The 230686-nt window shown below is 64.3% G+C and carries 201 protein-coding genes and 2 pseudogenes (2 of these 203 only partly in view); 108 read left to right on the forward strand and 95 right to left on the reverse strand.

The genetic code is table 11. The annotated features are described in order from the left end of the window. The 3 genes from AC0L3B_RS01290 to AC0L3B_RS01300 all read left to right on the forward strand — a co-directional run. Positions 1–767, forward strand: partial view of a methyl-accepting chemotaxis protein gene (locus AC0L3B_RS01290; RefSeq protein WP_473379921.1) — the 3' portion only. 925 nt of this gene lie to the left of the window's left edge; the window shows 767 of its 1692 coding nt (coding positions 926–1692); its start codon lies beyond the left edge, outside the window; its stop codon occupies positions 765–767. Between the two features lie 265 nt (positions 768–1032). Beyond that, complete coding sequence (locus tag AC0L3B_RS01295; protein WP_473379922.1) at positions 1033–4212, forward strand: efflux RND transporter permease subunit; 3180 nt, start codon at positions 1033–1035, stop codon at positions 4210–4212. Further along, the gene (locus tag AC0L3B_RS01300) at positions 4199–5401 is read left to right on the forward strand and encodes an efflux RND transporter periplasmic adaptor subunit (protein ID WP_247363463.1); all 1203 of its coding nucleotides are present in this window, start codon (positions 4199–4201) and stop codon (positions 5399–5401) included. Before AC0L3B_RS01295 ends, AC0L3B_RS01300 begins: the two co-directional genes overlap by 14 nt. 108 nt (positions 5402–5509) lie before the next feature. Here AC0L3B_RS01300 and AC0L3B_RS01305 read toward each other — a convergent pair whose 3' ends face one another. Continuing rightward, the gene (locus tag AC0L3B_RS01305) at positions 5510–7027 is read right to left on the reverse strand and encodes an acetyl-CoA acetyltransferase (protein ID WP_473379923.1); all 1518 of its coding nucleotides are present in this window, start codon (positions 7025–7027) and stop codon (positions 5510–5512) included. A gap of 116 nt (positions 7028–7143) precedes the next feature. Beyond that, positions 7144–8266, reverse strand: a pseudogene (locus tag AC0L3B_RS01310) (nitronate monooxygenase). A gap of 303 nt (positions 8267–8569) precedes the next feature. On the opposite strand from AC0L3B_RS01310, the gene yghU reads away from it, so the two are divergent. Further along, positions 8570–9451, forward strand: coding sequence for a glutathione-dependent disulfide-bond oxidoreductase (gene yghU / locus AC0L3B_RS01315; protein ID WP_085362319.1), 882 nt, complete (start codon positions 8570–8572; stop codon positions 9449–9451). A 49-nt stretch (positions 9452–9500) separates the two neighbouring features. Here yghU and AC0L3B_RS01320 read toward each other — a convergent pair whose 3' ends face one another. From AC0L3B_RS01320 to AC0L3B_RS01330, 3 genes are all read right to left on the reverse strand, one after another. After that, on the reverse strand, positions 9501–10778 hold the full coding sequence (locus tag AC0L3B_RS01320) for an acyl-CoA dehydrogenase family protein (RefSeq protein WP_018456976.1): 1278 nt from the start codon (positions 10776–10778) through the stop codon (positions 9501–9503). 273 nt (positions 10779–11051) lie between these two features. Further along, complete coding sequence (locus tag AC0L3B_RS01325; protein WP_007593712.1) at positions 11052–11432, reverse strand: VOC family protein; 381 nt, start codon at positions 11430–11432, stop codon at positions 11052–11054. 25 nt (positions 11433–11457) lie between these two features. After that, positions 11458–12237, reverse strand: a complete 780-nt coding sequence (locus AC0L3B_RS01330) for an SDR family NAD(P)-dependent oxidoreductase (protein WP_473379924.1) — start codon at positions 12235–12237, stop codon at positions 11458–11460. A 165-nt stretch (positions 12238–12402) separates the two neighbouring features. On the opposite strand from AC0L3B_RS01330, the gene AC0L3B_RS01335 reads away from it, so the two are divergent. From AC0L3B_RS01335 to AC0L3B_RS01345, 3 genes are read left to right on the forward strand one after another with little or no spacing between them, the layout of a single operon-like run. After that, positions 12403–13191 (forward strand): enoyl-CoA hydratase/isomerase, encoded by a 789-nt coding sequence (locus AC0L3B_RS01335; protein WP_026233276.1) that lies wholly within the window; start codon positions 12403–12405, stop codon positions 13189–13191. Next, a complete protein-coding gene (locus tag AC0L3B_RS01340) occupies positions 13188–14174 on the forward strand; it encodes a phosphotransferase family protein (RefSeq protein WP_018456973.1) in 987 nt (328 codons plus the stop codon). The genes AC0L3B_RS01335 and AC0L3B_RS01340 overlap by 4 nt, the downstream gene beginning before the upstream one ends. A gap of 2 nt (positions 14175–14176) precedes the next feature. After that, entirely contained in the window at positions 14177–14554 is a 378-nt protein-coding gene (locus AC0L3B_RS01345) for a DUF6285 domain-containing protein (RefSeq protein WP_026233275.1), read from the forward strand. 146 nt (positions 14555–14700) lie between these two features. Here AC0L3B_RS01345 and AC0L3B_RS01350 read toward each other — a convergent pair whose 3' ends face one another. Further along, a complete protein-coding gene (locus AC0L3B_RS01350; protein ID WP_018456971.1) occupies positions 14701–15480 on the reverse strand; it encodes an enoyl-CoA hydratase-related protein in 780 nt (259 codons plus the stop codon). Positions 15481–15690: 210 nt separating this feature from the next. On the opposite strand from AC0L3B_RS01350, the gene AC0L3B_RS01355 reads away from it, so the two are divergent. Further along, positions 15691–16965 carry an acyl-CoA dehydrogenase family protein gene (locus AC0L3B_RS01355; protein WP_018456970.1) on the forward strand — a complete coding sequence of 425 codons (1275 nt, stop codon included), beginning with the start codon at positions 15691–15693 and terminating at the stop codon, positions 16963–16965. Between the two features lie 168 nt (positions 16966–17133). Here AC0L3B_RS01355 and AC0L3B_RS01360 read toward each other — a convergent pair whose 3' ends face one another. Together AC0L3B_RS01360 and AC0L3B_RS01365 are read right to left on the reverse strand one after the other, a co-directional pair. Then, entirely contained in the window at positions 17134–18714 is a 1581-nt protein-coding gene (locus AC0L3B_RS01360; RefSeq protein WP_473379925.1) for a fatty acid--CoA ligase, read from the reverse strand. Between the two features lie 228 nt (positions 18715–18942). After that, positions 18943–19815: an SDR family oxidoreductase gene (locus AC0L3B_RS01365; RefSeq protein WP_018456968.1), complete on the reverse strand. Its 873-nt coding sequence runs from the start codon at positions 19813–19815 to the stop codon at positions 18943–18945. 116 nt (positions 19816–19931) lie between these two features. On the opposite strand from AC0L3B_RS01365, the gene AC0L3B_RS01370 reads away from it, so the two are divergent. From AC0L3B_RS01370 to ppc, 4 genes are all read left to right on the forward strand, one after another. Then, a complete protein-coding gene (locus AC0L3B_RS01370) occupies positions 19932–20741 on the forward strand; it encodes a crotonase/enoyl-CoA hydratase family protein (protein ID WP_018456967.1) in 810 nt (269 codons plus the stop codon). Between the two features lie 128 nt (positions 20742–20869). Next, entirely contained in the window at positions 20870–22414 is a 1545-nt protein-coding gene (locus AC0L3B_RS01375; RefSeq protein WP_018456966.1) for an acyl-CoA synthetase, read from the forward strand. Positions 22415–22585: 171 nt separating this feature from the next. After that, complete coding sequence (locus AC0L3B_RS01380) at positions 22586–22990, forward strand: YccF domain-containing protein (protein ID WP_018456965.1); 405 nt, start codon at positions 22586–22588, stop codon at positions 22988–22990. Between the two features lie 1380 nt (positions 22991–24370). Further along, the gene (gene ppc, locus AC0L3B_RS01385) at positions 24371–27160 is read left to right on the forward strand and encodes a phosphoenolpyruvate carboxylase (protein ID WP_247404522.1); all 2790 of its coding nucleotides are present in this window, start codon (positions 24371–24373) and stop codon (positions 27158–27160) included. Between the two features lie 52 nt (positions 27161–27212). On the opposite strand, the gene AC0L3B_RS01390 is transcribed toward ppc, so the two are convergent. The 4 genes from AC0L3B_RS01390 to AC0L3B_RS01405 form a co-directional block, all read right to left on the reverse strand. Then, positions 27213–28325 carry an SMP-30/gluconolactonase/LRE family protein gene (locus tag AC0L3B_RS01390; RefSeq protein ID WP_026233273.1) on the reverse strand — a complete coding sequence of 371 codons (1113 nt, stop codon included), beginning with the start codon at positions 28323–28325 and terminating at the stop codon, positions 27213–27215. 129 nt (positions 28326–28454) lie between these two features. Further along, positions 28455–29369 (reverse strand): SDR family oxidoreductase, encoded by a 915-nt coding sequence (locus AC0L3B_RS01395; protein ID WP_007593675.1) that lies wholly within the window; start codon positions 29367–29369, stop codon positions 28455–28457. Between the two features lie 5 nt (positions 29370–29374). Beyond that, positions 29375–30514 carry a thiolase C-terminal domain-containing protein gene (locus tag AC0L3B_RS01400; protein WP_018456960.1) on the reverse strand — a complete coding sequence of 380 codons (1140 nt, stop codon included), beginning with the start codon at positions 30512–30514 and terminating at the stop codon, positions 29375–29377. A 3-nt stretch (positions 30515–30517) separates the two neighbouring features. Next, positions 30518–30931 (reverse strand): Zn-ribbon domain-containing OB-fold protein, encoded by a 414-nt coding sequence (locus AC0L3B_RS01405; protein ID WP_473379926.1) that lies wholly within the window; start codon positions 30929–30931, stop codon positions 30518–30520. Between the two features lie 173 nt (positions 30932–31104). Here AC0L3B_RS01405 and AC0L3B_RS01410 point away from each other — a divergent pair, with 173 nt between their 5' ends. The 4 genes from AC0L3B_RS01410 (at position 31105) to alkB (ending at position 34699) form a co-directional block, all read left to right on the forward strand. Continuing rightward, positions 31105–32454: an amidase gene (locus tag AC0L3B_RS01410; protein ID WP_018456958.1), complete on the forward strand. Its 1350-nt coding sequence runs from the start codon at positions 31105–31107 to the stop codon at positions 32452–32454. After that, positions 32447–33133 (forward strand): DUF2848 domain-containing protein, encoded by a 687-nt coding sequence (locus AC0L3B_RS01415; RefSeq protein ID WP_247564938.1) that lies wholly within the window; start codon positions 32447–32449, stop codon positions 33131–33133. Before AC0L3B_RS01410 ends, AC0L3B_RS01415 begins: the two co-directional genes overlap by 8 nt. Positions 33134–33289: 156 nt before the next feature. Then, positions 33290–34036 carry a 2OG-Fe(II) oxygenase gene (locus AC0L3B_RS01420; protein ID WP_018456956.1) on the forward strand — a complete coding sequence of 249 codons (747 nt, stop codon included), beginning with the start codon at positions 33290–33292 and terminating at the stop codon, positions 34034–34036. 9 nt (positions 34037–34045) lie between these two features. Continuing rightward, positions 34046–34699, forward strand: coding sequence for a DNA oxidative demethylase AlkB (gene alkB / locus AC0L3B_RS01425; protein ID WP_026233271.1), 654 nt, complete (start codon positions 34046–34048; stop codon positions 34697–34699). Between the two features lie 168 nt (positions 34700–34867). On the opposite strand, the gene AC0L3B_RS01430 is transcribed toward alkB, so the two are convergent. The 6 genes from AC0L3B_RS01430 to hpaH all read right to left on the reverse strand — a co-directional run bounded on the left by AC0L3B_RS01430 (position 34868) and on the right by hpaH (position 41211). Continuing rightward, the gene (locus AC0L3B_RS01430) at positions 34868–36496 is read right to left on the reverse strand and encodes a thiamine pyrophosphate-dependent enzyme (protein ID WP_018456954.1); all 1629 of its coding nucleotides are present in this window, start codon (positions 36494–36496) and stop codon (positions 34868–34870) included. Positions 36497–36521: 25 nt separating this feature from the next. Beyond that, the gene (locus AC0L3B_RS01435; protein WP_018456953.1) at positions 36522–37391 is read right to left on the reverse strand and encodes a fumarylacetoacetate hydrolase family protein; all 870 of its coding nucleotides are present in this window, start codon (positions 37389–37391) and stop codon (positions 36522–36524) included. 3 nt (positions 37392–37394) lie between these two features. Next, positions 37395–38378, reverse strand: a complete 984-nt coding sequence (gene hpaD / locus AC0L3B_RS01440) for a 3,4-dihydroxyphenylacetate 2,3-dioxygenase (protein ID WP_018456952.1) — start codon at positions 38376–38378, stop codon at positions 37395–37397. 66 nt (positions 38379–38444) lie between these two features. Beyond that, positions 38445–39983 (reverse strand): 5-carboxymethyl-2-hydroxymuconate semialdehyde dehydrogenase, encoded by a 1539-nt coding sequence (gene hpaE, locus AC0L3B_RS01445; protein WP_473379927.1) that lies wholly within the window; start codon positions 39981–39983, stop codon positions 38445–38447. Beyond that, on the reverse strand, positions 39976–40374 hold the full coding sequence (locus AC0L3B_RS01450; RefSeq protein WP_018456950.1) for a 5-carboxymethyl-2-hydroxymuconate Delta-isomerase: 399 nt from the start codon (positions 40372–40374) through the stop codon (positions 39976–39978). The genes hpaE and AC0L3B_RS01450 overlap by 8 nt, the downstream gene beginning before the upstream one ends. 30 nt (positions 40375–40404) lie before the next feature. After that, positions 40405–41211 (reverse strand): 2-oxo-hept-4-ene-1,7-dioate hydratase, encoded by an 807-nt coding sequence (gene hpaH / locus AC0L3B_RS01455; protein WP_018456949.1) that lies wholly within the window; start codon positions 41209–41211, stop codon positions 40405–40407. Between the two features lie 110 nt (positions 41212–41321). Here hpaH and hpaR point away from each other — a divergent pair, with 110 nt between their 5' ends. The 12 genes from hpaR (at position 41322) to AC0L3B_RS01515 (ending at position 58455) form a co-directional block, all read left to right on the forward strand. Further along, positions 41322–41840 carry a homoprotocatechuate degradation operon regulator HpaR gene (gene hpaR, locus AC0L3B_RS01460; RefSeq protein ID WP_018456948.1) on the forward strand — a complete coding sequence of 173 codons (519 nt, stop codon included), beginning with the start codon at positions 41322–41324 and terminating at the stop codon, positions 41838–41840. 240 nt (positions 41841–42080) lie between these two features. Continuing rightward, positions 42081–42857, forward strand: coding sequence for an HpcH/HpaI aldolase family protein (locus AC0L3B_RS01465; RefSeq protein WP_018456947.1), 777 nt, complete (start codon positions 42081–42083; stop codon positions 42855–42857). Positions 42858–42950: 93 nt separating this feature from the next. Next, complete coding sequence (locus tag AC0L3B_RS01470; protein WP_018456946.1) at positions 42951–44474, forward strand: UxaA family hydrolase; 1524 nt, start codon at positions 42951–42953, stop codon at positions 44472–44474. Between the two features lie 204 nt (positions 44475–44678). Further along, positions 44679–47948, forward strand: coding sequence for a transglutaminase family protein (locus tag AC0L3B_RS01475; protein ID WP_247488103.1), 3270 nt, complete (start codon positions 44679–44681; stop codon positions 47946–47948). A gap of 27 nt (positions 47949–47975) precedes the next feature. Beyond that, positions 47976–50513, forward strand: a complete 2538-nt coding sequence (locus AC0L3B_RS01480; protein WP_018456944.1) for a circularly permuted type 2 ATP-grasp protein — start codon at positions 47976–47978, stop codon at positions 50511–50513. After that, entirely contained in the window at positions 50510–51388 is an 879-nt protein-coding gene (locus AC0L3B_RS01485) for a transglutaminase family protein (RefSeq protein ID WP_473379928.1), read from the forward strand. Before AC0L3B_RS01480 ends, AC0L3B_RS01485 begins: the two co-directional genes overlap by 4 nt. Positions 51389–51599: 211 nt before the next feature. Continuing rightward, positions 51600–52427: a metal-dependent phosphohydrolase gene (locus AC0L3B_RS01490; RefSeq protein ID WP_026233269.1), complete on the forward strand. Its 828-nt coding sequence runs from the start codon at positions 51600–51602 to the stop codon at positions 52425–52427. A gap of 12 nt (positions 52428–52439) precedes the next feature. Continuing rightward, positions 52440–53330, forward strand: a complete 891-nt coding sequence (locus AC0L3B_RS01495; protein WP_473379929.1) for an alpha/beta fold hydrolase — start codon at positions 52440–52442, stop codon at positions 53328–53330. A gap of 136 nt (positions 53331–53466) precedes the next feature. Further along, entirely contained in the window at positions 53467–54093 is a 627-nt protein-coding gene (gene folE / locus AC0L3B_RS01500) for a GTP cyclohydrolase I FolE (protein ID WP_018456940.1), read from the forward strand. Between the two features lie 27 nt (positions 54094–54120). Beyond that, on the forward strand, positions 54121–55644 hold the full coding sequence (locus tag AC0L3B_RS01505; protein ID WP_473379930.1) for an FAD-dependent oxidoreductase: 1524 nt from the start codon (positions 54121–54123) through the stop codon (positions 55642–55644). Positions 55645–55822: 178 nt separating this feature from the next. Next, on the forward strand, positions 55823–57031 hold the full coding sequence (locus AC0L3B_RS01510) for an ABC transporter substrate-binding protein (RefSeq protein ID WP_018456938.1): 1209 nt from the start codon (positions 55823–55825) through the stop codon (positions 57029–57031). Between the two features lie 194 nt (positions 57032–57225). Continuing rightward, positions 57226–58455, forward strand: a complete 1230-nt coding sequence (locus AC0L3B_RS01515) for an acyl-CoA dehydrogenase family protein (RefSeq protein WP_473379931.1) — start codon at positions 57226–57228, stop codon at positions 58453–58455. A gap of 87 nt (positions 58456–58542) precedes the next feature. Here the strand turns inward: AC0L3B_RS01515 and AC0L3B_RS01520 are convergent, their stop codons facing one another. Further along, positions 58543–59880, reverse strand: coding sequence for an epoxide hydrolase family protein (locus AC0L3B_RS01520; RefSeq protein ID WP_473379932.1), 1338 nt, complete (start codon positions 59878–59880; stop codon positions 58543–58545). 629 nt (positions 59881–60509) lie between these two features. On the opposite strand from AC0L3B_RS01520, the gene AC0L3B_RS01525 reads away from it, so the two are divergent. Next, the gene (locus AC0L3B_RS01525) at positions 60510–61001 is read left to right on the forward strand and encodes a septal ring lytic transglycosylase RlpA family protein (RefSeq protein WP_026233268.1); all 492 of its coding nucleotides are present in this window, start codon (positions 60510–60512) and stop codon (positions 60999–61001) included. Positions 61002–61110: 109 nt separating this feature from the next. Here AC0L3B_RS01525 and AC0L3B_RS01530 read toward each other — a convergent pair whose 3' ends face one another. The 3 genes from AC0L3B_RS01530 to AC0L3B_RS01540 form a co-directional block, all read right to left on the reverse strand. Then, complete coding sequence (locus tag AC0L3B_RS01530; protein ID WP_473379933.1) at positions 61111–63081, reverse strand: AI-2E family transporter; 1971 nt, start codon at positions 63079–63081, stop codon at positions 61111–61113. Between the two features lie 103 nt (positions 63082–63184). After that, positions 63185–63499, reverse strand: a complete 315-nt coding sequence (locus AC0L3B_RS01535; RefSeq protein ID WP_018456931.1) for a hypothetical protein — start codon at positions 63497–63499, stop codon at positions 63185–63187. A gap of 419 nt (positions 63500–63918) precedes the next feature. After that, positions 63919–65658, reverse strand: a complete 1740-nt coding sequence (locus tag AC0L3B_RS01540) for a methyl-accepting chemotaxis protein (RefSeq protein ID WP_247300202.1) — start codon at positions 65656–65658, stop codon at positions 63919–63921. A gap of 220 nt (positions 65659–65878) precedes the next feature. Here AC0L3B_RS01540 and AC0L3B_RS01545 point away from each other — a divergent pair, with 220 nt between their 5' ends. The 4 genes from AC0L3B_RS01545 (at position 65879) to AC0L3B_RS01560 (ending at position 72364) form a co-directional block, all read left to right on the forward strand. Then, positions 65879–67261 carry an ethanolamine ammonia-lyase subunit EutB gene (locus AC0L3B_RS01545; RefSeq protein ID WP_473379934.1) on the forward strand — a complete coding sequence of 461 codons (1383 nt, stop codon included), beginning with the start codon at positions 65879–65881 and terminating at the stop codon, positions 67259–67261. 151 nt (positions 67262–67412) lie between these two features. Next, positions 67413–68999, forward strand: coding sequence for a B12-binding domain-containing radical SAM protein (locus AC0L3B_RS01550; RefSeq protein ID WP_247300200.1), 1587 nt, complete (start codon positions 67413–67415; stop codon positions 68997–68999). 6 nt (positions 69000–69005) lie between these two features. Further along, positions 69006–69791 (forward strand): ethanolamine ammonia-lyase subunit EutC, encoded by a 786-nt coding sequence (eutC, locus tag AC0L3B_RS01555; RefSeq protein ID WP_085362342.1) that lies wholly within the window; start codon positions 69006–69008, stop codon positions 69789–69791. A gap of 206 nt (positions 69792–69997) precedes the next feature. Next, on the forward strand, positions 69998–72364 hold the full coding sequence (locus AC0L3B_RS01560) for an efflux RND transporter permease subunit (protein WP_018456926.1): 2367 nt from the start codon (positions 69998–70000) through the stop codon (positions 72362–72364). 121 nt (positions 72365–72485) lie between these two features. Here AC0L3B_RS01560 and AC0L3B_RS01565 read toward each other — a convergent pair whose 3' ends face one another. After that, positions 72486–72983, reverse strand: a complete 498-nt coding sequence (locus AC0L3B_RS01565; RefSeq protein WP_018456925.1) for a hypothetical protein — start codon at positions 72981–72983, stop codon at positions 72486–72488. 459 nt (positions 72984–73442) lie between these two features. Here AC0L3B_RS01565 and AC0L3B_RS01570 point away from each other — a divergent pair, with 459 nt between their 5' ends. The 6 genes from AC0L3B_RS01570 (at position 73443) to AC0L3B_RS01595 (ending at position 79626) form a co-directional block, all read left to right on the forward strand. Beyond that, positions 73443–73676, forward strand: coding sequence for a hypothetical protein (locus AC0L3B_RS01570; RefSeq protein WP_007593627.1), 234 nt, complete (start codon positions 73443–73445; stop codon positions 73674–73676). Between the two features lie 193 nt (positions 73677–73869). After that, complete coding sequence (hpnC, locus tag AC0L3B_RS01575; RefSeq protein WP_247300192.1) at positions 73870–74754, forward strand: squalene synthase HpnC; 885 nt, start codon at positions 73870–73872, stop codon at positions 74752–74754. Continuing rightward, positions 74744–75583: a presqualene diphosphate synthase HpnD gene (gene hpnD / locus AC0L3B_RS01580; protein WP_473379935.1), complete on the forward strand. Its 840-nt coding sequence runs from the start codon at positions 74744–74746 to the stop codon at positions 75581–75583. The genes hpnC and hpnD overlap by 11 nt, the downstream gene beginning before the upstream one ends. Beyond that, positions 75583–76836: a hydroxysqualene dehydroxylase HpnE gene (gene hpnE / locus AC0L3B_RS01585; RefSeq protein ID WP_018456922.1), complete on the forward strand. Its 1254-nt coding sequence runs from the start codon at positions 75583–75585 to the stop codon at positions 76834–76836. Before hpnD ends, hpnE begins: the two co-directional genes overlap by 1 nt. Positions 76837–76912: 76 nt before the next feature. Next, entirely contained in the window at positions 76913–78880 is a 1968-nt protein-coding gene (gene shc, locus AC0L3B_RS01590; RefSeq protein ID WP_018456921.1) for a squalene--hopene cyclase, read from the forward strand. Next, complete coding sequence (locus AC0L3B_RS01595) at positions 78877–79626, forward strand: phosphorylase (RefSeq protein WP_026233265.1); 750 nt, start codon at positions 78877–78879, stop codon at positions 79624–79626. Before shc ends, AC0L3B_RS01595 begins: the two co-directional genes overlap by 4 nt. Positions 79627–79707: 81 nt before the next feature. Here the strand turns inward: AC0L3B_RS01595 and hpnH are convergent, their stop codons facing one another. Both hpnH and ispH read right to left on the reverse strand, forming a co-directional pair. Then, on the reverse strand, positions 79708–80868 hold the full coding sequence (hpnH, locus tag AC0L3B_RS01600) for an adenosyl-hopene transferase HpnH (protein WP_007593619.1): 1161 nt from the start codon (positions 80866–80868) through the stop codon (positions 79708–79710). 35 nt (positions 80869–80903) lie between these two features. Beyond that, the gene (gene ispH / locus AC0L3B_RS01605) at positions 80904–81830 is read right to left on the reverse strand and encodes a 4-hydroxy-3-methylbut-2-enyl diphosphate reductase (protein ID WP_035993095.1); all 927 of its coding nucleotides are present in this window, start codon (positions 81828–81830) and stop codon (positions 80904–80906) included. 461 nt (positions 81831–82291) lie between these two features. Between ispH and hpnN the strand changes: the two genes are divergently transcribed. Further along, the gene (gene hpnN / locus AC0L3B_RS01610; protein ID WP_473379936.1) at positions 82292–84880 is read left to right on the forward strand and encodes a hopanoid transporter HpnN; all 2589 of its coding nucleotides are present in this window, start codon (positions 82292–82294) and stop codon (positions 84878–84880) included. Here the strand turns inward: hpnN and AC0L3B_RS01615 are convergent. Beyond that, positions 84848–85480 carry a DUF2147 domain-containing protein gene (locus AC0L3B_RS01615; RefSeq protein ID WP_204510664.1) on the reverse strand — a complete coding sequence of 211 codons (633 nt, stop codon included), beginning with the start codon at positions 85478–85480 and terminating at the stop codon, positions 84848–84850. The two genes, hpnN and AC0L3B_RS01615, sit on opposite strands and share 33 nt — an antisense overlap. Positions 85481–85621: 141 nt before the next feature. Between AC0L3B_RS01615 and hpnO the strand changes: the two genes are divergently transcribed. Beyond that, positions 85622–87013, forward strand: a complete 1392-nt coding sequence (hpnO, locus tag AC0L3B_RS01620) for an aminobacteriohopanetriol synthase HpnO (RefSeq protein WP_026233264.1) — start codon at positions 85622–85624, stop codon at positions 87011–87013. 115 nt (positions 87014–87128) lie between these two features. After that, positions 87129–87533, forward strand: coding sequence for a GFA family protein (locus tag AC0L3B_RS01625; RefSeq protein ID WP_018456915.1), 405 nt, complete (start codon positions 87129–87131; stop codon positions 87531–87533). Between the two features lie 15 nt (positions 87534–87548). Here AC0L3B_RS01625 and AC0L3B_RS01630 read toward each other — a convergent pair whose 3' ends face one another. From AC0L3B_RS01630 to AC0L3B_RS01650, 5 genes are all read right to left on the reverse strand, one after another. Then, positions 87549–88304, reverse strand: a complete 756-nt coding sequence (locus AC0L3B_RS01630) for an anti-sigma factor family protein (protein ID WP_473379937.1) — start codon at positions 88302–88304, stop codon at positions 87549–87551. Continuing rightward, positions 88301–88849, reverse strand: coding sequence for a sigma-70 family RNA polymerase sigma factor (locus AC0L3B_RS01635; RefSeq protein WP_473379938.1), 549 nt, complete (start codon positions 88847–88849; stop codon positions 88301–88303). The genes AC0L3B_RS01630 and AC0L3B_RS01635 overlap by 4 nt, the downstream gene beginning before the upstream one ends. 157 nt (positions 88850–89006) lie before the next feature. Further along, a complete protein-coding gene (locus AC0L3B_RS01640; protein ID WP_247371058.1) occupies positions 89007–89342 on the reverse strand; it encodes a cupredoxin domain-containing protein in 336 nt (111 codons plus the stop codon). A gap of 23 nt (positions 89343–89365) precedes the next feature. After that, positions 89366–90310 (reverse strand): metallophosphoesterase family protein, encoded by a 945-nt coding sequence (locus AC0L3B_RS01645; protein WP_247371055.1) that lies wholly within the window; start codon positions 90308–90310, stop codon positions 89366–89368. A 187-nt stretch (positions 90311–90497) separates the two neighbouring features. Then, entirely contained in the window at positions 90498–92117 is a 1620-nt protein-coding gene (locus AC0L3B_RS01650; protein WP_473379939.1) for a GMC family oxidoreductase, read from the reverse strand. A 200-nt stretch (positions 92118–92317) separates the two neighbouring features. Between AC0L3B_RS01650 and AC0L3B_RS01655 the strand changes: the two genes are divergently transcribed. Next, positions 92318–93490 carry a M20 aminoacylase family protein gene (locus AC0L3B_RS01655; protein ID WP_473379940.1) on the forward strand — a complete coding sequence of 391 codons (1173 nt, stop codon included), beginning with the start codon at positions 92318–92320 and terminating at the stop codon, positions 93488–93490. A gap of 87 nt (positions 93491–93577) precedes the next feature. Here AC0L3B_RS01655 and AC0L3B_RS01660 read toward each other — a convergent pair whose 3' ends face one another. From AC0L3B_RS01660 to AC0L3B_RS01670, 3 genes are all read right to left on the reverse strand, one after another. Further along, positions 93578–95206 (reverse strand): inorganic phosphate transporter, encoded by a 1629-nt coding sequence (locus AC0L3B_RS01660; RefSeq protein ID WP_473379941.1) that lies wholly within the window; start codon positions 95204–95206, stop codon positions 93578–93580. A 98-nt stretch (positions 95207–95304) separates the two neighbouring features. Continuing rightward, entirely contained in the window at positions 95305–96747 is a 1443-nt protein-coding gene (locus AC0L3B_RS01665) for a UdgX family uracil-DNA binding protein (RefSeq protein WP_473379942.1), read from the reverse strand. Beyond that, positions 96747–97979 (reverse strand): putative DNA modification/repair radical SAM protein, encoded by a 1233-nt coding sequence (locus AC0L3B_RS01670; RefSeq protein WP_473379943.1) that lies wholly within the window; start codon positions 97977–97979, stop codon positions 96747–96749. The genes AC0L3B_RS01665 and AC0L3B_RS01670 overlap by 1 nt, the downstream gene beginning before the upstream one ends. A gap of 161 nt (positions 97980–98140) precedes the next feature. Between AC0L3B_RS01670 and AC0L3B_RS01675 the strand changes: the two genes are divergently transcribed. From AC0L3B_RS01675 to AC0L3B_RS01685, 3 genes are read left to right on the forward strand one after another with little or no spacing between them, the layout of a single operon-like run. Beyond that, positions 98141–98929 (forward strand): ImuA family protein, encoded by a 789-nt coding sequence (locus tag AC0L3B_RS01675; RefSeq protein ID WP_018456905.1) that lies wholly within the window; start codon positions 98141–98143, stop codon positions 98927–98929. After that, the gene (locus tag AC0L3B_RS01680; RefSeq protein WP_473379944.1) at positions 98826–100415 is read left to right on the forward strand and encodes a Y-family DNA polymerase; all 1590 of its coding nucleotides are present in this window, start codon (positions 98826–98828) and stop codon (positions 100413–100415) included. The genes AC0L3B_RS01675 and AC0L3B_RS01680 overlap by 104 nt, the downstream gene beginning before the upstream one ends. Then, on the forward strand, positions 100412–103780 hold the full coding sequence (locus AC0L3B_RS01685; RefSeq protein WP_018456903.1) for an error-prone DNA polymerase: 3369 nt from the start codon (positions 100412–100414) through the stop codon (positions 103778–103780). Before AC0L3B_RS01680 ends, AC0L3B_RS01685 begins: the two co-directional genes overlap by 4 nt. 115 nt (positions 103781–103895) lie before the next feature. Here AC0L3B_RS01685 and AC0L3B_RS01690 read toward each other — a convergent pair whose 3' ends face one another. Both AC0L3B_RS01690 and AC0L3B_RS01695 read right to left on the reverse strand, forming a co-directional pair. Next, the gene (locus AC0L3B_RS01690) at positions 103896–104666 is read right to left on the reverse strand and encodes an SDR family NAD(P)-dependent oxidoreductase (RefSeq protein ID WP_018456902.1); all 771 of its coding nucleotides are present in this window, start codon (positions 104664–104666) and stop codon (positions 103896–103898) included. A 176-nt stretch (positions 104667–104842) separates the two neighbouring features. Next, positions 104843–105130, reverse strand: a complete 288-nt coding sequence (locus AC0L3B_RS01695) for a hypothetical protein (protein ID WP_007593600.1) — start codon at positions 105128–105130, stop codon at positions 104843–104845. 54 nt (positions 105131–105184) lie between these two features. Between AC0L3B_RS01695 and AC0L3B_RS01700 the strand changes: the two genes are divergently transcribed. From AC0L3B_RS01700 to AC0L3B_RS01710, 3 genes are all read left to right on the forward strand, one after another. After that, complete coding sequence (locus tag AC0L3B_RS01700) at positions 105185–106597, forward strand: CoA transferase (RefSeq protein WP_473379945.1); 1413 nt, start codon at positions 105185–105187, stop codon at positions 106595–106597. A 145-nt stretch (positions 106598–106742) separates the two neighbouring features. Further along, positions 106743–107987, forward strand: coding sequence for an efflux RND transporter periplasmic adaptor subunit (locus AC0L3B_RS01705; RefSeq protein ID WP_018456900.1), 1245 nt, complete (start codon positions 106743–106745; stop codon positions 107985–107987). 38 nt (positions 107988–108025) lie between these two features. After that, positions 108026–111142, forward strand: coding sequence for an efflux RND transporter permease subunit (locus AC0L3B_RS01710; RefSeq protein ID WP_018456899.1), 3117 nt, complete (start codon positions 108026–108028; stop codon positions 111140–111142). A 9-nt stretch (positions 111143–111151) separates the two neighbouring features. Here the strand turns inward: AC0L3B_RS01710 and AC0L3B_RS01715 are convergent, their stop codons facing one another. From AC0L3B_RS01715 to AC0L3B_RS01740, 6 genes are all read right to left on the reverse strand, one after another. Next, entirely contained in the window at positions 111152–111721 is a 570-nt protein-coding gene (locus AC0L3B_RS01715) for a LysE family translocator (RefSeq protein WP_231188709.1), read from the reverse strand. Positions 111722–111978: 257 nt separating this feature from the next. After that, entirely contained in the window at positions 111979–112941 is a 963-nt protein-coding gene (locus AC0L3B_RS01720; protein WP_018456897.1) for an amidohydrolase family protein, read from the reverse strand. Positions 112942–112992: 51 nt separating this feature from the next. Continuing rightward, positions 112993–113550, reverse strand: coding sequence for a P-loop NTPase family protein (locus AC0L3B_RS01725; RefSeq protein ID WP_018456896.1), 558 nt, complete (start codon positions 113548–113550; stop codon positions 112993–112995). A 24-nt stretch (positions 113551–113574) separates the two neighbouring features. Further along, positions 113575–114972 carry a TolC family outer membrane protein gene (locus tag AC0L3B_RS01730; RefSeq protein WP_204510676.1) on the reverse strand — a complete coding sequence of 466 codons (1398 nt, stop codon included), beginning with the start codon at positions 114970–114972 and terminating at the stop codon, positions 113575–113577. 222 nt (positions 114973–115194) lie between these two features. Beyond that, entirely contained in the window at positions 115195–115974 is a 780-nt protein-coding gene (locus AC0L3B_RS01735; RefSeq protein WP_018456894.1) for an enoyl-CoA hydratase, read from the reverse strand. A 151-nt stretch (positions 115975–116125) separates the two neighbouring features. Beyond that, a complete protein-coding gene (locus AC0L3B_RS01740; RefSeq protein WP_018456893.1) occupies positions 116126–116782 on the reverse strand; it encodes a hypothetical protein in 657 nt (218 codons plus the stop codon). Positions 116783–117075: 293 nt separating this feature from the next. Between AC0L3B_RS01740 and AC0L3B_RS01745 the strand changes: the two genes are divergently transcribed. Both AC0L3B_RS01745 and AC0L3B_RS01750 read left to right on the forward strand, forming a co-directional pair. Continuing rightward, the gene (locus tag AC0L3B_RS01745) at positions 117076–117621 is read left to right on the forward strand and encodes a sigma-70 family RNA polymerase sigma factor (protein ID WP_085352255.1); all 546 of its coding nucleotides are present in this window, start codon (positions 117076–117078) and stop codon (positions 117619–117621) included. A gap of 2 nt (positions 117622–117623) precedes the next feature. After that, positions 117624–118262 carry an NrsF family protein gene (locus tag AC0L3B_RS01750; RefSeq protein ID WP_018456891.1) on the forward strand — a complete coding sequence of 213 codons (639 nt, stop codon included), beginning with the start codon at positions 117624–117626 and terminating at the stop codon, positions 118260–118262. 10 nt (positions 118263–118272) lie between these two features. Here AC0L3B_RS01750 and AC0L3B_RS01755 read toward each other — a convergent pair whose 3' ends face one another. Beyond that, complete coding sequence (locus tag AC0L3B_RS01755) at positions 118273–119376, reverse strand: DUF2336 domain-containing protein (protein ID WP_026233261.1); 1104 nt, start codon at positions 119374–119376, stop codon at positions 118273–118275. A 63-nt stretch (positions 119377–119439) separates the two neighbouring features. Further along, positions 119440–120597 (reverse strand): GGDEF domain-containing protein, encoded by a 1158-nt coding sequence (locus AC0L3B_RS01760; protein ID WP_018456889.1) that lies wholly within the window; start codon positions 120595–120597, stop codon positions 119440–119442. Positions 120598–121030: 433 nt separating this feature from the next. On the opposite strand from AC0L3B_RS01760, the gene AC0L3B_RS01765 reads away from it, so the two are divergent. The 4 genes from AC0L3B_RS01765 (at position 121031) to AC0L3B_RS01780 (ending at position 125164) form a co-directional block, all read left to right on the forward strand. Then, the gene (locus tag AC0L3B_RS01765; protein ID WP_007593582.1) at positions 121031–121600 is read left to right on the forward strand and encodes a sigma-70 family RNA polymerase sigma factor; all 570 of its coding nucleotides are present in this window, start codon (positions 121031–121033) and stop codon (positions 121598–121600) included. Next, a complete protein-coding gene (locus AC0L3B_RS01770; protein WP_473379946.1) occupies positions 121597–122292 on the forward strand; it encodes a hypothetical protein in 696 nt (231 codons plus the stop codon). The genes AC0L3B_RS01765 and AC0L3B_RS01770 overlap by 4 nt, the downstream gene beginning before the upstream one ends. 15 nt (positions 122293–122307) lie before the next feature. Then, on the forward strand, positions 122308–124014 hold the full coding sequence (locus AC0L3B_RS01775) for a S8 family serine peptidase (RefSeq protein WP_026233259.1): 1707 nt from the start codon (positions 122308–122310) through the stop codon (positions 124012–124014). Positions 124015–124522: 508 nt separating this feature from the next. Beyond that, positions 124523–125164, forward strand: coding sequence for a TIGR03809 family protein (locus tag AC0L3B_RS01780; protein WP_018456886.1), 642 nt, complete (start codon positions 124523–124525; stop codon positions 125162–125164). Between the two features lie 27 nt (positions 125165–125191). On the opposite strand, the gene AC0L3B_RS01785 is transcribed toward AC0L3B_RS01780, so the two are convergent. The 15 genes from AC0L3B_RS01785 to AC0L3B_RS01855 form a co-directional block, all read right to left on the reverse strand. Continuing rightward, positions 125192–126562 (reverse strand): TIGR03808 family TAT-translocated repetitive protein, encoded by a 1371-nt coding sequence (locus AC0L3B_RS01785; protein WP_473379947.1) that lies wholly within the window; start codon positions 126560–126562, stop codon positions 125192–125194. Between the two features lie 103 nt (positions 126563–126665). Beyond that, positions 126666–127319, reverse strand: a complete 654-nt coding sequence (locus AC0L3B_RS01790; protein ID WP_018456884.1) for a pyroglutamyl-peptidase I — start codon at positions 127317–127319, stop codon at positions 126666–126668. Further along, positions 127316–128305, reverse strand: a complete 990-nt coding sequence (gene meaB / locus AC0L3B_RS01795) for a methylmalonyl Co-A mutase-associated GTPase MeaB (protein WP_018456883.1) — start codon at positions 128303–128305, stop codon at positions 127316–127318. Before meaB ends, AC0L3B_RS01790 begins: the two co-directional genes overlap by 4 nt. Before the next feature lie 51 nt (positions 128306–128356). Continuing rightward, positions 128357–129871 (reverse strand): tripartite tricarboxylate transporter permease, encoded by a 1515-nt coding sequence (locus AC0L3B_RS01800; RefSeq protein WP_018456882.1) that lies wholly within the window; start codon positions 129869–129871, stop codon positions 128357–128359. A 4-nt stretch (positions 129872–129875) separates the two neighbouring features. Beyond that, positions 129876–130370 carry a tripartite tricarboxylate transporter TctB family protein gene (locus AC0L3B_RS01805; protein ID WP_007608177.1) on the reverse strand — a complete coding sequence of 165 codons (495 nt, stop codon included), beginning with the start codon at positions 130368–130370 and terminating at the stop codon, positions 129876–129878. Positions 130371–130544: 174 nt separating this feature from the next. Beyond that, positions 130545–131537, reverse strand: coding sequence for a tripartite tricarboxylate transporter substrate binding protein (locus tag AC0L3B_RS01810; protein ID WP_018456881.1), 993 nt, complete (start codon positions 131535–131537; stop codon positions 130545–130547). 366 nt (positions 131538–131903) lie between these two features. After that, positions 131904–134060: a methylmalonyl-CoA mutase gene (gene scpA, locus AC0L3B_RS01815; RefSeq protein ID WP_018456879.1), complete on the reverse strand. Its 2157-nt coding sequence runs from the start codon at positions 134058–134060 to the stop codon at positions 131904–131906. Continuing rightward, on the reverse strand, positions 134057–134242 hold the full coding sequence (locus AC0L3B_RS01820) for a hypothetical protein (protein ID WP_018456878.1): 186 nt from the start codon (positions 134240–134242) through the stop codon (positions 134057–134059). Before AC0L3B_RS01820 ends, scpA begins: the two co-directional genes overlap by 4 nt. A gap of 9 nt (positions 134243–134251) precedes the next feature. Next, complete coding sequence (locus AC0L3B_RS01825) at positions 134252–134716, reverse strand: GFA family protein (RefSeq protein WP_007608185.1); 465 nt, start codon at positions 134714–134716, stop codon at positions 134252–134254. Continuing rightward, complete coding sequence (locus AC0L3B_RS01830; protein ID WP_018456876.1) at positions 134713–136584, reverse strand: methylmalonyl-CoA mutase subunit beta; 1872 nt, start codon at positions 136582–136584, stop codon at positions 134713–134715. Before AC0L3B_RS01830 ends, AC0L3B_RS01825 begins: the two co-directional genes overlap by 4 nt. An 81-nt stretch (positions 136585–136665) precedes the next feature. Continuing rightward, positions 136666–137157 (reverse strand): 2-amino-4-hydroxy-6-hydroxymethyldihydropteridine diphosphokinase, encoded by a 492-nt coding sequence (folK, locus tag AC0L3B_RS01835; protein WP_018456875.1) that lies wholly within the window; start codon positions 137155–137157, stop codon positions 136666–136668. 1 nt (position 137158) lies between these two features. Next, positions 137159–137527: a dihydroneopterin aldolase gene (gene folB / locus AC0L3B_RS01840; RefSeq protein ID WP_018456874.1), complete on the reverse strand. Its 369-nt coding sequence runs from the start codon at positions 137525–137527 to the stop codon at positions 137159–137161. After that, positions 137524–138384, reverse strand: coding sequence for a dihydropteroate synthase (folP, locus tag AC0L3B_RS01845; protein WP_026233258.1), 861 nt, complete (start codon positions 138382–138384; stop codon positions 137524–137526). The genes folB and folP overlap by 4 nt, the downstream gene beginning before the upstream one ends. Positions 138385–138655: 271 nt before the next feature. Beyond that, positions 138656–139063, reverse strand: coding sequence for a DUF4332 domain-containing protein (locus AC0L3B_RS01850; RefSeq protein WP_018456872.1), 408 nt, complete (start codon positions 139061–139063; stop codon positions 138656–138658). A 26-nt stretch (positions 139064–139089) separates the two neighbouring features. After that, entirely contained in the window at positions 139090–139455 is a 366-nt protein-coding gene (locus tag AC0L3B_RS01855) for a hypothetical protein (protein ID WP_018456871.1), read from the reverse strand. Between the two features lie 346 nt (positions 139456–139801). On the opposite strand from AC0L3B_RS01855, the gene AC0L3B_RS01860 reads away from it, so the two are divergent. The 3 genes from AC0L3B_RS01860 to AC0L3B_RS01870 all read left to right on the forward strand — a co-directional run bounded on the left by AC0L3B_RS01860 (position 139802) and on the right by AC0L3B_RS01870 (position 144340). Then, on the forward strand, positions 139802–141430 hold the full coding sequence (locus tag AC0L3B_RS01860; protein WP_018456870.1) for a helicase HerA-like domain-containing protein: 1629 nt from the start codon (positions 139802–139804) through the stop codon (positions 141428–141430). A gap of 133 nt (positions 141431–141563) precedes the next feature. Further along, positions 141564–142892, forward strand: coding sequence for a glycosyltransferase family 87 protein (locus AC0L3B_RS01865; protein WP_026233257.1), 1329 nt, complete (start codon positions 141564–141566; stop codon positions 142890–142892). Positions 142893–142945: 53 nt separating this feature from the next. After that, entirely contained in the window at positions 142946–144340 is a 1395-nt protein-coding gene (locus AC0L3B_RS01870; protein WP_018456868.1) for a M20/M25/M40 family metallo-hydrolase, read from the forward strand. A gap of 196 nt (positions 144341–144536) precedes the next feature. Here AC0L3B_RS01870 and AC0L3B_RS01875 read toward each other — a convergent pair whose 3' ends face one another. Both AC0L3B_RS01875 and AC0L3B_RS01880 read right to left on the reverse strand, forming a co-directional pair. Further along, positions 144537–145316, reverse strand: a complete 780-nt coding sequence (locus AC0L3B_RS01875) for a class II aldolase/adducin family protein (RefSeq protein ID WP_473379948.1) — start codon at positions 145314–145316, stop codon at positions 144537–144539. 187 nt (positions 145317–145503) lie between these two features. Next, on the reverse strand, positions 145504–147153 hold the full coding sequence (locus AC0L3B_RS01880; RefSeq protein WP_247394554.1) for a glycosyltransferase family 39 protein: 1650 nt from the start codon (positions 147151–147153) through the stop codon (positions 145504–145506). A gap of 313 nt (positions 147154–147466) precedes the next feature. Between AC0L3B_RS01880 and AC0L3B_RS01885 the strand changes: the two genes are divergently transcribed. Together AC0L3B_RS01885 and AC0L3B_RS01890 are read left to right on the forward strand one after the other, a co-directional pair. Continuing rightward, the gene (locus AC0L3B_RS01885; protein WP_473379949.1) at positions 147467–148336 is read left to right on the forward strand and encodes a DUF308 domain-containing protein; all 870 of its coding nucleotides are present in this window, start codon (positions 147467–147469) and stop codon (positions 148334–148336) included. A 189-nt stretch (positions 148337–148525) separates the two neighbouring features. Further along, on the forward strand, positions 148526–148942 hold the full coding sequence (locus AC0L3B_RS01890) for a Ros/MucR family transcriptional regulator (protein ID WP_018456864.1): 417 nt from the start codon (positions 148526–148528) through the stop codon (positions 148940–148942). Between the two features lie 5 nt (positions 148943–148947). On the opposite strand, the gene AC0L3B_RS01895 is transcribed toward AC0L3B_RS01890, so the two are convergent. Beyond that, positions 148948–149379: a SufE family protein gene (locus AC0L3B_RS01895; protein ID WP_018456863.1), complete on the reverse strand. Its 432-nt coding sequence runs from the start codon at positions 149377–149379 to the stop codon at positions 148948–148950. A 68-nt stretch (positions 149380–149447) separates the two neighbouring features. After that, positions 149448–149873 carry a DUF5330 domain-containing protein gene (locus AC0L3B_RS01900; RefSeq protein WP_018458485.1) on the reverse strand — a complete coding sequence of 142 codons (426 nt, stop codon included), beginning with the start codon at positions 149871–149873 and terminating at the stop codon, positions 149448–149450. Between the two features lie 384 nt (positions 149874–150257). On the opposite strand from AC0L3B_RS01900, the gene AC0L3B_RS01905 reads away from it, so the two are divergent. Genes AC0L3B_RS01905 through AC0L3B_RS01915 form a run of 3 tightly spaced genes read left to right on the forward strand, consistent with a single transcriptional unit; the run spans position 150258 to position 153262 of the window. Then, positions 150258–152174: a PAS domain-containing sensor histidine kinase gene (locus AC0L3B_RS01905; RefSeq protein ID WP_088930786.1), complete on the forward strand. Its 1917-nt coding sequence runs from the start codon at positions 150258–150260 to the stop codon at positions 152172–152174. Continuing rightward, complete coding sequence (locus AC0L3B_RS01910) at positions 152167–152862, forward strand: peptidoglycan-binding domain-containing protein (protein ID WP_018458487.1); 696 nt, start codon at positions 152167–152169, stop codon at positions 152860–152862. Before AC0L3B_RS01905 ends, AC0L3B_RS01910 begins: the two co-directional genes overlap by 8 nt. Positions 152863–152917: 55 nt before the next feature. Further along, positions 152918–153262, forward strand: coding sequence for a DUF1491 family protein (locus AC0L3B_RS01915; protein WP_018458488.1), 345 nt, complete (start codon positions 152918–152920; stop codon positions 153260–153262). Here AC0L3B_RS01915 and AC0L3B_RS01920 read toward each other — a convergent pair. Further along, positions 153259–154245 carry a DUF2336 domain-containing protein gene (locus AC0L3B_RS01920; RefSeq protein ID WP_018458489.1) on the reverse strand — a complete coding sequence of 329 codons (987 nt, stop codon included), beginning with the start codon at positions 154243–154245 and terminating at the stop codon, positions 153259–153261. The genes AC0L3B_RS01915 and AC0L3B_RS01920 overlap by 4 nt on opposite strands. A gap of 253 nt (positions 154246–154498) precedes the next feature. On the opposite strand from AC0L3B_RS01920, the gene AC0L3B_RS01925 reads away from it, so the two are divergent. After that, on the forward strand, positions 154499–154687 hold the full coding sequence (locus AC0L3B_RS01925) for a hypothetical protein (RefSeq protein ID WP_018458490.1): 189 nt from the start codon (positions 154499–154501) through the stop codon (positions 154685–154687). 15 nt (positions 154688–154702) lie between these two features. Beyond that, the gene (locus AC0L3B_RS01930) at positions 154703–155464 is read left to right on the forward strand and encodes a hypothetical protein (RefSeq protein WP_018458491.1); all 762 of its coding nucleotides are present in this window, start codon (positions 154703–154705) and stop codon (positions 155462–155464) included. Here the strand turns inward: AC0L3B_RS01930 and AC0L3B_RS01935 are convergent. After that, positions 155461–156318, reverse strand: a complete 858-nt coding sequence (locus tag AC0L3B_RS01935; RefSeq protein ID WP_018458492.1) for a LysR family transcriptional regulator — start codon at positions 156316–156318, stop codon at positions 155461–155463. The two genes, AC0L3B_RS01930 and AC0L3B_RS01935, sit on opposite strands and share 4 nt — an antisense overlap. A 95-nt stretch (positions 156319–156413) precedes the next feature. On the opposite strand from AC0L3B_RS01935, the gene AC0L3B_RS01940 reads away from it, so the two are divergent. Beyond that, positions 156414–157241 (forward strand): MBL fold metallo-hydrolase, encoded by an 828-nt coding sequence (locus tag AC0L3B_RS01940; RefSeq protein WP_026233595.1) that lies wholly within the window; start codon positions 156414–156416, stop codon positions 157239–157241. A 9-nt stretch (positions 157242–157250) separates the two neighbouring features. On the opposite strand, the gene AC0L3B_RS01945 is transcribed toward AC0L3B_RS01940, so the two are convergent. The 3 genes from AC0L3B_RS01945 to AC0L3B_RS01955 all read right to left on the reverse strand — a co-directional run bounded on the left by AC0L3B_RS01945 (position 157251) and on the right by AC0L3B_RS01955 (position 159512). Further along, the gene (locus tag AC0L3B_RS01945) at positions 157251–157844 is read right to left on the reverse strand and encodes an amino acid synthesis family protein (RefSeq protein ID WP_018458494.1); all 594 of its coding nucleotides are present in this window, start codon (positions 157842–157844) and stop codon (positions 157251–157253) included. Positions 157845–157853: 9 nt separating this feature from the next. Further along, on the reverse strand, positions 157854–158717 hold the full coding sequence (locus tag AC0L3B_RS01950; protein ID WP_018458495.1) for a fumarylacetoacetate hydrolase family protein: 864 nt from the start codon (positions 158715–158717) through the stop codon (positions 157854–157856). A 93-nt stretch (positions 158718–158810) separates the two neighbouring features. Next, the gene (locus tag AC0L3B_RS01955; RefSeq protein ID WP_473379950.1) at positions 158811–159512 is read right to left on the reverse strand and encodes a GntR family transcriptional regulator; all 702 of its coding nucleotides are present in this window, start codon (positions 159510–159512) and stop codon (positions 158811–158813) included. Between the two features lie 112 nt (positions 159513–159624). On the opposite strand from AC0L3B_RS01955, the gene AC0L3B_RS01960 reads away from it, so the two are divergent. The 4 genes from AC0L3B_RS01960 (at position 159625) to AC0L3B_RS01975 (ending at position 164149) form a co-directional block, all read left to right on the forward strand. After that, the gene (locus AC0L3B_RS01960) at positions 159625–160617 is read left to right on the forward strand and encodes a zinc-dependent alcohol dehydrogenase family protein (RefSeq protein WP_247300175.1); all 993 of its coding nucleotides are present in this window, start codon (positions 159625–159627) and stop codon (positions 160615–160617) included. 16 nt (positions 160618–160633) lie between these two features. Next, entirely contained in the window at positions 160634–161539 is a 906-nt protein-coding gene (locus AC0L3B_RS01965; RefSeq protein WP_018458498.1) for a VOC family protein, read from the forward strand. Between the two features lie 75 nt (positions 161540–161614). Continuing rightward, complete coding sequence (locus AC0L3B_RS01970; protein WP_026233596.1) at positions 161615–162592, forward strand: tripartite tricarboxylate transporter substrate binding protein; 978 nt, start codon at positions 161615–161617, stop codon at positions 162590–162592. 177 nt (positions 162593–162769) lie between these two features. Next, positions 162770–164149 carry a carbohydrate porin gene (locus AC0L3B_RS01975; protein ID WP_247375655.1) on the forward strand — a complete coding sequence of 460 codons (1380 nt, stop codon included), beginning with the start codon at positions 162770–162772 and terminating at the stop codon, positions 164147–164149. A gap of 34 nt (positions 164150–164183) precedes the next feature. Here the strand turns inward: AC0L3B_RS01975 and arsC are convergent, their stop codons facing one another. From arsC to AC0L3B_RS01990, 3 genes are read right to left on the reverse strand one after another with little or no spacing between them, the layout of a single operon-like run. Further along, positions 164184–164585: an arsenate reductase (glutaredoxin) gene (gene arsC, locus AC0L3B_RS01980; protein ID WP_018458501.1), complete on the reverse strand. Its 402-nt coding sequence runs from the start codon at positions 164583–164585 to the stop codon at positions 164184–164186. Continuing rightward, the gene (locus AC0L3B_RS01985; RefSeq protein ID WP_018458502.1) at positions 164582–165286 is read right to left on the reverse strand and encodes an aquaporin; all 705 of its coding nucleotides are present in this window, start codon (positions 165284–165286) and stop codon (positions 164582–164584) included. The genes arsC and AC0L3B_RS01985 overlap by 4 nt, the downstream gene beginning before the upstream one ends. Beyond that, positions 165279–165641 carry an ArsR/SmtB family transcription factor gene (locus tag AC0L3B_RS01990; protein WP_018458503.1) on the reverse strand — a complete coding sequence of 121 codons (363 nt, stop codon included), beginning with the start codon at positions 165639–165641 and terminating at the stop codon, positions 165279–165281. The genes AC0L3B_RS01985 and AC0L3B_RS01990 overlap by 8 nt, the downstream gene beginning before the upstream one ends. Before the next feature lie 129 nt (positions 165642–165770). Here AC0L3B_RS01990 and AC0L3B_RS01995 point away from each other — a divergent pair, with 129 nt between their 5' ends. From AC0L3B_RS01995 to AC0L3B_RS02005, 3 genes are all read left to right on the forward strand, one after another. Then, complete coding sequence (locus AC0L3B_RS01995; protein ID WP_018458504.1) at positions 165771–166088, forward strand: ArsR/SmtB family transcription factor; 318 nt, start codon at positions 165771–165773, stop codon at positions 166086–166088. 50 nt (positions 166089–166138) lie between these two features. Further along, positions 166139–167506: an NAD(P)-binding domain-containing protein gene (locus AC0L3B_RS02000; protein ID WP_018458505.1), complete on the forward strand. Its 1368-nt coding sequence runs from the start codon at positions 166139–166141 to the stop codon at positions 167504–167506. A gap of 115 nt (positions 167507–167621) precedes the next feature. After that, positions 167622–168803, forward strand: coding sequence for an MFS transporter (locus AC0L3B_RS02005; protein WP_018458506.1), 1182 nt, complete (start codon positions 167622–167624; stop codon positions 168801–168803). 12 nt (positions 168804–168815) lie between these two features. Here the strand turns inward: AC0L3B_RS02005 and AC0L3B_RS02010 are convergent. The 3 genes and pseudogenes from AC0L3B_RS02010 to AC0L3B_RS02020 form a co-directional block, all read right to left on the reverse strand. Next, a pseudogene (locus AC0L3B_RS02010) lies at positions 168816–169615 on the reverse strand (ABC transporter permease). Beyond that, positions 169612–170208: an ABC transporter ATP-binding protein gene (locus AC0L3B_RS02015; RefSeq protein ID WP_018458508.1), complete on the reverse strand. Its 597-nt coding sequence runs from the start codon at positions 170206–170208 to the stop codon at positions 169612–169614. The pseudogene AC0L3B_RS02010 and the gene AC0L3B_RS02015 overlap by 4 nt, the downstream one beginning before the upstream one ends. Continuing rightward, positions 170202–171245 carry a Cj0069 family protein gene (locus tag AC0L3B_RS02020; RefSeq protein ID WP_026233598.1) on the reverse strand — a complete coding sequence of 348 codons (1044 nt, stop codon included), beginning with the start codon at positions 171243–171245 and terminating at the stop codon, positions 170202–170204. The genes AC0L3B_RS02015 and AC0L3B_RS02020 overlap by 7 nt, the downstream gene beginning before the upstream one ends. Positions 171246–171726: 481 nt before the next feature. Here AC0L3B_RS02020 and AC0L3B_RS02025 point away from each other — a divergent pair, with 481 nt between their 5' ends. From AC0L3B_RS02025 to AC0L3B_RS02055, 7 genes are all read left to right on the forward strand, one after another. After that, on the forward strand, positions 171727–171960 hold the full coding sequence (locus AC0L3B_RS02025; protein ID WP_026233600.1) for a hypothetical protein: 234 nt from the start codon (positions 171727–171729) through the stop codon (positions 171958–171960). A 16-nt stretch (positions 171961–171976) separates the two neighbouring features. Further along, positions 171977–172885 (forward strand): DUF1259 domain-containing protein, encoded by a 909-nt coding sequence (locus AC0L3B_RS02030; RefSeq protein WP_018458514.1) that lies wholly within the window; start codon positions 171977–171979, stop codon positions 172883–172885. Positions 172886–173038: 153 nt separating this feature from the next. Beyond that, positions 173039–173350 (forward strand): conotoxin, encoded by a 312-nt coding sequence (locus AC0L3B_RS02035; protein ID WP_240543400.1) that lies wholly within the window; start codon positions 173039–173041, stop codon positions 173348–173350. A gap of 403 nt (positions 173351–173753) precedes the next feature. Then, a complete protein-coding gene (locus tag AC0L3B_RS02040; protein ID WP_018458516.1) occupies positions 173754–173888 on the forward strand; it encodes a hypothetical protein in 135 nt (44 codons plus the stop codon). A 90-nt stretch (positions 173889–173978) separates the two neighbouring features. After that, complete coding sequence (locus tag AC0L3B_RS02045) at positions 173979–174728, forward strand: sulfite exporter TauE/SafE family protein (protein WP_018458517.1); 750 nt, start codon at positions 173979–173981, stop codon at positions 174726–174728. Between the two features lie 238 nt (positions 174729–174966). Next, positions 174967–175560, forward strand: coding sequence for a hypothetical protein (locus AC0L3B_RS02050; protein WP_039800453.1), 594 nt, complete (start codon positions 174967–174969; stop codon positions 175558–175560). Between the two features lie 14 nt (positions 175561–175574). After that, positions 175575–176090, forward strand: a complete 516-nt coding sequence (locus AC0L3B_RS02055; RefSeq protein ID WP_473379951.1) for a GlcG/HbpS family heme-binding protein — start codon at positions 175575–175577, stop codon at positions 176088–176090. A 113-nt stretch (positions 176091–176203) separates the two neighbouring features. On the opposite strand, the gene AC0L3B_RS02060 is transcribed toward AC0L3B_RS02055, so the two are convergent. Beyond that, a complete protein-coding gene (locus AC0L3B_RS02060) occupies positions 176204–176464 on the reverse strand; it encodes a YjiS-like domain-containing protein (RefSeq protein WP_083926524.1) in 261 nt (86 codons plus the stop codon). 408 nt (positions 176465–176872) lie between these two features. Here AC0L3B_RS02060 and AC0L3B_RS02065 point away from each other — a divergent pair, with 408 nt between their 5' ends. The 3 genes from AC0L3B_RS02065 (at position 176873) to AC0L3B_RS02075 (ending at position 179918) form a co-directional block, all read left to right on the forward strand. Next, positions 176873–178834 (forward strand): hybrid sensor histidine kinase/response regulator, encoded by a 1962-nt coding sequence (locus AC0L3B_RS02065; RefSeq protein WP_247300173.1) that lies wholly within the window; start codon positions 176873–176875, stop codon positions 178832–178834. Positions 178835–179070: 236 nt separating this feature from the next. Beyond that, a complete protein-coding gene (locus AC0L3B_RS02070; RefSeq protein WP_018458521.1) occupies positions 179071–179259 on the forward strand; it encodes a hypothetical protein in 189 nt (62 codons plus the stop codon). A 263-nt stretch (positions 179260–179522) separates the two neighbouring features. Further along, entirely contained in the window at positions 179523–179918 is a 396-nt protein-coding gene (locus AC0L3B_RS02075) for a response regulator (protein ID WP_085352290.1), read from the forward strand. A 36-nt stretch (positions 179919–179954) separates the two neighbouring features. Here the strand turns inward: AC0L3B_RS02075 and AC0L3B_RS02080 are convergent, their stop codons facing one another. The 3 genes from AC0L3B_RS02080 to AC0L3B_RS02090 all read right to left on the reverse strand — a co-directional run bounded on the left by AC0L3B_RS02080 (position 179955) and on the right by AC0L3B_RS02090 (position 181721). Next, positions 179955–180149 (reverse strand): hypothetical protein, encoded by a 195-nt coding sequence (locus AC0L3B_RS02080; RefSeq protein ID WP_026233604.1) that lies wholly within the window; start codon positions 180147–180149, stop codon positions 179955–179957. Positions 180150–180806: 657 nt separating this feature from the next. Beyond that, positions 180807–181220 (reverse strand): nucleoside diphosphate kinase regulator, encoded by a 414-nt coding sequence (gene rnk / locus AC0L3B_RS02085; protein WP_039800433.1) that lies wholly within the window; start codon positions 181218–181220, stop codon positions 180807–180809. Positions 181221–181229: 9 nt separating this feature from the next. After that, complete coding sequence (locus AC0L3B_RS02090; RefSeq protein WP_018458525.1) at positions 181230–181721, reverse strand: GreA/GreB family elongation factor; 492 nt, start codon at positions 181719–181721, stop codon at positions 181230–181232. Between the two features lie 797 nt (positions 181722–182518). On the opposite strand from AC0L3B_RS02090, the gene AC0L3B_RS02095 reads away from it, so the two are divergent. The 8 genes from AC0L3B_RS02095 to AC0L3B_RS02130 all read left to right on the forward strand — a co-directional run bounded on the left by AC0L3B_RS02095 (position 182519) and on the right by AC0L3B_RS02130 (position 190212). Continuing rightward, positions 182519–185440, forward strand: coding sequence for a monovalent cation/H+ antiporter subunit A (locus AC0L3B_RS02095; protein WP_018458527.1), 2922 nt, complete (start codon positions 182519–182521; stop codon positions 185438–185440). Next, a complete protein-coding gene (locus AC0L3B_RS02100) occupies positions 185440–185781 on the forward strand; it encodes a Na+/H+ antiporter subunit C (RefSeq protein ID WP_018458528.1) in 342 nt (113 codons plus the stop codon). Before AC0L3B_RS02095 ends, AC0L3B_RS02100 begins: the two co-directional genes overlap by 1 nt. Beyond that, positions 185778–187409, forward strand: coding sequence for a monovalent cation/H+ antiporter subunit D (locus tag AC0L3B_RS02105; RefSeq protein WP_018458529.1), 1632 nt, complete (start codon positions 185778–185780; stop codon positions 187407–187409). Before AC0L3B_RS02100 ends, AC0L3B_RS02105 begins: the two co-directional genes overlap by 4 nt. Further along, positions 187406–187894: a Na+/H+ antiporter subunit E gene (locus tag AC0L3B_RS02110; RefSeq protein WP_018458530.1), complete on the forward strand. Its 489-nt coding sequence runs from the start codon at positions 187406–187408 to the stop codon at positions 187892–187894. The genes AC0L3B_RS02105 and AC0L3B_RS02110 overlap by 4 nt, the downstream gene beginning before the upstream one ends. Then, positions 187891–188172 (forward strand): K+/H+ antiporter subunit F, encoded by a 282-nt coding sequence (locus tag AC0L3B_RS02115; protein WP_018458531.1) that lies wholly within the window; start codon positions 187891–187893, stop codon positions 188170–188172. The genes AC0L3B_RS02110 and AC0L3B_RS02115 overlap by 4 nt, the downstream gene beginning before the upstream one ends. Continuing rightward, positions 188169–188519: a monovalent cation/H(+) antiporter subunit G gene (gene mnhG, locus AC0L3B_RS02120; RefSeq protein WP_018458532.1), complete on the forward strand. Its 351-nt coding sequence runs from the start codon at positions 188169–188171 to the stop codon at positions 188517–188519. The genes AC0L3B_RS02115 and mnhG overlap by 4 nt, the downstream gene beginning before the upstream one ends. Before the next feature lie 408 nt (positions 188520–188927). Next, positions 188928–189056, forward strand: coding sequence for a hypothetical protein (locus AC0L3B_RS02125; protein ID WP_018458533.1), 129 nt, complete (start codon positions 188928–188930; stop codon positions 189054–189056). Between the two features lie 253 nt (positions 189057–189309). Next, positions 189310–190212, forward strand: a complete 903-nt coding sequence (locus AC0L3B_RS02130) for a universal stress protein (RefSeq protein WP_018458534.1) — start codon at positions 189310–189312, stop codon at positions 190210–190212. Between the two features lie 81 nt (positions 190213–190293). Here the strand turns inward: AC0L3B_RS02130 and AC0L3B_RS02135 are convergent, their stop codons facing one another. The 4 genes from AC0L3B_RS02135 to AC0L3B_RS02150 all read right to left on the reverse strand — a co-directional run bounded on the left by AC0L3B_RS02135 (position 190294) and on the right by AC0L3B_RS02150 (position 194351). Next, complete coding sequence (locus AC0L3B_RS02135) at positions 190294–190470, reverse strand: hypothetical protein (RefSeq protein ID WP_018458535.1); 177 nt, start codon at positions 190468–190470, stop codon at positions 190294–190296. A 424-nt stretch (positions 190471–190894) separates the two neighbouring features. Further along, on the reverse strand, positions 190895–191479 hold the full coding sequence (locus tag AC0L3B_RS02140; RefSeq protein WP_473379952.1) for a DUF1254 domain-containing protein: 585 nt from the start codon (positions 191477–191479) through the stop codon (positions 190895–190897). After that, positions 191476–192054 (reverse strand): DUF1214 domain-containing protein, encoded by a 579-nt coding sequence (locus AC0L3B_RS02145; protein WP_018458537.1) that lies wholly within the window; start codon positions 192052–192054, stop codon positions 191476–191478. The genes AC0L3B_RS02140 and AC0L3B_RS02145 overlap by 4 nt, the downstream gene beginning before the upstream one ends. Before the next feature lie 8 nt (positions 192055–192062). Next, positions 192063–194351 carry a transglycosylase domain-containing protein gene (locus tag AC0L3B_RS02150; protein WP_085352296.1) on the reverse strand — a complete coding sequence of 763 codons (2289 nt, stop codon included), beginning with the start codon at positions 194349–194351 and terminating at the stop codon, positions 192063–192065. A 295-nt stretch (positions 194352–194646) separates the two neighbouring features. On the opposite strand from AC0L3B_RS02150, the gene AC0L3B_RS02155 reads away from it, so the two are divergent. Continuing rightward, positions 194647–195162, forward strand: coding sequence for a YcgN family cysteine cluster protein (locus tag AC0L3B_RS02155; RefSeq protein ID WP_026233606.1), 516 nt, complete (start codon positions 194647–194649; stop codon positions 195160–195162). Between the two features lie 155 nt (positions 195163–195317). Further along, positions 195318–196898, forward strand: coding sequence for an MDR family MFS transporter (locus tag AC0L3B_RS02160; protein WP_018458540.1), 1581 nt, complete (start codon positions 195318–195320; stop codon positions 196896–196898). A 6-nt stretch (positions 196899–196904) separates the two neighbouring features. Here the strand turns inward: AC0L3B_RS02160 and AC0L3B_RS02165 are convergent, their stop codons facing one another. The 3 genes from AC0L3B_RS02165 to AC0L3B_RS02175 form a co-directional block, all read right to left on the reverse strand. Continuing rightward, entirely contained in the window at positions 196905–199406 is a 2502-nt protein-coding gene (locus tag AC0L3B_RS02165) for a GAF domain-containing sensor histidine kinase (protein WP_018458541.1), read from the reverse strand. 114 nt (positions 199407–199520) lie between these two features. Beyond that, positions 199521–201155 carry a thiamine pyrophosphate-requiring protein gene (locus AC0L3B_RS02170; protein ID WP_018458542.1) on the reverse strand — a complete coding sequence of 545 codons (1635 nt, stop codon included), beginning with the start codon at positions 201153–201155 and terminating at the stop codon, positions 199521–199523. A gap of 215 nt (positions 201156–201370) precedes the next feature. Beyond that, positions 201371–201790, reverse strand: coding sequence for a hypothetical protein (locus AC0L3B_RS02175; RefSeq protein WP_026233607.1), 420 nt, complete (start codon positions 201788–201790; stop codon positions 201371–201373). Between the two features lie 198 nt (positions 201791–201988). On the opposite strand from AC0L3B_RS02175, the gene AC0L3B_RS02180 reads away from it, so the two are divergent. Beyond that, the gene (locus AC0L3B_RS02180; protein ID WP_247366786.1) at positions 201989–203434 is read left to right on the forward strand and encodes a hypothetical protein; all 1446 of its coding nucleotides are present in this window, start codon (positions 201989–201991) and stop codon (positions 203432–203434) included. A 1-nt stretch (position 203435) separates the two neighbouring features. Here the strand turns inward: AC0L3B_RS02180 and AC0L3B_RS02185 are convergent, their stop codons facing one another. The 7 genes from AC0L3B_RS02185 to ku form a co-directional block, all read right to left on the reverse strand. Continuing rightward, a complete protein-coding gene (locus AC0L3B_RS02185; protein WP_018458546.1) occupies positions 203436–204119 on the reverse strand; it encodes a class I SAM-dependent methyltransferase in 684 nt (227 codons plus the stop codon). An 8-nt stretch (positions 204120–204127) separates the two neighbouring features. Next, the gene (locus tag AC0L3B_RS02190; protein ID WP_018458547.1) at positions 204128–205123 is read right to left on the reverse strand and encodes a glycosyltransferase family 2 protein; all 996 of its coding nucleotides are present in this window, start codon (positions 205121–205123) and stop codon (positions 204128–204130) included. Between the two features lie 175 nt (positions 205124–205298). Further along, a complete protein-coding gene (locus tag AC0L3B_RS02195; RefSeq protein ID WP_446481212.1) occupies positions 205299–206861 on the reverse strand; it encodes a hypothetical protein in 1563 nt (520 codons plus the stop codon). Positions 206862–207046: 185 nt separating this feature from the next. Continuing rightward, positions 207047–207211: a Flp family type IVb pilin gene (locus tag AC0L3B_RS02200; RefSeq protein ID WP_018458549.1), complete on the reverse strand. Its 165-nt coding sequence runs from the start codon at positions 207209–207211 to the stop codon at positions 207047–207049. 192 nt (positions 207212–207403) lie between these two features. Continuing rightward, positions 207404–207586, reverse strand: coding sequence for a hypothetical protein (locus AC0L3B_RS02205; RefSeq protein WP_018458550.1), 183 nt, complete (start codon positions 207584–207586; stop codon positions 207404–207406). A gap of 169 nt (positions 207587–207755) precedes the next feature. Beyond that, on the reverse strand, positions 207756–207992 hold the full coding sequence (locus AC0L3B_RS02210; protein WP_018458551.1) for a hypothetical protein: 237 nt from the start codon (positions 207990–207992) through the stop codon (positions 207756–207758). A gap of 57 nt (positions 207993–208049) precedes the next feature. Beyond that, the gene (ku, locus tag AC0L3B_RS02215) at positions 208050–209033 is read right to left on the reverse strand and encodes a non-homologous end joining protein Ku (protein WP_018458552.1); all 984 of its coding nucleotides are present in this window, start codon (positions 209031–209033) and stop codon (positions 208050–208052) included. Positions 209034–209266: 233 nt separating this feature from the next. On the opposite strand from ku, the gene AC0L3B_RS02220 reads away from it, so the two are divergent. From AC0L3B_RS02220 to AC0L3B_RS02285, 14 genes are all read left to right on the forward strand, one after another. Next, positions 209267–209422: a hypothetical protein gene (locus AC0L3B_RS02220; RefSeq protein ID WP_007593402.1), complete on the forward strand. Its 156-nt coding sequence runs from the start codon at positions 209267–209269 to the stop codon at positions 209420–209422. Between the two features lie 231 nt (positions 209423–209653). Further along, a complete protein-coding gene (locus AC0L3B_RS02225) occupies positions 209654–210325 on the forward strand; it encodes a response regulator transcription factor (RefSeq protein WP_018458554.1) in 672 nt (223 codons plus the stop codon). Between the two features lie 121 nt (positions 210326–210446). Further along, a complete protein-coding gene (locus AC0L3B_RS02230; protein WP_018458555.1) occupies positions 210447–211823 on the forward strand; it encodes a sensor histidine kinase in 1377 nt (458 codons plus the stop codon). A gap of 159 nt (positions 211824–211982) precedes the next feature. Beyond that, entirely contained in the window at positions 211983–213383 is a 1401-nt protein-coding gene (locus AC0L3B_RS02235; RefSeq protein ID WP_247370886.1) for a hypothetical protein, read from the forward strand. Between the two features lie 100 nt (positions 213384–213483). Then, positions 213484–213753 (forward strand): hypothetical protein, encoded by a 270-nt coding sequence (locus tag AC0L3B_RS02240; RefSeq protein WP_473379975.1) that lies wholly within the window; start codon positions 213484–213486, stop codon positions 213751–213753. Between the two features lie 131 nt (positions 213754–213884). Beyond that, on the forward strand, positions 213885–215000 hold the full coding sequence (ccmI, locus tag AC0L3B_RS02245; protein ID WP_085362454.1) for a c-type cytochrome biogenesis protein CcmI: 1116 nt from the start codon (positions 213885–213887) through the stop codon (positions 214998–215000). Between the two features lie 37 nt (positions 215001–215037). Further along, complete coding sequence (gene ccmE / locus AC0L3B_RS02250) at positions 215038–215547, forward strand: cytochrome c maturation protein CcmE (RefSeq protein WP_026233609.1); 510 nt, start codon at positions 215038–215040, stop codon at positions 215545–215547. Continuing rightward, positions 215544–217526, forward strand: coding sequence for a heme lyase CcmF/NrfE family subunit (locus AC0L3B_RS02255; protein WP_018458559.1), 1983 nt, complete (start codon positions 215544–215546; stop codon positions 217524–217526). The genes ccmE and AC0L3B_RS02255 overlap by 4 nt, the downstream gene beginning before the upstream one ends. 4 nt (positions 217527–217530) lie before the next feature. Beyond that, the gene (locus tag AC0L3B_RS02260) at positions 217531–218013 is read left to right on the forward strand and encodes a cytochrome c-type biogenesis protein (RefSeq protein WP_026233610.1); all 483 of its coding nucleotides are present in this window, start codon (positions 217531–217533) and stop codon (positions 218011–218013) included. Between the two features lie 232 nt (positions 218014–218245). Continuing rightward, positions 218246–219829: a Do family serine endopeptidase gene (locus tag AC0L3B_RS02265; protein WP_085352305.1), complete on the forward strand. Its 1584-nt coding sequence runs from the start codon at positions 218246–218248 to the stop codon at positions 219827–219829. A 283-nt stretch (positions 219830–220112) separates the two neighbouring features. Further along, a complete protein-coding gene (locus tag AC0L3B_RS02270; RefSeq protein WP_035969420.1) occupies positions 220113–220793 on the forward strand; it encodes a response regulator transcription factor in 681 nt (226 codons plus the stop codon). Next, complete coding sequence (locus AC0L3B_RS02275) at positions 220777–222231, forward strand: sensor histidine kinase (protein ID WP_085352306.1); 1455 nt, start codon at positions 220777–220779, stop codon at positions 222229–222231. The genes AC0L3B_RS02270 and AC0L3B_RS02275 overlap by 17 nt, the downstream gene beginning before the upstream one ends. Beyond that, the gene (locus tag AC0L3B_RS02280; protein WP_473379953.1) at positions 222228–225218 is read left to right on the forward strand and encodes a bifunctional [glutamine synthetase] adenylyltransferase/[glutamine synthetase]-adenylyl-L-tyrosine phosphorylase; all 2991 of its coding nucleotides are present in this window, start codon (positions 222228–222230) and stop codon (positions 225216–225218) included. The genes AC0L3B_RS02275 and AC0L3B_RS02280 overlap by 4 nt, the downstream gene beginning before the upstream one ends. Before the next feature lie 152 nt (positions 225219–225370). Next, positions 225371–226264, forward strand: a complete 894-nt coding sequence (locus tag AC0L3B_RS02285; protein ID WP_018458564.1) for a LysR family transcriptional regulator — start codon at positions 225371–225373, stop codon at positions 226262–226264. Positions 226265–226267: 3 nt separating this feature from the next. Here AC0L3B_RS02285 and AC0L3B_RS02290 read toward each other — a convergent pair whose 3' ends face one another. From AC0L3B_RS02290 to AC0L3B_RS02300, 3 genes are all read right to left on the reverse strand, one after another. Further along, complete coding sequence (locus AC0L3B_RS02290) at positions 226268–228598, reverse strand: PAS domain-containing sensor histidine kinase (protein ID WP_018458565.1); 2331 nt, start codon at positions 228596–228598, stop codon at positions 226268–226270. A gap of 227 nt (positions 228599–228825) precedes the next feature. Continuing rightward, positions 228826–230199, reverse strand: a complete 1374-nt coding sequence (locus AC0L3B_RS02295; RefSeq protein ID WP_085362399.1) for a cation-efflux pump — start codon at positions 230197–230199, stop codon at positions 228826–228828. Positions 230200–230413: 214 nt separating this feature from the next. After that, positions 230414–230686, reverse strand: the final stretch of a protein-coding gene (locus AC0L3B_RS02300) for a quinone oxidoreductase family protein (RefSeq protein ID WP_473379954.1). Its footprint extends 696 nt past the window's final position; only the last 273 of its 969 coding nucleotides appear in the window; its start codon lies beyond the right edge, outside the window; its stop codon occupies positions 230414–230416.

Genomic DNA, 230686 nt, shown 5'->3' on the forward strand with positions numbered 1-230686 from the left:
CCCAGCTGGAAGCCTCGGCCTCGACGCTGACCTCGACCGCCGACCGCTCCCAGCGGCTGGCGACCACCGTTGCCGGAGCGTCGGAGGAAGCCTCGACCAACGTGCAGTCGGTGGCCTCGGCGACCGAGGAGATGGCCTCGTCCGTCGGCGAGATCAGCCGCCAGGTCCAGGAATCGGCGCGCATGGCGGGCGATGCCGTCGGCCAGGCCCGCGCCACCACCGAACGCGTCAGCGAGCTCTCGAAGGCGGCCTCGCGCATCGGCGACGTCGTCGAGCTCATCAACACCATCGCCGGCCAGACCAACCTTCTGGCGCTGAACGCGACCATCGAAGCCGCACGTGCCGGCGAAGCCGGCCGCGGCTTTGCGGTCGTCGCCTCCGAGGTGAAGGCGCTCGCCGAGCAGACCGCGAAGGCGACCGGTGAGATCGGCCAGCAGATCTCCGGCATCCAGGCGGCGACCAACGACTCGGTCGGCGCCATCAAGGAGATCTCCTCGACCATCGAGCGTCTGTCGGAGATCTCGTCGGCGATCGCCGCGGCCGTGGAAGAGCAGGGCGCGGCAACCCAGGAGATCGCCCGCAATGTCCAGCAGGCGGCGCAGGGCACCCAGCAGGTCTCCTCCAACATCACCGACGTGCAGCGCGGCGCAACCGAGACCGGCACGGCCTCCTCGCAGGTGCTGTCGGCGGCACAGATGCTCTCCAACGACTCCGGCCGGCTCAAGACCGAGGTCAGCAAGTTCCTGACCAACGTTCGCGCGGCGTAACTGCGTCCGCGCGGCGTAAGCTGAAAATCACGGCATTGTTCGAAAGCGGCGCCTTTGGGCGCCGCTTTTTTTGCGCACATGAAAGCTGTCTCCCGTCATCTTTCGGCGCGAGGTGCATATCTGGAATGCTATTTCGCAGTGCGGTAGCAGGGAATTGACCGCTCCTGACGCAGTGTCGTTGGCCATTCGGGCGGTCTTCAGGTAAATCAGCCGAGGAACCCGCGGGGGCGGTGTTTCCTGTCCCTGATCTGGAATTGCCCACCGAATGATTGCTCTGGTCCGTATTGCCCTGAGCCGGCCCTACACATTTGTCGTGCTCGCGCTCCTGCTCCTGATCATCGGACCGCTGGCGGCGCTGCGGACGCCGACCGACATCTTCCCGGACATCCGCATCCCTGTGATCGGCGTGGTCTGGCAATACACCGGCCTGCCGCCCGATCAGATGTCGGGCCGCATCACCACGCCGTTCCAGCGCGCGCTGACGACAACGGTCAACGACATCGAGCACATCACCGCCAATTCCTATAATGGCTTTGGCATCATCAAGATCTTCTTCCAGCCGAACGTCGACATCCGCACCGCCAACGCGCAGGTCACCGCGATCTCGCAGACGCTGATCAAGCAGATGCCGCCGGGCGCGACGCCGCCTCTGATCCTGAACTACTCCGCCTCCACCGTGCCGATCGTCCAGGTGGCGCTGTCGGGTGACGGGCTGACCGAGCAGAACCTCGCCGATATCGGTATCAACCAGCTCCGTACGCCGCTGGTCACCGTGCCTGGCGCCGCGATCCCGTACCCATTCGGCGGCAAGCAGCGCCAGGTCCAGATCGATCTCGACCCGACCGCGCTCCAGGCCCGCGGCCTGTCCGGCCAGGACGTCGCCAACGCGCTCGCGGCCCAGAACCTGATCACGCCGGTCGGCACCCAGAAGATCGGGCAGTTCGAATACATCATCCAGCTCAACAACTCGCCGCTGAAGATCGAGGAGCTCGGCAATCTGCCGATCAAGACCGTCAACGGCGCGATGGTCTATGTGCGCGACGTCGCGACCGTGCGCGACGGCAACCCGCCACAGACCAACATCGTCCATGTCGACGGCAACCGCTCGGTGCTGATGATGGTGCTGAAGGCGGGTGCGACCTCGACGCTCGACATCATCGCCGGCATCAAGCAGAAGGTGATCGACGTCAAGGACCAGCTGCCGGACGCGCTCAAGATCGGCTTCATCGGCGATCAGTCGGTGTTCGTCCGCGGCGCCATCGAAGGCGTCGCGTTCGAGGGCGTGATCGCGGCGCTGCTCACCAGCGTCATGATCCTGCTGTTCCTCGGCAGCTGGCGCTCGACTGTGATCATTGCGGTCTCGATCCCGCTCTCGGTGCTCGGCGCCATCATTATGCTGTCGGCGATCGGGGAGACGCTGAACATCATGACGCTCGGCGGCCTGGCGCTCGCGGTCGGCATCCTCGTCGACGATGCCACGGTCACGATCGAGAACATCAACTACCATCTGGAGCAGGGCAAGCCGGTCGAGCAGTCGATCCTCGACGGCGCCAACCAGATCGTGACGCCGGCCTTCGTCTCGCTGCTCTGCATCTGCATCGTGTTCGTGCCAATGTTCTTCCTCACCGGCGTGGCGCGCTTCCTGTTCGTGCCGATGGCGGAAGCGGTAATGTTCGCGATGATCTGGTCGTTCCTGCTGTCGCGCACGCTGGTGCCGACCATGGCGAACTATTTATTGCAGGCGCATGTCCATCACGAGAACGGTCCGCCGAAGTCGCGCAATCCACTGGTCTGGTTCCAGCGCGGTTTCGAGGCTCGCTTCGAGCGCATTCGCGGCGGCTACCACAATTTCCTCGGGCTCGCGCTCGCGCACCGTCCGGTGTTCGTGATCGGCTTCCTCTGCGTGGTCGGCGCGTCCTTCGCGCTGGTCCCGTTCCTCGGACGCAACTTCTTCCCCGCGGTCGATGCCGGCAACATCCTGATGCACGTCCGCACCCAGGTCGGCACCCGCGTCGAGGAGACAGCGAACCAGCTCGCCGACGTGCAGAAGGCGATCCGCAAGCTGATCCCGGGTGAGATCGAAACGCTGACCGACAACATCGGCATGCCGATCTCCGGCATCAACATGACCTACAACAACACCGGCGTGATCGGCCCGCAGGATGGCGACATCCAGATCAAGCTGAAGGAAGGCCACAAGCCGACCGAAGAGCATGTGCGCGTGCTGCGTGAGCAATTGCCGCGGCTGTTCCCCGGCGTCAGCTTTGCCTTCCTGCCGGCCGACATCGTCAGCCAGATCCTGAACTTCGGCGCGCCGGCGCCGATCGACCTGCAGATCCGCGGCGCCAATATCAGCGCCAACTTCGTTTATGCCAACAATCTGCTGGCCAAGGTTCGCAGGATTCCCGGCGTCGCCGATGCGCGCATCCAGCAGTCACCGAACAATCCGACCTTCAGTATCGATGTCGACCGCACCCGCGCGCAGTATGTCGGGCTGACCGAGCGTGACGTCACCAACAGTCTCGTGGTCAACCTTGCCGGCTCCTCGCAGGTGGCGCCGACCTACTACCTCAATCCGGACAACGGCGTATCCTATTCGATCGTGATGCAGACGCCGCAATACCAGATGGATTCGCTCAGCGCGCTTCAGACGTTGCCGATCACGGCGGCCGGCAATTCGCAGTCGCCGATCCTCGGCGGCATCGCCGATATCAAGCGATCGACTTCGAGCGCGGTGGTCTCGCAATACGACATCCAGTCGATGGTGCAGATCTTCGCCTCGACCTCGGGCCGCGATCTCGGTGCGGTCGCGACCGACATCCGCCAGGTGATCGCCGACACCGCCAAGGAGGTGCCGAAAGGCTCTTCCGTGGTGCTGCTCGGCCAGGTGCAGACCATGAACAGCGCCTTCACCGGCTTGTTGTTCGGCCTGCTCGGCGCGGTCGTCCTGATCTATTTCCTGATCGTCGTGAACTTCCAGTCCTGGTCCGATCCCTTCGTGATCATCACGGCGTTGCCCGCAGCACTCGCCGGCATCGTCTGGATGCTGTTCGCCACCGAGACGACGCTGTCGGTGCCGGCGCTGACCGGCGCGATCATGTGCATGGGCGTTGCCACCGCCAACAGCGTGCTCGTGATCTCGTTCGCCCGCGAGCGCTACGAAGAGCTCGGCGATCCCATCGCCGCGGCGCTCGAAGCCGGCTTCGTCCGGTTCCGCCCGGTGCTGATGACCGCGCTCGCCATGATCATCGGCATGGCGCCCATGGCGCTGGGGCTCGGCGAGGGCGGCGAGCAGAATGCGCCGCTCGGCCGTGCCGTGATCGGCGGCCTGATCTTTGCAACCTTCGCCACGCTGATGTTCGTTCCCGTGGTGTTCAGTATGGTACACAAGAAGCAAGGCGCCAAAGGCGCCGCCTCCCTGGAGCCCCCGCATGTCGCCCACTGAACCCCGCTCCCCGGTGTCGCACCGGAAACTGGGCATTTTCGGCGTGGTGGCGCTAATCGCGGCCGGCTTGGTCGTGGGCACCGGCATCCGCGCCCGCGAGGAGCAGGGCTCCAAATTGAAGGCATGGACCGATGACCAGGCTGTTCCCAGCGTCGCGGTGACGCTGCCTAATGCCAAGGCTCTCAATGCGACCATCGACTTGCCGGGCCGTCTCGAAGCCTATTATCGCGCGCCGATCTTTGCCCGTGTTCCCGGCTATCTCAAAAGCTGGAGCGCTGACATCGGTGCGCGGGTGAAGGCCGGTCAGGTGATCGCCGAGATCGAGGCGCCCGACCTCGACCAGCAACTGCTTCAGGCCCGCGCCGACCTCGCCAGCCAGCAGTCCAGCGCCAGGCTGTCGGAAGCCACCCTCAACCGCCGCAAGACGCTGGTCGCCTCCAACTTCGTCTCCGCGCAGGAGATCGACGAGCGTACCGCCGATCTCTCCAACAAGAACGCGGCGGTTCGCTCGGGCCAGGCCAACGTCGAGCGCCTCGAAGCGCTGGCCGGTTACAAGAAGATCACCGCTCCGTTTGACGGTGTGGTCACGGCGCGCGACACCGACGTCGGTGCGCTGATCAATTCAGGCGGCGGCTCGGGCCCGGCAATGTTCGTGGTCTCCGACATCACCAAGCTGCGCGTCTACATCAACGTGCCCCAGAACTACGTGCCCGCGATCAAGATCGGCGCCAAGGCCGCCATCGTGCTGCCGGAGTATCCGAACCGGACCTTCCAGGCGACGGTGGAGGCCTCCTCGCAGGCGGTTGACGTCGCCTCCGGCACGACACGCATGCAGCTCGGTCTCGACAATTCCTCAGGCGAGCTGATGCCCGGCGGCTATGCTAGCGTGAAGCTCAGCCTGCAGCGCGACGCCGCGCCGCTCAGCATTCCCGCCAGTGCGCTGATCTTCAACGGCAGCGGCCTGCGCGTCGCAACCGTCGGTCCGGACGACAAGGTCCTGTTCAAGCCCGTGACCATCGCCCGCGATCTTGGCAAGGAGATCGAGCTCGCCTCGGGAATTGCAGCGGATGACCGCGTCATCACGGCACCACCGGACGGCCTCTCCGACGGCGACCAGGTCCGCGTGACCGGCGCCGGCGCCAAGGGCAAGCCCGCGACGGCGTCGGAGAAGCAGGCGCCGAAGGGGTAGCCTCGGTTTCGTAGGGTGGGCAAAGCGAAGCGTGCCCACCATCTCTCTGCGATCCTAAAAAAGATTGGTGGGCACGGCGCAAGAGCGCCTTTGCCCACCCTACGAGAGCTACGCCACCCTCCATTCCGGCACGCCATCTACCGTCATCGTGATCTCGCCGAGCGAACCCACCGGCGTGCGATCCATGTCGAGCAGATGCGCCAGCGTTGCCGCATCGCTCGCGGGAATCCGCGCCAGCGTGCGCCTATCGTTTTCCGTCCGCAGCATCACCACGCCATGCTCGACCTCGCCGCCGCGGCCGTAGAGCACCGTAAAGCTCTCCACCTTGCCCTTGCCTGAGACATCCGTGACGAACTCCGGCACCGCGCGCTTGTTGCTGTCCGCCGCCGCCTGCACGCTCGTCTCCTGTGCCAATGCTTCACGCGGCGGCGCCTTCGACACCACCAGCGCATGATGCTTGGTGACGAAGCCGCCCTGGCCGTAGAGCAGGCCGAGCTTTGCGCCGTCCCGCACACGCCGCACCATCGCGCAGGCCGCATGGGTCATGTAAGTGTTGAGCGGCGCGCCGAAGAAGGTGAGGCCGCCTGTTACGGTCGGCTGCACGTCCGCACCTAGACCCAGCGTCCGCCGCGCCATCTTGGGCACGCACGGAAAGCAGCTATAGAGCTCGAGCGCGTCGAACGTCTTGCTGTCACCGCCGGCGAGATCCATCACGGCCTTCAAAACGGCGTTCTGCGGATGGCTCTCGTAAAACTGGTCGCGCAAGAGATAGTCGCGCGGTTCTTCCGCCGAGGCGCCGCCGAGCGGGTAGACCAGCTTGTCCTCGGCGATGCCGGCCGCGCGCGCCCTGGCGAGGCTGGTGAGCAGCAGCGCACCGCCCATGTTGACGCTCGGGTTGGCAACCATGAGCTTGTTGTAGGGCCAAGCGATCAGGCGGTTGTCCGCCGTCGGCGTCGTAATCTCCTCCGGCGCATAGCGCCGCTGCAGCCAGGCATTTGGATTTTGCGCGGCAGCTTCCGAATAGCGCGACCACAGCACGCCCGACTCTGCCATCGCCTCGCGCGGCGTCTGTCCCCAATGGGCGGACGATGCCGCTTCGTAGAACGGATAGACGGTGACGGGGCGGAACACGCCGAGCTTCACGGCCAGCGGCTTCTGGAACGCCGCGCCGCGCTTCGGCTCCTCGACGTCATGGGCGAACGGGGTCCATGGCAGCTTTGCCCCGGCGCGCTCCGCCTTGGTCGCCGTCGACTGTGCCTCCGCGCCGCAAACCGCGGCGACGCTGCATTCGCCGCGCGCAATGCGCTTTGCTGCCTCGTGGATGTAGCGGATCGGGCTCTCGCCGCCGACCGGGCCGTAATAGCAATGCGAAGGCGTGATGCCGAGCCGTTGCGCCAGCAGCTGCTCCGGATCGCGATAGCGCCAGCTCAGGAAGTTGACGATATCGAGCGATTGCACCTCGTCGAGCAGCTTTGCGCCGGCATCTGCTTCCGCGCGCCGCAGCGCCTGTTCGAGCAGGTCGAGCGGCTCGAGGCCATCGGTGACCTCCTTGGGACGGTCGACGATCTCGCCGACGCCGACGATGACGGGGATGCGGTCTTCGGGGGTATGCTTCTTATCTGTCATGCTTCAATTCACGATGTCAGTTTTTTGTCATTGCGCGCGTAGCGAAGCAATCCAGGGTCTTTCCGCGATGGTAGTCTGGATTGCTTCGCTGCGCTCGCAATGACGGTGTGTGGCAATCACTCCGCCACCAGCGCATTCATGTGCTCGACGGCTTCGGCAAACTCTTCCTTGAACTCCTGCACCACCGCACCGGCCGACTTCACGCTGTCGATCAGCCCGACGCCCTGGCCGACGAAGTAACTCACGAGATCGCGCGCCTTGGCGTTGCCGCCCGCCGCGGCGCGGTCGATCGAGTTGAAGGCGTCGCGGCTGACGATACTTTGCAGCGGCATCGGCAATGCGCCGGGGCTCTCGGCTGCGCGGTCCCAGGCGTCGGTCCAGACCGAACGAAGTTGCCGTGCCGGCTTTCCAGTGCGGCCCTTAGAGCGCACCGCATCGCGCGACGATGCCGCGATCATCTTCTCGCGAAAGATCTCCGTGGTCTCGGACTCGACGGTCGCAAGCCACACCGAGCCGGTCCAGGCGCCCGCGGCACCCATTGCCATGCAGGCCGCCATCTGTCGTCCCGTCATGATGCCGCCGGCCGCCAGCACCGGCACGTCGCGGATATTCTTGATCGCCTTGATCACCTCGGGCACCAGCACCATGGTCGAGACCTCGCCGCAATGGCCGCCAGCTTCGGTGCCCTGGACCACGAGGATATCGACGCCGGCCGCGACCTGGCGCAGCGCGTGCTCCTTGGCGCCGACCAGGGCCGCGACCGGCACGCCGTGCTTCCTGCCCATCTCGATCATGGCCTTCGGCGGCACGCCGAGCGCATTGGCGATCAGGCGGATCGGGTGGTTGAACGAGACCTCCAGCAGCTCCAGCGCGGTCCTGCCATCGAACGGCTGCGGCTGGTTGTCGGCGACCTCGGTGGTCGTGAGTTCGATGTCGTATTTCTTCAGGAGATTGCGCGTGTAGTTGCAGTGCTCCTGTGGCACGCGCGCCTCAAGGCTCTTCCAGGTGACGTCCTTCTCGCCCGCAGTCGGGGATCAGCACGTCGACGCCGTAAGGCTTGCCGTCAACGTGCTTGTCGATCCATCTCAGCTCGCGTTCGAGCGTATCCGGCGTGTGCACGGTCGCACCTAACACGCCAAACCCACCGGCGCGGCTGACAGCCGCGACGACATCGCGGCAATGGCTGAAGGCGAGCAGCGGGAAATCGATGCCCAGCATGTCGCAGATCGGCGATTTCATCGTTCTCTCCCGGCGGCCTCGCGTTGCTGTTGTCGCAATCTTGAGCGAAGGCTCATCGACGCTAGACCATCGTCTTGCGCTATGCCAATCCGGATTTGGCGGCGCATCTTGCGTGCACACGCCGTGTTGCGCGAAGCCGTACGCCCGGCTCGACAGATGCGGCTTCTCGTGATGGCCGTCCTCGGCAACGTCGGACGCATGACGCGGTCGCGAGGCCCGCGCCGGACGCAGGGCCGGCAGGGCTTGCCATCCGCCGTCCGCGGGCTAATTAATGCAGACGCATCTTTTTGCCGGAGCCCTCGCATGACCGACACCCCCGCCTACGTGCCGCCCAAGGTCTGGACCTGGAACAAGGAGAACGGCGGACAGTTCGCCAGCATCAACCGCCCGATCGCCGGTCCCACCCATGACAAGGAGCTGCCGGTCGGCAAGCATCCCTTCCAGCTCTATTCGCTGGCGACGCCGAACGGCGTCAAGGTCACCGTGATGCTGGAGGAGCTTCTGGCGCTCGGCCACAAGGGCGCGGAATACGACGCTTGGCTGATCAGAATCGGTAACGGCGACCAGTTCGGCAGCGGCTTTGTCGACATCAATCCGAATTCCAAGATCCCGGCGCTGATGGACCGCTCCGGCCCGGAGCCGATCCGGGTGTTCGAGTCCGGCTCTATCCTGTTCTACCTCGCCGAAAAGTTCGGCGCCTTCCTGCCGAAGGACATCAAGAGCCGCACTGAAGCGATGTCGTGGCTGTTCTGGCAGATGGGCAGCGCGCCCTATCTCGGCGGCGGCTTCGGCCATTTCTACGCTTACGCGCCGACCAAGATCGAATATGCCATCGACCGTTTCGCGATGGAAACCAAGCGCCAGCTCGACGTGCTCGACCGCCGGCTCGCCGACAACGAATATCTCGCCGGCAGCGAATACACCATCGCCGACATGGCGGTGTGGCCCTGGTACGGCGCGCTCGCCAAGGGGCTGGTCTACGGCGCCGGCGAATTCCTGTCCGTGCAGGACTACAAGCACGTGCAGCGCTGGACCGACCAGATCGCCAAGCGCCCGGCCGTCAAGCGCGGCCGCATGGTCAACCGTGTCTCCGGAGATCCCGCCAGCCAGCTTCACGAGCGGCATGACGCTAGCGATTTCGAGACCAAGACGCAGGACAAGATCGGCGAGGTGGCCGCGTCGTAGCCCCTTCGCCTCTCCCCGCGTGCGGGGAGAGGGGAAGAGAGGCAGTTGATCACGCCATGCTCAGCTCGTGGCGTCCCACCACCATCCAGTGCACCTCGTCCGGACCATCCGCGAAGCGGAGATGGCGCACGTCCTGATACATCTCCGCGAGCGGGGTCCAGTGCGAGATGCCCGTGGCGCCGTGCATCTGGATCGACTGGTCGATGATCTTGCAGGCTCGCTCCGGCACCATGGCCTTGACCATGGAGACCCAGACGCGGGCCTCCTTGTTGCCGAGCACGTCCATGGCCTTGGCGGCCTTCAGCACCATCAGCCGCATCGCCTCGATCTCGCAGCGCGCCTGCGCGATGATCTGCATGTTGCCGCCGAGATGGGCGATCTTCTTGCCGAAGGCTTCACGGGTGAGGCCACGCTGCACCATCAAATCGAGCGCCTTCTCGGCCTTGCCGATAGTGCGCATGCAGTGATGGATGCGGCCCGGGCCTAGCCGAAGCTGCGAGATCTCGAAGCCGCGGCCTTCGCCGAGCAGAATGTTCTCCTTGGGCACGCGCACGTTGTTGAAGCGCATGTGCATGTGGCCGCGCGGCGCGTGGTCCTGGCCGAACACGTACATGGGACCGAGCACCTCGACGCCGGGCGTGTCGCGCGGCACCAGAATCTGCGACTGCTGCTTGCTCGGCGCCGCATCCGGGTTGGTCTTCACCATCACGATGAGGATCTTGCAGCGGGGATCGCCGACGCCGGAGATGTAATATTTCTCGCCGTTGATGACCCATTCGTCGCCGACGAGCTTGGCGCTGGTCGAGATGTTCTTGGCATCGGAGGAGGCGACGTTCGGCTCGGTCATGACATAGGCGGAGCGGATCTCGCCGTTCATCAGCGGCTTCAGCCACTTCTCCTTCTGCTCCTTGGTGCCGACGCGCTCCAGCACCTCCATGTTGCCGGTATCAGGCGCCGAGCAGTTCATGCTCTCCGATGCCAGTGGGCTCTTGCCGAGCTCGGATGCGATATAGGCGTAGTCGAGATTCTTCAGGCCCTGGCCGGTCTCGTCGTCGGGCAGGAAGAAGTTCCAGAGGCCTTCCTGCTTGGCCTTGTTCTTGGCCTTCTCCAGCACCTCGAGCTGCTTCGGCGTGAAGCTCCAGCGATCCTCTTTGCCTTCGCCGGCCTTGGCGAATTCGGTCGACATCGGCTCGACGGTGTCGCGGATGAACTTCCTGACGTGATCGTAGAGCGGCCGGACCTGGTCCGACATCCTGAGGTCGTTGAGCTCGTCGCCGGGATTGAGGGTGTAGTTGGTGGTGCGGGGAATATAGGTGTGTTTTGTCATTGTTCCTCCCGGGGTCGCTGAGATCGCGTTGCGCCGGAGAATAGTCGCAGCGTCGCCAAAGTGCGAGCGCGCATTTTTTCCAACGCGAGCCATGCCATGCGATGGAATATCGCGGACGTTTGAAATGTTGTTTGAATGGGCGGCATTCTCGCTGTCATCGCCCGACTTGATCGGGCGATCCAGTACTCCGAGGCGTATGTGATCTATCGAGAAGCTGCGGCGTACTGGATGCCCCGGTCAAGCCGGGGCATGACAGCGGTGGTTGCGGCCGGCCTAGCTTGCCATCCGGTGCATCGCGCAGATCTTGTTGCCGTCGAGGTCACGCAAATAGGCAATATAGAGGTTGACGCCCGGGCCTTGACGGATACCAGGAGGATCTTCGCAAGGAACGCCGCCGGCGGCGATGCCGGCCGTATGCCATGCATTGACCTGTTCCGGCGAGTTGGCGGCAAAGCCGATGGTGCCGCCATTCGCAGGCGTCGCCGCTTCGCCGTTGATCGGCTTTGTGACCGAGAACACGCCGGTCTTGGTAATGTAGAAGATGCGATGGCCGTCGACCCGCGCCGGCCGCACCTCGAGCGTGGACAGCAAATTGTCGTAGAAGGCCTTGGCCTTGTCGAGGTCGTTGGTGCCGATCATGACGTGTGAAAACATGTGCCCGTTCCCCTCATTATGAAAATCAAAACGCCGTATAACCGCCGTCGATCACGAACGTATCCGCCGTGTGGTACGACGAGGCCTTGCTCATCAGATACACCGCGATGCCGCCGAAGTCGCTGGCCTCGCCGAAGCGCCGCACCGGAATTCGCGGCATCACGTTGGCGACGAATTTCTCGTTGGCCATCAGGCCCGAGGTCATGTCGCTCTTGATCCAGCCCGGCAGGATCGCGTTCGCGGTGACGCCGTGACGCGCCAGCTCGACGCCGAGCGCACGCACCAGCGCGTTGATCGCGGCCTTGGTCCCGGCATAGTGCTCGTTGCGCGCGGTGCCGAAGATCGAGGCGAGGCTCGAAGTCGCCACCAGCCGGCCGAAGCGATCGCCGGCCTCGGCGCGCGCGGTCATGTGTTTTGCGGCAGCCTGGAACGCGTGGAACACGCCGTCGAGATTGGTCGCAAACATCGTGCGCCATTCTTCCTCGGTGCGTTCGATAAAGGAGCGCCGGCCGCCGCCGCCGATGCCGGCATTGGCGAAGCAGCCGTCGACCCGGCCGAATGTGTCGAGCGTGGCCTTCATCGCGGCATTGACCGAGGCCGGGTCGGTGACGTCGCAGACCCGCGTGTCGACCTTGCCTGATAGCCCGGCCAGGCTCGCGGCAGCGGCCTTGTTCTTGTCAGCATTCCGGCCCCAGATCGAGACGTTGCAGCCCTGGCCGGCGAGCGCCTGCGCGATGCCCAGCCCGATGCCGCCATTGCCGCCGGTGATCACGGCGACGCGTTCCGAAAGGTCGAAAAGGTTCATGGCGCGTTTCCTGTTTTTGCTTCGTGCGCATCAGCCGCTGCGCGCAAGATTGCTTGCTATGCTCCGATCACCATGGACAAGACCGCGCCAAAAATCAAATATGCGCCCCGGCAAAAGCAATTCCGGTCTGCGAAACTGGTGCAGGCCGCAACTCACGAGGAAACCATGCAGTTCAAACACGTCACGCTCGATCTCGATGGTTCGGTCGCGATCCTCAAGCTCGACCATCAGGAGGTGATGAACGCGGTCTCCGTGGACATGCTGGGCGGTCTCTCAGAAGCGCTCGACACGATCGAGGAGAAGAAGGACGAGGTGCGCTGCGTGGTGCTGACGGGCGCAGGGCGGGCGTTCTGCACCGGGGCGAATCTCCAGGGCCGCAACAACCAGTCGAAGAAGACCAAGGCCGGCCTGACGCTCGAGACCGGCTTCCATCCCTTCCTGCGCCGCATCCGCAATCTGCATTGCCCGATCGTGACCGCGGTCAACGGCCCGGCGGCCGGCGCCGGCATGAGCTTCGCGCTGCTCGGCGACATGATCCTGTGCGCGCGCTCGTCCTATTTCCTGCAAGCGTTCCGCCGCATCGGTCTGGTGCCGGATTGCGGCTCGACCTGGCTCTTGCCGCGGCTGATCGGCAAGGCACGCTCGATCGAATTGTCGTTGATGGGCGAGCGGCTCCCGGCCGATAAGGCGCTGGAATGGGGCCTTGTGAATCGCGTCTATGATGACGGCGTGCTGATGGAGGAGGCGATGAAGCTTGCGCGCGACCTCGCCAGCGGCCCGACGGTCGCGCTGTCGCTGATCCGCAAGCTGTACTGGGACAGCCCGGAGAATTCCTTCGAGGATCAGCTCAATCTCGAATTTCAGTGCCAGCTCCATGCCGGCGACACGGATGATTTCCGCGAAGGTGTTGGCGCCTTCCTAGAGAAGCGTCCGGCGCAGTTCAAGGGCAAATGATCGAGGCTGAGCTTTCCCGCAGCGTTGCGCGCTGGTGCGAGGGGGCGACCGGCGTGACCGGCGCGGCCAAGCTGTCCGGCGGCGCCAGCCAGGAGACCTGGCGCTTCGACATCGTGCATCCCGACGGGCCGATCGGTGCGATCCTGCGCCGCTCGCCGAAGGGGTATGGCGCGGCGCCGACGCGCGCGGCAGGTCTCGGCGCGGAGGCGCAGCTGATGCAGCTTGCCTATGAGGCCGGCGTGCCGTCGCCGCGCGTGATGCATGTGCTCACGCCGGACGACGATCTCGGCACCGGCTTCATCATGCAGCGGGTCGAGGGCGAAACCATCGCGCGCAAGATTCTGCGCGACGACGAGTTTGCGGCGGCGCGGCCGCGTCTCGCACGGCAGATCGGCGGCGTGCTCGCGAAGCTGCACGGGCTGCCGCGGGACAAATTGCCCGAGCTGCGCAGCCGGTCCGCGACGGAGGAGATCTCTGAGTTCGAACGCGATTATCGCAGCCTGGACTGGCCCAAACCCGTCTTCGAGCTGGCGCTGCGCTGGCTCCGCGACCACGATCCGGGCCCTTCGGCCGAGACGACGCTGGTGCATGGCGATTTCCGCAACGGCAATCTCATCATTGGCGCCGACGGCCTGCGCGCGGTGCTGGACTGGGAGCTCGCCCATCTCGGCGATCCCATGGAGGATCTCGGCTGGGTCTGCGTCAACTCCTGGCGCTTTGGCGAGATCGACAAGCCGGTCGGCGGCTTTGGCTCGCGTCAGGAGCTGTTTGCCGGCTATGAGGCGGCTGGGCGCAAGGTCGATCCATCGCGTGTCAAATTCTGGGAAGTGATGGGCACGCTGCGCTGGGGCATCATGTGCGGCGGCATGATGCAGCGCTTTCGCGAGGGCCCGGACCATTCGATGGAACGCGCCATGATCGGCCGCCGCGCTTCCGAGACCGAGATCGATCTGTTGCGGCTGCTGGCGCCGCGGGGGAGTTGACCATGCAGGACGAGCCGACCCCGATCGAGCTGACGAAGTCAGTCGCCGATTTCCTCCGCAACGACATCGCGCCGCTGATCTCCGGCCACCAGGCCTTCAAGCTGCGCGTCGCCATCAACATCCTCGACCTCGTGACGCGGCAATTGACGCTGGAGGAGGGGAGCGACGCCGCTGAGGCGGAGCGGCTGCGTGCTCTGCTCGGCATGGACGGCTCGGTGACCGATCTCAACCGCACGCTGGCCGAGCGCATCGCCAAGGGCGAGGTCGATCTAGCGACGCCCGGCCTTGCCGAGCATCTGTGGCAAACGACCATGGACAAGCTTGCGGTGGACCAGCCGAATTACGCGTCGTACAAACGCGAACTCTCGCGAAGCGGGTAGGCGGTACTACACTCTCTGCTGTCATCGCCCGCGAAGGCGGGCGATCCATGTATCCAGAGGCGGCATTGATTGAGCCGAGAAGCCGCGGCGTACTGGATGCCCCGGTCCAGCCGGGGCATGACGGCGGTGATGAGCCGAGCGACCCTTCACTTCCCCACCCATTTCGGCGGCCGCTTCTCCGCAAACGCCTTCGGACCCTCGATGTAGTCCTGGGACGCAACCATCGCCTTCACGGCCGGATATTCCCGCTGCTCCTCGATCGCCTGCTCCAGCGACACGCCGAGGCCCTTCTGGATCGCCTGTTTTGACGCGCGGATCGACATCGGCGAATTCTTGGTGATCATCTCGGCCCAGCGCAGCGCGGCCGTCAGCGCTTCGCCCTGCGGCACCACCTCGTTGACGAAGCCGAGTTCGAGACCCTCCTTGGCGCTGACATGGCGCGCGGTGAGGATCATGCCCATGGCGCGCTTGAGTCCGATCTGCCGCGGCAGCCGATGCAGCCCTCCGGCGAGTGCGGCCAGCCCCACGCGGGGCTCGGGCAGGGCGAAGGTCGCGTTCTCCGAGGCGATGATGAGGTCGCAGGCGAGCGCGATCTCGAAACCGCCGCCCATGGCGACGCCGTTGACCGCGGCGATGATCGGCTTGTCGCAGTCGAAGCGCGCAGTGAGGCCGGCAAAGCCGCCCTTGTCCCAGCCGCGCTTGCCGCCGGCCGCCTGCCACTTCAGATCGTTGCCGGCGCAGAACGCCTTATCGCCGCTACCGGTGACGACCGCGATCCATTGCTCGGGGTCGGCGGAGAAATCGTCAAATACCTTTTGCAGCTCGAAATGCGCGTCGGTGTGCAGCGCGTTGTAGACCTCGGGCCGCGACAGCGTCACGATCGTGATCGGCCCCTTGCGTTCCACCTTGGAAAATTTCAGCTCCATCGTGCGCTCCCGCAGTTTCTCGTGAAGGAATATTGCCGGAATACTACCGCGCCTCCGCGCTGGAGCACCATCGAATTGCGCAATGCGCCTTGCGCATCTCACACGTCTCCCATTGCTTGACTTGGCGGCGCTCTTCTCACCTTAATCGTGCGAAGCAAAGCTGCGCCCAGCGCCTTAACGCAAAACGAAAAAATCATCCGGGAGAGAGCCGTGGATTTCTCGCTGCCTGCCGATCTCGTCGCCTATCTCACAGAGCTCGACCTTTTCATCGAACGCGAGATCAAGCCGCTGGAGGCGGTCGACGATAACATCCGCTTCTTCGATCACCGCCGCGAATGGGCGCGCACCGATTTCGAGAATGGCGGCCTGCCGCGCCACGAATGGGAGGCGCTGCTGCGCAAGGCCAAGGATCTCGCAGACGCCGCCGGTCATTTGCGTTTTGCGGTGCCGAAGCAATATGGCGGCAAGAATGGCTCCAACCTCTGGATGGCGGTCATCCGCGAGCACTTTGCCGCCAAGGGGCTCGGCCTGCACAACGACCTCCAGAACGAGCATTCCATCGTCGGCAACTTCCCCGTCGCCACCATGCTCGATCGCTACGGACGCGACGACCAGAAGGCGATGATCGACGGCTCGATCAAGGGCAAGTACCGCATCACCTTCGGCCTGACCGAGCCAAATCACGGCTCCGACGCCACCCATATGGAAGCGCGCGCGGTGCCCGCGACCCGTGACAACGTCAAGGGCTGGATCATCAACGGCGAGAAGATGTGGACGACCGGCATGCACGTCGCCACGCATTGCGCGCTGTTCGCGCGCACGTCAGGCAATGACGGCGATGCCCGCGGCATCACCTGCTTCCTGGTGCCGGCCACGAGCCATGGCGTGAAGATCGAAGAGTATATGTGGACCTTCAACATGCCGACCGATCATCCCCGCGTCAGCTTTACGGACGTGTTCGTGCCGGAGGATGCGCTGTTCGGCGAGGACGGTCGCGGCCTGTCGCTGGCGCAATGTTTTGTCCATCAAAACCGCATCCGGCAGGCAGCGAGTTCGTTGGGGGCAGCGGTCTACTGCATCAACGAGAGCGTGAAGTATGCGCGCGAGCGAAAACCGTTCGGCAAGGCGCTGGCCGAGAACCAGGCGATCCAATTCCCGCTGGTCGAGCTTGCGACGCAGGCCGAGATGCTGCGCCTGTTGATCCGCAAGACCGCCTGGGAAATGGACAAGCTCACCGAGGAGCAGATCGAGCGCACGCTCTCCGACCGCGTCTCGATGTGCAACTACTGGGCAAACCGCCTGTGTTGCGAGTCTGCCGACCGCGCCATGCAGGTTCACGGCGGCATGGGCTATTCACGCCACAAGCCGTTCGAGCACATTTACCGCCATCACCGCCGCTATCGCATCACCGAGGGCAGCGAGGAGATCCAGATCCGCAAGGTAGCGGGATTTTTGTTCGGCTATATGGGGCCGGGGAAGCATTGAGGGATTGTTGCGCGCAGTCTCTCCCCGGAGTCGTCCCGGCGAAGGCCGGGACCCATTACCCCACGGAGAAGTCGTTGCGCGAGACGGCAACTCCGAGTTTTCGCAAAACCCAATCCTGTGGCTATGGGTCCCGGCCTTCGCCGGGACGACGATGTGGCTGGAGTGGTGCTAATTCACCCTTCTATCCTTCCCCGCCCAATACGGCTCCCGCAACTGCCGTCGCAAAATCTTGCCTGAGGGATTGCGCGGCAGCGCCGGCAAAAACTCCACGCTCTTCGGCGTCTTGAAGCCGGCGATGCGCTCGCGCGTGAAGTTGATGATGTCGGTGGCGGTCGCCTGCTTGCCGGGCTTCATCACCACAACGGCCTTCACCGCCTCGCCCCATTTGTCGTCGGGTATGCCGATCACGGCAGCTTCCGCGACGTCGGGATGATCGCACAGCGCGCTCTCGACCTCGGCCGGGTAGATGTTTTCGCCCCCGGAGATGATCATGTCCTTGATGCGGTCGTGGATGTAGAGATAACCGTCTTCGTCCATGTAGCCGGCATCACCCGTGCGCAGCCAGCCGTCGCCGCGCAGCGTCGCGGCGGTCGCTTCCGGCAGGTTCCAGTAGCCGGCCATGTTGGAGCCCGAGCGCGTCGCGATCTCGCCGACCTCGCGCGGCGGCAGCGGCTTGCCGTCAACGTCTAGGATCGCGATCTCGACGCCCGGCAGCGCCTTGCCGGCCGAGCGCATCCGCTCCAAGCCCTCGATATGATCCTCCGGCGGCAGCGCGACGATGGTGCCGGTGGTCTCGGTCATGCCGTACATTTGCACGAATCCGCATTTGAAGATCTCGATGCATTCTTTCAGCAGCGCCGCCGGTATCGGCGAGGCGCCGTACAGCATGTATTTCAACCGGGAGAAATCGATTGTCTTCGCGCGCGGCTGCCGCACCACGAACTGCATCGCCGCCGGCACCATGAACAGCTTTGTGATGCCGGACTGCTCGAAGAAATCCAGCACCTTGGTCGGATCGAACTCGCGCGCGATCACGCCGCGGGCGCCGTGGTAGAGCCCCATCACGCCCCAGCCGGAGCCGCCGATATGGAAGATCGGCATCGCGACCAGCGACACGTCGTCGGTCGACCATCGGTTCCACTCCGGCTTGTCCTCGGCATTGCCTGTTTGCACCAGGTTGAGGAAGTTCGCATGCGACAGCATCGCGCCCTTCGGCTTGCCTGTCGTACCCGAGGTATAGAGCTGGATCGCGATGTCCTTAGTGTCGATCGGCACCTTGGGATCGTCGCCACTCTGTGCATCGCGCCAAGCTGTAAAATCCTGCCATTCCGGCGCGCCGCCTTCGGTGGTGATGACGCTGCGCACGCCCGGCAACTGGTCCTTGATCTGGCGGACCTGGGTGATGAACTCAGGTCCCACGAACAGCACCGGCGCTTTGCAGTCGCTCAGGATGAAGGCGACCTCGGGGCCCGCGAGCCGCCAGTTCACCGGCGCCATCACCACGCCGGCCTTCATGGCACCCATCAGCAGCTCGAAATAGTTGTCGCTGTTCTTGCCGAGATAGGCGATGCGCTCGCCCTTGTTCACACCCATCGCGATCAGCGCATTGGCGACGCGATTCGTCTTGATGTCGAACTCGGCGAAGCTGGTGACACGACCTTCGAACTCGAAGGCGATGGCATTGCCGCGGCTCTTGGCGCGCTCGCGCACCATGTCGGTGAGGTCAGCCAATGGCTGTGTGGTGGACATGTCTCTCCCGTGACGTCTTGTTCTTATGCCGCGGAGTGTGGCGTCATCCGCGGGCGAAGACAAGATGGGAGAGGGTACGCCATGGCTTCAGCGTCGTCGTCTTGGCGAAAGCCAGGACCCATAGCCACAAAACGCAATTCGGCGAAGACTGGCCATGGCCAATCTTCGCCAAAGAACATTCGGTGATAATGGGTCCTGGCTTTCGCCAGGACGACTACGGAGAGAGCCTCAGCCCCGCTTCGCACGGTCCTTTTCATTCTGCGCCATGATGCTCTCGCGTGCGGTTTTCCAGTCGTCGTCGCTCCAGTCGCGGAGCTGGTAGAAATTGCCGCCCATCGCGAGCGCCTGCGCGCCGTCCATGGCGATGGTCTCGCCGCTGATCCAGTCGCAACCGCCGGAGATCAGGAACACGGCGACGTTCTGCAATTCCTCCATGGTGCCGACGCGGCCCATCGGGTTCATCGCCTTGGTGCGCGCGCCGGCTTCGTCACCGGGCTTGATGCGCTTGCTCATGCCCTCGGTCGGGATCTCACCCGGCGCGATCGTGTTCAGCCGGATGCCGTAGCGGCCCCATTCGGTGGCGAGCGACATCGTCATGGCATGGATCGCCGACTTGCTCATCGCCGACGGCACCACGTAAGGCGATCCGTTGCGCACCCAGGTCGTGGTGATCGAGACGACGTTGCCGGGCTGCTTCAACGCGATCCAGCGCTTGCCGACCGCCTGCGTCACGTAGAACGTGCCGTGCATGACGATGTTGGCGACGGCGTCAAAGCCGCGCGGCGACAGCTCCTCGCTGCGCGAGATGAAATTGCCGGCGGCGTTGTTGATGAGGTCGGTGAGGGGGCCGTCGCGAAAGATGGTCTCGATCATCTCCTCGACCGCGAGCGCGTTGCGGATGTCGACGCCGTGGCTGGTGACGCGGCCGCCATGCTCGGCCATCAGCTCGGTCGCGGTCTCGTCGCAGACGATCTTGCGCCGGCCGCAGATGTGGACTTCCGCGCCGAGCTGGAGAAAGCGCGCCGCCATCGACTTGCCGAGCCCGGTGCCGCCGCCGGTCACGAGGATGCGCCGCCCCGCCAGAAGATTTTCCTTGAACATGGCTGTTTCCCCCGTCGCGATTGTCGGTTAATTGATCGATTGACTAAATCCGGCCGCCGGCTTCCTGTAAAGCGGCACCGAACAAGAACAGCCGGGAACCAGGGGAGAATTCATCCATGGAAGAGCGCGTCTCGATCTCGATCTCGGAAGGCGTCGCCGACGTGCGGCTGGTGCGCGCGGACAAGATGAATGCGCTGGATCAGGCCATGTTCGAGGCCCTTGTGGCCGCAACGGATCGGCTTTCGAAGGAAAAAGGCGTGCGCGTCGTGGTGCTGTCCGGCGAGGGCCGCGCCTTCTGTGCCGGTCTCGACATGGGGCGTTTTGCCGCCATGAAGGAAAAGGGGGGCAATGGAATTCCGGGTGGCGAAAATCGCGACCTCACCAAACGCACGCACGGCCAGGCGAATTTTGCGCAACAGGCCGTGTGGGGCTGGCGCCAGCTTCCGGTCCCCGTGATCGCGGCGATCCAGGGCGTCGCCTTCGGCGGCGGCTTCCAGCTCGCACTCGGCGCCGACATGCGCTTCCTCACGCCCGATGCGCGAATGTCGGTGATGGAAATCAAATGGGGTCTGGTACCCGACATGGCGGGCACGCCGATCCTGGCTTCGCTCGTGCGCGACGACATCTTGCGCGATCTCACCTACACCGGCCGCATCTTCTCCGCGCAGGAGGCGATGGCTTACGGTCTCGCCACGCGCATCTGCGACGACCCGCGCGCTGCCGCGCTCGACGTCGCGCGCGAGATCGCGGGAAAAAGCCCCGATGCGATCCGCGCCGCGAAACGCATGCTCAACAATCTCTCGGTCGATCCGGGCCCCGCGCTACTCGCCGAGTCCGTCGAGCAGCAGAAGTTGATCGGCAGCGCGAACCAGACCGAGGCGGTGCGTGCCAATCTGGAGAAGCGCGCGCCGAAGTTTGCGGATTAGCGCAGACCTCATCCCGAGGAGCCGCGAAGCGGCGTCTCGAGGGATGGGCCACGGGCTCTCATGGTTCGAGACGGCGCCTTGCGCCTCCTCACCATGAGGGGCAACTTCAACAACAAAGAAAAACAACAATGAGCGAAACCTCAAATTTCCTCGGCATCGTCTCCGGCGGGCGCAGCCGCTCCCATGCCGAGGTCGCTGATCGTGCCGACCGCATCGCGAGCGGTCTCAGCCAGATCGGCGTCAGGCAGGGCGATTGCGTCTGCATGCTGATGCGCAACGACATCGCCTTCATCGAAGCCGCCTATGCCGCCATGCGGCTGGGCGCCTACGGCGTGCCGATCAACTGGCACTTCAAGCCGGAGGAGATCAACTACATCCTGAACGACACCGGCACCTCCGTGCTGATCGGCCATGCCGACATGCTGCATGCCTTGCGCGATGCGATTCCCCAAGGCGTCACCGTGCTCAGCGTGCCGACGCCCCCGGAGATCCTGTCCAGCTACAAGATCGATCCCGATCATCTGAAGACGCCGGACTTCGCGATCGATTTCGAATCCTGGCTCGCAGAGCACCAGCCCTATGACGGCCCGGTCGGGCCGCAGCCCATGAACATGATCTACACCTCGGGCACGACAGGCCACCCCAAGGGCGTACGGCGCAACGCGCCGACGCCGGAGCAGGCGGCTGCCGGCGAGCGCATGCGCGCGATGATCTACGGGCTCAAGCCCGGCGCCCGCACGATCCTGCCGGGCCCGCTCTATCACTCCGCGCCGAACTCGTTCGGCATTCGCGCGGGAAAACTCGGCGGCGCACTGGTGCTGATTCCCCGCTTCGAGCCCGAGGAATTTCTCGAGCTGATCGAGCGCTACAAGATCGACACCATCTTCATGGTGCCGACCATGTTCATCCGCCTGATGAAGCTGCCGGAGGAGGTGCGCAAGCAATACGACGTCTCCTCGCTCCGCCACATCATTCACGCCGCAGCACCCTGTCCGGCGGACGTCAAGCGCGCCATGATCGAATGGTGGGGGCCGGTGATCTATGAATTCTACGGCTCGACCGAATCCAGCGCCGTCACCTTCGCGACCTCCGAGGACGCGCTGAGGAAGCCCGGCACCGTCGGCAGGATTTCGCCCGGCGCCGAGCTGCGCTTCATCGGTGAGGACGGACGCGTGCTGGGTGTAGGCGAGATCGGCGAGATCTACTCGCGCATGGCCGGGATGGCCGATTTCACCTACCACAACAAGCCGGAGAAGCGCGCCGAAATCGATCGCGACGGCTTCATCACCTCCGGCGACGTCGGCTATATCGACGAAGAGGGCTACGTCTTCATCTGCGACCGCAAGCGCGACATGGTGATCTCGGGCGGCGTCAACATCTATCCGGCCGAGATCGAGTCCGTGCTGCACGCGGTGCCCGGCGTGCATGATTGCGCGGTGTTCGGCATCCCCGATGCCGAGTTCGGCGAAGCGCTGATGGCGGTGGTCGAGCCGCAAGCCGGCGTTACGCTGGATGCCGCCGAAATCCGCACCCGCCTGAAGGCCTCGCTTGCCGACTACAAGGTCCCAAAGCACATCGAGATCCGCACCGGGCTGCCGCGCGAAGACTCCGGCAAGATCTTCAAGCGGCGCCTGCGCGATCCCTATTGGGAGCAGGCGGGGCGGAAGATCTAGCGGTGCGTAGCCCGGGTGAGCGAAGCGATACCCGGGATAACAACCAGTAAGACCCGGATGTCGCTTCGCTCATCCGGGCTACACGAGCACGCGAATACGTGAGCGGCTTTATCGATCGCAACCTCGCGCATCGTGCTATACTCACGGGATCATTGACCTTCGGATCATCCCATGGCTCCCGTTTCCATCCTGCTAAACCTGCTCTGGATTCTCATTGGCGGCGCCTGGATGGCGCTCGGCTGGCTGGTCGCTGCGGTCATCATGGCGGTCACCATCATCGGCCTGCCCTGGGCGCGGGCGGCGTTCAATATCGCCGTCTACACGCTGATGCCGTTCGGCTCGCGGGCGGTCAGCCGCTATGAGGTCACCGGTGTCGAGGATGTCGGCACCGGCCCGCTCGGGGTGATCGGCAACATCATCTGGTTCGTGCTCGCCGGCTGGTGGTTGGCGCTCGGCCACCTCTTCACCGCCGTGGCCCTCGCGATCACCATCATCGGCATTCCCTTCGCCTGGGCCCACCTCAAGCTCGCCGGCATCGCGCTCTGGCCGATCGGCAAGGTGATCGTGCCGGCTTAAGGCAAACTCGTAGGATGGTAGAGCGCCAGCGAAACCCATCAAACCGTCCGCTGATGACGAAGCATGATGGGTTTCGCAAGCGCTCAACCGATCCTGCGCTGATTCGAAGTGGACCACGACTGCTTTCAACGCGGCATAAGTATCCTGCCCCTCCGCAATGCGTCACATTTCATTGCAACTTTTTCCCGACTTCATTGTTGACGAGCGGGAGCGAACGCGGGCGCAATGTGCCGCGGCTGGCCCTTGGTTCATTCTTATCGGGAGGCGATTGCATGAAGTGGCTTTGCTTGGTGGGCTTTGTGGCGGGGGCCGTTGCTTTGACACCCACACCTTCTGCTTCGGCGATGCCCGTTGCCAAGCCGGACACACTGGGCGCGTCTCAGACTGACACCATCGAGGTCAAGGGCGGCCACGGACATGGCGGTGGCCACGGGTGGGGTCATCGCGGCGGCCGTGGTCATCATTACGGCTGGGGCAGAGGCCGAGGCCATCACTATGGCTGGCGGCACCATCACCACTGGTAAGCGTCACTATTGTCCCGAGATTGGAGTCGGGTGGCCGCTCAATGCTTCCGACCCACAATCCCTCGCGTTGCCCGACGGGCAAAACCCGCCACATGCAGGTCAATCGATCGGTTCTCCAATATTCTGATTGACCGAATTCGCTCCTTCGGGTAAACCGCAAACTATTCCGGCCCGCTAAAAAGGGCGTTTCGCGATCGTCACGATACGTGAGCCGGGATGCGATGGACGCGGCAGCGCCGGCGCGTGACGAGATGGCAGGGCGGGCTACGCCTGTGAGTCATCGCGATCCGCGCGAACGACCCGGCGCGGTCACAGCGGTTCTTTTCGGCTTCGGTGGCGAGCACGCGCGAGCTTCCGGATGTCCGGGGAGGGACGTCCGCGGACGGCAAAAGCGTGTGGTCCTGACGCCCGGGGTCTGTGCGTGAAGGCTTGCGGTGATGTGCGGCCCGACCGGGTGGGCGCATCGATCATCTGCGAGGCGACGGGGACAATAGTGCATCGCTGCCCGGGGAGAGCGCGCCATAAGCCGTAAAACCATTGCGCAGGGAAGGCCGGGATGGTCCGGCATCACCTGTGGTTACCCCCGCGTGCGTTTTTCGCGTGTGCGGACCCTGGGTGCCAGCCGGCGCCCGGCCTTCCCTGCGCCCTTTTTTATCGATGAGGGCGAAACGACAGCAAAACTCGGGCCCCGCGCCGCGAGACCGCGGACGTGTGCGCGCGTCCGTCGGCAAGGCGCATTTCTCCCATGATAGGTGATGTTGCCGCGCCGCCCCCAACTTCATCTTGCGCTGCGGCAAAAAACTTGCACACTCGGCTGAGCCGGGCAGCCAAGCGAGCTCGAACAGCGGAGCGAGCCATGTCCCTCCAGACCGTATCATCCGACGCCGCCGAGCAGCGCCCCAATCGCCCTGAGGACGTCCAGGCGCTGGAAGCGGACGTGCGGCTGCGGGACGACATCCGCCTGCTCGGGCGCATTCTCGGCGACACGGTGCGCGACCAGGAGGGGCCTGAATTGTTCGATCTGGTCGAGCGCATCCGGCAGACCTCGATCCGATTCCACCGCGACGAGGACCGGCTCGCCCGCCGCGAGCTCGAGCAGATCCTCGACAGCATGTCGACCTCCGAGACGGTGCGGATCGTCCGCGCCTTCAGCTATTTCTCCCACCTCGCCAACATCGCCGAGGACCAGAACAACATCCGCCAGATGCGCGCCAACAAGGGCGGCGGCTCCGGCGTGCTGGCCGAGACGCTCGCCCATGCGAGGGCTGCGGGCATCGGTGCCGATGCCCTGCGCAACTTCTTCAAGAGCGCGCTGGTCAGCCCGGTTTTGACGGCGCATCCGACCGAGGTCCGCCGCAAGAGCACGATGGACCGCGAGATGGAGGTAGCTAGCCTGCTCGATCGTCGCGAGCGCGTCGCGCTGACGGCGGAGGAGGCCGCCGCCAGCGACGAGCAGCTCCGCCGCGAGGTGCTGACGCTGTGGCAGACCAATCTGCTGCGCCGGACCAAGCTCACCGTGCTCGACGAGGTCGCCAACGGCCTGTCGTTCTATGATTACACGTTTCTCCGCGAGGTGCCGCGGCTGGTCAACGCGCTGGAGGACCGGCTGGAGGAGGGCGGCGAGCAGGCGGCCGGCGAGCTCGCCTCGTTCCTGCGCATGGGCAGCTGGATCGGCGGCGACCGCGACGGCAATCCCTTCGTCACCGCCGACGTGATGCGCGGCACGCTGCGGCTGCAGTCGAGCCGGGTGATGCAGTTCTATCTGAATGAGCTGCACGTGCTCGGCTCGGAATTGTCGATCGCGGCCCATCTCGCCGACGTCTCCGAGGAGCTGCGCACGCTGGCGGAGCGCTCGCCCGATACCTCGCCGCACCGGAGCGGCGAGCCGTATCGTCTTGCGGTCTCTGGCATCTATGCGCGCCTGACTGCAACGGCCGAAATGCTTCAGGTCGAGATCACGCGCCGGCCGGTCGGCAAGGGCGCGCCGTATGACAGCGTCGGGGAGCTCAAGGCCGATCTCGACGTGCTGCACCGCTCTCTGATCTCCAACAACGCCGGCGTCATCGCCCGCGGCCGGCTGCGGCTGCTGCGCCGTGCGGTGGACTGCTTCGGCTTCCATCTGGCCCGGCTCGACATCCGCCAGAACTCGGCAGTGCACGAGCGCACCATCGCCGAGCTGATGGACGCCGCCAACCCCGGCATGTCCTATCTCGCGCTCGGCGAGGACGCGCGCATCTCCCTGCTCACCAACGAGCTGCGCTCGACGCGCTCGCTGGTGTCGCCATTCGTCAAATACAGCGACGAGACCATGGGCGAGCTCAACGTCTTCCATGCCGCCGCCGAGGCGCATGCGAAGTTCGGCTCGGACGCCATTCCCCAATGCATCATCTCGATGTGCAAGGGCATGTCCGACATGCTCGAGGTCGCGGTGCTCCTGAAGGAGGTCGGTCTCGTCCATCCCTCCGGGCGCAGCGCGATCAACATCGTGCCGCTGTTCGAAACCATCGAGGATCTGCAGGCGTCTTCCACCATCATGGACCGCATGCTCTCGCTGCATGATTACCGCCGGCTGGTCGACAGCCGCGGCAGCGTGCAGGAGGTCATGCTGGGCTATTCCGACTCGAACAAGGATGGCGGCTTCGTCACCTCGGGCTGGGAGCTCTACAAGGCCGAGATCGGCCTCGTCGACGTGTTCGAGCGCCACGGCGTGCGCCTGCGTCTGTTCCATGGCCGCGGCGGTTCGGTCGGCCGCGGCGGCGGCCCGAGCTACGATGCCATCATCGCCCAGCCCGGCGGCGCGGTGAACGGCCAGATCCGCATCACCGAGCAGGGCGAGATCATCTCGTCGAAATATTCCAACGCCGAAGTCGGCCGCAACAATCTGGAGATCCTGGCAGCCGCAACGCTGGAGGCGAGCCTGTTGCATCCGCGCCAGAGCGCGCCGTGCCGCGAATATCTGACCGCGATGGACGAGCTTTCAAATCTCGCCTTCAAGGCCTATCGCGGCCTCGTCTACGAGACCGACGGCTTCGTCGATTATTTCTGGGCGTCCACGGTCATCAACGAGATCGCGACGCTCAACATCGGCAGCCGCCCGGCCTCGCGCAAGAAGACCCGCGCGATCGAGGACCTTCGCGCCATTCCGTGGGTGTTCTCCTGGGCGCAATGCCGCCTGATGCTGCCCGGCTGGTACGGCTTTGGCAGCGCGGTCGAGCAGTGGATCGCGGAGCATCCCGACAAGGGCATGCCGTTCCTCAAGGAGCTCTACAAGGAATGGCCGTTCTTCCGCATGCTGTTGTCGAACATGGACATGGTGCTGGCGAAAAGCTCGATCGCGATCGCCTCGCGCTATGCCGAACTCGTGCCCGACGAGGCGCTCCGCGAAAAAATCTTCGGCCGCATCCGCCGCGAATGGCATTCCTGCATCGAGACGCTGCTGGACATCATGGGCCAGGACCGGCTGCTGCAAGGCAACCCGCTGCTGGAGCGCTCGGTGCGCCACCGCTTCCCTTATCTCGACCCGCTCAACCACGTGCAGGTCGAACTCTTGAAAGAGCACCGCGCGCAGAACCCGGACGAGCAGGTGCTGCGCGGGATTCAGCTGACGATCAACGGGATCTCGGCGGGATTGAGGAATACGGGGTAGAGACATGGTGAGTGGCGAGTGGAATCCATTCGCCACTCACCATTCGCTGCACTCAACAGAAATGCGCGCCCTGCGTCTCCACATACACCGCATAGAGCGACTGGCTCGCGGTCATGAACAGGCGGTTGCGCTTCTTGCCGCCGAAGCAGACGTTGGCGCAGGTCTCGGGCAACAGGATCTGCCCGATGCGCGCGCCGTCGTTTGGCGCGAACACCTGCACGCCGTCATAGCCGGGGCCGACCCAGCCGGCGCCGACCCAGATGTTGCCTTCGGTGTCGACGCGCAGGCCGTCGGGGAAGCCTGATTTGCCGTCGAGCGTCATGTCGATCAGCTTCTTCGGGTTCGAAAGCTTCGCCCCATCTATGTCGTACGACCACACCACGTTCTTGGCTTCAGGATAATGCGTGATGCCGGTGTCGCAGACATAGAGCTTCTTGTAGTCCTGACTAAAAGCGATGCCGTTCGGCTTGAACGGCTCGTCGGCCACCTTCGCGACCTGGCCGCTCTGCGGATCAATGCGATAAACCGCTTCCTTCTGATGGGGCTGCAGCGAGCCGGTATTGGCAAGCTTGCCCTCGTAGATACTGATCGCGCCGTAGCCGGGATCGGTGAACCAGATCGCCTTGTCGTTGGGATGCACCACCATGTCGTTGGGGCCGTTGAGCGGCTTGCCGCCGGCCTGCTCGGCCAGGGTCGTCACCGAACCGTCGTGCTCGTAGCGGACGAGCCGGGTGCGCTCGGCACTGAGCTGGCGCCCCTCGGTGTCGAACGAGTTGCCGTTGGCCTCGTTCGACGGCTTGTGGAACTGCTCGGAGATGTGGCCGTCGTCATCGAGGTAGCGCAGCTGCCGGTTGGCGGGGATGTCACTCCAGACCAGATATTGCCCTTGCGCATTCCACGCTGGCCCTTCCGCCCACAGGCAGCCGGTATAGAGCCGCTTGATTGCGGTGTTGCCGACCTTCGCCTTGAAGCGCTTGGGATCGATGGCAATGATGTCAGGATCGGGATAGCGCTGCGGCTCGGCATTGGCGCCGAAGTCGCGGGCGTCCGCGCGTGAGGCGAGCAGGGCGGATGCGGCAACGGTCGCGGCGCCCTTGAGGAGCGTGCGGCGGGCGAGGCCGCTGCCTGCAGTCGTGTCGTCGGAGTCGGTCAGCATTCTTGTCATGGTTTCCTCCCAAAGTTGTGTTGGGAGGAAATGATCCGCCAGCAATCGGGCGTAAAGCGGAGCGATCTCCGGACAAGGCAGCCGGAGATCGCAGAGCAGGAATGCCGGAAGTGCGGCTCGACGGGATCCTTACACGGGATCCCACGGGAAGATGTCGGCGGAGCGGTCGAGCTTGTAGAATGATCCCTTCAGCGCCGGCATGCCGTGTTCCGCGATCGATTGCGGCGTCCAGCCCTCGCTCCGGTGCACCGAGCGCAGCGGACGGTTCTGGCTGAACAGGAACAGCTCGTTCATGCGCGCGCCGAAGATCTGCCCGGACACGTCCTTGGCGGCATCGGAGAGCAGATAGGCGCAGACCGGCGCGATCTTCTCCGGGCCCATCTGCTTGATCTTCTCGACGCGCGCCTTCTCGGCTTCGGTCTCGGTCGGGATGGTCCCGATCATGCGGGTCCAGGCGAACGGCGAGACGCAGTTGGAGCGAACGTTGAAGCGGCCCATGTCGAGCGCAATAGACTTCGACAGGCCGACGATGCCGAGCTTGGCGGCGGCGTAATTGGCTTGTCCAAAGTTGCCGATCAGGCCGGAGGTCGAGGTGAAGTGCACGAACGAGCCGGACTCCTGCTCGCGGAAGATCCGCGCCGCGGCGTGGCTGACGTAGAACGAGCCCATCAAATGCACCTTGATGACGGCCTCGAAGGCTTCCACGCTCATCTTGTGGAAGATCATGTCGCGCAGGATGCCGGCATTGTTGACCACGCCGTCGAGCCGGCCGAAATGATCGGTCGCGGTCTTGACGATCTTGCTGGCGGGGATGGCTTCGGCCACCGACTCGAAATTGGCGACGGCGGTGCCGCCGCGCTTCTTGATCTCCTCGACCACTTCCTCGGCGGGCGCGGCGCTGGTGCCAGCGCCGTCAGCGGCGACGCCGGGATCGTTGACGACGACCTTGGCGCCCTCGCCGGCGCAGAGCAGCGCGATTTCGCGCCCGATGCCGCGGCCTGCGCCGGTGACGATGATGACCTTGTCCTGCAGCGATTTCGTCATGTGGATTACCTCTGGTTCGTAAACACGATCGTGCCCGACGCGGCGAACATGCCGCCGACGCCGTGACACACCGAAATCTTCGCGTTGGCGACCTGCGCCGGCGCGATACCGCGCATCTGCCGCACGCTCTCCTGGAGCGCGTACATGCCGTACATGCCCGAATGCATGTAGCTCAGGCCGCCGCCGTTGGTGTTGAGCGGCAGCTTGCCGCCGGGCCGCGTGTTGCCGTCGGCGATGAACTTTCCGGTCTCCTCGTGCGGCATGAAGCCGAGGTCGCCGAGGCCGAACAGCGGCAGATGCGCAAAGGCGTCGTAGATCATGAGATGGTCGACGTCCTTATGCGCGATGCCGGCCTCCTTGAAGGCGAGGGGCCCAGCGGTCTTGAACGCGCGCGAGGAGTTGAACGTCTCCATCTGGCTGGCCATCGGCGTCTCCACGCTCTCGCCGGTGCCCATGATGTAGACGGGCTTGCGCGGAAAATCCCTGGCACGGTCCGCCGAGGTCAGGATCAGCGCGCCGCCGCCGTCGGTGACGAGGCAGCATTGCAGCAGGCGCAACGGATAGGCGATCATGCGCGAGTTGAGGACGTCCGCGACCGTGATGGGATCCTTCATCATCGCGCGCGGATTCTTCGCCGCCCACTCCCGCTGCACCACTGCGACCGAGGCGAGCTGCTCGTGCGTGATGCCATAGGTCTTCATGAAGCGAAGCACGGGGATCGGGAACATGCTGGGCGGGCCGTAGACACCGAACGGCGCCTCGAACTGGCCTTGCAGGCTGTCGGCAGGAATCGAGCGCGGCGCCTTGCCGATCATCGACTTGCCGCTCTCGGCATGGGTGATCAGCACCGTCTTGCACAGGCCGGCCTCGATCGCTGCGGCGGCATGGCGGACGTGCAGCATGAAGGAGCAGCCGCCGACCGAGGTGCCGTCCACCCAGGTCGGCTTGATGCCGAGATAGTGGCAGACCTGCTGCGGCGTTTCGACGGCGGTGGCGAAACCATCGATGTCGGACAGCTTCAGCCCGGCATCGGCAATGGCATTGAGCGCCGCATCCGCGTGAAGCTGGAGCTGCGAGACGTTGGGGATGACACCGAGTTCGGTGGTCTCGGCCGCGCCGACGACGGCAACCTGATTGCTGCGCATGGTCTATCCCTTCGCCGGACGGAATACGGGGAGGGTGATCTTGTCGTCGAGCGCCTCGAAGGCCACCTCGAGCTTCATGTCGAGTTCGAGCGCCTCCGGCGTCTGCGGGCAGTCGATGATGTTGCTCATCATCCGCGGTCCCTCTTCGAGCTCGACTACCGCAATCGCGTAAGGCGGCGTGAAGCCGGGCGCGGCGGGACGGTGGTTGATGACGTAGCTGTAGAGAAAGCCCTTGCCGCTCGCCTTGAAGATGCTGACCTTGCGCGAGGCGCAGGACGGGCAGAACGGGCGCGGCGGGAAATAGACATGCCCACAGGCGTCGCAGCGCTGCAGGCGCAACTCGCCCGCCTTGGTGCCGTCCCAGAAATGCTGGGTCTCCGGCGTCGGTTTCGGTCGCGCGCGGTGCGGTTCGGCCATCTCGGCAGGTCCTCCCAAGGCCAAGCGAAGCCCGGCTGTTGCGATCTTGATGCGACAATCGACCATGGCGCGTCAACGGTCCAGCAATGCGCATGCATGCCATCATGCGCACAATGCTTGTGTCGAAGTGAGGCAGCGCTATACATTGCGCGCAAATATTCCGTGAGACAGACATGCCCGATTTTTCGACACTGAAGAAGCTCGCCGAAGACCTCGAAAGCGGCCGCACCAGCTCCCGCAAGCTGGTCGAGGCTTGCATCGCCAAAATCGCCGATCCGGCCGGCGAGGGGCAGCGTGCCTTCATCCATGTGGACAGGGACGCCGCGCTTGTGGCGGCGGATGCGATGGACGGTTTGCGCAAGGTGAAGGCGGCGCCGTCGCGCTACGCCGGTATCCCGGTCTCGATCAAGGATCTCTTCGACATCAAGGGCCAGGTGACGCGCGCCGGCTCCCGCGCGCTCGATGATTCCTCGCCGGCCGAGCAGGATGCCCCCACGGTAGCGCGGCTGCGCAAGGCCGGCTTCGTCGTGATCGGGCGCACCAACATGACCGAGTTCGCCTATTCCGGCATCGGCATCAATCCGCATTACGGCACGCCAAAGGGCGCCTGGAACCGGGCCGAGGGCCACGTGCCCGGCGGTTCGTCCTCGGGTGCCGCGGTGTCCGTGCTCGACGGCATGGCGCATGGCGCGCTCGGCACCGACACCGGCGGCTCCTGCCGGATTCCGGCGGCCTATAACGGCATCGTCGGCTACAAGCCGACGCAGCGGCGCGTGCCGCTCGACGGGGCTGTGCCGCTGTCGTTCTCGCTCGACAGCATCGGGCCGCTGGCACGATCGGTCAGTTGCTGTGCCATTCTCGATGCCGTGCTCGCCAACGAGCTGATCGGCCCGCTGAAGCCGCGACCTGTCAGGGGCATGCGGCTGGCGGTGCCGACCACGATCGCGCTCGATGACCTCGACGCGGCTGTGGCCGGAACATTCGAGCGTGCGCTCAAGAGCCTCGCCGATCACGGCGCGATCATCGAGCGCATCGAGATGGCCGAATTCCACGACATCGGACCGATGAACGCCAAGGGCGGCTTTGCCGCTTCCGAAAGCTACGCCTGGCATCGCTATCTCCTCACGTCCAAGGGCGACGTCTACGATCCCCGAGTCTCCGTGCGGATCATGCGCGGCGAGGCGCAGAGCGCGGCGGACTACATCGATCTTCTCAACGAGCGCCGCTCGCTGATCGCCCGCGTCAATGCGCGGATCGCGCCCTATGACGCGCTGGTGCTGCCGACCACCGCCAACACGCCGCCGAAAATCGCCGATCTCGCCGACGACAAGGAGTTCACCAGGGAAAACCTGCGGGCGCTCCGCAATTGCACCCTGATCAACATGATCGACGGTTGCGCCATCTCGCTGCCGGCGCATCGCGAGGGCGAAATTCCCGTCGGCCTGATGCTGGCGGGCGCGGGCGGATCGGACCGCCGTATCTTCGAGCTTGCTGCCGGCATGGAGGCCGTAATTCGTGTTTGACCTGACTTTCACCGTTGACGCCCAGGACACCACCACGCCGCTGACGCTGGCGATCGACCAGATGGTCATCGCCGGCTGGACCGGCCGCGATCCGGTCGCGCGCGACAAGCACATTGCCGAACTGCAGGAGATGGGTATCGCCCCGCCGGCTTCGACGCCTATCTACTACCGTGCCTCGGCGCGGCGGCTGACGCAGGAGGACAGCATCGAATGCACCGGCGGCGATTCCTCCGGTGAGGTCGAGTTCGTGCTGATCGGCTGGCAGGGTCGCATTTTCGTCGGCTGCGGTTCCGACCACACCGACCGCAAGGTCGAGGCCTACAACGTCACCGTGTCCAAGCAGATGTGCGACAAGCCGATCGCCTCCACGCTGTGGGAGCTCGAGGACGTCATCGGCCATTGGGACAGGATGATCCTGCGCTCCTGGGCCACCATCAAGGGCGAGCGCGTGCTCTACCAGGAGGGCACGCCCGACGCGATGCTGCCGGTCGCCGACCTCATCGCGCGTGGCTTCGACGGTGGGAAATTCCCTGACGGCTGCGCCATGTTCGGCGGCACGTTTGCGGCGAAGGGCGGTATCCGCCCCGCCGATCGTTTCGATTTCGAGCTGGAGGACCCCGTGCTGAAGCGCACGATCAAGCACGGTTATGACGTGGTGACGCTGCCGGTGCGGGGCTAAAGTCTCTCCTTCGTCATTGCGAGGAGCCCTTGCGACAAAGCAATCCAGACTGGTTCCGCGGAGGGATTCTGGATTGCTTCGCTCCGCTCGCAATGACGAGGAGAGAGACGGAAATCGGGTGGTAGAGGACGGGGCGGTCCTGCGAAGGTCAGAGCCATGACAGCAACAGCACGCAAATCGCTTGATAAGCCAGCCACGGACCCCGCCGCCCGCGTCGATGCCCTCGACTGGCCTCAGATCACCGCCGAACTCGACACCCAGGGCTGCGCGCTCCTGAAGAGCCTGCTCACGCCGGAGCAATGCCGCGCCGTCGCCGCGCTCTATCCCGACGACGCCAACTTTCGCAGCCGCATCGTCATGGGCCGCCACGGCTTTGGCCGCGGCGAGTACAAATATTTCTCCTATCCGCTGCCCGACCTGATCGCGCAGTTGCGCCCGGCGCTCTACGCGCATCTCCAGGGCGTCGCTAATCGCTGGAACGAGGCGATGGGGATCGACATCCGCTATCCCTCCGAACACGCCGCGTTCCTGAAGCGCTGCCACGAGGCAGGCCAGGCGCGGCCGACGCCGCTGCTGCTGCAATACGAGGCGGGCGATTTCAACTGCCTGCATCAGGATCTCTATGGCGAGCACGTGTTCCCGTTGCAGGTCGCGATCCTCTTGTCGGAGCCCGGCCGCGATTTCACCGGCGGCGAGTTCGTGCTGACCGAGCAGCGCCCGCGCATGCAGTCCCGCGCCGAAGTGGTTCCACTCGCGCAAGGCGACGCCGTGGCCTTCGCTGTGCATCACCGCCCGGTGCAGGGGACACGCGGCACCTACCGCGTTAACCTGCGCCATGGCGTCAGCCGGATTCGCTCTGGCCAACGCCACACGCTGGGTGTGATCTTTCACGATGCGAAATAGACGCTGCCGCTGATGGCGGATTTGTTCGACCATGTCGCCGAAGCCCAGCCATCGCGCGAGGAGATCGCCGACGGCGCCGTTCTGCTGCGCGGCTTCGTCAAGCCGATCGAAAGCGAGTTGATCGAAGCGGTGCGCGCCATCGTGGCGCAGTCGCCGTTCCGGCGCATGACCACGCCCGGCGGGCATCTGATGTCGGTCGCCATGACCAATTGCGGCGAGCGCGGCTGGATCACCGATCATACCGGCTATCGCTATGATCCCATCGACCCGCGGACCGGGGCGCCGTGGCCGGCGATGCCACCCGTGCTCCGCGATCTCGCCCGCCGCGCGGCGGAGCAGGGCGGCTTTACTGGCTTTGCGCCCGATGCCTGCCTCGTCAACCGCTATGAGCCTGGCACGCGGCTGTCGCTGCATCAGGACAAGGACGAGCTGGATTATTCGGCGCCGATCGTCTCGGTCTCGCTCGGCCTGCCTGCGACTTTCTTGTTCGGCGGCATGGCACGCAGCGACAAGCCGCGCCGCTACCGCTTGGTGCATGGCGACGTCGTGGCCTGGGGCGGCCCTAGCAGGCTGGCCTATCACGGCGTCGCGCCGCTCGCCGACGGCGAGCATGCGTTGCTCGGCCGCAAGCGGGTCAATCTGACGTTCCGCAGGACGCGCTGATCTTCCTTCTCCCCTTGTGGGAGAAGGTGCCTTCCCGAAAGGGAAGGCGGATGAGGGGTCTCCATCCGCGGAGACAGCCCCTCATCCGTCTCGCCGCCGCTGCGCGTCAGCGATCCACCTTCTCCCGCAAGGGGAGAAGGAAAGAGATCCGGAACGACGATGCTTCGTTTACGGCTTCGGCGGGTGAATGAACGCCCACGGGCTGACTTCCGAATCCCGCGTCACTTCCACCGAGATCAGATAAGGCCCGCCATGGGCCAGCGCCTTCTCCATCGCCGCCTTGAACTGGTCAGGCGCGGTGACGCGCGCGGATGCGACGCCAAAGGACTCCGCCAGCTTGACGAAATCCGGATTGACCAGATCGGACGCCACCACGCGGCCGTCGAAGCGCTCGCGCTGGTCGCGGCGGACATTGCCATAGGCGTTGTTGTTGAACACCAGCGTCACCACGCCGATGTTGAACTGCACGGCGGTGGCGAGCTCCTGCACGCCGAACATGAAGCCGCCGTCGCCGGTGATCGCCACCACCGGCTTGTCGGGATTGGCGACCTTGGCGCCGAGCGCGGTCGGGAAGCCCGAGCCGAGCGTGCCCTGATAGCCTGATGTGATGAAGGTGCGCGGCTCGTAGATCGGAAAGCCGTACCAGGAGGCGAAACCGAACTGGGACAATTCATCGGTCACGATCGCGTTCGCCGGCAGCACCTCGCGCAGGATGTTGAGATACGCCATCTGCGGCTGGATGCGTTGGATCTCGGCGTGCGCTGTCGCAGTGGCCTCGCGGATCGCTCCCCGCCGGCCGCTGGTCCTGGCATAGCCGGCCTTCTTCACGGCTGCGACCAGATCGGCGGTGCCGGCTTTGGCATCGGCGACGATAGCGACATCGGAGGCGAGCCGGCGCATCTCGGCCGGATCGATATCGACACGAATGGATTTCAGTCCCTTCGGCTGATACGGCCAGCGGAAGCCCGATGCTGGCAGTTCGGCGCGCGTGCCGATCGCGATCATCAAATCGGTCGTCGGCCACACCTTGTAGGCCGCCGCCATGGTCAGGCCGAGCTCATGCGCATTGGAGACGATGCCGCGGCCGCTGCGGAAGGCGACGACAGGCGCGTCGATCATCTCGGCGAGTTCGAGAATCTCCTCGCGCGCTTCGATTGCGCCGCTACCGACGAAGATCATCGGCGCCTTGCTGTTCTTGATCAGCGCGGCCGCCTGCTTGATCATATCAGGGTCGGGCTGCGGCGCCGGCAAAGGTTCCAGCACCTGTGCTGCAGCCGTGTCCGCGCGTTGTGTGAAGACGTCCCAGGGCATCTCGACCGAAGCGGGGCCACGCCGTCCGGACGTCATCTCCTGGAAGGCGCGCGCGACGGTGGTCGGCGCGTTGCCGGGATATTCGATCCGGTCCGCCCATTTCACATAGGTGCGTAAGGTCGCGAGCTGGTCCGGCATCTCATGCAGATGGCCGCGGCCCTTGCCCAGAAACTGCATCGGCACCTGGCCGGTGACGCATAGCACCGGCTCGTTGCAGCCGAACGCGGTGAGCAGCGCGGCGCTAGCGTTGAGCACGCCGGGGCCGGGCACCACGCTGAACACGCCGGGCCTGCCGCTGGAGCGCGCATAGCCGAACGCCATGTAGCCGCAGGCCTGCTCGTGCCGCGCGCCGATCACCTTGAGCTGCGCCTGGTGGAAGGCGTCGAACAGGCCGTAGACCTGCGCGCCGGGCAGGCCGAACACGGTGTCGACGCCGTGGGCGACGAGGCCGCTTACGATTGCTTCGCCGCCGGTGAGGGTGGTCATGGCACTATTCCATTTCAATCGGTGTTCAGGCTTCGTCGACGACGCCGTTGCGTAAGGTTCCGATGCCCTCGGCTTCGACCTCGACGACATCGCCAGGCTTCAAGTAGCGCGGCGGATCGAACCGTGCCCCGGCGCCGGTCGGCGTGCCCGTGACGATGATATCGCCGGGAACGAGCGTCGCGAAGGTCGAGATATAGCTGATGAGATAGCGGAACGGGAACATCAATCGGCTGGTGCGGTCGTCCTGGCGCAGCTCGCCATTGACATGCGTGGTGAGGCGGATGTCGGCAATCTGCGATTCCTGCGTGTAGGGCACCAGCCACGGGCCAAGGCTGCCGCTGGAATCGAAGTTCTTGCCCTGCGTGACGTTGAACTTGGCATGGCGCAGCCAGTCGCGCACCGAGCCTTCGTTGCAGAGCGTCAGCGCGGCGATGTGATCGAGCGCAGAACTTTCCGGAATGTGTCGGCCTTGCTTGCCGATCACCAGCACGATCTCGCCTTCATAGTCGAGCTGCGCGGAGGCGCGCGGGCGCACCAGCGGCGTGTCGTGGCCGACGAAGGAGCGCGGCGAGCGCATGAACATGCTCGGATATTTCGGCGCGTCCTGGCCGTCCTTGTACTCGGCATTGCGGTCGGGGTAGTTGACGCCGATGCAGATGATCTTTTCCGGCGCGGGCACCGGCGGCAGCCAGATGATGTCGCCGAGTGTATGATCGGGCGTGCGGCCGGCAGCCTCTTCGGCGAGGCTCGCGAGCTGTCCTGCCGCGATCACCTCGCGCAGCGTCGGATAATCCTTGGCGTGGCGCGCGGAGAGATCGACAATGCCGCCGTCGACGACGGCGCCGTAGCTGACGGCGCCGTTGACGGAATAGGTGGCGAGGCGAGGGAGATTCATTGCTTAATCCGCCACCAGCACGTCGGCCACGAACTTCGGCTCGCGCACGGCTTGCCCGGCGAACGGCGAGCCCTGCTCGAACCACGAGCGCGGGGCCGGCGCGCCCCACAATGTCTGGCGGCGCGGATCGCGCAGCGACCAGCGCAGCGGCTCGTGGTCGTGATCGCCGGTGAAATAGTCGCTGGTGTAGAGCTCCAGCCGGTGGCCATCGGGGTCGCGAACATAAAGGAAGAACGCATTCGAGATGCCGTGGCGGCCGGGGCCCCGCTCGATGTTCTTCACGAAGCCCTGCGAGGCCATGACATCGCAGAGATGGATGATGTTCATCGCCGTCGGCGTCCAGTACGCGAAGTGGTGCAGCCGCGGGCCCTTGCCGTTGGTGATGGCAAAGTCGTGGACATTGCCCTTGCGATGCATCCAGGCGGCGGCGATGCGCCCGTTCGGTCCGTCCTCCTCCGCGTATTCGGTGAGGCGAAAGCCGAGCCGGGCGTAGAATTCGACGGTGTCCTGCACCTCGGCGGCGAACACGTTGAAATGGTCGAGCCGCTGCGGATGGCAGCCCCTGTAGAGATCGTAGCGGCGCAGCAGATGCGGCCGCCGGTCCATCGACGCATATAGCTCGATCTGGAAGCCGAACGGATCGGTGAACTGCAGCGTGCGGCCCTGGAACGGCTGATCGACGAAGGCGTAGCCAAGGCCGTTCTCGGACAGGAACTTCGCAGCCTTGTCCAGATCCCCGTCGTTGCCGACCTTGAAGCCGAGGCGGTTGCAGGCAGGCGCGGCCGCCTTGCGCAACACCAGCGAGTGATGCTGATGCTCCTCGGCGGCGCGCAAGTAGACGACCTTGTCGTCGGCGTCCTCGACATGCAGGCCGACAACGCTTTCATAGAACTCGCGGCTGAGCTTCAGGTCGGTGACGTCCAGCACGGCGTGGCTGGAGCGGATGATGTTGAACGGCGGCTCGAAGATATGTTGCGGTACGGGCATTGCGTTTCCCCTCTCTAGACCCAGCCATTCCTCGTTGGCGCTCCGCGCGCCGAGGAACCGCGGGCGTTAGATTCCCAGCTTCTGAATCTTATGCGTGCCCCGCGCCAGCGAGACGTGCTTGGTTTCCATGTAGAAATCGAACGAGTAATCGCCGCCGTCGCGGCCGATGCCGGAGGCCTTCATTCCGCCGAACGGCGTCGGCAGATGGCGGACGTTTTCCGAGTTCAGCCAGATCATGCCGGCTTCCAGCGCATCCGCGACACGCAACGCGCGGCCGACATCGTTGGTCCAGACATAGCCGGTCAGGCCGTAGCGGATGTCGTTGGCGATCTCGATCGCGTCTGCTTCGTCCTTGAAGGGCAGCACGGTGAGGAAGGGGCCGAACACCTCTTCCTGCGCCACGCGCATCTTGCCGTGTGCGCCGGTCACCAGGGTCGGCTCGACATAATATCCGCCGCCCGGGCCATCATAGGCCTTGCCGCCGACGGCAATCGTCGCGCCGTCCTGGCGTGCGACGTCGAAATAGGAGCAGACCTTCGCGAGATGACGTTCGTGGATCAGCGGCCCGATCTCGGTGGCGGGATCGAGGGGATGGCCGACCTTCAGCGCTTTCACCCGTGCGGTCAGCTTTTCGACGAATTTTTCGGCGATGCCGGCCTGGATCAGCAAGCGGCTCGACGACGTGCAGCGCTCGCCGTTGAGCGAGTAGATCATGAACACGACCGCATCGAGCGCGCGGTCGAGATCGGCGTCGTCGAACACGATCACCGGGTTCTTGCCGCCGAGTTCGAAATGCACGCGCTTCAAGGTCGGCGCGCCCTGAACCATGATCGCCGAGCCCGTCGAACTTTCGCCGACGAAGCCGATCGCCTTGATGGCGGGATGCTCGGTCAATGCCTTGCCGGCCTCTTCGCCAAAGCCATGTACGGTATTGAGCACGCCGTCGGGCACGCCGGCTTCCTTGACGAGCTTCGCAAGAATGGCCGCCGTGACCGGCGACCACTCCGCCGGCTTGTGCACGACGGTGCAGCCGGCCGCGAGGGCAGGGGCGATCTTCCAGGTCGAGAGCATGAACGGCGTATTCCACGGCGTGATCACGCCGACCGGGCCGATCGGCACGCGCGTCGAGACGTTCCAATGCTCGTCGCTCGGTGTGTTCTGGCCGTCGCGCGCCTCGCCGCATCGATCGGCAAAGAAGCGGAAATTCTCGGCGGCGCGGATCGCGGCCTTGGCCATGAAGCGATAGGCCTGGCCGGTGTCGATGCATTCGAGCACCGCGATGTCCTCGGCATTGTCCTCGATGGCGTCGGCGACCCGATGCAGCAGCTTCTTCCGCATCGCCGGTCCCATGTCGCGCCAGGACTTGAAGGCCAGCGCGGCAGCGGTGGCGGCGCGATCGACATCCTCGGCATTGCCGCGGGCGACGCTCGCCAGCGTCGCGCCGTCGACCGGCGATTTCGTCTCGAACGTCTCGCCGGAGATCGACGGCACGATCTTGCCGTCGATCATGTGGCCGATACCGTCGGCACGCAGCGTCTTCAGCAGCGGTGCGATGCAGTCGCGATTGGCCTGGAATACGTCGGTTTTCGGCGTGGGCTTATCCATGGGCGGCCTCCGCTTTCAGGGCGTCGTGGATGTTGTTGCGCTTCCAGCTCGTATCCTTGTCGTTGATCTGCATGTCGAACGAGAGCGCGAATTTCGAGCTTGCGAAGACGGGATCAAGATGGCGGGAGAGCGCATGGAAGATTTGTTCGCCGGCTTTCTTGCGGGTTGGCAGATCGCGGCCTTCGCCGATGCGCAGCACCATGTCGAGAAAGCCGTAGTCCTGCCGCGCGTCCGCAATCGCATAATGCTCGCATTTGACAGCGCGGACGCGGATGCCGCCGAGCGGGAAGATGCCGGTCTCGACCGCAGCCTTGCGCACCACCTCGCACGCCGCGCCGATGTCGAGGCGGTCGTCGAGATTGGCCGAATATTCGATCGTGAAATGCGGCATCGCGGTTTCACTCCCTGTCTTTTTGGTCGTCTAAGCGAAGTAGCAGCTCACCGAGCCGTAGGCGCCATAATCGGCTTGAATTGTGTCGCCCTTGCGGGTCTCGATCGGACGGATGAAAGAGCCGGCGAGCACGATTTGCCCGGGCTCAAGCGCAAGGCCGAGCGGTGCGATCTTGTTGGCGAGCCAGGCGACTGCAGTCGCGGGATGATTGAGCACGCCGGCGGCAAGGCCGGTCTCTTCCAGCTGGCCGTTCTTGAAACAGAGCGCGCCGATCCAGCGCAGGTCCGCGTCCAGCGGGCGGATCGGCCGTCCGCCGAGCACGATGCCGGCATTGGCCGCGTTGTCGGCAATGGTGTCGAAGATCTTTCGGGTCGCCTTGGTCTGGGGATCGACGCGCTCGATCCGCGTGTCCAGAATCTCCAGCGCCGGCACCACGAAGTCGGTGGCGTTGAGCACGTCGAACAGTGTGCAGTCGGGGCCCGCGAGGCGCTTGCTCATGACGAAGGCGAGCTCGGCTTCCACGCGCGTCGCGATGAAGCGCTCCGTCGGGACGAGGCCACCATCGGCGAAGAACATGTCGTCGAGCAATACGCCGGAATCCGGCTCGTTGATGCCAAGCGCGCTCTGCATCGCCTTCGAGGTCAGGCCGATCTTGTGTCCCCGGACGATGCGCCCCTCGGCGACCTTGACGTCGACCCAGGCCTTCTGAATCGCGTAGGCGTCAGCGATGCTGATGTCGGGAAAGTCCTGCGAGAGCTGCCGGATCTGCGTACGGGTCTTTTCCGCGTGGTGCAGACGGTTCGCGCAAGCTCGGATATCGTCGTTTGAAAGCGCCATGTGTAATCTTACAAATCGTCGTGCCGGAAGATACTTAACATGTTAAGTGAATGCGTCAATCGCAAATTGGCTTGCTGCACTGCAAACGTTTCGCGGCTTGAAAGGGCGTCATGACGAAGAGACCGGCTGATCCTGCGAACGGAAGTGAGCCCGCCGTGCGGCAGGTGCCGATGCGCGACTTCTCGCGTTCGCTGCCGATGTCGTTGCTGCGGGCACGCGAGGCGGTGATGCGGCAATTCCGTCCCTCGCTGCGCACGCATGGCCTGACCGAGCAGCAATGGCGCATCCTGCGCGCGCTCGCGGCGATCGACACGGTCGAGGTCACGGAACTCGCGCGCACCGCGTTCCTGCTCGGCCCGAGCCTGTCGCGCATCCTGCGTGATCTCGAGGCGCGCAATCTGATCGAGCGCAAGACCGCCAAGGCGGACCAGCGCCGCAGCATGGTCTCGATCTCGGAAAAGGGCGTGAAGCTGATGGCTTCCGTCGCGCCGTCCTCCGAAGCGATTTATGCCGAGATCACGCGCCGCTTTGGCGCACGCAAGCTCGTCGAATTGCAGGAGATGCTCAGCGAGCTCGAACAAAGTCTCGCAGGGCTCGGCGCGGGCGAGGAGGCAAGTGCCGAGGAGTGAAAGCAGATATGCGCGAGCGCGCGGCAACAATCATGGACATCGCCGCATTTTTTCGCTCAAAGTGCCCCGCAGCCGATGCGCAAAAATCGGCGGCGCCGGGACGGATTGCGCCGCCTTTGCCAGTGACAGCTTGCGTCATCGCGAGCGTAGCGCGGCGGTCGGGTTCGCGCTAATAACGGCATCGTGCTGTCGCGGCGCTCGTCATGGTGACGAAGGTCCAAAACAAAGAAGGAAGGCAACGTGGCGAACAAGGTCAAGGAAATCTGGAAGTCGGGCAAGGCCGTGGTCAACGCGTGGCTCGCGATTCCCTCCGGCTTCTCGGCCGAGATGATCGCGCAATGCGGCTTCGACAGCGTCACCGTCGACATGCAGCACGGCGTGCAGGATTATCTGTCGATGGTGCAGTGCTTCCAGGCGATGGACAAGCATCCGATCACGCCGATGGTCCGCGTGCCCTGGAACGAGCCCGGCATCATCGGCAAGGTGCTCGATGGCGGCGCCTATGGCGTGATCTGCCCGATGGTCAACACGCCGCAGGAAGCCAGGAACCTCGTCTCCTATGCCAAGTACCCGCCGAAGGGCGTCCGCTCCAACGGCCCGATCCGCGCCGGCATGTACGGCACCGCGGGCTCCTACCAGAAGACGGCCAACGACGACATCGTGCTGCTGCCGATGATGGAGACCAAAACCGCGGTCGAGAACATGGAAGCGATCTTCGACGTCGAAGGCATCGACGGCGTCTATATCGGCCCGTCCGACCTCGGCTTCTCCTACGGCCTCGAACCGAAGCTCGATCGCACCGAGCCCGAGATCCTTGCGATCTACGAGAAGATCATCAAGGAGTGCGGCAAGCGCGGCCTCAATCCGGGCATCCATTGCAGCGGCGCCGAAGGTGCCGCGCGCGCCATCAACATGGGCTTCAAGCTGGTGACGCTCTCGAACGAGGTCGGCCTGATGACGACCTACGCCAAGATGCAGGTCAACGCCACCCGGAAGGATTCCGGCGGCAAGGCCTGAGAACTCGCGAATGGCGATGGGGAGTAGCGAATGAGCTGCTCCCCTTTTCCATTCGCCACTCGCTACTCACTATTCGTCTGAAGGAGACCTCCCATGACCATCAGCCCCGTCATTCGCCTGCATCCCGATGATGGCGTGCTGATCGCGCGCGCGAGCTTGCCGCCGGGAACATTGGTGGCCGACGGCGTGACGACGGTCGAGCGCATTCCTTCCGGCCACAAGGTCGCGATCAAGCCGATCGCATTGGGCGAGCCGGTGATACGCTACGGCCAGATCATCGGCTTTGCGACGGTGCCGATCGCGCCGGGCCAGCACGTGCACGTGCAGAACTGCGGCATGGGCGATTTCGCCAAGGACTATGCCTATTGCGTCGACGTCAAGCCGACGCCGAATTTCGATCTGCCGGCGAGTTTCGAAGGCATCCGCCGTCCGGACGGCCGCGTCGCCACGCGCAACTACATCGGCATCCTCACCTCGGTGAATTGCAGCGCGCATGTCGCAAGCCTCGTCGCCGACGTCTTCAAGAAGAATCCGTTCACCGGCGACAATCCGCTGGCCGACTTCCCCAATGTCGACGGCGTGGTCGCGCTGACCCACAAGACCGGCTGTGGCATGACGCAGAACGAGCCCTTAGCGCTGCTCCGCCGCACGCTCGGTGGTTATGCACGGCACGTGAACTTCTCTCATGTGATCGTGCTCGGCCTCGGCTGCGAGGTGAACCAGATCGGCGGCCTGATGGAGGAGCAGAAGCTCGCGGGACGTCTGCGTGCGATGGACATCCAGGAGGTCGGCGGCACCCGCAAGACGGTGGAAGCCGGAATTGCCTTCGTACGCGAGGCACTCGCGGAGTCCAACAAGGTCAAGCGCGAGTCCGTTCCGGTGAGCGAATTGACCGTGGCGCTGCAATGCGGCGGTTCGGACGGCTATTCCGGTGTTTCCGCCAATCCGGCGCTGGGTGCGGCCAGCGATCTCATCGTACGTCACGGCGGCACCGTGATCCTGTCGGAGACGCCGGAGACCTATGGCGCCGAACATTTGCTCACGCGCCGCGCCGTCAGCCGCGAGGTCGGCGAGAAGCTGGTCGATCTCATGCGCTGGTGGGACGAATACACGACGCGCGAAGGCGCCGAGATGAACGCCAATCCCAGCCCGGGCAACAAGGCCGGCGGCCTCACCACCATTCTGGAGAAGTCGCTCGGCGCGATGGCGAAGGCCGGCACAACCAACCTCGTCGAGGTGCTGCGCTACGCCGAACCCATCACCAAGAAGGGTTTCGTGTTCATGGACACCCCCGGCTACGATCCGGTCGCCGCGACCGGGCAGGTCGCCGGCGGCGCCAATCTGGTCTGCTTCACCACGGGCCGTGGCAGCGTGTTCGGCTGCAAGCCGGCGCCCTCGATCAAGCTCGCCACCAACACGCCCATGTACAAGCGCATGGAAGAGGACATGGACGTCAATTGCGGCACCATCCTCGAAGGCGAGGAGAGCGTCCAGCAATGCGGCCAGCGCATTTTCGATCTCATCCTCAAGACCGCGTCGGGCCAGCCCACCAAGAGCGAGAGTTTTGATTTCGGCGGCGCCGAGTTCGCGCCCTGGGTGCTGGGCGCGACGATGTAAGGGGACTTCGTAGCCCGGATGGAGCGAAGCGCAATCCGGGACAAGTCAGTCTGCGGGTGAAGAACCCCGGATTACGCTTCGCTCCATCCAGGCTACGGGTGGGCTATGGCGGATACTTCCTAGGCACCCTCTGCCCGTTGTTAATGCTTGATCGAGGTCACCAGCGGTGTTCTGCTCAAAAAAGCTGCTGGAGTACCGCACCCCGTGTCGATCTACGTCGCACTACACCACGTCACGCACTACAAATACGACCGTCCGATCGATCTCGGCCCGCAGACCATCCGTCTGCGGCCGGCGCCGCATACCCGCACGCCGATCCTGAGTTATTCGCTCAAGGTCACTCCGGCCAATCATTTCGTGAACTGGCAGCAGGATCCGCTGGGCAATTGGATCGCGCGTTACGTCTTCCCGGAGAAGACGACCGAGCTCAAGATCGAGGTCGATTTCACGGCGCAGATGACCACGGTCAATCCGTTCGACTTCTTCGTCGAGCCCTATGCCGACAGCTTTCCGTTCGAATATACGCAAGATCTCAAGACGGAACTCGCGCCTTATCTCGAGACCGTCAAGCCCGATCGGCTGTTCGCGAAATATCTCGATACGATCCCGCACGAAGCCCCGAACACCGTCAACTTCCTGGTCGATCTCAACAGGGAGCTGCAGAAAAGGATCGGCTACGTCATCCGCATGGAGGCGGGCGTGCAGACGCCGGAGGAGACGCTCTCCTCCGCGGCCGGCTCGTGCCGCGACTCCGCCTGGCTCCTGATCCAGACCTTCCGGCACCTCGGTCTCGCCGCCCGTTTCGTCTCCGGCTATCTGATCCAGGTCCGTCCCGACATCGATCCGATCGAGGGGCCGCCGGAGGTCGAGAACGATTTCACCGATTTGCACGCCTGGGCCGAGGTCTACCTGCCGGGCGCGGGCTGGATCGGCTTCGACGCGACCTCGGGCATGCTCGCGGGCGAGGGCCACATCCCGGTCGCCGCGACACCGCACTACCGCTCGGCCGCGCCGATCTCCGGCGGCGCGGGCTTTGCCGAGGTCGAATTCGCCTTCGACATGAGCGTCAAGCGCATTCGCGAGGCGCCGCGCATCACAAAGCCGTTCTCGGACGAATCCTGGATACGGCTCAACGATCTCGGCGAGCAGGTCGACGGCGATCTTGCGGCGCAGGACGTGCGTCTGACCATGGGCGGCGAGCCGACCTTCGTCTCCGTCGATGATCTCGAAGGCGCCGAGTGGAACACGGACGCCGTCGGCCCGACCAAGCGCGGGCTCGCCGACGATCTGATCCGTCGCCTGCGCGCGCGTTTCGGACCCGGCGGCCTGCTGCACTTCGGGCAAGGCAAATGGTATCCCGGCGAAAGCCTGCCGCGTTGGGCGTTTGGCCTGTACTGGCGCAAGGACGGCGTGCCGATCTGGAAGAATGCCGACCTCATCGCCAGCATCGAAAATCCGCGGTCGGCGCAGGCCAAGGACGTCCAGGCGTTCGTGGAGGGCACGGCGCTGCGGCTCGGGCTCGATCCCGGCTACATCATGCCAGCCTATGAGGACACCGCGTACTGGCTGCAGAAGGAATCCGAGCTTCCCGTCAACGTCGATCCTTCCGATTCCAAATTGTCCGATCCGGAGGCCCGCGCGCGGATGGCGCGGGTGTTCGAACAGGGGCTCAACAACCCTCGCGGCTTCGTGCTGCCGGTGCAGCGCTGGAATGCGGCGCCACGCTGGCGCAGCGAGCGCTGGCAGCTCCGGCGCAGTCATCTGTTCCTGATGCCGGGCGATTCGCCGCTCGGCCTGCGCTTGCCGCTGGACTCGCTCGGCTATGTCCCGCCCGATCAGTATCCCTACATCGTCGAGCGGGATCCGATGGAGGCCCGCGGCAAGCTGCCGGTGTTCAGCCTTCCGGCGCGTCCGGACGCGCCGGAGCGGCTCGAGCCCGAACAGCTCAACACCTCGGTCCCCGTCCGCACCGCGATGTCGGTCGAGGTCCGCGACGGCGTGCTCTGCGCCTTCATGCCGCCGGTCGAGCAGATCGAGGATTATCTCGAGATGATCGCGGCGCTCGAAGCGACTGCCGAGGAGATGCAGCTCCAGGTCCATGTCGAGGGTTATCCGCCGCCATTCGATCCGCGTGTCGACGTCATCAAGGTGACGCCCGATCCCGGCGTGATCGAGGTCAACGTCCAGCCGGCAAAGAACTGGCGCGAGGCGGTCGACATCACCGTCGGGCTCTATGAGGATGCCGGCAAGACACGCCTCGGTGCCAATCGCTTCCTGGTCGATGGTCGCCACACCGGCACCGGCGGCGGCAATCACGTCGTGGTCGGCGGCTCGAGCCCGCAGGACTCGCCGTTCCTGCGCCGGCCTGATCTGTTGAAGAGCCTGGTGCTGCACTGGCAGCGGCATCCGTCGCTGTCCTATTTCTTCTCCGGCCTGTTCATCGGCCCGACCAGCCAGGCGCCGCGCATCGACGAAGCCCGCCACGACAGCATTTACGAGCTCGAGGTCGCGCTCACGCACGTGCCGCCGCCGGGCACTCAGGCGCCGCTGTGGCTGGTAGATCGCTTGTTCCGGCATCTCCTCGTCGACATCACCGGCAACACCCATCGCGCCGAGATCTGCATCGACAAGCTCTATTCACCGGACGGCACGACCGGCCGCCTCGGTCTCGTTGAATTCCGCGCGCTCGAAATGCCGCCGGATCCACGCATGTCGCTGGCGCAGCAGCTGCTGATCCGCGCGCTGATCGCAAAATTCTGGCGCGAGCCGCAACAAGGCAAGTTCGTGCGATGGGGCACCGCGCTGCACGACCGCTTCATGCTGCCGCACTTCATCTGGGAGGATTTCCTCGAAGTGCTCACCGAGTTGAAGCAGTCCGGGTATCCGTTCGAGCCTGAATGGTATCTGGCCCAGCTCGAATTCCGCTTCCCCGCGTTCGGCCGCATCCATCATGGCGGCGTGACGCTGGAGCTGCGGCAGGCGCTGGAGCCTTGGCACGTCCTCGGCGAGGAGGGCTCGGCCGGCGGCACCGTGCGCTATGTCGACTCGTCGGTCGAGCGGCTTCAGGTCAAGGCGGAAGGCTTCGTCGCGGGCCGCCATATCGTCGCCTGCAACGGCCGCCGCCTGCCGATGACCGCCACCGGCCGCTCTGGTGAAGCCGTGGCCGGCGTCCGCTTCAAGGCCTGGCAGCCGGCCTCAGGCCTGCACCCGACCATTCCCGTTCATGCGCCCCTGACCTTTGACCTCATCGACACCTGGAACGGCCGCTCGCTCGGCGGCTGCGTCTATCATGTCGCCCATCCGGGCGGCCGCAGCTACGACACCAAGCCCGTCAACACCTACGAGGCCGAGGCGCGGCGGCTGGCGCGCTTCCAGGACCATGGCCATACGCCGGGTCCGATGCAGCCGCCGCCCGAGGAACGCACAAATGAGTTTCCGCTGACCCTCGACTTGCGGACCCCGCTCCTGCAATGAGTATGATGCCGGGGCAGGGAGTGGCGCATGGCCGAGGGCGCAGCCGAAGAGGACGACAAGGCGGGTCAGGCGCAAGGTCAACGTGATGGCCAGCGCGAAGGCCAGCGCCGCTTCGCGCAATGGGTCCGCGACTACAGGCGCCTGCCCGACATCCCCGACGAGTTTCTCGGCCCGGACGGCAAGCCCCGCGCGGTCTGGAGCCGCTTCTTCGATGCCTTCGGTGCGCTCGCGCCCGATGAGGTTGAGCGGCGGTTTGGCATGGCCGACCGTCATCTCCGCGAGGCCGGCGTCACCTATCGCGCGCCCGGCGAGAGCGCCGACCGGCCCTGGTCGATCAGCCATCTGCCGCTGCTGATTGACGAGGCCGACTGGAAGCAGCTGTCCGACGGCATCACCCAGCGCGCCGAGTTGCTCGAGCTCGTGCTGCGTGACATCTATGGCGAGGGCCGCCTCGTCGCCGAAGGCGCGCTGCCGGCGGCCGCGATCGCGGGGAGCCCCGAATATCTCCGTCCCGCCTGCGGCGTGCCGCCGCCGGGCGGGCGCTATCTCTCGCTCTATGCCGCCGATGTCGGCCGCGGGCCCGACGGACGCTGGTGGGTGCTCGGCGATCGCACGCAGGCGCCGTCGGGTGCGGGCTATGCGCTGGAGAACCGCCTGGTGCTCTCGCGCGCCTTCTCGGACCTCTACAAGTCGATGAACGTGCCGCGCGTCGCGCCGTTCTTCGAGGCGTTTCGCGACAGTCTTCGGGCGCGCGCCGACCGCGACGAGCCGCGGATTGGCGTGCTCACGCCGGGCAGCTTCAGCGAGACCTATTTCGAGCACGCGACGTTGGCGCGCTATCTCGGCTTCCTGCTGGTCGAGGGCGACGATCTCGCCGTCAGCGACAATCATATCCACATCCGCACGGTTGCAGGCCTCAAGCGCCTCGACGTGCTGCTGCGCCGTGTCGATTCCAATTCGCTCGATCCGCTCGAGCTCGATGCCTCGTCACGGCTGGGCGTCCCCGGCCTGATCGACGTGCTGCGCAAGGACGGCGTCGTCGTCGCCAACATGCCGGGCTCGGGTGTCCTCGAGGCGCGCGCGATGCTCGGCTTCCTGCCGGCGCTCAGCCGCCGGCTGCTCGGCGAAGAGCTGAAGATGCCGCACATCGCGACCTGGTGGTGCGGCCAGCGCTCGGCGCGCGACGAAGTGTTGTCGCGGCTCGACGAGGTCGCGATCGAAGGCGCGTATCGGCGCGGCGTTCCCGGTTTCGACAGCAACGGTCCGGTGCTCGCGAGCGAACTCGACGCCGCCGGGCGCCGGCGCCTGAGCGACGCCATCGCTGCGCGCGGCATGGACTATGTCGGCCAGGAGGTGGTGCGGCTCTCGACCATGCCGGTGTGGGAACAGGGGCAAATCACGCCGCGTCCCTTCGTGCTGCGCGTGTTCGCAGCCGCGACGCCGGACGGCTGGGCCATCATGCCCGGCGGCTTCTGCCGGATCGCCGAGCAGCCGGATGCGCGCGCGGTGTCGATGGGCGACGGCGCGCGCTCCGCCGACGTCTGGGTGGTCTCGGACAAGCAGGTCTCGACCGCGACGCTGCTGCCTGCGGTCGACAAGGTGCGCATCCGCCGGATCGCCGGCGTGCTGCCGAGTCGCGCCGCCGACAATCTGTTCTGGCTCGGCCGCTATCTCGAACGCGCCGAGGCGACGCTGCGGCTGGTGCGGGCGCTGGGCTCGCCGAGCGGGCCCAACAAGGGCACCGCGGCCTCGCTGCAATCGGCGGAGCGTATCCAGCGCCTGCTGGTGACCTGGGGCGCGATCTCGCAGACCTCGCGCGCGGCGCCCGGCCGCATCGTTGCCGAAGCGCTGCAGAGCCCGGAGCGTTTCGGCTCGGCACTGTCGCTGGTCCGCGCGGCCCAGCGCACGGCGACCTCCTTGCGCGAGCGGCTGTCGCCCGATGCCTGGCAAGTCATCACCGAGATGGTCGAGCGGCTGGCCGTCGAGGTCGAGGACGACGACAGCGTGCTGAGCGCGGCCGAGTTGACCTTGCAGGAGCTCGCGAGCTTTGCCGGCCTTGCGCATGAGAACATGAACCGCGCCGCCGGCTGGCGCTTCCTCGATATCGGTCGGCGCACCGAGCGCGCCATCAACACCACGCGCTTTGCCCGGCAGTTTGCCTATGACGAGGCCGGCGACGAGGATCTCGATATCCTGCTGACGCTGGTGGATTGCCAAATCACCTACCGCTCGCGCTATCTGCTGGCGCCGATCCTGGCGCCGGTGCGAGACCTCGCCGTGCTCGACAATTACAATCCGCGTTCCGTGGCGTTCCAGGTGACGACGCTGAACGAACACATCGCCGCACTGCCGAGCCTGAAGGAGCACGGCCTGATCGAGAAGCCGCAGCGGCTTGCGGTCGCGCTGCAGGCGATGCTCGCGACCGCGCAGGCCGAGAAGCTCGAGGTCAAGACGCTGTTCGCCCTGGAGCAGGATCTGCTCAGCCTCGCCGAGGCGGTCGGGCAGCACTACTTCCCGCACGGTCCCAATGCGAGCCGGCCGGAAAAGCTGACGGGGCTGGCGTGATCTACGATATCCGTCACGTCACCACCTACGAATACGAGAGCCCGGTCAGCTTCGCGCGCTGCACGCTGCGGCTGGAGCCGAGGAGCGGCCATGGCCAGGAGCTGATTTCGCATAAGGTCGAGATCCGTCCGCGCCCCGCAGAGCGTAGCGTCCGGCGCGATTTCTTCGGCACCCTGACCGAGAGTGTCGTGATCGAGGCCTCGCATCGCACCCTGCGCATCGATTCCCGCTCTCGCGTGAAGGTGTCGCGCCAGCCGCCGGCGCGCGCCGCTGTCAGCCCGGCCTGGGAGAACATTCGCGACATCGCCTTCGAGGCGACGAGCCTCGGGCCGTCCTCGCCGGTCGGCTATGTCTTTGCGAGCCCGCTAGTGCCGGTGCTGGGACCGGTCAGCGCCTATGCGGCGGAAAGCTTTGCGCCCGGCGCGGGCATCCTTGCCGGGGCGGTCGATCTGATGCGTCGCATCCGCACCGAATTTCGCTACGACCCCAAGGCGACGGTGATCTCGACGCCGCTCAACGAGGTCTTCGTCAAGCGCCATGGCGTCTGTCAGGATTTTGCCCATGTGATGATCGCGGGCTTGCGCGGGCTGGGCCTGCCCGCGGCCTATGTCAGCGGATATTTGCGCACCATTCCGCCGGCGGGCCAGCCGCGCCTGCAGGGCGCCGACGCCACCCATGCCTGGGTGTCGCTGTGGTGCGGGGACGAGCTTGGCTGGGTCGATTTCGATCCGACCAACGATCTTATGGTTGCTGGCGACCATATCGTGCTCGCAGTCGGCCGCGACTTCTCCGACGTTTCGCCGGTCGACGGCATCATCGTCGGCTCGCCGAAGCAGAAGCTCGACGTCGCCGTCGACGTGCTGTTGGTGGAATGATTGCGGGTCCTGCCCGCGACACCCATCCCGGGTGTGGCGGGTCTGCACCGCAACCGCGATATCGCGGGGCACAAACCGCAACATATTTCCGAGTTTGCGCCCCCGGGTTTGGCCAGTCGGCCAAGATGGGCTATGCTGGCGCCTGCGTCGAGGACGAGAATGAGACGTCGGGAATTGGCGTGGAAAACCACCGACAGACGGGGCTGCATCCATGATGACGTTACCGAAACTGGCGGCGGACTCCCTTGAAAAACTGCTGGGCTCGTTCATGCGTCGTCGGTTCGACGAGCCCTCTGCGCGCATCGTCGAGAGCGCAACCCGCACGGCGATGGAATGCATCGGCAATAGCGACGCGCTTTATCACAATATCGAGCATACGATGCTGGTGACGCTGGCGGGTCACTCCATCCTCAGCGGCCGATATCTTCACGCCCATCTGTCGGCGGAAGACTATGTCCATGTCCTGATCGCCTGCCTGGCCCATGACATCGGCTATGTGCGCGGCCTGTTCGAGGAGGATGACACCGATGGCTTCGTCATCGATGCAGCCGGCACCAAGGTGTCACTGCCGCGCGGCGCCTCGGATGCAAGCCTGATGATGTATCATGTCGACCGTTCCAAGCTTTATGTCTCGCGGCGGCTGCGACACATTCCGGGGCTCGATCCGGAGCGCATCGCCCGCGCCATCGAGGGCACCCGGTTTCCGGCCCGGGAAGGCCAGGACTATGACGACGAGGCCTCGATCCTGCGCGCGGCCGACTTCATCGGCCAGCTCGGCGACCCCAATTATCTGCGCAAGGCCAATGCGCTCTACTACGAGTTCGAGGAAGTCGGCATCAACCGCCAGCTCGGCTACGATTCGCCGGCCGACATCGTGAACCGCTATCCGCAGTTCTATTGGAATAGCGTCGCGCCGCACATCCAGACCGAGATCGGTTACCTCAACAAGACCGAGATCGGTCGGCAGTGGATCGCCAACCTCTACAGCAACGTGTTCCGCGCCGAACGTGACATCACGTTATCCGGGCCGCAAAAATAGCTCCGCTTTCTAATGCAACAAAAAACGGTCACCACCGATATCCTCGACATCGCCTATCGCGAATACGGCGCGCCGGACGGCTGGCCCTGCATCATGGGTCATGGCTTTCCCTACGACGTGAACGCCTATGCCGGGACTGCGCCGATCATGGCGCAAGCAGGCGCGCGGGTGCTGGTGCCCTGGCTGCGCGGCTACGGGCCGACGCGATTCCGCTCCGCTGCGACGTTGCGCTCCGGCGAGCAGGCGGCGCTGGGCGCCGATCTGCTGGCCTTCATGGATGCGCTTGGAATTGCGCGCGCGGTCGTCGGCGGTTACGACTGGGGCGGGCGCGCAGCCTGCGTGGTCTCGGTGCTGCATCCGGAGCGCGTGATCGCGCTCGTCTCGGGCAATTCCTACAACATCCAGAACATCGCGCGCTCGATGGAGCCGGCTTCGCCACCGGAGGAGGCGGCACTCTGGTATCAATATCTCTTCCACAACGAACGCGGCCGCCGTGCGCTGGAGCGCAACCGGCGCGGTTTTGCGCGCCAGCTCTGGTCGATGTGGTCGCCGAGATGGGCCTTCGACGACGCGACGTTCGAGACCAGCGCCATCTCGTTCGACAATCGCGATTTCGTCGATGTCGTGATCCACTCCTATCGACATCGTTACGCGCTGGTCGCGGGCGATCCCGCCTATGCCGCGATCGAGGCGAAGCTCGCCGCCCAGCCCCCGGTTCGGGTACCGACCATCGCGATCGACGGTGACAGCGACGGCGTCAATTCCGGCACCGCTCACCACGCAGGCAAATTCGTGGGCTTTTTCGAGCGGCGCGTCTTTACAGGGGCCGGCCACAATTTACCGCAGGAGCGGCCGGCCGAATGGGCCCAGGCCGTGCTCGATGTACGGAAAGCGGCCTCATAGCGCCGGATTTCTCGTCCCGCTGTCTTGCCGCTCTCATAGCTTCCAATTTTTCCTGATTCCGGGAACCTTTTCCAATCGCAGCCGTCCAAGCTGTGGGGCCGCGTTCTGTATGCGGTTCGTTGCAGGGGAGTTTTCGATGAAGACGCAAACGCGCAGGCTGGAACGTGTCGCGGTCGCGCAGGCGCCGAGCGAGCGGCCTGAGAGGGCGGAGGTCGAGCAGGCGATCCGGACCATGATCCGCTGGGCCGGCGACGATCCCGCGCGCGACGGTCTGCGCGATACGCCGGACCGGGTCGCGCGCGCCTTCGAGGAGTATTTCTCCGGCTATGCGCAGGATCCGACCGAAATCCTGCAAAAGACCTTTGAGGAGATCGAAGGCTATGACGAGATGATCGTCCTGCGCGGCGTTCGCTTCGAAAGCCATTGCGAGCACCACATGGCACCGATCGTCGGCCGCGCCTGGGTCGCTTATATCCCGCAAGGGCGCGTCGTCGGCATCTCCAAGCTCGCGCGTCTCGTCGACATCTACGCCAAGCGGCTTCAGATCCAGGAGAAGATGACCGCGCAGATCGCCAACACGATCAACGATGTGCTGAGGCCCGAAGGCGTCGGGGTCATCATCAAGGCGACGCATCACTGCATGACCACGCGTGGCGCACATAAGCCCGGGACAGATCTCGTCACCAGCCGCATGCTCGGCGTGTTCCGCGACAATGCGCTGACACGCCAGGAGCTGCTGGGGCTGGCCAATTCGGACGATTGATCCGCGACGGCTCAAGGAGGCAACGCCATGACCGAAGACAATAAGCCAAGCGGGCCCGACCTGAGCCGAGGCGTGACGCTCGCCGAATTCAAGGACGGCAAATTGCTCGGCCATGTCGGCGAGGAAGACGTCCTGCTGGTGCAGGCCGGCAGCGAGATCTTTGCGATCGAGCCGGCCTGCAGCCACTATCACGGTCCGCTCGCAGAAGGACTGGTGGTTGGCGACACCATCCGCTGTCCCTGGCATCACGCCTGCTTCTCCTTGCGGTCAGGCGAGGCGACCCGTCCGCCGGCGCTGAATGCGCTGGCGGTGTGGGAGGTCTCGCGCGATCAGGACAAGATCGTCGTCCAGCGCAAGCGCGAGATGCCGAAGCCTCCGGCGCGTCACCGGACGGCGCCAACGCCGGAAAAATTCGTCATCATCGGTGGCGGCGCGGCGGGTTTCGCGGCGGCGGAGACGCTCCGTCGCGAGGGCTTTGCCGGCGCCATCACCATGCTCAGCAATGACAGCGCGATGCCGGTCGACCGGCCCAATCTTTCCAAGGATTACCTCGCGGGCAACGCGCCGGAGGATTGGCTGCCGCTGCGGGGCCAGGACTATTATCGGGACGCCGGCATCGATCTCAGGCTCAACACGAATGTTGCCGCGATCGAGGCGAAGACGCGCAGCGTGACGCTGGGCAACGGCGACAGGCTGCCGTTCGACCGGCTGCTACTCGCGACAGGCGCCGAGCCGGTCCGATTGCAGATTCCGGGTGCCGACCAGCCTCATGTCTACACCCTGCGCTCCGTCGCCGACAGCCGCGCCATCATCAAGGCGGCCGGCACCGCCAGGCGTGCACTGGTGATCGGCGCCAGCTTCATCGGCCTCGAAGTTGCGGCCTCCTTGCGGGCACGCAAGATCGAGCTCCACGTGGTCGCGCCGGACGAACGGCCGATGCAGAAGGTGCTCGGTCCCGAGATGGGCGACTTCGTGCGCGCGCTGCATGAGGAGAACGGCGTCAACTTCCATCTCGAGGACACCGTGGAAAAGCTGGACGGCACGCGCGCCACGTTGAAGAGCGGCGGCGTGATCGAGGCCGACCTGGTCGTGGTCGGGATCGGCGTCAAGCCGCGCCTTGCGCTTGCCGAGCAGGCGGGGCTTGCGGCCGATCGGGGCGTCAGCGTGAGCGAATATCTGGAGACCAGCGTATCCGGCATCTTCGCCGCCGGCGACATCGCGCGCTGGCCCGATCCGCATTCGCGGCAAACCATCCGCGTCGAGCACTGGGTGGTGGCGGAGCGGCAGGGCCAGACCGCGGCGCGCAACATGCTCGGCAAGCGCGAGCGCTTCGAGGCCGTGCCGTTCTTCTGGTCGCAGCACTATGACGTGCCGATCAACTATGTCGGCCACGCCGAGAGCTTCGACGACATCGCGATCGACGGCAGCATTTGTGGCAAGGACTGCCTGCTGAAGTATCGCAAGGGCGGCCGCGTTCTTGCGATTGCTTCAATTTATCGCGATCTCGACAATCTCAAGGCCGAGTTGGAGATGGAGCGGACACGCGGCTGAGGCGCGCATCCGTCTCGATTTGCGTCAATGGTGCTGCCCGCGAGGGCGGCTGTGCACCGGCTGATCAGCAACTCGACGCAAGACCGCCTTGCGGAACTCCGCTGATCTGACGTGCTGGCAAGAAGCAGCACGCCGCGCGCCTTCCGAGTCGCGCGGCGATCATCACCGGGGAGAAACCATGAAAGCCGCTTTGGTCCTGGCTGCAGCCTTGGCTGCCTGCCTGTCCACGCCTGTCTCCGCGCAGAAATCCTACGGTCCCGGCATCAGCGACACCGAGATCAAGATCGGCAACACCATGCCCTATAGCGGCCCCGCTTCGCCCCTCGGTATCACCGGCAGGGTGATCTCGGCCTATTTCGACGAGGTCAATGAGAAGGGCGGGATCAACGGCCGCAAGCTCAATCTCCTGTCGCTCGACGACGCCTTCTCGCCGCCGAAGACCATGGAAGCGGCGCGGCGGCTGGTCGAGGGTGACGGCGTCGCCTTCATCTTCGCGACCATGGGCACGGCGCCAAGCTCGGCGATCGCGAAATATCTCAACAGCAACAAGGTGCCGCAGCTGTTTCTGATCAGCTCGGCCTCGAAGTGGAACGATCCCGCCAACATGCCCTGGTCGATGGCGCTGCCATGGGCACCGAACTACACCAGCGAGGCCGCGATCGACGTCGCCTATGCCCGCGCCAAGAACCCGAATGCGCGCTTCGCGGTGCTCTATCAGAACGACGACGCCGGCAAGGAATATCTGCGCGGCGTCAAGGAAGCGCTTGGTGCCGACGCCGACAAGGCGATCGCGATGGCGTCGAGCTTCGAGGTCGCCGACCCCACCGTCGATTCCCAGGTGCTGACGCTCGCCAACACCAAGGCCGACGTGTTCATGATCTATTCGGTGACGCCGCGCGCCTGCGCCCAGGCGATTCGGAAAGCGCATGAGGTCGGCTGGCAGGCGACGCGCTTCCTCGCCTCGGGCTGTGCCAACAAGGCGACCGTGATGGTCCCGGCCGGCCTCGATGCCGGCAAGGGCGTGCTCTCGCTCGGCTCGCTCAAGCCGTTCGTCGAGGCGCCGAAGGACGATCCGGCGATGACGGCCTATATCGATTTCATGAAGAAGCGCCTGCCCAATGCCGACGTCAACAACGTCGCGGGTCTCTACGGCTACACCGTCGCCGAGGCATTGGTGGTCTTGCTGAAGCAGTGCAAGGACAATCTGACGCGCGAGAACATCATGGCGCAGGCGGCCAATTTGAAGAACGTGCCGCTATCGCTACTGATGCCCGGCATCACCCTCAACACCACGCCGCAGGATTTCCGCCCGATCAAGGACGGCTATATGCTCCAGTTCAATGGCAACGACTGGATCGTCGCCAGCGAGCTGCTGCGCGGCACGTGAGGGGCACGCGAGCGGCAGCATAGACAGTGCACCCTCTCCCCTTGCGGGAGAGGGTGGATCGCCGCGAAGCGGCGAGCCGGGTGAGGGGTATCTCTCCGCGAGTCGTCTCTACATTTGAACTCGCGGATACAACCCCTCATCCGGCGCTTCGCGCCACCTTCTGCCACAAGGGGAGAAGGGAACAGGAGGACCCCATGGATTTTCAACACTCCGAACGTTCGCTGGAGCTGCAGGAGCGGGTCCGCCGGTTCATGCGGACGCATGTCGAGCCGGTCGAGGAGCTCTACTACGAGCAGGTGAAGCCGGAAGCGACACGCTACAGGACGCCGCAGATCCTTCAGGACCTGAAGCGGCTGGCGCGCGAGCAGGGGCTTTGGAACCTGTTCCTCTCCGGCGAGCACGGCCAGGATCCCAACAACACTGGCTTGACCAATCTCGAATACGCGCCGGTGAAGGAGATCATGGGCCGCATCCTCTGGGCGCCGGAGGTGTTCAATTGCTCGGCGCCCGACGTCGGCAACATGGAGGTGCTGGCCAATTACGGTACGCCGGCGCAGCAGGAGCGCTGGCTGAAGCCACTGCTGGAAGGGCGCATCCGCTCCGGCTTCTCGATGACGGAGCCGCAGGTTGCCTCCAGCGATGCCACCAACATCCAGTGCGAGATCAGGCGCGACGGCGGCGACTACGTCATCAACGGCCGCAAATGGTTCACCTCGGGCGCGATGAACGAGGATTGCGAGATCCTGATCGTGATGGGCAAGACCGCGCCCGACGATTCCGATCGCCACCGCCAGCAATCCATGATCCTGGTGCCGAGAGCGACGCCTGGCGTGCGCATCGTCCGCGACATGCTGACCTACGGCTATGACGACGCGCCGGTCGGCCATCCCGAGATCGTCTACGAGAACGTTCGCGTGCCCGCGGAGAACATCCTGCTCGGCGAGGGCCGCGGCTTCGAGATCGCGCAAGGCAGGCTCGGCCCCGGCCGTATCCACCATTGTATGCGGCTGATCGGCTGCGCCCAGCGCGCGCTCGAATTGATGTGTCAGCGCGCGGTCTCCCGCACGGCCTTCGGCAAGCCGCTCGCAGAACAGGGCTCGGTGCGTGAGGACATCGCGCACTCATTCTGCGAGATCGCGCAGGCGCGGCTCTTGACGCTGCAAGCCGCCGACAGGATGGACCGCGAGGGCAACAAGATCGCGCGCGACCTGATTGCGGCCGCCAAGATCGTGGTGCCCAGCATGGCCGCCCGCGTTATCGACCGCGCCATCCAGATCCACGGCGCTGCCGGCGTCTCGCAGGACACGTTCCTGGCGCGTGCTTACGTCTACGCCCGCTTCATCCGCATCGGCGACGGACCGGATCAGGTGCATCTGGCCGCGGTGGGGAAGGAGCTGATCAAGCGTGGCGGGGTGATGGGCTAGCAAACGCCATCACTGACGGCCCCATTTCTTCTTTCCCGCGCAAAGCAAGGCGGCATGAACACCTTGCCGGCGGCGCCTTGACCACCGTCACTGGACCAGATGTGCGGGCCGAAGGGGCCTGAATGCGGCGCGCAGCTCGGCGGAGAAAAGCGCCGGCTGCTCCCAGGCAGCAAAATGACCGCCTTTGTCGACCTCGTGGAAGTAGGTCAGGTTGCGATAGGCGCGCCGGGCCCACGTCTCCGGGGCTTGATAGCTCTCGCCCGGGAAGACCGTGATGGCCACCGGCAGTGAGATCTCCGCAGTCTTCTCCGGACCTGCAAGGGCGGGACTGCGCCCGCTATATTCCCAGTAAAGTCGCGCCGAGGAGGTGGCGCTGTTCGTCAACCAGTACAGCGTGATGTCGTCCAGCATCTCGTCGCGGGATTTTTCGGAGTCGGTGTCGTCGAACTTCCAATGCGAGAAGCCGGGATGTCCGAGCATCCAGGCTGCCAGGCCCGCGGGAGAATCCGTCAAGCCATAGCCGATCGTTTGCGGCCTCGTTCCCATCATCAGCGCGTAGGACCGGTTGCCCATCTTGCCGGCCGCACTGAATGCATCGAACGCCGCGCGTTCCTTGGCGGAGAGGTCTGCCGGAGCAGGCCCGCCGGCCGCGAGGATCGCGGCGATATCGGGCGGGACGATCGCCGGCAAGTTGATATGGATGCCGAGCAAGCCTGCCGGCGCCAGCCGTGCCATCGCACTCGAGACCGGCGAGCCCCAGTCGCCGCCCTGCGCGACATAGTGGGTGTAGCCCAGGCGCTTCATCAGTTCCGCCCAGATGCGCGCTGTGTGGTCGGGACCCCAACCGGTATCGACCGGCTTGCCGGAGAAGCCATAGCCGGGCATCGAGGGGATCACGACGTCGAACGCGTCTTCGGCCCGGCCCGCATGGGCCGTCGGATCGGTGAGTGGATCGATCAGCTTGAGCTGCTCGAAAACCGATCCCGGCCAGCCATGGGTTATGACGACAGGGAGGGCATTGGGATGTTTGGAGCGGACATGAATGAAGTGGATGTCGATGCCGTCGATGTTGGTGACGAACTGCGGAAGTCGATTCATCCTCGCTTCGACCTTGCGCCAGTCGTAGGCCGTCCCCCAATAGTTGACGAGGGGCTGGAGCTTCGCCAGCGGGATACCTTGGGACTGATCGGAAACAGTCTCGCGATCAGGCCATCGCGTCGCCAAAACGCGCCGCCGAAGCTCGACAAGGTCCTCCTCCGGCACGGCAATGTGGAAGGGGTGAATTGTGCTTTCGCCCGCGGCCGCCGCTGCACGCAGCGGAAACACGCTCGCGGAAATCGCCGCTGAAACTCCAATCGCTACGGTGCTCAAAAGCGCGCGCCGGCTTCTGTCGATGGTGTTCTCGGAATTGTATGGCATCGGCATGGGACACCCTCCTGGCTTCAGGCGATCGGAGCCTGCGGAGCAGGGCAGTCCTTCGTCTGGCTCTGCAACATGGCTCGGAAGCCGGTCAATAGCTCGTTAAGGCTTGTTAGATGCTGTGAGCAGTTGCGACTGATGCAGGGGCAAGGTGAAGAAAGACAAGTTCAGCAGTTCTGTCCCTTGTCCCCCGACAAGGACGGAGTAGACAAGCTGATCGGATCTGTGCGTCGGCTCCTTGTCCATGAACGCATTCAGCAGCGGGCCTTGCTGCGCGAGGACATTGCAAACTCCCTCTGTGACATCGCGCAAGCAAGCCTTCTCACGCAGGTGGCAGCCTCCGTCGCTGCGATGATCGCTTCTGCGAAAACCCGCCGATGAGAATGAAAACACGGTCAGGCGGGCGAGCGCACCGATTATCCTGATTGGTCGCGCTATGAGAGTCATGTCGCGCTATTTCGCCGCGGCTCTCGTCGTCATGCTGTTGACGCAATGTCTGTCTTAGACGGCGACAACTAAAACACGGTGCTGGAACTATTGCGGTTCCTCCAACGGTTCCGGAGCCAGGGGTTGGCTCGACCCGCAAAACGATTTGCGGCATCGGAACTGAACAATCGAAAATCACAGGAGATATAATGGGGTTCCGATCGAGCGCCGCAATTTGCGGCGCCATGATTGCGCTTGCCGTTTCCGTTTCTGTAGCGCGATGTGAAGCTGGTGGGGTTCACTCAAACGCTGTCGACGATGCCGCTTCCGGGGAAGCGATCGTTGGCGCGGCATCCATGTACAATCCGTTCAAGCCGGGCAAAGAGGAGGGCGGCCCGAAGACGGCTTCCGGCGAGCGCTATGATCCCTCGGTGTGGTCGGCTGCCATCAAGACGAGCTTGCGTAAGAAATTCGGTGGGGTCCAATTTGGCGCGAAGCCGAAATACGCCCTCGTCGAGGCCGTCGGCAAGAAGGTCATCGTCAGGATAAATGACGTGGGACCGCTAAGGCCTGGCCGCATCATCGACTTCAATGAGCGGACGATGCGCCATTTCGATCCGAGCCTGGAGCGCGGGGTCATTCCTGACGTAAAAGTCCGACCGCTTGCCGGCGGCGATTGGACCCCCGGACCGGTTGGCTGAACGTCGCACCAGAAGGTCGCGCAGTACGACCGAAGGTCCCGACGCCATCGCCATGATGACATCACGGTTTGCTGCGCGCCGCAGCAGCCATGTCTACGCGTCTAAACTGCTAAGCGGCCGTGATCTTCGAAATCTGGCCTTCGGCTCCTGTGCCAAGGCCATCCACACCTGTCGCCTCTATGCAGAGTTTAAGCGCTCCGCCCAGAGTGGCAGCAGCCAGATCCGCCTTGGCACCTTCCCGCAGGCTTTCCAGCGCCGCTGGCTCGATGTCCTTCATCCAGCAACCCAGAATGATTGTGGCCTTCGGCAATTTACGGCGAAGCCGTCGCACCGAGTAACGCATATGGGCAGGGCTGCTTGCATCCATATAGACGAGGCAGACAATGGCGATCCCGTCGGTCTCCAGCCGGAAGATATTCGCCGTCGACAACGCTTCCGCTGCCTCGACTCTGGCCGACAAGCCATGCGCGCCGGTCAGTTGAGCCAGCATGATCGCAGCGGCTTCGTCGATCGGATTTCGCCCGGCCACACAGAGGACGGGATGTTCGCCTTGCCATCCAGCGGGCAAGTCCTCCTTGCGCAGAACCCGCAGACTCTCATAAGGCGCGTCCTCAGCCACGCCTTCTATGGCAGATGTAGCTTCGACATCTGTTGTCGGGCCGACCTTCGGCGGCAGACGCTCATCCTGCTCCGAAATGTTATTGGCAAATTCCTGGACCGCATCCCTGATTTTGGTCAGCCGGTCGGGAGCCAGAGCGCCGCGCTCGGCATCCACTTGAGCCAGTTGCAGTCCTCGCAGGGCGACTTCGTCGTAATAGGAGCTAAGAGATCGCTCCTTCAAGAACTCCTCGGCTTTTGCCGATGCTTCTGTCGGATCGCCGGCGAGCATCCGCTGATAGAATATCTCGGGCGGAGAGAGTGCTGGTCGGTCTCCAAACATGACGTCCAGGAACTCCAGCCGCTCGACATGGCGGCCCAGTACGACGAGACACACCGTGAGTGGTGTCGCCAGAACGAGGCCGATCGGACCCCAGAGCGCCGTCCAGAACGTCGCAGAAGCCACAACGGCCACCGGCGACAGTCCCGTGCTGTGTCCATAGACCATCGGCTCCAGCACATGGCCGACGACGGGCTCCACCACCACGAACAGCGCGATCGTCCAAAGCAGCATCGTCCAGGTTGGATCGACCGCGACCGCGAGAGCGAGAGGAAAGGCGGCGGCGATGACCGCCCCGATGTAAGGCACGAAGCGCAGCACTGCTGCCAGAATACCCCACAGGATCGCGCTTGGAACGCCGATCAGCCAGAGACCCGTTCCGATGATGATGCCGAAGCTGCCGTTCACGAGAAGCTGGATAAGGAAAAGCCGGCTGAGGCGGCTCGCCGCGTCATCAAGGGCAGCCGTGGTGCGCTGCAGGTCATCCGAACCGGCCAGCCTGATCAGACGATTACGAAGATCCTCGCGTTGAAGCAAAATGAAGATCACGAATATGACGATGATCCCGGTCGTTGCGAGCGGATGAAGCAAGGGTGAAATCAGCGTTTGCAAGCTCTCCAGCGCGCCGGGATCGGGCTGAAGCACTTCCACAGGAACGGGCCTCGGCGCGGCCGCTTTCGGAGCTGCTATGGTGCCCAACGAATTCGCGGCCTCCTTGGGCTTGTCGAGTTCTTTGCTGAGGTCCTTCAACATGCTCGAAGCCCGCTCGAGCGTGCCTCGACCAGCGGTGGTCTCACGGAAGGATTGGATCTTCTCGCTTATTGTGGACTGATATCGCGGCAAATCGCCAGCCAGCTGCGTGAGTTGGGTAGCAAGGAGACTGCCCATCGCAAATATGAATGCGAAGGCGATCACGACCACGCTCACCACAGCCAAACTGCGTGGAATGCGCAGACGCTGAACCAGTCGAACCAGGGGCGCCAGCACGAAGCTGAGCAAGACGGCCAGCGCTATGGGGATGATGATCTCGCGACCATAATACAGCACCATGACAATGATCGCGGCGAGAATGGCCATCGCCACGGCGCTCAATAGCGAAATCAATTCTTCCGGTGTTCGTGCTTTGAATGGCTGCCTGATCACAGCTCCTCGCTAGGCCGGGAAAAGCGGCGAGTTTGTTGACGTCCAGTGAGTTCAAAAAAGCCGCGGATTGCTCCGCGGCTTTTGCATTCACAGGATTCGTATCTCAGTAGCGGTCGGTGCCGATCCCGACGCTCACGCCGGGAGCGCGGAAGCCGATGCCGCTGCGCTCTTCATAGCCGCGCCGCTCGATGTAGCGCTCGCGAGGCGCATATCCGTAGGAATCGCGCCCTTCGCGGATGATGACACGGCGTTCGCCGCGCTCACGCCAGCAACGACCGTCTTCGTTGCAGACCATGCGCACGTTCTGAATGTTGCTGTCCGGAGCGACAGACAGGGTGGGAGACAGCGGGGCTGCAGCAGCGGCGGTCACGAGAAGGGTACTTGCTGCGGCCGCCAGAGCGGCTGTGAAAAATTTCATCGTGTTTCTCCCAAATGTGATGTGTCAGTGAGGCAATAGACTGGGAACCCAATGGTTCCATGGCTGAACAGATATCGTCAGCTGCCGCCATTCTGTTCGCAGGCATTCCCTGCCCGAAAGACAGGTGAACTCGCCATGATTGGCGATCATGACCTGGAAGATGGGATTGCGGAGAGAGGCATCGCGCGGTCTCTGTGAAGATCGGCTTCGAGATCCTGCCGGCCCAGCGCGGAAAGCTCCAACATTGACATCATGCTCCTGTTTTGCCCGACGGAGCAAGTAGATTCGTCAAATCCGCAGAGGATCGGGGCGGTGGCCAAGCCATTGAAATCGCTGTCCCCGGCTACTGTGCATGGGGTTGTTTTCGCGTTTTTGATGGAGCGACCCCACCGCCGGCTCTGTTGGCGATGGACGTGCGGCTACCCGGCCTTGGCGATGCGGCCGTCCGCCGCGCCCGAGCGCAGGTTCTGGAAGAACTTCTCCACCTCGCACGACAGCGTCTCCGCCGTCTCGGTCACGCTGCTCGCAGCCCTCAGCACCGAGGAGGCCGCAGTATCGGTCTCGCCGATGGCGTCGCGGAGCGAGCTGATGTTGGCGACGAGGGTCTCGTTGCCTTGGGCAGCCGATTGCGCGTTGGACGAGATCTCGCGCGTGGCGGCGTCCTGCTGGCCGATGGCGCCGGCGATCGCCGAGGTGACGTCGTTGATCTCGCGCACCGCGCCGCCGATCTCGCGGACGGCGTCGACCGCGTTGCGGGTGGAGGACTGGATCATCGAGACGTTTTCGCTGATGTCGGCGGTCGCTTTCGCGGTCTGCCCCGCGAGCGCCTTCACTTCGTGTGCGACGACGGCAAAGCCGCGGCCAGCATCGCCCGCGCGCGCCGCTTCGATGGTGGCATTGAGCGCGAGCAGATTGGTCTGCTCGGCGATCGCCTGGATCAGGCTGAGCACGCCGTCGATGCGTTGCGTGGCGGCCGCCAGGCTCTCGATCTCGGCAATCGATTTCTCGGTGCGCTGCCCGGTCTGCTCGACCGCGCTGGCGGATTGCCGCACCTGCCGGCCGATCTCCACCACCGACGCAGACAGCTCCTCGGCCGCGCCTGCCACCGCCGTGACGTTGTGCGATGCCTGTTCGGTGGCGTTCGCCGCCGTGCCGGCGCGACTGCTCGCGTCCGCGGTGACGCGGGTGATGGTCTGCGCCGTCTCGCGCATGACGGAGGCGTTGTCGCTGAGGCCGCGCATGATCGCGCCGATCGCCTCGCGAAACGCGTCGACGGATTGCTCGATGTGGCGGGCGCGCTCCTCGCGCGCGGCGGAGTCCTGCGAGACCTGCGAGGCGAGGTTGCGGTTGCGCCCCATCGCGTCCTGGAAGATCTGGATCGCGCGCGCCAGTGCGCCGATCTCGTCGGCGCGGTCAGAGTGGGGCACCACGACGTTCTCGGCGCCGTCAGCGACCTGCTTGATGGTCGCGGTGATGGCGGAGAGCGGGCGTGCGATCGAGCGGGCGATGATGACGATGCCGATCACGACGAGGGCGAGCGCCACGCCGGCGAGGCAGGTCAGGACGAAGGACAGGATGCGATTGGTCTCGGTCTCGTGCGCGATTTGCCTCGCGCGCTCGGAATAGACTTTGGACAGCGCCTCGAGATCCTTGTTCAGCGCCGAGCGCACGGCGCGGTTGGCGTCGTTGTCGCCCCATTCGCGGCCCGCGGCCGCATTGATCTCGACGCCGCGGCGCACCAGCTCCTTGCGAAACTCGACGAACTGCTCGATGCGCTTCTTGAAGGTGGCGAACTGCTCGGCATCGTCAGCCTTGACGATGGTCTCCCAGCGCTTCACGACGTCGAGGATCTGGGCGTTGAACTTGAGCAGGCCCTCGCCGTATTTCTTCACCACGGCCGGTTCGGTCGACATGTAGACGCCGCGCGATTCCATCACGACCGCATAGACCAGCGAGTTGACCCGCTCAACGTTCAGCGCGGCGGCGTTCGCGGTCTCGATCGCGGTGGTCAGCTCGGCACCGCGGCGGCTGTTGTAGTCGGACAGCATCGCGATCGCGGCCGTGAGCAGCGCGAACAGCGCGAAGATCGCGTAGAGCTTGTTGGCAAGCGTGAAGCGGCCGGCGAGGCCGGCGGCATTCCCAGATTGGTCGGTTTTCATGGTTTCAGGGGCCCGAATGGCCGGGAGCGGCCGGAGAGCGCGGTCGTAACAAATCGATGCAAAACTATGCAGAATGAAGATGGACGCAGCGTTAACGCCGGGTTTGGCCTCCTTCGCCCTCGGTCGAAAGAAAGGTCGATATTTCAGCGTCTTGATCTGAAGGTATAGTCTTGGGATTGCCCTGGAGTCGGCCTTTGGCCGACGAACCCCGGAGAGACCCTTGGTCTACCGCCACACCATCGACGCCACGACGTACGCATTCCCTGATCTGCGCGATCTGCTCGCCAAGGCGACGCCGCCGCGCTCCGGCGACCGGCTGGCCGGGATCGCCGCCGCCAGTGCCGAACAGATGATCGCGGCGCGGATGGTGCTGGCCGACGTCCCTCTCGGGCAGTTCTTACAGGAAGCCGTCATCCCCTATGAGACCGACGAGGTCACCCGCCTCGTTATCGACAGCCACGACGCCAAGGCGTTCGCGCCGGTGGCTTCGCTGACGGTCGGCGCCTTTCGCGACTGGCTGCTATCGGACGCCGCGACGCCCGAAATCTTGCGCAAGCTGGCCGGCGGCATCACTCCGGAGATGGCCGCCGCGGTCTCGAAGCTGATGCGCAACCAGGATTTGATCTTGGCGGCGCGGAAATGCGAGGTCACCACCGCTTTCCGCAACACCATCGGCCTGAAGGGCCGGATGAGCACCCGGCTCCAGCCCAACCATCCCTTCGACGACGCCAGGGGCATCACCGCCTCCATCCTCGACGGCATCCTGCTCGGCGCCGGCGATGCCTGCATCGGCATCAACCCGGCGAGCGACGACCCGGCCGTGATCGGCCAATTGCTGCGGCTGCTCGACGAGCTCATCGCGCGGCTCAAGATCCCGACCCAAGGATGCGTGCTGACCCATGTCACCACGACATTGTCGCTGATCGGGCAGGGGGCGCCGGTCGACCTCGTGTTCCAGTCGGTCGCCGGCACCGAGGCCGCCAGCCGCAGTTTCGGCGTCAACCTCGCGCTCCTCAAGGAGGCCCAAGAGGCCGGGCTGTCGCAGAAGCGCGGCACGGTCGGGCAGAACGTGATGTATTTCGAGACCGGGCAGGGCTCGGCGCTATCGGCCAATGCCCATCACGGCGTCGACCAGCAGACCTGCGAGGCCCGCGCCTATGCGGTGGCCCGCGCCTTTGCGCCCCTCCTGGTCAACAGCGTGGTCGGCTTCATCGGCCCGGAATATCTCTACGACGGCAAGGAAATCATCCGGGCGGGGCTGGAGGATCACTTTTGCGGCAAGCTGCTCGGCCTGCCGCTTGGGATCGACATCTGCTACACCAACCACGCCGAGGCGGACCAGGACGACATGGACAATCTGCTGACGCTGCTTGCGGCGGCCGGCGTCACCTTCATCATGGGTGTCCCCGGCGCCGATGACGTCATGCTGAACTATCAATCCACGTCTTTTCACGACGCGCTCTATGTCCGCGACGTCTTCGGATTGCGTCGTGCGCCGGAATTCGACGACTGGCTGGCGCAGTCGGGCATTGCGGGCGCTGACTTCCGTCTTGCCGGCGATGCAGGCCTGCTGCCCGATTTTGCCTCACGGTTGATCGCGTGACGTGGCGGAAGCACCCGGTGGCCCGAGGAAACCATTGGTGCCCAAGGGAATTAAGCTCTGCCACAATATTGAGAAATTCCGGCGGCAGCATTACGCTATGTAGCTGTCTGGCAATTTCCGCAGCTAAGTCGAGCGTGGCGGGGGAGCTTTGATGCGAGCTGAAAGTAACGGGACGTCCCGGCGGATTCTCTGCGTGTTTCCGCGATACACATCCTCGTTCGGGACGTTCGAGCATTCCTACCCCCTGACCGATGGCGTCCGCGCCTTCATGCCGCCGCAGGGACTTTTGCTGCTCGCGGCCTATCTGCCCAGGGAATGGCAGGTCAAATTCGTCGACGAGAACCTTCGCCGTACGACCAGAGAAGAGTTCGAATGGGCCGAGGCGGTCTTCGTCAGCGGCATGCACATCCAGCGCCAGCAGATGAACGATATCTGCCGCCGCGCCCACGAGTTCGATCTGCCAGTCGCGCTCGGCGGTCCCTCCGTCAGCGCCTGTCCGGACTATTATCCGTCGTTCGACTATCTCCATGTCGGCGAGCTCGGCGATGCCACCAATCAGCTGCTCGAGATCTTGTCGCGCGATACCTCCCGTCCGGAAGCGCAGGTGGTGCTGACCACCAAGGACCGCGTGCCGATGACGGAGTTTCCGATCCCGGCCTACGAGCTCGCCGACGTGAAGAAATACTTCCTCGGCAGCATCCAGTATTCCAGCGGCTGTCCGTATCAGTGCGAGTTCTGCGACATCCCCGGCCTCTATGGCCGCAACCCGCGCCTCAAGTCGCCGGAGCAGATCATCGCCGAACTCGACCGCCTGCGGGAATGCGGCATGACCGACACGGTCTATTTCGTCGACGACAATTTCATCGGCAACCGCAAGGCGGCGCTCGACCTCCTGCCGCATCTGATCGAATGGCAGAAGAGGACCGGCTACATGGTGCGGCTCGCCTGCGAGGCGACGCTCAACATCGCCAAGCGGCCGGAAATCCTCGAGAAGATGCGCGAGGCCTATTTCGTCACCATCTTCTGCGGCATCGAGACGCCCGACCCCGATGCGCTGAAGGCGATGCACAAGGACCACAACATGATGGTCCCGATCCTCGAGGGCGTGCAAACCATCAACTCCTACGGCATGGAGGTCGTGTCCGGCATCATCATGGGGCTCGACACCGACAAGCCGAACACTTCGGAGGCGCTGCTCGCCTTTGTCGAGGAGTCCCGAATTCCGCTGCTCACGATCAACCTGCTTCAGGCGCTGCCGAAGACGCCGCTGTGGGACCGTCTGGAGCGCGAGGGGCGCCTGGTCGAGGACGACGGGCGCGATTCCAATGTTGACTTCCTGTTGCCCTACGACGACGTCGTTGCGTCCTGGAAGCACGCCATGGCCGTCGCCTACGAGCCCGAGAAGGTCTACGGGCGCTTCCAGTATCAATGCGACCACGTTTACGTGCACCGCCTCAAGATGCCAACGCCGGACGAGATGAAGACCTGGACCAACATCAGGCGCGGCCTCGTCATGCTGCGAAACATCTTCTGGAAGGTCGGCGTGCTCGGCGACTACAAGCGCGTGTTCTGGAAGTTCGCGCTGGGCCGCATCAAGCGCGGTGATCTCGAAGGGCTGATCGGCTGCACCCTGATCGCGCACCATCTCATCACTTTTGCGCGGGCGGCCTCGACCGGCCAGCAAAACGCCTCGAACTATTCGATCCGGCTACGCGAGGCCTCCGTCCCCGCCGAATGATGCGACATGTCTGATCCGGCCATCCCGCGTCGTCCGACCCTCGATCTGCGTTCGCTCACGCCCGCGCGCGTGGCGCTGGGGCGCAGCGGCGCGAGCCTGCCGACGCGGGCACTGCTCGATTTCACACTGGACCACGCCCGCGCCCGCGATGCCGTACACGCCGTGTTCGATGCGCCGCGGCTGGTCGCGGATCTCTGCGCGCTTGGCCTCGTCGTCACCGAGGCGAACAGCCGGGCGGTCGACCGCGGGGACTATCTGCGGCGGCCCGATCTGGGCAGACGGCTCGATGCCGGATCAGCCGAGTCCTTGGCGCGGAGCGCCTCGGAGCCGTGCCAACTCGCACTCGTGATTGGCGACGGCCTGTCGGCGGCGGCGGTCCACGCCCATGCGGCCGCGCTGGTGATGCGCCTGCTGCCGTTGCTCGCGGCCGACGATGGTGTCGCGATCGGCCATGTCGTCGTCGCCTCAGGCGCGCGCGTCGCGCTCGGCGACGAGATCGGCGCCATTCTCGGCGCGCGCATGGTCGTGATGCTGATCGGCGAGCGGCCGGGCCTGTCGGCGCCCGACAGTCTCGGCGCCTATCTGACGTTCGCCCCGAAGCCGGGCCGTACCGATGCCGAGCGCAATTGCGTGTCGAACATCCACAAGGCCGGGTTGAGCTATGACGAGGCTGCCTTCAAGATCGCCTGGCTGGTCCGCGAGGGGCTCGCGCGGGAAGTGAGCGGTGTGGCGCTGAAGGACGAGAGCGCAGACCGGGCGCCGCGTCGAATTGGCACGGCTTTGCCCGGATGAAGGGCATTAAGGCAAAATCGCCACATCTTGATCGATTCGGCCACACTCCGCCTGCTTGCGAGAAGGGCGATTGACCTGCTAAACCCCTCGCAGCGATTTTCTGCGCATTTTCAAAGGGCAAGCCTCCCATTGGTATGGCATTTTCAAGCCGTTCGCGGGGCGCGACAAGCTCACAGACCCGAGCCGATTTAGGAACTGGACAAGGCATGCTCGAAAAGCACAGCGAGAGTGAGGTTCATGTCGACAAGGTCGAGCAGGGACCTGCGTCCTCGATCGCCTTCGGGCTGGAGCGCATCGGGCTGATCGCAGTCCGGGCGCCCATCGTCTCCTGCGTCGTCCTGCTCGTGCTGATCGTCGGCGCCGTGTTTGGCATCCACCGGATCAAGATCGACGATTCGCTGTCGCAGCTGTTCCGGTCCAACACGCCGGAATTCCGCCAGTACGAAGCGGTGACCAAGAAGTTCCCGGCCGAGGAATTCGATGTCCTCGTCGTAGTCGAGGGCAAGACCCTGCTGGCCCGGAACAACCTCGAGAAGCTGCGCGACTTCGTCACCGACATGCAGCTGGTCGAGGGTACGCGCGGACTGGTCTCGCTGTTCTCCGCGCGTCAGGCGCCCGCTCCGGGCAAGCTTCCCGCCGCACTGTTCCCGCCCGAGCTGCCCGAGGGCGAGGCCTATGACAAGTTCATCGAGGGCGTCAAAGCCAACGAGATCATCCGCGGCAAGCTGTTGTCCGAGGACGGCACGCTGGCGCTGATCGTGCTGTCGCTCGATCCGGAGGTGGTCGCCTCCAACAAGCTGACCAAGACCGTCGCCGACATCCGCGCGCTGATAAAGGAAGACCTCAGTGACACCGGGCTCAACGTGCAGCTTTCCGGCGTGCCGGTGATGCAGCTCGAGATCCGCAACGCGGTCGAGCGCGACGGGCTCACCTACAACATCCTCGGCATTCTCGCCGGCTGTGTCATCGCCATCATCTTCTTCCGCAAAATCTCGTTCATGGTGGCGGCGGCGTTCCCGCCGATGATCGCGATCCTGCTGGCGCTCGGCGCGCTCGGCTGGGCCAATTTCAATCTCAACATGTTCCTGAACGTGATGACGCCGCTCATCATGGTCATCAGCTTCTCGGACTCGATGCAGCTCACCTTCGCCGCGCGCGACCGGCTGATCGCGGGCCAGGACAAGTTCACCGCATTCAAGAACGCGGTGCTGGTGGTGGGACCGGCCTGCGTGCTGACGCACGGCACCGCAGGCATTTCCTTCATCGCGCTCCAGTTCTCCGACTCCGATCTGATCCGCAAGTTCGGCGAGGCGGGTCTCGCCGCCACCATCATCGCGCTGGTTGCGGTGTTGTCGCTCGTGCCGGTGTTCGGCGTGCTGCTCGTGCGCAACGAGAAGGTCTTTGCGACCAAGTTCCAGAGCGCGGATGCCGGCGTACAAGCGCTGCGTAATTTCTGCTACTGGATCGCGGTGCGCATGGTGGGCCGTCCCGGCCTGTTCAGCCTGATCGCGGTGGTGTTCGTGGCGGGCCTCGGCGTCATCTACGCAAATCTGGAGCCGCGCTACCGGCTCGCCGACCAGGTGCCGGACAAGCGCCAAGCGGTCGCGGCCAGCGACCGGCTCGACGCCAAGCTCACCGGCGCCAACCCGGTCAACGTTCTGATCCAGTTCCCCAAGGGTGAATCGCTCTATTCGCCGGAGACGCTGCAGACCATCGCGGACGTGCACGCGACGGTGGAGAAGGCCGCCGGTGTCGGCAATGTCTGGTCGGTCGAGACCCTGCGCCGCTGGCTCGCGGACAAGGCCGGCAGCGCCGACGTCGCGACCCTGAAGGAATATGTCAGCGTCATTCCGGAGCATCTGGTGCGCCGGTTCATCGATGCCGAGCAGGACGCGGTCGTGGTCGCAGGTCGCGTGCCGGACAAGGATTCCAGCCAGCTCCTGCCGATCGTCGACAAGCTCGATACCGAGCTCGACGCCGTCCGCAAGAAGCATCCCGGCTATGAAGTGGCGGTCACGGGTCTTGCCGCGATTGCCGCGCGCAATTCGGCCGGCATGATCGAGAAGCTCAACCGCGGGCTCACCGTCGAATTCGCGCTGGTCGCGATTTTCATCGGCCTTGCCTTCCGTTCCTGGGTCGTGATGTTCGCCTGCATCCTGCCGGGCATCTTCCCCGTCGTGATGTCGGGAACAGTGCTGTGGGCGATGGACGAGGGACTGCAATTTGCCAGTGTCGTAGCTCTGACCGTTTCGTTCGGCCTGGGCTTAAGCGCCACCATCCACTTCCTCAACCGCCTCAGGCTCGAGAGCAAGCCGGGCGTCGGCTCGGCGCTCGCAGTGGAGCGCGCGACCGTGCTGGTCGGCCCGGCCTTGATCCTGACCACGTTGGTGCTGGCCTGCGGTCTCGTCGTCACGGTGTTCTCCGATCTGCCGTCGCTACGGCTGTTCGGCTGGCTCAGCGCCTTCTCGATGGTGATGGCGCTCGTCGCCGACCTCTTCATCCTGCGGCCGACGGCGATGTGGTTGATCAATCTGCACGCCAAGCTTCAGGGCACCGACAAGCCGGCGATCTGAGCGGCTGCATCCATCGGACACGGAATCGGCGCGGTCCGGACGATTGCGCCGCGCCTCCGAAAAACAACAAGCCCCGGTTCGCGAGAACCGGGGCTTGTCGCTTTCGGAGCGGAAAGAGCTGTCAGCCCTTCGTCATCGTGATGTTGACGCCGCGAATCTCGCCCTTGGATGAGATCTGCACCGTCTGCTTGGTGCCGTTGGTGCGCAGCGACAAATTGGCGGCAAAGCCGTTGGCCTCGACGAACACCTCGATCTGGCCGCCACCGGCAGTGCCTTGGAGATTGCCGAAGATGTTGCGGTTGGTCTCGCTCCAATTGCCGGAGATGCGCTCGCCTTGGCTGGTCACATCGCTGGTGAGGTCGAACTTGTAGCTGTCGGAGGCGCAGTGCAACGCCTGCTTGAGACTGAGACCGGTGCCGGCAACCTTGTAGTCCGCCTTGCAGCGGATGCGCTCGGTCGAGCCGTCGGACAGCGACACCGTACCCGTCCCGGTCCATGCGCCCTCGAAACCTGCAAACGGTCCGGACGACTGAGCCTGACTTGTCGAAACCGAGAAGAGCAGCGCAGCGCCGATGCCGGCCGCCTTGATTGCCAGTTCAGTCCGTCCAAAGAATTTCATCTCAAAATATCCCGTTTAGAACGACGTCCGCTTCTCACGAAGAACGTCTCGCTACATCGAAAGTTTAGTGTTCCGAGCCAGTGACAGGTTCAATGCCCGACTGCCAGAGATGGCAGTTCACGACGCCTTGCGCCATGCTTCCACCTCTCGATTTGTCGTATTTCGGCATGTTTCTTGGTCCCGAGGCGGTATCGAGAGATGCAGCTCTGCAACAGGTGCGCAGCAAAACGCGGCGCACCTGAATTATGACGTAGTATCAGTCTCTTACATTTGCCAGAGAAGGCGCAGGGAAGCCCTGATTTGGTGGACGTGGCGCCAATTTGGCCGCATTTGCCAGTGCTTGTGCCTTCTCCGAGGCCGCTCCTCCCGCGGCGACTTGCCATCAGAACAATCCGTTCCGGTCGTCGCCCTGTGCTGACCGGGATTGGTGCGATTCTGCCGTCAGAATGAAGGAATACAATGCGTAAGCTTCTCGTCGCTCTCACCTTGCTGTCGGCCTCCCTCTCGACCGCAGCGTTCGCCCAGCAAGGGCGCGGCACGGACGCCGAGCAGAAGGCCTGCTCGCGCGATGTGCAGAAGCTCTGCCGTCCGGTCATCGACCAGGGTGATTTCACCATCCTGGCCTGCCTCAAGGAGAACCGGGCCAAGATCTCTCAGGCCTGCGACCAGGTCCTGAAGAACCACAACCAGTAAGCTCGGCCACTGGCCCACAAAAGGCGGCCCCGGGGCCGCCTTTTCGGACCTGATCCGCAAAGGGCAGCCATCGAGAGACAGGATTGGTTTTGCGGCCGTATTCCCCTATATGGGGGCCGCGGCGGCATCGCCCGCACGGGCTCGCGCGAGCGAAAAAGCCCTTCCTGTCCAAACGATTGTAGACCAGCCCTCGATGACCTCTGCGAGCGAATTGCGATCCGGCAAGGGTGAGCGCGACGAGAATTTTCCCGTCGCGTCCTGGATCATTCATCCGCGTCATCGCGCGCTGATCCTGGCGTATTACAATTTCGTCCGCACCGCCGACGACATCGCCGACCACGCCACGCTGCCGCCGGACGAGAAGCTCGCTTATCTCGACCTGCTCGAGGCGGAATTGCTCGGCAAAGGCGACACCCAGGCCGAGGCCGTCAGCCTGCGGCACGCACTGGCCGAACGCGGCATGGCGCCGCGCCACGCGCTCGACGTGCTCATCGCGTTCCGTATGGACGTGACCAAGTTGCGCTACGAGAATTGGGACGAGGTCATCCATTATTGCCGCTACTCGGCGATGCCGGTCGGCCGCTTCATGCTCGACGTCCATGGTGAGAGCACCTCGACCTGGGCCGCGTCAGATGCGCTCTGCGCAGCGCTGCAGATCAACAACCACCTCCAGGATTGCGGCAAGGATTTCCGCGAGCTCAACCGCGTCTATCTGCCGCGCGATGCGCTGGCCGCGAGTGGCGCCTCGGTCGAGCAGCTCGGACTGGCGCAGTCGCCACCGGCGATGCTGGCCTGCCTTCAGGCTCTCGCCGTCCGCAACGAAGCGCTGCTCGCCGAGGGCAGGTCGCTAGCTGCGGAGATCCGGGATTTCCGCCTCGGCGTCGAGGTCTCGGTGATCCAGGCCTATGCCGACCGCATCGTGCGCCTGTTGAAGGTGCGCGATCCCCTGCGCGAGCGCGTGCACCTGAACAAGCTCGAGCTCCTCACCTTCAGCCTCGCCGGCATGATCGGCGAAGTCGGCCGCCGCACGGTCGGACGCAAGGCCATTTCCAGACCGGGGACTGCACATGACGCTTGAGGCGACCTCGCCCGGCGCCAATTATGGCTCGACCGCATCCGGCAGTTCGTTCTACGCCGCGATGCGCATCCTGCCGCACGACCAGCGTGAAGCGATGTTCCAGATCTACAGCTTCTGCCGCCAGGTCGACGACATCGCCGATTCCGATGGCCCGCGCGACGAACGGCTCGCCGCCCTTCAGGCGTGGCGCAACGACATCGATGCGCTCTACCAGGGCAATCCGCCGCCGCGGCTGAAGGACTACGTCACCTCGGTGAAGACCTTCGGCCTCAAGCGCGAGGATTTCCTCGCCATCGTCGACGGCATGGAGATGGACGTGCCGCAGGACATCCGCGCGCCCGACATGGCGACGCTGGATCTCTACTGCGATCGCGTCGCGAGCGCCGTAGGGCGGCTGTCGGTCCGGGTCTTCGGCTTGCCAGACGAAGACGGCATCGAGCTCGCCCATCATCTCGGCCGCGCGCTCCAGCTCACCAACATCCTGCGCGACATCGACGAGGACGCGGGCCTCGGCCGGCTCTATCTGCCGCGCGAAGCGCTGCTGCATGCCGGCATCACCTCCAACGATCCGGACCGCGTGATCGTCGAGCGCGCGCTGCCGAAGGTCTGCCTGCCACTGGCGCAGCGCGCAAAGGTGTATTTCGAGAAGTCGGACGAGATCATGAACCGCAACCGGCGCCGCGCGGTGCGCGCGCCGCGGATGATGTCGAAATACTATCATGCCATTCTGGATCTCCTGATCGCGCGCGGGTTCAACGCGCCGCGCGAGCCGGTGCGTGTGTCGAAGATCACACGTATCGCCATCCTGCTCCGATACGCTCTCATCTGATGCAAAAAACAGCTCACATCATTGGCGCTGGAATCTCCGGCCTCTCCGTCGCCGTGCGACTTGCCAATGCCGGCTTCAAGGTCGCCGTGCACGAAGCGACGCAGCAGGCCGGCGGCCGTTGCCGTTCCTATTACGACGGCGCCACCAATCTCACCATCGACAACGGCAACCATCTGCTGCTGTCCGGCAATAGCCATGCGCGCGCCTATGCGCGTTCGATCGGGACCGAGGCGGGCCTCGTCGGTCCGGAGCGCGCGCAGTTTCCCTTCGTCGATCTCAAGACCGGGCAGCGCTGGCAGATCGACCTCGGCGACGGCCGGCTCCCGACCTGGGTGCTCGACGAGAGCCGCCGCGTCCCCGACACTGGGCTGACCGATTATCTGAAGCTGGCGCCGCTGATCTGGGCATCGGAAGAGACGCTGGTCGGCAAGTCAATTCCGTGCGAAGGCGTTCTCTATCAGCGCCTGGTGCAGCCTCTGCTGCTCGCGGCCCTCAACGTCGATCCACCCGAAGGCTCGGCGGGGCTTGCCGGCGCGATCGTGCGCGAGACGCTGCTCGCCGGCGGGCAGGCCTGCCGTCCCCTGATCGCGCGCGACGGGCTCAGCGCGGTACTGATCGAGCCCGCCGTGACGTTCCTGCAGGGGCGCGGGCACAGCGTTCAGCTCGGCCATGAGCTGCGCTCGTTTGCGACCCATGACGGCAAGGTCGGCGCGCTGAATTTCGGCGGCGAGGATGTGATCCAGATCAGCGAAGGCGACGTCGTCGTGATGGCGGTGCCGCCGCGCGCTGCCTCCAACCTGCTGCCGGGCCTGAAGACGCCGACCGAATTCCGCGCCATCGTGAATGCGCATTTCCGCGTCGAGCCGCCGGCGGGATCGGCACCGATCCTCGGCGTGATCGGCGGCGTCGTGGAATGGCTGTTTTCGTTCCCGAACCGGCTGTCCGTCACCATCAGCAACGGCGACCGTCTGGTCGACATGCCGCGCGAGGAACTCGCGCAGGCGATCTGGAACGACGTCTGCAAGGCGGGCGGTGTTTCCGGCGAGCTGCCCCCTTGGCAGATCGTGCGCGAGCGCCGTGCCACATTTGCGGCGACGCCGGCGCAGAATGCCCTGCGTCCAGGGCCGGTCACTGCGCTGAAAAACCTGTTTCTTGCAGGCGATTGGACTGCTACGGGATTGCCTGCAACCATCGAGGGATCGGTCCGATCCGGTGATCGCGCCGCCGATCTGGTTCTGGCCGCCAAGGGATAGTGACAGGCGGCCCTGACGGGCATTTGTCCCAGTCAATTTCGGCCCATTCAATCGACTATCGGAGCAATCGAGCGAGATGGATTCCGTGAACGCGACCAGCCGCGAAGCCCAAGAATTCAGGAACTTGGAATCGAGCATTGCGTCGGCCACCGAAGGCGTCCTCGGCTTCCAGCAACCCGACGGCCATTGGGTGTTCGAGCTCGAGGCAGATTGCACGATTCCGGCCGAATACGTCCTGCTGCGCCATTATCTCGCCGAGCCGGTCGATGCCGTGCTCGAAGCCAAGATCGCCAATTATCTTCGCCGCGTGCAGGGCGCCCATGGCGGCTGGCCGCTGGTGCATGACGGCGAGTTCGACATGAGCGCCAGCGTCAAGGCGTATTTCGCGCTGAAGATGATCGGGGATTCCATCGACGCGCCGCACATGGTGCGTGCGCGCGAGGCGATCCATTCCCGCGGCGGCGCCATTCACAGCAATGTCTTCACGCGCTTCATGCTTGCGATGTTTCGCGTCGTGACCTGGCGCGCGGTACCGGTGCTGCCGATCGAGATCGTGCTGCTGCCGTTCTGGTCGCCGTTCCACATCAACAAGATCTCCTACTGGGCGCGCACCACCATGGTGCCGCTGATGGTCATCGCCGCGCTGAAGCCACGGGCGAAGAATCCCAAGGGCGTCGGCATCGACGAGCTGTTCCTGCAGGATCCGCGCTCGATCGGCATGACCGCCAAGGCGCCGCACCAGAGCATGGCCTGGTTCGTGCTGTTCCGCGCGCTCGACGGCATTTTGCGCGTGGTCGAGCCGATGTTTCCCAAGAGCCTGCGCAAACGCGCCATCGACGCGGCGCTCGCCTTCACCGAGGAGCGGCTGAACGGCGAGGACGGCATGGGCGCGATCTATCCGCCGATGGCCAACATCGTCATGATGTACGACGCGCTCGGCAAGGACGAGAACTTCCCGCCGCGCGCGATCACGCGCCGGGGCATCGACAAGCTGCTCGTGATCAAGGACGACGAAGCCTATTGCCAGCCCTGCGTCTCGCCGGTGTGGGACACGACGCTGACCGCCCACGCGCTGCTCGAAGCCGGCGGCGACAAGGCGGTGCCGGCCGCCAAGCAGGGTCTCGACTGGCTGATCCCGAAGCAGGAGCTCGAGGTGAAGGGCGACTGGGCGGTGAAGCGGCCCGACGTACGCCCGGGCGGCTGGGCCTTCCAGTACAACAATGCCCATTATCCCGATCTCGACGACACCGCGGTGGTCGTGATGTCGATGGACCGGATGCGCCGGGAGCACGGTGCGACCGGCTATGACGCCGCGATCGACCGTGCCCGGGAGTGGATCGAGGGCATGCAGAGCGACGACGGCGGCTGGGCCGCCTTCGACGTCAACAACCTCGAATATTATCTGAACAACATCCCGTTCTCCGACCACGGCGCGCTGCTCGATCCGCCGACCGAGGACGTCACCGCGCGCTGCATCTCGATGCTGGCCCAGCTCGGCGAGACCGCGGAGACCAGCAAGCATGTCGCGGACGGGATCGCCTACCTCCGCAAGACCCAGCACCCGGAAGGGTCCTGGTACGGCCGCTGGGGCATGAACTTCATCTACGGAACCTGGTCGGTGCTGTGCGCCCTCAACATGGCCGGCGTCCGCCATGACGACCCGATGATGCGGAAAGCGGCCGGCTGGCTGGCCTCGATCCAGAACCAGGACGGCGGCTGGGGCGAGGATGCCGTCAGCTACCGGCTGGACTATCGGGGATGGGAGGCCGCCCCCTCGACCGCCTCGCAAACGGCATGGGCCTTGCTTGCCTTGATGGCTGCTGGCGAGGTTGATCACCCGGCCGTCGCCCGCGGGGTGGAGTACCTGATTGCAACACAGAACGAAAAAGGACTGTGGGACGAACAGCGGTACACCGCCACAGGCTTTCCCCGTGTATTCTATCTACGGTACCATGGTTATCCGAAGTTCTTCCCGCTGTGGGCGTTGGCGCGGTATCGGAACTTGCGGAACACCAACAGCAGGGTGGTAGGGGTCGGAATGTGACTTTGGGGACGGGGGACTATCTTACCGCGGGTCAAACCGTTGATCCGCGGCCGATATTGATCGTGACTGGACTGGTTCAGGAGGCCCGCATCGCGGCCGGGCCTGGCATGGCGGTCATCTGTTCGTCGAGCAGCCCCACCCAGTTGCGGGCGCTGTTGACGGTGCTGGATCCCGAGACGATTCGCGGTGTGATCTCCTTCGGCGTGGCCGGCGGGCTCGACCCGACGCTGCGCTCCGGCGACGTCGTGCTGGCGACCGAGGTGCTCGCGGGCGATACCCGCTGGGCCGCTGGCCTCTCGCTCGGCGACGACCTCATCGACCGCCTGACGTCGGGGCGCCGCCGCGTTGTGCGCGGCAGCCTCGCGGGTGCCGAGGAAGTGGTCACGGGGCGCTCCTGCAAGGCGGCGCTGCATTCGGAGACGGGAGCGGCCGCCGTCGACATGGAAAGCCACATCGCGGCGGCCTACGCCGCCGAGGCCGGCTTGCCGTTCGCCGCGGTCCGCGTCATCAGCGATCCCGCCCATCGCGCGCTGCCGGCGCTCGCCCGCGCCGCCATCAAGCCGAATGGCCAGATCGACGTGCTGGCCGTGCTGCGCGGCATCGCGCGCAACCCGACTGCGCTGCACGGACTGGTCTCGACCGGCCTCGACTTCAACCGCGCGCTACGCAGCCTGCGCGGCTGCCGCGACTTCCTGATCGGCACCGAACTGGTCGACAGCGAGGCGCTGGTCTCCGAGGCGGCCTGAGCGGGTTCTGCGATCACTAAAAACAAAAGGCCCGGTCGCCATTGGCGATCGGGCCTTTTCTTGTTGGTGGGACTAGCGCGCTTACGCGGCGGTCGACGCCTTCCGTGCGGCCTTCTCCTGTGCGGCGGCGGCCTCGTCCTTGCGGATCTCCGACAGGCGCTTCTGCACTTCCGCGGAGAAGATGTACTGCGCAGGACGCTGCTTGGACATGTCGATCTCCGGCGCCATCGGACCCGTGGTCCTGATGCCGCGCAGCGACACCCACATCGCCTTCAGCGGGTTGTTGATGGCGGCGGTCGCCGCCGTCGGCTCGTAGCCGCAATGGGCCATACAGTCGGCGCACTTCTCGTACTTGCCGGTGCCGTAGGTCTCCCAGTCGGTGGTGTCCATCAGCTCCTTGAAGGTTTTTGCATAGCCTTCACCGAGCAAATAGCAGGGCTTCTGCCAGCCGAAGATGTTGCGCGCGGGCATGCCCCAGGGCGTGCACTCGTATTCCTGGTTGCCGGCGAGGAAGTCCAGGAACAGGCCGGAATGCATGAAATTCCACTTCTTGCCCTTGCCCATCGCAAAGACGTCGCGGAACAGCTTCTTGGTCTTGGTGCGGTTGAGGAAGTGCTCCTGGTCCGGCGCGCGCTCATAGGCGTAGCCCGGCGACATCGAGACGCCGACGCCGAGCTCGACGGTCAGGTCGAGGAATTTGGCGATCTCTTCGGCCGGGTGGCCGTCGAAGATGGTGGCGTTGACGTTGACGGTGAAGCCGCGGGCCTTGGCCGCCTTGATCGCGGAGACGGCGCGGTCGAACACGCCCTTCTGCGACACGGCCTTGTCGTGGTGCTCCTTCAGGCCGTCGAGATGCACGGAGAAGAACAGGTAGGGCGAGGGCTCGAACAGATCGAGCTTCTTCTCGAGCAACAGCGCGTTGGTGCAGAGCGAGACGAACTTCTTGCGCGCGACGAGGCCGCGCACGATCTCGCCGATCTCCTTGTGGATCAGCGGCTCGCCGCCGGGAATGGCGACCATAGGCGCACCGCACTCGTCGGCCGCGTCCCAGCACTCCTGCGCCGTCATGCGGCGGTTGAGGATCGCATCCGGATAATCGATCTTGCCGCAGCCGACGCAGGCGAGGTTGCAGCGAAACAGCGGTTCCAGCATCAGCACGAGCGGATAGCGCTTGCGGCCAAGCAGCTTCTGCTTGATCAAATAGCCGCCGATACGCATTTCCTTGAAGAAGGGGATAGCCATTACAAGTTTCTTTCTGGGCTTGAAATTCGGGTGGGTCAGCTCGCAGCCAGTTCGGCCGGAAGCCGGAATTCGATGTTTTCCTCGCGGCCCGGGAGCACCGAGACCTTGACCGGTCCGATCCGCCGCATTGCTTCGATCACGTCATCCACGAGTACCTCGGGCGCCGAAGCGCCAGCCGTGACACCGACGGTTCTGGCATCTTTCAACCACTCCGGATTGAGCGCGCTGCCGTCGGCAATCAGATAACTCGCGACACCGGCCTCAGTGCCGATTTCGCGGAGCCGGTTCGAATTCGAGCTATTGGCAGCGCCCACCACCAAGATCACGTCGACCAGCTTGCTCAAGTCCCTTACCGCAGATTGGCGGTTCTGTGTCGCATAGCAGATATCCCGGATATCCGGGCCTTGAATATCTGTAAAGCGGGCCTGCAGGGCCGAAATGATGTCCTTTGTGTCATCCACCGACAGGGTGGTCTGGGTGATATAGGCCACTGGCGTATCCGCCGGCAGCTCAAGGGCCTTAACCTCTTCAACGCTTTGGACCAGCAGTACGGGGGCGGGAACCTGGCCCATCGTACCCTCGACCTCGGGGTGGCCGGCATGGCCGATCAGGATCAGGGTGCGGCCCCTGGCGATGTAGCGCTTCCCCTGATTGTGAACTTTCGTGACCAAGGGGCAGGTGGCATTGAGCACCGGAAGGTCGCGCGCGGCCGCTTCTTCCTCGACGCTGCGGGCGACGCCATGAGCGCTGAAGACCGTCACCGCCTTCGGCGGCACCTCCGACAGTTCCTCGACGAAGATCGCGCCCTTGTTCTTCAGGCTCTCGACGACGTACTTGTTGTGCACGATCTCATGGCGCACGTAGACGGGCGGGCCGTACTTCTCCAGCGCCCGTTCCACGATCTCGATCGCACGCACTACCCCCGCGCAAAAGCCGCGCGGTTGCGCCAGATAAACTTCCATTGGACGGCCATCACGCAAGTTGCACCAATCCGCTCTCAAGTTCAGGGGACACCCCGATACGAACCAATGAGTTGCAATATCCGCACCATCGGTTCGGCGCACGCGGTAGCCGCCCACCCCTGCCGGGGCCCCGGTGCATGGAGGTGCAGTACTTTGTGTCAAAAAATCGGCAGTAAGGAAAGGTGGAATGAACTTTGGTTCCCTGCCGGATCAGTTTGGCGGTATTATAGTAGAGGGTGCCCATGGCAGCAACGTGGCGACATTTGTGCGCACGCTTCGTCACTTTCCCGCCTCAACTCCTCGGCTATACCGATGGCCCGCATGATTATGCCATGGTCTTCCGCCGTTTACCTCGAAGCTTCTGACGGCGATAACCACTCAAAACAGCAATAGGTTTCGGCCGGGAACTCCGTTAAATAGCGGGCGTTTCCGGCAAGCTGTTAACCGCAGAAAGAAAAGTAGTGCTGCAAAGCGTCGTCGTTGCCATCGTCAGGGCCTGCACCCGGTTTGCCTCCCCCGTCGTCGTTCTCGGGCTCCTGCTGGCGGTGGGGGCGGGCTATTACACGTCCCAGCATTTCGCCATCAACACCGACATCAACTCGCTGATTGCCCAAAATCTGGACTGGCGCCAACGCGACCAGCAGTTCGATCGCGCCTTCGACCGCGATGCGACGATTACGGCGGTGGTCGAAGCCAAGACGCCGGAGATGGCGACCGCGGCGTCGGACGCGCTCTATGCCAAGCTGAAGGACAACAAGACCGAATTCCAGTCGATGCAGCAGCTCGGCACCGGCGAGTTCTTCGAGAAGAATGGTCTGTTGTTCCTGCCGACAGAGGAAGTTGCCAAGGTCACCGGCCAGTTCGAATCCGCAGCACCCCTGATCGAGATCATGGCGGGCGATCCCTCGATCCGCGGCCTGACCGGCGCGCTCGAGACGGGACTTGCCGGCGTCAAGCGCGGGCAGGTCAAGCTCGACAACACCGAACGGCCCTTCAACCAGATCGCGCAAACGGTCGAGACCGTGCTCAACAAGGGCAATGCGACGTTCTCCTGGCGCCAGCTCGTCAGTGACGAGCCGCTGACGGATTCGGACAAGCGCGCCTTCATCGAGTTCAAGCCGATCCTCGACTACAACGCGCTTGAGCCCGGCAAGGGCGCAACCGACGCGATCCGCAAGGCCGCAGCCGATCTGGATTTTGCCACCAAATATCAAGCGCGAGTCCGGCTGACCGGGCCGGTCCCGATCGCCAACGAGGAATATGCAACCGTCCAGGAAGGCGCCGTCGTCAATGGCATCGGCACGGTCCTCGTCGTGCTGCTCATCCTGTGGCTGGCGCTGCATTCGGCGAAGATCATCTTCGCGGTGTTCGTCAATCTCTTCGTCGGTCTTGCGCTGACCACCGCCGCCGGCCTGATGATGGTGGGCTCGCTCAATTTGCTGTCGATCGCATTCGCCGTGCTGTTCGTCGGCCTCGGCGTCGATTTCGGCATCCAGTACAGCGTCCGCTATCGCTCCGAGCGCTACAAGCACAACGATCTCTCGGGTGCGCTGATCCTGGCCGCCAAGCGCTCGGCAATTCCGTTGTCGCTGGCGGCAATGGCGACCGCGGCTGGCTTCCTCTGCTTCATCCCCACGGACTACAAGGGTATCGCCGAACTCGGCCAGATCGCCGGCGTCGGCATGCTGGTCGCGTTCCTCACTAGCATCACCGTGCTCCCGGCGATGCTGAAGCTGTTGAACCCGCCCGGTGAGAAAGAGCCGGTCGGCTATGCCTTCCTGGCGCCGCTCGATCACTTCCTGGAGAAGCACCGCGTGCTGGTCGTCGGTGGCACCATGTTTCTGGCGGTCGCCGGCCTGCCGCTGCTCTATTTCATGAAGTTCGACTTCAACCCGATGAATCTGCGCAACCCGAAGGCAGAGTCGATCGCGACCTTCCTCGACTTGCGCAAGGATCCCAACACGGGCGCCAATGCCATCAACGTGATGACCACGTCGGAAGAGCAGGCAAGGCAGGTGGAGGCGAAGCTGGAGAAGGTGCCGGAGGTGTTGCGGGTGATGTCGCTCAACAGCTTCGTTCCTGAAGACCAGCCGCCGAAGCTGAAGCTGCTCGCGCAGGGCGCCAAGGTGCTGAACCCCGCGCTCAATCCCGACCAGATCGACGCCGCGCCGTCGGACAAGGAAAACGTCGATGCGCTGAAATCGTCGGTCGACAATCTGCGCCGGACCGCAGGCGATGCGAAGGGCCCGGGTGCGGTTGCCTCGCGTCGGCTCGCGGATGCGCTGGAAAAGCTCGCCAATGCCGATGAAGCCACACGGAACAAGGCGCAGGACGTGTTCGTCGCGCCGATGAAGATCGTGTTCGACCAGCTCCGGAACGCGTTGCAGGCCGAGCCGGTCACCCTGAAGTCATTGCCGGCAGATCTCGTCAGCGCCTGGAAGAGCAAGGACGGTATCATCCGCGTCGAGGCGCTGCCGAAGGGTGATCCCAACGACAACGACACGCTACGCAAATTTGCGGCGGCGGTGCTCGTTGCCGAGCCGACCGCGATCGGCGGTCCGGTCTCGATCCTGAAATCCGGCGACACCGTGGTGAAGGCGTTCATCCATGCCGGAATCTATGCGCTGCTGGTGATCGGCCTATTACTGTGGATCACGCTGCGCCGGTTCGTCGACGTGTTGATGACGCTGGTGCCGCTGTTGGTGGCAGGCGCGGTCACGCTCGAGATCTGCGTGCTGATCGGCTTGCCGCTCAACTTCGCCAATATCGTCGCGTTCCCGCTGCTGCTCGGCGTCGGCGTGGCCTTCAAGATCTACTATGTCGTGGCCTGGCGCTCGGGCAGGACAAACCTGCTCCAGACCAGCCTGACGCGCGCGATCTTTTTCAGCGCGCTGACAACGGCCACCGCGTTCGGCAGCCTTTGGCTGTCGAGCCATCCCGGCACGTCCAGCATGGGCAAGCTGCTGGCGTTGTCGCTGGTGACGACGCTCGCCGCCGTGCTGCTGTTTCAGCCTGCCCTAATGGGCAAACCCCGCAATCTCAGGGAGTAGGCAGATGTCGCCGACCTGGTCGGCGGCGCCCTTCTGACCGGGTTTGGCGGTGCCGGCGGCCTTCGGGGCTGCGGGCGCAGGCTGCGCCACCGTAGCGCCGGTCGTTCCCGGGGCTTTCGGCGCCGCGCCGGTGGGCTTCGGCGCACCCTTGGCCATGGCGTTGGCGGAGCTCAAGGGAATCGGGGGGCTGACCCGGGTCCAGGTCTCGCCACCGCACAGGAACCCCATCACGCAGCCCTTGATCTCGAGCTGGTCGGTGCCAACCGGCGTGATGGTTGCGCTGTAGAGCTGGCCGTCCTTGGCATTGTAGACCTGACCTTCCCATTGATCGGCGCCGGGCTTTTTCTTCATGTCGATCAGGGTCGCCATGCCCAGCGTGGGCCGGGTCTTTTTCGACGCGTCCGGATTGTTCTCGTCGCGGCCCCCGGGCTGTTTTTCCCAGGAAACCGCGCCCCACATGCTGCCATTGCATTGGGCGACACGAATGTTAGCGACGCCGTCGGCAACCCGCCAGTCGCCGGTCGGATCGGCCGCGAGCGCCGGGTTCAGGCAGGTGTAACCGCCAGCCAGGATTAGTCCGGTGTAAAGGGCTAAACGCATGATAGTTCCTTGGCAGTGCAACATGGTCTAAAGCTCTGCTTGCGAAGATGGTCCGAAAAAGGGCAAAAGGCCGCACAGACCGTTTTCAGCGACGTTCCGTTTTCAGTTGACGAGACGGCCCTCAACCGAAGTATGTAGCGGATGCACAGCCCAAATCCAGACATGTCTCAGCTGTTCGCGGACCGCCAGGCCCAGCGCAGCGCCCTGCATAATCGGCATCTGAACGAGCAGTTCGTTCGGGTTCTGAAGACCATCGGCTACGATGTCGGCTTCCAGAAGGGGCAGGGACAGTATCTCTACGACCGCGACGGGGCGCGCTATCTCGACCTCTTGTCCGGTTTTGGCGTGTTTGCGATCGGGCGCAATCATCCTGTCATGCGCGAGGCGCTCAAGAGCGTGCTCGATGCCGACCTGCCCAACCTCGTCCAGTTCGACGTCTCGGTGCTCGCCGGCGTGCTCGCCGAGCGGCTCCTGAAATACGTCCCCTATCTTGATAAGGCGTTCTTCGCCAATTCCGGCGCCGAATGCGTCGAAGCGGCGATCAAGTTCGCCCGCGGCGCCACCGGTCGTCCGGGGATCGTCTATTGTGCCCACGGCTATCACGGCCTGACCTATGGCGCGCTGTCGCTGACCGGTGATTCGAACTTCCGCACCGGCTTCGAGCCGCTGCTGCCGGGATGCACTTCGATCCCGTTCAACGATCTCGCCGCGCTCGAAAAGGCGCTGGCCTCGCGCGAGGTGGCGGCCTTCGTCGTCGAGCCAATCCAGGGCAAGGGCGTCAACATGCCCACCGACGAGTTCCTGCCGGGTGCAGCTGCGCTCTGCAAGAAATACGGCACGCTGTTCGTCGCCGACGAGATCCAGACCGGCATGGGCCGCACCGGCCGCTTCCTCGCGGTCGAGCACTGGAACGTCGAGCCCGACATGGTGCTGCTGTCGAAGTCGCTGTCCGGCGGCCATGTGCCGGTCGGCGCGGTGCTGACGCGCAAAAGCATCTTCGACAAGATATTCAACCAGATGGACCGCGCCGTCGTGCACGGCTCGACCTTCTCCAAGAACGACCTGGCGATGGCTGCGGGCATCGCCACGCTTGACATCATGGAGTCCGAGAAGCTGATCGAGTCCGCCGCCAAGCGCGGTGCCGAGCTGCGCCTCGCGCTCACGCGCATGGTGCCCGGCTACGAGCTGTTGAAGGAGGTCCGCGGCAAGGGCCTGATGATCGGCGTCGAGTTCGGTCCGCCGAAATCGCTGCGGCTGCGGGCGTCCTGGAACGTGCTGGAGGCAGCCAACAAGGGTCTGTTCTGCCAGCTCATCACCGTGCCGCTGTTCAAGGACCACAAGATCCTCACGCAAGTCGCCGGCCATGGCAGCCACACCATCAAGCTGTTGCCGCCGCTCACCATCACCGAGGAAGATTGCGGCTGGATCGAGCGCGCCTTCGACGACGTCATCGCCGGCAGCCACAAGGTCCCCGGCGCGATCTGGTCGCTCGGCAAGACGCTGGTGGACAATGCGGTGCGAAGGTCTGCGTAAGGCCTCTGCTGCGGCCTGATGTCGCGACGTGCGACCTGCTGAAGCAGTCCGTCTCCCGAAATTCCAAATCGACGCTTATTTTCCGGCATTGACCTGACCGGGAGAGGAGTGGGCGATGCCTTTGACTGGCGGCTGTCATTGCGGCGCCATCCGCTATGAAGTGAACGGCGACATGATGGTGCATGCGCTCTGCCATTGCGCGGATTGCCGCCGTCACTCCGGGGCACCGATGGTGGGCTGGGCGATGTATTCGCTCAAAGCCGTCAAAGTCGTGCGCGGTCAGCCGAAGATCTATCGATCATCCGAGCATGGACGACGTCACTTCTGTGCCGATTGCGGCACGGGGCTGTTCTATATCAACGAAAACCTGATGCCTGATATCATCGATGTCCAGAGCGGCACCTATGATGACCCCGATGCCATACCGGCGACGATGCACATTCAAGTCGCCGAGCGGATTGGCTGGATGGAGCGGGCTCACGAACTGCCCGTCTTCGAACGGTTTCCTCCGCTCGAATGACTGGATGCGCAGAGGCTAACCGTTCATCGCCGCCTCGAACTTGTCGACGAATTCGGCAAGCTCGTCTGCGCCGAGATCGCTGACGGCCCAGAAGCTCAGGCCGCGATTGCCCCAGCGCCGGCAGTTGAAGCCCTGCATGGTTTCGGTCTTGGGCGCGCGGTATTCCGCGTTCGATGTCTGCGACACGAACAGATTGACGACGTGCTGCCGGCGCTTGTAGACGACGGCACCGATGGCACGGGCGTCGATATAGTCGAGCCTGCCGCCGACCAGCGTAAAACCTTGCGTGGTGAGGTCGATCACGGGTGGGGCGACGTCGAGCTTGCCGTTGAACCACGGCTTCACCGTGTGCTGGTCGGTCGAGACCACGTCGATGAGATGGCCGGCCTGCAGCGAGCGAAGATGCGCGGAGACGACCTCCGACAGGATCCGCTGCTGGTCGTCCTGGCGCAGCACCAATGCGACGACGCCGGAGGCGGCGAGCGCGGAGACTGCCGAGCCCATCGCAAAGCCGCGCAGCACGGAGCGGCGGCTCGGCTGTTGATGCTGCGGCTGCGGCAGCGAGGCCTCGATACGCGCACGCAGGCTCGCCGGTGCGGTGTAGCGCAAATCGGCGTCTGCGAGCACGCGCTGCATCTCGCGCTGCGCGGCGAACTCCGCAGCGCAGGCCGGGCAGCCGGCGATATGGGCTTCGACCTCGCGCGCGTGGCCGGCATCGAGCTCGTTGTCGAGCAGCGCGTGAAGCAGGATTCTTGCTTCGTCGCAGGTCATCTTGCTTGCTCCTCATCCGCCGTCCAGGCCGCGCGCAGCATGGCACGGGCGCGGGCGAGGCGGGACATCACAGTGCCGACGGGCACGCCGGCGGCCTCGGCGATTTCACGATAGGATAGGTTGTTGATCTCCCGCAGCACGAACGTTTCCTTGAACGGCTCGGCGAGCGCGTCGATCAGCTTGCGGATCGCGCCCGCATCGCGGCTGCGCAGCACTTCGGTTTCGGGGCTGGCCTCGGTCTCGTGCCAGATCGGCGTCTGCTCGGCAGCGCCGGGCGTATCCTCGATCGCGCTGTGCCTGTGTGCGCGCCGTGCATATTCGGCATTGCAGACGTTACGCAGGATCGCGAACAGCCAAGGCTTTATCGCCGGCCCGCGATAGCTGTCGAAATGCTTCAGCGCGCGCAGATAGCACTCCTGCACCGCGTCCTCGGCATCGGAGGGGTCACGCAAGAGATAGCGCGCGAGCGTGTAGACGTCGTCGAGATGGGGCAGCGCCGCCTCGCGGAAGCGTTGCGCCTTCTGCAAATCGTCGTTGGCGGGCATCGCTCCTCGCTTTGCCTCTTGTTCTGCTCGTTGCTTGGTTTCGTCGCTGTTCGTCTCGTCCCTATTCGTTTCGTCCCTGAGTGTGACCGAAGGCACACGGGCCCGGCCGGTGTGGGACCACCGGCCGGGCAAGACGTTGATGCCTTGGTTCGAGGTGTTACTCAACCTTGATCATCCCCGTCATGTGCGGGTGCAGAGAACAAAAATATTTGTAGTCGCCCGCATTGGTGAAGGTGAACGAGAACTTGTCGTCAGTGTCCAGGGTCTTGGACCTGAACTTCCCGGCCGACACCACGGTGTGGGGGATGTCGTCCCGGTTGGTCCAGGTCACGGTGGTGCCGACCTTGATCCTGAGCTCGGCCGGCTGGAAGACGAAATTGTCGATATGCACCTCCATGTCCTCGGCACGGGCGGTTGTGGCGGTTAACAGCATGGCCGCGGCCAAAGCGAGACCGGAGGCGACACCGAAGTCGCGGCGATTGAGAGTCTTCATTGTCAGCTTCCGTTAGCCTTGCATCAACCCTGGAGCGGCGTGTCGATGATCGCGAGCCGCTGCTCGTTCTGCTTGAAGTTGATGCTGGCAACGCCAAGCATCGCGCGGAGCTTTGCGTCCTCGACCTTCATCGGTCCGGGCGAAGGAGCCGCCCCGGGCGCGGGCTGCGGGAAGGCGGTCGAACGTGCTGTATGGAACGTGACGTTACCCTCGACCTTCTGCATCACCTGGTGAATGTGGCCGTTCAGCACGGTGACCGAACCAAAGCCTTTCACCTGGTCCAGCGCGCGAGCACCGTCCTCGGTGCCCCAGCCCCATTCGGGGTAGACGGTCCAGAGCGGAATGTGGGCGAACAGCACGATCGGCGTCGATTTCGACTTGCCGCGCAGATCGTCCTCGAGCCAGGCGAGCTGCTCGGCACCGAGATTGCCGAGGCCGCCGGCCTTGAGGTCGACGACATTGACGAGGCCGATGAAGTGCACGCCGCCGGCGTCGAACGAATACCAGCCTGCGCCCTTGGTACCGCGGCCGTAGCGCTCGCGATAAAACTTCACGTCCTCGTCGAGGAAATCATGCTCGCCGGGCACGTAGTGCACGTCGAGCTTGCTCTGCGAGATGATGCGATCGGCATTGTCGAACTCGGCGGCCTTGGAGAGATGCGTGATGTCGCCAGTGTGGATCATGAAGGACGGCTTGACCGGCATCGCGTTGATCTTGTTGACGGCTTCCTCCAGCGTGCCGAGCGCGTTGGGATTGGCCGGCTTGTCGAAGCCGACATGGCTGTCGCTGATCTGGAGGAAGGTCATTCCGGGCGCCGCCGCGGTCGCAGCCTGCGCGGAATCGATGATGCCGAGCGAGCGCGGGACGCCACCGGTGACGGTCCAGAGCACCCCGGTGCCCGCCCAGGTCATACATTCCAACACCTTGCGGCGGCTTAAGCCGTCCTCACCGTGATCGTGTCCGCTCATCGCGCAGCTCCACTCCGCCCGGAATTGGGCTTCGGAGATGTGATTGGGAGAGGAGGGGACTTATTCCCGGACGCGATGACGTTTTCGTGAGGTGGTTGGACGCGTAGCCCGTATGGAGCGTAGCGGAACACGGGACCAGACTTACAATACTCCCTGGATTTCGCTACGCCCGATCAAAGCTACGCATTCACTTTGCATCCTCCAAAATCATCGTCGCGCCTTTCTCGGCGATCATCGCGGTCGGCGTGTTGGTGTTGCCAGACGTGATGGTCGGCATGATCGAGGCATCGACAATGCGAAGGCTGCCGAGACCGTAGAAGCGCAGGCGTTCGTCGACCACCGCCATCGGATCATTTGCTGCGCCCATCTTCGCGGTACCGACGGGATGGAAGATGGTGGTGCCGATGTCGCCGGCGGCCTTGGCCAGAGAGGCATCGTCGTCGCCGACGGCGGGGCCGGGCAGATATTCGCTTGGGCGGTATTTTGCCAAGGCCTTCTGCTGCATCAGGCGGCGGGTGGTGCGGATGGCATCGGCGCCGACCTGACGATCGTCGTCCGTTGAAAGATAATTCGGCGCGATGATGGGCTTCTCGTCCGGCGCCGCCGAACGCAGACGTACGGTGCCACGCGATGTCGGCTGGAGATTGCAGGCGCTCACCGTGATCGCGGGAAAGCGGTGCAGGGGATCGCCGAACTTGTCGAGCGACAGCGGTTGCACGTGGAACTGGATGTTGGCGCGTGCGCGCGTCGCATCGGAGCGGGTGAAGATGCCGAGCTGCGACGGCGCCATGGTCAACGGCCCGCGGCGGCGGAAGGCGTAGTCAAGGCCCATCAGGCCGCGTCGAACCAGGTTGTAGTAGGTCTCGTTCAGTGTGCGCACGCCTTCGACCTTGTAGATCGCGCGCTGCTGCAGATGATCCTGCAGATTGCGGCCGACGCCGGGCTTGTCCATCACGATGTCGATGCCGAGCGGCGACAGCCAGTCGGCAGGTCCGATGCCGGAGCGATGCAGCACCTGTACCGAACCAATCGCGCCTGCCGAGAGGACCACCTCGCGTTTCGCACGCACCTCGATGATCTCGCCGTTCTGGATGAAGCGAACGCCGACGGCGCGGCCCTGTTCGATGATCAGACGATCGACCAGCACATGCTTTTCGAGCCGCAGGTTCGGGCGGTTCAATACCGGCTTGAGAAAGCCGCGCGCCGACGACCAGCGCCGGCCGCGCTTCTGATTGACGTGGAAATAGCTGGTGCCTTCGTTGTCGCCGGTATTGAAATCCGGGATGCGCTTGATGCCCATCTCCTCAGCCGCATCGCCCACGGCATCCAGTATGTCCCAGGACAGCCGCGGCGCCTCGATGCGCCAGCCGCCGCCGGCGCCGTGATGCTCGCTCGCGCCGAGGAAGTGATCCTCGAGCCGTTTGAACAGCGGCAGCACGTCGTCATAACCCCAGCCGGTCATGCCGAGCTGGCGCCAGTGATCGTAATCGGCGGCCTGTCCACGCATCGAGATCATGGCGTTGATCGCCGAAGAACCGCCGATCACCTTGCCACGGGGATAGGCAAGCGAGCGGCCGTTCAGGCCGGGCTCGGCCTCGGTCCTGAACATCCAGTCCGAGCGCGGATTGCCGATGGCGAAGAGATAGCCGACGGGAATGTGGAACCAGATCCAGTTGTCGTCGCCGCCGGCTTCGAGGAGGAGGACGCGATTGCTGGAATCGGCCGACAGCCGGTTGGCGAGGATGCAGCCCGCCGTGCCGGCCCCAACGACAATGTAGTCAAACTCACCTTCGAGCCGCCTTGGCATTCTGCTTCCACCCAACAGGCGTCATGCCCGGGCTGTCCGGGGCATCCACGCGCTTTCCGTTCTAATAGTCAGACGTGGATGGCCGGGACAAGTCCGGCCATGCCTGTGAGTCGGGGCTACACCCCGATCCCCGCCAGTTGGGTGGACTGGTGCTTGCATGGTAGACAGGCCTGCATTTTCAACAAAGCTTGAGACCCTCCATGCCCATCGTGAACCGCGTCGCCGACCTTCAACCCGATATTCAGGCCTGGCGCCGGGACATCCACCAGCATCCGGAGCTGCTCTATGACGTCCACCGCACCGCAGCATTCGTCGCAGACCGCCTGCGCGAATTCGGTTGCGATCAGGTCGTGACGGGGATCGGCCAGACCGGCGTGGTCGGCGTGATCAAGGGCAGCAAGCCGGCCGGCGAGGGCCTCAAGGCCATCGGCCTGCGTGCCGACATGGATGCGCTGCCGGTCGAGGAACAGACCAACGTGCCTTACGCTTCGAAGACCCCGGGCAAGATGCACGCCTGCGGCCATGACGGCCACACCGCGATGCTGCTCGGTGCTGCGCGTTATCTCGCCGAGACCCGCAACTTCGCCGGCGATGCCGTGGTGATCTTCCAGCCGGCCGAGGAGGGTGGCGCGGGTGGCTTGGCCATGGTCAAGGACGGCATGATGGAGCGCTTCGGCATCGAGCAGGTCTACGGCATGCACAACGGTCCGGGCATTCCGGTGGGCTCGTTCGCGATCCGGCCGGGTCCGATCATGGCGGCGACCGATGAGGTCGATATCATGATCGAGGGCCTCGGCGGCCATGCCGCGCGGCCGCACAAATGTGTGGATTCCGTTCTGGTCGGTGCACAGGTGATCACGGCGCTGCAGTCGATCGTTGCGCGCAGCGTCGATCCGCTGGAATCGGCCGTGATTTCGATCTGCGAGTTCCACGCAGGCAATGCCCGTAACGTGATTCCACAAACCGCGACACTGAGGGGCACCATCCGCACGCTGTCGCCGGAGGTGCGCAAGCTGGTGGAGAAGCGCGTCCACGAGGTTGTGGCGGGCGTGGCGCAGATCACCGGCGCCAAGATCGATCTGCACTACAAGCGGAATTATCCCGTGGTGAACAATCACGCCGCGGAGACCGAGATCGCACGTCGCATCGCGGGGCAAGTTGCGGGCGAGGCCAATGTGCTCGAGATGTCGCCGCTGATGGGCGGCGAGGATTTCGCCTATATGCTGGAAGCGCGCCCCGGCGCCTTCATCTTCTGCGGCAACGGCGACAGCGCCGGCCTGCATCACCCCGCCTACAATTTCGACGACGACGCCATCGTTTACGGCACATCGTATTGGGTTAAGCTGGTCGAGGAATCGCTCGCGGCATCGTAAGGCCAAGCGCAAGATCAAGCCGAAAGCACAAACGAAAAAGGGCCCGCGCATCGCACGGGCCCTTTGTCTTCGAGTGACTGATCGGCTTCAGAAGATCCGCGAGAAGATCACGTACAGCGTGCCCGACAACAGGATAGCGACGGGCAAGGTCAGCACCCAGGCCATCACCATGTTCCTGATGGTGGCGACCTGGAGACCCGAACCGTTCGCGGCCATGGTGCCGGCGACGCCGGACGACAGCACGTGGGTGGTCGAGACCGGCAGGCCGAACGCGTCGGCGGCGCCGATCGTGGCGGCGGCGACGAGCTCGGCGGAGGCACCCTGCGCGTAGGTGAGATGGGTCTTGCCGATCTTCTCGCCGACGGTGACGACGATGCGCTTCCAGCCGATCATGGTGCCGAGACCGAGCGCGATCGCGACCGCGACCTTCACCCAGGTCGGGATGAACTTGGTCGCGCTGTCTAGCCCGCCTTTGTAGGCGTTCAAGGTCGCGACCTCTTCCTTGCTGAGGTCGTTTTCCTTGTCCTTCATCAGGAATCGGATCGCTTCCGAAGTCAGGTACATGTCGTTGCGGGTGTTGCCGACGACTTCCGCCGGCACCTTGTTCAGCGAACCGTATTTCGCGACCTGCTCGCCGACATCCTTCACCAGCACTGACAGCGAAGGGTAGGTGCCTTCGCTGATGTGATGCGAGGTGACGTACTGCGTCACCGCAGGACGGGGATCGCCGATGATCGCATGGCCGGCGCCCTTGGCCGCAACCACCTTGGAGGCGGCATCCGAGACCTTCGCGAACTGGGCGACCTGCGACTCCGGCAATGCGCGGTTGAGCGCATAGGCTGTGGGCACGGTGCCGATCAGGATCAGCATGATCAGGCCCATGCCCTTCTGGCCGTCGTTCGAACCATGGGCGAAGCTGACGCCGGTGCAGGTCAGGATCAGCAGGCCGCGAATCCACATCGGCGGGGCTTTGTGACCCTCAGGGGCGGCATAGAGCGCCGGGTTCTTGATGATCAGCTTGAGCAGCAGAAGCAGGCCGGCGGCGCAGATGAAGCCGACCAGTGGCGACAACAGAAGCGCATAGCCGATCTCCGTAGCCTTGCCCCAGTCCACGCCCGAGGTGCCGTCGCGGCCGCGCATCAGCGCGTTCGCAACGCCGACTCCGATGATCGAGCCGATCAGCGTGTGCGAGGAGGAGGCCGGCAGGCCGAAATACCAGGTGCCGAGGTTCCAAAGGATCGCGGCGATCAGCAGCGCGAACACCATCGCGAAACCGGCGCTGGAGCCGACCTGCAGGATCAGCTCGACCGGTAGCAGCGAGACGATGCCGAAGGCGACCGCGCCGGACGAGAGCAGCACGCCGAGAAAGTTGAAGAAACCCGACCACATCACCGCGACTTCGGCCGGCAGCGAATGGGTGTAGATCACGGTCGCTACCGCGTTGGCGGTGTCGTGGAAGCCGTTGACGAATTCGAAGCCGAGCGCGATCAGCAGCGCGACAAACAAGAGGATGTAGGGCAGATAGCTCGTGACCCGCGTGCCGGTCGCATCGACATCCGAATAGATGCTGTAGGCCACATAGAGCAGGCCCACGGCGAGGATGCCGAAGAACAGGATCATCGTCAGCGGATTGAAGCCCTTGTCGAGATTTGGCCGCGAGGCCGGCTGGATCGGCGCGGGATCGGCTACCGCGCGGTCGAATGCAACATCGGTCATGTCTGGAGGCCCCTTAACTTTCTGTAGGGGCTATTGTCCGCGATGGATTTGAAGGCTGGATGACAGGCGAGGCATGAAAGGGGTTTTCCCGCCCGTATTCAGGCGGCGCGCGCGGCTTTCTTCTGCAACCCGGCGACGATCTTCAAATCTTCGACAAAGCGCCGATATTCCAGCACCTTGGCTTCCGGATCGGGCAGCCGCAGCAGATAGGACGGGTGCACCGTCACCAGCGCCTTGTGACCGTCGGGCAGGTCGATGAGCCGGCCGCGGTTCTTTCCGATCGGGGTGATCTTGCCGAACACGCTCTGCGCGGCGGTCGCGCCCATCGCGACGATGAGATCGGGCTGGATGACGGAGACCTCCCGCTCATACCACTGCCGGCAGGCCTTTATCTCCGGCGTATTCGGCTTCTGATGCAGGCGAATCTTGCCGCGCGGCACGAATTTGAAGTGTTTCACCGCGTTGGTGACATAGACCTTCTTGCGGTCGACGCCGGCCTCCTGCAGCGCCTTGTCGAGCATCTGGCCGGCTGGACCGACGAAGGGATGGCCGGCGAGGTCTTCCTTGTCGCCAGGTTGTTCGCCGACCAGCATGATATTGGCGGACTTCGGACCCTCGCCGAACACGGTCTGGGTGGCGTCCTTGTAGAGATGGCAGGCGCGGCAGTGGGCGGCCTCCTCGCGGAGCGCTTCGAGATCGTCGGCAGCGGTCTTGCGTTTCATCGGAGCCTCCGGCCGCTTTTGAGGCTTGTGCGGATCGGTTGGGGCATTGGCGATCATGGCGCCGGTCATGCGCTCGGCGTCCTCAATCAGGGGCTTAATGATCGAAGCCTCGGGCAGGTTCCTCCAATATTTCTTCGGCATCTCGGTCTGCATTGCCTTCACCTTCAGGCGGGCCGGATTGAAGATGCTGGCGTAGTAGCGCCGCCAGGTTTCCTCCAGCCGGTCTTCGCTCGGTGCCTCGCTCTTGCTGACGCCTGATGTGAACGAGAGCGCGTGGCCATCCCAATGCGCGCACAAATCCGGCGTCAGGATCGACCAGGGCATGTCGGCAAAGCGCTTGGCGAAGAACGGCGCGGCGAGCTCGACGATGTGATGCTCCGGCTCGAACCAGGCGACGTAGTGTGCTTCGCGTTCCCTGCCGATCTCACGGAAGCGCACGAAGGCATGCATCTTGTGCTCGTCGCGGTAGACCGCCTTTGCCATGGCCGCGACTTGCGCGACATCGGGATCGGTCGCGACCTCGATGAGGTCGTGATTGTCCTTCAGCCGAAACAGCAGGCGATAGAGGATCGCGAAACGCTCGGGATCGCGATGCAGGATCGCGGCCTTGGCGAGCTCGACGAATTTTGCCGGCACGTTGAAGGTACCGTCGCCAGCCGCCGGCAGCGCAGACGGCGAGGGCGTCGCGAACAGCTCCGCTTCGCCGCCCTGCACGGCCCAGGTGACATCGGCCGGTTTCGTTTGGTGAAGCACGAGGCTACGTGCGGCTTTACGCCAGCCGTCGAAATCGGTTTCGTTCTCGAGGGTGATGTACTGCATCAGAATCCAAATCCCAGTTGCGTTGCCGGCTTGAACCGTTCGATCAACAGTGCCTCGTCGAGGCGATGCGGCGGGGGCTTGTGATCGCTGAGGACGATGAACGGCAGCGCCTTGTTGCGGGGCACATGCAGCCGCGCGAGGTCGGCGACGCGGATCGTGGTCGTGCGGCGCGCCGCGATGATGCGCTCGACCGCCTTGGTGCCGAAGCCCGGCACGCGCAACAACTCCTCGCGGCTGGCGCGGTTGACGTCGAGCGGGAAGCGGTCGCGGTGACGCAGCGCCCAGGCGAGTTTTGGATCGATGTCGAGCGGCAGCATCGCGCTATCGTCGACGATCTCGCCGACGTCGAAGCCGTAGAACCGCATCAGCCAATCGGCCTGATAGAGACGGTGCTCGCGCAGCAAGGGCGGCGCGCGCAGAGGCAGCGCGCGGCTGGCATCGGGGATCGGGCTGAACGCGGAATAATAGACGCGCCTCAGCCTGTATGAACCGTAGAGATTGGCGCTGGTGTGGAGGATGGTGTGGTCGGAGGCCGCGTCGGCGCCGACGATCATCTGCGTGCTTTGGCCGGCCGGTGCGAAGCGCTGCGGCTTGGCTTTTGTGTTCGCGCTGCGGCTTTCCTCGGCCTCGTCCAGCTTCAGCCGCAGCCGGCCCATGGTGCGGCGGATCGCGCGCACGTCTTTCTCGGGCGCGAATTGCTGCAGGCTCGTCTCCTGCGGCATCTCGATGTTGATAGAGAGACGGTCGGCATATTTGCCGGCCTCGGAGATCAATGTATCGTCGGCCTCGGGGATTGTTTTGAGATGGATGTAGCCACGGAAGTGATGCTCCTCGCGCAGTTTGCGCGCGACGCTTACCACCTGCTCCATGGTGTAGTCGGGGTTGCGGATGATGCCGGAGGAGAGAAACAGTCCTTCGATGTAATTGCGCCGGTAGAAGTCGAGCGTCAGCTTGACGACTTCGTCGATGGTGAAGCGGGCGCGTGGCACGTTGAAAGAGGCCCGGTTGACGCAATAGAGGCAGTCGTAATTGCAGGCGTTGGTCAGCAGCACCTTGAGCAGCGAGATACAGCGACCGTCCGGCGCGTAGGAATGGCAAATGCCCATGCCGGGCGCGGTCGATCCCATGCCCTTGCCGTCGCTGGAATCCCGCCTCTCGGTGCCGCTGGAGGCGCAAGACGCGTCGTACTTGGCGGCGTCGGCCAGGATTTCCAGCTTGCGTTGCACGTCCATATTGGATCCCTTTGATTCAGCTCATGAATCCCAAGGCCCGCCAATTCGATTGACTCCTGGGGCGTCGTTAGCTTTATATTAGAACATATCATGAACAAATGAGCTAGCCGCTGGTTCTCTTTTTGAGAGCCACCGGCAATCACTCCTGAGGAGCGGCGTATATGAGCGGCGCACGAACAAGCGCGCTTGCAGCCTTGCGCGGCCAGATCGAGCGCATCGAGACGGCGGAGGTCGTGCATCATCGCGACCGTGTCGCGCTCGGCCATCGCGAGGCCGACAGCGCGCTAAAGGGCGGGCTCGCACGCGCGGCAATCCACGAGGTATTTTGCGAAGGACGTCAGGGCGCGGCCGCGACCGGCTTTGTCACCGGACTTGCGGGGCGCATGACGGCACGCAAACCGCTGCTGTGGGTGCGGCAGGATTTTTCAGAAATTGAAACCGGTGCGCTGTCGATGAGCGGGCTCACCGAGATCGGTCTCGATCCGCGCCGTATGGTGATGGTGCGCGCCGCCGACGTGGAGAGTGCGTTGCGCACGTCGGCCGATGCGCTCGCCTGCGACGCGCTGGGCGCCGTCGTGCTCGAGCTCTGGGGTGAGACCAGGCAGTTCGATCTTGTGGCGAGCCGCAAGCTGACGCTGGCTGCGCAGTCTTCCGGTGTCACCGGCTTGCTGCTGCGGATGGCCGCACAACCTTTGCCATCGACCGCGGAGACCAGATGGATGCTGCGCGCGGCGCATTCGCCGCCGGGCGCGATGTGGAGCGCCTGGGGCGCGCCGCGCTTCGATGCCGAGCTCTTGCGCAATCGTCATGGCCCGTGCGGCCGGTGGATCATGGAATGGAAATGTGATGAGTGCCAGTTCTCTGAATCGTCGACGTATCCTCAGCCTGTGGCTGCCGCGCCTGCCTATCGACCGGATCCAGCGGTTCTTCGGCAACGTCGGACTGCATAAAAACAATGAGCCCAGCATCGTCGTCGCCAAGGACAGCAACGCGCTGGTGATCCATGCGCTGGACGAGGCCGCCGAGCGCCTCGGGCTGCATATCGGCCAGCCCTTGGCCAATGCCCGGGCGATGTGTCCGGATCTAAAGGTGTTCGATGCCGATGCCGTGGCCGATGCCAAGACGATCGGCGACATCGCCGACTGGTGCGACCGCTTCACGCCGCTGGTGGCGCTCGATCCGCCGTGGCTGTTCCTCGACATCACCGGCTGCGCGCATCTGTTCGGCGGCGAGGCTACGCTGTTGCAAACCCTTGTCCGTGCCCTCGATCGCCAGGGCTTTGCCGTCAGCGCGGCGATCGCCGGCACCTCGGTCTGCGCGCGCACGCTGACGCGGCAGGCATCCGGTAGCATCGTTGCCAATGGCGGGGAGGCGGCGGCAATCAGCCGGTTTCCAGTGTCCGCGCTTGGTGCGGGTGAGGCCATCAGCACCGGCCTGCGCCGCGCCGGCCTGAAAACCATCGGCGATGTCGCCTCGCGCACGCCGAGCGAAATCACGGCGCGGTTCGGTGCGCGGTTCTCCACGCTGCTTGCGCACGCGCTGGGACAGGGCGATGCGCCGATCAATCCACGAAAGCCGCTGCCCGATTACATCGTAGAGAAACGCTTTGCCGAGCCGATCGCGACCGACACCATGATCGCGATGACGCTGTCGCGCCTCGCCGACACGCTGATCGCGTCGATGGAGAAGCAGGGCAAGGGCGCGCGACGGTTAGAAGCCACATTCTTCCGTACCGACGGCGCGGTGCGCGCCATCATGGTCGAAACCGGACGTCCCGTGACGCGGAGCGCGGTCGTCGACCGGCTGTTCCGCGAGCGTCTCGATGCACTCGCCGATCCCCTCGATCCCGGCTTCGGCTTCGACATGGTGCGGCTGTCGGCAAGCCGCACCGAGATCGTGGTGCAGGAGCAGCGCGATCTCGACGCCCATGTCCACGACAATGACGAGCTTGCCGCGCTGATCGACCGCATCGCCGCGCGCATCGGCGGAAAGCGCGTCGTCGTGCACCTGCCTGAGGATACCCATATCCCTGAATGTGCGGTGCTGGCGGCGCCTGCCCAGCATCATCTCGCCGTGGCCATGCAGGCCGAATGGCCCGCGCGCACCGAGGGTGAGCCGCCGCTGCGTCCGTTGCGGTTGTTCGACAAGCCTGAGCCGATCAATGTGCCGTTCGCGACCGTGCCCGACGGGCCGCCGCATCAATTCACCTGGCGCCGCGCGCAGCATGCGGTGGTGCGGGTGGAGGGCCCCGAGCGCATCGCCATGGAATGGTGGCGGCAGGACGGCAAGCAACTGACACGGGATTATTTTCGTATCGAGGATGCCGAAGGCCTACGCTTCTGGATCTTTCGCGACGGTCTTTACGAGGGGGAGTGCTTCGACGACGACGGCAAGCCCGCTCCTCCCGGTTGGTATGTGCACGGTCTCTTCGCATGAACACGCCCGCTTATGCCGAGATCGGCATCACCACGAATTTCTCCTTCCTGCGCGGCGGCTCGGATCCGCGCGACTATGTACACCAGGCCAGCATCCTGGGCATTCCCGCGATCGGCATTGCCGATCACAACACGCTCGCCGGTGTGGTGCGTGCCTACAAGGAGCTCGACAATGACAAGGTGCTGCACAAGCCGAAGCTTCTGATCGGCACCCGCATCGTCTTCATCGACGGCACGCCGGATATCCTGGTCTATCCGTGTGACCGCGCCGCCTATGGCCGGCTGTGCCAGCTTCTCACCCGGGGCAAGCGCGGCGACGACATCACGCGGATCGCGAAGGGCGAATGCCATCTCACCTTCGCCGATCTCCTTGCGTTTTCCGAAGGCCAGCTCCTGATCCTGACGCTGCCGCATCGCTTCGATGCGGCGCAAGCGCAGGACATCCTCGCCAAGCTGAAGGCAAGTCGCGCCGAGGGCGTGTGGCTGGCGGCGAGTCTGGTCTATCGCGGCGACGATCGCCGTCGCCTCGCGCAGCTCGATGATCTCGCCGCAAAAGCAAAAGTGCCGCTGCTTGCGACCAACGAGGTGCTCTATCACCACCCCGCGCGCCGTCCCCTCCAGGACGTTCTGACCTGCATCCGGGAAAAGACCACGATCGAGGCGGTCGGCCGGAAGCTGGAAGCCAATGCCGAGCGATTTCTGAAGACGCCCAGGGAGATGGCGCGGCTGTTCCGCGATTTCCCCGAAGCTATCGCGGAGACCATGCGCTTTGCGGACAAGATCACCTTCTCGCTCGACCAGCTCAAATACCAGTATCCGGATGAGCCGGTGCCACCGGGGAAGACCGCGCAGGGGCATCTGGAGGATCTGACCTGGGCCGGTGTCGACAAATATTTCGGCGGCAAGATCGACGACAAGCTGCGCGCCACCCTGAAGAAAGAACTCGCGCTGATCGCCGATCTGAAATACGCGCATTACTTCCTCACCGTGCACGACATCGTGCATTACGCCCGCAGCCAGAACATTTTGTGCCAGGGGCGGGGATCGGCGGCGAATTCGGCGGTCTGCTACGTGCTCGGCATCACCTCGGTCGACCCGACCAAGGTCGATCTGCTGTTCGAGCGCTTCATCTCCAAGGAGCGGCTGGAGCCGCCCGACATCGACGTCGATTTCGAGCATTCGCGGCGCGAGGAGGTGATGCAATATGTCTATCGCCGTTACGGCCGCCATCGCGCTGCGATCATCGCCACCATCATTCATTATCGCCCGCGCAGCGCCATCCGCGACGTCGGCAAGGCGCTGGGCCTGACCGAGGACGTCACCGCGGCCCTTGCCGACACCGTCTGGGGAAGCTGGGGCAAGGGCCTCAACGACATGCAGGTCAGGCAGGCCGGCCTCGATCCGCAAAATTCAATGATCAACCTCGCAGTCGAGCTCGCGACCGAGCTGATCGAATTCCCCCGTCATCTGTCCCAGCATGTCGGCGGCTATGTGCTCACGCAGGACCGGCTCGACACCTATGTGCCGATCGGCAATGCCGCGATGGACGATCGCACCTTCATCGAATGGGACAAGGACGATGTCGACGCACTCAGCATGATGAAGGTCGACGTGCTCGCGCTGGGCATGCTGACCTGCATCCGCAAGTGCTTTGATCTGATCGAGCAGCACAAGGGCGAACGCTGGATGCTGGCGAGCGTCCCGCAGGATGATTCCAAAGTCTACGACATGCTGTGCGACGGGGAGTCGCTCGGCGTGTTCCAGGTCGAGAGCCGCGCCCAGATGAACATGTTGCCCCGGCTGAAGCCACGGACCTTCTACGATCTCGTCATCGAGGTCGCGATCGTGCGGCCTGGTCCGATCCAGGGCGACATGGTGCATCCTTATCTGCGGCGGCGGAACGGCTTGGAAAAAGTGAACTATCCATCGCCGTCACCGGAGCATGGCGACAAGGACGAGCTTTACAGAGTGCTGCACAAGACCCTCGGCGTGCCCTTGTTCCAGGAGCAGGCGATGCGGATCGCGATCGAGGCCGCGAAGTTCACGGCCGAGGAGGCCAACGGCCTGCGCCGTGCGATGGCAACGTTCCGCAATGTCGGCACCATCGGCAAGTTCGAAGACAAGATGATCGGCAACATGATCGCACGCGGTTATGCGCCTGATTTTGCCAGGAACTGTTTCGAACAGATCAAGGGTTTTGGCAGCTACGGTTTTCCGGAGAGCCATGCCGCAAGCTTCGCGCAGCTTGTCTATATCTCCTCATGGCTGAAGCATTATCACCCTGATGCATTCTGCTGCGGCCTCCTGAACTCGCAGCCGATGGGTTTTTACGCCCCGGCGCAGATCGTCAGCGACGCTCGCAAGAATGGCGTCGAGGTGCGCGATATCGATGTGTCCTACAGTTTTGCGCAGAACACGCTGGAAGAAGGAAGTAGCAAATATTGCGCCGTGCGCCTGGGCTTCCGCCAGATCGACGGTTTTCATTGGCTCGATGAGGATGAGGAAAGGCTGAAAAGAGGCGCGTCCCGGAATGACCGTGTGGAGAGAGCGCCCGACTGGGCCGACCGCATCGTCTCCGCGCGCAACCGCCGGCCCTTCACCTCGCTGGAAGATTTCGCCCGCGACACCGGACTGCCCAAGCGCGCGCTGATCCTGCTTGCCGATGCCGACGCGTTTCGCTCGCTCGGGCTCGATCGCCGCGAGGCGCTGTGGCAGGTGCGGCGCCTGCCCGACGATGTGCCGCTGCCGCTGTTCGAGGTGGCCACCGCACGCGAGCAGCCGGACGAGCACGCCAGGCCGTTGCCGGTGATGCCGCGCGCCGAACAGGTGGTCGCGGACTACCAGACCATTCGCCTTTCGCTCAAAGGCCATCCGATTGAATTTTTGCGGGAGATGTTTACGCGCGAGCGCATCGTCGCCTGCAAGGACATCAATCACGACAACGAGCGGCGCCGTGTCCGCTGTGCCGGCGTCGTGCTGGTACGGCAGCGGCCGGGCAGCGCCAGCGGCGTCGTGTTCATGACACTGGAGGACGAAACCGGCATCGCCAATGTCGTGGTGTGGCCGAAGATCATGGAGCAGTACCGGAAGGAGGTGATGGGCGCACGCCTCATCCTGGTCGAGGGCTACATCCAGAGCAGTCCCGAAAAGGTGACGCATCTGATCGCCCAGCGGATGATCGACCGTTCGCACGATCTGGTCGGCCTTGCCAACGACGCCCTCGGCCGCAAGCATCCGGTGCCGGCAGGCGCCACCGTGGTCGAACCGCTCAACGACGACCCCCGCGCCCACACGGATGCGCCCGCGCAAAAAATCCGTCATCCCCGCAATGTCCGCATCCTGCCGCCGTCGCGGGATTTTCATTGAGGGTGGGGGCCGCGCCCCTCTCGCCCCGTCATTGCGAGCGCAGCGAAGCAATCCAGACTGTCACCGCGGAGAAATACTGGATTTGCTTCGCTACGCTCGCAATGACGAGTTTGTTCTAAAAATTCACCCGGTTCGAGATCGCGCCGTCCACCACCAGATTGGAGCCCGTGGTGAACCCCGACACCGGGCTCGCCAGAAACACCGCTGCGCTCGCGATCTCCTGCGGCGTCGCCATGCGGCCGGTGGGGTTACGCTTCATCGCATCATTGTAGCGCTCGGGCATGTTATGCTCGATCGTATTCCAGACGCCGCCCTTGAAATAGACCGTGCCTGGCGAGACCACGTTGACGCGGATCTTCTTCTTCGCGTACTGCCGTGCCAGCCCCTTGGCCATGTGGATCAACGCAGCCTTGATCGGGCCGTAGGAACTCGCCGTGTCCGCTTGCGCCGCGGAGATCGATGAGATGATCACGAAGGCGGCGTCGCCACCCTTGTCGCCACTAGCCTCGAGGAACGGCCGCGCGGCGTCGAACGCGTGCACGGCGCCGAGCAGGTCGAGTCGAAAATTCTGCTCCCACGACGCGGCATCATGGCCTTGTGCCATTGCGCCCGCGTTAGAGAACAGCATGTCGATGCCGCCAAGCTCCTTTGCAGCATTCTCGATCCAGGATTTCAGTGCCGCGCCGTCCGTGACATCCACCGGACCGCCGGTCGCGCGGATCCCGCTGGCCTTCAACTCCGTAACCGTGGCGGCAACCTGGTCCGCGTTGCGTGCACACACCGCGACATTGCTGCCTTCGCCGGCCAGCGTCGCCGCAATCGCCCGCCCGATGCCGCGCGTCCCGCCAAGTACGATGGCGTTCTTGCCTTTGAGACCGAGATCCATTGGTTGGTTTTCCTTTTTTGTTGGTCGCAGCTAGTGTAGCTGTTTCGAGAGATGCCCAAAAGCCTCCACATCGTCATTGCGAGGAGCTCTTGCGACGAAGCAATCCAGACTGCCACCGCGGAAAGACTCTGGATTGCTTCGCTTCGCTCGCAATGACCGTGTGGAAACAGCGGCCCTCACTCCGGTGCCGCCCCCACCGGCGGGCCGCCGGGCGGGCGGTGCAGGAATGTCAGTGAGACGTAGGCGCCGGCCCAGGAGCCGATCGCCGCGAAAGCCACATAGAAAGCGTTTTCGGTGTAGCTGATCACCGCATAGGAGGAGAGCATGTACCAGACCGCGCTCCAGTTCGCCGCGGGCACGCGCTTGCGCGCGATCACGGCCGAGGTGAACATGACATAGACCGCGTCGGTGGCCGCCGTTGCGATGAACACGGCGCCTGCGGTGAGAGGATCGATGGCGGCCATTGCATGTCCTTGTGTGCTAATGCGATGGTCGCAAACTAAAGGGAGAGAAGGGTCATGCAAAGCCCCACCGAGATTCTCAGCAACATCTGGACCTCCGCTGGCGGTGACGCCGCCGCGCTCGCGCGCGTCCGGCTGACGGGCGAGGAGCCGCAGATCCCGTCCTCATTTCGCGTCGCAATTGCCGGCCAGACAACGATCGCCGCCGCCGGCCTTGCCGCCGCCGAAATCTGGAGATTGCGCAGCGGCGAAGCGCAGGACGTCAGCGTCGACCTGCGCCATGCCGTCGCCGAATGCCGCTCCGAGCGCTACTTGCGCGTCGACGACAAGCCGCCGCCGCCCGCTTGGGACGCCATCGCCGGCGTCTACAGAACCGGCGACAACCGCTTCGTCCGCTGCCACACCAATTTCCCGCATCATCGCGACGCCGTCTGCAAGGTGCTCGGCTGCGAACCCGAGCGCGAGAAGGTGCAGGCCGCATTGATGCAATGGAAGAGCGAGGATTTCGAGACTGCGACCTACGCCGCGGGCGGCGTCGTTGCCCTGATGCGTTCGTACGACGAATGGTCGGCGCTGCCGCAGGCCCGCGCGCTCGCCGAATTGCCGCTGGTCTCGATCGAGAAGATCGGCGAGGCCCCGCCGAAGCCATGGCCGCAACGATTGCCAAAAGGCGATCGCCCGCTCGCAGGCCTGCGCGTGCTCGATCTCTCTCGCGTCATCGCGGGGCCCGTCGCCGGCCGCACGCTCGCCGCGCATGGCGCGGATGTGCTGCTCGTGTCAGGCCCCGAACTGCCGGCCATTCCGTGGCTGACCATCGACACCGGGCGCGGCAAGCTCACCACCTTCATCGAGCTGAAAAGCGAGGCCGGGCGTGCGCAGTTGCGCGAGCTCTTGAGAGACGCCGATATCTTCTCGCAAGGCTATCGCCCGCGCGCGCTTGCCGCTCTCGGCTTCACGCCGGAGGACGCAGCGACAATCAACCCCGGCATCGTCTACCTAACGCTGTCAGCCTATGGCCATGCCGGTCCCTGGGCTGAACGGCGCGGCTTCGATTCGCTGGTGCAGACCACGACCGGGTTCAACCATGCCGAAGGACAGGCTGCCGGCATCGATGGACCGAAGGAATTGCCGGCGCAGATGCTCGACCACGCCACCGGCTATCTGATGGCGTTCGGCGCGATGATGGCCAAGGCCCGCCAGGCCCGCGAAGGCGGCAGCTGGCACGTGCGCGTGTCGCTGGCGCAGACCGGGCGCTGGCTGTGGAATCTCGGACGGCTCGAAAAGGGCCTGAATACCCCGGATATTACGGGCGAGGCCGTACACGCTGCATTCATCGAGAGCATGCCATCTGGCTTTGGCACGTTGAAGGCGGTGCGCCATTCAGCGCTGCTGTCGAAGACGCCTGCGCAATGGAGCCGTCCGGCGATGCCGCTCGGCAGTCATCCGGCAGAGTGGTCGGTGACAAACTGACGTGAAGCTGACGTGTCGCAAATTTTTAACGCAAACCGAAAGGCGGCCGGCGTTTTTTAGGTTGTTTGAAATCACAATTCGGCACTATTAGCGCGACCGATGACGCTGGCATCCGCTGGTATCATCGCAGACATGACCGGGCCCCATGGTAGTTGAAAATACCAAGCGTTTGCAGGTGCTTACAAAACAACGGGTAATTACATCCGTAGTTTTACTAGCTCTTGCCGGTGCCGGGGCCTACGGCTTCCTCTATGCGGGAGCCAAGGAGAAGAGCCACTCCGAGATCTCCAGCCAATCGCGCAGAAATGCGCAGAACTTCACGCCGACGCCGTCCGAATGGGCGACGCTGACGATCGAGCCGGTCAAGGCCAAGACCTTCCGCGCCGAGTATGTCACCGAGGGCAAGGTCGCAGTCGACGAGGACCGTTCGACGCCGGTGTTTTCACCCTATGCAGGCCGGGTGACCAAGCTGCTCGCCAAGCCAGGCGAGGTGCTGAAGCAAGGCCAACCGCTGTTCACGATCGAGGCCGCCGACACCGTGCAGGCCCAGAACGATTTCATTGCGGCGATGAGCTCGCAGAACAAGGCCAAGTCGGCGATCGATCTTGCCGATATCCAGTTCAAGCGCGCCAAGGACCTCTACGAGGGCCATGCCATCCCACTGAAGGACTATCAGCAGGCGGAAGCGACCCAGGTTCAAGCGCTGAACGACATGCGCTCCTCGGCGACAGCGCTGGAAGCCGCGCGCAACAAGCTGCGGATCCTCGGCTTCACCGACGAGACCATCAAGGCGTTCCAGGACAAGGGCGTCATCAATCCGGAAGTCACGATCTATTCGCCAATCGCAGGCACGGTCGTGCAGCGTAAAATTGGCCCCGGCCAGTACGTCAATTCGGGCGCCAGCGATCCGGTCTTCGTCGTCGGCGACCTCTCCACGGTCTGGCTCACCGCCTTCGTGCGCGAGAGCGATGCGGCTGCCGTGTGCATCGGGCAGGACATCACCGTCAACGTGATGGCGCTCCCGGGCCGTCCCTTGACCGCCAAGGTCAACTACGTCGCCGCCGCGATCGATCCGAACACCCGTCGCCTGCTGGTCCGCGCCACCATCGACAACAAGGACGGTCTGCTGAAGCCGGAGATGTTCGCCAACGTAACGATCTATTCGTCCGGCGACCGCGCCGCGCCGGCGGTACCGAAGCAGGCCTTGATCTACGAAGCCGACAAGGTCCGGCTCTGGGTGGCACGCGAGGACAAGTCGGTCGAGCTGCGGGAGATCAAGATCGGTCTCATCAATGGCAATCTCGTCGAGGTCACCAGCAATCTGAAGCCCGGCGAGCAGGTGGTCACCAAAGGCAGCCTGTTCATCGACCGCGCGGCGTCCGGCAGCTGATCGACGGGCCGGGAAAAAAAGACAAGCTGAAGACCTGAATGGATCGCCTCGTCGCCCTTGCCGTCAACCGGCGCTTCCTGATGGTCGGGATGTTCGTCGCCGTGCTCATCGGCGGCCTGATTGCGTTCAACCAGCTCAACATCGAGGCTTATCCGGATCCGACCCCGCCGATGGTCGACATCGTGACGCAGAGCCCGGGCCTGTCGGCGGAGGAGATCGAGCGCTACATCACGATTCCGATCGAGACCCAGGTCGCGGGTCTGAAGAACGTGACGACCATTCGCACCATCTCGCTCTACGGCCTCTCCGACGTCAAACTGCAGTTCTCGTTCGCTTACACCTATGACGAGGCATTGCAGCAGGTGTTGAACCGCCTGGCGCAGCTCGCGCCGCTGCCCGGCAATGTGCAGCCGCAGATCTCGCCGCTCAGCCCAATTGGCGAAATCTTCCGCTACCGTCTCGTCGGCCCGCCGAACTACAGCGTGCTCGACCTCAAGACCATCCAGGACTGGATCCTCCAGCGGCGCTTCCGTGCCGTGCCCGGCGTGATCGACGTCACCGGATGGGGCGGCAAGAGCAAGACCTACGAGCTCCAGGTCGACTTCAACAAGCTGGTCGCCAACGGCCTGACGCTGCCGCAATTGCTCCAGGCGGTCGGCAATTCCAACGTCAATGTCGGCGGCAACACCGTCAATATCGGTCAGCAATCGGCCGTGGTGCGCGGCGTCGGCCTGATCCGCTCGATCGACGACCTCGCCAACACCATGGTCTCGCAGACCAACGGCAATCCGGTGCTGGTCAAGGACGTCGCCACCGTCACCGTCGGCCAGAAGCCCCGTCTCGGCATCGCCGGCCTCGATGAGTCCGACGACATCGTGCAAGGCATCGTCCTGATGCGCCGCGGCGAGCAGAGCTCGCCAACCATCAAGCGCGTCCACCAACTCGTTCAAACCATCAACGACTCCAGCATCCTGCCGCCCGGCGTGCGCATCGAGCGCATCTATGACCGCGGCGACCTGATCGACCTCACGACCCACACTGTGCTCCACAACATGGTGATCGGAATTCTGCTGATCGTGTTGCTGCAGTGGATATTCCTCGGCGATCTCCGCAGTGCGCTGATCGTCGGCGCCACCATTCCGTTCGCGCTGTTCTTCGCGGTGATCATCCTGGTGCTACGGGGGGAATCGGCGAACCTGTTGTCGGTCGGCGCGATCGATTTCGGCCTGATCGTCGATGCCACCGTCATCATGGTGGAGGCGATCTTCCGGCGCCTGACGCAGACGACGCCGATGTCGGAATCCGAGCAGATGTCGTCCGAGACGCTGTTCGGCATGAAAAGCCACGCCATTCTCAGCGCGGCGGCCGATGTCTCTCGTTCGATCTTCTTCGCCGCGGCCATCATCATCGCGGCCTTCCTGCCGCTGTTCACGCTCTCCGGCGTCGAGGGCAACATCTTCGGACCGATGGCCCGGACCTATGCCTACGCGCTGGCCGGCGGTCTGCTTGCGACGTTCACCGTCACTCCTGCGCTGTCGGCGATCATTCTGCCGGCGCATGTTCATGAGACCGAGACCAGGGTGATGCTGATCCTGCATCGGATCTACATGCCGGTGCTGCATTGGGCGGTCGCCAACCGCGGCATCATGCTTGGTGGCGCGTTCGGCCTCGTACTGATGACGGTTGCGCTCAGCCGCTTGCTTGGCCTCGAATTCCTGCCGAAGCTGGAGGAGGGCAATCTCTGGATCCGCGCCACGCTGCCGCCGACCATCTCGCTTCAGGAAGGCAACTCCTACGTCAACGAAATGCGCAAGGTGATCCGCGCGCGGCCTGAAGTGGAATCCGTGGTGTCGCAGCACGGCCGCCCCGATGACGGCACCGACGCCGCCGGCTTCTTCAACGCCGAGTTCTTCGCGCCCCTCAAGCCCGCCAGCCAATGGCCCGGCACCCGCGACAAGGAAGAGTTGACCGCGCAACTGCTCAAGCAGCTTGACGATCGCTTCCCCGGCGTCGAGTTCAACTTCTCGCAATATCTCCAGGACAATGTCTCCGAAGCCGTTTCCGGCGTGAAGGGCGAGAACTCGATCAAGCTGTTCGGCAGCGATCTCCAGGCGCTGACCGACACCGCCAACAAGATCAAGTCGGTGCTATCAACCGTGCAGGGCGTCACCGACCTTGCCGTGTTCACCTCACTGGGGCAGCCGACCATCCAGATCGATATCAACCGTGCCAAGGCCGCGCGCTATGGCCTCGCGCCGGGCGACATCAACGCCACCATCAAGGTCGCGATCGGCGGCGACACCGCCGGTGACATCTACGAGGCAGGAAGCGACCGCCACTTCCCGATCATCGTTCGTCTTGCGCCGGAATTCCGCAGGAGCGCCGAGGCGATCCAGAATTTGCGGATCGGTGCGCCCGGACCGAACGGCACCGTCACGCAGATCCCCCTGAGCGAGGTCGCCACCATCAGCCTCGTCTCGGGTGCGGCCTACATTTATCGCGAGCAGCAGGAGCGCTATCTGCCGATCAAGTTCTCGGTACGTGAACGCGACCTCGGCAGCGCCATCCGCGAGGCGCAGCAGAAGATCGCCGCTCAGGTGCAACTGCCGCCCGGCGCGCACATGGACTGGGTCGGCGAATTCGGCAATCTCCAGGACGCGATCCGGCGATTGTCGATCGTGGTGCCGATCTCGCTGGCGCTGATCGGCGTCCTGCTCTGGTTCAATTTCGGCTCGATGACCGACACGCTGCTCGCCATGAGCGTGATTCCGATGGCCATCTTCGGCGGCGTGCTCGGTCTCTTGATCACAGGTACCGCCTTCAGTGTCTCGGCGGCGATCGGCTTCATCGCGCTGTTCGGCATCGCCGTGATGGACGGCATCATCATCCTGTCGCAGTTCAACCAACTCATCGAAGAGGGCATGGACCGCATGACCGCGGTGATACGCACCGGCGAATTGCAGCTTCGGCCGGTGCTGATGACCTGCGTCGTCGCCGGCATCGGCCTGTTGCCGGCCGCGCTGTCGGAAGGCATCGGCTCGCAGGTGCAGAAGCCGCTTGCGGTCGTCGTGGTGACAGGCATGATGCTCGCCCCTATCGTGATCCTGGTGACGCTGCCGGTGTTGATCTCCTTCTTCTCCCGCCGCGCACGCTGACGCCGCCAATCACAGCATCCGCTGCGCGATCCGCACCAGCATCATGGTGCCGAGGCCCAGCAGCATCAAGCTGGCCAACCGACTGCTCATCGACAGCATGCGCGGCGTCAGCCGTGACCGCGCCATTGCCACGATCGTGCTGAGCACGGTCCACCAGATCGCGGAACCGACGAAGACACCGGCGATCAGCGGGGCTGCCGCGGTCTGCATTGAAAAGGCGTGCAGCGCAGCCAGAAACAGGATGACGGTCAGCGGATTGGTGAACCCAAGCGCGATGGCGCTGAGATAGGCCCGCGCCAGATGCACGTTGTCGACGACGTCGGTCGTCTGGAGCGCGACCGAGCCGCGATGGGTCCGGATCGCGAACCACAGCAGCGTGAGCGCCGAGACGGTGCCGAAGCCGGCGGCATTGGCCTCGACCCGGGGCTGTGCCAGCGAGCCCAGTCCTAAAACCGCGAGAGCGCTGTAGGTGAGATGCACGGTCGCGGCGCCGAAGCCGGTTGCGAGGCCCGTGGCCATGCCGGATGCCAATGTGCGCTGTATGCACAGCATGCCCATCGGTCCGATGGGGGCGGCCACGGTGAAACCAATTCCAATGCCGGAAAAAAGCGCGGCAAGATAATGCGATAAAGGCATGCACCCGCACGAACAAATGAAATCTGTGCGTGTGCGTAGCCCCGAAAAAGAATCGCCGCCTCAACCAGAAGGGTGAGAAACGGACGAGAGCACAAACACGTTCGTGTGAGTCCAACGAGTTTGTGCCTTCGCGACAACAGTTCCACGCCTCATTGTGGAACCGTGTCGCGGTCGTTGAACCGAATTGCGCTTGGCGCGACTCAGAACCCGTAGAGTTGCGCCGGGTTGTCGACCAGGATCTTCTTGCGCACATCTGCATCCGGCGCCCACACCGGAAGCTGGTTGAGCAGGCGGCCGTCGTCGATCTGGTAGAGCGGCGCGATGTCGGTGGCTTTGCGTCCCTCGACACGGCTCGAATCCGGATGCGGCCAGTCCGTGCCCCAGACGATGCGGTCCGCATTCGCCGCGATCAGTGCGCGGGCATAGGGCACCATGTCCTGATAATCGGGCGCGAGCTTCGAGGAGCGATAGGCGCCGGAAATCTTGACATAGGCCTTGCCGGATTTCACCAGCGCGACCAGGTCGGAAAATCCCGGCTGCTCCAGCCCAAGCGAGGCCTCAAGGCCGCCGAAATGGTCGAATACAACGGGTACTGGCGCCGTCTCGACGAGGTCCTTGATCGCCGAGATCATGGGAAGCGTCGTGTAGAGCTGCACGTGCCAACCGCGCGCCTTCATGCGCTCGACTGCGGCGGTGAAGCGCGGCCGGCCGACATTGGGGTCGTTGACGCCGCCGGTCGCGAGATTGAGGCGGACACCGCGAAAGCCGTCTGCCTGCATCGTGTCAAGCTGGGCCTCGGTCGTTTTGTCGTCGATCACGGCCACCCCGCGCGCGGCCGCGCCACGCGCTTTCATGCCGAACAGCGTCGACGAGTTGTCGGTGCCGTAGACGCTCGGCGTCACGATCACCACGCGCTCGATATGCAGCGCCTTGTGCAGCGCGGCCATCTCCTCCGGCGAAGCCGGTTCCGGCGTGTAGACGCGGCCCGCGAAGAACGGAAATTTTTCGACATCGCCATGGATGTGGGTGTGACAGTCGCAGGCATGGGCCGGGACGTCGAAATTGACCGGAGTGGCGGGCTGCGCGGCACGTGCGTGGGCTTTGTTCGACATGGCAACTCCGGCGGCAAGGGAGGCAAGCAGGACGCTGCGTCGGCTGAGCATGGTTTCTCTCCCTGTATTATTATTTGGCAGTGGCATCGTGACAGTATCACATCAGCCCGGCAGCCGCTGCGCTTCGCTGCATAGCTGCTCGACGAGGTCCGCAAGCAGGCGTGAGCCGTCGACGCGCACGACCGGGCAGGGCAGCTTCGCGAGCCACGCCTCATCTCTTGCGAGACTGCGACCCTCGCGATCGCCGGCTTCGTAGTGCGAGGCCCAGTCGACGAACGACTCCGCCTCCTCATGACGCCAGCCGCCCTGTGCGACGGCATCCGCTCCGAAATGCGTAGCCTCGCGGTCACGCAGGCGCTGCAAGCGAAGCTCGCGCGGCGTCGTCACAAAGACGACGAGATCGAAGAATGGGATGAACTCGTCGCCCCAGCCGGTGACCGTTCCGCTCAGCACCCAATCGAGCCGCGGCAGAAACATCTCGCGCATCAGGCGCAGACGCTCGGCAGCGGGGCGCGTGGTCTGGTAGGGCGGCGCCGTCGGCAGCCAGAAATAATCATCGCTGTCGTGATGCGGCAGCGCAAGCCGGCTCGCGAGCGCGCGGCCGATCGTCGTCACGCCGGAGCCGGAGGCTCCCATCAGATGGATGCGGCGGCTTTTCATCGGCACCAAGCCAGACGATTGAAACTACTGCCCCGATGGCGTGCGCAGGCCGTGCCAGGCGTCGCGGACCTGCTGGTAGTGCACCTCGGGCAGATAGTCCGGCGTGTTCAGGCTCAAGGTCTTGACGTCGAGATGGCCGACGGCGCTGAGCAGCGTGTAGGAAGCGATCACGCGGTCGCGATTGGCGCCGATCAGGCGGGCCTTGGCCTGGATCAGATCGGCCTGCGAGTTCAGCACATCCACCGTCGTGCGCTGTCCGCCGGCGGCCTCGCGCTGCACGCCCTGGAGCGCGACGGTCGCCGCCTTCACTTCGGACTCCGAAGCCGAGACCGCGATCTTGGCGCCTTCATTGGCAACCCAGGCGCTGACCGCCGCCGTGCGCGCCTGGTTGCGCACCTGATCGAGCACGAGCCGGCTCTGCGCCCTGATTTCCTTGGCCTGCCGGGTCTGTGCGGCGGCCTGGCCGCCGTCGTAGATCGGCACGGTGACATTGGCGACGATCGAGGCCTGATCTTCGGCGAAGGTGCCGAGCGTCGGGTCGTTGTTGCGGCTCTTGCTGGCGCTGCCCTGGACGCTGGCGCTCGGCAGCAGCGCGCCTTCGGCGACGCGGATGTTGGTGGAGGCGACATCGACGTCGAAGCCCGCCGCCATCACCGCTGGGTGCTGGCGGATCGCCATCGTCAGCGCGTCTTCGCGGCTCTTCGGCAGATAGCGGTCGACGACTTCGGCGGCCCGAAGCTGCGACGGCGCATTGCCGATCACCTGCGCGTAGATCGCCTGGCTCACCGCCAGCGCGACTTCCGCGGCGTTGAGATCGGAAAGCCCGCGGTTGAGCCGCGCCTCGGCCTGGGCGCTGTCGGTCGGCGTGACGTCGCCGGCGTTGAGGCGCCGCTGGGTGACCGAGAGCGTTTCGCGCAGGAAGGCGACGTTGGAGCGCTGCGCCTCGACCAGCGACTGGTTGGCGAGGACATTGGTGTAGGCGGTGACCGCGTCGAGCAGCACACCCTGGCCGACGTTGCGCAGCGCCTCGCGGCCAGACTGCACCTGGAGTTCGGCGGCGCGCACGTTGTTGGCGGTGCGGAAACCGTTGAACAGGGTCTGCGACACGGTGACGCCGATGATCCATGGCTTCAGATTGGCGGTCTGGATGGTGTTGTCGGGCAGCAGGTTGCGCACCGACTGCAACCCGGCGCTGAGGCTTGCCACGATCTGTGGCCGGTAGCCGGCGAGCGCCTGCGGCACGTTCTCGTCGGTGGCGCGCTGCCGCGCACGCTCGGCATTGAGTTGCGGATTGGTCTGGTAGGCCTTGGCGAGCGCCTCCGGCAGCGCTTCCGCCCGTGCGGCCGAGGGCAGGGCGCAACACAGCGCCAGCGTGGTCCATGTCGCGAGCACAGGAGCCACGCCCGATCGATGCCGCGTCATCACGCGACCAGCTCTGGCGGCACGCCCAATCATGTAATCCCGCAAATCCCGGCTGTCCGCCCCCGCCGACGGCGGCTCTCTTAGCTGTTTAACCAGCCGAGGTCCCGCAGGCAAACTGCCGCGGGGGAAACCCCCATGTATTCCGTGCTTGTTGCAGGCACGTCACAGGGATTCTGCGGGAAAGCGGCAGAGCCTTACACCAGGCTGACCGCTCGCCTGCCTTTACCTGTTCTTGTTCACCGGCTTCCGCTTCTCGATGAACGCCGCCATGCCCTCGGAGCGGTCCTCCAGTGCGAAGGTCGAGTGGAACAGGTTGCGCTCGACGCTCATGCCCTCGGCGAGCGTGGTCTCGAAGGCGCGGTTGACCGCTTCCTTGGCCATCGCGACCGCGGGCCGCGACATCGCGGCGATCTTCTCGGCCGCGGCCATCACCTCGTCCATCAGCTTGTCGGCGGGAACGATGCGGCTGACCAGGCCGCTGCGCTCGGCTTCGGCCGCATCCATCATGCGGCCGGTGAGGCAAAGGTCCATCGCCTTGGACTTGCCGATCGCACGGGTCAGGCGCTGGGTGCCGCCGATGCCGGGGATGGTGCCGAGCGTGATTTCGGGTTGACCAAATTTGGCGGTGTCGGCGGCGATGATGAAGTCGCACATCATCGCGAGCTCGCAGCCGCCGCCGAGCGCATAGCCTGCGACCGCGGCGATCGTCGGCTTGCGGCAGCGCGCGACCCGATCGCCGCCGATCGCGGCAAAATCCTCCGAGAACATGTCGATGAAGCCTTTCGGCTGCATCTCCTTGATGTCGGCGCCGGCAGCAAACGCCTTCTCGCTGCCGGTCACGACGATGCAGCCGATGGCGTTATCGGCTTCGAGATCGTCGACGGCCGCGGCGATCTCGCGGAAGACGCCGAAGGAGAGTGCGTTGAGCAGCTTCGGCCGGTTCAGCTTGATGATGCCGACCGCGCCTTTGCTTTCGACGATGATGTGTTCGAACGTGCTCATGCTCCACCCACGCTTTTGGTTGAGCGGGCAATGTGCCCGCTCGCGCGGTGGGCTTCAAGAGGCCGCAAAGCCATCGGCGCGAGGACGGCCGGAACACGCGGCCAGATGCGCGTTCCGGACCAGGTCCCGCGGGCCGGCGATCAGGCCAAAATCACGCCATGAACATACGCGCGGCGGAGGCCAGCGTCAGCAGCGTGCCGACGCCGATGAAGATTTTTCCGATCAGGGAGCTCTGGTCCCAGGCCGAGCTCTGCTGGCTGCTTGCCATCACCGGCGCCGGACGCGGCTGCGCGTCGATCACCGCCCTCTGCGCCGGCGTGTTGTCCTGTTGCAGGGCGCGGTCGATGTCGTTGAGCTGATCGGGTGCGACGACCTGGCTCTCGGCGTTCGGGGCGGCGGTATTATCGGCCGCGGCCTGGACGTTGTCGTTGGCCCGGCCCGTCATTGCGGAAGCGGCAGCCGCGGTCGGCGTATCGGCGGCGGCGAGTTGCGCGTTGGCGTTGGCGATTTCCGGCGGCATCTGGCTCGAGGTCGGCGCGTCACGATTGTCGGCCTTCGTCTCATCGGCCGTTGCCGCGGCGTCCTTCTTGTCGGCCTTGTCGTCGGATTTTTCTGCCGTCTTGGTGTTGTCGCGGTGACGCGACGTGTGATGCCGCTGCTTGGTCGGCTTGACCGTGTCGGCCTGTTTGCCCGCGCTGTCCGACTTGCTGCTTGCGGCTGAATTCGGCGCCGCCTGTGCAACGCCCCCGAACAGCAAGAAAAGCCCGGCCAGGAGAATCAGGGCCGCGCGCCCGCTGGCTTTCATCATGTTGACGATCTCCCCAAATTCCGCCCGTCCCGGGACTGAACAGAGACCCTGGGGCGTGACCACAGCGGGGCAGAAAATGGGAATCTTCGGGCCACACCGGGCAAAAGCGCGGCAAAACCGCTGCCTTCGCAGCCGGCCGCGGGGTGCGGACTGGACCGATCGGTGTTATGAGCCGTCGCAGATCCTGACGGCCGCATCGGTCGCGTGGCCAAGCAAGATCACGAATTCGTGATCTGGCTGATGCCAGCGTAACAAACTGAAAGAGCGGCCGAATTGCATGGTGAGGGGCGCGCGTGCGCGGACGTGAGGACGAGTGGACCGGCCTGATGCGGTCGGCCATGGCAGGCGATGACGCGGCGTATCATCGCCTGTTGAAGGCGGTCACGCCTGTGCTGCGCGCTGCCGCGAGGCGCGGCCTGGCTCGGGCCGGGCAGCCTCCCGACCAGGCCGAGGATATCGTGCAGGAGATTTTGTTGGCGGTGCATCTGAAGCGGCACACTTGGGACAGCGAAGCCCCCTTCGCCCCGTGGCTGTTTGCGATCGGCCGCAACAAGCTGATCGACATGCTGCGGCGACGGGGCAGGCGGATCTTCGTCAACATCGACGATTTCGCCGAGACCCTGCCGGGCGAGGCGCCGCAGGAGACGGTCTCGGCCGGCGAAGTCGCCAGCCAGCTCAATACGCTGCCGCAGCGCCAGCGCGACGTGTTGCAGTCGATCGCGGTCGACAGCACGTCGATCAAGGACACGGCGGTGAAATATTCGATGAGCGAGGGCGCGGTGCGGGTCGCGCTACATCGCGGACTTGCCGCGCTGACTGCCAAACTGCGGGACCAGTAGTCATGGACACCGATCAACTCATTCGCTCGCTCGCGGCCGACAACGCCCATCGTCCGCCGCGCGTCGGCGCGGTGCTGACCATGGCGCTGCTGGTCGCTGCGCCGCTGTCGATCCTGATCTTCGCCACCTTTCTCGGTGTGCGTCACGACGTGATGAGCGCGATGCACAACCCGTTCTTCGACATGAAGTTCGCGGTCACGCTGTCGCTCGCGATCCCGGCGATCATCGTCAGCCTGCATCTGTCGCGTCCCGAGGCCTTGCTGCGTGGCTGGGGCTGGCTACTGCTGCTGCCGGTCGGGCTGCTCGCGGTGGCGATCGGCAGCGAGGCGATGATGGCGCCGGCCATGCCGATGACGATGCGACTGGTGGGCAAGAATTCCAGGGTATGCCTGTTCGCAATCCCTGCGATGTCGCTGCCGCTGCTTGCTGGGGCCCTGTTCGGCCTGCGTCACGGCGCGCCGTCCCATCCGGCGCTCGCCGGGGCTCTCGCCGGCCTGGTGTCGGCCGGGCTCGCCGCGACGCTGTACGCTTCACACTGCACCGACGACTCGCCGCTGTTCGTCGCGACCTGGTACACGCTCGCCACCGCGTTGGTGGCGGCAATTGGCGCGCTCGTGGGGGCGAGGGTCCTACGCTACTAGCTCGCCGGCTTCACGCCGCCGGCGTCGCGCCCTGCTGCATGCGGTGGAAGCGCAGCACCTGCTGCGCGGTCGAGCTGCGCAGCGCCTCGTAAGCGTCGCGTAGCGTCAGCATGTCGGTCTGCGAGCCGCCTGAGAGCTTCTCGCGCAGGGCAATGATGGCGCGGACGCTCGACCATTGCATGGCCGCGACCTTGGCGAGGATCATCACGCCCTCGATCCGGCTTTCGATCATCATGGTCTCGGCGGTCTCGACTGCGACGCCCGCAAGCGCCGCGAGCCCCGCATTGGTCTCGTCGAACTTGCCCTGCTCCGCGAAGGTGGCGACCTGGAGCTCGGTGAGGCGGCCGTCCTCATGCAGCGACTTCACCAGCGCGCGCGCCCTCTCGGTCTGCCTGGTCATGCTGGCGGCGCGGATTCGCTGGGCCGCTTCCTGGACCACGCTGGACACGTCGTCTGCGAACTCGGGGTGCGCGGCCTCCAGCTTCCTGCGCACGGCCAAGGAGGCCTTTGCGACCAGCTTCAAATAATGATGGCGGGGCAAGTCGGGCCGCAGGCCGATGCAACTGGCGAGGTCGTCGTCACGCTCGGCGCGGGTCACGAGGTCGGCGAGACTTCCCTCCGACAGTTGCGCACCCGGATTGCTGACGGTCGATTGCACCACGTCCTCGTCGCCGCGGGTCACCAGCACGTCGGTCAGCGCTTCCGACAGCACCCGCCGTAGCGAGATCGCCTTGAGATGGGCTTGACCCCTGGTGCGCGCGATCTCGATCAGGATCTCCTCGTCCAGCCGTTCGGATTTCGACAGCACCGGGCCGGAAACCTCAATCACCTCGTCGAGCGCGAGCGTGCGGATGATCTTCGGCGGCGCAGCCGCGATCGGTGCGAGGCGGTCGGCGAGCAGCGCCTTGGCGGACGTCTCGATCTGCTCGATCAGGCATTGGAACACGTCATCGAACACACGAACGTGGTCGTCGGAATAGTCCGAGGCGTTGCCCACGAAGAGATCTGTGACGCGGCGCAGCGTCTCGACCCGGTGCGCGACGGTGCCGTGCGAGAGCGCGGTTTGCAATTCCTCGAGCAGATTCTCGGATGATTTGGCGGATTTAGATCTCATTGCCCTGTCCTGGCGCGTTCGGCCCGGCAGCGGCTTCGGTCGCGCCGGGAGAAAATGGATTGATCAGCTGGTTGCAATGCGGTTGCGCCCCTGTGCCTTGGCGGAATAGAGCGCGCTATCGGCGCGCACGAGAAACGTGTCGGCGGTATCGTTGTCGCGCAGCGTCACGACGCCCGCGGAAATGGTCACGCGCATGCCCGGGGAGAATGCGCTCCAGTCCAGATCGGCGACGATGCCGCGCAGCCGATCGAGCGTGCGCGATGCCGCATCGCCGTCCGTCCCCGGCAGCAGCAGCAAGAATTCCTCGCCGCCGTAGCGGCCGAAGCAGTCGGCCGGGCGGATGTTGGCGAAAATGGTGATTGCGAAGGTGCGCAGCACCTCGTCGCCGACGGGATGGCCATGGGCGTCGTTGATGCGCTTGAACCAGTCGAGATCGATGAGTGCGATCGCGCAAGGGGTCGATGTCTGCCGCGATTTTTCGATCTCGGCGTCGAGAAGCCGCATGATGCAGCGGCGGTTGTAGGAGCCGGTGAGTTCGTCGAGCTCCGCCAGCTCCTCGATGCGCTGATAGGCGGCCTTCAGCTCGATGCTGCGCCGGTACAGGATCTTGCGCAGCGTGGCGCCGAACAGGCCGAGGAAGGCGCACTGGCCAATCACCAGCACGAAGCACAGCATCGAGGCGGCCCGTTGCAGCTGGGTCGTAACCGGCAGTCCGATTGGCAAGTCCGAGGCGAGGAAGACCAAGGCGAGCCCGCAAGTGGCGAGGCCCCAGGTGAGCATCGCCTGGCTCGATGTCATACGAAGCGTGCCGAAGGCGAAGATCAGAAACAGCACGGCAAGGAACGCAACTCCGACTGTCGGCACCGCGAGCAGGAACAGCAGCTGCAGCGACATATGCGCCGAGATCTGGAAGACGGTGAGGTAATGATCCTCGAACCGGTCGCCGAAGCCCGCTTCCGACAGCACGGTGAAGGTTCCGATGGTCAGAAGGCCGCCGAGCCAGAACAGTGACGGAACGCCCATGGAGATGACGCCGTCATAGGCGTAGAGCAGCAGGACGGAGGCGCCGAGCGAGTAGCTCGCCACCTGGCCGACATACATCTGGCGCCGCTGCCGGATCCGGCGCGCCAGGACCTCGGGTGCCGCAGCCGCGGTCGTCAGGGCGAGATCCGCGGCCTCAGCGGCATTCCTCTCGGGAAAGGACGTCGCAGCCGTGCTCATGGTCCCGCCCAATGGTGGATGTCAGCCCAAAAATCTACGTGGCAAGCCTTTAGGTTTGGTATCCTTCGAAACCGAATCCACGCTGTGCAGCGCAGGAGCGGGGACGTCGAGCGGCCGAGGAATTTGCCGGCCGTGAGGCGTCGTGTGCGACGCGGTCGAGCCAAAGCAGGGCTTCGGAAGACATATGTCGTGCTAGGCTGCTAAGGTTCCATGCACGTCGGCTTCTCTATGCTGGACGGCATTGCTCAGGAAAGTGCTTCATTACTATGTTACCGTTCTTGAGCACGGCGCCCAGCCGCGGGTGGCAAAAGGAAATTTCGCGTATGTGGGGTAGATCACACAGCCTCCCGTATGACTGCGGTAGGCTGAACAATTTTACCCCTCCCGTCGAACCGTCTGCCGCATCGACCCGACCAATCTTGCGAGACGGCCTTTGAGCGTGACACAAGCGGCTTCGGACGAGATCCTGATCGCCAGGATCGCTCAAGGCGACCGGCTCGCCATGCAGGTGCTGTACGGGCGGCACCATGTAAGGGTGTATCGGTTCGGCCTTCGGCTCGTGCGGGACGAGCAGGCGGCGGAAGACCTCATCAGTGAGGTATTTCTCGACGTCTGGCGTCAAGCCGGCAAGTTCGAGGGCCGATCCGCCGTTTCCACCTGGCTGCTGGCCATTACCCGATTCAAGGCCCTGTCTGCGCTTCGGCGCAGGAAGGATTTTGAGTTGGACGACGACGCCGCGAACGCGATCGAGGACACGTCCGACAATCCGGAAACGGCGGTGCAGAAGAAGGATACCAGTGAAGCGTTGCGGGAGTGTCTGACGGGCCTCTCGCCGGATCATCGGGAAATCGTCGATCTCGTCTACTACCACGAGAAATCCGTGGAAGAGGTGGCCGAAATCGTTGGCATCCCGGAGAACACTGTGAAGACGCGCTTGTTCTATGCGCGCAAGAAATTGGCCGAACTGCTGAAGGCAGCCGGCATTGAGCGAGGCTGGCCATGATGGCTTTGAGCAAGAAGATGCTGGAGCAAGAGCCCGGTGAAATTGAACTGCTGCTGCCGTGGCACGCCGCCGGCACGCTGAACCCGCGCGATGCGCGCCGCGTCGACGAGGCGCTAGCGCGCGATCCCGAGCTCGCGAAGCAATATGCCGCGATCCGCGGCGAGTATGAAGAGACCATTCATCTGAACGAGAGCCTGGGTGCTCCGTCGGCGCGCGCGATGCAGAAGCTGTTCGCGGCGATCGACGCCGAGCCCGCGCGGGCGGCCGGTTCGCTGCCGCTGTCGGCGCGCATCGCCACCTTCTTTGCGAGCCTGTCGCCGCGCACTCTCGCCTGGTCGGCGAGCCTTGGCGCCATGGCCCTCGTGCTGCAAGCCGGAATCATCGGCGCGGTGTTGACGCAGACCCAGACTGCGACCTTCCAGACTGCTTCGCTTTCGACCAGCGCTCCGATCACACGCGACCTCGGCACGACCGTCCCGCCAGCGCGCGCGCTGGTACGCTTCACGCCCGAGGCGCGCGTCACCGACATCACCGCATTGCTCGACGGCTACCAGGCTTCGATCATCGGTGATGCCAAGGGCGGCATGTTCCGCCTCCAGTTCGACAAGGCGATGAGCCGTGACGAACTCAACTCGCTGCTTGGCAAGATGCAGCGCGAGAAGTTCGTCAACCTCGCCGTCGCGGCGCCGTAAGGCGCTTCCAAGCTGATGACGCGCAAGTCCGAAAGTGGAGTAAGAGCCGGGGTCTGCGCTTCGTCGGTCGCAGCCGCGCTTTTGCTCGCCGCCTGTCTCGGCGTCGAGGTTGCGCAGGCGCAGGCGATCATGCGCACGCCGACGATCAGCGTCCCCTCCCGAATGCCGACCATTTCTCCTGGCATCGCCGCACGCGTCAGTCCGGGCGTTGCAGCCAGAGCGGTGGCCGTCGGCCGCGGTCCCGGTCCGATCGTGACGACGAGGATTTCGGCGCGGATGGGGCCGACGCCGGTGCTGCCTTATGCGCGCTACTCCCCGAACCTCTATCCCGCCTGTACCGCGCCCGATCGCGACGCCGCCGGCGAATGCCTGGCGCAGCAGAACGCAGGCGGCGATGGCTCGGGCAAATCGGGCAAGAAGACCGCCGGAAAGCGGCGCGGCAACAACGCGCCCGTCGCCGCGGATTTGCGTACCTTCGCCGACGAATTCGTCGCCGAGATCGATGGCGGGCTGTCGTCGACCGAGGCCGACGAGCTTGCGCGTCGCCATGGCCTGACGCGCGTGTCCTCCGAGAATTTTCCGCTGATCGGGGCGACGTTCGGACTGTTCCGCATCACCGACGGCCGGCCCTCCGCGACGGTGCGGCGTGAATTCGCGGCCGACGGCAGCGTGCGTTCGGTCCAGCCGAACTTCCGCTACCTGCTTCAGGACCAGAAATCGTCGGTGCCGACCGAGGGAGATCCCGCGCAATATGCGCTGGCCAAGCTCCGCCTGCCGCAGGCACATACTCTCGCGCATGGCGCCAATGTGACGGTTGCTGTGATCGACTCCGGCATCGACGCCCGACATCCGGAACTTGCCAATTCCATTGCCGATAATTTCGATGCGCTCGGTAGCGCCGAAGGCCCGCACATTCATGGCACCGGCATTGCAGGCGCCATCGTGGCGCATGCCAAGCTGATGGGCAGCGCGCCCGAGGCGCGCATCATCGCCATCCGCGCCTTCGGCGGCACCACCGGCGGGGCCGAGAGCTCGTCCTACATCATCCTGCGCTCTCTGAACTATGCCGCCGAGCACGGCGCGCAGATCGTCAACATGAGCTTTGCCGGTCCCAAAGACGCGGTGATCGAGCGGGCCATCGCGGCGACCGCCGCGCGTGGCCTGGTGCTGATCGCAGCCGCCGGCAATGCCGGCGCGAAGTCGCCGCCGCTCTATCCGGCCGCCAATCCCAACGTGATCGCGGTCAGCGCAACCGACCAGCAGGACAGGCTGTTCACCGCCTCCAACCGTGGCAACTACATCGCGGTCGCGGCTCCCGGCGTCGATATCTTCCTGCCAGCGCCTGACGGCAAATACCAGATGACGTCGGGCACCTCGTTCTCGGCCGCGTATGTCTCCGGCGTCGCAGCGCTGCTGCTCGAGCGCAACTCCGCCTTGAAGCCGGAAGCGCTGCGCACGACGCTGGCGAAGACGGCGCGTGACCTCGGTTCACCCGGGCGTGATGATCTGTTCGGCGATGGCGGGGCCGACGCGTTTGCCGCGGTCATGGCCGTTCCCGCCGCCGGCGCGACGCCGGTCGCGGCCGCATCCGGTACAACAAAACGTGAAGATATCGAGAAGCGTCGCGACGAGCCTGGCATCCGCGCATTAGAGCAACCCTCGTTGTCGAGCACCGAGGATAAAGCCACGGTTTCTCAGGCGGATAGGCCGGCGACGCGATAGCGGCTGCGACAACTTTGCGCGCGGCGCGAAGGTTGAAAAATCAAACGCCGCATTGAACGTTCGGCCCGCTGCCACGACCAAATTATGTGGGAGCGGTTATCCCTCCCCATAAGTCATATCAGGCGCGAGCGCCCATCCACCCCAAGCGCCCATATGGCTCGACCCGTCCGGTTGTCCCCCCGGACGGGTCTTTTCTTTTTGGGCGTCCAATCCCTCGAAGCCTGCGCGAGATCAGCTTCCGGTTGAGAGATCGTGGCTCACTCATCGCCACTGCTCCGCCGGCACGCCGCAAGCGCGCTATGCTTGTGCGAAGCTTGACTCCAAAACCGCTTGAATCTCCGCACGACTACGGAGTTTGGCGACGAAAACATCGTCGTTGCTGGACAAGTCAAAACTTTTCCACAAAATATTCACGTCGCGTCTAAATTGATTCGTGTGCGTTGCGTCGCGTCCGTATTTTCTCCTGACGGGCTGATTTATGACACATCGCCAAGAGGCTATTCGCGACGTGGCTATTGGCCGCGACATTGCGGCACGCTGGTGCGCTCTCGCCGAGCAGCGGCTGGTGCATCTCTCCGAGATGTTCGAGACCGGGCGCTGGCGCCGCTATCACTCCGAGATCGCATTTCTCGAAAACATCCAGGAAGCGAAGCTCGCCGTCCAGACCTGGCGCGCCCTTGCCACCGGCGCTGACGTCGCCACGGCGGCCGCGAGCGTGTCGCCCGCATTCGGCTGGTCGCCGGCGACCATGCCCCGCATGTTTCCGCGCGAGCAGCAGGCGCAGACAGTGCAACCGAAGGCCGTGCACATCGTCCCGGAGACCGCCGTGCCGGTCAGGCTCGATCCCAAGCCGGGCGTTCTCGCCGACATCTCCGAAGCCCCGGCCGCGCGGGTCGCCGCGCCTGCCCCGATGGCACCGCTCCAAGTGCCGGCTGCCATGGCGCCGCCCACCGCGCCCGTCGCGATGACGGGGCCCAAGGTGCCGGCCGCGACGGCAGCGCCCAAGGCGCTGGCTGCGATGGCGGCGCTTCTGCCGCAGTTCTCTCCGCCGGCAGCCGAAATTGTCGCAGCCCCCGAGCGCCTGGTTGAGTTCACCTTCAGCCTCGACGGGCTCGAAGCGAAGTATCCACTGCTGCGGAACGCGTTCTAGCGTTCGGGAGGAGGCGAGCAGCGGCAGCTATCGCCGCACCGCATTCCCGCCGACCACCAATTGCGCAAACCGCTGGGCGCCGTCCACCGACAGATCGGACGTCACGGCGCGCGCATGATCGAGCCCGACCACGGCGCCGCGCGGGGTTTCCGAGATCATGTTGTTGTTGACGAGCGCGGTGCCGGCGCCGGGCACGACGGACACCCCGACGCCGGCCAGTGCCTTGCGGACCACGTTGCCCGTGATCGCGACGTCGCGGAGATATTCGCCCCAGCCGGCGACGATGCCGTAGGACGGCGCGTTCTCGATCACGTTGCCGGTGACAGATGAATCCGCCTCGATGTAGATGCCGATGCCGGCATCGTCATCCGGCGCGGTGCCGATCGGCCGCTTCGGGATCAGATTGCGGATGATGTTGCCCTGGACCACGGCGATGCGGCCGCCTTCGTTGAAATTGCAGACGGAGACGCCGACCGCGGCGCCGTCCACAATGTTGTTGGCGATCACCGCGGCCTCGAAAGCGAATTCCGAATAGAGCGCGACCTCGCGCACATCGCTGACGCTGTTGCCGGTGATGTGGATGTTCGAGGCCGAGTTGCCGCGCACGGCGGAGTAATCGCAGTTCTTGATGCGATTGCCGCGCACGATGACGTTGCCGGCGCGGAACGTGTTGATGGCGTTGCCGTACTGGCCGGAGCCGCCGGGGCCGGCCTTGATGTCCTCGATGCGGTTATCGGTGACCAGCGTGCCGTCATCGCCGATGGCCGTGCGCAGGATCTCGATGCCGTTGTCGTTGGTGCCGGTGATGGTGTTGTGGGAGACGCTGAGACCCCTGGCGTCGAACGACACCACTGCCGTCACCGCGATGTTGGTAAAGATGTTGCCCGAGATGTCGCCGGAGACCTGCTCGAGCCAGATGCCGCTGCCGCCGGAGCCGGTGATCGCGCAATCGGTGATGCGGACGTCGCGTCCGCCGAGGATCTGGATCAGCCCGCGCCGCGTCGGCAGCGGAATGCCGCCGCCGTCAAAGGTGATGCCGGAAAGGCCGATTGCATCGGAGCCGTCGCTCTGGATCGCCGAGGCCCCGCCGGTGAAGACGAATTTTGTCGCGCCGCGCACGCCGATCAGTTGCGCGCCGTTTGGCAAGCGTAGCAACCCACTGCGGTAGATGCCGGGTGGCAGCGCTAGCGGCATCTGCGCCCGCGCAGCCTCGTCGATCGCCCGCTGGAGCGCGCGGGTCTGATCCTCGCTGCTGCCGGGCCGCACGCCATATTGCGTGGCATCGCGGCCGAGCAGCGACGTCAGCGGCGCCGCACGCGCGGCGTCGGCTGGTATCGCGAGCGCGCCGGCGAGGCCTGCGGTCGATGCTCCAATGAGATGGCGGCGATTGAGGTCCATGACGCGTCCTCCGGCGGACGCGGGGGTCCGCAGCGGTTAGGTAGCGCAAAAACGGGACCGCGCGGCTGGGGCCGTGAGGATTGTTCGCGGTAGGGTTAAATGTTTACACAGTCGTGTTCCGAGCCTTCCGTGCCAACTGTACCATCTCCATCAGCATCGCTTCCCCGGCGTCCACCAGTTCCTCCAGCGTGATCCGCGGCGCGCCCTTGCGGCGCACGGCGCCACTGCGCGCGAGCAGGGGAATATGGATAAATGCGGCGAGCTTTGGCCCGCCGCCCCTGACGTTTTCGATCGCGCGCCAGCTCAGGTAATTGCAGAGATAGGCGCCGGCGTCGCGCGAGGGCCGCGCGTCGATGCCGGTGAGGCGGGCGGCGCGCAGCAGCCTTGCGGTGTGCGGGCCGAAAATCAGCGCGTCCGCATTACCGGCGATGCCGCGCTTGCTCGAGCGGGTGTTGGCGGCATCGGGCCAGAGCATGGTGACGGCGTTGCGCGCGCGGCTCTCGATGCGCAGATAGGGCGTGCGTGCGGCGAGGCCGAACATCAGCAGCGCGTCGGGCTTCTCTTTCGCGAGCACCTCCGGCAATTGCCGGTCCACCGCGGCATAGGTGACTGGGAAGATGTGGCTGGAGATCGCGGCATCGTCGAGTGCGGGACGGCGCAATTGCACCAGCCGGGCGACCAGCGGCTGGGTCGGATTGTAGGGCGCGCCGGGGAACGGGCCGAAGGCGGTGAGGAGAACGCGGAGCTTGTCGCTCATTGCAGCAACTCCAGGATCTTTTCGGCGGCGAGCGCCGGCGTGAGATGGCCGTCGGCCACCTCGGTCTCGATCTTCCGGACCTTGGTTCGCACCGACGCCTCGCTGCGCAACCGCGCCAGCATGCGTTGCTCCAGCATCGACCACATCCATTTCACCTGCTGCTCGCGCCGCCGTGCGGCGAAGTCGCCGGAGGCATTCATCGCCTTGCGGTGATCGAGGACTTTCTGCCAGATCTTCGCAATGCCGTCGCCAGTCAGCGCCGAATAGGTCTCGACCGGCGGATGCCAATGCTCGGAGCGTGGCGTCAGGATATGCAGCGCGCCGCGATAATCGGCGGCGGTGATGTTGGCGCGCTTGAGATTGTCGCCGTCGGCCTTGTTGATCGCGATCATGTCGGCGAGTTCGACCAGGCCCTTCTTGATGCCCTGCAATTCGTCGCCGCCGCCTGGCAGCATCAAGGCCAGGAAGAAATCGGTCATGTCGCAGACCGCGGTCTCGGACTGGCCGATGCCGACGGTCTCGACCAGCACGACGTCGAAGCCGGCCGCCTCGCACAGCAGCATCGCCTCGCGTGTCTTGGCCGCGACGCCGCCGAGCGTGCCCGAGGACGGCGAGGGTCGGATGAAGGCATCGTCGGAAGCCGAGAGCCGGGCCATCCGCGTCTTGTCGCCGAGGATCGAGCCGCCGCTGCGGGCTGAGGACGGATCGACTGCGAGCACCGCGATCTTGTGACCCTGTTCGATCAGATGGATGCCGAGCGCGTCGATGGTGGTGGATTTGCCGACGCCGGGCGAGCCGGTGATGCCGACGCGGAGCGCTCTGCCGGTGTCAGGCAAGAGCATCTGCACCAGCTCGCGCGCCAGCGCCTGATGGTCGCTGCGCCGGCTCTCGACCAGCGTGATGGCCCGCGCCAGCGCCGCGCGGCTGCCGGCGCGAAGGTCATGGGCGAGGGATTTGATGTCCAGTGAAGGCTTTTTCTCAACCATGCCCTGCTTTACAACGCCCGCGTGGGGCAGGCGAGGGCCGCCCGCCCGATATCACCGGGATGTCGCCGCCACTCCGGTCCGCACCGGTTTCAGCTTTCGCCACGCCCAGACCATCACCGGCCACAGCAGCGCCCCGATCGCCATGGCGGCGAGGATCGCGGCCACGGGGCGCTCGAAAAACGGCAAAATGCTGCCGTCCGACTTGATCAGCGAAGTGACAAAGGCCTGCTCGACCATGGTGCCCATGACGATGCCGAGCACCATCGCGGCGACGGGATAACCGTTGGCTTCCATGACATAGCCGATCACGCCGAAGGCGGCGACGGTGACGACGCCGAACATGTTGTTGCCGATAGCGAACGAGCCGACTGCGCAGCACAGCATGATGATGGGCATGATGGCGGAGCGCGGTGCCAGCAGGATGTAGGCGGCAACCCGGATCATGGCGATTCCGAGCGGGATCATCAAAATGTTCGCGATGATGAACATCAGATAGATCGCGTACATGCTCGACGCTTTCTCGGTGAACAGCGTCGGTCCGGGGTTGAGCCCCTTCATGTAGAGCACGCCGATCGCGATCGCAGCGATGGTGTCGCCGGGAATGCCGAACAGTAATGATGGCACCCAGCCCGAGGCGATGCTGGCATTGTTGCTGGCGCCGGCCTCGACCAGGCCCTCGACATGGCCGGTACCGAATTTCTCCGGTTCCTTGGAGAAGCGCTTCGACATCGCATAGGACACCCAGGCGGCCATGTCGGCGCCGGCTCCGGGCAGCACGCCGATGATGATGCCGACGATGTTCCCGCGCGTCATCTGCCAATGGTATTTCTTGGTCAGCTTCCACTGACCGGCCATGATGCTTCCGAATTTGCGCCGCGGCAGCGGCGGCGGCTCGGGCGTCAGCATCGCGCGCATCACCTGGGCGACCGCGAACACGCCGACCAGCGCGGGGATCGGCTCGATGCCGCCGAACAGATCGGTGAGGCCGAAGGTGAAGCGCGGCACGCCGCCGGGATTTTCGATGCCGACGCAGGAGACCAGCAGACCGAGGAACATGCCGGCGATCGCCTTCACCGGCGAGGAGCGCGCCACCAGCGTCGCGCACATCAGGCCGAGCAGCGCCAGCCAGAAATACTCGAAGGTCGAGAACGAGAGCGCGATCTCGGCTAGCGGCGGCGCCAGAATCATCAGCGACAGCACGCCGGCGATGCCGCCCACGGCCGAGAACCACACGCCGGCCCCGAGCGCCAACTCGGCCTGTCCCTTCCGGGTCATGGCGTAAGCCTCGTCGGCATAGGCGGCGGAGGCGGGCGTGCCGGGGATGCGCAGCAGCGCACCGGGGATGTCGCCGGAGAAGATCGCCATCGAGGAGGCCGCCACGATGGTCGCAATCGCCGCGATCGGCGAGAGATAGAAGGTGACGGGGACGAGCAGGGCGGTTGCCATCGTCGCCGACAGGCCCGGCAGCGAGCCGATCACGAGCCCGTACACCGAGGCTGCGAACATCGCGATGATGACCTCCCAGGTGGAGATCAGTGCGAACGCTTCAATCAGGGTTTTCAGCATGGGGTCACCAGGGTGTCGGCAACAGGCCGGCGGGAAGCGGCACGCGCAGCAGCTTGCCGAAGATGAGGTGGATGGCGAACGGCGCCAGCGCTGCGAGCGGCAGCGCCAGCTTCCACTTTGCCCCCAACGCGGTCGAGGTGACGTAGACCATGATCGCCGCGGTGATGATGAAGCCGAGCCGGTCGGCCGCGACCACGTAGAACAGCAACAGCGCCGGCGGCAGCAGCGCGCGCAGGCCGTACAACTTTCCCTGAGGCGGCGGGGCAGCCGCTGCCTGGCCATCCTCGAGCGGGATCAGCTCTTCCGCCTCTTCGAAGGTGTGACCGATCCCGAACACGATCGCGAGCCCGCACAGCGCAAGCCCAATGCCGATCACGAGCGGAAATACGTTGGGGCCGACCGGCTGCCCGGGTACCGGCGGCAGCAGCCAGCCGCCATAGGCGGCTGCGGTGCCGAGCACGACGAGAAACGATCCCGTGACGGAGTCGGGAAGGCGCATGGGAGGATCCTATGAGATTTCTTATCCCTCACCCCGTTCTTACGGAGAGAGGGTGGAGTCCGGGGCTGCGTCCGCGTTGGCGGTGAAAGCTGGACTTGGAGAGACTCCCCCTCACCCGAATTTGGGCTGCGCTCAAATTCGACCTCTCCCCGCAAGCGGGGAGAGGTGACAAGATCACGCCTTGCTCAGACCCGCCGCCTTCATCGCTTCGCCCATCTGGGCGTCGCCCTTGTCCATGAAGCTTGCGAACTGGCCGGCATCGCCCCACACGGTGCCGAAGCCGCGATTGCTCATGAAGTCCTTGAACTCGGCGGAGTCGTAGACCTTCTGCAGCGCCGCGGTGAGCTTCGTTGCGATCTCCGGCGGCAGGTTCTTCGGCCCGGCGATGCCGCGCCAGGCGCCGGTCGCGTAGTCGATGCCCATCGCCTCCTTCAGCGTCGGCACGTCCTTGAAGATGGGATTGCGCGCCGGCGCCATGATAGCAAGGCTCCTGGCCTTGCCGGCCTCGATGATGGCGCGGGCTTCCGGCACCGAGCAGGTGGTGAGGTCGAGGCCGCCGGCGGCGAGGTCCTGCATCGCGGGTGCGGCGCCGTTGGACGGCACCCAGGCGACCTGGTTGGCAGGCAGGCCCATCGCCTGCATCCAGCCGACCAGCGCCAGATGCCAGATGCCGCCCTGGCCGGTGCCGGAGGCCTTGAACTTGCCGGGAGGGGCCGCCTTGATGGCTTCCGCGAGCTCCTTCACCGTCTTGTAGGGCGAGGAGGAGGAGACCTGGATGCCCGGGGGGTCTTCGTTCATCAGCGCCAGCGGGGTGTAGCTCTTCGGCGCCAGCTCGGTCAGCCCTTGCCAGTGCATCATCGAGATTTCGACGGTGAGCATGCCGATGGTGTAGCCATCAGGTTGCGCGGTCGCGATCGCGGTATGGCCGACGACGCCGGAGCCGCCGGTGCGATTGACCACGTTGAAGGGCTGGCCGAGATCCTTCTCCAGAAGCGCTGCGACAATGCGCGCGGTCGCGTCAGTGCCGCCGCCCGCGCCCCAGGGAACGATCACGGTGACGGGCCGCGCTGGATAGGCTTGCGCGCGTACGGGTGTGAGACCGAATGCGGCGGATGCCGCGACTGCGGCAGATGAAGCCGCAAAGCTGCGGCGCGTAATCTTGGACATCAATGCCTCCCAGCGGCGCCCACGACGTCGGGCGCTCTTGTCTATGGCGACATTCTAGTCGGCTTTGCAGCGCGGCTGCAAGGTAGCGCTACCAGCGCTCTGCGGGCAACGCGGCCCTCATGCGTGGAATAGTGGAAGGCGAGGCCGGGAGTCTTGCCCGCCTCGGTTGAGGACGCAAACGTCACCGCGCGCATCTGAGCAGGCTCCGCTTCAATTCCGCGAACCAGTCGTCGCAGTCGCGCTCGCATCGCGCTTCATCTTTGCGACCATGAGCGATGCAGTCACCCCCTTCACCATTGCGGTCATGGCGGCGTCGTTGTCGGCGGTCTCGGTGAAGAATGGGCGGATTGCCGAGCGGCGGCCGAATTACTCTGCCGCCTCGCTATGCCCGAGCCGGGCGTTCAGCTTGCGGATCAGCTCCTCGGCCGCGTCCGCGATCACCGTGCCCGGCGGGAAGATGGCTTCCGCGCCGGCCGCGTAGAGCGCATCGTAATCCTGTGGCGGCACCACGCCGCCGACGATGATCATGATGTCGTCGCGGCCCTGCTTCTTCAGCGCGGCCTTGAGCTCCGGCACTGCGGTGAGGTGGGCGGCGGCAAGCGAGGAGACGCCGAGGATGTGGACGTCGTTCTCGACCGCTTGGCGCGCGGCTTCGTCGGCGGTCGCGAACAGCGGCCCAATGTCGACGTCGAAGCCGATATCGGCGAAGGCCGACGCGATCACCTTCTGGCCGCGGTCGTGACCGTCCTGACCGATTTTTGCGACCAGGATGCGCGGACGGCGGCCTTCCGCCTCCTCGAAGGCGTCGATCAGCGCCTGAACCTTCTCGACCCGGTTACCCATGCTGGACGCCTCCCGCTTGTAGACGCCGGTGATGGATTTGATCTCGGCGCGGTGCCGGCCGAACACCTTCTCCATCGCGTCCGAGATCTCGCCGACGGTTGCCTTCGCGCGCGCAGCGTCGATGGCCAGCGCCAACAGATTGCCGTTGCCTTCGCCCGCCGAGCGCGTCAGCGCGGCGAGCGCGGCCTCGACGTCCTTTTGGTTGCGTTCGGACTTCAGCCGCGTCAGCTTGTCGATCTGGAGCCGGCGGACATTGGTATTGTCGACCTTGAGGATATCGATCGGAGCTTCGTCCGTCGGCTTGTATTTGTTGACGCCGATCACCGCCTGCTTGCCGGCGTCGATGCGGGCCTGGGTCTTGGCCGAGGCTTCCTCGATGCGCAGCTTCGGTACGCCGGCCTCGATCGCCTTGGCCATACCCCCGAGCTCCTCGACCTCCTGGATGTGGCCCCAGGCCTTGGCGGCGAGGTCGCGGGTGAGACGCTCGACATAATACGAGCCGCCCCAGGGATCGATGATGCGGGTGGTGCCGCTCTCGTGCTGCAGGAAGAGCTGGGTGTTGCGGGCAATGCGCGCCGAAAAGTCGGTCGGCAAAGCGAGCGCCTCGTCGAGCGCATTGGTGTGCAGCGACTGGGTGTGGCCTTGCGTCGCCGCCATCGCTTCCACAGTCGTGCGCATCACGTTGTTGAAGACGTCCTGCGCGGTCAGCGACCAGCCGGATGTCTGGCAATGCGTGCGCAGTGACAGCGAGCGCGGATCCTTCGGATTGAAAGGCTTCAGCAGCTTCGCCCAGAGCAGCCGCGCGGCGCGCATCTTGGCCACTTCCATGAAGAAGTTCATCCCGGTCGCCCAGAAGAACGACAGCCGCGGCGCGAAGCGGTCGACATCGAGGCCCGCCGCAAGGCCGGCACGAAGGTATTCGACGCCGTCGGCCAGCGTATAGGCGAGCTCGAGGTCCTGCGTCGCGCCGGCCTCTTGCATGTGATAGCCGGAGATCGAGATCGAATTGTATTTCGGCATTTTTTGCGAGGTATACGCAAAAATGTCCGAGATGATCCGCATCGAAGGCGCGGGCGGATAGATGTAGGTGTTGCGCACCATGAACTCTTTCAGAATGTCGTTCTGAATGGTCCCTGAGAGCTTCTCCGGCGGCACGCCCTGTTCCTCGGCGGCCGCAACGTAGAGCGCGAGGATCGGCAGCACCGCGCCGTTCATGGTCATGGACACGCTCATCTGGTCGAGCGGAATGCCCGCAAACAGCGTGCGCATGTCGTAGATGGAATCGATGGCAACGCCGGCCATGCCGACGTCGCCGCCGACGCGCGGATGGTCGCTGTCATAGCCGCGATGGGTGGCGAGATCGAACGCGACCGAGAGGCCCTTCTGTCCGGCCGCGAGATTGCGGCGGTAGAACGCGTTGGAATCCTCCGCGGTGGAGAAGCCGGCATATTGCCTGACGGTCCAAGGCTGGTTGACATACATGGTCGGGTAGGGGCCGCGCAGATAAGGCGCGATGCCCGGATAGGTATCGAGGAAGTCGAGCCCGGCCAGATCGGCCTCGCTATAAGCGGGCTTCACCAGAATGCCCTCGGGCGTCAGCCACGGCTCGGCGCTGCCGGTCGGGGCGCCGGCGGCGGCGCGCTCGAAGGCGACGTCGGCGAAATTGGGAATGCGGGTCATTCCTTGGGATCCTCAAACCTGCGATTGCGCTCAATCAGCTTTTGCACATTTTTCTTGTAGACGGGATCGTCCAAGCGGCTCTGAGTAATTTGGCCGGTCCCAACCCAGAGCAGCCGCGCGAACAGCTTCCCAATCTTCCATTCTGCCAGACCGAGCAACGTTTGTCCGAGCAGCTGAAACATGGCGGCGCCTCAATCATGGTCCGGATGCTGATGGCTGACGATGGTCGCCATCTTCTCCGGTCCGTAATTCTGCTGCGTGGTCTGGCTTGGAAGATTGGCGATCCCGACCACCCAGCCGAGACGGGACTCGGTGCCGAACTGCCGCGTCGGCACCACGTGGTCCGGGCGGTCGAACGCGCCGGTCATGATCTCGATCCGATCGCCGTCGATGCGGCCAAAGCTCAGCGGCGTGCCGCAGGCGGCGCAAAAGCCGCGCTCGGCGATGGAGGAGGAGCGGAAGAACGACGGCTTTCCCTTGGTCCAGGCGAAGTCCGTCTTGTTGATGTCGGCAAAAGAGGCGAACGGCGCGCCGCTGGCCTTCTGGCACATCCGGCAGTGGCAGATCGAAACCCTGTTCGGCGCCGTCATGACTCCAAAGCGCACTGCCCCGCATTGGCAGCCGCCGGTGAGAACGGGTTTGCCTGCTTCCGTCATGGCTGCTCCATCCGTCGATACGTGTCTTGCAGCGTCGCAAGCGCATCGGCACCGGCAAAGACGAAGCCGGTGACGCCGGCTGCACGCAGCGCCGCCTCGACATCGGTCGGGCGGCCTGCCAGATAGATAAGTCGGGCCCCGGCGGTTTGCAGGGCCTGCGCCGCGGCTTGGGCGTGTTCCGCATAAACCTTGTCGCTGGAACAAAGACAGGCGAGCCCGGCGCCGGAGGCCTTGAAGGCCGCAGCTAGCTGGGCCGGATCAGCGAAGCCCTCGCTGTCGACAGCCTGGATGCCGCCGGTCTCGAACAGGCTTTTGGCAAAGGTCGCGCGCGCCGTGAAATCAGCGGGCGTGCCGAGATTGGCCAAGAAGACTTTCGGCCGCGCGCCGTGTGCCTTCAAGGCCGCATCGGATTTGTCGCGCAGCGCCTCGAACGGTTCCGCAAGCCGGATCGGCGGCAGCGGGTCGAACTTGTATTTTTGCTCGCCATAGGGCGCCAGCGCGATCGGCGTCGCCTTCAGCACCGCAGTCTCGTTCTCGTGCAGGTTCGGAAACTCACTGGCGCCGGTCAGCACGTCGCGGCGTTTTGCGATGTTGGCGTCGCGGGCTTTTCGCGCAGCCGCGACCTTGCTCTGGAACAGGCCCTGCTGAAGCGCAGCGAAGGCGCCGCCGGCTCTCTCGCTCTCCTGGAAGAGCGCCCAAGCCGCGTCGCAGAGCTGGCCGGTCAGCGTCTCGATGCCGCCTGCGCCTGCCGCGGGATCGCTGACCTTGGCGAGGTTGCTCTCTTCCAGCAGCACGAGCTGAGTATTGCGCGCCACGCGCCGTGCGAATGGATCGGGCAGGCCGAGCGCCAGCGTATGCGGCAGCACGGTGACCGCGTTGGCGCCGGCAAGTCCGGCCGCAAACGTCGCCATGGTCGCGCGCAGCATGTTCACATAGGGATCGCGCTGCGTCAGGATGCGCCAAGCGGTATCGGCGGCGATGTACAGCGGTTTTGGCGTGAGCCCGCACGCCGTCTCGATACGCGCCCACAGCAGCCGCAATGCGCGGAATTTTGCCATGGTGAGGAACTGGTCTGCATCCGCGGCAAGCCGCGCATAGACCATGCCCTGCGCCTGCTCCAGAGGAACGCCCGCGCCCTCGATCGCGCGGAAATAAGCGACGCCGCAGGCGAGCGCGAAGGCGAGCTCCTGCGCCTCCGAGCCACCGGCATCGTGGATCACGCGTCCGTCGGCCGATGTAAACGGCCCCTTGAAGCCGAGCGCGGAGAGGCCCTTGACGCCGCCGGTGATGGCCGGAACGATCTCATCCCAGGTATAGGGGCTGTGGCCCCACACCGCGCAGGCCGCGAGCGGATCGAGCCCGAAGCGGATGTCGCAGGCCCCGGGATCGATGCCCTTGCTCTTCACATATTCCGCGACGTGGATCGCCGCCATCCGCGATTGCGGACCGATCTCGAGCTCGAGGCCGATGCCGGCATCGAGATGGACGTCCTTCAAGATCCTTGCGACTGCGTCGGCGGTCGGTTCCAGCCCGAAACCGTGAGCGGCATTGCCGCCGGCGAACACCAGCGCCAGACCCGTCGCGCCATTTTCGAGATCGGTCAGTGCCTGCGCATTCGCCGCACTTGCATCGGGATGGTCGATCCGCTGCATGATCCGCCAGGGCGCCGCCGCCGGCCGGCCCACCACGGGCGCAACACCTTTGGCGCGCGGATAGAGCGGATCGATCTTGAGTCCGTCATAGGTCTTGGCGACCAGCTTCTCGAACGGCGCGCCCTTTAGCACGCCATCGACCAGCTTGCGCCAGTCGTCGACGGTCGCCTTGGGAAAATCCGCCGCCAGCGGCAGGTCGTCAGTCGCGGAGGTCATGCGGCGAAGGGCTCCCGAAAATCTTGTTGTTCGCAGGCGAAATTGCCACGGCCGGCCGTCCCTGCAAACGGTTGTTTTTGGTTAACCGGTATCCGGAAGCCGCTCAATGCCTTGTGTCGAGACGCTGGCGAGACCGTCATGGACACGAATGCCTGCGATCACGCGGTCGGGCGCGATCTCGGCCAGCGGCACCAGCACAAAGGCGCGCTCGAATAGGCGCGGATGCGGCAGGGTCAGGTCAGGCTTCTGCATCGACACATCGTCATAGGCGATCATGTCGAGATCGAGCGTGCGCGGGCCCCAGCGCCGCTCTTTATCGCGCGTGCGGCCGAATTTCTGCTCGACCTTCTGCATCACGAACAGGAGCGCATGCGGATCAAGGCTGGTCTCGATCTCGATGCAGGCGTTGATGAAGGGAGCCTGGTCCTCGTCGCCCCAGGGCGGCGTCGCATAGTCCGACGAGCGCGCGATCAAAGCGGCCTGCGCCATGCCGCAGATATGGGCGATTGCCTTCTGGAAGGTCGCGCGGACATCGCCGACATTGCCGCCGAGCGCAATCAGGACGCTCGCCATGTCAGGGGTGCCGCGAGCGCGTCAGCATGACGCCGACGTCGTCGAAGATCGCGGCGATCGGCGCATGCGGCTTGTGCACGGTGATCTTGACCGCACGGATGCGCGGAAAGTGCGACAGGATGGCGTCGGCCACCGCGCCGGCCGCGCGCTCCAGTAGCTTGTAATTGGTGTTCTTGAAGGCCGCGGTGGTGGTCGCCACGACGTCGGCGTAGGACACGGTGTCGGCGAGCCGGTCGCTGCGGGAAGGCTCCGACAGGTCGGTATAGAGCTCGAGGTCGATGACAAAGCGTTGGCCGACCTCGGTCTCGTGCTCCATCACGCCGTGGCGGGCATGGATCGACAGGCCGGTTACGAAGATCGTATCGGTCATGGCTTGCTCTCGATTGCGTGCGCCACTCGCAGGGCCTGCAAGGTCTCGGCGACGTCGTGGGTGCGGATGATTTTCGCGCCGCGTTGTGCGGCGAGCAGATGTGCGGCGATCGAGCCGGCGAGCCGCTCGGTCGGCTCCGACGGCGACACCGAGGCGATGAAGCGTTTTCGCGAGGCACCAACGAGGATCGGCAGGCCGAACATGTCGAGCTCGCGAAGTCGTGCCAGTGCAATCATGCTCTGTTCTGCCGTCTTGCCGAAGCCGATGCCGGGATCGAGCACGATCTTGTCGCGGGCGATGCCGGCTTGTGCCGCGATATCCAGCGAGCGCTGGAAGAACGCCTTCATGTCCGCAATGATGTCGATGGCGGGATCGACCCTGTCGCGGTTATGCATGACGATGACAGGGACGCTCCTCGCGGCCACCAGCGGCGCCATGCCGGCGTCGCGTTGCAGGCCCCAGACGTCGTTGGCGATCGCAGCGCCCTGATCGAGCGCAAAGGCCACCACCTCGGCCTTCATGCTGTCGATCGAGACCGGCACGCCGAGCGCCACGATGTCCGATAGCACCGGCTTGAGCCGGGCCAGTTCGTCTGCCGCGGTGACCGGCCGGGCGCCCTTGTAGGGCCGGGTGGACTCGGCACCGATATCGATGATGTCGACCCCCACCTCGATCATCGCCCGCGCCCGCGCGAGTGCCTGCTCGGGCGCGATGAATTCGCCGCCGTCGGAGAATGAATCCGGGGTGACGTTGAGCACGCCCATCACCGCCGGGATCGGCCGCTCCAGTAACGTCCGCAGCACGTCAAGCCCGACTGAACCGGCCGCCGGGACGGATGGGGAGGGCGAGGCATTCATGCGGCCCGCTTTAGCGGTCGGGGAGGGGGAGTCAAGACGGGAAGGCGTGGGTTGCCAGCGTTTGGACAGGGCGTCGCACACCCTCGCTGTCATTGCCCGCGAAAGCGGGCAATCCAGTATCCAGAGACAGTGCCGCGATACGGAGGAGCCGCGGCGTACTGGATACCCCGCTTTCGCGGGGTATGACGGCAGAGTTGGGATGCATTGTTGCTCATCGGGCAAAACAATGCCGAGAGAGTAGCGCCCACCCCGTATGCGGAGAGCAGCAGTCCTAATACGAAATCTTCGGCGGCAGCTTCTTCGCCTTGGCGATGATGTCGCCGACCGACTTCTCCGAGGGCAGGATGCGGAGCAGCTTTTTCTTCTCGTTGGCGTCCCGCATGCTCTGGGCGAGCCTTGCCGGGTTACGGTAGGCGAGCTCGCGCACGGTGGTGACGCCGGCGGCGCGGACCAGACCGACCTTGGCCCTGCCCATGCCGGGGATGCGCATGTAGTCGGAGACGTTGGCCCATTCCAGCAGCAACTGCTCGCTGATGCCGGTCTTCACGGAGAGCGCCTTGCGGCCCTTCACGGTCGAAGCCGCCTCGAGCAGCGCGTCGGTGGTGCGGATACCCTGCGCCTTCAACTTGTTGGCGGCAAAGGCCGACAGGCCCTCAATCTCGGAGATCGGATATGTCATGATACTCGATGTGAAATGCGCAGGCGTCAGGCGAACTGGCTGAGGCCCGGGGTCCCCGCGATGATCTTGCCCATCTGATCCGCTCCGATTTTGTCTCGGCCGAAGCGAAAAAGTTCACGGGCGATGTTCTGAATCTCGGACATGCCAAGTCCCAGGCCCATCAGGCGCGTGCCGACCGCCATCAGGCCGCCGCCCATCAGCCGCGACAGTCCTCCGCCGGTGCCGGATGCCTCGATTGCCGCTTCTGCACCTGGAATCTGGTCGATCAGGACCTGGACGCTGTCGGAAGGACCCTCGTTGCGGAGGAAGCCCAAGATAATGCCGACGGTCTTTTCGGCGACAGCACTATCTATGCTGGCGTTTGTCGCCAGCCGCCCGATTAGCTCGTCCATATGGCCGCCCCTCAGCCGGTTCACATGCCGGAGTATTGCTTTCGAAAATGATCTTGAGCCGGTGTGGTGTGAAATACAAGCGATGAACGCCATCAACGTTCCGATTCATTCTCGAACGCGCGAGAAGTGTTGCAGTGATGCAAGAGCGGAGATGAAATCGGCAAAAAAATGCCGCGATGCGAATGCGTCCTTCCTACTTTCGGCGGATGTCCACCTGCATATTTCCGACGATGTCGCATGCCCGGAGCGCGTTGAATGGTTTCAATCAGCGCGCGACATGCGTTAAACTACGGAACTGTGCATTCGAGTTTCGATATGCGAAACAGGGCAGAGAGATCAGGGAATAATGACCGCACAGGACAGCAAGCTCGGTGATACCGACGACAAAATCTTCGTCGGTAAAGGAAACGAGCAGGCTTGGCTGACGCTGGCGTTCGCCAATCGCCACGGCCTCGTCACAGGTGCAACCGGAACCGGCAAGACGGTCTCGCTGCAGGTTATGGCGGAAGGATTTGCGCGCGCCGGTGTTCCGGTCTTCGCGGCCGACATCAAGGGCGACCTCTCGGGCATCTCCGAGGTCGGCGTGCCCGCGGATTTCATCGTCAAGCGCGCCACCGAGATGGGACTGACGTTCGAGCCCGACCAGTTCTCGACGGTGTTCTGGGACGTGTTCGGCGAGCAGGGCCACCCGGTCCGTGCGACCGTCACAGAAATGGGCCCGCTGCTGCTCGCACGTATGCTGGACCTGAACGACGTGCAGGAAGGCGTGCTCAACGTCGCCTTTCGCGTCGCCGACGACAACGGGCTGACCCTGATCGACATGAAGGATCTGCGCGCGCTGCTCGATGCCATCGTGCCCGATGCGGGCAAGAAGGGGACGGATGCCGAGGACAGTCCGCTTGCCGAGATCAAGAAGGCGGCGCAGGGTTTTGGTAATGTCACCAAGGCCACGGTCGGCACCATCCAGCGCCAGCTTCTGGTGCTCGAGAACCAGGGCGCCACCAAATTCTTCGGCGAGCCGGCGCTGACGCTGAAGGACTTCATGAAGACCGACCGCGACGGCCGCGGCATGGTCAACATCCTCGTCGCCGACAAACTGCTGCAGAGCCCACGGCTTTACGCGACATTCCTGCTGTGGATGCTGTCGGAATTGTTCGAGGAGCTGCCCGAGGCCGGTGACCTGCCCAAGCCGAAGCTGGTCTTCTTCTTCGACGAGGCGCATCTGTTGTTCAACGACGCGCCCAAGGCGCTGATGGACAAGATCGAGCAGGTGGTGCGCCTGATCCGCTCCAAAGGCGTCGGCGTTTATTTCGTGACTCAAAACCCGGTCGACGTGCCCGACCGCGTGCTCGGACAATTGGGCAACCGGGTGCAGCACGCGCTGCGCGCCTTCACCCCGCGCGACCAGAAGGCGGTCGCCGCTGCGGCCCAGACCTTCCGCCCCAACCCGAAGCTCGACACCGCCAAGGTGATCATGGAGCTCGGCAAGGGCGAGGCGCTGGTGTCCTTTCTCGAAGGCAACGGCACGCCGGCGATGGTCGAGCGGGTGATGATCCGGCCGCCATCGGCCCGGATCGGACCGATCACGCCGGAAGAGCGCAAGGCGATCATGGATGCAAGCCCGGTGAAGGGCAAATACGACACCGCCGTTGATGCAGAGTCCGCCTACGAGATCATCCAGAAGCGCATTGCCGGCACGGCGGCGACTGCCGATCCCGGCGCGGCCGGCGGCATTGGAGGCGGTGGCATCCTCGGCCAGATCGGCTCGATGGTCGGCACCATCTTCGGCACGAACGTCAAGCGCGGCCGCCTCTCGACGGGCCAGGTCATCGCCCGCGACGTGACCCGATCGGTCACCAATCAGGTAATCGGGGGGATGGCGGCCAATATCGGCAAGTCCGTCGCCGGCCAGCTTGGTGGCTCGATCGGCCGCACGCTGGTCCGCGGCGCGCTCGGCGGCTTGCTGCGCAGGTAGGCAGAAAGCCTCGTTTGAGGCAACTCCTCCGCAAACCCGCCGCTTGTGCGCGGCGGGTACAAATTCGGGTGATCAGGACTCTCCAAGCGTTCGTTGGTCTGCTAGGTGCTATGGCCCCTGACTGGACCACATCGTGACCTCACCTAAATCTTTCGTTCGATCCGGCGCACTCCGAACCCTGTCGTTGCGTGCGCCACTCGACCTGCTCTTCCTGCTCTGCTGCTTCATCCTGGCTGCCGATGTCCTTGGTCCCGAGATCTTCGGGCACGGCAAGACCAAGGACTACGGCCTGTGGTACTGGGCCGGGCAGCAGGTCTTGAAGGGTGGGCCGCTCTATCCCGGCGATATCCACCAGTACTTCGAGTTCATCTACCCACCGCTGCCGGCGATCCTGCTGGCAGTCCCGAGCTGGTTCGGCAAGATCGCGCTCTACAGCGTGCTGTCGATCCTGAATATTGCGGCGTGGTGGTACACCGGGATGCTCTCCAATGCCATGAGCGGTTCGGGCCGGACGCCTGGCCCTTGGCTGGAGGCGCTGCCCGCTCTCGTCACCGTGACCTTCGTGTTCGACATGTTCGATCTTGGCCAGCCGAACCTCGTCTTGCTGGCGATGATGCTCTACGGCTTCTGGAGTTTGCAGCATCAGCGCTCCTGGCTCGCAGGCTTCATGTTCGCGCTCGCCGCCGCCATCAAGGTGTTTCCCATTGCGGTGCTGCCCTATCTGGTCTGGCGGCGAAAGTGGGGAGCCGCCGTCGCTACGGTCGCGTTCGCCGGCATACTTCTCTATATCGTGCCGGCCCCCATTCGCGGCTTCGAGCGCAACGCCGCCGAGGTCAAGACCTGGTATCAGGGCATGGTCGGGTCGAGTTCGGAAAAAGGATTTGGCCAGCGCGACGAGCAGAACTGGTCGTGGGTGAACCAGTCACTCATTGCTGTCACGCACCGGCTGGTCCGGCCAATCAACTACAATCAGGAGGATCCGAGCAAGCCGCCGCGCACGATGAATGTCATCGACGTCGATTACAGGACGGCGAACTGGATCGTGCTGGCGCTGTCGGCGTTGCTCGGACTCGGCTTCGTCGCGGTCATGCCACGGCAAGCGCGGCGCACGGCGCGTTCGGACGCCGAGGAACTCGGCATCCTGTTCTGCCTGATGACGGTGGCATCGCCTCTGGCGCGGCAATACTACTTCATGTGGCTGTTCTTCCCGATGACGGTGCTGATGCATCGTGCCGCCTTCGACGAGCGGGCGAACGTGCGCCTTGGAACCTGGCTCGCCCTTGGCGCCGCCGGCATCCTCATGCTGCTGGCGCTGCCGTGGTTTCCAAATGTCTTGCAGGCCTGGGGCAACAACCTCGTCGCCACGGCGGTGCTCGCAGCTAGTCTCGCATGGCACATCCGGCATCCGCCGGTTGCGGCTGGCCCCAACGCCGCGGCAGCGCTAAAAGCCGATAGTTCTTGAGAAGACATCTTGAGCCCCGACGTCTTGGGATTCGAACGCAGGGAATACGACCAATGGCAAATGCGCAGCTTCAATCCGTGCTCGACCACATCGATAAGGAGTTCGACAACAGCCTGGAGCGCCTGTTCTCGCTGTTGCGGATCAAGTCGATCTCCGCCGATCCGGCCTTCGCGGCCGATTGCAAGGCGGCGGCCGAGCATCTTGCCAGGGACATCGCGAGCCTCGGCGTTGCCACTGAAGTGAGGCCAACCGCCGGCCATCCCGCGGTCGTCGGCAAGAGCTTCGCGGGCGGCCGTCCGCATGTGCTGTTCTACGGCCACTATGATGTGCAGCCGGTCGATCCGCTCGAGCTCTGGCACCGCCCGCCATTCGAGCCTGTTGTGACCGACCATGCCGATGGCCGCAAGATCATCGTGGCGCGCGGCGCCGAGGACGACAAGGGCCAGGTCATGACCTTCGTCGAGGCCTGCCGCGCCTGGAAGAAGGTGACGGGGTCGCTGCCGATCGACGTCACGTTTTTGATTGAAGGCGAGGAAGAAGTCGGCTCGAAGAACTTCGTGCCCTTCATCGAAGCCAACAAGGACGAGTTTAAGGCTGACTACGTGCTGGTCTGCGACACCGGCATGTGGGACCGCAACACGCCGGCGATCACGACCTCGCTGCGCGGCCTGCTCTATGAGGAGCTCAAGATCACCGCCGCCAATCGCGACCTGCATTCCGGCGTGTTCGGCGGTAGCGCGATGAACCCGATCCGGGTGCTGACCAAAATTCTCGGCGCGCTGTTCGACGACGACAATCGCATCACCATTCCGGGCTTCTATGATGGGGTGAAGGACACGCCGCCGGATATTCTCGCGCAGTGGAAGAAGCTCGATTTCACGCCGGACACATTCCTCAAGCCCGTTGGGCTATCGATACCGGCCGGCGAGAAGGGCAGGCTCCTGGTCGAGCAAGCTTCCACGCGTCCGACCTGCGACGTCAACGGCATCTGGGGCGGTTATATCGGTGAGGGCTCGAAGACGGTGATCCCGTCGCACGCCTCGGCCAAGGTCTCGTTCCGACTGGTCGAAGGGCAGGATCCGCAAAAGATCCGCAAGGCTTTCCGTGAGTACGTGACGGCGCGCATTCCGGGAGACTGCAAGGTCGAGTTCGGCGACCACTCTGCCGGGCCTGCGATTGCGCTCGACTGGAACATGAAGCCGCTCGCCGCGGCCAAGACCGCGCTGACCGAGGAATGGGGCAAGGAGACCGTGTTGATGGGCTCGGGCGCCTCGATCCCGATCGTCGCGGACTTCAAGCGTACGCTTGGGCTGGATTCGCTGCTCGTCGGTTTCGGCCTCGACGACGACAATATCCACTCGCCGAACGAGAAGTACGACCTCCGCAGTTTCCAGAAAGGCATCCGTTCCTGGGCCCGCATCCTCGCGGCGCTGGCGGAGGTGAAGTAGGGCGCTCTTTCCTCGTCATTGCGAGCGTAGCGAAGCAATCCAGAAATCTCTCTCCGGCGCCAGCCTGGATTGCTTCGTCGCTTCGCTCCTCGCAATGACGGGGCCAAATAAAAACGCCGCCCGGAATTGGGCGGCGTTTCATTCCAAAAGGCGTAGAGGTTCGTTGACCGTTACCCTACACCAAATCCCGAAAATTTCAAGAGCGGTAGCCCGGAAGCTCGCGGTCCAGCTTGCGTAGCAGCGGTGGCCACACGAGGTTGGTGGCGCGCAGCTCGGCGCGGTCGCGGTTGGCGAGCAGCTCGGTGTTCTTGTCGATCGCGACATCGTCGACCGGGTAGACCGGCGTGCCCAGCGCGCGCGTACGCACCTGCATCGAGCAGGCTCGCTCGAGGTGATACATGCGCTCGAAGGCCGAGGCGACCGAACGCCCGACCGTCAGCGTGCCGTGGTTGCGCAAGAGCATGTGGTTGTGGTCGCCTAGGTCCTTCTGCAGCCGCGGCCGCTCGTCGTGGTCGAGGGCGATACCTTCGTAGTCGTGATAGGCGAGGTCGTGGGTGACGAGCTGGGCGGTCTGGTTCAGCGGCAGCAGGCCTTCGGCGCTGCTCGAGACAGCGGTGCCGTCGAGGGTGTGAAGATGCAGCACGCAGATGGCGTCCTCGCGAACCTCGTGGATCGCCGAGTGGATGGTGAAGCCGGCGGGGTTGACGCTGTATTCGCTCTCGGAGAGCTGGTTGCCGTGCAGATCGACCTTGACGAGGCTCGACGCCGTGATCTCGTCGAACATCAGCCCGTAGGGGTTGATGAGGAAATGATGGTCGGGGCCGGGCACGCGCGCTGAGATGTGGGTGTCGACCAAGTCGTCCCAGCCGTAGAGCGAGACGAGGCGATAGCAGGCGGCGAGATTGACCCGTTGCTGCCACTCGGCCTCCTTCATGTTCGACGGCACTTCCTTCAGGCGCGCTTCCGCTGGCGACATGGCTGACCTCTCCGAACATCGTTGTTGCAGGGAGGGAGCGTAGTCCTGCCGCGACCTGCCAGCAAGGCACACAAAGCGCGGCAGTCCAGCGTAGCCCGCATGAGCGAAGCGACATGCGGGGCTGCCTGATAGGCCCCGGATGTCGCTGCGCTCATCCGGGCTACGGTCCTACAAGAGAGAAGAATTTTTACGGCGCCGGGATCGAGAGCAGGCTGGAAATGCTGCTGCCGCGGATATCGTAGACGCGGGCGAACACCACGTCGTCGCGCTTGATCTCGACCAGCACGGGGGCGGTGAGGCCCTTGCAGTAGAACTCACCGAGCGTCATGGCGAAATCGGCGGCATTGGAATCCCAGCCAATGGTGAAGTCGGGGCCGAGCGCGACCTGGGCGGGACGCTGCGGACCGCACACGGCGACCTTCCATTTCCGGTTGCGCGGCGGCACTTCCTGGCGTTCGACCAGCTGCTCGCGCAATTCGTCGGAGGCCTGCTTCAGCGCGAGGCCCCAATAATCCAGCATGAAGCGGTCGTCGGCGCCGCGCACGGTGCCGGCGATGTGGTTGAAGTGGGTGTATTGATAGGGATGCAGGCGGATCATCTCGGCGAGCGAGAGCGCAAGGCCAAAGCAGAAGGTGGCGAGCACGACCGGCTGCCAGGTGCGATGATTGGCGCGCAGGCGCTCCATGGCCCAGCCAAAGGCGACGCCGCCGAGCACCGCCATCGGCGGGATCACGAAGACGAAATGGCGGATGCCATTGTACAGCGCCGGTCGCTTCACCATCGCGATCGCGAGCGGCAGCGTCGCGGCGAGCGTGAGCATCAGCAGGATGGTCTTGCGGCGGGCTGGGACCTCGCGGCGGGGCAGCATAACCAAGGTGCCGATCACGGCGCCGAACGTCAGCACCAGCATCACCTCGGGCAACTGAAGTGCGAACAGCGTCGGCAGATAGGACCAGGGCATGTCAGGCACGGATACGATCGCGCCGTCGAACATCTCCTTCCAGGGTTTCTCGAAGAAGTGCGAGAAGTAGGTCAGCGCCTCGAAGGGATTGCCGGGCTCCATGATCGACCACGGCCAGATCAGCCCCATCACGAGATAGCCGAGCACGAGGCCGGGCAGCAGCACGTAGACGACATGAGCGAAGCGTCGGACCGACTCGCGCAGGCCCTCGCTGCGCAGTTCCTCCAGGAACAGCGGCATGAAGCCGATTACGGCATAGACCAGCGCAAGGCCGCCGAGGATGCGGGTGCCGAGCGAGAGGCCGGCACCAAGGCCGACGATCAAGATCGTGCGCGGCGAAGGCTGCGGATATTCCTCGGCGAGGCGCACAAGGCCCAGCATCAGGATGATCATGGCCACGGCGAAGGGCGCATCCTTCGGGTTCATGAACATGTGGCCGTAGAAGATCGGGCAGAGCGCGAGCAGCAAGAGCGAGGCAAGTCCCGCAAGCGGGCCGCCGATACGGCGGCCGAGCCGCCACGTCACGGCAAGTCCGATCACGCCGACGACGGCGCCGACCAGACGGCGCGTCTCGAACAGCTCGAGCGGAATCACCTTGTGCAGGAGGGCCGCGACCATGTCGAAGCCGCCGCCATACATATAGAGGTTGGCGAAGGAGAGTGCCGCGGTGTCCTTGAAACCGGAACCGAACAAGCGCAGCAGCAGGTCGGCATATTCGGCGTGGGTGTAGTCGTCCCAGCCGAGCCCATAGTCGCGGAAGGTCAAGCCTGCAATGACGGCGACCGCAGCCAGCACCAGCATGGCGAGATCGTCGCAAGTCCGTTCAACCGAGCGCCGCAGAGGCGTGTCGATCGCCGAAGTCGTGATGGATGTCATGGCTATTGGTGACCCGGAATCCCCTCTTGGCCCTGCTGGTGCGCGCGGGCCTGCTCCCCGGAATCCCTATAGCGCAGTTCCATTACCAAGTAATTGGGCATTATGGCTAAATTCCTGATGCAACGCAGCAAATCCGACCAACTTGAGAGCAGCCTAGAAGTAGCGAGCCGTAGCTGAAGGGAATGTGAATAAGTCCCTGATTTCCTTTCCTTTAGGAACGCAGCCTATAATTCGACGTTGGCGTGGAACACCGGATGACGGTATCGTGGCGTGACGAGTGTCGCGTATGGCTGCGCGGCCGGGGGTGAGTTCGATGGCGTTGGCATTGTTGATCGCGGGGATTTTCGCCGTTTTGGCGGGCCTCCTTGCGATCCTGTTCGGCTTCACCGTCAGGGAATTCAGTCTCGGCAGTACCCTCATAATCTCCGGTACCATCGGCGTCTGCTCCGGACTGTTACTGGCCGGCCTCCACGTGGTGGTCGCGGAGTTGAAGGGCATCGCCCGCCGGCTGGCTGGATCAATTGCACCATCCGACGTTCGGGTCAGGCCCGTGCTGCCGGGTCTCGGGATGGCCGGGACGCCTGCGCCTGAGCCGGCGGGCGCCGAGAAGATGGAGCCGGCGCCGCCATTGCCGGCCGCAGGACCGCCGCCTTGGCAGAACGAAGCAGCCGCGCGCGAGCGTCCGCGCGTCGAGCCGCCGGCAGCGCCGGAAGCTCCGAGCCCGCCTGAGGTTCCGGAACCGCCGCGCCGGCGCAACCTGTTGTTCGCCTCGACCTCCCGCAAGGAGCGTGAGCGCGCGGAAGCGAAGACCGGCGAGGGCTTGCCGCCGCTGCCGCATGCCGAGCCGTCGGCGGAGCCTGCCGCCCCGGAGACGCCGCCTGCGAGCTTTGACGACGCCTGGCCGAAGCCGGACCGTATGAGGCCTCCGGAGCCGCCGGCCGCCGCGCGGCGCCCGCCACCGCGCTCGCCGTCGACCTTCGCTGAGCCTGCTCCGCCGCCCGCACCCGAGCCTGCGGCTGCGGCCGAGCAGGCGCCTGTGACCGTGCTCAAATCCGGCATCGTCGACGGCATGGCTTATTCGCTCTATTCCGATGGCTCGATCGAAGCCCAGATGCCTGAGGGGATGATGCGCTTTGCCTCGATCGACGAGCTGCGCTCCCACCTCGACCAGCGCGGCGCTTGAGAGCGGGCGCAAGCAAATCTGGTGCAGGCAAAGGCTAGCGTAGACAAGTAAAGCGGTGGTGTTCTTGTCACTTCGTCAGTAATCAGCCCGGATTCCTTAGTCGTCCCATTTCAGCCGAACGTATTGTTGACACGGAATACTTTGGCGTCGTCTCTCGCGTGAGACGCAAGGTGGAGAAAGGCGGGGCTTATGTCGGATGCTGGGGCTAAGAATTTCGTTGAGCTGACGGCGGGCATCGTGTCGGCCTATCTCAGCAACAATCCAACGCCTGCGGCTGAGATTCCGAATCTGATCAGCCAGGTGCATGGCGCGCTGGTGCGCGTTTCGTCAGGCCGCACCGAGACGGCGCCGCTCGAGCCAGCGAAGCCGGCGGTCTCGCTGAAGAAGTCGATCGCGCCCGATTATCTGGTTTGTCTGGAAGACGGCAAGCGCTTCAAGTCGCTGAAGCGCCATCTGCGCACCCAATACAACATGACGCCGGAGCAATATCGCGAGAAATGGGGCCTGCCGGCCGACTATCCCATGGTCGCACCGAACTATGCGGTGGCCCGCTCGCAGCTTGCGAAGCAGATGGGACTGGGACAGCAGCAGCGGAAGCGGAAGTAGAGTTTCTACGACGCTTCCGCGAGCGCCTCTTTCGCGTCGGTCTTGATCCGCTCGACCATCGAGCGCAGGCCGTTGGAACGCTGCGGCGTCAGATGGTCGCGAAAGCCGAACTCGTCGAATACGGCAATGGCGTCGGTCGCAAGAATCTCCTGTGGCGTGCGGCCGGAGTAAAGCGACAGCACGATCGCGACCAGCCCGCGCACGATGTGGGCGTCACTGTCGCCGCGATATGTCAGGATCGGCGCGCCGTCATCGCGACGATCAATCAGCTTCTGAAGCCAGACCTGGCTGACACAGCCATTCACCTTGTTCTCGGCCGAATGCTCGGCTTCGGACATCGGTTCCAGGGTGCGGCCGAGCTCGATGACGTACCGATAGCGGTCGTCCCACTCGTCCAGAATCTCGAAATTATCCCTGATTTCATCGATCGTCGTCATGCTGGCCCAAAGTTCCCGTTCAGGCCAATATAGGGACGCAAAGCGCCGAAATCGATAGGGTTTGGGCCCTAATTCGCTGTCGCGGGCGCCGGGCCGCGCCATTCCAGCGCGAGGTCGTCCTGGGACAGGGTGTCGCGCGGCGCCTCGCTCGCAGCAAGATCGCCTTCGCCGGCCAGCGCGATCGAGCCGGTGTGGTCGGGCGCCTTCTTGTCGGGCTTCTCGAGCTGCTCTTTCTTGTCGTTGATGATCTGGTAGATCTTCTTTGCGCCGTCCTGCGCCCGCTGGCCGATGATGGTGGCGGCCTGTCCGCCGACCTCGCAGGCCGCTGGCTGGCGCTTGCAGAACTGGGTCATGTCGGAGACGGCCGCGGTCGCAGCCTGCACCGCGTCGGCAGCGCCGATCTGCGGCAGCTTGTCCGATTCGGGCGTCTTGTCCCGCGGCAGGAGCACCAGCACCAGCCCGAGCCAGAATGTGATGCGAAGCAGAAAGCGCATCTTGCGACCTGTATGTTAGATCCCGCCGCGGCGATCTCCGCGGATGTCGGACCTAGCAACTCTCGATAAATCGCAAGTGATTGCCTTCCGCTTAATTCGCGGAAAATTGACTCAAGAATCTTTGCTATCGATGGTGTCGTAAATTTTCGATTGACGTCCGTGCCGTGAGCGCTGCCGCCACGCCCGTCCACCATTTCGAAACCATGCGCATCACGGTGAAACCCTGTGTTCACCATCCTCGCCGATGACGTCGTCAAATCGTCTAAAAAGCCCTGCGATGACGGGGTGTCCGGCGGCGCGCCGCGATGCCTTAGTGTTCGTTTAAGGTCGCTCTGACACGGTGGCTCAACGATAAGGAGGCGTTCCGGCGCGTCTTCCCGACGAATGAGCCGAAGCGCGAGACCCGTGACAGTTTTGAGTATCATCCGCGATTGTCTCGATGCGCTGCTGCATCCCTCCGCGCGTTACGACGCGCTGACGCGAGCGCGCCATCGTGCCTTCATGGCCCCGCGGCTGCTCGGCAGCCTAGCCGCCTTTGCCGCATTCCCGGTCTATCTCGCCATGCGCGGCGCGCCGAGCGCGATCGAGGTGGCAGCCTTCGCCTGGCTGATTGCGCCGATCCTGTTGTCCTGGTTCCTGTCGCGCACCGGCCGTTACGAAGGCGCGCATGTGCTGTCGTCGCTGGCGCTCTCGGGCCTGATCATGGCGGTTGCGGTGACGACCGGCGGCATCGAATCATTCGCCGCAATCTGGCTGGTTGTCGTTCCCCTCGAAGCTGCGCTGTCGGCCTCGCGCCGCGTCGCGGCCTTTGCCTCGCTGCTGGCGCTGTCCTGCGCCGGCATCCTGATCCTCGTCAGCCAGCTCGGCTGGCTGACGATTGGCGATACCAGCGCTGCGGAACGCGGCGTGCTGATAGCGTTCGGCGTCGCCTCGGCGACGCTCTATGCCGCAGGTCTGGCCTTCGGAGCGGAATCGCTCGCGCGCACCAGCGTTGCGCTCCTGTTGCGTGAGGAAGAGCGTTACCGCCTCCTGGCGCGGAACATGAGCGACGTCATCTCGCGGCATCAGCGCAACGGCGCGGTGCAGTTCATTTCACCGGCGGTGGAAGCCATGCTCGGCGTGCCCGTCGCGCAGCTGCTCGGCCACGGCCTGTTCGATCGCGTCCATGTCGCCGATCGGCCGGCGTATCTGACGGCGCTGTCCGATGCCGCGCGCGGCGACGTGCGTAGCGTTGAGTTCCGGTTGCGCCGGGAGCGTGCCGGCTCGGAGCGCGGCCAGGTTGATTTCATCTGGGTCGAGATGCGCTGCCGCCCGCTCGATCAGGATCTGGGCCGTGATGCCACGCGCGAGGCCGATGTCGTCGCCGTGATGCGCGATGTCACCGACCGCAAGCTGGGGGAGCAGGCGTTCGATCAGGCGCGCAGCGCTGCAGAGGCGGCGGACGCCGCCAAGACGCGCTTCCTCGCCACCATGAGCCATGAGCTGCGCACGCCGCTGAACGCCATCATCGGCTTCTCCGAGATGATCACGCAGGAGCAGACCTTGATGCTGGGCGCGGCCCAGCGGAGGGAATACGCCCAGCTCATCAACGATTCCGGCCAGCATCTGCTCTCGGTCGTCAACGGCATCCTGGACATGTCCAAGATGGAGTCGGGCAATTTCGAGATGGCGTCCGAACCGTTCGCGCCGCGTGCATCATTGATGCATTGCTGCAATCTGCTGGCGCTGAAGGCGCGGGAGAACGGCGTCGATCTCGTCACCGATGCGCCGCAGGACCTGCCTGTCATGACCGGCGATCCGCGCGCCTTCAAGCAGATCGTGCTCAACCTCGTCGCGAACGCCGTCAAGTTCACCGAGCGTGGCGGTCAGGTCACCGTCACGGCCGCGGTCTCGGGCTCGCAGCTTGCGCTGCGCGTCAGCGACACCGGTATAGGCATCGCGCCTGACGATCTCAAGCGCATCGGCGCGCCGTTCTTCCAGGCCGGCAAGACCTATCAGCGCCGTCACGAAGGCACCGGCCTCGGACTTTCGATCGTGAAGAGCCTGGTGGCGTTGCATCTCGGCGAATTGACGGTACAAAGCAGGCTCGGCGAGGGCACTGCCGTCACCGTCAAGCTGCCGCTCGTCTACACGCCGCAAGCCAAGACGTCTGATATGAAGACTTCTGATGGCAAGATGTCCGACAGCAAGGCGAGCGAGAGCAAGATCGCGACCCTGACGCCGGTGCTACGCCAGGAAGTTCAGGACCATCCTCACGACCAAGTTCAGGACCAACCCGCTCTGGTGAAGAAAAGTGCCTAAAAAGTCTGCCAAGGACGAAGCCGCTCCGCGCCGCCGTGGCGCCAAGGCCGCGGTCATCGATGTCGAGACCGAGCGCAATCTCGTGCTGCGCGTGCTGCTGCATAGCCCCAAGGATACCCTGGCCGGTCTCGTCGCCGTTGCCGCCATCGGCGCGATCGTTGCCAATGCGCTGTTCCTGCAGACCGGCCGGCATCCAGCGCCGATGTTCGGCACCGTGATCAATCTTCCCGCACCGTCGTCCCTGGCGCTGTCGAACCCCTTGCCGCGTCCGCGTCCCGTCGGCGCCGATACCTCGCCGCTCGAGCCGAGAGCGACGGAGTTTCGTGCCGAACCCAGACCTGCGGAAAAGCCGCCGGAGAGGCCCGTCGAGGCGACCGCATCGACGCCGCGCTCGGGCGATCCCATGACCAATCTGGTCAAGCAAACGATTTCGGCGCCGCCCTCCGTCACGCGTCCTCCGGCGCCGATCCCCGTGCAGCAGAGCCCGGCCGCGCGGCGCATCGCCGGCGTGCAGCGCGCGCTGTCCGAATATGGCTACGGGAATTTGAAGATCACGGGGGCGATGGGCGCCGAGACCCAGTCCGCGATCCAGAAATTCGAGCGCGAGCACAAGATGCAGGTCACCGGCCAGCTGTCCGACCGCCTGCTCCGCGAGCTCGGCGCCGCGATCGGACACCCCGTCGAATAGTCGTGACTGTTGCGAAGGCTGGTGCTGATTGCAGCGCTGTCCTATCGTGCGCTCCATGCGTTTGAAATCAAATATCTGGGTCTCAGCCTATCTGCGCCGGTGCCAGACCGAGGGCGTGTACGGCGCGGTGCGGCGTCGCGGCGCGGAGGAGGCGGGTGCGGTGTTCGTGAAGGTCTCGCTGCTTGACGGCAATGCGATGCTCTATGTGCCGGCGCCGCAGACCTCTTATGACGACGGTCGGCCGGTCGATCGCTTCTTTGTGCCGCTTGCGCCGCAACCGATGCCGGAGCCCGCGGTGGAGGAGCGCCTGACCAAGGAAATCCGCTTCGACTCCGATATCTGGATCGTCGAGACCGAAGACCGCGCCGGGCGGCATTTTCTCGAGCTGGCGAAGGCCTAACGATCCGATCCGTCAGTCCCTGTCCGCACCGCGGGCGCGGAGCCGGGCTGCACGCCCGGGCGCGTCTGGCTTGCGCCCACACGTGCGCGCTGGCGCTCGCTGTCATGCAGCGAGGGCTGGTACTTTGCGCGGGTGACGGCGAGCGTCGAGCCGCGCCAGGCGGCCAGCATCACCAGCGCCGCGCGATCGCTGAGGCGATCGTAAAGACGCGACAGCCGGTACACGTCGGTCACGGAGTTGCCGATCTCCGGCTTGAAGAACAGCAGGATACGCTGGAACACCGGGCTCGGCATGTCGAGCGCGCGCGCGGCGACTGCGAGCGCTTCGCCGCTTGCATCGTCGACGATCTGGGCTGCGACGCGCGAGGGCAGGATCAGGCTGTCGCCGAGCTCGGAGGTGAAATTCTCGACATCGCCCGCGATCGCCGCCATCTCGAGGATCTGGATCGCGCGCTTGGCGCGCACGATCGGAATCCGCGGCGCCGCCTTCAGCGGGGTCTGCGCCAGATTGTGCAGGATCAGCGCGCGCTCGGGGGCGCCGGCGCGGAAGAACATGTCGTGGATATCGGCCGCGTCCGTTGGCTGCATTGCCATGTTCGAGGCCATGCGCAGCTCGGCGTCGCTTGGCGTGCGAACCGGCAAGGGGGCAGGAGGGGGAGCAGAGGCGGGCGCCGGGGTTTCGCGCGCGAGCGGAACCCTGCGGCCCTCCTGCGCGGCCGACAGTCCGAGCTTCTGCATGATCGGGGCGGGCGTCGACGGATAGATCGCAAGCCGCGCCTTGACGGCCGCGCGCGTCGCGTCGTCGACCTGGTCGATCAGTCGTGTGGCGAGCTCGACGAACTGGCGCTGCTCGTCGTCGCTGTGGGTGCTCGACTGGACATAGAGGTCGGTCAGCACGCGCAGCAGCGTCGGACGAACATCGACGCCTTCGCGACGGGAGAGGGTCATCAGCCCGTCGAATCCTGGAAACAACGACTTGGTCATGGAGAGATACGCGACCTGGAAGAGATACTCGCCGGAGCCTATCGCGGGCTCCTTTAAAGGCTCGTTAAGGAAAACGAGGCGTGAAGCCGAACGCCTGCTTTGAAGCGTTCTCGTGCCGCAACGGGACGGTGGGTCCCGCCCGTGCGGTTACGGTGCCGCCGGCACGTTTACACCCCGTTAACCATGAACTGATCTTAATGATCCCCATGTTGCAGAGGCGCGCCGGGTCGCGCGGCAATTGAAGAGAGCTGATATGGGGACCATCATCGAATTTCCGGCCGGTCGCCGGGTGGGCGCGTCGGTGGACGTGGCTCCGCGCGCGGACATGGGCACGATTTTGATCCTTCCCGTGATCCGCATCGAGCGCGAGAGCGACGAAACCAGCGGCGATCACGGGCCGGAGCAGGGCACAGCGCCGGGGCGCCGTCGTCGTCGCCGTTAGCCTTCGGACTTTGCAATGCCGGAGAACCTCCGTCAGATCCGGCCCATCGTAACGGCCCTCATGCTCGCAGTGCTGGGCGCGACGCTTGCCGCCTGTAGTGGCGGCGATTTCGGCCGGACCCGTGCCGACATGCGCAGCGACGACATGCATCGCTGGCTGGGCGCGGAAGTCACCTCCAGCGTTGGCCTGAAGCCATCCCAATTCCAGCTCACCGACGAGGAGCGCCAGCTTCGCGACCTCGCCTATCCCCTGATCGAGCCGCCGCTGTCGCGGCCCGCCTGGAAGAGCGTGTTCGGCGACTACAAAGCGCTGCCCTCGCCCTGGCGGCAAACGATCGTGTTCGACCGCACCATGTATGGTCGCACGCTGATCGACGAGCCGCACCGTTCGCATTCTTCGCGCTATACGCAGTTGATGGAAGACGTGCGCAACGACATCACCCGCTTCGAGCCGTTCTTCGCCTCCGCGATCCGCGTCATCGACCTCGACAAGAAGCGCAATGCCAGCATGGCGCGCGTCTCCTCCCTCTCGCCGAAGGAGAAGGAGGACGCGGTCGAGCGCATGCAGGAGAATTCGCTGATCATCCAGTGGGTGCAGCAGTGCCTCGAGCAGCGCGTGTCGTCCTATCGCTGGGGTCTGGAGCGGCTGGTGATCCAGGCGCCCGACGGCATGGCCGCCGATGCCGACCGCCTGATCGGCGAACTCGCCGCCCAGACCGCCAACCCGCCGGTCGCGGCCCAGCCGCCCTACGGCCGTGCGGTCGTCTCGAAGGGTTAGGATTTTCCGCGGGCGCGCGATCGTTGCCCCGCGGGCTTGCGCCGCTGCTTCCGGAGCTTGCTGACAAGATCCTTCAGCGCATCCGGTAGCGGCACGGATGCGCGATAGGCGAGCCCGACCTCGCGCTTGACCTTGACCTCGATCTCGCGCACCGCGACATCCGGATTGCCGCGCGCTACGCCTTCCGGGACGATGGCGATGCCAACGCCGGCTGCGACCAGCGCCATGGCCCAATCCTCTGATTGCGCGATCGCCGCGGTCTGTCGGGCCTGCGGGTTGCGGCGGAAGAACTCGCTTTGCTCGCAATGGCAGCGGTCGATCAAGGGGACGCCGGCGAGATCGGCGGTGCGAAGCTTCTCCTTCAGGGCCAGCGGATGCGACGGCGGCAGCGCTGCGACATAGCGCTCACTCCACAGCGCCACGAAATGTTCGTCAGCGCGCAGCACGCTCTTGGAGATGATCCGCGCGTCGGCGCGCTCGTCGCTGCCGACGAGGCGGAGTGCGATGTCGGCGCGCGCCGTCAGCGGCTTGAGCAGTGCGATCGTCCGGGGCACGTCGAGCGTGCGCATCAGGCCGAGCGTCACATTGGTTTTGGTGCTCGGTCTCCTGAACAGGCTGCGCGCCGCGTCGGTCTCGTCGATGATGCGGCGGGCGAGCGTGTGAAACTGCTCGGCCGAGGCGGTTGGCGCGACGCCCTTCTTGTGCCGGATGAACAGCGTGGTGCCGAGCTCGGCCTCCAGATGGGTGATCGCGGTGGAGATCGACGGCTGCGAAACGAAGCAGACGCGCGCCGCCGCGGTCAGGTTGCGCTCGCGGTAGACGGCGGCGAAGTAGCGGAGTTCGCGTATGTCCATAGGATATGCCTAGAGATATTATCAATATTCGATATTTTACCTATGGATCTAACGATGACAAGAACGCTCTGCTCACAACAGGCAGGGAACGCGCGATGAAAATTCACCATCTCAACACCGGCACGATGTGCCCGATGGGGCGGCGCCTCGTGAACGGCACCGGCAGCCTGTTCCAGCGCGCCCGCATGGTCTGCCATTGCCTGCTAGTGGAGACCAATGACGGGCTCGCCCTGGTCGATACCGGCATTGGACTTGGCGATATCGCAACGCCCGATCGGCTGGGACGACGATGGCTGCGGCAGACCGCGCCAAGGCTCGATCCGGCGGAGACGGCGGTGCAACAGGTGAAGGCACTCGGCTATTCCCCCAAGGACGTGCGCCATGTGCTGCTGACCCATCTCGACCGCGATCACGCTGGCGGCGTGCCGGACTTCCCGCATGCCGCGATCCATGTCCATCGCGCCGAATACGACATGGCGGTGCAGCGCAAGCCGGCGCCGCCGGAAGGGCGCTATGTCACCGGGCAGTGGAGCCATGGACCGAGCTGGACATTCTATGGCGAAGCCGGCGAAGACTGGTTCGGTTTCAAGGGCGTGCGCGCCCTCGGCGACGCAGAGGCGGACATCCTGATGATCCCGCTCGCCGGCCATACGCTCGGCCATTGCGGTATCGCGGTGCGATCAGGCGACAAATGGCTGCTGCACGCCGGCGACAGCTATTTCCATCACGGCCAGCTCGACGCATCGCCCCGCATGCCGCTGGTGCTGGGCTATTTCCAGCGTCGCGCCGACATGGACCGCGGCATGCGGATCGCCAACCAGGTGCGACTGCGCGCGCTGAAGCTGAACCACGGCGAACGCGTCACGATCGTCAACAGCCATGATCCCGTCGATTACGAGCGTTGCCGCTGCAACGCGCATTGATCGCGCCCGTCAGCGCTGTCCGTCGTGCGCGGAGATCGCGGATGCCGCGAGGCCTCCGATGCGCGCGTGAGGCCGGCCGCCGGTCGCCATCACGAGCCCGAAGGCGATCTCGTCGCGCCGTGGTGAATCCCACAGCGTCATCTCCGCGGTGCCGAAATGGCTGCGGACATAGGCGGCGTGGATGTGCCCGAGCGGAACCATGAGCCGCGTGCCCGGACCGCCGATGGTCTTCGCCGCCGGAACGATCGCCTTGGGCTGACCGAGCACCTCGCGCATGCCCTGACCGCCGGCCTCGTGCCAGACCGCGCCGTGCTCGAGCTCGCCGTCCTCGCCGACGATGATGCCCTTGCCATAGGCTTCGATCTGCGCGGCGCCGCCGAGCTGCGCGATCAGCCGTGTTGCGAGCTCGCGCCCGAGTTCGCGCAAGGATGCCTGAAACGGCATCAGGTCGGGTTCGAAGCGGCCCGCGAAAGGATTGCGGATCACCGCAATGGCCGTCCCGACCAGCAGAGGCTTCTCCAGCCGGGGACCGCGCTCGTGCCAGGTGGTCTCGACGCTAAGCGCGGTCTTGCGGATGTCATGGGACACGTCTTGAGACGACATGCGCAGGCGCTATGCTTCGTCGACGACGGGATTGCGCAGCACGCCGATGTTCTCGATCTCGACCTCGACCACATCGCCGGGCGTGAGGAAAACAGGCGGCTTGCGAGTGAAGCCGACGCCGGCCGGCGTGCCGGTGGCGATGACGTCGCCGGGGACGAGGTCGAAGATGGTCGAGCTGTACTCGATCAGCCGCGGAATCGAGAAGATCAGCATCGAGGTGTCGGACGACTGCACCACCGCGCCGTTGACGCGCGTCTCGAGCTTCAATTTGGTGGGATCGCCGATCTCGTCCGGCGTCACCAGCCATGGTCCGAACGGGCCGGTGCCGACGAAGTTCTTGCCGGAGGCGATCTGCTGGGCGTGACGCTGCCAGTCGCGCACGCTGACGTCGTTGTAGATCGAATAGCCTGCCACGTGATCCCAGGCGTCGGCCTGGCTGATGTGACGGCCGCTCTTGCCGATGACCACGGCAAGCTCGCCCTCCCAGTCGAAATTGTCCGAGACTTTCGGCCGGATCACCGGCGCGTTGTGCGCGACCTGGGAGCGCCAGACCCGGAGGAAGATCGGCGGAAATTCCGTGATCTCGCGCTTCATCCCGAACGCCACGGCTTCATTGTGGTGGTCGAGATAATTGCGCACGGCGCAGACGATCTTCTCCGGACGCGGGATCACCGGCAGATATTTGACGTCACTGAGCGCCATTGTGGGCTTGTGCCCGGCGACGATGGCCTCGCGCCGCGCATAGTCGTCGCTGCCGAGGAAGTCCGCGAGAACAGGATACTGGGGCAGGGCGCGACCGAGATCCACCACGCCATTCTCGGCAACGGCGCCCCAGCTCTCCCGATTCCCATCCAAGAACGACAGCAGCTTCATGGTACGCCTCAAAGGTTGGCATTTTCGATCTTGCCTATTATTTTCGAAAATCAGGCGAGGCGCAAGCCCGCGGCGATAAAAAGCCGTTGCCGCCTATTCGGTATCGAGCAGATGCTCGGCGTAGGTCGCCACGTTGTCGGCGGTCGTGCGGATATGCGCCTCGATCAGCTGCACCGCGAGATCCGGATTGCGCGAGATGGCGGCTTGCATGATCGCCTGGTGCTCGCCGGCCTTGTCGCGCGGGCGGGGGCGGAAATTGGCCGAAAGGTGCCGATAGCGCTCGGCGCGATCGAACAGATCGGCGCGAATGGCGAGGAGTGTCGCGGAGCCGCAGGCGGACACCAGCGCCTGGTGGAATTGGCGGTGGGCGATCTTCCATTCGGGATCGCGCAGGGGATGTTCCGGATCGCGCTGCTCGATTCGCTTCAATCTGTGCAGGGTCGAGATGACGGCGATTTCCCAGTCGTCGTCGCCCCGCTCGATCGCGCGGCGGATCAATTCCACCTCGATCAGCACCCGGGCATCGGTGACTTCCACCAGGTCCTGGCGGCTGACCGGCGCCACCCGAAATCCGCGCTGCTCCTGCGCGTCGACCAGGCCTTCGGCGGTAAGCGCCGTCAGCGCCTCGCGCAGCGTCGTGAAACTTACGCCGAATCGTTCGCGCAGGACGTCGAATCGCAGCGGCTCGCCCGGCGCCAGGCCGCAGGCAATGATCTCCTCGCGCAGCCGATGGGTGATGTCGGCGGCAACGGTCTTGCCGAATTCCTTGCGGGAGCGAATGGCGCTTTCGGACATGATTTCTGTCATTTGAATCGATGGCTCAACATGCCGCGCCAACGACCATCTTGCAATAATTTTCGTAAACAGTATGATTTTCGAAAATATAGCTGGGGAGGCGTGTGACATCATGAGAGCGGTGCTGGTGCGTCAGCCGGGTGGGCCGGATGCACTCGAGTTGGTTGAGCTTCCGGTGCCTGTGCCCGGACCAGGCCAGGTGCAGATTCGCGCCGAAGCGTTCGGCGTTGGGCAGCCCGATGTGCTGATCCGGCGTGGCGTCTACAAATGGATGCCGCCACTGCCGGCCAATCCGGGCAACGACGTCGCCGGCCGCATCGCCGCGCTCGGGTCCGGCGTCGAGGGGCTTGCGATCGGCCAGAAGGTGCTGCTGAGCGCACGCGACCTGTCGCAGCGCGGCGGCTGCTACGCCGACTATGTGGTCGCGCCTGCGGACGCCATTCATGTGCTGCCCGACAATGTCGATCTGCAGGCGGCCGTGTGCCTGTCGAACTACCAGGTCGCTTACGCGCTGCTGCACGAGTGCCGCCATCCGCGCGCACCGGCGAGCGTGCTGGTGATCGGGGCGGCGGGTGGTGTCGGCACCGCGCTGGTACAGCTTGCCAAGCTCGCACAGATGAATGTCATCGGCACGGTCTCCACCGAGGAGAAGGCCGCATTCGCGCGGGGCAACGGCGCCGATGAGATCATCTTCTACCGCCGCGAAGACGTGGTGGCGCGGGCCCGCGAGCTGACCAAGGGCGAGGGCGTCGGCCTCGTGCTCGATCACGTCTGTGGGCCTGAGTTCACCGGCTATCTCGGCGCGCTCGGCAAATGGGGGACGCTGCTGTCGTACAACGCCTTCGCCGGGTTGCCGGAAGAAAACCTGATGGCGGCGATGCGCGACCATCTCGACATCTGCCCGGCGATACGCTGCTTCTCCTTTCATATCTACGACCACGATCGCGACGGGCGTCGCGCGCTCATGCGCAATGTGATTGACGCGCTGAGCCGCAATGCGATCAAGCCGGCGATCTCGGCGGTCCTGAAGCTCGACGAGGTCAGGCAGGCCCACACGCTGCTCGAGCAGGGCTCCGCGCTCGGCAAGATCATCATGACGCCATGAGGGGGTGGATCGCACAATGACGACACAAGCACCCATTGCACGCTTCACCCGGCTCCGGCACGCGAGCTTTGCCTCGCCAGATCCCGAGCGGTTGCTCGACTATTACCGCGCCGCGATCGGTCTTGGCCTCGTCGGCCGCGACGGCAACCGCATCTTCCTCGCCAACGATGCCGAGCAGCTTTCGCTGGTGATCGAACCCGGCCACGCGGCGCTGACGAGCATCGCCTTCGAGATAGCTCCCGATGTCCAGATCGAGACGCTCGGCGCGGCGCTGAAGCAGGCCGATCTGCGGCCCGAACTTCAGAGCGATCCCCTGCCTGGCGTTTCCAGGCTGCTGTCGTTCAGCGATCCCGAAGGAACGCGCTTCGAGTTGATCCAGGGCTGGACGCCGACGCCCGCGCAGGAGCGGATCGGAGCGCTTGCCGTCAGCAAGATCGGCCATGTCGCGCTTGCTACGCCCGATCCGCGCGCGGCCTCGGAGTTCTACGCGAACATGATGGGCCTGCGCGTCTCCGACTGGATCGAGGATCGCTTCGTGTTCATGCGCAGCGGCTTCGAACATCACACGCTGAACTTCGCCCGCGCGCCCGTCCGTGGCCTGCATCATGTCGCGTTCGAGCTGCGTGGTGCCGCCCACATGCACGAGGCCTGCGATCATCTCGCGCGGCACAAGCTGCCGGTTCTCTGGGGGCCGGTGCGTCATGGCCCCGGGCACAACACCGCGATCTACCACCGCAATCCCGACGGGCATGTGGTCGAGCTGTTCTTCGATCTCGACCGCATGACCGACGAGGCGCTCGGCTATTTCGAGCCGCGTCCCTGGCATCGCGATCGACCGCAGCGGCCAAAAGTCTGGGTCGGCCTGCCGCGCGACGTCTGGGGCATGCCGCCATCGCCTGAATGCACGGAGTTCGCCCGCTAGCGGATCAAACGCGAGTTGAAGAAACGCCGCCTCGTCGCGGCCAACGATAGAACAACCAAAAGGGAGGACGCATCCATGCAACGGATGAAGCGGCTTGCTGCGGCGATTTTTCTGTTTGGCGGTTTTTTCGCAACCACTTCGGCGTCGGCGGAGAATTATCCGTCGCGCCCGATCCGGCTGTTGCATGGATTTGCCGCCGGCGGCGCGGCCGACACGCTGTCGCGCATCATCGCCGACGGGCTCTCGAAAAAGCTCGGGCAGCCGATCATTGTCGAGGCCAAGCCGGGCGCCGGCGGCAACATCGCCGCGGATGCCATCGCGAAGGCGGCGCCCGACGGCTACACGATCGGGCTCGTCACCGGCGCTCACGCCATTTCCGCGGCGACCTACAAGAGCCTCGCCTACCAGCCGGCCGAGAGCTTCGAGATGATCTCGACGCTGGTCTATTACGCGCTCGTCATTGCCGTGCGTAGCGACTATCCGGCAAAATCGCTGGGCGAGCTCGTCGCCATGGCAAAGCAGAAGCCCGGTGCGCTCAGCTTTGGATCGGTCGGTTTCGGCAGCACGCACCATCTTGCAGGAGAGCTGTTGAACGCAGCCGCCGGCGTCGAGATCGTGCACGTGCCCTATCGCGGCGATTCCCAATCCGTCACCGCGCTGCTCGGCGGAGAGGTTCCGGTGATCGTCGGCACGCCGGTCCTGCTCGCCCCGCAGATCCAGGCCGGTGCGATCCGCGGCCTGGCGGTGACCTCGCCGACGCGCACCGCATTGTTGCCCGACGTGCCGACCGTTCAGGAAGCCGGGATCAAGGGATATGACGTGCGCACCTGGGCCGGCCTGCTGGCCCCGAAGGGAACGCCGCCCGGCATCATCGCCGCACTCAATGCGGCGACGCTGGATGCACTCAGGGATCCCGACCTCAAGCAGCGCCTGGAGACCGCCGTCGGCGGCGAGGTTCGCGGCAGCTCGCCGGAGGAGATGAAGACGCTGATCGAGACCGAGATCAGCAAATGGATCGGCGTGGTGGAGCGGGCGAAGATCCCGAAGATCTGATGGTCGAAGTGCAAAAGTGAACATAGTACCGCCTCGCGCATGCGGTAGTTAACAGCGCGCGAATCGGATTTCCGCGCCGGCGCACATTGTTCGACGGCCCGCTTGAATGTCGGGCAGCGGCGTGCGTCATTGATCGCTCGGGAGGTGAGCGTGGCCGCCAGAGCAATCAGGTATTCGATGCGGGCGTTGATCGTTGCGGCTTGCCTGGTCGCGGCTGCCCAGTCCGCGGCTCAGGAAGACAAGAAAACCGACGACGACAAGCCTGCCGATCCCGATACAGGCGAGAGCACCATCGAGGAGAAAACGCTCGGGCTGCTGCCGAACCCCTGGCAAAAGTACGGGGTGAAGTTTGCGGCCACCTATATCGGCGAGGTGCTCGGAAATCCGACCGGCGGTCTGAAGAAAGGTGCGGTCTACGAAGGCAGGCTCAATCTCGCCGTCGATCTGGATTTCGAAAAACTCGTCGGCATCGACAAGCTGACCTTTCACGCCAACATGTTTCAGATCCACGGCGAAGGCCTCTCGCGCTCGAATCTGCAGAATTTCTTCGTCGTCAGCGGGATCGAAGCGTTGCCCTCGACGCGACTCTACGAGGCCTATTTCGAGAAGCAGTGGGGCGACAAGAAACTATCGCTCAAGCTCGGGCAGCTGGCGGCCGACAGCGAGTTCTTCAATACCAAGTACACGGATGTGTTCACCAACGCCTCGATGGGTTGGCCGGCGATCACGTCGCTTGCTTTGCCAAGCGGCGGGCCGTCGCCGCCCTTGGCGGCCGTGGGCGCGCGCCTCCTGTGGAACGTGACGGACCAGTTGTCCGTCCTTGGCGCGATTTTCGACGGCGACCAGGCCGGGCCCGGTTCCGGCGATCCGCAGGAGCGTAACCGGTATGGCGTCAATTTCCGGGTCAACGATCCGCCGCTTCTGCTCGGCCAGGTTCAATATGCCTGGAATAACAGGAAGGGTGACCCGAACTTGACCGGCCAGTTCAAGGTCGGTGGCTGGCGTCATTTCGGATCGTTCGGGGATCAGCGCTTCGCATCCAACGGCGTCTCGCTGGCCGCGCCAACGAGCAGCGGGGAACCGCGGCTCTTGTCGGGCGATATTGGAGCCTGGGCGGTCTTCGAGCAGCAGATTTATCGGGTGCCGAACAGCGACGATCGCGGCATCGGCATTTTCGCACGCGTGTCCGGCGCGCCGGCTGACCGCAATCTGGTCGATGTCTATGCAGATGGCGGCGTCGAGCTCATCGGGCTCAGCAATGCACGCCCCGACGACAAGTTCGGCATTGCCGCCGGGTATGCGCATGTCTCAAAACGGGCCCAGACGCTCGACGCCGATTATGCCAGGTTCGTCGATCCGCGCTGGCCGGTGCGAAGCTTCGAGGGGCTGCTCACGGCCGTCTATCAATACCAGATCAAGGATGGCTGGACCGTTCAGCCGAACTTTCAATACATCGTCCATCCCGGTGGCGGCGCGACGGCTCCGGCTAGTCCGCTGCCGGGACGGGCATTGCGCAATGCCTCGGTTTTCGGATTGCGCACGACCCTGAAATTTTAAGTCGAGGCAAACGCGAGTGAGGCCATGTCGGCAATCATCGCGCCTCGACCACCTCGCCATCCTCCTTCACGAACCGGCCGACGGGATTGTCCAGGAGATCGATGACGGCTTCCGAGGGCCGGCACAAGCGTGTGCCCTTGGGCGTCACCACGATTGGACGGTTGATCAGGATGGGGTGCGCGAGCATCTGGTCGATCAGCTCGTCGTCCGACCATTTGGGGTCGTGGAGGCCGAGCTCCTTGTAGGGCGTGCCTTTTTCCCGCAGCAGCGCGCGAACGGAGATGCCGAGGGCCTTGACGAGCTCGACGAGCTTTTCGCGCGACGGCGGCGTCTTCAGATATTCGATCACGTCGGGCTCGACGCCGCTTTGCCGGATCATCGCCAGCGTGTTGCGCGAGGTGCCGCAGGCGGGGTTGTGATAGATCGTGACGCTCATAAGGTAGTCTCCGCGATTGGGATGGGGCCTCGCGCCTGGGGCGGTCCGAGCAGCCAGTTCATCAACAGCATGGCGGCAAAGGCTCCGCAGAGCTCCGCGAGAATGAATCCGGGCAGGTCGGTGGGACGTATGCCCGCGAACGTGTTGGTCAATGACCTCGCGATAGCCACGGCCGGATTGGCGAACGAGGTCGAGGCCGTGAACCAATAGGCCGCCGTGATGTACAGGCCGACCAGCCAGGGGACGGCCGCCCGCTGGAAACGGATGCCCGCGACGATCGTCGCGACCAGACCGAAGGCGGCGACGGCTTCGGCGAACCATTGCGGTCCCCCGGTTCGCACCTTCGCCGAGAAATCGAGCAGCGGCAGCCCGAACATCAGATGCGCCGCCATCGTTCCCGCGATGCCGCCGGCAATCTGCGCGACGACGTAAAGTGCGGCGTCGTTCACCGGTAGCTCGCGCTTGCCGGTGAAGACCAGCGTGACGGCCGGATTGAAGTGCGCGCCGGAGATCGGTCCGAGCACGGTGATCAGGACGACCAGAATGGCGCCGGTCGGCAACGTGTTGCAGAGAAGCGCAAGCGCGACATCCTTGGTCAGCGTCTCCGCCATGATGCCGGAGCCGACCACGGTGGCGACGAGAATGCCCGTGCCGAGCGCCTCGGCCGCGAGGCGGCGCGGAAGATCGAATTGATCAGGCACGGCTCCGCTCCCTTCGTCTCGGCTTGCAGCAGGCTTGCAGGGTTTCGACGACCGGCTCGCAAACTTCCGGCCGCCCGCCGCAGCAATCCCGCAGCAGGAAGACCGCAACGTCGCGGAATTCGGTGAGGTTGGCGCGGTAGACGATCGAACGGCTGTGCCGCTCGGAGGTGACGAGGCGCGCGCGCGTCAGGATCGACAGATGGGCAGATAGCGTGTTCGATGGGACTTCCAGCAGGCGGGCGAGATCGCCCGCCGCAAGGCCATCGGGCTCGTGCCGGACAAGCGTTCGGAACGCCTCCAGTCGGGTCGGCTGGGACAGCGCGGCGAGCGCCAGGACGGCTTCTTCTGTTTCCATATATCCAGACTTATGGAACTAATTGGAACGCGTCAATCCGGAATTCCATGGTGGGCGACCGAATAGTTATTTCGAATATTCTAGAAATATGGTTTGACAGTTGACATCGGCAGGCGCATCGTGGCGGCCATGAAGATCGACGACGCAGCAGCACGCCTCGAAGCTTTGGGTAACCGGACGCGACTCCAGATCTACCGGGCCCTGGTCCGGGCCGGGCACTCCGGCATGCCCGTCGGTCGCTTGCAGGACAAGCTGAAGGTACCGGCGTCGACCCTGTCGCATCACATCAAGACCCTGGTCTCGGTCGGGCTCGTCAGCCAGGTCCGGGAATCGACGACTCTGATTTGCCACGCAAACTTCGACGCGATGCGGGGTCTGGTCGATTTCCTGGCGGCGGAGTGCTGCGCAGACGAAGTCGGATGCAAGACGACGCAAACGGCGGCGTGATTTTTTTGGCTGATATTGTTCGATGATTCTAGAAGTATGGGAGAAGCCGAATGAACGCTAAGACGGTCGCCATCATCGGGGCAGGGCCTGTCGGACTCGCAGCAGCTGCGCACGTCCTGGAGCGTGGCATGTCACCCATCGTTCTGGAGGCAGGATCCGAAGCGGGGCACGCGGTGCGCCAGTGGCAGCAGGTCCAGCTCTTCTCGCCGTGGGAGTACAATGTCGACAAGGCCGCCGCGCGCCTGCTCGCGCCGACGGGATGGAATTCGCCGGACCCGAGCGCCTATCCGACCGGCGGCGAGCTGATCGATCGATATCTGACGCCGCTTGCGACGCGAACGCCATTGCGCGAGGTGATCCGGACATCCAGCCGTGTCTCCGCTATCAGCCGCGTCGGCTTCGACAAGGCGAAGACGAAGGGGCGTGAGCTGGCCCCTTTCGAAATCCGCTACCAGAACGGCAAGGGCCCCGAAGTGCTGCGCGCCGATGCGGTGATCGACACATCAGGTACATGGTTCTCGCCCAATCCTGCCGGAGGTAATGGTCTGCCCGCGATCGGCGAGCGTGAATGCGCTGGCCACATCGCCTACGGCATGCCCGATGTCCGGGGGGCCGGTCGCGCCAGATATGCCGGGAGGACCGTTGCGGTGCTCGGCGCTGGCCACTCCGCGGTGGGCACACTGATCGATCTCGTGCATCTCGCGGGCGAGGCGCCGGGGACGCAAGCTATCTGGCTGTTGCGCGCCGCCGATCCCGCCAAGGCGTTTGGTGGCGGCCGGAATGACAAGCTCGCTGCACGCGGAGAGCTCGGCAGTGCGTTCGCTGCGCTCGTTGCCTCCGGCAAGATCAGGGTGGAAACCGAATTCGGCGTCACGCATCTGGCTGAGACCGAGGGCCGCCTCGAGATCGCGGCCGGCTCGGGTTGCAGCGGACGGAGCGTGATCGTGGACGAGCTGATCGTCTCGACGGGCTTTCGTCCCGATTTTTCGTTCCTGTCCGAATTGCGCCTGCGGCTCGATCCCGCTATCGAGGCGCCGGTCGCCCTGGCGCCGCTGATCGATCCTAACGAGCACAGCTGCGGCACCGTGCGCCCGCACGGCGCCCGCGAGCTCGCGCACGAAGAGCCGGGCTTCTACATGGCGGGCATGAAGTCGTATGGTCGCGCGCCAACCTTTCTCATGATGACAGGATATGAGCAGGTGCGCTCGATTGCGGCCGATCTCGCCGGCGACAAGAAAGCCGCCGCAAGGGTGGAGCTCGTGCTACCGGAGACCGGCGTCTGCACGCGCGGCGGCGTCGAAGCCGCCGGCGCCGTATCAGGATGTTGCGGTGGGCCGGCGAAGCAGGAATCAACGGCCTGTTGCGCCGCCGACGAAGCAGCAAAGAAGGCCGGCGCTTCGGGGTGCGGTTGTTTATGAAGTCGGTTCTTGCAGCTGATGCCGGAGAGTTATCCATTGTGGTTCGTGCGCCGTTTCGGCGTGGGGGCGGGAGGACAGCATTCGTAACTTGAGCGGCCGGTCTCTGATCGCGGTGATGTGCATCGGCCAGGTCGGCAATCTGCTGCCGCACGTGACGCTATCCGCCAATCTGGCGCAGCATCTGATGCCGACGTGGGGCCTCTCGGCGGCCGAAGGCGGCTTGATGGCGAGCGGTTACGCGTTCGGCTACATGCTCGCCGTGCCCGTGCTGACGACATTGACCGACCGGATCGACGCGCGGCTCGTCCTGCTCTGGGGTTCGATCGTCAGCGGGCTGGCGACCGCAGCGTTCGGAATCTTCGCGCAAGGGTTTTGGTCCGCGACCGCGATCTGGTCCCTGGCAGGGCTTGGATTTGCCGGCGCCTACATGCCGGGCCTGAAGGCGCTGACGGATCGGCTTCCCGCCGGCGATAGTTCACGCGCCGTCACGCTATACACGTCGAGCTTCTCGGTCGGCGTCGGTCTCTCGTTCCTGGTCGCGCAGCTGATCGCCGACCGTTGGGGATGGCGGACCGCCTTTCTTGTCACCGGCTTCGGTCCGATCGCGATGGTCGTCGCGTGCCTTCTGATGCAGGAGCAGCGGCCCGCGCCGAAGGCGGGGCGTCTGCTCAACTTCGCGCCCGTCTTCGCCAATCGCGAGGCGCTCGGATACATCTTCGGCTACGGCGCCCATTGCTTCGAGCTCTACGGCATCCGCACCTGGCTGGTCGGGTTTTGGACCTTCGTCGTCGCCCATCAAGGCGCCCCGTCGTGGTTGAGCCCCGTCGTGCTGAGCTTCTGCTTTGCGGTGATCTCGATGCCGGCCAGCATCCTCGGCAACGAGGCCGCGCTGAAATTCGGGCGCCATCGCGCGATCACGGTCGTGATGATCGCGTCGGCTTGCGTCGCGCTGGTCATCGGCCTCAACGCGACAGCGCCGGCATGGGTGCTGGCACTGCTGCTGCTCGTCTATGGCCTGACCGTGCCGGCGGATTCGGGCGCATTGACCGCCGGCATGTCGGCCGCGGCTGTGTCCGAACATCGCGGCGCGACCCTGGCTCTGCATTCGACGGTCGGCTTCGGCCTGTCGGCGGTCGGCGCCTGGGGCACCGGCGCCGCCCTCGATGCAGCCGGCGGCCCGCAGAGCGCGACCGGCTGGCTCTTGGCGTTCAGCGTCCTCGCGGTCGGGATTGCACTGGGGCCGCTGGCGCTGCTGTGGGCGCGGAAGGTGCAGCCTGGTGGGGCGAAGTCGATATGAGGTCGCGCAATTCTACTCGGCGGTGGAAAATCGATCGAGGCGCAATCGATGCCGATGATCGGTCAGAAGGCGAGCGCCTCCCGTCACGGCGGCGAGCGTCCCCAATCCCGTCCCGCCGGCGATCAAGAACATGATCAAGAGTTGATACTTGACGGCGTCGATCGGTTCGACGCCTGCAAGGATTTGACCGGTCATCATCCCCGGCAAGAGACAAGGCCGATCGCAGCCATGCTGTTCATGATTGGCGTGAAGCCGCTTCTCAATGCGTCCCGCAGGACCGGCAGCAACGCCTGATACCGGGTACCGCCAAGAGCAAGGCAAGCTTCGACGGCGGCTCGTTCGCGCACCAGTGTATTCGTCAGCACGTCCAGGCCCAGGCTTATTCCCGTCATGGTGTTGCCCAGGATCATGCCCAACAATGGCAGCGCATAGCGCGGATGATACCACGGATCCGGACGTAGCTCCGTCAGGAGCGCGAAGATCGTGACGGTACCGGCCGCCAGCAGCATGCATCCCGCTCCTAAGCCATAGCTCCAGATACCCGGCAGGCGTCGCTTTTGCCGAGCGACGATTTCCCGTGACGCGAAGAGAACCATGATGACGGCGGCGAGGGCGGTCCAGAGCGGCGAGACCGCGGCAAACAGGAACGTCAATACGTATCCAACGAGCACCAGCTGAAGCACCATCCGCACGGTGGCGATGGCCAGCTGCTTTTCAAGCTTGAGGCGGAGAGCGAGCGAGAGAGCGCCGTCCATGACGACAAGGAGCGCGGGCAGAACCAAATCGCCGTATGCCAAGTGAATGTAATTCACGGCCGATTGTCCTCGATCCCGCCGTCGGCATTCATCACAATGACCCTCGACCCGACGCGGCAGGCCTGGGCGTTGTCGTGAGTGCTCCAGACGACACTCGTTCCGTTCGAAATGCGTTCCGCGATCAAAGATTCCACTGCCGCCGTCGATGCCGAATCGAGGGCCGATGTCGGCTCGTCCAGGAGAAGAACCCGCGACCGCAGCATCAGCGCCCGCACTAGCCCCAGCCGTTGTCGCTCGCCGGTCGACAGTCTTTGGACCGGCCAGGGACCGCAACTGCACGGCAACCCCAGTCTCATGACCAGCGGTAAGGCATCATCCCAGCAGCTGAAGTGATCTTGCACGATGTCTGACCACCAGCCCGGCTCGGCAGCGAGGTAGGTCACCCGCTTGCGCCAAGCCGGAGCGGGCATGGCCTCCCTGAGCGTTCCGTCCAGTTCGACCATTCCTTCGTTGGGATCGAGGTCCGCGATCGAGCGAAGGAGCTGGGTCTTCCCGGCGCCAGAAGGCCCTTGCAGGGCGACGCATTCGCCGTCCTGCAAGTCGAATGAAACGGAGAGGTGCAAGCGCTTGAGCGCGCGGACCGTCAGCATGTGTCAAAGCTTCGCCGGAGCCGATCGGCAACTCGCCTCGCGATCTCCGCCGGCGCCTCGTCCGGATAAGGATGCACCGAGCTGACATTGATCTCGCCGAGGACATAGCTGTCGGTCCCGTCGGGAAGGACCGGACCAAGCATGAAGTCGGCGTCCCAAATCGCAGGCAGGTCAAGTCGCGCAATATCCAGCAACGACGTCAGCTGGGGCGTCCACTCGTCTTCCATCAACCGACGCAGCCGCTGGAAACGCGGCTCTGCGTTCGAGGTGTAGAGGCGCGGTCCGGCCTCGGAACGGGCGGCCGGCGAGTCGACCAGGGCTTTGACCTTGTGATAGCCGAAGCCGGCACAGCGATCGCCCGCCATGTAGCAACGCACCACGCCTTCGCTTAAGCGAGGCTGGAATGGTTGGTCGATCACGCTGCCGTTCTCGAAATACTCCGCGCAACGACGGAGAAAATCATCCAGCGTCAGTTCCTCGGGCGCGTCTTTCGTCGCGTCCAGCACCTTTATCATGGAGGAGGTCGGCAGACTCTCGACCTTCCAGACGCCTTGGCCGCCATTGCCCCGGTTGCGCTTGATCACGCGCGGACCAGCGGCGAGCCGTGTCGGCAACTCGGCGCGCATGGCCTCGGCGCTTTGATATAACGCCGTGTCGCATCCCCAGCCCATCGAGCGGGTACGATAGAGTACCTCCTTGGTGCCCATCTTGAGGATGACATCGGGATGAGCGCTGACCCACACGCCCTGAGCCGCGACGTCTCGCAGCAATGCGTCGAGACCAGCGCGATCTCGACGGTCTTGAATGGGGTTGACCCAGACCAGCACGCCGTCAATCGCGAGCAATTGTTCACGAACGTCCTCGGCGAAGCTTTCATCATAGATCGCCGGCTGGGCTTCAATGCCGACGGCGGCGAGTGCTTCGAAGACGTGTACGAAGCGGCTTTTTTGCGCCGTCGCATCCCGCCGCGCGGCAGCGTCTCCGCGTGAGAGGATGGCGACGGTGTGTCGATGAGAAGGGTGTCGTTCGATGTCCATGCGCAAGCTCCACGAATGGCGTGCTGCGCAGAGCTTGGACCGAGGCCTCACGGGGAGTCTGCTTTGTCCCCACGCAAAGGACACTAGCGGGGCCGTCCGCGAGTTTCAAGACATGGCTGGCGCGGTTCCGCGGAGCGGTGAATTCTTTGTGACGTTCGTCGGCGACTTCGGTGGGCCGCCCGAAGCCTACGCCCGTTGACAGCCGCCGCCCTCGGGTTTTTACTTGGGGTTCGGGGATGTGCGATCTCCCCGTGAGGCGACATGCCCAAGCATCGCGTCCTGATCACCAAGGGCGCACCATGTCATCATACTTTCCTCGATTGCATCCAGCAGACTGGCTCGATTTCTCGGCACGGCGTCCGCGCCGGTCGCATCGCTGTGCGCATTGATGCCCGCGGCCTGTTGCGCCGTGTTGGCACCGAGTAGGGGAAGATCGCGAAACGGACTTCACTTGGGGCAGGACAAGACCAGGAGAATGATCATGCGAACACGAGCAATCTTCCGCACGGTCCTGTTGCTTGCGATCGCGGGCGTGCTGTCGAGCGCGCACGCTCTGACACAGGAGGAGTTGGTCGCCAAGATCCAGGCGGCCGGCTACGCGCAAGTCAGCGATATCAAGTCGACGGCTGAAGGCGTCACCGCCAAGGCGGTGAAGAACGGCAAGGCGGTGACGCTGGTCGTCGACAGCAGTGGTCGGGTTAAAGAGCGAAACTAAGCCGAGGAGTAGCACGATGAAAAGAATCATCTGGGCCGTGGTCGGCATTGGCGTCTGCCTTCTTGCATTTCGCTTCGGCCCCTTCATCCCGGCATATGCCCAGGATGCCGACTGGCAGAAGGTGGACGAGACCCTGGGCCGCAAGCCCGCCGTCTCGGACGACGTCCGCCGTTTCGGCTTTCCCCGCACCGATCTCTCCGTGACATTGGACGGCGTCGCGATCAAGCCGGCGCTGGCGCTCGGTGGCTGGATCGCGTTCAAGCCTGCGCATGGCGGCGCCATGGTCATGGGCGATCTTGTGCTGCTCGAAACCGAGATCAATCCGGTGATGGCGAAGATGATCGCGAGCGGGCTCGAGATCACCGCCGTGCACAATCATCTGCTGCGTGCGAGCCCGGCGACGTTCTACATGCACGTCGCCGGACATGGCGACCCGGTCAAGCTGGCCGCGGCGATCCATGATGCCCTGGCCGAAAGCAAGACCCCGCTGACGGTCACGGCGCCGGCGAATCCGCCGCCCGCCATCGACCTCGACACGGCGAAGCTCGACCAGATCATCGGCGTCAAGGGGCAGGCGAACGGCGGCGTCTACCAGTTCAACGTGAAGCGGCGCGACCCCATCACGGAGGACGGCATGCTGTTGACGCCCGTCGCCGCCATGGGTGTCGCAATCGCCATCAACTTCCAGCCGACGGGCGCGGGTAGGGCGGCCATCACGGGCGACTTCGTGCTGACCAGCGACGAAGTGAACCAGGTCATCCTCGCTCTTCGGACGCACGGCATCGAGGTGACCGCGCTGCACAGCCACATGCTGGACGAACAGCCTCGGCTCTTCTTCATGCACTTCTGGGCCAACGACGATGCCGTCAAGCTTGCCGAAGGCCTCCGCGCGGCGCTCGACAAGACGGCGAGCACGAAGAGCTGATGCGAGGCGGGAGCTGCGCGCGAAGAGGTTCGGTGAAATGCGAGCCGGCCAAATTCACGCGCAAGTATCGCATTGCAGCACTGAAACGGCTCCGACCGTTCCGAACCCAAGCTTGTATCGGTCGTTACCGTTCTACGAACGGAGGAGGTAGGCATGCGTGTCCTAGTGATCACCGCGGCAGTATTACTGTCTTGTACGCTCAGTCCCTCACGCGCCGACGAGACGGCTCCTGCACGTCAGGCGCAGGCGACCGTTCCGGTGCAGCCGGATCGAACTCCCGAGCAAGCTGAACAGGCCCGAGACCAAGACAGGAAGAACGCCGAAGACGTTAAGATCGAACGTGATTGGAAGGCGCAAGGCGGCACCGATGGCGATCGCGCCGGCCGAGCCAATCAATCGGATCAGGATCATCAAACGGTGGGACGTGATTGGCGGGCCCGGCCAGACAACGCCGAGCGTCGTTGAGACAAAATCGAATCCTCTGCGGTCCAAGCCGACAGCGACATATATGGGTGACACGATCACGAGCACCAGCAGGTGACGAGAAGCTTGGTCGGATCCGCGCCGTCTAGTGGTTAGAAACAAAGCTTCGACGGCATTGACAAATTCGACCGGCGCGTAATATTTGCCTCACGGGGAAGCGATCTCCCCGCGAGGCGACATGCCCAAGAATCGCGTCCCGGTTTCGACAAGGACGCTGCATGTCTTCCGTTTTCCGATCCCCTCTCCAAGCCGCTTTATCCGTCTCGCGCCCGCCAGGGCCTCGCTGTCGGCGGTGGGATCACCGTGCCGACGGACTCTGCCGGGCGGGCAGCGATCGTGAACCATCCAACTCGAAATTCATCCGTGATCTCAACGGAGGACTGCCATGACCTACGTCATGAAGCCGCTGTCGTGCGACCCGAGTCGAATCCGCGGCATGTCGGACGAAGTCCATTATCGCTTCGTCTACGACCAGGACGGCACGCTTCGAAGCTATTCGATGGGCGAGCGAAGCATCTGACATAACAACTGACGATTCGGGGATACCGAGACCTCCCCGTGAGATGGAGTCCCATCCAAGCGCTCGCCACCTCGATCCGGGGACGATCATATGGACGCACTTGGCTTCGCTATCTTTGCTCTTGCCGCCCTTGCCGGTGGCTTCGTCAGCGGCTTCTCTGGCTTCGCGATGGGCCTGGTCGTCTCTGGTGTCTGGCTGCACATCATCACGCCGATCCAGACCGCCACTTTGATCGCGGGGTACGGTCTGCTCACCCAAGGCTACGGCATTTATAGGCTGCGACATGTCCTGGATCTGCGCAAGGCATGGCCTCTCGCGCTTGGAACAGTCATCGGCATTCCGATTGGCGTTGAAATTCTCGTCTATCTCAATCCCCTCTATCTGAGGTTCGGAGTCGGTGTGTTGTTGATGATTTACTCCATTTACGGCTTGGCGCGCCCTGTGTTCGCGCCCATGAGAATCGGCACCGGAGCAGACATCGCAATAGGCATCTCGAATGGGATGCTTGGCGGGTTGACGGGGCTCGGCGGCGTGATCTCCACGATATCGTGCCAATGGCGCGGTTGGCCGAAGGATTTGCAGCGGGCCGTGTTTCAGCCGGTGCTGTTCATCGCCTTCGTGGTCATCTCCTTGTCCCAGGCAGCGGCCGGCTCCATTACCAGGGAAACACTGGTGCTGTACGCGTTGGGCGTTCCCTTCATGGTCGCCGGCCTTTGGTCCGGCTTCAAGATGTTCGGGACCATCCAGGACGAGACCTTTCGCAAGGCTGTGTTGGCACTGTTGCTGTTGGCGGGGCTCTCGCTGGTCGTCTCGACCCTCCCTTTTTCCGCTGATCGATAAGGGCATCATGCTATTGAAGCGACTGGGCGCCATCGCCATCCCGAACGGACTGAACAGCGATTTCGATCACGCCGCGTTCGATCCGAAGACGCGCCGCGTCTTCACGGGGGCCTCCTCGCATTCTCCGATGAGTGATGAGTGCAGATCGAGCGCGGCAGGCCGCGCGCGAATTCAATCTTCTGCATGGGCCAGGCTTGCGCTGCCATCCATGCTGGCTTTGTTGATGGGAGGAAATGCCATGGCCGAGACCCTGAATTTCGACAGCGCTGCTGTCGGAACTTCGCCCGACGGGTGGACTTTGACGATGACCGGCAAGGGACAGCCGAAATGGACCGTCGAGGCCGAGGCTACGGCGCCAAGCAAGCCGAACGTTCTCAAGCAATCCGGACGGGCGACGTTTCCCCTCGCCATCAAGCGCGATACGTCCATCCGTGACGGCTTCGTCGAGGTGAAATTCAAGGCCGTTGCCGGCTCCGAGGATCGCGCCGCGGGAGTCATTTGGCGTGCGAAGGATGCCGACAATTACTACGTGGTCCGGGCTAACGCGCTGGAGGACAATGTCGTTCTCTACAAGACGATCAATGGCGTTCGAATGTCGCTCGAGATCGTGGGTCGCAGAGGCGGCTATGGCGTCAGCGCGCCGGTGTCGTCCGGGCAATGGCACCTGCTGCGCTGCGACTTTGCAGGAAGTCGGTTCAAGGTGAGCTATGACGGAAAGCAATTGTTCGAGGTGGAAGACGCCACCATTCCGGACGCGGGCATGATCGGCCTGTGGACCAAGGCAGATAGCGTGACCCTGTTCGATGATCTGACATATGGTGAGAGCAAATAGGCCTTTGGTCACCTATGCCGGAGATTGCCATAAACGTTCGATGCCTGTCGGTCGCGACGGCCCTGCTGATTGCGTCCATCTGCCCAGTACGGGCGGAGGAAGGTCTGGTCGCCTACAAATCGCTCGGTCCAGAACTGGCGCTCGATCTTGCGCGCGCTGCGTTGGCGAACTGCCGCACCCGTGGATACCAGGTTGCAGTTGCCGTCGTCGATCGCTTCGGCGTCACGCAAGTGATGTTGCGCGATCGCTTTGCAGGCCCTCACACGCCCTCGACGGCAGCAGGCAAGGCGTGGACAGCAGCCTCGTTCAAGACCAGCACGACCGAGCTCAATGCGATCAGCCAGCCGGGGATGATGCAGGCGGGCATTCGCAACCTTCCCGGAGCGGTCGTCATTGCCGGAGGACTGATCGTTGAAGCCGGCGGCTCCCTGGTCGGAGCGGTCGGCGTGTCCGGCGCGCCGGGCGGTGACGCGGACGAAGCGTGCGCGAAAGCCGGAATTGATGCCATACGCGACAAGCTGGACTTCTGAGAAGACGTCAAGATCGCGGTCAAAAAGTCCTTCGGCCTTTCACGAGCCTGGCGGCCGTCTGATCCACAGGGACAAGCAGACGCGCCGCCTTCGCACGCGCAGGTGTGGGGCGCTCACCGACAGGAATCGACAATATCCGATTTGTCGCGCCAACCTGAGAAGTAACACCGTCGAGCTTCCCCAACGATTGTTCTCGACAAGCCGATGTCCGCGAGAAGCCGGTCATCCAGTTCGAGAAGCTCGTCGTATTGGCGGCGCCGTGTGATGCCGTCCAGCAGCGCGAGCGTGAGTTTCCAGAACCATGCAGGGCTTGGAGAAGGAACGAAGGCTGCGCTGGATGTGCCGATTGAGCCAGTGGTGCTGTCGCAAGACATGTTTCACCTCCATAATGGAGCGAAACAACGCTTGGCTCGAAAGCTGGTCGGGCGGTTGTGTTTGACCCGATGGCCTTTTCTATCATGCTCGTCTCTGCCGCACAAGCGATCCGCTGATCTGGAAGCTGGAGGCGTCGCTGGAGTGCCGGTCATGCTGAAAGGAACGTTCGGCGCCGCCCGTCCACTGGATCAAGCTGACCGCAACGCGAAGCATCACACCCTGCAAATGAGTGTATCCGACCGAGGAGCACTGATCGGAGCGCCGCCTGATGGTTAAGATCCTCGCTCCCTCAGTGGTGCAACTGAGATCCAGATTCCGACAGAGGCATGCAACGCACGAAGCAGCACCACGGAACAATAAAAAGACTTCGCGGTTAAACGGTCTCCCCCGACACCGGAGTCGACCATTTGCAAGCCCATCAGTCAAAACTTGACGGGATCGACGATACTGCGCGCCTTCAACTGCTCATCGACGCAATCGTTGATTACGCCATCTACATGATCGACCTCGACGGCACAGTCCGCAGCTGGAATTCCGGTGCCCAGCGGTTGAAGGGCTACTCGCCCGACGAAATCATCGGCAAGTCGTTCGCATCCTTCTATACGCCAGATGATCGCACCAATGGGCTTCCAGAGCGCGCCTTGAGCGTCGCAGCACGAGAAGGCCGCTTCAGCGCCGAAGGATGGAGAGTCCGCAAGGACGGAAGCCGTTTCTGGGCATCCGTCATCATCGATGCCGTCCGCAATCAAGCCGGCGAAGTGATCGGCTTCGCCAAGGTCACGCGAGATGTTACCGAACGTCAGGAAGCCCATGAAGAGCTTCTCAATAGTGAGCGGCGCTATCGCCAGCTAATCGAGGCCGTGGTCGATTACGCGATCTTTCAGCTCGACCCACTGGGCAACGTGACAACCTGGAATCCCGGAGCAGAGCGGATCAAGGGCTACGCGCCGCCGGAGATCATCGGTCAGCATTTTAGCGCTTTTTACACGCCCGAAGACATCGAACTCGGTGTGCCCAAGCGTGCGCTTTCAGAGGCGGCGGAGCATGGTCGCTTCGAGGCGGAAGGCTGGCGTTTGCGAAAAGACGGCTCCCGCTTCTGGGCGTCGGTCATCATCGATCGCATCACGGACGAGGCCGGAAACATCGTCGGGTTTGCCAAAGTCACGCGCGACGTTACGGACCGGAAGCGCGCCGAGGACGAGCTCAAGCACGTTCAGGAGCAACTCGCCGCATCCCAAAAGCTGGAAGCGGTGGGGCAACTCAGCGGTGGCATCGCGCACGACTTCAACAATCTGCTCATGATCGTCCTTGGCAATCTCGAAACAGCTGAGCGGCACGCCAAGGCGCCCGGAGCCAATCTGAACCGGGCGCTCGCAAACGCGAAGCGCGGCGCACAGAGAGCCGCGGCGTTAACCAGTCGCTTGTTGGCATTTTCGCGCCGACAAGCGCTCGATCCCAAGCCAATCAACGTAAACAACTACGTCAATGGCCTGCAGGAATTCCTTCAGCGCACGCTCGGAGAGCGCATCGAAGTCCAGACCGTCGGAAGTGCGGGTCTTTGGGAAATCGAAGCCGACGCCAATCATCTGGAGTCAGCCATCGTCAACCTGGCAATCAACGCTCGTGACGCCATGCCCGACGGCGGAAAGCTGACTTTGGAAGCAGCCAACATCTCCGCCGACGATGATTACTGCCGGCTCAATCCTGAACTGGCGCCCGGTCAGTACGTCGCCATTTGCGTGACTGACACCGGAGGCGGAATGTCGCGCGACGTTCTCAGTCACGCTTTTGAGCCCTTCTTTACGACAAAGGAGCCGGGCCACGGCACCGGCCTTGGCCTGAGCCAGGTCTACGGCTTCGTCAAGCAATCCGGAGGCCACGCAAAAATCTACAGCGAGGTGGGGCAGGGCACCACCATCAAGATGTACTTTCCGCGCTTCTCCGGAAGCACACGGCCCGAAGAAATCGCACCTGAGGAAATTGCCGAGGGTGAGCTATCCGAGACCGTTCTCGTCGTCGAGGACGATGAGGATCTGCGCGTCTATATTTCTGACGTCCTGCGGGATCTCAACTATCGCGTCCTCTCGGCCCGCAGCGCTCAGGCCGCTCTGACCATTCTCCTGCAAGACGACTCGAAGGTGGACCTTCTTCTCACTGACGTGGTCATGCCGGGGATCAATGGTCGCGAACTCGGCAGGCGCGCGCATCAAATTAGACCGGGACTGAAGATCCTGTACATGACGGGCTATTCGCGTAATGCCGTGGTCCATCAGGGAAGGCTTGATGAAGGTGTCAACCTGCTGGAGAAGCCAATCTCGCAAGCAAAACTGGCGCTGAAGGTGCGAGAGATTCTGGATCAGTTTGAATGACCAGGGTCTGACCAGCGGTACTATCCTGACCGCTGGCCGGCGGCGGCCACCGTAGCACCGTCCGTTCTCTGGGGCCTTAGCCGTCATCCCTTCCCTGACTGCCTGGTGCCTCAACGGGCACCAGGATTCCCATACTGCGCTCACCCTGAGGGAGTGGATCGGTAGCCGGACTTCCCCGCTTGACCTTTTTTCGCGCCGTGAGATTTTTAAGGGTCCGAAAAAAGCCGGGGGCGGCGATGAAACTGTTGAACGAATACCTGGAGCGTGCCGTCGGTCTGGAGAAATTGGCGGCGGGCGAGCAGGATTCGACCTTCAAAACTCAGCTGTTGAACCAGGCCGCGGCTTACAGAAAGCTGGCGGCAAAGCGCGCCTTGGAATACGGACTGCCGCCACCAAGCCCGCCAGAAGACCCGCCGCAGCCCTGAGAGAGTTAAAAGATCGATCTGGATCAGGGCCGCCTGCGGCCGTGCGGCTGGTCAGCGAGGGCGACGAGGCCCGGTGACGCATCCTCCAAGAGTATGTCGCGGGCTTTCGCGAATTGATCGGGAAGTTGCGCAAGAAGCTGCACTCCCGAAGTCGAGCTGACATCCGTTGGGCGGGGGACCCTTGCTCCCTGTGTTCAAAATGGAACATAACTCTTTATCGCGAGTTCCTTCCCGATCGCACAGCGGGGTGCGCAGGGGCCAGCATGCAAGGGACGGGAGTTACTATCCTCGTCGTCGAAGACGAACAGCTTATCCGCGACATGGTGGCCGACGCATTGTCAGATGGCGGCTTTGAAGCCGAAGTCGCCGTCAGCGGGGAGGATGCAGTTAGTCTTCTGCAGGGCAACCAAACCAAGTATCGCGCACTCGTTACCGATATAAATTTGTTCGGAAAGCTCGATGGCTGGCAAGTCGGCCATCGCGCCAGGGAGCTAAATCCGGACATCTCTGTGATTTACATGACAGGCGCGGCGGCCGATCAATGGCCCGCCCACGGCGTGCCCAACAGCATCTTGCTGACCAAGCCATTTGCACCTGCGCAAATCGTGACCGCCGTAGCTCAACTTCTGAATACCGGAACTCCGCCCGCTCAGTCCTGAGGGGAGTGGACGAAGCCTTCTCCGACCGAGGCAGCCTTAGTTCTTCGTCAAGGGCTTGGGCGGCTCTTCGGCCATGGCCTCGACATCAATGGCAGGAAGCTCGCCAGTGCGGTCTTTCAGGTCTGCCGCACGCTGGACCAAGCCAGCAGCGACCGTGGGATTTTTTGTTGTTTTTGCCATGCGCAGCAATGCCGCTGCGGCCTCACGGGCGAACTGATTTAAGCGCGACACGGTTGGACATCCGACACTTAGCTGACGTGGAATGATTCAAGGGTCGAATATTCGTTCCGAATTCGGCTTAAAAATGCGCGCACGACACAAGAAGGGCTTCAGCTCGGGGCTGGGCCAGCTGAGGTCCTTCGTGTGTCGGCACCACGTTATTGGAGCGCGGTTCCGAATGATGCCCAACTAAAGAGGTGGTTCTTGGTTCCCGGTTATCAGCCCAAATTTCGAGAAAAAAACGGGCCCCAGCTCGCGGGGCTATTGGGGGGCATGGAGCTGGGGCCACTCGGGGTCGCCCTTGGGGAAGGGCATCGGGAAAACTTGGCAATCGCAGGAATGTTCCTGTCTTTTCCAAAGAGCGAGTGTGTAGATCAACCGCACGGCCGCGACTTGAGACGTCCTCGTGAAGGACTTCATGACCCCCTGAGCCCCGGTCCTCCGGGGACACACCGCGTTGCAAACTCGCTATGATGGATCGAAGCCGCGCAGAGTCGTTGGGCGACCAGTCCTGCAATAGTGAGAGGCCCGGTGATCCACAGCGCTACGAAACCAAGGCGTGTGCGCTGTCGAATTCATACGAAAGGGCCAGATCCGGGCGCGACGCCCCCGGGACTACGCGCCCACATCGCAAGACGGCGATGCTCGGTCTGACTTAACGTACGTGCCTTATTCGGACACAGCGAGAACGGTCAGGCCCCTGGTGCGCTTGTGGGGCGTCTCGAAGTCGATCCGCTGCCCCGGCGATAGGCCGATCAAAGCCGCTCCAACAGGCGTCAGGACCGAAATCCGACTGAGCTCGATGTTTGCCTCATGCGGATAGACCAGCACGATCTCTCGGCTCGCACCCGTCTCGTCATCGCGATAGGTCACTTTCGATCCCATCCTGATCACGCCTCGCAAGTTGTTCTCGTCCGTCACCGTGGCACGTTCCATCTCTCGAGCCAGAAAATGGGCCACTCGCGGAAACAGATCCATGCTCGAATTGGCCAAGGAACTGAGGCGCCGTGATTCGTCCTCAGTAATCTTGATCGGCGGCAACGCCGACTGTTCTCGCCGGCTCTCAGCTTCGAAATTGCGCATTGGTCGCTCCTATGCTGCAGTTGGTCCGGGGTCGTCATCGAACGGGTTGCCTGACCGCGTCGGCCCTCTCCGGAAGAATGGGACGACCTTTGAATCCGATGGGGTCAGGCTTTGGACCCTGACGACATTCAGACATCCGGCGACGAAGTACGGCATCTGATCGCCGACCCGCAGTCCGATCAAAGCTGTACCCAGCGGGGTCAACACCGAAATGCAGGCGGGATCCGACCAGCACTCCTCGGGCCAGACCAGTTGCACGGTGCGACGCGGAACGCCCCAATTCGTGCAATGGGTGACCCATGATCCGATCGTCACGAAAGGACGGACGTTGTCCGTTTCGTCCGCGACGATATCGGCGCGGTTGATTTCGCCCATGAGGAATATCCCGTCCAAATCTCCTTTTTGGACGGCGAGGCGGGCGAGCTGTTCGAGCCGCGGATAGTCTGATGAGGTCAGTGCGATTTTCGGAAGAGGCAGCACGGCGCACTCCTTCTGCTTCAAGACGACCTCTCGAGTGGAGGTCACGAAAGCTGGAAAAGAGCCCGGACGGCGCGAACACCGTCCGGCTAACCGCCTGCTTGGAGGCGACCGGCGTGAAGAGCAAAACGCGCGGTGCGCGCATCAATGTCGATGTCATAAGCCATGTTGCTCTGACTATAGTGGTTCATTTCACTGGAAACATTGCGACGAAACCGCACAGCACCTGTACACGCGAAATATCGAGAGGAGACAAGGAGCGTCATTGAAGTGAGACATCGAACAATCACGCGGGTCTACCCAGCTGCGCAAGAACGTGCGTCGAAGATTACATCGCGTGGGATGGACAGGCTGACGTTGCTGCAGGCGAACGCTCTTGTCGCACCGGTAGGCCCCGGGCGGCGGTTTGACGTGAATGTGAGCCGTAGTTCTACAGAACCATTATTATAGTCGGCATCGATCGCTTGCACCTGGCGATGGAACACTGAACGGGCGCCATGACATGCGATACCGCTTCGAGGTCAGCCCAGCTGAGGACACCGAGCCGGTCGAGATGAGTGGCTGGCGGGGGATCGCGCTCTGCGGATTCTGTGCGTTGCTGGGCGCTCTCGCCGCCGTCGTTGCCGCCGCGACTGGCACCCTTCCACACTGGATCTGAACCGCTCGATCGCGGAGCCAGTGTCCGCGGGAATGGCGGTTTCCGGCCAAACCATCACAATGGCGCTAAAATCTAGCAGTGGAGATATCGATCCGCCTCGGCTAAGCAATTGAGGATCAGCGAAAGCATCTCTCCACCTCGCAGCCTGGGGCAATGAACGCAAATGTTCCTGCTTGCCGTTCTCGTCCTTCCTTTCGCGGGAAGCTTTATTGCGGCACTCTTGCGGGTCAATGCACGCAACGCTGAGGCATGGCTCGCTGGAGCGGTCGCACTTACAGCTTTTTGCCTCATCGGCGCGGCTTATCCGAACGTGACGAATGGTGGCGTTGTCGGGTGGCGAACGGACTGGGTCGCTGAACTTGGACTCGCATTTGTGCTGAGGCTTGACGGGTTCGCATGGGCCTTCGCCATGCTGATCACCGGCATCGGTTTTCTGGTGGTGCTGTATGCCCGGTACTACATGTCACCCAGTGATCCCGTTCCGCGGTTCTTCTCCCTGCTGCTCGCCTTCATGGGAGCAATGCTGGGAATCGTGCTCTCCGGCAACCTGCTCCAACTGGTTTTTTTCTGGGAGCTGACCAGTCTCTTTTCATTCCTGCTGATCAGTTACTGGCACCACAACGCGGCGGCGAGAGACGGCGCGCGGATGGCGCTGGTGATCACGTCGACGGGTGGGCTTTGCCTCTTCGCCGGCGTGCTGCTCATCGGGCACATCGTCGGCAGCTATGACCTGGAGCAGGTGCTGGCTTCCGGAAACGCGATCCGTTCGCACGCGCTTTATGTCCCCGCACTCGTTCTGATCCTTCTCGGCGCTCTCACAAAAAGCGCCCAGTTCCCGTTTCATTTCTGGCTGCCGCACGCGATGGCCGCTCCAACTCCCGTTTCAGCTTATCTCCATTCGGCAACAATGGTGAAGGCCGGAGTGTTCCTTCTAGTGCGGCTCTGGCCGGCAATGGGTGGAACGAATGAATGGCTGTGGCTGGTGGGCTCGATCGGCCTGATCACGTTTTTTCTGGGCGCCTTTCTCGCCGTGTTCCAGCAGGATCTGAAGGGGCTATTGGCCTACTCGACGATCAGCCATCTCGGATTGATCACGCTTTTGACCGGACTCGATACCCCATTCGGACAGATCGCGGCGATTTTCCATATCATGAACCACGCGACCTTCAAGGCATCGCTGTTCATGGCGGCCGGCATCATCGATCACGAAACCGGCACGCGCGACATCCGCCGCCTTAGCGGGCTATGGGCCTTCATGCCGATTACGGCGACGCTGGCCATGGTGGCTGCCGCGGCAATGGCGGGAGTGCCGTTGCTGAATGGTTTTCTGTCGAAGGAAATGTTTTTTGCCGAGACGATCGAGGTCCATGACAATTCCCTCGTCGATCAGGCGCTGCCGTACATCGTCACTCTCGCCAGCACGTTCACGGTTGCCTATTCGCTGCGCTTCATTCGCGACGTGTTCTTCGGCCCGGCTCCAACCGGCTTGCCACGCGTTCCACATGAGCCGCCCCTGTTGATGCGACTTCCGGCCGAACTGCTCGTGCTGGCATGCCTCATCGTCGGTGTCGCGCCGGCTCTCACAGTGGCGCCGATCCTCGATACGGCTGCCCGGGCGGTTCTCGGCTCCGCGATGCCGGAGTACAGCCTTCGTCTCTGGCACGGAATTACGCCTGAACTTCTGATGAGCATCGTAGCGATGGCCGGTGGGTTGGGCGTCTACGTCATGCTGCGCTCCTACCTGCTCGCGCATGAGGGACCGCCCTTGCTCGGTCGCATCAATGGCAAGCGGATCTTTGACTGGGTGTTGGTGACATTGTCCTGGCGGTTTGCGCGATGGCTCGCCACCAATCTCGGCACGAGGCGTCTCCAACCACAATTGAGACTGTTGGCTGGCGTGGCGTTCGTCGCTGCTCTGCTGCCCCTCTACGCCCGCGGCCTCTCGCTGACGGGACCGTCAAGGAGGGAATTCGACCTCGTCTTTGGACTACTCTGGGTGGTGGGCGTTGGCTGCGCGGTGGCGGCCGCGGTCCAGGCCAAATTTCATCGGGTGGTGGCGCTGATACTGCTCGGGACCGCGGGTCTCGTCACCTGCGTCAGCTTCGTCTGGTTATCCGCTCCCGATGTCGCGCTGACGCAGATCGTCGTTGAGACGGTTACGACGGTTCTCCTGTTGCTCGGCTTGCGGTGGCTGCCGAAACGCATCGCGCGACCAGGCCCGGCAGAGGCGCCCGACAGCATTCGGTGGCACCGCGTTCGCGATTTCTCCATCGCGCTCCTCGCCGGGCTCGGTTTGGGCACGCTTGCGCTGGCGGCCATGCAGCTCCCGGACAACCACAGCATTTCGCGATACTTCGTGGAAAACGCCTACACGAAGGGGGGCGGAACCAACGTGGTGAACGTCATCCTGGTGGATTTTCGCGGGTTCGATACGCTCGGCGAGATCACCGTGCTTGCGGTCGTCGCACTGACCGTCTTTGCGCTTTTGCGCCGTTTCCGTCCGGCCCCCGAAAGCATTCCCGTTCCCGAACAGCAGCATGCCCAGGATGCCCACGACGAGGCTCATCCCGATCGACAGAAGGGCGACACTGCCAAAGACACGCTTGCTACCGCGGCATTGATGATGGGGCTGCTGTTTCCCGTGATCGGCGTCGTGGCCATTTTCCTTCTCTTGCGCGGGCACGACCTTCCGGGCGGCGGCTTCATCGCCGGCATCGCCATGGCAACAGCATTCATCCTGCAGTATATGGCTCGCGGCACGGTGTGGGTGGAAGCTCGTCTTCACGTCATGCCGGTGCGTTGGATGGGTTTCGGCCTCTTGCTGGCAGGGTGTGCGGGAGCTGCCGCCTGCGTTTTCGGACACCCCTTCCTGACCTCGTACTTTGCATATGCCGAACTGCCTCTGCTCGGTCGCGTCCCCACGGCCAGCGCTCTTCTCTTCGATATCGGTGTGTTCTCGCTCGTCGTCGGCGCCACGGTATTGATGCTCATCGCAATCGCGCATCAATCGCTGCGTCGCTATGGCGTGCCGCTCCAGGCGGGGCAACGCGCGCACGATGAGCGAGCGAAAGAGGAGTTGGTGTAATGGAGCTTAGCCTGGCCATCGGCATAGGTGCGCTTACGGCGTCCGGAGTGTGGCTGATCCTCAGGCCGCGCACGTTTCAAGTCATCATCGGGCTTTCGTTGCTCTCTTACGCCGTCAATCTCTTCATCGTGGCCATGGGACGGGTGCGGACGGGAGCGCCGGTGCTGATCGCAAAGGAGATCGGGGATGCAACGAAACATGCTGACCCGCTACCACAGGCGCTCGTACTGACTGCAATCGTCATCAGTTTTGCGACGACGGCGTTGTTCCTTGTCGTTCTCCTCGCGTCGCGCGGCCTGGCTCGCACCGATCACGTCGATGGTCAGGAGCCCGAGGCGTGAGCGGAATCGCAAATCTCGTCGTTGCGCCTATCGTCCTGCCCCTGCTTGCCGGCGCAGGCATGCTGCTCTTGAATGGAGAGCGGCACCGCAACATCGTGGCTGCGGTCAATGTCGCCGCAACGGTTGCACTCGTTTGCGTCGCGGTGATCTTGCTCGGAATGTCTGATTCGGGTCACCCCGGAATCAGGGAAGTCTATCGCCTGGGCGATTGGCCTGCTCCGTTCGGAATTGTCCTCGTTCTCGATCGGCTCTCCGCGCTCATGCTGCTCCTGACCAGCATCCTGGCGTTGGCGTCGGTTGTGTTCTCTCTTGCCCGTTGGCACCGGACAGGCGCGCATTTTCATCCGCTCTTTCAATTTCTGTTGATGGGCCTCAATGGTGCCTTCCTGACCGGCGATCTCTTCAACCTGTTTGTCTTCTTCGAGTTGTTGCTGGCCGCTTCGTACGGACTTCTGCTGCATGGTTCCGGTCTTGCACGGGTGAAGGCCGGGTTGCACTACATCGTCGTGAATCTGGTCGCGTCTCTATTGTTCCTGATCGGGGTCAGCCTGATCTATGGCGTCACCGGGACGCTCAATATGGCGGACCTCTCGGCGCGGATACCTGCAATCGCTGCGGAGAGCCGCGGTTTGCTCGAAGCAGGCGCCGGCATGCTGGCCGTGGCCTTCCTGCTCAAGGCCGGCATGTGGCCTCTGTGTTTCTGGCTGCCGACGGCCTACGCATCTGCGAGTCCACCGGTGGCGTCGATCTTTGCGATCATGACCAAGGTCGGCGTATATATCATCCTGCGTCTATCGCTGTTGCTTTTCGGTGAGGGCAGCGGCGCGTCAGCGGGCTTCGGCAGTGACTGGCTGTTGTGGGGCGGGGTGGCGACGATCGCCTTCGGAGCAATCGGCACATTGGCATCCCAGGACACCGCCCGTCTCGGCGGCTTTTCGGTGCTCGTATCCTCCGGAACCGTGCTGGCAGCCACCGGGACCGGGCAAGTCAGTGTCGCCGGCGGAGCACTGTTTTACCTGGTCAGCTCGACTCTCGGCATCAGCGCGTTCTTCCTTCTGGCCGAACTCATCGAGCGCGGCCGCGAACCCGGAGCTGACGTGATCGCCGTCACGCGAGAAGCTTACGGAGAAGACCACGGTGCGGACGATACCGAAGAGGAAGTCGGCATGGCCATTGTGGCCACGATGGGATTGCTCGGCGTCGCCTTTATCGGATGCGCCCTGGTCATCGCCGGGCTTCCGCCGCTGTCGGGGTTCATAGCCAAATTCGCGCTGCTGACGGCGGCGCTTCATCCTTCAGACATGCATCCGGGCGGTGCCGTTCCCGGCAGTGGATGGGCGCTCCTGTTGGCGCTCCTCGTGTCCAGTTTTGCGGCGTTGGTCGCGCTGACCCGAGCAGGTATCCGCTCCTTCTGGGCCTCGCCAGATCGCACCGTGCCGCGTGTGCGCCTGATCGAAATGGCGCCCATCATGTTCCTGTTGATCATTTGCGCGACCCAGACAGTGCTCGCCGGTCCGGTGATGCGTTTCATGCAGGCAACGGCGCAATCGCTGCACGCCCCGGCGGGCTACGTCAGCGACGTCCTGGAGATCAGCGTCCAAGGCAGCCGAAAGGCGGGTGGCGAATGACGCGATTCCTGCCCTTTCCGCGGGTGAGCTTCTGTCTTCTCGCATTGTGGCTGCTGCTCAATCAAGCAGTCACGGTCGGACATGTCCTCCTCGGTTGTGTGATCGCGCTCGTCGGCGGGCGGATCCTCACCGTGCTGGAGCTGCCAAGCACGCACGTCAGGCGACCCGGCGTCCTTCTCCGCCTGTTGGGATTGGTAGCGATTGATATCATCCGCTCCAACTTGGCGGTTGGCCGGATCATTCTCGGCTTTGGGCGCCGGCAGCGAAAATCCGGGTTCGTGAACATTCCGCTCGACATGCGCAATCCCTACGGACTGGCCATGTTGGCTTGCATCATCACCTCGACGCCCGGAACGCTGTGGGTGAATTTCGATGCACAGAAGGGCTTGTTGATGATCCATGTTCTCGACCTGGTCGATGAAGCCGAGTGGATCCGCACGATCAAGCAGCGCTACGAACGCCATCTGCTGGAGATATTCGAATGAGCCAGCTCTTGCTGATCTACGCGCTTGTCGCCGCACAGGTACTTCTGGTGTTGGCTATCGGCTGTGGCGCGGCTCGCATCTTTCGGGGGCCGCGAGCACAGGATCGCGTTCTGGGTTTCGACACGCTGTCCGTGAACGCGATGTTATTGCTTCTGACGTTCGGGATTCGATCCGGCGAAACGCTCTATTTCGAGGCGGCTCTGGCCATGGCCCTCTTCGGTTTTGTTGGTACGGTTGCGCTAGCGAAGTTTCTGCTGCGCGGCGAGGTGATGGAATGAACGGCATCGAACACCTGCCGCCCTGGGCTGCGGCTCTCACGGCATTTCTCCTTCTTGTCGGCGCCGCCGCCACACTGGTCGGTTCGCTGGGCCTTTTGCGGTTCGGCACATTCTACGAGCGGGTCCACGCGCCGACGCTCGGGACAACGCTGGGCACCGTATTCATTGCAGCTGCTTCAATCGTTTGCTTTTCGGTACTTCAGAGCAGGCCCGTGCTGCACGAAATCCTGATCATCGGGCTTGGCGTGGTAACCACGCCTATTGCGCTGACCGTATTGGTGGGCGCAGCGCGATTTCGCGATACCGCCGAAAAGAGTGCGCAAGTTCGCGGACCAGAGGGCAATTAGCGCGAGACGCGCGATTTTTTGGTTCCTTGACCGGCCAGTCGGTCAATCCAGGCTAAATGTCGCATTTGATTTCCTGCATCGCATGCCCACCTCTAAGTACATGATGCATGACGCTGAGTAGTAGGCGAGTTCGCCGAAGTCTTTGCATGTTGGCCGCCTGATCGGAGGCAATCAGCCCCGAACTCAGTCCATGCCGCGTTCGCGAGGGCTGGAAGCTCGGTGCCCGGCAGAGCGAGCAATGCACATGCCGCTCGCAAGCGAGCCGCACCGCAAACAGAGGCAGTGATGACTACAACGCTACGACGCCGGATTTATAGGACCCAGCTGCAGATCCGCCGGTAACCCGGACGATTCAGATCGTCCGGGATGGTACCTCAACATTTCTGCAACCAAAGCCGGGAGTTTCTCATGTCGGTGTTCTTCGCGCTGCTCGTCCTGACCTCATGGGTCATGTTCATCTGGATTTCAGATCCCGATGGCTTCCGCGAGGCATTCGCTCGCCGCCGAGCGCCAATTCCTCACGATCCTAAAAGGTGACGTTGGGAGGTTCACCTCCGTCACCGCGTACAACAGTTGCTTATGAGCGAGAAAGATATCGTGCGCCGCATGTTCGCGGGGCGCGATGCTTGGTTGCTTCTCGGCTCCAGATCGTCGGTCCAGGCCAAACCGGACGAACGAAGCTGGCAGGCAACAGCGTCATAGGCCCTCCGCAAGGCAACCGAATTGCCGCGCTGGTCGAGCTTGGCAGGCCATCGGGCCGGCGGCCGTTCGCAATTGTAAGGATTCTGACATGAATATCGTCGCTGCGACAGATTTCTCGACGCGGTCCAATCGCGCTTTGCGGCAGGCCGGCCTCCTGGCGCGCTCCCCTGATGCAACTCTGCACCTTGTTCATGTCGTCGACGAGGATCAGCCAGCCGAGCTGATCCGCATCGAAGAGCGTGAGGCACAGCGGGTGCTGGTTGAGCAGATCGCATCCATGCCGGAGCTGCAAAACGTTCAGTGCTACCCGATCGTGGTCAAGGGCCATCCCTTTGACGGGATATTGCGAGCGGCTGCAGCAGCCGACGCGGATCTCGTTGTAATGGGAGCCCATCGTAAGCAGTTTCTGCGCGACATCTTCACAGGCACCACAATCGAGCGTGTAATTCGCGGAGGAAGGTATCCGGTTCTGATGGTGAACAACGAGGCGCAGCGGCGCTATGAACGCGCTCTGGTGCCGGTCGATATGTCGGATACATCCGCCGATGCAATCCGCGTGGGGCTGTCCACCGGACTCTTGACACAGGGCGCAACAACGATCCTTCACGCCTTCTCGCCGATGACGAAAGCGCGATTGGTCCGCTCCGGTGCGAGCGCGGCCGTCATCAGCGGATATGTCGATAGCGAGCGTCTGAAGGCAACGGAGGAGCTGACGAAGTTTCTGGTGGCGAACAAGCTCGGCACGCAACGATGGTCTCTCCAGGTCGGCGAGGGCGGGCCCATGCAGGTCATCACCCGTGCTGTTTCGGAGAGGCAGCCTGACATGCTGGTGATGGGGACGCACGGGCGATCTGGATTGGTTCGGGCCTTGATCGGGAGCGTAACGGAAGAAGTCCTGCGTTCGTTGAGTGTGGACGTTCTCGTTGTTCCTCCCGCCGGCTCTGAACGCACAATGTCAAATCCGCTGATCGGCACCGACCCGAAGGCGTGACGCGTACCGCGGCTCATCGCTCGCCGGCGAACCCTTCTTTCCGCGAGACCACGGCTCCCGCTCTGTCGGCTGATCGATAGACTAGCGGCGCCGTCGTTCGCTGTCGCGCGCAGCCGGCTTTGCTGCTTGTGGTTTGGTTGAGCCCCGCGTGATCTTCAGCGGATCGCTGGCCGGAAAGGTTTGCTGCAATTGCCGGTCCAATTCCTCGTCGAGTTCCCGCTTCTCCCGCTGCTTCGATGTTTCGTCATGCTTTGGCATTGCTCAATCTCCGCGTTTAGCACTTGGTGACCGGCCGTCCGTGATCGGGAACAGTTGACGCCAAACCGAGCGGAATTGAGGATTTGGAATCAGCACGGATCTTGAAGTAACAGACCGGTGCTCGGGACATCAGCGTCGCTAGTCCCGCCCGCACGGGGGACAATAGTGTTTCTCGATCATGGCACCTGCGCTCCGGCATGAAAAAACCCGCGGCGGATTGCTCCGCGCGGGTGAACTTTCGATGATGCCATTCTGCCAGTGTTTTGCCCGACGTGTCAAAGCTGAACAGCACGACGGGCAGGGATGTATCGGTTCGGCAAACGCCTAGTTGGTGCAATCAAAATGGCTAATGATTTCAATACCCCCGCTACTGTGCATGGGGTTGTTTTTCGTTTTTTTGTTTTTGCGCCGCCGAAGCCGCACCTCAGCGCCGTCCGCGCGGTGCTTCCGCCTTGGCCGGCGGCTCGGTCTGCGGTCCGCAGCTCGCGGCAGCGAGGGTTGACTGCGCTTGCGGCATCAGGCCGGGCTCGGGGGCGAGCGCCCTCATCACGATCAGGCCGGTGGTGCTGGGGGAATCGATGATCAGGCGGTCGGCGGCGGTGATCTCTTCGTCTTCGGGCAGCTCGTTGTGCTGCGGCTCGGTCATCAGGTCGAGCTCGATCACCTTCTTGCCGGCCGAGCGGTCGTTGATGGCGTAGTAGGCGATCTCGTTGCGGGTGTAGAACGACACCGACGTGTAGGCCTGGCTGACGGGGACCGTCAGCTTGATCGGCCCGTTCGACAGATCGTAGCGGCAGATCGCGAGCGCAAAGGCCGGGTCCATGAACGGCATCGGCGAGGTCTGCGGATCGGCGAGCGGAAGCTGCGTGACGGCGTTGAGTTTCGTCATCGGCGTCAGCCGCGAATAGGCGTCCTGGGTCGCGATCCGCGGCAACGCCAGCACGCTGACGAGATGGACCACGAGGCCCAGCACCACGCCGGCAACGATGGTGAACAACAGCCGGATCATGAGCAGCCCGCCGTCGTGATCGTGGGCATCGGCGCGTCGCGCTGGGTGCGCGTGGCAACGCCGACCGGGGTGTCGTAGAGCCGCAGCATCAGCGTGTAGCGTTCGATGCCGCCAGTCGGCAGCCAGTTGCCAGCGCGCGAGCGCGAGGCGATGCGGATCTCGAACGAGCCGTCGGACTGCCGCACGATCTCCTGGCTGGTGAAGCCGTAGCGCTGCAGCGAATTGGGAACGAGATGACCCTTGCGGTCATAGAGCGTCAGCGTCCAGAACCGTGCCGGCGGTGTCACGCCGGAGACCACGACGTCGCAGCGGCCGTCGAGCACCTTCTTCTTGTCGTCGGCGGTGGCGGTGAAGGCGACGCCGTCGCCGGTGCCGATAGGCAGCTCGCCGTTGCGCACGATGGTGGCGCGCGAATAGGGATCGACGTCGGCGGTGCCGGTGCGCGGACGCGCGGTCCAGGGGCCGATGGTCAGCGCGCCGATCTCGGTGCCGCGCGTCGTCGTCATCCAGGTCGCGCCGACGCCCACCACGGTTGCGAGCAGAAGGGCCGTCAATGTGATCAGGATCAGCCGCACTTGTTCGGTCAGTTCTTGCGCGGGGCGGATGCGTTCGCATTCTCTTCCGCATAGTTCTGCGGGAAGGCGAGCGCGCTCGTGGACGATGCCGGTTTGGCTTGCTTGGGGTCGGTGGCGGCCGCTTTGGCCGCGGTCCTGGCCGCGTCATCCAGCAGCTTCTCGACGCGCACCAAAACGTCGGCGCCGCGCTTGGTCAATACGGGCGGCGGACCGGGCTTGGTCTCCAGCACCTTCGGCGCCGCATTGGCCTGTGCGTTGGTGATCCGCTCGGGCGGCAGCTTCTGGCCCATGCCGATACCGGCGATCTCCCGGACCTCGACGCCCTGATGCGCCGCGAGCATGATGTCGTGCCAGGTCTGCGCCGGCAGCGAGCCGCCGGTCATGCGGTTGGTCGGCGAATAGTCGTCATTGCCGTACCAGACCGCGCAGGTGAAATTGCCGGTGTAGCCGACGAACCAGGCGTCGCGATACGCATTCGTCGTGCCGGTCTTGCCCGCGGTCGGAATGCCGTCGAGGGCTGCGCGGCGCGCGGTGCCTTCGCTGACGACGTGGCTCATCATGCCGGCCATGTCGGCGGCTACGGAGGCGGGAATCGCCTGGCGCGGCTTCGGCCCGTCGCGGTCCCAGCGCCAGACCGGATCGCCCGCGCCGGTGCGCACTTCCAGCACGGAATGCGGCGTCACTGCCTTGCCGCGGTTGGGGAAAGTCGCGTACGCCACCGCGTGCTCGAGCACGGTGACTTCGTCCGAGCCGATCGGCAGCGACGGCGTGTCGGGCAGCGGTGCCTTGAGGCCGAAGCGGCGCGCGACCTCGACGATCTTGGCGCGGCCGATCTTGGCCGGGTTCGGCGCCTTCGGCTGCTCCTTCTGGCCGATCGCGATCGACAGCTTGACGGGTACAACGTTGATCGAGCGCGTGATCGCCTGCGTCAGTGTCACCGCGCCGGAATAGGAATGGCCATAGTTCTGCGGGCACCAATTGCCGATGCAGACCGGGCCGTCGACCACGATCGAATTCGGCGTGAAGCCGTTGAGGAGCGCGGTGGTGTAGACGTAAGGCTTGAACGACGAGCCCGGCTGGCGATAGGCGTCGGTGGCGCGGTTGAACTGGCTGGCGCCGTAGTCGCGGCCGCCGACCATGGCGCGGATGCCGCCGTCGAGATCGGAGACGACGGTCGCGGCCTGCGTCGCGTGATAGTCGCGGCCGAACTGGCGCAGCTGGTTCTCGACCGCGTCCTCCGCCGCCTTCTGCACGTTGGTGTCGATCGCGAGCCGGACCACGAAGACGCGCTCAGTGTAGGATTTCGGGAAGGTGTCGACCAGCTTGCGCATCTCGTCGAAGGCGTAGTCGAGATAATAATTCGGCGACGCCTCGTAGCGGCGGTCGACCGCGAAGGCGGGGTTGCGGCGGGCGCCGAACACCTGGCCCTCGGTCATGAAGCCGGCGTCGACGAGATTGTCGAGAACGACATTGGCGCGGGCGCGGGCGGCGGGCAGGTTGATGTGGGGCGCGTATTTGGTCGGCGCCTTGAACAGGCCGGCGAGCATCGCGGCTTCGGCGAGCGTCACGTCACGTGCCGACTTGTTGAAGTAGAAATGCGCGGCGCCGTCGACGCCGAAGGTGCCGCCGCCCATATAGGCGCGGTCGAGATACAGTTTGAGGATCTCGTTCTTGGTCAGGCGCCATTCCAGCCAGACCGCGAGGAAGGCTTCGTTGACCTTGCGCTCGATGGTGCGCTCGTTGCTCAGGAACAGGTTCTTGGCGAGCTGCTGGGTGATCGAAGAGCCGCCCTGGCGGACGCCGCCGGCCTGGGCGTTGGTGACGAGCGCGCGCGCGGTGCCGGCGATGTCGATGCCGAAATGCTCGTAGAAGCGGCGGTCCTCGGTCGCGAGCGTCGCCTTGATCAGCACGTCCGGAAAATCTTCCAACGGGATCGAATCGTTGTGCTTGATGCCGCGGCTGCCGATCGGGTTGCCGTAGCGGTCGAGGAAGGTCACCGCGAGGTCGGACTTCTTCAGCCAGTCCTCGTCCGCGGTCTCGCGGAAGGCGGGGATGGCGAGGGTCAGCATCACAACCAGGCCGCCGAGGCCCAGCGTCGCGGCCTCCGACAGCGGCTCGATGAACACCCAGCGCTTCCAACGCCCGACATAGAAGCGGTCCATGAAGGTCGAGTAGCGCTCGTAGAGCTCGCGGATGCCCTTGGCCGAGGAGAACAGCGAGGAGTCGATGCGCGCATCGAGGTCCAGGAAGAAATTCCGGATCCGGGCCTTCCAATGCGGTGGTATGATCTGGCGCACCTAGAACCCTTGCGGCTTGGTTCGAAAGCGTTCAAGCACCCGGCCGGGGGCGGCATCGAGACGTCTTGCGGGAGTGTTGCGGCAAACCCAAGGCGCCCGGCCAGCGACGGTGGGGACTCGCTGTTCCTTCTAGCCGAGCAGGGCCTATAAACCAATGGTCACGCTTGCGATTTTGAACAACAGGCCTAATTGACCCCGGTTCATTACGGGCCTCACGCGGGCGTTGCTTGCAGCCCCACGGCCGCACGCCCTAGATGGCACCAACCGTAGCTCTTTCGAACTTTTGTTGAGGCGCATGACCGCAGCTCCCAAACGACCTTCAGGCCAGGAAGGATTCTTCTGGAAAACCAAGACGTTGGAAGAGATGTCGGGGCCCGAATGGGAGAGCCTGTGCGACGGCTGCGGCCGCTGCTGCCTGAACAAGCTCGAGGAAGATGGCACCGGCGACATCTATTTCACCCATGTCGGCTGCAAGCTGCTCGATGGGGTGACCTGCGGCTGCAAGGACTACGCGAATCGTTCCGACAAGGTTCCGGACTGCGTCCGCCTGACCCCGGCCAATGTCCGCACCCTGAACTGGCTGCCGCCGAGCTGCGGCTACAAGCTTGTTGCGGAAGGCCGCGACCTCTATTGGTGGCATCCCCTGGTGTCAGGCGATCCCGACACCGTGCATGACGCGGGCGTCTCCGTACGCGGACGGGTCGAAGGCAGCGAGGTCGAGATTCCGGACGATGAGCTCGAGAACCACATCGTGCAGTGGCCGGCGCAGCTGCCAAAACGGGCGCGCCTGAAGCGACGTCCGAAGGACTGATCCGCCGCACCAGGTAGATCACGTCCTCGCGATGGCCGTGGGGTGGGATGCTCCCATGCGCCGCGGTGCCTGCCTGAGAAGAACTTTGCTGTCTACATTGACTGCATAGAACGAATCCTTCGCGGTGTTGCGCCGCCTCATGGCTTCCGGTCGAGATGAACAAGTTCGAGCGGCAGAGCAGTTCTGCCGACACCCAGACATTGCCCGACGACATCGCCGAGGAATTGTCGCGCCTTCCGAGCGAGGTCTTGAGCGTCGATGACGCTCCTTCGCTCGCGCCGCCGGCGCCGCTGTCGCAGGACGAGGTCCGCACCATCGTCATCAGCCTGATGTTGACGATGTTCCTGGCCGCACTGGACCAGACCATCGTCGCCACCGCGCTGCCGACCATCGGACGCCAGTTCCACGACGTCTCCAATCTCTCCTGGGTCATCACCGCCTATCTGCTCGCCTCGACCGCGGTCGCGCCGGTTTTCGGCACGCTCAGCGACATCTACGGGCGCCGTGTGATGATCATCATCTCGCTCAGCCTGTTCGTCGCGGGCTCGGTGCTGTGCGCGATCGCTCCGAACCTGCCGATGCTGATTCTTGCACGCGGTCTCCAGGGACTGGGTGGCGGCGGCATCATGCCGGTGGTGCAGACCGTGATCTCCGACGTCGTGAGCCCACGCGAGCGCGGCCAGTATCAAGCCTATTTCTCCAGCGTCTGGATGGTCGGCGGCATTCTCGGCCCGGTCATCGGCGGCGTGTTCGCCGAGCATCTGCACTGGTCGATGATCTTCTGGATCAATGTGCCGCTCGCGGCGGCGGCGATCGCGTTGCTGCTGCCCAGGATGAAGAAGATTCCGGTGTTCCACCGCAAGCGCAAGGTGGACTGGATCGGCGGCGTGCTGCTGATGGCCTCTGCCGTCGTCTTCATGCTGGTGCTGACCTGGGGGGGCACGCGCTTCCCGTGGCTCTCGCCCACCGTGCTTGCGATGGTGGGCGGCGCTGTAGCGCTCGCGGTCACCTTCGTGTGGCACGCGCGCCGGGCGGAAGAGCCGTTCCTGCCGCTGCCGCTGCTCGGAGGATCGGTTGTGCCGTTCGGGCTGACGGCCGGCGGTTGCGCGCTCGGTGCGATCACGGGCCTCACGGTGCAGCTGCCGCTCTATTACGAGGCGGTCTATCACCTCAGCGCCAGCGAAGCGGGCCTCGCGCTGATTCCGCTCGCGGCGGTCTCGACCTGCGGCGCGGCCATCGCTGGTCGCACCATGGCGCGGGCCAAGCACTACAAGCGGGTCGCCATCGTAGGAACGTCCTGGGCAGCGCTGTGCGGCCTCGGCCTCACGTTGACGACGTTGCCGCTCTGGGCGCTGCTGACGCTGATGGCTGCGTTTGCGCTTGGCCTCGGCACCACCTTTCCGGTCTGCGTCGTCTCGGTGCAGAATTCGGTCGCCCGTCCGCAGGTCGGCACCATCACGGGCGCGTTGAACTTCTTCCGCTCGCTTATGTCCTCGTTCACGGTTGCGGCGTTCGCGGCCATCCTGCTCATCGCGCTCGGTGCCGACGTTCCGCTCGCCGGCGAGCATCACGGCGCCGTCAATGCGATCCCCGCGGACGACATGCGGCATGCGTTCCGCTACGTCTTCGGCGCCGCCACCGCGCTGATGGCTGGCGCCGCGCTCTGCCTGATCATGATGGAGGAGCGGCCGCTGGCCGGTCCGTCCACGACGCAACCCGTCGAGATGGCGGAATAAGAACCGCTAGCCGCGGCGTCCGTCCGGAAAGCTGCTGCTTCGCGGCAATCGAATCGTGAACTCGGTGAACGCGCCGGGCTCCGTCGCGACGTCGATTGTGCCGCCGTGCTGCTTCACCACGATATCGTGGCTCATCGACAATCCGAGGCCGGTGCCTTCGCCGGCCGGCTTGGTGGTGAAGAACGGATCGAACATCTTTTCCTTCACCTCGTGCGGAATGCCGGTGCCATTGTCGCGGATGCGGATCTCGATACTGTCGCCCCGGTCGCGTGTCGCGGCGATCACTACCGGCTCGTAATCGGCGGCGCCGTCATCCGACTTGCGCTTGGCGACCGCGTGGAAGCCATTCGAGATTAGGTTCAGCAGCACCCGGGTGATCTCCTGCGGAAACACTTCCGCTTGTCCGGCCGCCGGATCGAGCTCGCGCTTCAGCGTCACGTCGAACTGTGGCTTCTCGGCGCGGGCGCCGTGATAGGCCAGGTTGAGGCTCTCCTCGACCAGTGCGTTGATGTCGCTCAGCCGATGCTCGCCGCCGCCCTCGCGGGAATGCAGCAGCATGTTCTTGACGATGGAGTCGGCGCGCCTGCCATGCTGCACGATCTTCGCGAGATTGTCCTTCAACAGTCCGGTCAGCTCGTCGACCTCGCTACGAACGTCGTCCGCGAGCGGGACAGGCGCGAGCGCCGCGTTCAGCTCGTCCGTCAGCTCGGCGGAGAGCGATGCAAAGTTGTTGACGAAGTTGAGCGGGTTCTTGATCTCGTGCGCGATGCCGGCGGTGAGCTGGCCGAGCGAAGCCAGCTTCTCGGTCTGGACCAGCCGGTCCTGGGCAGCGCGCAAATCGTCGAGCGATTTGGCGAGGTCCCGGGTGCGGTCCTGCACCTCGTTGAACAGGCGCGTGTTCTCGATGGCGATCACGGCCTGGTCTGCAAAGGTCTTGAGCAGGGCGATCGCCTTGTCCGGGAAAGGACCGGCCTCCGGCCGCGTCACGCCGATGGTGCCGATCGCGACGCCGTCGCGTAGCATCGGGATCACGAGGATGCTGCGATAGCCTCGCGTCCGCGCCAGCTCTCTCATGGCGTCCGTGAGGTCGGGCTCGTTCTGCATGTCGCTGCGGAATGCGAACTCTCCGCTTCTTGCCACCCGGCTGTGAATGCCGGATGCCGACAGCGGCACCGGGAACGAATTGAGCAGCTCTTCATTGCCGGCTTCGTTGTCGGTGCTGAAGGCGGCCAGGTGCAGCAGGTCGTCGATGACGCGCGTGACGGTGGAGGAATGTCCGCCGACCAGGGACTTGGCGCTGTCGGAGATCGCCTGGAACACCGGCGTCACATCCGCGGGCGAGGCCGCGATCACCTTGAGGATGTCGGCGGTCGCGGTCTGCCGTTCCAGCGCTTCCCTCGTGGTGTTGAACAGGCTGACATTCTTGATCGCAATCACCGCCTGGTCAGCGAAGGTCTGCAATAGCCGCACGTGATGCTCGCCGAACGCGCCGGTCGCGCGCCGCGTGGCGATGATGACGCCGATCGCCGCGCCGTCGCTCATCAAGGGCGCGAACAGCATGCTGCGGTAGCCCCGGGCGCGCGCGATGTCGCGGGCTGCGGGTTCGACTTCGGTGTCGGGCAATTGCGCCGCCACACCATTGGCCACGAGCCGGTAGGGCGGGAACTGCGCGAATGGCACCGGGAACGAGGCCTGCAGCACGCGATCGCCGGCCGGATCGGTCGGCGTGAACGCCGCAAGGTGCGCCGCGCCCCCAATGTAGCGCAGCACCGCGGTGGAGAAGCCGCCGATCAGCCGGTTGGCATTGGCCGCGATGGCGTCGAACACCGGCTGTACGTCGGACGGCGAGGCGGCCATCACTTTCAGAATGTCGGCGGTGGCGGTCTGACGCTCCAGCGTCTCGCGTGTCTCGTTGAACAGGCGCGCATTCTCGATCGCGATCACTGCCTGATCGGCGAAGGTCTGGAGCAGCTGGACGTGGTCGGCTGCGAACGCGCCGGGCTCGGCGCGCGTGACGCTGATCATGCCGACTGGCGTCGCCCGATTCATCAGGGGCATGAACAGCACGCTGCGGAAGCCGCGCAGCCGCGCAAGGTTCCGATTCAGCTCCGGGACCTCCGCGGCTTCGCTATCGGGAAACTGGATCGTCTCGCCGCCACGCACCAGCGCAAAGGTCGGAAAGTCGGCAATCTTGCGCGGGAACGACGCCTTGAGCCCTTCGTCCGCCTCGGGGCTCGTTGGTGTAAACGCCACGAGGTGGAGCTCGTCCTCGATGAACTGAAGCACGGTGGCGGAGAAGCCGCCGAGCAAGCGCCGGGAGCTGGACGCGATCGCCTCGAAGACCGGCCGGGCATCGGACGGAGAGGCCGCGATGGTGCGCAGAATCCCGGCGCTGGCGTTCTGACGATCGCGCGCAATCGCGAGCTCGCTGCGAAGCTGCGCGTTCTCGGCTGTGGCCGCCTGCAACAGGCGTTTAAATTCCGCGATGTCGTTGGAAGGGGCGGTCATTCGCAATCCGGCTTGATGCCGCGACAAGCGCGGCACCGAGGCGGATTATCACATCTCCTGCGGCCGGAGCCAGCCTCCGCGACAGCGAGTTTTGCTGCCGGAATCCGGCCCGCTTCACGTGCCCGGCCGCGACACCTCGGTCTCCTTGCTGGTGATGAACTCCAGCAGCACGGGAACGCCTTCCTGCGTCTTCTGGATGCCGCGCCTGATCGCGGGGGTGATGTCCTCAGGTCTCGTCACCCGCTCTCCATAGCCGCCGAAGGCGCGCGCCATCGCGGCGTAGTCTCCGGAAATGTCGGTCGAGCGATATTTCTCGGTCGAGACCGGCATCACCTTCAATTCGATCGCCATTGAAAAATTGTTCAGCAGGATCGACATGATCGGGATGCGCTCGCGCACCGCGGTCTCGAAATCCATGCCGGTGAAGCCGATCGCGGCGTCGCCCCAGACATTGATGCAGAGCTTGTCAGGCTTTGCGAGCTTTGCGCCCATGGCCAGCCCAAGGCCGTAGCCGAGTTGCGTCGTCTTGCCCCAGCCAAGATAGGTGAGGGGCTCGACCGACTTCCAGAACGGCGAAAGCTGGTCGCGGGGGCTGCCGGCATCGTGGGTGATGATGGTGTTGCGGATGTCGACGGTATGTTGCAGGTCCCACAGCACGCGATAGGGGCTCAAGGGCGCATCATTGCTGGTGAGCTTCGGCATCCATTTCGCCAGCCACTCCTTGTGCGAAGCCGCGATCTCGGCTGCCACCGCCGACGCGTCGCGATCCGCGCTGACGGTCTTGCCGATCTCCTCCAGCAGCGCGTCGAGCACAAGCCCGGCATCGCCGACGAGGCCAATCCTGGCTTCCACGTCCTTGTTGAGATGGTTCGGATCGAGTGTGGAGTGGATGATGGTTTTGTCTTTGGGCATCGCGATGCCGAAGCTTGTTTCAGTGAAGGAGCAGCCGATGCCGAAAATGAGGTCGGCCTCAGCCAGAAACTTCGGCACGGCGCGCGGCACCGCAAGGCCGCCGGAGCCGAGCGAGAGCGGATGCGTTTCCGGGAAGGACGATTTGCCCCCAAGGCTGGTCGTGACGGGAATGGCGAGCCGTTCGGCCAGCCGCTTCAGTTGTGGCCACGCCTGGGCGTAATGCACGCCCTGGCCGGCATAGATCGCCGCGCGCTTGGCGTTGACGAGCAGGTCGGCCGCCTCCTTCATATGAATGGGATCCGCGCCGTAGCGGGTGCGCAGCACAGGCGTGTAGTTCAGCGGCTCCGGCACCTCCTCGTTCCACATGTCCGCAGGGATCTCGACGATCACAGGGCCGCCGCGGCCGTTCTTCAGCTTGGTAAAGGCGCGGCGAAAAATGTTGGCGACTTCCGCGGCCAGGATGATCGGCTCCGACGATTTCGAAAACGCCTTCATCGCCTCGCTGGAATTGAAGTTCGGCTCGATATGCGCAAGCCTGCGCTGATAGCCCATTGGCAGCACCAGTACGGGAACGGATTCGCCGTAGCATTGCGCAACGCCGCCCATCGCATTCTCCGCACCGGGGCCATGCTGCATGCAGAACGCGCCGATCGAGCGTCCCGATGTCACCCGCGAGATCGCATCCGCCATGTGGATGCCGACGCGCTCCTGCCGCACCATCACCGGCCGGATATCGGCCTTGGCCGCATGCTCGATCAGATGGTTGACCGGATAGCCGCAGAGGATCCCGATCCCCTCGCGCTTCATGATTTCCGCAATCGCGGTGCCGAGCTTCATGGCGTCTCTCTCCCTGGCGTAGGCCGGTTGCTCCGGCCGATTAGGGGAGAGAGGATCAGGAAATCCGGGGAGGGTAAAGCGCGGACGATGAGAGTCGCGGTGGGTCAGCTATGCAGCGAGTGCCATAGCCCGGATGGAGCGCAGCGCAATCCGGGGCCGTTCCACCCGGATAGACCAGTGACGAATTTCGCTGCGCTCCATCCGGACTACGACCGCTACTTGCAGCTTTGGCAGATCATCAGCTTGCGTTTCAGCGACTCGTCTTCTTGATCGATCAATTGCTCAGCGGCGCCTTTCGCACCCGGATCGGCCCTGGAGCCCTTCGCATTGCGTGACCTCACAGGCGGGACTACCTGGCTCGAGGTGTCGTTGCCGTCGCCGATACCTACGCTGAAGCCATCGTAGTCGGCAGCTGGGTTCGGCGCCGATGGAAGCCCGCCGATCACCGGCGGCGAAGCTTCTCTGATGGATGCTGCCGGCGGAGGTCTGGAAGTTTTGGCGCCCGCATGCGGCGGCGATGCATTGGGCGGAGAAAGCGAAACCGACGGCGCGGCCGAAGTCTGCCCTCTCGCGCTGTCCTGCGACCAGACGCCAACAAAGATGAGGCTGAAAGCCAAGAGCATCACGCTTCTCATCCGCATCCTTCAAGCCGCCGTGGTTCGTCGATTGACAGTGTGAAGCGTATCAGGACCCGCATGGTCGTCAAAGCGCCGCAGCCCGGATTTCGCTACCGGGAATATAGTTCACAAAGCGTGACCGGCCCGCCGCGCACCAAGCCAGGCCCTGTCAAGTCAAAGAGGAATTTAACGCTTGCGCCCTAACTTGCGCTCGCCATGAGTGACCAGGTCGTCCACAGCGAGGTTCAACCGTTTTCGGCGCGTGCGGCGCTTCCCTGGCTGGTGAGCCTTGGCGTCTATGGCCTGCTGCTGATCCTTGGACCGCGGCTGCTCAATGATCCCGACAGCTATTCCCACATCGAGGTCGGGCGCTGGATCATCGCGCATGGCACGCTGCCAGCGACCGACCCATTTTCCTTTTCGAGGCACGGCGCTCCCTGGATCACCTTCGAATGGCTCTCGGAGGTGATCTACGCCGCAGCCTACGCGCTCGCCGGCTGGCCAGGCGTCCTCGTCGTCGGCGCCGCGGCGATAGCGCTCGCCTTTGGCCTGTTCACCTTCTTCCTGCTGCGCGAGCTTTCGCCGACCCAGACGCTGCTCATGGTGATCGTGGCCGTCATCCTCTTGGCGCCGCATATGCTGGCGCGGCCACATGTACTGGTGCTGCCGCTGATGGTGACCTGGGCGGCGGCCCTGGTACGCTGCATGGATTGTCGAGGGCCTCCGCCGTACTGGGCCCTTCCGCTGCTGGTCGTGTGGGCCAATCTGCACGGCAGTGTGGTGCTGGCGCTTGGACTGATCGGCCCTGCAGGGCTCGAGGCGCTGCTCTGCGAGGAGCGTAGTGAATGGCCACGCGTATTCCTGCGTTGGCTGCCGTTCACGGCGCTTGCGGTCGCGGCGTCCTGCCTGACCCCCTACGGGCCGGAACCGCTGCTGATGCCGCTGACCACGCTCGGCCTCGGCCCCGCGCTCGGTTGGATCGCGGAATGGCGGCCGCAGGATTTCAGCCATATAGGCTTCTTCGAGCTGTTGCTGCTGGCCGGGATCTTCGCGCTCTCGCGCGGCGTGACGCTGCCGGTGGTCCGGGCCTTGGTCGTGATCGGCTTGCTGCATTTCGCGCTGGCCCAGATCCGCAATGCGGATCTGCTGGCCATGCTGGCGCCGCTCTATCTGGCGGCTCCGCTGGGGCGAAAGTTCGGCGGACCGATTGGGAAAGATGCGGCCGGCTCGTCGCGCCGCCTGAACCTGGCCGCCCTCGGTGTGTTGATTGCGGTGAGCGGGGCGACGCTGGCCCGTGATATACGGCCGGCTCCGGCCATCACCCCTCAGGCTGCCATCGCTGAAGCCAACCTCGCCGCAGCGGGGCACGTGCTCAACGATTATACCTTCGGTGGCTATTTGATCTTTGCCGGCATTCCCACCTTTATCGACGGTCGCGGTGAACTGTACGGGGGAGCGTTCATCAACCGCTACAATCGCGCCCTGGCGCTCGTCGATCTCGGCGACTTTCTCAGATTGCTCGACGAATACAGCATCGGCGCGACGTTGCTCGCGCCGGGGACGCCGGCTATAGCGATGCTGGACCGGCTGCCCCAATGGCAGCGCGTCTACAGCGACGACGTGGCGGTCGTGCACAAGCGGCGAGATATACCGCAAAGATAGATCAAGCGGTCCCGTAGGCGGCGTATTGGCCGCCGAGCGGCACGCCGCTCAGGGTCGCTTCGAGACGCCGCGACGGCTTGGTGTCGCAGGGCAGCAGCAGGAAATGGCGCGCACCGATCTCGCGCAAGCCGCCGGCAGCCATCAATTTTCGGGTTGTGCCGGCCCCGAGCAAGACGGCGTCCCGGTCGAACTCACAACGCGCGACGGCAAGACGGGTCAGCGGGTTGTACGGATTGTGCTCGATGACGCAGACGAGTCCACCGGGGCGCGTCACGCGCCGCATCTCCGCGATGAATTGCGCCCATTCCGTTGGCACGAGATGGTGCATCACGCAGACGGCCGTGACCAGATCGAAGCTGGCATCGTCGAAAGGAAAGGTGCGGCCGTCGAACTCACGGTAGTCGACCCTGCCGTTGTCAGCGCGCGCCTGCGCCAGGCTGGCCGACGAGACGTCGATGCCGCTCAAGCGGCCGACCATGCCGTGCAGCAGTGGATGAAGGCTGCCTACGCCGCAGCCGACGTCCAGCATGTCGGGCCTCTCCGTGTCGAGCCGCTGCGCGATCAGGTTGCCCAGCAGATCGGCCTTGGCGCGCATGAAGAAATGATGCGGCAAGCCGGAGAAGTCGATCGAGGATTGGACCACGTCACGGTAGTTGTCGTGATAGCCGTCGAAGAGCTCGGTCATGCGCTGTGTCACTCGTTGACGGCGTGGATCGCGGGTGCGGCTGCCGCCTCGTTGCGGTCGAAGCCAGCGCGGGTCTGCACCACGTAGAGCGGTCGACGTTTCACCTCGGCATGGATGCGGCCGACGTAAAGCCCCACGATACCCGTCATCAGCATGTTCATTCCACACAGCAGGGACATGACGACCATCGTCGAGGACCAGCCGGTCACGAGATGACTATCGTTGCTGAGCCACAACAGGATCACCCAGCCGCCATAGAGCAGTGCCAGACCTGAGACCGTCAATCCGCACCAGATTGCCAGGCGCAAGGGCAGATCGGAAAAGCCGAGCGCGGCGTTCATCGCGAGCCGCAGCATCTTGAACAGCGGATATTTGGTCTCGCCCGCTGCTCGCTCGAGGCGGTGGAAGGTGACCTCCGCCTGCCGGAAGCCGAGCCAGGCGATCATGCCGCGTACGAAGCGGTCCTGCTCCGGCATCTGCCGAAGCGCGTCGAGCACCTTGCGATCGATCAGGCGGAAGTCGCCGACGTCGGCGGGGATGCCGACCGAGGACATCCTGCCGAGAAGCCGGTAGAACAGATGCGCGGTCGCGCGCTTGAATCGGCTTTCGCCGTCGCGCGACAGGCGGCGGGCGTGGACGATGTCGTTGCCTTCCTGCCATTTTGCGATCAATTGCTCGATCACTTCGGGCGGATCCTGCAAATCGGCATCCATGACGATGATCGCTTCACCTTGCGCGGCGTCCATGCCGGCGGTGATGGCGATCTGATGCCCGAAATTTCGCGACAGGCCGATATAGCGAAAGCGCGGGTCGCGCGTGGCGAGTGCCTGTAGCACGATCGAGCTGGAATCGCTGCTGCCGTCGTCAACGAAGATCGCCTCTGCCGGCCCGTCGAGCCGGGACAAGACGAGGTCGAGCCTGCGCAGCAGCACCGGCAGCACGGCTTCCTCGTTGAACACGGGGATGACGAGGCTGTAGCGGATCGACTGGAAATTGGCCGCCATGCGAGAGAGTCCAACTCGTTGCAGGAGCGGAAGTCTATGCCGGCGGTGGTTAAGGTCGCCTTGCCACAACCATTAAGGATATGGGGCACCGCGGTGGCTTCCAAAAGGCGGGTGCAGATGGTGATGCCCGATTAACCACGCTGGGCAGCCGCGGCTTCGGCCTAGGACTTGCGGTCTAGGACTTGCGGCGGATCTTGTAGAGAACAAATCGCTCAGAGGTGTCCAGCGCTTCCAGCAGATCCGGCAGCGGGTTTGCGGCTCGCGGCCCGAGGACATAGAGATAGTCGAAGTCCTGATGCCAGGTGCGGACGAACGGCGGAACGCCTGCCGGCGGCCGGCTTGCCGCAATCGCGGTAAGCACGCCCAGCGGCACCGGCCCCCCGTAGGGAATGGCAAGACGGCGCACGTCCTCGCGTGGCCGCACGGGCTGCTTGCCCGCTTCCGTGAATAGATTGGGCACGAACGCGTTGGCATAGTGCACGGCCAGCGTAGGTGCATAGTACATCGGATATGAGGTGAGGTCGGCGAAGGGCGGGTCTCCATTGTCGTCCGTGCTGGCGACGAGGATGCGCGAGCCGCGATCGATCTTGTGGAACGACTCGACGATGGCCGCATAGTCGGTGCGGTAAGGCAGCCACACCGTGAGCACGACGGCGAGATTGATCAGTATGACGCCACTGATCGCGGCGAGCGCTGCCATTCTCCACGCCCGGCTGGGCAGCGTCAGCGAGCAGAAGGCCGGCAGGATCAGAGCCGCAGCGGGAATGACGCGCAGGTCGACGAACGAGGTTCCGAACAGCTTCGAGGGAATGACGACGTAGAGCAGCGCGAAGCCGATCGCGAGCCAGGTCCCGGCTGTTTCGAGCTTGAGGACGCCGCGTCTTGCGGCGAAGAACAGCGAGACCATCAGCGTAAGCCCGGTCGCCGCTGCGATCGTCAGATTGTAACCGTTCATGATGCGCAACGGCCAGATCGGCTTGAATCCGATGAACCAGCTCGTTCCTTCGCTTCCGATCGATCCCGCGGTCATGCGCATGATCCCAAAGAGGGCAAGCGCCGGTATGGCCAACGCGCCGAGCCGCGCGGCGGCGACCCCGTACGACCTTCGCCCATGGCGGATGCGCGAGAGCTCGTAGACGCCGAGCGTCGCGCCATAGACGCCGAGGGAGAAGAAATGTGCTGCAAACAGCGCAGCGACGAAGACCATGTTGACGACGAAACGCAGTGGCCATGGGCGCTCCGCGAGCATCAGATAGACGGCGATGCCGCAAAGAGCGAGGCCCAGTCCGAACTCGAAATTCACGAAGCCCCAGCTGAACGGCAGACAATAAAGGAAAGCGAGCGCCGCAAAGCCGGCGAGATGGACCCGTCCCTTCCGGGCCCATTCGAGCAAAAGCGCGCCTCCGACGATCAGCAATTGGCTCAGGAGCAGAAACAGGCGCGTGGCGTTCTCGACGTTGATCAGCCGCGCCATTTGCGGGACCAGCAGATCCATTCCAAGGTTGGGATAGAATGCCCAGGCCACTTCGTAATACGGATTGGCATTGGGAGTGCCGTTCTGGCTCAGAATGTACATCCGGGCGAGATGATTGGGATAGTCGACCATCGCGGGGATAGGGGTCAGCAGCACCGGAAGAAACGACAGGGCCGCCAGGACAGCAAGAACGCTGATCGGCGTCGATCGGTCCGAGCCAAGACGAGCCCAGATTGTCGAGGTCGGCTTGTCGGAAGGAATCATGTCATAGGGCCGCTAGAGTTTGAGCTTACGCTCTACGACAGCGCAACCGCGCGACACAACGCCAATAATGCGAACTTCGCGAAAATCAAACTGGGGTCGCCGCCGCATCGGAAGGAGGAGCCTATCATCCGGCGCGCTGCACGCGGATTCGTGCTGATGCGATTGCGGCGCGCCGGCTATGCCGGCTACTTCATCGCCGCGCTGATCGAGTTGAATTTGCTGCTCAGGAGTGCGCTGCCCGTGTTGTTCACGGCCGTGATGATCGCGAACGCGATGCCGGTGGCGATCAGACAATACTCGATGGCGGTGGCACCATTTTCGTCGGCAAGAAATGACTTGAGCAAAGTCATCGTCAACTCCTGTTCATCCGTCCAACCTAGGCCGGTGCCGTTTTCGGAATGGTAAATTGATTCACTAAGTTTTCGTGAGCGCGCCAAAACGCAGGGCGGATGGTCCTCACCTGCCGTTTGATATGGTGACATCGATTGACTTAAGGTTTCGTCACCCAATTCGGACGCATTTGGCGATGTCGTCATCCCGTCTCAGGACGAGATCTGGCGTTCCGGTGCGGCCTTGCTGGAGCGTTTCAGCACTATCGCCAGACGTCCGACCAGATAGCTGACCACGGACGGCTGCGCTCGCGCGGAGCTGCCGGCCAGGCTTTCTTCCTCGGCCGCGTCGTTGACGATGCCGATGTAATTCTTTCTGGCGTCCTGCTGCTTCACGAGCCTGCAACCCCGAGTTCAATCGAGGGGCGACGATGCTGCGCTGAGCGGGAAGCGTCGGTTAATTTTGTCTTCCGTAGGATTACGTGCCCTCCGGCCGCAGGCAGACGCTGAAAGCGCGGCTTGACTTAACGGATTGTTGAGCCTGTTCTCGAGCGGGGCGCCCGGCTCACTCGCGCCGACCGTCCGCATTCAGCGCCCGCAACACCGCGATGCGGGCGAACATCATCCAGCCGCCGCCGGTCTCGGCCGCGTTGATCAGGGTTTCGATCGCGGTCTGCCAGTGGCTCGCATCCTGCGTATCCTCGGGCAGTCGCATGATGTGATCGGCAGCTTCTTGCAGCGTCCGCAGCTTGCGCCCGCCACGTAACGAGATGGGTTCGTCGAACGCGGTCGACCAGGGCATGTCAGGTCGGCCGATCGACGAGGGGCAGCATCACGGCGTCGGCGCTGTGCGATGCCGCTAGCCGGCCTTCTTCGCCCGGGCCGGCGCGCGCACCGGCTTGTCCGCCTTTTTGGGAGCGGCTTTCGCAGCAGTGTCCTTGCCGCCCTTGCCGGTGATCGGCAGCAGCATCTCACGCTGGCCTTCGACGCGCTTCTTCGGCTTCTTGCCCTTGACGGCGTCCTTGGTCACGTCCTTGGCCACCTTCGCCGCGGGGCCTGCGTCCTTCTCGTTCGCGATGCTCTTCTTCAGCGCGTCCATGAGGTTGATAACGTTGCCGCTGGTCTTGGGCGCGGCCTTTGCTGCGATGGGCGCGCCGCTGCGCTTCTTGTTGATGAGGTCGATCAGTGCGGTCTCGTAATGGTCCTCGAACAGCTCAGGCTCGAACGCGCCGGACTTCTTCTCGACGATGTGCTTTGCAAGGTCGAGCATGTCCTTGGTCAGCTTCACGTCCTGGATGTCGTCGAAATAGTCCTTCTCGCCGCGCACCTCGTAGGGGTAGCGCAGCAGCGTCCCCATCAGGCCGCTCCCGAGCGGCTCCAGCGCGATGATGTGCTCGCGGTTGGTCAGCACCACGCGGCCGATCGCGACCTTGTCCATGCTCCGGATCGTCTCGCGGATCACCGCAAATGCGTCGTGGCCGACCTTGCCGTCGGGCACGAGATAGTAGGGGCGGATCAGATAGCGGCTGTCGATGTCGGTCTTCGGTACGAACTCGTCGATCTCGATCGTGTGGGTGGACTCCAGCGCGATGTCGTCGAGCTCGTCCTTGGTGACCTCGATATAGGTGTCGGTGTCGACCTTGTAGCCCTTGACGATGTCCTCCGAAGTCACCTCGTCACCGGTCTCGGCGTCGACCTTGAGGTACTTGATCCGGTGGCCGGTCTTGCGGTTTATCTGGTTGAACGAGACTTTCTCGGTATCCGAAGTGGCCGGATAGAGCGCGACCGGGCAGGTCACGAGCGACAAACGCAGAAAACCCTTCCAATTGGCGCGGGGGGCCATGGGCTACTCCAAACGCAACGGGGACAGAAGACGAAGATACCATCGGGGAACACCGAATCATAGCAAGGCGGATCGCTGAATCTTGCAACTGCGTTAATCGGCCGCCCGGCGCGCGGTTGCAGCCCGATCCGGCTGCAAAAACCGGAACATCATATCCGATCATGCGTTGCCACTGGACATTCGCCGCGAGGAGTCGCGGCCATCCGATGCGACGGCCAGAAATTGAGGTCACCATGGCAACCACGCGAGACCAACGTCAGATCGTGGAAACTCCGACGGAGGCGCGCCAGGGCGAGCCTGGGCCGTCGGTGGCGGCGCTGCTCGCCATATCAACCGGGCTCGCGATCCTGATCCTCGCGGTCATCTGGTTCGTGTTCTTCCGGACCTGATCGGCAGATCGACCGGACGGTTTGCACCTTCCGACTCGCCGCGTAACGCGGCACATTGCGCCCGCCATGCCGTCGGTTCGTCCGGTGGCATGGCGGGCGCAGTGCGTTGACTGCGAACTGGTCGGATATGACCAAAAAGTAACGCGGCCGGTTCCCCGGTGTTCATATTCAGTTCACGCCGGAATTGCTCATCTGTGCAGGTGTTCATGCGGCCTAATTCTGGAGAGAAGCGTGCGCCTGCTCGTCGTTGAGGACGACCCCGATCTCAATCGCCAGCTTACCAAGGCGCTGACCGACGCCGGCTATGTCGTCGATCGCGCCTTCGACGGGGAGGAGGGGCATTTTCTCGGTGACAACGAGCCCTACGATGCCGTGGTGCTCGACATCGGCCTGCCGAAGAAGGACGGCATCTCGGTGCTGGAGGCCTGGCGGCGCAACGGCCGCACCATGCCGGTCCTGATCCTCACCGCGCGCGACCGCTGGAGCGACAAGGTCCAGGGCTTCGATGCCGGTGCCGACGACTATGTCGCAAAGCCGTTCCACCTGGAGGAGGTGCTGGCGCGGATCCGCGCGCTGCTGCGCCGCTCCACCGGCCACGCCCAGAGCGAGCTGACCTGCGGCCCCGTCACGCTCGACACCAGGACCGGCCGGGTCAGCGTGTCGGGTAATCCCATCAAGATGACGTCGCACGAATATCGGCTTCTGGCCTACTTGATGCACCATTCGGGGCGTGTCGTGTCCCGTACCGAGCTGGTCGAGCATCTCTACGACCAGGACTTCGACCGCGACTCCAACACGATCGAGGTCTTCGTCGGCCGCATCCGCAAGAAGCTCGACGTCGACATCATCCAGACTGTCCGTGGCCTCGGCTATCTCCTGACCCCGCCGGCCCCCGGCGCTTGAAGCGCGGTGTCTCGAACTATCTCGTCTAGACGTATCTTGGCTTGACGGGCGGCGCAGCAGGGGCCTTGTTCGGGTCATGAGTTCCGACGCCATGCCACCCCGCGCCTCCGGGATCATTCCGATGCCCGCCAGCTCGCTTGCGAACCGCCTGTTTCTGTCGGCGACCGCGTGGCTCGTCGTGATCCTGGCCATCACCGGCGTGGTGCTGTCGTCGGTCTACAAGAACGCCACCGAGCGCGCCTTCGACCGCCGGCTCAATCTCTATCTCCGCACGTTGATCGCCGAGGTCGCCACACCCGACGAGCCGCCGGACCGCCAGTTCCAGTCGCTCGGCGAGCCCTTGTTCGAACTGCCGTTGTCCGGCTGGTACTGGCAGATCACGCGGACCGACACCGAAAAGCCGGAGGTGCGCTCCTCGCGCTCGCTCTGGGACAAGAAGCTGCCAAAGCTGGAAGAGCAGGGCACCGAGCTCACAGCCGCCGGCATCCGGATCGCTTATGTCGACGGTCCAGAGGGACAGAACCTGCGCATGGTGGAGCGGCCGGTCGATCTCGGCGCGGACGGCAAATTTCTCGTCAGTGTCGCCGGTGACGACACCGAGATTTTCGACGAGACGCGCAGTTTCGATTACTACCTCGGCGGCACCTTCACCGCGCTCGGTATCGTGTTGCTGCTGACCACCGTGTTTCAGGTCCGCTTCGGTCTCGCGCCGCTCAAGCGCATCTCCGAATCCATCGCCGACATCCGGTCCGGGCGGGCGGAGCGGCTCGAGGGCGAGTTCCCGGTCGAGATCGCACCGCTGGCGCGCGAGACCAACGCGCTGATCGACGCCAATCGCGAGATCGTGGAGCGCGCGCGCACCCATGTCGGCAATCTCGCCCACGCCATCAAGACGCCGCTCTCGGTCATCGTGAACGAGGCCGGCGCGCATGCCACCGATCCGTTCGCGGCCAAGGTGATGGAGCAGGCCGACGTGATGCGCGACCAGGTCGCCCATCATCTCGAGCGCGCGCGCATCGCGGCGCGGGTCTCGGTCGTTGCGACGGTGACGGAGGTGGCACCGGCCATCGAGGCACTGCGGCGGACCATGGAGAAGATCCACCGCGGCCGCGGCATCGTGGTCGAGGCCGAGGCCGATCCGTCGGCGAAATTTCGCGGCGAGCGGCAGGATCTGGAGGAGATGGTCGGCAACCTCGTCGACAACGCCTGCAAATGGGCGGCGTCGCGGGTCTTCATCGAAGTTCTGGCGGAAGCGCCGCAGCAGGCGAGCATCGGTCCGCGGCTGCATATCATCGTCGACGATGACGGCCGCGGCCTGTCGGAGGCCGAGCGCACCCAGGTCTCACGGCGCGGCCAGCGGCTCGACGAGTCCAAGCCCGGATCGGGGCTGGGACTGTCGATCGTGACCGAGCTCGCTGCGCTCTATGGCGGCAGCCTCTCCCTCGGGCGCGCACCGACGGGGGGCCTGCGGGCGGAGCTGGTCCTCCCCGGAATATAATCCCTTGTTCCGACGCGACTATTTGGCCTGCTTCACACCGATCTGGACGAAACCAGGGGTATTCGGAGGGACTTCCTAAACGGCTTCTTAAGTGGCCCCACCTATGATCGAGCAGGACGGATCCCACGTCCGCCATTTTACCGTTCATTACCCGGGCGCATGAGCCAGACATCGATCGAGCGGCTGAGGGACTATCTCGCGCAGCTCCCGCCGCAGGCGCAGGCGCTGCTGATGCGAGAGTTCGAGCGTGCGCTCGAGCGCGGCCAGGACACGGCCGTGGCAACCCTCGTGCTCGACCAGCTGCGCAAGATTGTCCGCAAGACGGAAGCCGACGAGGCCGCACCGCCGCGTACGGACGATCTGTCGCGGCTGCTGTTCCAGGTGCTGGAACCCTTCCTGGTCGAAGCAGGCGCCCCGATCCGGGTCGGGCAGGTCCGCCGCTCCTCGCTGGCTCCGATCTGGCAATGGCTCGGCCGCGACGGTGCTCCGGATAAGCTGAAGGAACTCGAGGCGGCGCTGGCGCGCACGCCGGCCGACAGCGCAGGGCAGGTCGAAGCGCTGGCCTCGAAGCTCCAGGCGGTCGCTGCGGATGCCATCTTCGAGCTGACGGGGCCGGGCGGGGGTGACAAGTCGCGTGCGCTCGCCCGCGTTGGTCCGCCCAACGTGATTGAGGACCTCTATTCGACCGGGGCGGTGCTCGCGGTCCGCGACGCCATTGCCACCTTGAACGAGAAGCTGCCGCGCTCTTTGCGCGCCTTCGGCGATGCCCAGATCGCCTCGGTGACTGCAGCGCTCAACATTCCCGTCCTCCAGACCCCGCAGATGCTGCCCTTCGCGCTCTCCATCGTCGTGCAGCGGATGACCGCGCCGTGGCAGATCATCCGCCTCGCCATCAAGATTGCCGCGTCCGACGACGAGATCCGTGTTGCGGCAACGCCCTATGGCGTCGCCGTCACGATCGCGCTGCATGATCTGTCCTGCGTGGCCGCCATCCTGCGCATGGACATCAAGCGCGGCCATTTCGACAATGTCGCCGCCAATCTCAAGACGCTGCACGACGGCGTGCGAGGCCTGCGTACCGAGCTCGACCTGCGCAACGATTCTGCCTGGGGCAAGCAGTTGACCTCGATCCGGGCCGACATCTCTAACGCGCTGCAATCCGAGATCGACAGTGTTCCCGGCCGCGTCCGCCGCATCCTGCGCCAGCGCGCCGAGAAGGACATTCCGCCGGGCGCGCGGATCGACAGCACCGAGGTCGAGGAAACCGTCGCGCTGATCGATTTCGTCGCCACCTGCCGCAATTATGCGAGCGAGCTTGCGATCAACGAGGTGACACTGCGCACCTATTCCGACCTCCAGCAATATGTCGAGCGTTCGACTGAGCAGCTGGTGCAGTCGCTGCGCGGCGCCGATCACAAGGTCCGCACCTATCGGCAGCAGCAGGTGCAGGCCGCGATCCGCTTCTGCCAGGTGCTGTTCGGCGATGATTATGCTTCGCTGATGAGCCGCGCCGCGGAGAACGCGGCCACGGGCGAGCGCAAATCGTCGCGCGCTAGCTGATCCAGGCGCATATTTCAGTAGTCACAATTTCAGGTTGACGGTGTCGGTGGCTGGCCCTACGGTCGCCGTGCACGTTTTTTATATTTCTATCTGTGGGCGCATGAAATCCGTTATCAGTTCCATCGAAATCGAGAATCGCGTCGTTGTTGCCAAATATCGAAGGCTGATGGTCGGCGCGAAGGTGGTGCTGGTCGAGAGGGCAAGCGGTCGGCAGCTTCCTGAGACCGTCACCAGGGTTGCATCACCCGTTCCCGTCGGGGCGTTGCGCATCAGATTGCCCGACGCTATCGAGCCGGGAACATATTTCCTGAAGGCCTTCAACGGACATGGCGAGGACGCCGCTCAAAGCGCGGACTTCGAGATCGGCTAAGCCGTTGGATTTTCACCATTTCGGGACTGTGCGCGGTCGCGCCGAATTGACAATTGTCAATTGCCGCATCGTCCGGCCGTGGTGTAAAGCGACCTGTGGGCGCGGCTTGCGCGCTGCCGGAAGCTTGCCAGATGATGCTATGGTTCGTGTTCGCGCTGATGACGGTCGCGGCGATCTTCGCCGTGCTTTTGCCGCTCGGCCGTAGCGGACGCGCGCAAAATCAGGGCAGCGAGGTCGCGGTCTACAAGGACCAACTCGCCGAGATCGAGCGTGATCTTGCCGCAGGGCTGATCGCCGCGCCCGAAGCCGAGGCCGCGCGCGTCGAGGTCAGCCGCAGGCTGCTTGCCGCGGCCGGCAGCGAGCCCGCAACGGCACCGAAATCCAGCCTCAAATGGCGCCGCGCGGCGGCCGTGCTGGCGCTTGCCGGCCTGCCGCTGGTTGCGATTGGTGTCTATGTGCCGCTCGGCTCGCCCAGGCTTCAGGACTTTCCACTGGCGCAGCGGGAGCGCGGATCCGGGTCCGGCATGGCGCAGTCGCTCGAGAATCTGGTCGTACAGGTCGAGCAACATCTGGAAAAGAATCCGACCGACGGGCGCGGCTGGAACGTGATCGCGCCCGTGCTGGAGCGGCTGGGTCGGTTCGACGACGCCGTGCGCGCCTATCGCAACTCGCTCACCTACAATGGCGAGAGCGCGGAGCGCCGGTCCGATCTCGGCGAAGCGATCTCGGCCGCCGCCGGCGGCGTCGTGACCGCCGAGGCCAAGACCGAGTTCGAGCGCGCGCGCGCGCTCAGCGCCGACGACCCCAAGGCGAACTATTTTCTCGGTCTCGCCGCCGAGCAGGACGGCCGCAAAGACGATGCCGCCAATATCTGGCGCGCGCTGCTGGCGAAAGCGCCGGCGGATGCGCCGTGGCGGCCTCTGGTGCAGACCTCGCTCGCGCGGGTCGGTGGCGGTGGCGCGACGATGCCGGCGCTGTCGGATGAGACCCTCGCAGCTTCCAAGGACATGAAAGAGGTCGATCGCAACGCGATGGTTCGCGGCATGGTCGAACGGCTCGCCACGCGCCTCAAGCAGAACGGCGACGACGTCGAGGGTTGGCTGCGCCTGGTGCGCGCCTATCTCGTCATGGGTGATCGCGACAAGGCAGTGGGGGCATCGACCGATGCCCGCCAGGCGGTTGCCAACGATGCAGCGCGGCTGCGCCAGCTCGATGAAGGCCTCAAGACGCTCGGGCTCGACGGATGATGATGTCAGGACGAGACGGGCAGGGAATGGATACGCCATGACGCGCAAGCAGCGACGTATGACCATCATCGGCGGCTCGCTCGCCGTGCTCGCCCTCGCGGCCGCGCTGGTGCTCAACGCGCTGCGCGACTCCATCGTGTTCTTTTCGACGCCGACCATGGTCGCCGAGAAGCACGTTGCGCCCGGCAAGCGGTTTCGCCTCGGCGGCCTGGTGCAGCCCGGCTCGCTCCAGCGCGGCGACAATCTCGCTGTGACCTTCGAGGTCGCCGACGGCGGCGCAAAGCTTCCGGTCGCCTTCAAGGGCATTTTGCCCGATCTGTTCCGCGAGGGGCAGGGCGTCGTCGCCGAAGGCGCGCTCGATGCTGACGGCGTGTTCAAGGCCGACACCGTGCTCGCCAAGCACGACGAGACCTACATGCCAAAGGACGTCGCCGATGCCCTGAAGAAGCAGGGGCACTGGAAGGATGATTACGGCGCCAAAGCTTCCGACGGCGTCAAGCCCGCGGCCACGACCGCGCAGGGCAATCCGCAGGGAGCAGTTCGGTGATCGCGGAGTCAGGACATTACGCGCTGGTGCTGGCGCTCGGACTGGCACTGATCCAGTCCATCGTGCCCCTGATCGGCGCGCGGTTGCGCGATGACGCGCTGATGAATGTGGCGCGCTCCACTGCGCTGGCGCAGCTTCTGTTCGTCGGTGCGTCGTTCATCGCGCTTGTGATGCTGCACGTGGAGTCGGACTTCTCCGTCGTCAACGTCTACGAGAATTCCCACTCCATGAAGCCGCTGCTCTACAAGATCACTGGCGTGTGGGGAAACCATGAAGGCTCGATGCTCTTGTGGGTGTCGATCCTCGCGCTGTTCGGCGGATTGGTCGCGGCCTTCGGCAACAATCTGCCGCTGTCGCTGCGCGCGCACGTGCTGGCCGTACAGGCGTGGATCGCCAGCGCCTTCTATCTCTTCATCCTGGTGACCTCCAACCCGTTCCTGCGCATCACCAACCCGCCGATCGAGGGACGCGATCTCAATCCGGTGCTTCAGGACATCGGTCTCGCCGTGCATCCGCCGATGCTCTATCTCGGCTATGTCGGCTTCTCAATTTCGTTTTCCTTCGCGATCGCGGCGTTGCTGGAGGGGCGGATCGATGCCGCCTGGGCGCGTTGGGTGCGGCCGTGGACGCTGGTCGCCTGGATCTTCCTGACGCTCGGTATCGCCATGGGCTCGTACTGGGCCTATTACGAACTGGGTTGGGGCGGCTGGTGGTTCTGGGACCCGGTCGAGAACGCCTCGCTGATGCCTTGGCTTGCCGGCACCGCGCTGCTTCATTCGGCTCTGGTGATGGAGAAGCGCAACGCGCTGAAGGTCTGGACCATCCTCTTGTCGATCTTGACCTTCTCGCTATCGCTGCTTGGGACCTTCCTGGTGCGCTCGGGGGTCATCACCTCGGTGCATGCCTTCGCGACCGATCCAACCCGCGGGGTGTTCATTCTCCTGATTCTCTGCCTGTTCATCGGGGGCAGCCTGTCGCTGTTCGCGGGGCGCGCGACGTCGTTGAAGCAGGGCGGCCTGTTTGCACCGATCTCGCGCGAGGGTGCGCTGGTGCTGAACAATCTGCTGCTCACTGTGGCCTGCGCGGTGGTGCTGTTCGGCACGCTCTATCCGCTGGCGATGGAGATGCTCGCCGATTTCAAGATGTCGGTCGGCGCGCCGTTCTACAATCTCACCTTCGCTCCGCTGTTCACGCTATTGCTGCTCGCCGTGCCGTTCGGGCCGATGCTGGCGTGGAAACGCGGCGATCTGCTAGGCGTCACCCAACGCCTGCTGGCGGCCGGCGTTGCCGGGCTTATCGCCGTCGCGATGGTCTGGGGCTGGGTGCGCGGCGGCAGCGCGCTCGCGCCATTGGCAATCGGACTTGGCGTCTTCGTCATTGCCGGCGCCGTCACGGATCTGGCCGAACGAACCGGCTTGTTCCGGCTGCCGTTCGCGACGACGCTGCATCGTGCCCGCGGTCTGCCGCGCTCGGCCTGGGGCTCGGTATTTGCGCATGCCGGCCTCGGCGTTGCGCTGATCGGAATCGTCTGCGAGACCACCTGGAACAGCGAATATATCGCGACGATGAAGCAGAACGACGTCGCCCATGTCGCCGGCTATGACGTCAAGCTGGACGGCCTGTTTCAGCGCCAGGGACCGAACTTCCACGAGATGATCGCCGAATTCAACGTCAGCCACGACGGCGAGATGCTCAGCGTGATGACGCCGTCCAAGCGCAGCTTCACCACCCGCGGCTCCTCGACCACCGAGGCCGCGCTGCTGACGCGCGGCGCCAGCCAGCTCTACATCTCGCTCGGCGACGCCACTGCCGAAGGCGCCATTGCCGTGCGCATCTATCACAAGCCGCTGGTGCTGCTGATCTGGTGGGGACCGGTGCTGATGGCGTTCGGCGGCGTGCTATCGCTGTCGGACCGGCGCCTGCGAGTCGGCGCGCCGAAACCGGCGCGTGCCAAGCAGCGCCTGCAGCCGGCGGAGTGATCTGATGCGCCGAATGATGGTCGCGTTCATCGCGCTGATGCTGCTGGCCTTGCCTGCGGCGCATGCCGTGCAGCCGGACGAGATCATGTCGGATCCGGTGAAGGAGTCGCGTGCACGCGATCTGTCGCGTGAGCTGCGCTGCATGGTCTGCCAGAACCAGTCGATCGACGATTCCGATGCGCCGCTGGCGCGCGATTTGCGGCTCCTGGTGCGCGAGCGTATCGCGGCCGGCGACAGCAATTCGCAAGTGCTCGATTTCCTGGTCGCGCGCTACGGCGAGTTCGTGCTGCTCAAGCCGCGCTTCGAGCGCCAGAACATGCTGCTGTGGCTGCTCGCGCCGTTGCTGCTGATTGGCGGCAGCCTGGCGCTATGGCTGCAAATCCGCCGGCGCGCGCGAAATGGTGCAGACCTACCGGCTCCGCCGCTCACGCCCGACGAGGAAGCGCGGCTCGCCGCATTGATGGCGGATGAAGCCAAATCCAGCTAGCTACGTTGCTGCGCGCATCAAGCCGGCACTGCGCGGGGGTTCCTGGAACTTGGTTAAGTTCCTGCAGGTTCACTAGTTTTGGCCGCGATAAACTGCCGCATCCGCATGTCCGGTTCATTACAAAAGTTTAACCCCGCCGCCAGCGCACGGTAAGGCGACAGCCCCCATCTTCAGGTCCGTAAGGTGCCGCCGTCAGGTACCAAATGGATTTCAAGGCCCTGGAGATCTCTGCATGACCGACCGTTCCGACCTCTCGAAACTTCCGTCCTACCAGCAGCCCCGCCGGTCCGTTTTCTCGGCCCGCAAGATCGCGCTGATGGCATCGGTCGTCGCCGGCCTCGGCGCCGCCGTCTACGGCTTCGGCACGTCGACCTCGCCGGCCGACCTGTTCTCGAGCCCGGCACATGCACAGGTCAACAACGAGGTCCGCAAGGTCGAACGCCCGATCGGCTTTGCCGACATTGTCGAGCGCGTGAAACCTTCGGTGATCTCGGTGAAGGTCAACATGAAGGAGAAGACCGCGAGCAACGATGACGGCGATGATTCCTCCTCACCGTTCCAGCCGGGCTCGCCGATGGAGCGGTTCTTCCGCCGCTTCGGCGGTCCGGATGGTATCCCTGGCCTAAAGGGTGGTGGCGGTCGTGGCCGCGTCGTGCAGGGCCAGGGCTCCGGCTTCTTCATCTCGGCTGACGGCTTTGCCGTGACCAACAACCACGTGGTCGACGGCGCCGACAAGGTCGAGGTCACCACCGACGACGGCAAGACCTACACCGCCAAGGTGATCGGTACCGACCAGCGCACCGACCTTGCCTTGATCAAGGTCGAGGGCAGCTCGAACTTCCCGTTCGCGAAGCTTGCCGACGGCAAGCCGCGGATCGGCGACTGGGTGCTCGCGGTGGGCAACCCGTTCGGCCTCGGCGGCACCGTGACTGCCGGCATCGTTTCGGCCAGCGGCCGCGACATCGGCAACGGCCCCTACGACGATTTCATCCAGATCGACGCCCCCGTGAACAAGGGCAATTCCGGCGGTCCCGCGTTCGACACCAATGGTGAGGTGATGGGCGTCAACACCGCGATCTACTCGCCTTCCGGCGGCAGCGTCGGCATCGCGTTCTCGATCCCCGCCAGCACCGTGAAGAGCGTGGTGGCGCAGCTCAAGGACAAGGGCTCGGTTAGCCGCGGCTGGATCGGCGTGCAGATTCAGCCGGTGACACCCGACATCGCAGACAGCCTCGGCATGAAGAAGGCCGAAGGTGCGCTGGTTGCGGAGCCGCAGGCGAATGGTCCGGCGGCCAAGGCCGGCATCGAGTCCGGTGACGTGATCACGTCGGTCAACGGCGAATCGGTCAAGGACGCGCGCGAGCTCGCCCGCACCATTGGCGGCCTGGCGCCCGGCGCGACCGTGAAGCTCAACGTGCTGCACAAGGGCCAGGACAAGGTGGTGAACCTCACCCTCGGCCAGCTGCCGAACACGATCGAAGCCAAGGCCGACATCGACAAGGACAGCGGCAAGGGCGCGAGCCGCGGCACCGACGTGCCCAAGCTCGGCATGACCGTCGCGCCCGCCGATTCCGTGGCCGGCGCCGGCAAGGAAGGCGTCGTGGTCACCGAAGTCGATCCGAAGAGCGCCGCAGCCGAACGCGGCTTCAAGGAAGGTGACGTGATTCTCGAAGTCGGCGGCAAGAGCGTGAGCACCGCCGGCGAAGTTCGCGACGCCATCAACACGGCGCGGACTGACAACAAGAACAGCGTCCTGATGCGGGTGAAGAGCGGCGGTCAGTCGCGCTTCGTCGCCGTGCCCATCGCGAAGGGCTAACCAAGGGCTCGGCCTCAGGAGGCCTCCGAGATGAAGGGTGTCGCCGGCATCAGTCGCCCCCGCCGACGGCGCCCTTCGGGGGAGCAGCGCAACGTTTGCTTCCCCTATCTACCTTCCGGTGGAATACGCCCCCCTCCGTCGGAAGGCCTAGGGCGGTGAAGTCCCCCCAGCTTCACCGCCCGCCTTTTTCTCGATGCCAGAGTCTCTCACTCGGCTTGCATGCGATTGCCGCTCGCGCCATGTTTAGAGAAGGTTCACTCCCTTGACCGTTGCCGAACGCACGATGCGCCTCCTCATCATCGAAGACGACCGCGAATCCGCCGACTACCTCGTGAAGGCGTTTCGTGAGGTCGGGCACATTGCCGACCACGCCGCCGACGGCGAGGAAGGCCTTGCCATGGCCGAGAACGGCGATTACGACGTGCTGGTGGTCGACCGCATGCTGCCCAAGCGCGACGGCCTGTCGGTGATCGGCGCGCTCCGCGACAAGGACGATTCGACGCCGGTGCTGATTCTCTCCGCGCTCGGCCAGGTCGACGACCGCATCAAGGGCCTGCGCGCTGGCGGCGACGATTATCTGCCGAAACCCTATTCCTTCGCCGAGCTGTTGGCCCGGGTCGAGGTGCTGTCGCGCCGCCGCGGCGGTCCGGCCGAGGACACGCTGTACCGCGTCGGCGATCTCGAGCTCGACCGGCTCTCCCATCGCGTCGCGCGCGGCAAGGACGAGCTGACGCTCCAGCCGCGCGAATTCCGCCTGCTCGAATACCTCATGAAGCATGCGGGCCAGGTGGTGACCCGCACCATGCTGCTTGAGAACGTCTGGGACTATCATTTCGATCCGCAGACCAACGTCATCGACGTGCACATTTCGCGGCTGCGCTCCAAGATCGACAAGGGTTTTGAGCGGCCGCTGCTGCACACGATCCGCGGCGCGGGATACATGATCCGTGACGGCATTCGGTAAACTCGTCCGCACCACGGCATTCCGGCTGACGCTGGTCTATTTGCTGTTGTTCGCGATGTTCGCGGCCTCGCTGCTGGCCTATTTCGCCTGGAATACGCGGCGGCTGATCACCGAGGAGATCACGCAGACAGTCAATGCCGAGACCTCGGAGATCAGCGAGATCTACGGCCGCCGCGGCTTGCGCGCTCTCGTGCTCGCGATCGAGTACCGGGCGCTGCGTCCGGGTGCCAACCTCTATCTCGTGACGACGCCGACCGGGCAGGCGATCGCCGGCAATGTCGGCTCGCTGGCGCCCGGCGTGATGGCGAAGCGCGGCTGGTCCGAGACCGCCTACCGGCGTATCGAGGACGCCGACGATCGCGACCACCTTGCGCTCGTCCGCGTCACCGAACTGGAAAACGGCTTCCGGCTTCTGATCGGACGCGATCTGGCCGAGCGGCGACGGCTGTTCGGCATCGTGGCGAAGGCCGCGCAATGGTCGATCCTGATCGTCGTTGTGCTCGGCCTGGGCGGCGGCATCTTTGTGGCGCGCAGGGTTTTGAGGCGCATTGATGCGATGAGCGGCACCGCCCATCGGATCATGACCGGCGATCTCAGCGAACGCCTGCCGGTAGGGCGCAGTGGCGACGAGCTCGACCGCCTCGCCGAAAATCTCAACGCCATGCTGGAGCGGATCGAGGCGCTGATGGCGGGGCTGAAGGAGGTCTCCGACAACATCGCTCACGATCTCAAGACGCCGCTGACGCGCCTGCGCAACCGCGCCGAGGAGGCGCTGGCGAAATCCGGCGGCGAGGTCGATTACCGCGCCGCGCTGGAGCGGACCATCGAGGAATCCGACGGGCTGATCCGTACCTTCAACGCGCTTCTGATGATCGCGCGCGCCGAGTCCGGGCAGGCGCGCGGTAACATGGATGATTTCGACGCCGCCGATGTCGCCAACGGCATTCACGAACTCTACGAGCCGCTGGCCGAAGACGACGGCATGACTTTGAAGGTCAGGTGCGAGCCGACGCCGGTTCACGCCAACCGCGAGTTGATCAGCCAGGCCCTCGCCAATCTTGTCGAGAATGCGGTCAAATACGGCAAGCCGGTCGCGCAATCCGCGGGAACCGTGGTCAGCATGGAGGGCAGGCAGATCACGATCGAATCGAGGCGCGAGGGCGATCAGGTGCTGCTCAGCGTCACCGATCGCGGTCCCGGAATCCCCGAAGCCGACCGCAAGCATGTGGTGGAACGATTCGTGCGGCTGGAAGCGAGCCGCACGCTGCCTGGATCCGGCCTCGGTCTCAGTCTCGCCTCCGCGGTCGCGACATTGCATGGCGGTGAGTTGAGGTTGGGTGACGCCCAGCCCGGTCTTGTCGCCACGCTGGTGCTGCCGGCGCGCGCGGGCGACAGGGTTGCTCCGCCAATGCCGGATGTGCCACAGAAGGTGGCATGAACCACTCCGCGCCGGGAAACGCGGACAAGCATGGTGAGAGACTTGCCGCACGCTTCGCGGAGGCTCCCCATATTGCCGCTTCCGTCACCGACCAAGGACGTTTTGAAAGGTGGCTGGCCGAGCTCGAGCCAGCGCAATTCACCCGTCTTGAAGCGCTGCTGGCTCACCGCTTCGCGCGGGACATCCTGGCCGGCATCGCGGAATTCTCGCCTTATCTGTTTGAGCTGCTGCGCGCTGATCCGCAGCGCCTGATCCGGCTGCTGGAATGCGATCCGGATGCGCATCTCGCCACGCTGATCGCGGAGGCGAACGGCGCCGTGCTCGCGGCATCCGATGAAGCCGAGGTGATGCGGCTGCTTCGCCGCATGAAGGCGGAGGCCGCGCTCCTGATCGCATTGTGCGACATCGGCGGGGTCTGGCCGGTGATGCGGGTGACCGCAGCGCTCACCGATGTCGCGGTGTCCTCGGTGCGGGCGGCGCTTCAGTACCTCCTGCGGCAGGAAGCCGCACGCGGCAAGCTCTCGCCGCCCAATCCCGAGGCGTCGGAGGAGGGCTGCGGGCTGATCGTGCTTGCGATGGGCAAGATGGGCGCAGGCGAGCTGAACTATTCCAGCGACATCGATCTCATCGTGTTCTTCGATCCCGACAATACGACGCTCGCCGCCGATATCGAACCCCAGCCGTTCTTCGTGAGGGTGACGCAGGGGATGGCGCGCATTCTCCAGCAGCGCACTTATGACGGCTACGTCTTCCGCGTCGATCTGCGCCTGCGTCCCGATCCATCCTCGACGCAGGTGGCGATTTCGCGCGACGCCGCGCTGAACTATTACGAGCGGGAAGGGCGTACCTGGGAGCGCGCCGCGATGATCAAGGCGCGAGCCTGCGCCGGCGATCCCAGGGCGGGCGCGGCGCTGCTCGCGGAGATCGCGCCCTTCGTCTGGCGCAAGCATCTCGACTTTGCCGCGCTTGCCGACGTTCACGACATGAAGCGGCAGATGCAGACCTATCGCGGCCAGAGCGAGGTTGCGGTCGAAGGGCATAACGTGAAGGTCGGGCGCGGCGGAATCCGCGAGATCGAGTTCTTCGCCCAGACCCAGCAATTGATCGCCGGGGGGCGACATCCCGAACTGCGTGTGCGGCCGACGCTCGCCGCGCTCGGCGTGCTTGCTTCCAGCAACTGGATCACGGTTTCGGCGCGTGACGAGCTGACCACGGCCTACCAATTCCTGCGCCGGGTCGAGCATCGCCTCCAGATGATCGCAGACGAGCAGACCCACACGCTGCCCGAGGACAAGGAGGCGGTGGAGCGTTTCGCCTGGTTCTTCGGCTATCCGGATCGCGAGGCCTTTGCCCGCGACCTTCTGCGGCAGCTCGAGATCGTCCAGGGCCACTACGAAAAACTGTTCGAAGGCGACGATCCGACCGGCACGGCCAAGCTGCCGGCGCTCGACTACAGTGCGGGTCCCGACGATCCGCGGCTGCTTCAGTATCTGGCCACGCTCGGCTTCAAGAAGCCTGCCGCCGTCGCGCAGACCGTGCGTGACTGGATCACCGGCGAGTACCGCGTGTTCCGCGTCGAAGCGACGCGCAACGCATTCGTCGAATTCGTGCCGGCTCTCATCGACGGTCTCGCTCATGCCGAGGAGCCGGATCGGGCCGTCGTGGCGTTCGACCATTTCCTTGGAGCGCTTCAGCGCGGCGGCCGGCTGATCACGCTGCTCGGCCAGAACCGCGATCTCGTCGCGCTGGTCGCCCTGGTGCTGGGCGCGGCGCCCCGGCTCGGCGAGATGCTCGCCCGGCAGCCGCAGCTCATGGATGGCCTGATCGATCCGCGCTTCTTCGGCGCCATGCCCGACAGGCAGGAATTGTCGGGGCGGCTTGCGACCACCGTGCAGGATGCCGGCTCTTACGAAGAGTTCCTCGACCGCCTGCGTCTGTTCGGGCAAGAGAGCCTGTTCCTGATCGGCACGCGCATTCTCTCCGGCACCGTCTCGGCGCAGCAGGCGAGCACGGCCTTTGCCGACGTCGCCGAGGGCATCGTCCATACCGTGCATGGTCTCGTCGCCGACCGCTTCGCCGCCCAGCATGGCCGGATCAAGGGGCAGGAGAGCGCAATCATCGCGATGGGCCGGCTCGGCAGCCGCGAGATGACCGCGTCGTCCGATCTCGACCTGATCCTGCTTTACGATTTCGATAGCGACAATCCGGACTCCGACGGTGCGAAGTCACTGCAAGGTGCGCATTACTTCGCCCGCTTCACCCAGCGCCTGATCAGCGCGTTCACGACGCGCACCAATTACGGAGTGCTCTACGAGATCGACATGCGGCTGCGCCCCTCGGGGCGTGCCGGCCCTGTGGCCTCGAGCCTCGTCTCGTTCGCGGACTACCAGGCCAACGAGGCCTGGACCTGGGAGCACATGGCGCTGACGCGCGCGCGCGTCGTGTCCGCTTCGCCCGAATTCCGGGAACGGATCGAGCGCGTCATCCGCGATGTCCTGACCCGCCGCCGCGATCCCGGAATCATCGCCAACGATGTTGCCGACATGCGGCGCGCGATCGCCCAGGAGAAGGGCGAGGCCGATTGCTGGGATCTCAAATATGCCGCCGGCGGCATGGTCGACATCGACTTCATCGCGCAATATCTCCAGCTCGTGCATGCGCACGAGAAGCCGGAGATTCTCGACGCCGGCACCATGCAGGTGCTGGAAAATGCATGCAGGCTGGGCGTGCTGGCGCAATCGGAGACCGAGATATTGCGGGCCGCGGCGCGGCTGTATCACGACCTGACGCAGATCCTGCGGCTCTGCGTCAGCGACCGGTTCAAGCCGGAGACCGCCGGCACCGACCTTCTGCGCGTGATGGCACGCGCCGGCGATGCGCCGCATTTCTCCTCGCTGGAGGCGCGCGTGAAGGAGACGCAGAGCGAGGTGCGCCGTGTCTTCAGGGCGCTGCTGGAAGGGACGTCGTCGTCGGCTTCAGCGAGGTGAGCGCCTCCCGCACGTTCGGCTCCAAGCCCGCGCCGCGGGCGTCGCGGCGACGCGCTGGATGCAGCGCTAGGCATTCGTGGCGGTTTTTGCGTGTCGCAAGGGGTAGGGCATGCTAGCTTGCATGCCACCATACGATCCGAGGGAACGAACGGTTGCTCGACAAGCTTGAACTATTGCTGGCGCTGGCGAAGGAACGGCATTTCGGCCGGGCCGCCGAAATGTGCGGCGTGACGCAACCGACGATGTCGACCGGGCTGAAGCAGCTCGAGGAGATCCTCGGCGTGATGTTGGTCCAGCGCGGCTCCCGCTTCCAGGGTTTTACGCCGGAAGGCGAGCGGGCGCTGGATTGGGCGCGGCGGATCGTGGGCGATGCCCGCGCGATGCGTGACGAGATCAACGGGCTGAAGCATCAGCTCTCCGGCGAGATCCGAATTGCGGCAATCCCGACCGTGCTCGGTATGGTCGCTGCGCTGACGACGCCGTTCCGCGCCAGGCATCCCGAGGTGCGTTTCCGCATCCAGTCCACCACCTCATCCGAGGTGCTGGGGTTGCTCGAGAATCTCGAGGTGGATGCAGGCCTGACCTATATCGAGAACGAGCCGATCGGCAAGGTGCGCACCATTCCGCTCTACAGCGAGAGCTATCGTCTGCTCACCGCGCCGGATGGAATGTTCGGTGATCGCGAGACGGTGACGTGGCGGGAGGTCGGACAGGTGCCGCTGTGCCTGCTGACGCCCGACATGCAGAACCGCCGCATCATCGACCGCGCGTTACGTTCGGTCGGCGCCGAGGCGACGCCGACCTTGACCTCGAATTCGCTGCTGGTGCTGTTCACGCATGTGAAGACGGGGCGCTGGGCCAGCGTGATGCCGGCCAAGCTCGCCGAGACGCTCGGCCTGTCCGATACGGTGCGCTCGATCCCGATCATCGATCCCGATGTCAATTACAGCATCGGCATGGTGATCCCGCAGCGTGATCCGATGACGCCGCTGATCGCGGCGCTGGTCAATGTCGCGCGAGAAGTCGCGCCGTCGCTGCAATCGTAGAATTCAGGCCGCGGCCGATATTCCGGACGCCGACTTGATCGCGTTGCGGGGCAGGGTGACGCGCACGACGGTGCCGACCTCGAGTTTGGAGCGCAGCCGCATCGAGCCGCCATGAAGCTGCGCCAGCGAGCGGGCGATCGCCAACCCCAGTCCCGAGCCGTGATAGGTCTTGGTGAGCTGGCTCTCGACTTGCTCGAAGGGGCGGCCGAGCCGCGCCAGCGAATGCGGCGCGATGCCGATGCCGGTGTCGGCGATCATCAGCACGATCCTGTCGTCGAGCTGCCGGCTGCGCACCACGATGCGTCCGCCGTCGGGCGTGAACTTCACGGCGTTGGAGAGCAAATTGACGATGATCTGCTTGGTGGCGCGACGGTCGGCGACGACGGAGATGGACTTTGCGATGTCGGCGTCGAGCGTCAGGTGCTTGTCCTGCGCGCGGCCGGTGACGACCCGCAGGGATTCCGCCAGCGTCTGCGCCAGGTCGAGCTCTTCCATGTCGAGCTTCATGCGGCCGGCCTCGATCTTGGACATGTCGAGGATGTCGTTGATGACTTCGAGCAGGTAATGCCCGCTGGTCAGGATGTCGTGGCAGTATTCCTGGTACTTCTCCGAGCCGAGCTCGCCGAACATGCCCGAGCCCATGATTTCGGAAAAGCCGATGATCGCGTTCAGCGGCGTGCGCAGCTCGTGGCTCATATTGGCGAGGAATTTCGACTTGGTCTGGTTGGCTTCCTCGGCGCGGGTCTTCTCGCGCTGGTATTTCTCGGCGAGATCGGCGAGTTCGCCCGCCTGGCGCTCCAGGGCTGCCTGCGAGCGCTTAAGGTCGATGACGGTGGCGCGCAGGCGTAGATCGTTGTCGACCAGCTTCTGCTCGTGCTCCTTGATGCGGGTGATGTCGGTGCCGACCGAGACGTAGCCGCCGTCCTTGGTGCGGCGCTCGCTGATGTGCAGCCAGCTGCCGTCGTCGAGCTGCGCCTCGAAGGTCCGCGCACCGGGGCCCTGGCTCGCAGTCTCGTTGTGCCGGGTGCGAACCTCCGGCATGCGGCCGACCTCCAGCACGGTCTCGTAGGAGGTGCCGGGGATGACGGCGCTGTCGGGCAGCTTGTGCAGGCGCTGGAAGTGCGAATTGCAGAGCACCAAGCGGTCGCTGGCGTCCCACAGGACGAAGGCTTCGGGAATGGTCTCGATCGCGTCGCGCAGGCGCAAATCGGCTTCCACGGTCCGCTCGGCGAGGCTCTTCTGCTCGGTGATGTCGACCGCGATCCCGATCAGGTGAACGCTGGAATCGGTCGCGCCGCTGGTCTTCTCGCAGCGGACGCGGAGCCAGATCCAGTGGCCGTCGACATGCTGCATGCGGAAGGTCTGGTCGATGTGGTCGATCTTCTCGGAGATGAGCTGGTCGGCGATCTCGAACAGGTCGATGTCGTCGGACTTCACCAGCGCGTTGACCTCGCCGAAGGTGAGGAGCTCGTTGCGGCCGTCGAGGCCGAGCATTGAAAACATTGACTGCGACCAGAAGATGCGGCCGCGCGACAGGTCCCAGTCCCACAGCCCGCAGCGGCCGCGGTTGAGCGCGGTGTCGATCCGGCCGCGCACGGCGTCGTTGATCAGGTCGCCCTCGCGGGCACGGGTGGACTGCCAGTGGAAGGCGAAGCCGAGGATCAGGACCACGAAGCCGGTGGTGGCCGACAGCGTCACCGATAGCGCGGCGTCCGAGCCCCAGATCGGCTCGTTGCGCTCCTGGATCACGGTCACGAAGCCGGGCAACGATTTGATCTGCCGCGCGGTCGCCATTGCGGCGTTGCCGTTCGGCAGCGTCATATCGGAGATGTTGTCGTCGCGCGGCGGTGCCGCCAGCAGTTGCGCCGTCGTGATTGCGTCGAGCAGGCGGTCGTTGCCCGAGGGATCGCTGTCGATCGGGATGCGAGCGAGGATGCGGCGGTCGATTCCAGCCGAGGTGACGATGACGTGGCGGCCCGAGGCGGTGCCCCAGGTTGGAATGAGGTCGGGCAGCAACGCCGGGAGGCTCTCGATGTTCTTCAGCCGCTCCTGTCGCCCGGAGGTGAGGCGGTCGATACGCTCGGCGAGCAGGTCGGCGAGCGCCGAGATGTCGTGGCGGATCACCAGCCGCTTCTGGCGCGTCTGGTCGACGACCTGCACGAACGCGCCGAGGCAGATCGTGATCAGGAATGCGATGATGAGCGTCGGCACGGCGCGGCGCAGCGCAGGCTCCGCTATCAGGAGCCGATGATAGGCAGGTTTCGCGATCGATTGCGCCAATCCTTTGATCGAATCGGATTGGACGCACGCGTTCGCGGCGTCTGCACGCGACATGCCTAAAGCCCCCTGGAAACCTGCTTGCAACTGGACTTCGGAAGCAGCCCCACATCGCTTCCGAATCATGGTCGATTTGAATCCAGATTTCGCGGGCTGTCGAGAGTCAACGAATCGTTAACGCGAATTTATTCTTATCCAACGCGCAGTTTGTGCGTCGTGCGTCCGCAAACTTACGTGCGCGGCGAGTCCGAAACGAGAACGTGTGACTCCTCGCACATTCTCTGTCACGCGCGCGGCGGTTCGGCGTGACTGATGACGCGCTTCACGCTCGGGAACGCGCGCCGCAACGCGCGCTCGATCGCATCGACATGCTCGTGCACCTTGATCACGCTCATCGACGGCTCGGCGCGGCAGTGGAAATTCACGATCTCGCCGGCGTCGGTGTTGCGGACGCGAACATTATGGATGTCGTGGATCTCGCCGCTGGCGGCATATTCCGTCAAGGCTGCGGCGATGGCCCGCACCCGTTCCGGTTCGGCATCGACCCCGAACGGCAGTTCCGGTTCCAGCGGCTCGATGTGGACGTCGACCTCGACATCTGCGCCGAACTCTTCCTGGATGTTGCGTTCCAGCGTGTTGGCGACGTCATGGGCGGCGTAGAGCTGCATCCCCCCGTCGACCTCGAGGTCGATGCTGACGATCAGCTTGGCGCCGAGATCGTGCACGGTGACGTGGTGGATGGCGAGGCCCGAATTGTGGGCGATGACCATGATGCGGTCGCGCACGGTCTCGTTGTCGCGCGCCACGGGGACTGCGGTGAAGGTGAGGTCGGTATCGCCGAAGGCCGTCTCGACGGCTGCTTGCGCGTTGCGCTTGATGTCCTCGACCCGGTCGATGGGGTAGGTCCGCGGCACCTTTGCGATCGTGTCGATAAACGTGGTGGCACCGACCATGCGCACGCGGAGCCGCTCGATGTCGATCACGCCCGGCACGCTGCGGATCGCGGCCGTGGCCGTCTCATGCGCGCCTTCCGGAGCGCGGTCCACCAGCGTCTGCACGGTCGAGCCGGCCATGCGCAGGCCGAGCAGGGCGATCATCACGGCCACTGCGGCGGCGGCAGCCGCGTCGCCCCACCAGAAGCCGAGGCCGGCGAGGATCAGGCCCACGATCACGGCGAACGAGCCCATCACGTCGGAGGCGAAATGCAGCGCATCGGCGGCGAGCGCCTGGCTCCTGGTCTCCCGTGCGGCACGGTGCAGGGCACGGGCGCGCCAGAAATTGACGGCGATGTCGATCACCAGCACGACGAAAGGGACGGCGGAGATCGTCGGCGGCGCAACTCCCTCTCGGAGATGGCTGTAGGACTGGACCAGGATTCCACCGGCGAGCACGTAGAGCAGGGCGGTGACGCCCAGTGCCGAGACACTTTCGAGCTTGCCGTGGCCGTAATGATGCTCTTCGTCCGCCGGCTTGTCGGACACCCGCACCACCGCCCAGGTGATGATGGTGGCGACCAGGTCGATCGACGAATGCAGCGCCTCGGAGATTAGCGCCAGCGAGCCGATCGCGATCCCGACCGCGAACTTGGCCGCCGCCATGCCGCCGCTGGCGAATATCGAGATCGCTGCGACTGAGGTCTTGTTGTGTTGGGAGCTCATGGCGGGGATTTAGCAGGCCGCGGGTGAACATCAAGCGACGATCCACAGGCGTAGACGCTAGTGAGTTGCAGGAGCGGGTGAACTCCGTCGTGCCCGGACTTGTCCCGGGCATCCACGTTCTTCGGAGCGACAAAGACGTGGACGGCCGGGACAAGCCCGGCCATGACGAGTGGAGAGACTGGTGCGCTGCCGCTCTCTCTGGTCGTCGCGGCCACTACACCGTCACGACGATCTTCCCCAGGTGCTTGTTGGCCTCCATGTGCTCGAAGGCCTTGTCGATGTCGTCGAAGGCAAACACCTTGTCGATCGGCAGCTGCAGCTTTCGCGACTCGACGGCGCCCCAGATGTCCTTGCGGACCTCCTCAAAAATCTCACGGACCTCCGCGACGGTGCGGGTGCGGAAGGTGACGCCGACATAATCGATGCGGCGGGCCGCGTGCAGGTCGAAGTTGAAATCGGCATGGGTGCCGCCGAGCCGGCCGACATT

The organism is Bradyrhizobium sp. Kon56 (genome assembly GCF_055807635.1).

Bases quoted from the DNA above. Each gene is read 5' to 3' on its own strand.
- AC0L3B_RS02160 (WP_018458540.1), top strand. From the start codon at position 195,318: ATGAACAAGTTCGAGCGGCAGAGCAGTTCTGCCGACACCCAGACATTG.
- AC0L3B_RS01390 (WP_026233273.1), bottom strand. From the start codon at position 28,325: ATGACAAGAATGCTGACCGACTCCGACGACACGACTGCAGGCAGCGGC.
- AC0L3B_RS01705 (WP_018456900.1), top strand. From the start codon at position 106,743: ATGGTAGTTGAAAATACCAAGCGTTTGCAGGTGCTTACAAAACAACGG.
- AC0L3B_RS01900 (WP_018458485.1), bottom strand. From the start codon at position 149,873: ATGCGCTTTCTGCTTCGCATCACATTCTGGCTCGGGCTGGTGCTGGTG.
- AC0L3B_RS01655 (WP_473379940.1), top strand. From the start codon at position 92,318: ATGCCCATCGTGAACCGCGTCGCCGACCTTCAACCCGATATTCAGGCC.
- AC0L3B_RS02165 (WP_018458541.1), bottom strand. From the start codon at position 199,406: ATGACCGCCCCTTCCAACGACATCGCGGAATTTAAACGCCTGTTGCAG.
- hpaR (WP_018456948.1), top strand. From the start codon at position 41,322: ATGACGAAGAGACCGGCTGATCCTGCGAACGGAAGTGAGCCCGCCGTG.
- AC0L3B_RS01890 (WP_018456864.1), top strand. From the start codon at position 148,526: ATGTCGGATGCTGGGGCTAAGAATTTCGTTGAGCTGACGGCGGGCATC.
- AC0L3B_RS01340 (WP_018456973.1), top strand. From the start codon at position 13,188: ATGATCGAGGCTGAGCTTTCCCGCAGCGTTGCGCGCTGGTGCGAGGGG.
- AC0L3B_RS02125 (WP_018458533.1), top strand. From the start codon at position 188,928: ATGTCGGTGTTCTTCGCGCTGCTCGTCCTGACCTCATGGGTCATGTTC.
- AC0L3B_RS01300 (WP_247363463.1), top strand. From the start codon at position 4,199: ATGTCGCCCACTGAACCCCGCTCCCCGGTGTCGCACCGGAAACTGGGC.
- AC0L3B_RS01690 (WP_018456902.1), bottom strand. From the start codon at position 104,666: ATGGATCTCGGTCTCAAAGGCAAGAACGCCATCGTACTTGGCGGGACG.
- AC0L3B_RS01365 (WP_018456968.1), bottom strand. From the start codon at position 19,815: ATGTTCAAGGAAAATCTTCTGGCGGGGCGGCGCATCCTCGTGACCGGC.
- AC0L3B_RS02020 (WP_026233598.1), bottom strand. From the start codon at position 171,245: ATGGACATCGAACGACACCCTTCTCATCGACACACCGTCGCCATCCTC.
- AC0L3B_RS01420 (WP_018456956.1), top strand. From the start codon at position 33,290: ATGACAGCAACAGCACGCAAATCGCTTGATAAGCCAGCCACGGACCCC.
- folB (WP_018456874.1), bottom strand. From the start codon at position 137,527: ATGACCGATACGATCTTCGTAACCGGCCTGTCGATCCATGCCCGCCAC.
- AC0L3B_RS01570 (WP_007593627.1), top strand. From the start codon at position 73,443: ATGCGTAAGCTTCTCGTCGCTCTCACCTTGCTGTCGGCCTCCCTCTCG.
- AC0L3B_RS01735 (WP_018456894.1), bottom strand. From the start codon at position 115,974: ATGAGCACGTTCGAACACATCATCGTCGAAAGCAAAGGCGCGGTCGGC.
- AC0L3B_RS01490 (WP_026233269.1), top strand. From the start codon at position 51,600: ATGATGACGTTACCGAAACTGGCGGCGGACTCCCTTGAAAAACTGCTG.
- AC0L3B_RS02260 (WP_026233610.1), top strand. From the start codon at position 217,531: ATGCGCCGAATGATGGTCGCGTTCATCGCGCTGATGCTGCTGGCCTTG.
- AC0L3B_RS01650 (WP_473379939.1), bottom strand. From the start codon at position 92,117: ATGCCAAGGCGGCTCGAAGGTGAGTTTGACTACATTGTCGTTGGGGCC.
- rnk (WP_039800433.1), bottom strand. From the start codon at position 181,220: ATGCGCAATTTCGAAGCTGAGAGCCGGCGAGAACAGTCGGCGTTGCCG.
- AC0L3B_RS01870 (WP_018456868.1), top strand. From the start codon at position 142,946: ATGGCAAATGCGCAGCTTCAATCCGTGCTCGACCACATCGATAAGGAG.
- AC0L3B_RS02295 (WP_085362399.1), bottom strand. From the start codon at position 230,199: ATGAGCTCCCAACACAACAAGACCTCAGTCGCAGCGATCTCGATATTC.
- hpnD (WP_473379935.1), top strand. From the start codon at position 74,744: ATGACGCTTGAGGCGACCTCGCCCGGCGCCAATTATGGCTCGACCGCA.
- AC0L3B_RS01480 (WP_018456944.1), top strand. From the start codon at position 47,976: ATGGCCGAGGGCGCAGCCGAAGAGGACGACAAGGCGGGTCAGGCGCAA.
- AC0L3B_RS02210 (WP_018458551.1), bottom strand. From the start codon at position 207,992: ATGCCCTGGTCGACCGCGTTCGACGAACCCATCTCGTTACGTGGCGGG.
- AC0L3B_RS01930 (WP_018458491.1), top strand. From the start codon at position 154,703: ATGCCGGAGAACCTCCGTCAGATCCGGCCCATCGTAACGGCCCTCATG.
- AC0L3B_RS02100 (WP_018458528.1), top strand. From the start codon at position 185,440: ATGGAGCTTAGCCTGGCCATCGGCATAGGTGCGCTTACGGCGTCCGGA.
- AC0L3B_RS01670 (WP_473379943.1), bottom strand. From the start codon at position 97,979: ATGGACGTGCAACGCAAGCTGGAAATCCTGGCCGACGCCGCCAAGTAC.
- AC0L3B_RS02135 (WP_018458535.1), bottom strand. From the start codon at position 190,470: ATGCCAAAGCATGACGAAACATCGAAGCAGCGGGAGAAGCGGGAACTC.
- AC0L3B_RS01960 (WP_247300175.1), top strand. From the start codon at position 159,625: ATGAGAGCGGTGCTGGTGCGTCAGCCGGGTGGGCCGGATGCACTCGAG.
- AC0L3B_RS01510 (WP_018456938.1), top strand. From the start codon at position 55,823: ATGAAAGCCGCTTTGGTCCTGGCTGCAGCCTTGGCTGCCTGCCTGTCC.
- AC0L3B_RS02095 (WP_018458527.1), top strand. From the start codon at position 182,519: ATGTTCCTGCTTGCCGTTCTCGTCCTTCCTTTCGCGGGAAGCTTTATT.
- AC0L3B_RS01525 (WP_026233268.1), top strand. From the start codon at position 60,510: ATGGGGTTCCGATCGAGCGCCGCAATTTGCGGCGCCATGATTGCGCTT.
- AC0L3B_RS01825 (WP_007608185.1), bottom strand. From the start codon at position 134,716: ATGACGGAAGCAGGCAAACCCGTTCTCACCGGCGGCTGCCAATGCGGG.
- AC0L3B_RS02030 (WP_018458514.1), top strand. From the start codon at position 171,977: ATGAAAAGAATCATCTGGGCCGTGGTCGGCATTGGCGTCTGCCTTCTT.
- yghU (WP_085362319.1), top strand. From the start codon at position 8,570: ATGACCGACACCCCCGCCTACGTGCCGCCCAAGGTCTGGACCTGGAAC.
- AC0L3B_RS01345 (WP_026233275.1), top strand. From the start codon at position 14,177: ATGCAGGACGAGCCGACCCCGATCGAGCTGACGAAGTCAGTCGCCGAT.
- AC0L3B_RS01540 (WP_247300202.1), bottom strand. From the start codon at position 65,658: ATGAAAACCGACCAATCTGGGAATGCCGCCGGCCTCGCCGGCCGCTTC.
- AC0L3B_RS02265 (WP_085352305.1), top strand. From the start codon at position 218,246: ATGACCGACCGTTCCGACCTCTCGAAACTTCCGTCCTACCAGCAGCCC.
- AC0L3B_RS02115 (WP_018458531.1), top strand. From the start codon at position 187,891: ATGAGCCAGCTCTTGCTGATCTACGCGCTTGTCGCCGCACAGGTACTT.
- AC0L3B_RS01665 (WP_473379942.1), bottom strand. From the start codon at position 96,747: ATGCAGTACATCACCCTCGAGAACGAAACCGATTTCGACGGCTGGCGT.
- AC0L3B_RS02175 (WP_026233607.1), bottom strand. From the start codon at position 201,790: ATGAGAAGCGTGATGCTCTTGGCTTTCAGCCTCATCTTTGTTGGCGTC.
- AC0L3B_RS01850 (WP_018456872.1), bottom strand. From the start codon at position 139,063: ATGACATATCCGATCTCCGAGATTGAGGGCCTGTCGGCCTTTGCCGCC.
- AC0L3B_RS01810 (WP_018456881.1), bottom strand. From the start codon at position 131,537: ATGTCCAAGATTACGCGCCGCAGCTTTGCGGCTTCATCTGCCGCAGTC.
- shc (WP_018456921.1), top strand. From the start codon at position 76,913: ATGGATTCCGTGAACGCGACCAGCCGCGAAGCCCAAGAATTCAGGAAC.
- AC0L3B_RS01755 (WP_026233261.1), bottom strand. From the start codon at position 119,376: ATGAGATCTAAATCCGCCAAATCATCCGAGAATCTGCTCGAGGAATTG.
- AC0L3B_RS01785 (WP_473379947.1), bottom strand. From the start codon at position 126,562: ATGGACCTCAATCGCCGCCATCTCATTGGAGCATCGACCGCAGGCCTC.
- AC0L3B_RS01330 (WP_473379924.1), bottom strand. From the start codon at position 12,237: ATGAACCTTTTCGACCTTTCGGAACGCGTCGCCGTGATCACCGGCGGC.
- ccmI (WP_085362454.1), top strand. From the start codon at position 213,885: ATGATGCTATGGTTCGTGTTCGCGCTGATGACGGTCGCGGCGATCTTC.
- AC0L3B_RS02170 (WP_018458542.1), bottom strand. From the start codon at position 201,155: ATGAAGCTCGGCACCGCGATTGCGGAAATCATGAAGCGCGAGGGGATC.
- AC0L3B_RS01730 (WP_204510676.1), bottom strand. From the start codon at position 114,972: ATGACGCGGCATCGATCGGGCGTGGCTCCTGTGCTCGCGACATGGACC.
- meaB (WP_018456883.1), bottom strand. From the start codon at position 128,305: ATGGTTGAGAAAAAGCCTTCACTGGACATCAAATCCCTCGCCCATGAC.
- AC0L3B_RS01305 (WP_473379923.1), bottom strand. From the start codon at position 7,027: ATGACAGATAAGAAGCATACCCCCGAAGACCGCATCCCCGTCATCGTC.
- AC0L3B_RS01805 (WP_007608177.1), bottom strand. From the start codon at position 130,370: ATGCGCCTTCCCGACTCCGTCACGGGATCGTTTCTCGTCGTGCTCGGC.
- AC0L3B_RS01410 (WP_018456958.1), top strand. From the start codon at position 31,105: ATGCCCGATTTTTCGACACTGAAGAAGCTCGCCGAAGACCTCGAAAGC.
- AC0L3B_RS02045 (WP_018458517.1), top strand. From the start codon at position 173,979: ATGGACGCACTTGGCTTCGCTATCTTTGCTCTTGCCGCCCTTGCCGGT.
- AC0L3B_RS01380 (WP_018456965.1), top strand. From the start codon at position 22,586: ATGGCTCCCGTTTCCATCCTGCTAAACCTGCTCTGGATTCTCATTGGC.
- folK (WP_018456875.1), bottom strand. From the start codon at position 137,157: ATGGCGAGCGTCCTGATTGCGCTCGGCGGCAATGTCGGCGATGTCCGC.
- hpaE (WP_473379927.1), bottom strand. From the start codon at position 39,983: ATGGATAAGCCCACGCCGAAAACCGACGTATTCCAGGCCAATCGCGAC.
- eutC (WP_085362342.1), top strand. From the start codon at position 69,006: ATGTCTGATCCGGCCATCCCGCGTCGTCCGACCCTCGATCTGCGTTCG.
- ccmE (WP_026233609.1), top strand. From the start codon at position 215,038: ATGACGCGCAAGCAGCGACGTATGACCATCATCGGCGGCTCGCTCGCC.
- AC0L3B_RS02050 (WP_039800453.1), top strand. From the start codon at position 174,967: ATGGCCGAGACCCTGAATTTCGACAGCGCTGCTGTCGGAACTTCGCCC.
- hpnH (WP_007593619.1), bottom strand. From the start codon at position 80,868: ATGGCTATCCCCTTCTTCAAGGAAATGCGTATCGGCGGCTATTTGATC.
- ppc (WP_247404522.1), top strand. From the start codon at position 24,371: ATGTCCCTCCAGACCGTATCATCCGACGCCGCCGAGCAGCGCCCCAAT.
- AC0L3B_RS01470 (WP_018456946.1), top strand. From the start codon at position 42,951: ATGACCATCAGCCCCGTCATTCGCCTGCATCCCGATGATGGCGTGCTG.
- AC0L3B_RS02180 (WP_247366786.1), top strand. From the start codon at position 201,989: ATGAGTGACCAGGTCGTCCACAGCGAGGTTCAACCGTTTTCGGCGCGT.
- AC0L3B_RS01975 (WP_247375655.1), top strand. From the start codon at position 162,770: ATGCGGGCGTTGATCGTTGCGGCTTGCCTGGTCGCGGCTGCCCAGTCC.
- AC0L3B_RS01915 (WP_018458488.1), top strand. From the start codon at position 152,918: ATGCGTTTGAAATCAAATATCTGGGTCTCAGCCTATCTGCGCCGGTGC.
- AC0L3B_RS01550 (WP_247300200.1), top strand. From the start codon at position 67,413: ATGCGAGCTGAAAGTAACGGGACGTCCCGGCGGATTCTCTGCGTGTTT.
- AC0L3B_RS01855 (WP_018456871.1), bottom strand. From the start codon at position 139,455: ATGGACGAGCTAATCGGGCGGCTGGCGACAAACGCCAGCATAGATAGT.
- AC0L3B_RS01990 (WP_018458503.1), bottom strand. From the start codon at position 165,641: ATGGAAACAGAAGAAGCCGTCCTGGCGCTCGCCGCGCTGTCCCAGCCG.
- AC0L3B_RS01725 (WP_018456896.1), bottom strand. From the start codon at position 113,550: ATGAAAAGCCGCCGCATCCATCTGATGGGAGCCTCCGGCTCCGGCGTG.
- AC0L3B_RS02185 (WP_018458546.1), bottom strand. From the start codon at position 204,119: ATGACCGAGCTCTTCGACGGCTATCACGACAACTACCGTGACGTGGTC.
- AC0L3B_RS02070 (WP_018458521.1), top strand. From the start codon at position 179,071: ATGAAACTGTTGAACGAATACCTGGAGCGTGCCGTCGGTCTGGAGAAA.
- mnhG (WP_018458532.1), top strand. From the start codon at position 188,169: ATGAACGGCATCGAACACCTGCCGCCCTGGGCTGCGGCTCTCACGGCA.
- AC0L3B_RS01335 (WP_026233276.1), top strand. From the start codon at position 12,403: ATGCAGTTCAAACACGTCACGCTCGATCTCGATGGTTCGGTCGCGATC.
- hpnC (WP_247300192.1), top strand. From the start codon at position 73,870: ATGACCTCTGCGAGCGAATTGCGATCCGGCAAGGGTGAGCGCGACGAG.
- AC0L3B_RS02110 (WP_018458530.1), top strand. From the start codon at position 187,406: ATGACGCGATTCCTGCCCTTTCCGCGGGTGAGCTTCTGTCTTCTCGCA.
- AC0L3B_RS01565 (WP_018456925.1), bottom strand. From the start codon at position 72,983: ATGAAATTCTTTGGACGGACTGAACTGGCAATCAAGGCGGCCGGCATC.
- AC0L3B_RS01350 (WP_018456971.1), bottom strand. From the start codon at position 15,480: ATGGAGCTGAAATTTTCCAAGGTGGAACGCAAGGGGCCGATCACGATC.
- AC0L3B_RS02195 (WP_446481212.1), bottom strand. From the start codon at position 206,861: ATGATTCCTTCCGACAAGCCGACCTCGACAATCTGGGCTCGTCTTGGC.
- arsC (WP_018458501.1), bottom strand. From the start codon at position 164,585: ATGAGCGTCACGATCTATCACAACCCCGCCTGCGGCACCTCGCGCAAC.
- AC0L3B_RS01660 (WP_473379941.1), bottom strand. From the start codon at position 95,206: ATGACCGATGTTGCATTCGACCGCGCGGTAGCCGATCCCGCGCCGATC.
- AC0L3B_RS01895 (WP_018456863.1), bottom strand. From the start codon at position 149,379: ATGACGACGATCGATGAAATCAGGGATAATTTCGAGATTCTGGACGAG.
- AC0L3B_RS01625 (WP_018456915.1), top strand. From the start codon at position 87,129: ATGCCTTTGACTGGCGGCTGTCATTGCGGCGCCATCCGCTATGAAGTG.
- AC0L3B_RS02200 (WP_018458549.1), bottom strand. From the start codon at position 207,211: ATGACTTTGCTCAAGTCATTTCTTGCCGACGAAAATGGTGCCACCGCC.
- AC0L3B_RS02075 (WP_085352290.1), top strand. From the start codon at position 179,523: ATGCAAGGGACGGGAGTTACTATCCTCGTCGTCGAAGACGAACAGCTT.
- AC0L3B_RS01750 (WP_018456891.1), top strand. From the start codon at position 117,624: ATGGACACCGATCAACTCATTCGCTCGCTCGCGGCCGACAACGCCCAT.
- AC0L3B_RS01395 (WP_007593675.1), bottom strand. From the start codon at position 29,369: ATGACGAAATCGCTGCAGGACAAGGTCATCATCGTCACCGGCGCAGGC.
- AC0L3B_RS01400 (WP_018456960.1), bottom strand. From the start codon at position 30,514: ATGCGCAGCAATCAGGTTGCCGTCGTCGGCGCGGCCGAGACCACCGAA.
- AC0L3B_RS01880 (WP_247394554.1), bottom strand. From the start codon at position 147,153: ATGACATCCATCACGACTTCGGCGATCGACACGCCTCTGCGGCGCTCG.
- AC0L3B_RS01520 (WP_473379932.1), bottom strand. From the start codon at position 59,880: ATGCCGATGCCATACAATTCCGAGAACACCATCGACAGAAGCCGGCGC.
- AC0L3B_RS01560 (WP_018456926.1), top strand. From the start codon at position 69,998: ATGCTCGAAAAGCACAGCGAGAGTGAGGTTCATGTCGACAAGGTCGAG.
- AC0L3B_RS02270 (WP_035969420.1), top strand. From the start codon at position 220,113: ATGCGCCTCCTCATCATCGAAGACGACCGCGAATCCGCCGACTACCTC.
- AC0L3B_RS01680 (WP_473379944.1), top strand. From the start codon at position 98,826: ATGAGTGCCAGTTCTCTGAATCGTCGACGTATCCTCAGCCTGTGGCTG.
- scpA (WP_018456879.1), bottom strand. From the start codon at position 134,060: ATGACCCGCATTCCCAATTTCGCCGACGTCGCCTTCGAGCGCGCCGCC.
- AC0L3B_RS02155 (WP_026233606.1), top strand. From the start codon at position 194,647: ATGACCGCAGCTCCCAAACGACCTTCAGGCCAGGAAGGATTCTTCTGG.
- AC0L3B_RS01770 (WP_473379946.1), top strand. From the start codon at position 121,597: ATGATGGCTTTGAGCAAGAAGATGCTGGAGCAAGAGCCCGGTGAAATT.
- hpaH (WP_018456949.1), bottom strand. From the start codon at position 41,211: ATGGCGCTTTCAAACGACGATATCCGAGCTTGCGCGAACCGTCTGCAC.
- AC0L3B_RS01700 (WP_473379945.1), top strand. From the start codon at position 105,185: ATGCAAAGCCCCACCGAGATTCTCAGCAACATCTGGACCTCCGCTGGC.
- AC0L3B_RS02060 (WP_083926524.1), bottom strand. From the start codon at position 176,464: ATGTCTTGCGACAGCACCACTGGCTCAATCGGCACATCCAGCGCAGCC.
- folP (WP_026233258.1), bottom strand. From the start codon at position 138,384: ATGAATGCCTCGCCCTCCCCATCCGTCCCGGCGGCCGGTTCAGTCGGG.
- AC0L3B_RS02025 (WP_026233600.1), top strand. From the start codon at position 171,727: ATGCGAACACGAGCAATCTTCCGCACGGTCCTGTTGCTTGCGATCGCG.
- AC0L3B_RS01995 (WP_018458504.1), top strand. From the start codon at position 165,771: ATGAAGATCGACGACGCAGCAGCACGCCTCGAAGCTTTGGGTAACCGG.
- ispH (WP_035993095.1), bottom strand. From the start codon at position 81,830: ATGGAAGTTTATCTGGCGCAACCGCGCGGCTTTTGCGCGGGGGTAGTG.
- AC0L3B_RS01375 (WP_018456966.1), top strand. From the start codon at position 20,870: ATGAGCGAAACCTCAAATTTCCTCGGCATCGTCTCCGGCGGGCGCAGC.
- AC0L3B_RS02220 (WP_007593402.1), top strand. From the start codon at position 209,267: ATGGCAACCACGCGAGACCAACGTCAGATCGTGGAAACTCCGACGGAG.
- ku (WP_018458552.1), bottom strand. From the start codon at position 209,033: ATGGCCCCCCGCGCCAATTGGAAGGGTTTTCTGCGTTTGTCGCTCGTG.
- AC0L3B_RS01885 (WP_473379949.1), top strand. From the start codon at position 147,467: ATGGCGTTGGCATTGTTGATCGCGGGGATTTTCGCCGTTTTGGCGGGC.
- AC0L3B_RS01320 (WP_018456976.1), bottom strand. From the start codon at position 10,778: ATGACAAAACACACCTATATTCCCCGCACCACCAACTACACCCTCAAT.
- AC0L3B_RS01535 (WP_018456931.1), bottom strand. From the start codon at position 63,499: ATGAAATTTTTCACAGCCGCTCTGGCGGCCGCAGCAAGTACCCTTCTC.
- AC0L3B_RS01955 (WP_473379950.1), bottom strand. From the start codon at position 159,512: ATGTCCGAAAGCGCCATTCGCTCCCGCAAGGAATTCGGCAAGACCGTT.
- AC0L3B_RS01685 (WP_018456903.1), top strand. From the start codon at position 100,412: ATGAACACGCCCGCTTATGCCGAGATCGGCATCACCACGAATTTCTCC.
- AC0L3B_RS01760 (WP_018456889.1), bottom strand. From the start codon at position 120,597: ATGAGCACGGCTGCGACGTCCTTTCCCGAGAGGAATGCCGCTGAGGCC.
- AC0L3B_RS01675 (WP_018456905.1), top strand. From the start codon at position 98,141: ATGAGCGGCGCACGAACAAGCGCGCTTGCAGCCTTGCGCGGCCAGATC.
- AC0L3B_RS01630 (WP_473379937.1), bottom strand. From the start codon at position 88,304: ATGACCTGCGACGAAGCAAGAATCCTGCTTCACGCGCTGCTCGACAAC.
- AC0L3B_RS01405 (WP_473379926.1), bottom strand. From the start codon at position 30,931: ATGGCCGAACCGCACCGCGCGCGACCGAAACCGACGCCGGAGACCCAG.
- AC0L3B_RS01295 (WP_473379922.1), top strand. From the start codon at position 1,033: ATGATTGCTCTGGTCCGTATTGCCCTGAGCCGGCCCTACACATTTGTC.
- AC0L3B_RS01325 (WP_007593712.1), bottom strand. From the start codon at position 11,432: ATGTTTTCACACGTCATGATCGGCACCAACGACCTCGACAAGGCCAAG.
- AC0L3B_RS02235 (WP_247370886.1), top strand. From the start codon at position 211,983: ATGAGCCAGACATCGATCGAGCGGCTGAGGGACTATCTCGCGCAGCTC.
- AC0L3B_RS01800 (WP_018456882.1), bottom strand. From the start codon at position 129,871: ATGCTGAAAACCCTGATTGAAGCGTTCGCACTGATCTCCACCTGGGAG.
- AC0L3B_RS01450 (WP_018456950.1), bottom strand. From the start codon at position 40,374: ATGCCGCATTTCACGATCGAATATTCGGCCAATCTCGACGACCGCCTC.
- AC0L3B_RS01370 (WP_018456967.1), top strand. From the start codon at position 19,932: ATGGAAGAGCGCGTCTCGATCTCGATCTCGGAAGGCGTCGCCGACGTG.
- AC0L3B_RS01820 (WP_018456878.1), bottom strand. From the start codon at position 134,242: ATGTTTCAGCTGCTCGGACAAACGTTGCTCGGTCTGGCAGAATGGAAG.
- AC0L3B_RS01645 (WP_247371055.1), bottom strand. From the start codon at position 90,310: ATGAGCGGACACGATCACGGTGAGGACGGCTTAAGCCGCCGCAAGGTG.
- AC0L3B_RS01970 (WP_026233596.1), top strand. From the start codon at position 161,615: ATGCAACGGATGAAGCGGCTTGCTGCGGCGATTTTTCTGTTTGGCGGT.
- AC0L3B_RS01615 (WP_204510664.1), bottom strand. From the start codon at position 85,480: ATGCGTTTAGCCCTTTACACCGGACTAATCCTGGCTGGCGGTTACACC.
- AC0L3B_RS01950 (WP_018458495.1), bottom strand. From the start codon at position 158,717: ATGAAGCTGCTGTCGTTCTTGGATGGGAATCGGGAGAGCTGGGGCGCC.
- AC0L3B_RS01430 (WP_018456954.1), bottom strand. From the start codon at position 36,496: ATGACCACCCTCACCGGCGGCGAAGCAATCGTAAGCGGCCTCGTCGCC.
- AC0L3B_RS01635 (WP_473379938.1), bottom strand. From the start codon at position 88,849: ATGCCCGCCAACGACGATTTGCAGAAGGCGCAACGCTTCCGCGAGGCG.
- AC0L3B_RS02005 (WP_018458506.1), top strand. From the start codon at position 167,622: ATGTGCATCGGCCAGGTCGGCAATCTGCTGCCGCACGTGACGCTATCC.
- AC0L3B_RS01720 (WP_018456897.1), bottom strand. From the start codon at position 112,941: ATGCTCAGCCGACGCAGCGTCCTGCTTGCCTCCCTTGCCGCCGGAGTT.
- AC0L3B_RS01905 (WP_088930786.1), top strand. From the start codon at position 150,258: ATGAGCCGAAGCGCGAGACCCGTGACAGTTTTGAGTATCATCCGCGAT.
- AC0L3B_RS02040 (WP_018458516.1), top strand. From the start codon at position 173,754: ATGACCTACGTCATGAAGCCGCTGTCGTGCGACCCGAGTCGAATCCGC.
- AC0L3B_RS01860 (WP_018456870.1), top strand. From the start codon at position 139,802: ATGACCGCACAGGACAGCAAGCTCGGTGATACCGACGACAAAATCTTC.
- AC0L3B_RS01790 (WP_018456884.1), bottom strand. From the start codon at position 127,319: ATGAGCGACAAGCTCCGCGTTCTCCTCACCGCCTTCGGCCCGTTCCCC.
- AC0L3B_RS01695 (WP_007593600.1), bottom strand. From the start codon at position 105,130: ATGGCCGCCATCGATCCTCTCACCGCAGGCGCCGTGTTCATCGCAACG.
- AC0L3B_RS02190 (WP_018458547.1), bottom strand. From the start codon at position 205,123: ATGGCGGCCAATTTCCAGTCGATCCGCTACAGCCTCGTCATCCCCGTG.
- AC0L3B_RS01740 (WP_018456893.1), bottom strand. From the start codon at position 116,782: ATGATGAAAGCCAGCGGGCGCGCGGCCCTGATTCTCCTGGCCGGGCTT.
- hpnE (WP_018456922.1), top strand. From the start codon at position 75,583: ATGCAAAAAACAGCTCACATCATTGGCGCTGGAATCTCCGGCCTCTCC.
- AC0L3B_RS01640 (WP_247371058.1), bottom strand. From the start codon at position 89,342: ATGAAGACTCTCAATCGCCGCGACTTCGGTGTCGCCTCCGGTCTCGCT.
- AC0L3B_RS01710 (WP_018456899.1), top strand. From the start codon at position 108,026: ATGGATCGCCTCGTCGCCCTTGCCGTCAACCGGCGCTTCCTGATGGTC.
- AC0L3B_RS02130 (WP_018458534.1), top strand. From the start codon at position 189,310: ATGAATATCGTCGCTGCGACAGATTTCTCGACGCGGTCCAATCGCGCT.
- AC0L3B_RS01940 (WP_026233595.1), top strand. From the start codon at position 156,414: ATGAAAATTCACCATCTCAACACCGGCACGATGTGCCCGATGGGGCGG.
- AC0L3B_RS02280 (WP_473379953.1), top strand. From the start codon at position 222,228: ATGAACCACTCCGCGCCGGGAAACGCGGACAAGCATGGTGAGAGACTT.
- AC0L3B_RS01495 (WP_473379929.1), top strand. From the start codon at position 52,440: ATGCAACAAAAAACGGTCACCACCGATATCCTCGACATCGCCTATCGC.
- AC0L3B_RS01360 (WP_473379925.1), bottom strand. From the start codon at position 18,714: ATGTCCACCACACAGCCATTGGCTGACCTCACCGACATGGTGCGCGAG.
- AC0L3B_RS02000 (WP_018458505.1), top strand. From the start codon at position 166,139: ATGAACGCTAAGACGGTCGCCATCATCGGGGCAGGGCCTGTCGGACTC.
- hpaD (WP_018456952.1), bottom strand. From the start codon at position 38,378: ATGCCCGTACCGCAACATATCTTCGAGCCGCCGTTCAACATCATCCGC.
- hpnO (WP_026233264.1), top strand. From the start codon at position 85,622: ATGCACAGCCCAAATCCAGACATGTCTCAGCTGTTCGCGGACCGCCAG.
- AC0L3B_RS01515 (WP_473379931.1), top strand. From the start codon at position 57,226: ATGGATTTTCAACACTCCGAACGTTCGCTGGAGCTGCAGGAGCGGGTC.
- AC0L3B_RS02140 (WP_473379952.1), bottom strand. From the start codon at position 191,479: ATGATCCGGCTGTTGTTCACCATCGTTGCCGGCGTGGTGCTGGGCCTC.
- AC0L3B_RS01435 (WP_018456953.1), bottom strand. From the start codon at position 37,391: ATGAATCTCCCTCGCCTCGCCACCTATTCCGTCAACGGCGCCGTCAGC.
- AC0L3B_RS01925 (WP_018458490.1), top strand. From the start codon at position 154,499: ATGGGGACCATCATCGAATTTCCGGCCGGTCGCCGGGTGGGCGCGTCG.
- folE (WP_018456940.1), top strand. From the start codon at position 53,467: ATGAAGACGCAAACGCGCAGGCTGGAACGTGTCGCGGTCGCGCAGGCG.
- AC0L3B_RS02240 (WP_473379975.1), top strand. From the start codon at position 213,484: ATGAAATCCGTTATCAGTTCCATCGAAATCGAGAATCGCGTCGTTGTT.
- AC0L3B_RS02055 (WP_473379951.1), top strand. From the start codon at position 175,575: ATGCCGGAGATTGCCATAAACGTTCGATGCCTGTCGGTCGCGACGGCC.
- AC0L3B_RS01830 (WP_018456876.1), bottom strand. From the start codon at position 136,584: ATGACCTCCGCGACTGACGACCTGCCGCTGGCGGCGGATTTTCCCAAG.
- AC0L3B_RS02290 (WP_018458565.1), bottom strand. From the start codon at position 228,598: ATGTCGCGTGCAGACGCCGCGAACGCGTGCGTCCAATCCGATTCGATC.
- AC0L3B_RS01505 (WP_473379930.1), top strand. From the start codon at position 54,121: ATGACCGAAGACAATAAGCCAAGCGGGCCCGACCTGAGCCGAGGCGTG.
- AC0L3B_RS02015 (WP_018458508.1), bottom strand. From the start codon at position 170,208: ATGCTGACGGTCCGCGCGCTCAAGCGCTTGCACCTCTCCGTTTCATTC.
- AC0L3B_RS01945 (WP_018458494.1), bottom strand. From the start codon at position 157,844: ATGTCGTCTCAAGACGTGTCCCATGACATCCGCAAGACCGCGCTTAGC.
- AC0L3B_RS01965 (WP_018458498.1), top strand. From the start codon at position 160,634: ATGACGACACAAGCACCCATTGCACGCTTCACCCGGCTCCGGCACGCG.
- AC0L3B_RS02230 (WP_018458555.1), top strand. From the start codon at position 210,447: ATGCCCGCCAGCTCGCTTGCGAACCGCCTGTTTCTGTCGGCGACCGCG.
- AC0L3B_RS01935 (WP_018458492.1), bottom strand. From the start codon at position 156,318: ATGGACATACGCGAACTCCGCTACTTCGCCGCCGTCTACCGCGAGCGC.
- AC0L3B_RS01775 (WP_026233259.1), top strand. From the start codon at position 122,308: ATGACGCGCAAGTCCGAAAGTGGAGTAAGAGCCGGGGTCTGCGCTTCG.
- AC0L3B_RS02035 (WP_240543400.1), top strand. From the start codon at position 173,039: ATGCGTGTCCTAGTGATCACCGCGGCAGTATTACTGTCTTGTACGCTC.
- AC0L3B_RS01875 (WP_473379948.1), bottom strand. From the start codon at position 145,316: ATGTCGCCAGCGGAAGCGCGCCTGAAGGAAGTGCCGTCGAACATGAAG.
- AC0L3B_RS01920 (WP_018458489.1), bottom strand. From the start codon at position 154,245: ATGACCAAGTCGTTGTTTCCAGGATTCGACGGGCTGATGACCCTCTCC.